The sequence below is a fragment of the Bradyrhizobium sp. HKCCYLS20291 genome, assembly GCF_051167715.1.
Classification (GTDB): Bacteria; Pseudomonadota; Alphaproteobacteria; order Rhizobiales; family Xanthobacteraceae; genus Bradyrhizobium.
On the sequence record NZ_JBNPTO010000001.1, the window covers coordinates 1 to 227984 of the forward strand.

A 227984-nucleotide genomic window follows, 5' to 3' on the forward strand; every position below is an offset into this window, starting at 1 on the left:
ACCGATCAGAGCTTCACCTCCATGATCCATCTGACCGCCGCCGTGATAAACTCTCGATGAATCCCCACAGACCCTAGGCGACAAAGTGCAGCACGGCAGCTCGATCAGGGTCGCCCATCGCAATGAGAGGATCTGAGGCAGGCGGGCAGCAGGCTGTTCGCGCCCCCGCCGCACCAAAGACGGGCAACTAATAACCCTGAGGTGGGCTAAACCAGGTCAAGCTCATTGCAGTCGCTCAACCATTGCATGTCTGACTTTTTGGCCGGATGTCAGCTGAATTGTCTCGCGCGCAGGATACGGCCAATAATCTCGAGATCGCGGCCGGCTCGCTAGTTGGCTGTGCACCACTCGTCATGCCAGGCCTGCGCCATCAGTACGTTCCAGAGCCAGTAGCCGTGATTGCGCCGGCCGGAGAGGTGTTCGGCCCACATCTGTCCTACTCTGGTCGGATTGAACAGTCCCTGGGCTCGCAGCCGGTCCGGTGCCAGCAGGTCTGCGGCCCAGGGCTTCAGTGGGCCGCGCATCCAGGCGTCCAGAGGAATACTGAAGCCCGTCTTTGGCCGGTCGATGAGATGAGCGGGTACGTGACGGTAGAGCAGCTGCCGCACCAGCCATTTGCCGCGACCCGCGCGCACTTTCATGCCCGGTGGCACGCGTGCTGCAAATTCAACGAGGTCGTGGTCGAGGAATGGCACTCGCGTCTCGAGGCTCACCGCCATGGCCGCGCGATCGACCTTCTGCAGGATGTCGTCGCTGAGATAGCCGAGGCCATCGGCGAGCGTCATGCGATCGAGCGAATCGAGCGGCCGGTCGATAGCCGCAATCTCCATGGCGGCCCAGGAGGGGTCCTCGCCACCGAGCACCACCGCGGTCTCCGGCCGGTCATCAATCGAGCTCAGCAGGCGGTACATGTCGTCAAACGACGCGGCGTTCAGGATCCGCGCGATCTTGAGCGCCTGGTCGCCGGCCCGCCGCACGCGCAGCCGCGCCGGCAACATTGGCTCGAGAGCGCGCGCGAGCATTCCGATTGGTTCGGGCGCCACTGCGCCCAGCGCGGTTGCCAGCATGCGCTTCAAGGGTCCGGGAATGCGGCTGAACCGCGCGTTCAGACGTTCGCCCCAGATGTGGCGGTTGTAGCCGCCGAACAGCTCGTCGCCCGCATCGCCCGAAAGGGCCACGGTGACGTGACGCCGCGCAAGCGCGGAAACCAGATGGGTGGGAATTTGCGAGGAATCGGCAAAGGGCTCATCGTACATGAGCGGCAGGCGCGGGATCAGTTGTATCGCGGTCTGCGGATCGACATAGAGTTCGGTGTGATCGGTGCCGAGATGGGCCGCGACGCGGCGTGCATCGTTGGCCTCGTTGTAGGCCTCGTCTGAGAACCCTATGGTGAAGGTGCGGACCGGCTGGCTGGTCTGGGCCTGCATCAGGGCGACGATGGTCGAGGAGTCGACGCCGCCCGACAGGAAGGCGCCGACCGGGACGTCGGACAGACACTGCCGGCGGATCGCCGTCGACAGCCGGCGCTCCAGCTCGTCGATCGCCTCGCCCTCGTCCCGGATCCGTTCGCCCGCCCCGGCGAGCATCTGCGCGCGCAGGGACCAATAGGCAGCGGGTCCCGGCATCGTGCCTGGCGCACCATCTGTGGGAAAGGTGACCAGAGAGCCCGCCGGCAGCTTTCTAATTCCCTGCCAGATCGTAGCCGGTGCCGGGACGTAGGAATAGCGCATGAACGAGGTCAGGGCCCGGCGATCCAGCACGGGTGACCAGCCTGGACAGGCCGCCAGCGCCTTCAATTCGGAGCCGAACAGCAGATCGCTTCCGCTCCAGCCGTAGTAGAGCGGCTTCTCGCCGAACCGATCGCGGGCTAGGGTCAATGTGCGGGTCTTGGCGTCCCACAGGCCCAACGCAAACATGCCGACGAAGCGGCGGAGCGCGTCTTCGACACCCCACCTGCAGACGGCCGCCAATATGGTTTCGGTGTCGGAATGGCCGAGCCAGTTCGGCGCGGCGCCCATGCGCTCCAGTTCCTTGCGGATGTCGAGATGGTTGTAGATTTCACCATTGAAGGTGATGGTGAACCGTCCGCAGGCGCTGCGCATCGGCTGCGCGCCTGCTGCCGAGAGATCGAGGATCGACAGCCGCCGGTGTCCGAAGCCGATGCCGCTGTCAGGGCTCACCCAAATATCCCCGGCATCCGGACCGCGATGCAACAGTGTGCCCGCCATACGCGTCAGCGCGTGGCTGATCTGATCCGCGTCCCGGCCGCCGGGCCGCATCAGTCCGACAATTCCGCACATCAGCCGGGCCCGCCCATCAATTGGCGTTGCAACTCGGCCCATTGAGCGGGAAGCGATGGTGGCACCGAGTTCAGCCGCCACCGCTGGGCGATTAGCCCGAGCCCGAGACCGGTCGCGACACTGTCCGCTGCGCCCTTCAGCACCTGCCCTGCGATGCCGCCGAGCGCCTCGGCTATCCCGCTCGTTGAGCGATGGCGCCAGAGCGCGCCTGCATAGGTCCGCCGGCCGACCAGCACCTTGCGCAACTCGAAATCGTCCTGACGATAGCCCAGTAGGATGTCCGGAAGGCAGGCGAAGCGGCTGCGGGAATAGGTCCGCAGTAACAGGTCCTGGTCCTGCGTCTTGCGGAGCGCGGGATCGTAGGGATTGGCGCGGAACCACGCAGCCTGACCGCACCATGTCGGATGTGGCATTTGAAAGCCGCGCAGCGGCTGCGCCGTGATCTCTTCGTGGCTGAGGCCGACCGGCAACGTACCGACGAGACCTGCTGTCTTGCTAAAAACCACCGCGCCGCAGCCGATGAGGTCGATCGCGGCATTCTTCTGCAGGCAGTCCACCTGTCGCGCGAGACGCTCGGGAAAGCAGATGTCGTCCGCATCCATTCGGGCGATGAGTTCGCCCCGGCTGAGCTCGACGGCCTGGTTCAGCCGCGCTGCGAGCCCAGCCGACGCGGGCTCCCGGATGAGGCGGATGCGCCGATCATCGAACGCCGCCACGACATCGGCACTCTGGTCCGAGGAGCCATCGTCGATTACGATAAGCTCCCAGTTCAGCCAGCTCTGCAGCTGGACCGAGCGGACGGCCGTCCCCACAGTCGAGGCGCTGTTGCGCATCGACATGATCACCGACACAAGCGTCACGGGTGCACCGCCTGCTTCTGGGTCAGAAGGCGTGCATGTCGCTTACCCGTAGGCAGCAACCACGCGCTGCATCGTCTCTTTGGCATAGCCGTGATAGGTCTGAGCGGATTTGTGGCCTGAAAGAGCCCGTCCTTCGCCATCGGTCAATTCCGCTCCTCAAGCTCGATCATGCCGCCGTGAGGGCAGGTGTCGGGCATGAACAGCTCCGACGCTCCATCGATCTTCTTGTGCATCTGCTGTATAAGTTTCTTCATACCGAGATACGTCAGGCGCTAGCGCTGCCTTTGCGAGTTGTGTGGCCCTCAGTCGGGGACGGGGCGCTACAAATACGCAACAAGACCGCGGCGCACGGCTGCCTCAGTTTTCAATCTACCGGACGTACCGCGAGCAGCCTGCGATTGATCAGCTTCGGGGGGCGCATCCCAACGGTGGAGGAGCAGGCGCCGCCCATCGAGGCCAAAGCCAACCTCGCTCACAATCGCGCTGCGTTACTATGGTTCAGTGACGCCGGTGCCGGAATTCGTACTAATGCGGCTCTCGACAATGCTATAGCCGCATTCATTCAACCAAGCGAGAACACGATCTGCCGCGCTGTAGTCCCAGCCGGCGTATGATCTAGCAATGATATCTCTTGGAGAGAGTCTACGGTGAGCGATCCTCGATGCCCCAGAATTTTCAGCCATGTTAACTACCCCCTCCTTCGAATTGTAAACGAAGGTTTACGAACTGCTTCAATTCTCAACCAGTGAAAAAAATCAACAGGTGCGAGAATTCAGAATACAACTGTCTACGTTTTGGCGCTCTGCAGATCCTCGTGGCGAAATGACACGGACGCGGCTTCTCGCAGCGGCGGATGCCGACCAATCGTTCGATATGAGGATGAGGTTGCGTTGCAATCTCGAATAAGGCAAGAGCCGACGATGTGTCGGCGTTGACAGGTTCGATCGTTGCCGTACTTTCGCCGGGATAGGGCGCGTTGGAGGGACCGCGGATGCCGGGCGGCAGCCCTCTCCGCAACAACGATTTCAGCGCGTCGTGTGCAGCTGGAAAAATGCGTATCAACTTGAAAACAAGCTCTATGACGTGGCCTCTTGGGATCGAAGTGAAAGGACCGACAGAATGGTCCAGATCCGAAAGGCTCGCCACATTTGCTGTCGGGTTTACAGACGACGCATACCGCGGCCATTCGCCCGATAGTTGAACTTGACGATGCTCTGCTGGTCCCACAAAGGTGCGCGGCCGCCATTTTGGCTTTGCTCATAAAGGATAACGCCTTCAAATAGGGCGTTCAACGATCACCAATTATGTGTTTTTCAGCAGCCCGCTTCTGGCATGGGCTCAAGATGAGCACTTTTGTTGACACCGCTCCGCTCGTCGACGCCAACTTCAAATTCAGCCTGTGGTTTGGAATCACTCCAGACATCAGCGTCCAACAGCCGCAAAGCATAGAAAAAAGCCGAAATTCCAACTGCTACTACTACCGCAACCGCAGCGGCAGCCAACCACATAATCCACACCTGAGCCTCTAGCCGCCAGTAACCTTCAGTAACAATATACCCGCTGGCGAGGAACTTCAACTCAAAAGCGTAGAGCGATAACGCGACAATAGGGTGCTCGCAAGGGTTGTATCGCAAAATTAACTTTTGGTTGCGGTATGGGCCGTTGCATTCCGATCGAGTGCAGGAATAGGAAGTTAAAGATGCTCCAGCGCAGGATCGGGACGCGTCCGAGGCCACGTGCGACGGAGCAGGCCTTAAAAAGGTGAGAGGGGCTGAGGGGAGAGTTTGCGGTCGCCGTGTGTGGCTCGCTTTTCAGCGAGATATCGTGGCCATCCTGTGCACCACCCGAGGTGCTCGTTCGCCGGGGCATTTCGCCTGTAACGTCTGTTCGTCTTCGTGTTCAGCGCAGCCGGCCAATCGACGTCCGTGAGCCAGCAGGCTTAAATTGCGACTTACAGGAAAAAATCATTGCTTTGACCCAGCTGGGATGCATGGCCTGAAACCCCGATCTTCGTTGTGGTTTGATGCAGGATGCAGGGAAAGCGGCGCGTGATGATCCGAGTTCGTACGCTGCCGATGCGGCGGCCGCATCATGTCCTTGGTTCAATACCCAGGACAGATAGATGCCGCGACCTAGTCTCCGGAACCCGTCTCTCTTGCTGAACCCGGAAAATCAAGCCCCCGAGCGACACTCATCACGGCGGTCCTCCTTGGCGAGCAACGTGATGCACAACGGCGATCCACAGCACAGCACTGAGGTCAAGCTTGTGTCGAAACGTCGTGATGCACCCACTTATGCCATGGGGAGGCAACAACCTGCAGACGGAGCCAGAGCCAACTTTTTCATCGATGTCGTCTCGGACGCGCTCACGTTAGACTCTGAGAATAGCAGGTGCTATTGGCAAAAATCTCGGAGTCTTCCACGAGAGTTGTTCGGCATCGGATGACATTTTGAGCGGCGAGACCCGAGCACCGTCAAGGGCATATGCTCATGCATTTGGAGAAGTTTGTGTGAACAACGATTGCAAACGGCGTGTCGCGCTCATCACCGGGGTGACGGGACAGGACGGTGCCTATCTGGCTGAGTATCTCATAGGTCTCGGTTATACCGTGCACGGGGTCAAGCGCCGCTCGTCATCATTCAACACGGCCAGAGTCGACCATCTTTACCAGGATCCACACGTTGGAGATGTTCCATTTTTGATGCACTATGGAGATATGACCGACTCGACCAATCTGATCCGCTTGGTTCAGCAGATTAGGCCGACTGAAATCTACAATCTTGCCGCCCAGAGCCACGTTGCGGTCAGCTTCGAGAGTCCTGAGTACACGGCCAACGCCGATGCGCTGGGTGTTCTGCGTCTACTAGAGGCCATACGCATTCTCGGTTTGGAGAAGGAAACGAGATTCTACCAGGCATCGACCTCAGAGCTCTATGGGCTTGTGCAGGAGGTTCCTCAGAGAGAAACCACGCCGTTCTATCCTCGCTCGCCGTACGGAGTGGCCAAGTTGTATGGCTATTGGATTACGGTGAACTATCGTGAAGCCTACGGAATATTCGCGTCAAACGGCATTCTGTTCAACCACGAAAGTCCGATCCGTGGTGAGACGTTTGTGACGAGAAAGATCACGCGCAGCGTCGCAAGAATAGAAGTCGGGTTGGAGGATGTCGTATATCTCGGCAACCTCGATGCAAAACGTGATTGGGGCCACGCCAGGGATTATGTCACTGGAATGCATGCCATTCTTCAATGTGACAAGCCGGACGACTTCGTGCTTGCGACCGGCGAAACACGTTCGGTGAGAGAATTCGTGGAGCTGGCCTTTGCCGAAGTCGGGCGAGATGTTGATTGGCGCGGGAATGGCGTTGATGAGGTTGGGTATGATCGAGCTACGGGCAAGGTTGTGGTGCGCATCGACCCCATATACTTCCGGCCGACCGAGGTCGATCTGCTCGTTGGCGATGCGGCCAAGGCGCGGGAAACTCTAGGATGGACAGCCAAGACGAGCTTTCAGGACCTCGTCAAGGAGATGGTGGCGAGCGATCTCGCTCAAGCACGACGTGAGGCCGGTGGTGGCAACCGCGGATTATGAACTGAGAGGCAAGCGGGTTTTTGTCGCCGGTCATCGGGGAATGGTGGGCGCGGCGATCTTACGCCGACTGTCGAATGAGGACGTGGATGTCGTGACTGCCGGTCGTGACCAACTCGACTTGCGTGATCAATCCGCCGTCTTCGATTGGTTCGCGGAGAGTAGGCCGCAGGCGGTGTTTCTGGCCGCTGCCAAAGTTGGAGGGATCGCTGCCAACCATGCGCTTCGTGCCGAATTCATCTACGACAATATCGCAATAGCAACCAATGTGATGCATGCGGCTTACCTCAACCGTGCCGAAAAGCTGATGTTTTTGGGCTCTTCTTGCATCTATCCAAAGCTTGCGCCGCAGCCGCTGCGCGAGGAGTATCTCTTAACGGGGCCGCTTGAGGCGACCAACGAGGCCTATGCCGTCGCCAAGATTGCCGGCATCAAGATGGCAGAGGCCTATCGGCACCAGTATGGTTGTGATTTCATCAGCGTGATGCCAACAAATCTGTATGGTCCTGGCGACAACTACGACCCCGAGTACAGTCACGTTGTCGCTGCGTTGATTCGCCGGTTTCACGAGGCGAAGATCGCCGATGCGCCCAAAGTCGTGGTCTGGGGTACTGGAACGCCACGGCGCGAGTTCATCCATGTCGATGACATGGCTGATGCATGCGTTCATCTGATGAAGGTCTATTCTTCGAGCGACATCATCAACATTGGATCAGGCAGGGACATCTCCATCGCGGACTTCGCTGCTCTGGTAGCGCGGATTGTCGGCTATGACGGAGCGATCGAGTACGATGCCTCTCGTCCGGATGGCACTCCACGGAAGTTGCTCGATGTCGGGCGTCTCGATGCGCTCGGCTGGCGTGCGGAGACCTCTTTGGAGAATGGGCTTCGGCTGGCGTACGAAGCTTATCTCGAAGAGAGGTAGACTGAAGCGATCCGCCGCGCGGGCCAACGGTTGCCTCTGCCCGCGGCCGCAGCTTGCCGTGTTGGGTAGACGGCCTCGAGTTCGATAGGCGACATTCTGCAATGCAACTGCGGTGGGTGTTCAACTGCGGCTCTGAGCGTCTGAAATCTGACGTCTTAAGATCGAACCTTGATGCTCGCCGGGGGGGGGGAGGGCGCGGGCAAAGCAGCTCGGCGACTCTGCGTGCTCTTCTGGCCGCGACTTCGTCGGCTTGACGGATGTGTTCAGATCCATCGTAACCCGGTCAGTTGCGAGCGGTGCGACGGATCAACGTCCATGCCGAGGACCTCGCGCTGGCCACCGGTGCTGACCCGGCCCCTCGATGATCACCGTGACCGAGACGACGCGCTCGTTCTGACGCACCTTCACGTAGGTGGCGTTGATCTACAGATGCAATCAGTCGCCCTCGATCGGCCGCGTGAGGAAGGACTTCACTTTGTCGTCGATCTCGACACGCAGCCGCGGTACCTGGCCTTAGAGATGCCCCTCAGGCCCATGGAGTCGCCGACCGAACGGGTCACGACACTCTGCACATAGGCCTCCTGGACCATGTGAGCGCCTCCCCGCCATCCGCTGTGGTTCGAGGAAGCCGGGAAGTAGGAGCCCTTGCGTAGCAATCGGCAGCAACAGCGGCTGTTCAACCGTACAATACACCTCGAACACGTAGGTCTCGCGTGATGGCAGAGGGATTCGGAATTGCCGTCATGGAGCGGACGCACGCCGGAAACGGCGTGGATGATATCCGCTCTGCTCGATGAGACACGAAAGTAGCGGTCGAGTACGGCCCAGCATATCGTCGATCTCGCCGTCCACCGGAGCAATGGCCGCGCATCGCCGATCATCTGCGCCCGAAATTGCCGAAGCTCGCGGTCTTCCTCAAAAAGGCTGAGACCGTTGTGCGGGCCTAAATGAGCTTTCTTGCCGCGCATCTGGCTAAGCTGTACTCGACCGGTCCTCTCGAGCGCCTCGACGACGAGATCAAGAGTCGTACCGAAGTGTCAGCATCTATACTAACGAAGATGATATCAACTATCGCGTGAAGAAGTGCTTGCCGTGTGAATGCAATCGTTGAGCGCTAATTTCTCGCAATTCAAGGCATGAACTCAATATCGAAACCAATGCGAGTACTTCCAGAGAAAAGCATCCTTGTGCTGTTGATAAGTTCCGATGCTCATTGATAGTCGAGGGCAACTCACGTCTTTTGGTCTGGGAATATTACGAATCTGCGGGGGCAGGGGATGTTCAATTGTTCGAGTCAGCTTGATCAGGGCAGCGCCGGTCGCAAACACCTCAAGGAAGTTGCGCGCGCCGCTTTGAGCATCCTTTTTTGTAGCTCAATGACAACCTTAGGTTTTGCCGGCAGCATGTCGCTGCCTAGTGGCATCTCGGTCAACCAATCCGGTGCTGCGACCTCCTCGATTTCGATTGCGGTGCCGCCGGGGAGCGGCGGTGTCATTCCCTCGCTGTCGCTGGACTATAACAGCCAGTCGGGGAACGGCTTCGTCGGCATTGGCTGGTCGCTCGGGGGCGTGCCGTCGATGGGGCGCTGCCCGCGCACCATTCCGCAGGACGGCGTTCTCGGCGGCGTCAATTTCGACGCGAACGACCGGTTCTGCCTGGATGGGCAGCGCCTGGTCGCGGTCAGCGGGACCTATGGCGCCGACGGGACCGAGTACCGGACGGAAATCGAAAGCTACTCGAAAGTCATTTCCCACGGCACTGCGGGCACGGGACCGGCGTGGTTCGAGGTGCGCACAAAGTCCGGGCAGGTGATGGAGTTCGGCCACACGTCGGATTCGCAGGTTCTGGTCCAGGGCCGGACGACGGCGCGTGTCTGGGGCCTCAACAAACTTTCCGACACCAAGGGCAACTACCTGACGGTAAGCTATACGGCGGACAGTGCCAATGGGCAGGCCTATCCGTCGCGTATCGACTATACGGGAAATGCAGCGGCTGGCGTCACGCCATACAATTCCGTGCAGTTCGTCTATGCGACCAGGCCGGATGTCATCCAGCATTACCAGGCGGGCATATTGTTGCAGACGACGTTGCGTCTGACGAACGTCAAGACTTTCACGGGCTCAAGCCTGACGTCCGATTATCGGTTGGCCTACCAGCAGAGTTCGTCGAGCAATGTCTCGGAACTTATTTCAGTGATCGCCTGTGCGGCTGACGGCAGCTGCCTGCCGGCATCAACGTTCCAATGGACCAATGGAGGCGGAAACTCCTTCTCTGCTCAGGTCATGACCATCACGAACGGTGAGAGTTTTGGTACGCCCACGGTTGGCGGCCGGCCTCCATCAATCGGGTTTGCGCCAATATTCAGCGACTTCGATGGCGACGGTAGAAGCGACTTCATGATGCTCTATGGCACGCACATGTTCGGGTTCTACAGCAACGGTGATGGGACATATGCCATCAAGAATGCCGACACCCCCAATGGTTGGGATTTCGGCACGACGCCGTACCAGAACTACATGCAGCTGTCCGGAGACTTCAACGGCGACGGCAAGTCTGACTTTGCGATGCTCGGAGGGACTTACATCTATGTCTTCCTGAGCAATGGGGACGGTACGTTCAGGGGCGTAAGTTCGCTGTGTCCCAATGGCTGGAATTTCGGCAGTCCGCCGCATGCGACGTACATGCCGATATCGGGCGATTTCAACAGCGACGGAAGAACCGACTTCCTGCTGATCAGCGGCCAATACATGTATGAGTTTCTCAGCAATGGGGACGGTACGTTCGTCGGGAATACGATCAACATTGGCATATGGAATTTCGGTGGACGGCCTGCTGACAATTACACGGCTGTCTCCGGCGACTTCAACGGAGACGGAAAGTCGGATTTCATCCTGATGGGCGGAGTGAACCTTTTCGAGTTTCTCGGAAATGGAGATGGAAGCTTCACATACACCACGATCTCGACCGGCTGGAACTTCGGAAACCCGCCCGACAAGGGCTACATGCCGATCACCGGCGACTTCAATGGAGACGGGAAGACCGATTGGGTCATGCTGGTGAACTCGTCTCTCTACGAATTCGTCAGCAAGGGAGATGGCACCTTCAACTACATCACCGTTCCAATCAACGGCTGGAATTTTGGAAACCCAGCGGCGGCAAGCTTCAGTGCCATATCTGGGGACTTCAATTCCGATGGAAGATCCGACTTCGCGCTGATCGGAGGTAATGGACCGTATATCTACCAATTTATGAGCAATGGCGACGGAACGTTCACCTCGCGAACCCTCAACATGCCGAACAGCTGGAACTTCGGAGCGCCGGTGACCGCCAATTACTGGATGTTCGGTGGCGATTTCAACGGCGACGGCAAGGCCGAGTTCGCCATGATGGACGCCACCCACATCTACACCGTCACCGCGAACGGCGGCCCCGGGGATCTCGTGATCGGAAGTGCCTCCGGCCTGGGGGTGACGACGGCGGTCACATATCAACCGCTGACCAACGCCGCCGTGTACGCGCGGGATGTGTCGGCAACCTATCCGGTCGTCGATCTGCAGGCGGCGCTCAGCGTGGTGTCGCGTGTCGAGACGGCTAACGGGGTCGGTGGAACATATAGCTCGATCTACAACTATGCCGGAGCAAAACTGGATTTGACCGGCCGTGGGATGCTAGGCTTCCGTCAGATGACCGTCAAGGATCTGCAGACCGGGATCGCGGATACCACCACGTTCCGGCAGGACTTTCCCTTCATCGGGATGGTTGCCTCGACGACACGTACTCTCGGCACGTTCACACTTGGCTTGTCGTCGAACACGTATCAGTTCAGCAATGCAGCTGGTGCGACGACGATCAGTCCGGCGGGTGCGCCGTACCGGGTGTCTCTCACGCAGAACGTAGCAGCTGGAGCCGATCTCGACGGGTCCGCATTGCCGGCCGTCACGACGACGAACCAGTATGACAGCTACGGTAACGTGACTCAGGTGAGCGTGGTCACACCGGACGGCCACGGCAAGACGACGGTGAACCAGTACGTGAACGACACGTCGAACTGGTATCTCGGTCGGTTGGTCAGGGCGACGGCCACGAGCCGTTGACCATCACTACACGCGTTTCCTCCTGAATCGACGTCATGCTCACGCGGGCCGCCATCGGCCGAGGATGTCCCATGCCCAATTCGATCCCTTCAAGCCTGCAGCGCGTACGTCGCACACTTGCCGCGAACGGTCTTGCGCTTGCGTTGTTGCTCAGCTCCTCCGCATTCTTCGGCGCGGATGCCGCGCAGATCTTCATCACCAGCGGATCGACCTGGACTGTTCCGAGTGACTGGAACAGCGCGAGCAACACCATCGAAGTCATCGGCGGTGGTGGCGGCGGCGCTGGTTCGAACGCCTCCACCGAAGGAGCCGGCGGCGGTGGTGGCGGCGGTTATTCGAAGATCTCGAACCTGCCGCTGCAACCGGGCGCCGTGGTCAACTATCGGGTTGGGGCCGGCGGTGGAGCCGGGGGTGCGGGTGGAGCTGGCGCGAGTGGTGGCGACTCCTACTTCAACGGTTCCGGGACGATCTGCCAGGCGCAGTCGGTCTGTGCGAAGGGCGGCAATGCCGGGCAGAACAGCAGCGGCCTGAATGCCGCTGCCGGAGGCGGAGGGGGCGCCGCCGGGAGTGGCATCGGATCCGTCAGGTATTCCGGCGGTGCCGGTGGCAACTCGGGCGCGGCCAGCAACGGCGGCGGCGGTGGCGGCGGTGCCGCGGGTCCGTTGGGCAACGGCGGCAACGGTGGCACGAGCAATCAGAGTGGCTCGGGAGCCGGCGGCGGCGGCAATGGCGGCGGAACAAGCGGCGTCGGCGGCGGCGCAGGTGGCAACAACGCATTGGGAAGCGGCGGCGGGGCTGTAGGCTCGACTGGCGTTGCCGGTGGCAGCGGCAGTCGTGGCGGTGGCGGCGGCGCTGGTTTTTGGAACGGGAGCGCCGCGGTCAATACGGCTGGCGGCAGCGGCAGCACAGGTACGGAATGGGACGCCACGCACGGTTCTGGCGGTGGTGGCGGTAGCGGCGCGGGCGGGGGCGGCGGCCCCGGCAATGCCAATGGAGGCGCGGGATTGTACGGCGCCGGCGGACCGGGCGGATCCGGCCTCAACACGTCTGGAGCCGGCGGCGCATCCGGCATCATCGTCATCAACTACACGCCGGCGCCGACCCAGCAGCCGCCGGCCACACGGATCTTCCTGACGAGCGGTTCGACCTGGACGGTTCCGAGCGACTGGAACAGTTCGAACAACGCCATCGAGGTGATCGGCGGTGGCGGTGGCGGCGCCGGCTCGAACGCTCTGTCGGTGGGGGGCGGCGGCGGCGGTGGCGGCGCCTATGCGCGCATTCAGAACCTAACGCTGCAGCCTGGGGCGAGCGTCAGCTATCGCATCGGTAGCGGTGGGTCGGCAGGCGGCGCCTCGAGCGTTGGCGTCGGCGGCGGCGACACGTACTTCAATGGATCGGGGACGGCCTGCCAGGCGCAGTCGGTTTGTGCGAAGGGCGGCAGCAGGGGGCTGAGCAACACATCGTCCGGCTCTGCGGACGGCGGTCCCGGCGGCGTTGTCGCCGGCAGCATCGGAATGGTCAGATTTGCCGGCGGTGCTGGCGGCGCCTCTGGCGCGAGCAGCAACGGCGGCGGCGGCGGTGGCGGTGCCGCCGGTCCGAACGGCAGTGGCGGTGCCGGTGGCTCCACCGGCCAGAACGGCTCGGGTGCCGGTGGCGGCGGCAATGGTGGTGGCTCGAACGGCGCTGGTGCTGGCAATGGCGGTAACAACTCCGTAGGGACCGGAGGCGGCAGCGTGGGCGCGCTCCGCGTGCCCGGCGGCGTCGGCAGCAACGGCGGTGGTGGTGGCGCCGGCTATTGGGACAGCGCTGCTTATATGAACAACGCTGGCGGCAGCGGCAGCACCGGCTCTGAATGGGATGCGACGCACGGCTCCGGTGGCGGCGGTGGCAGTGGCGCGGGCGGCGGTGGCGGGGCCGGTGCGGCCGGTGGCGCTGCCGGCCTCTACGGCGCCGGTGGTCCGGGCGGGTCTGGTTTGAACACGGCAGGAACCGCCGGCGCGCAAGGCCTCATCGTCATCACCTATGTCCCGGGATCGACGAGCTCGCCTCCGGTCGTCACGACGCCGGCCATCACCCGCACCTCGTCGTTCGCCTATGATTCCGCCTCGGGCCTATTGACGCAGGAGGTGGTCGAGCCGGATACGCCGGCGCTGCGGCTGCAGACGGACTACGTTTATGACGCGTTCGGCCACAAGCAGTCGGTGACGGTCAGCGGCGCCGATATTGCCAGCCGCTCGAGCGCCAGCGCCTATGATGCGCGCGGGCAATTCGCGACGTCCAACAGCAATGCGCTGGGGCAGAGCGAGAGCTTCCAATATGATCCGCGGTTCGGCCAGCCGGTCAGCCACACCGGGCCGAATGGCCTGACCACGACCTGGAGCTACGATTCGCTCGGCCGCAAGATCCAGGAGACCATGCCTGACGGCACGATCACCCGGTGGAGCTACCAGTTCTGTAATGGCGTCAATGGCGGTACCGCGACCTGTCTCTCCGGGGCAAGCTATCTGACGCAGGAGACGTCCTACGCGGCTGACGGCAGCACGGTGATCGCACCGACGGCGACCGTGTATTTCGACGCGCTGGAGCGCGAGATCGGACGCCGCACGCAAGGATTCGACGGCAGCGTCGTCCAGGCGACCAAGAGCTACGACGCGATGGGCCGGGTGACCCAGACCAGCCGGCCGTATTTCGCGACCGGCGGCACGCCGCGCATCACGAACTTCACCTACGACACGCTGGGGCGGGTGGTCTCGACCACGCAGCCGGACGGCAGCGTGGCGCAGATAGCCTATCACGGCCTGGCTACGATCGAGACCAATCCGCTCGGCCAGACCCGGACGACCACGAAGAACAGCCAGAGCCAGGTCGTCTCGGTCACCGACACGATGGGCCAGACGCTGAGCGCCGCCTATGACGCGGTCGGCAACATGGTGCAGACCACCGATCCGGTCGGCAACGTCGTGACGGCGACCTATGACCTGCGCGGCCGCAAGGTCGCGAGCAACGATCCGGATCTCGGCAACTGGACCTACAGCTACAACACGCTGGGCCAGCTGACGAGCCAGACCGACGCCAAGGGGCAGGTCGTCAGCCTGGCCTATGACATCCTCGGCCGCATGGTGCAGCGGGTCGAGCCGGACATGACCTCGGTGTGGACCTACGACACCGCGGCCAACGGCATCGGCAAGCTGGCCTCGACCGGCATCACCTCCGGCTCCGGCAACGGCTTTGCCCGTAGCGTCAGCTATGACAGCCTGGGCCGCCCGCTGCAGGTCGCGACCACGATCGATGGCGCGACTTACACCATTGGCGCGACCTACGACGCCAATAGCCGTCTCACCAAGGTCAGCTACCCCTCTGGCTTCACCGCGCGCTACGGCTACAACAGCCTCGGCTTCTCCAACCAGCTTCAGGACGATGCCACAAGCCAGACCTTCTGGACGGCCTACGCGATGGATGCCGAGGGGCATCTCACCCAGCAGACCGCAGGCAATGGCCTCAGCACCATCAGGGGCTTCGATCCGCTGACGGGGCGCCTGACGAGCATCGCCACCGGCACCAGCGGTGCCGTGCAGAACCAGAGCTTCGGCTACGACCGCCTGGGCAATCTGACCTCGCGCAGCGACGCCAACACCAACGTCAGCGAGACCTTCGCTTATGACGCGCTGAGCCGGCTGACGACGTCGACCACCAACGTCGCCGCGGCGCCGCTGGTCAAGACGTTCGCCTACAGCCCGATCGGCAACATCCTGACCAAGTCAGATGTCGGCACCTACGCCTATCCGGCGGCGGGGCAGCCGTTGCCGCATGCGGTGACCGGTGTCTCCGGCACGATCAGCGCCACCTTCAGCTATGACGCCAACGGCAATCAGACCTCCGGTCTCGGCCGCAGCATCGTCTACACCTCCTACAACAAGCCGGCGAGCATCACGCAGGGATCGCGGACGATCTCCTTCGTCGACGATACCGACCATCAGCGCATCAAGCAGGTGACGCCCGAGGGTACCACGCTCTACATCGCCGCCTTCGGTGTGGCGGCCGAGGTGCAGAACCCCGGCACCGTGACGCAGAAATGGACCGACTATCTGCTGGTCGGCAACGCCCGGGTCGGCATGCGGGTGGCGCAGACGTCGGGCGGCAGCACGACCGTCACGACGCGCTACTTCCACACCGACCATCTCGGCTCGATCTCGGCGATCTCGGACCAGAACGGCCTGCTGGTCGAGCGCCTCAGCTACGACGCCTGGGGCAAGCGCCGCAACATCGACGGCACCGACGACACCACCGGCAGCATTACCAGCCAGACGACGCGCGGCTTCACCGACCACGAGGAACTCTCAGTCGCCGGCCTCGTCCACATGAACGGCCGCGTCTATGATCCGCTGCTGGCGCGCTTCACCAGTCCCGACACCATGACGGAGAGCCCGTTCAATACCCAGGGCTGGAACCGCTACTCCTATGTCGGCAACGACCCGCTGACGTTCACCGATCCGTCTGGGCATTGCTTCCTGGGTTGTTTCTGGAACGCGATCGGCAAGGCCGTGAGCGGTGCCTGGAACGCGGTGACGCACTTCTTCCAGACCAACGCCATCGCCAGGGCGATCCTGCAGGTCGCGCTCAATATCGCATTGTCTCCCTTGGGGCCGATCGGAGCAGGTCTCGCGGCCGCGATCACCGTCGGGCTCTCGGGCGGCAACCTCGGACAAATGCTCAGGGCTGGTGCGATCGCTGCCGCGACAGCATTCGCCTTCGCCTCGCTGGGTCCATCACCAACTTTTGCTTCAGTCGTGGCGAATCCTGGTCAGTTTGCTGAGTATGTCGCAGAGAACGCCGCTGTCGGTTGTGTCTCCTCGGTTGCATCCGGCGGCTCATGCGGTTCTGGAGCCGCGGCCGCGGCGGTCAGTGCCGGTCTCTCACCGATTACAAACAGCGCGTTCCCTAACGCAAAAATCGACATCGGCGAACGCATTGGGGGCACTATCGTTCAAGCCACCGCTGGCGGACTTGCCTCTATTGCCGGCGGAGGAAAATTCGCTAACGGCGCGATCACGGCATCGTTTCAATACCTGGCCACATTGGCAATCGAAGATATAAAACAGAGCAACGCAGAGCAGAAATTTCTAGATGCGAACAACGGAACTCCGCAGTATCCTCCGCCAACAAGGTCCAACTTTCCAAACTCTGTGGTGCCAGATGGGCAGTGGCGGTGGTCGGAGGACCTAAATGACACACGAGGAGGGAAATGGCGCTTGGGCAGGATGTCAATCGGCTGGGATGAGAAGTATCAGCATTGGGATTTCGACCTTGGGGAGCCGGGTGCCGAGCGGCAGCGTTTAAACCGGTTCGGCGTACCGATGGATGGGGATACAGCTCATGGTAGCTACAATGGACCTGGAAGAACTCCATTTCCTCCTCGCGGCGGTGGACCCGTCTTCATAGATCCCTGCAGTATGGGCCTAATGCCACAGGTTTGTGGAATGCCGGCCAACCGGACGTAAAATGGCTCTCGAGGGGATAGAGACTAACAATGGTTGAGTTCATGAGCCGCCGGGAAGCGACAAAATGGTGTACGATCAATCAAGTTTCGTTGGACCAAACAGGCTTGCCGGACTGCGCAGATCCGGAGCAGAAGTTTGATATTCCAGTTGATGCTCAAAAGAGGGTTCAGCTTGTAAGAGCGATAATGCAAGAGTTCAGCGAGTCCCGTAGTCTACTGGTGTGGCTTGATGACTGGATGGTTTGGGAATCGGGGCAATGGATGCCGCTGTTCAGTCGTTTGCGATTGTCATACGGTGAAACTCGGAGGCTTATCGAAGCTCCAGCACAACTTTTTTCGGTCGATCAGATTGAGGATGCAACGTCGTTCGTTGTAGCATCCGTCCTTTTCCTCTTCGACTGTTATATTGTGTGTCCGCAACAACGTAGAATTGTGATGTTTAGTCACGACGAATGGGGTGTCTCAAAAAAGATGCGCACTATCTAAACTTAGCTAATTACGTGAGTGCGGGCATTACGTTGCGCTTAGTCGATTGAGGTTGAATAACCCCATTCTGTTGCCTCGCAGGCGCCCTCTCGTGGCGCGGAAGTATCGATCGGAACGACCCTTAGCCGGCGGATGTCGGCTCCAACTTGCGATTGTTTTCGTTGTGTCGCAGCAAAGGCTGTGCATGGCTCGGGTTACGGTGCACTAAATTTAAGAAGCGCGAATGTCTGCGGCGCGTCGGATGATGGATCCTGCAGGGTGTAGGCTGGCGATTCAATCAAGAGTTGCTGGTCCGAGTTGCCCGCGCATATGTTGCAGCAAAGCATGTGCATGACTCGTGAGCGTGTCCCTCGAACGATATCCAGCGCTGCCGAAACGCTTTAGACTGTGCTTGTTAGTTGTTTGGCAGCGCAGCTGCTTTCGGTCGGGGTGACGGCGTTGCGCGGCGGAGTTCGCAGGAGTTGGGTGGTTGCGCTTCCCGTGGCGATGGCGCTGTCGGCGTGTCAGACCATGGAGGAAGGCACGTCGTCGTTCGCCTGGAGCACGAGTGCTGCGGATGCTGGTTCTGCCGCGCAGGCGCAAGCGGCGATGCGGGCGCCCGCTGGGAGCGCGCGGGCCGGAAAGATTTCCGGGTCGCCGCTGCTCGATGACAACAAAGGCGGACCGTCGACGATGGTCGAGGGCACCGGGCGCTTCGTCGGGGAGCCGCCGACTGGCGCGGTGTCGCGTGGATCGGAGGAGGTTGCCGACGGCGTCACGATCAATCTGGTCGGCGTGCCGGCTCCGCAGGCGGCGAAGACGGTGTTGGGGGATATTCTCGGGGTCAAGTACACGGTCGATCCGGGGATCGAGGGACGGATCACGATCCAGACGCCGAGGCCGGTGGCGCGTGCGGCGGTGATCGATCTGTTCCAGGCTGCGCTGCGGGCCAACAATGCGGCTGTCGTCAACAATCGCGGGATCTATCGCATCGTGGCAGCGGACCAGACCGCGACTTCGGGCGCTTATCGCACCGACGACGTGCCGGATACGGGCGACATGGTCGGCAACGGGCTGCAGGTGGTGCAGCTGAAATATGTCTCGGCCTCCGAGATCCGGCGGGTCGTCGAGCCGATCGCGCCGCGCGGCGGGGTGGTGCGGGTCGATGATGCGCGCAATCTGATCACGCTGTCCGGCAATCGCCAGGAGATCGCGGCGATGATGGAGGCGATCGCGCTGTTCGACGTCGACACCATGAAGGGCATGTCGTTCGCGCTGATTCCGGTCAAGACCTCGGCGCCCGATGCGATCGCGACCGAATTGAAGAGCGTGTTCGCGTCCGACCGCGACGGGCCGATGGCCGGCATGGTGCAGTTCGTGCCCAACAAGCGGCTGCGCTCGATCCTGGTGATCTCGCCGCAGGTGCAGTATCTGCGCCGCGCCGAGAGCTGGATCCGCAAGCTCGACGCCCAGGCGCAAGGCAGCGAGAAGCAGCTCTTCACCTACGCCGTGCAGAACCGGCGGGCGCAGGAGCTGGTCGACGTGCTGCAGTCGATGTTCCCGACGGACACGCAGACTGCGACCTCGGCGCGGCGCACGGTGGCGCCGAACTACCAGGAGGCGAGCGTGCAGTCGCAGCCGTCGCAATCCGGCGGCGGATTTTCGTCGGGATCGTCGTCGACGTCGGTGACCGGCGGGCTCGGCGCCTCGGCCGGAGGTTTTGGCGGCATGCGAAGTTCCGCGCCCGCTGCCGCGGCGCCCAGCGTCATGCCGGCGGCAGCCGCGGCGGCCCCATCGGGGCGCGACAGCGATGCCGACGGGCCGCGGCTGCGCATCGTCGCAGACGAGGCCAAGAACGCGATCCTGATCGAAGCCGCGCAGGCCGACTACAAGCGCGTGCTGCAGGTGATCGAGCGGCTCGACCAGATGCCGAACCAGGTGCTGATCGAGGCCACCATTGCCGAAGTCACCCTGAACGACGATCTGCGCTTCGGCGTGCAGTGGTACATGCGGAAGAACAGCTCGAAATTCACGCTGACGGAGGCGGCCTCCGGCGCCGTCAGCTCGGTCTTCCCCGGCTTCTCCTACGCGCTGACCGCGGCGAACATCGCTGCGACCATCGACACGCTGAACCAGATCACCAACGTCAACATCGTGTCCTCGCCGTCGCTGACCGTGATGGACAACAAGCCGGCGGTGCTGCAGATCGGCGACCAGGTGCCGATCACGACGCAATCGGCAACCTCGACGTTGACGACGGGCGCGCCGATCGTCAACTCGGTGAGCTACAAGGACACCGGCGTCATCCTGTCGATCATCCCGCGCATCAATGAGAGCGGCCGTGTGCTGCTCGACATCGAGCAGGAGGTGTCGAGTGTGGCGCCGACCACGTCGTCGAACATCGATTCACCGACGATCCGGCAGCGCAAGATCAGGACGTCGGTGGTCGTCAACGACAGCGATGCGCTGGTGCTGGGCGGACTGATCCAGGAGGGCCGCACCTCCGGCCGCAGCCAGCTGCCGATCATCGGCGACATTCCGTTCATCGGCAATCTCGCCGGCAGCCGCGACAACGTGATCAGCAAGACCGAGCTGATCATCCTGATCCGCCCGCATGTCATGCGCAGCCTCGACGAGGCGCGCAACGTGACCGACGAGTATCGCCGCTACATGGCGATCGAGGGTCCGCATCGCCGCGCGCCGGCGCGGCGGCGGGTCGAGGACACTGGCCGCAGGATCCTCGACTGATGCCGCGCTTCCGCTACCAGGCCTATGGCACCGACGGCTCCTTCGCGGAGGGGACGATCGAGGCGGCCTCGGCCGCGGCTGCCGATGCCGCGCTGTGGGCGCAGGGGCTATCGCCGTTCCAGATGCGCGCCGCTGATGCCGCCGGCACGAAATGGTGGAATCGCGAGATCACGCTCGGCGGCGGCTCGGGGCGCGCAGATTTGCTCGCCTTCACGCGGGCGTTCTCGACGCTCTCAGCCGCCGACATTCCGATGGACGATGCGCTACGCATCGTCCAGACGCAGGCGGCGTCGGCGAGGCTGCGGACGCTGGTCGAGACGCTGCTCGCCGAGGTGCTGAACGGACGACCGCTGTCCGAGGCGATGCAGGGCCAGCCGCAGGTGTTTCCCGCCGACTATGTCGCCGTGATCCGCGCCGGCGAGAGCGGTGGCCGCCTCGCACAGGTGCTGACTGAGCTCGCCGACCTTCTGGAGCGCCGTGCGGAGATTCGCGCGCGGGTGCAATCGGCGCTGATCTATCCATCGATGCTGATCGCCCTCAGCCTCGCGACGCTGGCGATCATCGTCGGCGGCGTGATCCCGTCGATGGCGCCGATCTTCACACAGAGCGGCAAGCCCGTGCCGCTCACGATCCAGCTCATGCTGGCCCTGAAGGCGCACTGGCTCGAGATCGTGATCGGATGTGTGTCGGCGGCCGCGCTCCTTGCCATGGCGATCGCGTTTGCCCTGGCTGATGCCGGCCGCCGCCGACGTCTCGATGCGCTTGCGCTGAGGCTGCCGCTGCTCGGCGACGTCCTGCTGCATCAGGATACGGCGCGGTTCGCGCGGACGCTCGGGACGATGCTTGCGGCCGGCGTGCCGCTGATTGCAGCCACCAGATCCGCGAGCGACGTCGTCGGCAACCGGCACCTGCGGGCCGGCGTGGAACAGGCGATCGAGGCGGTACAGCAGGGCACCGCGCTGCACCGGGCGCTGCGCGAGGCGGTCGCGCTCCCGGCGGTGGCGTTGCAGATGATCGCGGTCGGCGAGGAGGCGGGCCGGCTCGACCGCATGCTGCTGCGCGTCGCCGAGATGCTGGAGAAGCAGCTGCAGACCCGGGTCGACCGCTTCATGGCGGCGCTGACGCCCGCCATGACGGTCGGAATCGCGCTGGTCATAGGCGCATTGATCATGCCGGTGATGAATGCCGTGCTGAGCATCAACGATCTGGCCGGACGATGAGCGCGCTGCTGATCCATCGCCACGAGCCAAGCGCAGGCTTCACGCTGGTGGAAATGCTGGCCGTGCTCGTCATCCTCGCGCTGGCGGCGACCACCGCCGTGCCGCTGTTGTCGCGCGGCGCCGGGGCGGTGAGCCTCGATGCGTCAGCAAGCGAAATCGCCTCGGCGCTACGCGTCACGCGGGCCGCGGCGATCGTGCAGAACCGCGTGATGACGTTGAGCGTGGACGTCGATCGTCGGACGTTCGGCTCAAACGTCGTGCCGCCGCGCGCCTTCGCACCCGGCCTTCAAGCCAAGCTGACCTACGCCGCCGTAACGCGGTCCGGTGAGGCGGAGGGAGGCTTCCGTTTCTTTCCTGACGGCTCGTCGACCGGCGGCGATCTGAGCCTGGAGCTGAATGGGCAACACACGCGGCTCTGCGTCGCTTGGCTGACGGGAACGGTGCTGAGGGCTGCGACCTGCTGAGAGGAGGGAGGCGATGATGCTGGGGTGGACAAGACTTAAGGACGCCGCGAGGCTGAACGTGGCCAGTTGGCGCTGCCTGCGCCCGGCTCGCAGCCGTGTCACGCACGCCGAGGCGGGGTTCACGCTCGTCGAGATGCTGGTCGTCATCACCATCATCGGGCTGGTGATGGGGCTCGTCGGCCCGCGCGTGCTGAGCTATCTCTCCGATTCCAAGCTCAAGACGGCGCGGATCCAGATCCGCAGCCTGTCGTCGGCGCTCGACCTCTATCATCTCGACAATGGCCGCTATCCAACTTCGGCCGAAGGACTCGGCGCGCTCGTGCAGAAGCCCGCCACCGCCGCGGCGTGGAACGGGCCGTATCTCAGCGGCACGCTGGTGCCGAACGACCCGTGGGGCCGGCCGTACGTCTACAAGTTTCCCGGACAGCATGGCGCCTACGACATCGTCTCGCTCGGGCCGGAAGGGCGTGAGGACGAGGCGTCAGCCAACGCAAATGTGACGAGCTGGCAGCCATGACGCCAGCCGCGACCGCGATGACCTCGGCAATGAACGACGACGAGGCTGGCCTCACGCTGGTCGAAATCATCGTTGCGCTTGCCATGCTGTCGATCGGCTTGACCTTGGTGATGGGTCTGTTCTCGACCGGGCTGTCGCGCACCGGAATAGCGGAACGCCTGGCCGGCGCCGTCTCGCTCGCGCAGTCGGTTATGGCCGAGGCCGGTACGGTGATTCCGTTGCACACCGAGACGCGCGAGGGGACCGAGGCGAACGGCTATCGCTGGCGTCTGGCGATGCAGCCCTATCGTCCGGGCCAGGGCGGCGATGCACGTCAGGTCGAGCTATATCAAATCTCGGTCGAGGTCGGCTGGCTGGAGGGGCAGGACCCGCGCTCCTACGCGCTCTCGACGCTCCGCCTCGGCCCCAGAGCCGCCGGATCGCAGTGAGTAACGTTGATGGCGCAGGAAGCAATCAGTCTGGATGACAGCGAGGCAGGCTTCACGTTGGTGGAGGTGCTCGTCGCCCTGGCGCTGTTCAGCCTGCTCGCGGTGCTGCTGTTCGACAATGTGAAGTTCGGCATGCAGGCATGGCGCAGCGGCAGCGCGCGCGCGGAATCTTTTCAGCGCGAGCTCGCATCCCAGGACGTTCTGCGCCGGCTGATCGGCAACCTCTATCCGATGATGCTGGGCGAGAACGCTGCGCAGCGTCGGGTCGATTTCAGCGGCCAGGCGGACCGCCTCGAATTCCTCGGCGATGCACCGCTGGTGTCCGGCGGCGCGGGCCGGTATCGCTTCAAGCTGTTTGCCGAACGCCAGCGCGACCGGGTCGACCTCGTTCTGCAGGCTCATCACGAGTTGGCAGCCAGGCAGGAGGCGGAGCGGACGCTGCTGGTCTCCGATATCGGCCGGGTCGAATTCAACTATGCCGCAAAGGCCATAGACGCGAGTTGGAGCACGATGTGGCAGGATCAGACCGACATCCCCGGCCTCATCAAGGTTCGTGTCGTGATGCGTCCAGGAGATGGCCGCAACTGGCCGGATCTGCTGATCGCCCCGCGTGTTCGCGCAGACGTCGGCTGTGTCTATAACGCGCTCACGATGCGCTGTCGCGGCCGCTAGCGGGGAGGAGCGACATGCCGGTACTGTCGGTTCTCTGGGGGCTCGCACTGCTGACGGCGGTGGCGCTGTCGCTGTCTTGGTCGAGCAGCGTCTCGTATGGCCTTGCTCACAACGGCATGGCACAGGCCCGTCTGAACGCTCTCGTCGAAGCCGGCGTCAACGCCGCCGTCGACGGTCTGCTCGACCCGAAGGCAGAGCGCCGCTGGCGCGCCGACGGCCGGCCCTACAAGCTCGAGTTCGACGGCACGCAACTCGCGATCAGGGTTCAGGACGAGCTCGGCCGGATCGACCTCAACCAGACCGACGAGGCCATGCTGAACGGCCTGCTGCAATCGGCCGGACTGGATGCGCAGGCCGCCGCACGCCTGACCGACAAGATCGTGGATTGGCGAACCGCGACCTCGCTGAAGCATCTCAACGGCGCCAAGGACCTGGACTACGCCGCGCGCGAGACGGACTATCACCCGCGCAACGGCCCGTTCCAGAGCATCGACGAGTTGCGGCTGGTGATGGACATGACGCCGGAGATCTATGCACGGATCGCGCCGGCGCTCACCGTCCATTCGGGACGGCAATTCGTCGATCCGCAATTGGCGCCGCCCCAGGTGCTGCGCGCGCTGCCGGGGATGACGGCGCAGAGTGCGGAGGCTGCAGCCGCTGCGCGCGCGAGCATCGACAACAGGGCCGCTATGGCCGAGGGGCAGCCGCTGACGGTTCTGCGCGGGCGTGCCTTCACCATCAGGACCGAATTCTCCGATTCGTCCCGCACCGTCGTCGGTGACGTCGCGGTCCGCCTTACCGAAAATCCGCAGCAACCCTATTGGGTGCTGAGCTGGACGACGAGATGACCAATGGCGCCATGACCCTGACATTCCAATCATCAGCTGCTGCCGAACGTATCGGCGTGCTGCCGCGGCGATCTCTGTTCGACGTCGACCAGGCCGAGCTGCTGAACAGCTTCGGTGACTTTCTGCTGGCGGAGAACATCCTCGATCGCACGAGTCTCGATCGCGCCGGCCGCGCCGCGCAGACGACCGGCGACCGGCTGGACACCGTGCTGACCAAGCTCGGGCTGGTGCCCGAAACGGGCCTGGTCGCCGCGCTATCGAAATTTCTGGCGCTCGAGCTGGTGCGGATGGACGAGGTGCCGCTCGAGCCTGTTCTGCCGGAGCAAGTCGAAGCGGCATTCGTGCGCCACAACCGGGTACTGCCGCTGCGCAGCGCCGCGGGCAGGCTGTCTGTCGGTGTGACGGATCCGTTCAACAACGATCCGGTCCGTGCGCTCGCATTCCTGACCGGTCAAGCCGTCGACATCCGGCTGTTCACATCAGCGGATTTCGACAAGGCATGCGGCGTCCTCTATCCTGTCGACGCGACCTACGACGAGACCCGGTCGGCCAGCGGCGCCGCGGCCAATGAGGCGGACGTTCAACGGCTGCGCGATCTCGCGAGCGAGGCTCCGATCATCCGCTTGGTCAACCAGATCATCGCGAATGCCGTCGAGGCGCGTGCATCCGACATCCACATCGAGCCGGATGTCGACCAGGTGCTCGTCCGCTATCGCATCGATGGCGTGTTGCGATCGGTTCAGGTGCTCTCGGCGGATCTGCGCGCCGCGATCACGTCGCGCGTGAAGATCATGTCGAAGCTCGACATTGCCGAACGCCGGCTGCCGCAGGACGGCCGCATCAAGATCGCCGTGCGCGGCATCGATATCGACTTCCGCGTTTCGACCATTCCGACCAGCTTCGGCGAAAGCGTCGTCCTGCGCGTGCTGGACCGCAATCGGGTGAGCCTGGACTTTGCCGAGCTTGGATTCTCGGATGAGCATATCGCCACGCTTCGAGCGCTTCTTCAGCAGCCGAACGGCATCATTCTGGTCACGGGACCGACCGGCAGCGGCAAGACGACGACCCTTTATGCGGCGCTCAAGGCACTGAACAACACCGAGCGCAAGATCTTCACCGTCGAAGATCCGATCGAGTACCAGATGCCGGGCATCAATCAGGTTCAGGTTCAGTCGGAGATTGGGCTGACGTTTCCGCATGCCCTGCGTTCGATGCTGCGGCAGGATCCCGACATCATCATGATCGGCGAGATCCGCGATCTCGAAACGGCGCGCATCGCGATTCAGGCCTCGCTGACGGGACACCTCGTCCTGTCGACGCTGCACACCAATAACGCCGCATCAGCGATCACGCGCCTGATCGACATCGGCGTCGAGAACTATCTCCTGGCATCGACGCTCAAGGGAGTGATCGCGCAACGCCTGGTCCGTAAGCTCTGTCGCCACTGCGCCTGCAGACATCAGCAAGCGGCCTACTGGGCCGAGAGCTGCGAGCGGTCGGTTGCAAACATCCGATCGTCAGGAGACGCCGACATTCGTCAGCCGCTGGGCTGTGCGGAGTGCGGCCATCTCGGCTTCTCAGGCCGCTCGACGATCGCCGAAATGCTGGTTGTGGACGATGAATGTCAGAGCCTCATCCTGGCGAAGGCGGCAGACGCGGCCATCGAGCGCATCGCCCGTGAACGCGGAATGCAGAGCATGTATGACATGGGGGTCCGCAAGGTCTGGCGTGGTGATACCACGATCGACGAGATCTTGCGCGCCACGCGCATGGGGTGATGGCTTTGGAGGAGCACGGTTGCTGGAGACGCTGACATGGCATCATTTCTGACAGGGTCTCGGGCGGCACGCTCGCGCGCGCTGGCCCAATCCGCGCTGGCGTGGTGGCGGGCCGAGTTCGTCAATCTGTGGCCGCAGCGGATCGCCGCTTCGTTGTTCGGGGACAGTCAGCCGCGAATGATCGTGGCTCGCGACGCAGACGTGGTGCGGCTTCGGCTGACCGATGCCAGGTCCGGCTTGAACATCGTCGAAACGTCGTCGGCAGGGGCTGTGTCCGAAGCGATCGAGCCGCTCCTCGAGCGCTGTGGATTGAATCCGCGCGACGTCGATGTCGGCATGCAGCTGCCGCAGGATCAGGTCTTCCAGCGCGATCTCGTTCTTCCGGGCGAAGCGAGGAGCGCGATTGACGCCATCGTCCCGCAGGATCTGTTGCGCCGGACGCCGTTCAAGGCAGACGACATCTACTCCGATCACGTGACGAATGCATTGCCCGATGGCCGGATCGCGGTTCGGCAATGGGTCACGCGGCGACAGCCGGTGCTGTGCGCCGCGGCTGATCTTGGGCTGCCCATTGAACGGATCGCATTCGCCACCTTCGGGGATGGCGAGGAGGCGCCGACGATCCGGCTGGCCCGCAAGGCCGCCGCCCGCAGGCCGCATCGGATGGCGATCATCGCGCTTTGCTGTCTTGCGGCTGTTCTTGGCCTTGCGCTGGGTGGCCTGACCTACGTCCGGCAACAGGCGGCGCTCGACCAGCTTGACGCCGAGATCGCGGTTGCTCGACGGAGTGCGGAACGGGTGCGGGGCGCCATGGATCAGCTCCGCGAGCGACGAACGGCATTGTCGCGGCTCCGTCTGCAGAAGAGCGAGCTGCCGGGGCTGATCGATGTCTGGAACGAAACGACGCGCATCATTCCGCGGCATTCCTGGCTGACCGAATTGCGCCTCGCGGAGGCCGCGAATGGACGCGGCGCGAGCGTCACGATGACGGGGTTCTCGGCCGCAGCGCCGAGCCTGGTCAACATCCTCGATGAATCGCGGATCTTCGTCGACGCGGCCCTGACATCTCCGGTGGCCATGGACCCGATCGAAGGACGTGAGCGCTTTTCGTTGCAGGCCAGACTTCGCGTGCCGGACGGCCCCAAGGAGATCAAGCCATGAGAGGCCTGTTCAAGCTGGACGCACAGCACCGCCGGCGCGTCCTGTTCGTCCTGGCCAATCTGGCGGTGCTCGGTCTCATCGTTTGGAGCGTGGTCTGGCCGGTCGCCACGACGTTCGCCGACCGTGACGCCCGGATCCAGGATCAGCGGCGGTTGCTGGCGCGGTTGAACGCGATCGCCGGGCAGGTCGCGGGCCTGGAGACGTTGGCATCGGAGACGGAGTCCGAGCTCAAAAGCGGAGAGTTCCTGGCTGGAGCGAACGAGAACGTGATTGCCGCCGATCTGCAGACAAAGCTGAAGGCGATTCTGGCCAATGTCGGCGCCCAGACGCGCGCCGTCCAAACGCTGCCGATCCGAACCATCGATCAGCTCAGATACAGCGGCGTGCGGATCGACCTCTCGGGGCCGTTGCCGGCTGTCACGCGCGTGGTTCATGCCATCGAGAGTGCAAAGCCCTATCTGTTCGTGACCAATGCCACTTTGAAGAGTGCGCCAGGACTGCGTCAGGCTGCAGTGGAGGAGCCGCAGCTGCAGGCGCAGCTCGACATCTACGGTGCGATCCAATGAAGCGGGTCGTGAGATGGCGTGTGACTCCCATCGCCTGCGTCATGGCGGCACTCGCCGCCGCCGATTTGCTGCTCGGTGCAAAGCTCGTCGTGCTGGGATGGCGGGACGAGCCAATGAGCTCGCAGCCTGCGGCGCGGCCGGCACCTCTGGCGATGTCCCTCGCCGGCATTGCCGGACAGCGCCCGGCCGAGGCGTACTCAGACATTCTGGCTCACCCCGTGTTTCACAGATCGCGCGAGCCCTTCGTTCCACCGCCGCCCGCGCCGCCGCCTGCGCCAGTAATCCCGCCACCGGTCGTGGCCGTTGATCCGGGGCTGGCTGTCGGCGGCGTCATGATCAACCGCGGCAAGAGCAAGGCCTTTCTGCTGAGCAGGTCCGGTGCTGGCGGAATGTGGGTCGATGAGCGCGACACCTTCCAGGGTTGGCAGGTCAAGTCGATCGACGCGGCCGGTGTTCGGATCGAGCAGGGGGGACGCGCGATCGAGCTGCAGCTGTACCCCCGGAATTGAGTGCTCGCCCACTGCTCGGGGGCAGGTTGGTGGCCGAGCATGACAACGTCCGATTCGGTCGAGCCGCTTTTTTGGCATGTGGCACCTGCGACACTATGGGTCGCAGCCTGGACACTGGACGGGTCGGTTCAGCAAGCGGATTCAGCGGTGGCAACCAACCGCCCGAACGAACTCAGGCCTGGATGAAACTTGGGGGCAACGTCAGTCCGGGTGCGATCGTTGAGGCCCTATAGTAGCCTCGGTTATGATTTGGTCCTGCGCCAGCTTCAGGCCGAGACTTCGATTGCGCCTTTGGACGGCGAAATGCACCCAAGCCCATGGGCCTGGGGCCTAAGCGATTGTAGTTGCTGTTATTTTGTTGGCCCTCCGAGCGCACCACAAACCTCACATTTTCCATTGAAATCCTTCCAGTTTTTTCCGGATGTTACCGGGGAATGTTGCCACTTCGTTCCCGCTCGTCGTTCCCGTCCTGCTTTCCGCGGCGGGCCTCAGAAAATCATCAAAGTGAATGGGCTTGGTCGAACGCGACCACCTTGTCCATTCCGCTGATCCCAAGCCTCTCGCGGTTGGCCTGGGCGATGTAGTGCGCCGGCATCTTCGGATCTGTCCAGCCGAACATCGCCATCATCTGGCTCTCGTGGACTCGGCATAGGCGGCCACTTCGGTGCGCGCCTTGGCTCGCCATGGCGGCTCTTCTTCGCCTCTTTGACACCGGCAAGGACGGCGTATGTCTTGAAATTCGTCGCCAACGCCATCTTGTTCATCTGCAACACGCGCCCCTGCAGGCGCTTTCGCTGATCAGGTCCAGACCTGAAGGCGGCCGGTGAGGTTTTGCAGCGTGAACAATCCCTGGGCCGAGGCCAGGGCCGCGGGGGGAATGTCGCCTTCGCGGCTGGCGAGGGTGCGGAAAAAGAGCTGGGCCAGGGGATCTAGCGAAGCAAGCTGATAGGTCTGTGCCAGCGGAGCCAGCAGCTTCTGTTGGGCCGAGGCATGGAGACCGGCTTCCGCGAAGCTGATCAACGCATTGACGCCGGCTTGTAGCAACTGAGTCGTCTGCCGCACCGTGACGTCTGCGGGCGGCGGTGGAGCGAACTGGACCACTTTCCTGCGCAGGCCCGCCATGATGCGCGAGACCACGTCGGTCGTCGCAAGAGCGCGCTCAGGGAAATCGAGCGAGATCTGCTTGGCTCCCCAGAGCGCTATCGGCTCCAGCGTCATCTTTAGAGCCTCGGGCCGGGCAAGCGCGACGATTGCAAATGGCCGCTTGGTGCCGCCATCGCTGATCGTGGCCTCGAGAGCCGCGATGCGGCTGGCGCCAAGGCCGCGTCCCTCGTCGTCGTGATCGAGCGTGAGCGAGATCCAGGCGCCGCCTGCGTCCATCAGCGGCCAGCGCAGCCGTTGCGTCAGATCGTCAAAGACCACAGGCGCTACTCGGCTCGGCAGCAGCACGACGGGCTGGGCCGACGGCGGCAGCGCATCGAGCGAAGGTGCGAATTGCCGGGTGAGATGGTCGGCAAGCATCGGCCAGGACGCGTAGGCGAGACCGGCAAGCGGACTCGTGCGATCCTGAGCCCAAGCCGCAATCGCGTCGCGGTTTGGTCGAAATGGCTGGACCGTCTCGGCGCGGCTTGTCTGCGACAGCGAGAGCCGGCCGGTGGAAGACGCCTGCGCGCCGGACAGGCGGAAAGTCGCCGACGACAGCCGGGCCAGTGTGTGGCCCCAGATCGCCTGAGTCTGATAGGCCGCGCGCGGGTCAAAGCGTGTGTCGTGGGTCGTGGCCCTGGCCAACGTGGCCGTGAAGCGCCGCCCTGTCGCCGGTTCGACGAAATGGCCGGTCACACCAACCGCACCCGTGATCGTCTCGAACAGGGTCGCGCCAAGCCCGATCAGGTCAACATCGCCGACCGGCTCGTATTCGGCGCGCAGCTTGCCAGCAAGCCGGCGCAACCGCGCCTCATCCCCGGTCTGCGACATCGCATACAGCAGCGCATGGGCTGATGCGATTTCACGCAGCAATTCCACGGGGTCGTGGTTGACGTTGCGGGACCGCCGCTGGTCCAGCCCTTCGGCAATGCGCCGCAGGCTCGCGGAAAGACGCGGCATCGCCTCGGCGCGGCCGGACACCGCAAGCAAGGTCAGCCGCTCTTCGAGCGCGCGAGAGGGGACTGCAAACCCCTGCGCGTAGGCACGGCAGACTGCGTCCCGCATGGCGGCGAGCAACGGGCCGTCCAGAACGAATCCGGCCTGATCGGCGCCGGCTTCTGCATCGTCGAGCTCGATCGCCTGGAGGCCGAAATGCTGGCGCGCCGCGAGGATGGCAGCGGCGTGGCCGGCTGGCCGGCGGCGCTCGGGCAGGGCGGATGCGATCGCGCCAAAATCGCCCTGGCCGGGAATCACGACCTCGATCTCCTCGGCATTCGATCGCACCACGACCCTGAGCGAGCCCCGGCCAGGCTCGATCGTCGCAAGTTCGGCGAGGGCCAGCAGCCTGATGGCCTCGCGCAGTCCGGTCTTGCCGACCGCGCCCAGGAGGGTTTTGCGATCGAACGCCGCGAGCCGGGCCGGCCAATCGGTCTCGACGACCGGCGCGGCGGCCTGAGATTCGCCGGCCCTGGTCCGCAGCGCCAGCACGACCGCGATCTTGTGCCGGCAGACGGTCGCGGCCGGGCACGTGCAGCGTGCCTTGCCGAGACCCTTGTCGTCGAGCCGCACCGTGGCGTCTTCGATGCGGCCGACGATCTCATCGGCGCCGATCTTTTCGAACTGCACCTTGACCGCGTCGGCACCCGCGCGGCGAACGATGCCTTTGGACGCCGTCGCCTCCAGGGTGGCATCGTCGATCTCGGCATAGAGCGGGATGAGCGCGGACATGATCGTGCCAGGCCTCAGTCCATGACGCCGACCAGCCATTCGGCGAAGCGGTCGGGCGTCATCGCCGCGATATGCATGCCGAGGCCTGCTAATTTCTCGGCGACGGAGCGATTGAAGACGGCTGTGCCGTCGGTGTCGAGCGCGGCCAAGCCAATCAGCCTGGTGCGAGCTTCCGCCAGGCGGCGCACGCAGCGCAGCAGCGCGGCGAGCGAGCCGCCTTCCTCGAAATCGCTGATCAGCGCGATGATGGTGCGGCTCGGATTGACGACGAGGCTCTCGCAATAGGTCATTGCGCTCGCAATGTCTGTGCCGCCGCCGAGCTGGACCGAGAGCAGCAGGTCGACCGGATCGGCAAGCTTGTCGGACATGTCGACGATCGAGGTATCGAAGGCGACGAAGCGTACGTCGACGGCCGGCAGGCCAGCAAGGATCGAGGCCATCACAGTGGCGTGGATAAGCGAATTCAGCATCGACCCGCTCTGGTCGACGCACAGGATGATCGTCCACGGCATGCGGCGCTTCTGCCGGGACGCGAAATGCAGCCGCTCCGCGATGACGGCGTTACGCTCGGGATCAAAATGGCGCAGATTGTCGCGGATGGTGCGGCGGAGATCGAGATTGGCGGTCGATCGCAGCTTGCCGCGGCGAAACCGATCGCGCCGGCCCGACAGAGCGCGATCCATCTCCGCCTTCAGTTTCCGCTTCAACTCTTCGACTACGACATCGACGACCCGCCGGATCGCATCGACCAGATTCCTGTCCGCCTTTCCCTTGAATGCGAGCAGCACCTTCATCAGGTCGAGGTTGGGCTGCAACTTCGCGAGCGCGGCCGGATCGGCGAACAGACCGGCGAGCCCGAGATCATTCAGTGCATGGCCCTGAATGGTCTCGAACACCGAGGCCGGAAACAGGCGGCGGCTGTCGGTGAGCCAGTCGGGAATGGTGACCTGGCTCGGATCGAGCGAGCCCTTGCGGCCGCTGCCTACGCGCAGGCCGCGCTGGCGTCCGCGTTCGGCATAGATGCGCTCGAGCAATTGATCGCGCCGCAGATCTTCGGCCGAGAGGCCCGAACTGCTGAGCCGGCTGTCGGCGTGGCGCCCCAGCGCCATGCGCCAGCGCAGCAGGCGGCGTGTCTGCTCCGCTGACAATCGCGTCGTCCCGTCGTTCGGTGACGTCATGGCGCCTGCTCCAGCCATTGCGCCAGGCCATCCTCGCGCCACAGGTTGCGCAGCCTTTCGCTGAGGGCGAGGTGATCCGACAGCACGCCCGCATCGGGGATCTGCTGCAGCATGGCGATATCGTCGTCGCCGGCGCCATGCGCGGCTGCGACGACGGCGGCCACACGATCGGTCTCATGTGGACTGAGTTCGGCGAACGCCATGCGCAGTTGCGGCAGCAGGGCGAGGAAGCCCTGGTCGTCCACGGCACCAAACAGATCGTCGACGGCCGCGATGACGCCGCTGTCATTGACGAACAACTGCGGCGCAAGTGCCATCACTCCCGACAGCGTGCGGATGGCCTCGCCCGGGCGTTCGAATGCGCCTGCCAGCGCGGCCGACAGGCGTCGAGCCGCTTCGGATTCATCGATCTGCCCGATGGAGCCGGCAACCGCGATCACGGCGCCGGTCAGTTGCGGATCGAGCTGCGCGCTCAGCAGCTGCGCAAGGGCGTCGCGAAGTGGTTGCGTCGGAAACGGCGGATCGGGATCGGCCATCGCCTCGACCAGGGCCGCAAGGCACTGCGTTGCTTCGCCAACATGGTCGGCATCGACGGCGGCAAGGTCGGGCAGCAGCTCGGCGATGCGGCGCGCCAGGCGATCGAGCAGCGGCGTGAGCAGGGATGCGAATGCTCCGACGGTCGCGTCGGAGTGCATGGCCTTCGCCCGGCCATCGAGGCCCTCGCCGATGACCAGGGCATTGGTCAGGCGCAGGAGATTGGTATCGGCGCCAATCGCGGCGCTGACGGCCGCCATCAGCGTATCGGCGGCGCCACCGATCCCGGTATCGAAGGCAATGCTCAGAAGGTTGAACGCCGCCTCGGTGTTGTTGCCCTGGCCCTTTTTTTCGAGATCGGCGAGGCGCCGGATCAGGATCGCGGCGGCGACGTCTTGCACGGTTTCACCGTCGGCTGACCGCTCGATCAGGGATGCCTCGACTGCGGGGGACCAGGCGTAGGTCCAGGTCTCCATCAACGTATCGGCGCGAAAGCCATGGACCCTGTCGGGGCCCTTGACGCGCTGGGCGAAGGCGGGGGCCACCAGCCGCATCGCGTGCAGAAACCGGCTGGCCTGGGTATGCCGTGGCTTGCGATAGATATCGAGCTCGCGTGTCTTGGGCACAGCGTCTTCGAGAGACAGGCCGTGCGCTCTGGCTTCGGTGCGCGCGCGCTGGATCAGCGGCGGCAGCCGGCTGCCGGGAGGCAGGTCTCCCAGCCGGTCGCCACTGAGAAATGTGGAGAAGGCGGCCAGCAGCGGATGACTGCCGAGTTCGATCTCCTCCTTGATGGCCGACGATTGCACCGCGTCGAACAGCTCGGTGCGCCCGGGCTCGGACAGTTCGCGCAGATCGGCAAGACGCCTTGCCGTTTCGACCATGGCGCGCAGGGTCGGGAATGAAAACGCCAGCGCCGGTTCATTCGCGATCAGATGAGCGCGAAAGCCCATCAGGATCTCCTCGGTCAGCGAGCTCTCGGCCTCGCCATTTTCGCCGACCAGGCGCTCCCAGACGCGCTCGTAGAAGCCCGGCAGCGGAAGACCTGCGCCGTAGCCGTTCAGCCGGTCCAGCGCACGAAAGTCGTAGCGGATGAGCCATGCATCGGAGCGGCTGGTGGTCCCGTCCGGCTGTGACGTTTCCGGTTGCGCGTCGATCAACGCCGGCGTGTGAAAGCCGCCGGTCACAACGGCGATGGGTCCCGATGCGGTTGCGACCGCACCATGGATGCAGCTGCGCATCATGGCTTCGCGCGCCTGCGTCCCGTCGGCCTGCAATTCATCCGTGTCAGACGCGGCGCGCAACGACGCGCAATAGGCACCGACGCCCGCAAAGAAGCCGCGCCAGTCGGTGCTGCGGGCGTGCGCCTCGAACAGCCCGTCCCATAACGCCAGGCCATCGCGAAAGCCGGTCCGCGCGCACATTGCCTGCACATAGGCGCCGCGATCAAACATGGTCTCCCGCATCGGCAGCAGCGGCTCGTCCTTGTCACGACCGTCCGACAGCATGGCGGGATGGTGGGATGGCAGGTCGATGAAGCGGATGGCGGCACCGAGTTGGCGGGCTTCCTGGATTGCGACATATTCAGGCGAATGGCTGCAAATCGGATAGTAGGTGGTGCCGCTGCGGCCTTTGCCGGCGCGCGCCTCGCTGCCCGGCAGCGCCACCATGGCCACCGGTGGCACGACGCCTGGTGCCAGCAACTCGCCGATCAGCGGCTCGAAATCGACCGGTCCCTCGATCAGGACGGCAGCGGGACGGATGGCGCGCAGCGCGTGGCGCAGATGCAGCGCGCAGGCCGGCGAGTGATGACGGATCGGGAAAAAGTAGAGCTTACGTTCGGTGTCAAACAGGCGGCTGGCGGTTGCGGCCGGATCAAGTACGCTCATGCCGTGAGCCTCAGCTCTCGTCTTTCATCGCCTTCACCGCGCCGAAAAAATCCGACCACACCTTGCTGCGGCGGGCGCGTTCCTTGACGATGTGATCGACATAAGCGCGAACCTTCTTCACGTCGTCCGCATTGTCCTTGACGATGACGCCCTGCAGCTGGCGCCCGATATGGGCGCCGCCGACGTCGCCATTGCCGAGAAACGCCGCCTCGAGCGCGGCGGCGTGGGCGATGTTCACGGCCTCCGCGGTCGACATCACGGCCGATGGTTTTGATAACGGCACCTGGTCTCTGGTCTGCCCCCGGCGCAAATCCTGGAAGGTCGTGACGAGAAGATCGGTGACCTCGTCGGGGAAGTTCACCGATATGTCGGCACGGCCGAGCCGCTTGTCGACTTCCTGGCGGATCAACTCCGATTCCAGGGTGGGGTCGGTCAGCGGAAGCACGGTTTCAAAGTTGAAACGGCGTTTGAGCGCGCTTGACATTTCATGCACACCCCGGTCGCGGAGATTGGCGGTACCGATCACCGAGAAGCCCGGCGCGGCGTAGACACTGGCGCTCTCGCCGAGCTCGGGTATCGCCATGACCTTTTCCGACAGCACGGAGATCAGGACATCCTGAATCTCGGGCGGACAGCGCGTCAGCTCCTCGATGCGCACGACACGGCCAAGGCGCATCGCTTCCATGACCGGCGAGGGGACAAGCGCGCGCGGGGTCGGGCCCTCGGCGATCAGCAGCGCATAGTTCCAGCCGTAGCGGACGTGGTCCTCGGTGACGCCGGTCGATCCTTGCACCACCAGCATGGAGGAGCCGCTGATCGCTGCGGCAAGCAATTCCGATAGCATCGATTTGGCGGTGCCGGGCTCACCCACCAGCATCAGGCCTTGCTCGCTCATCAAGGCGACCAGAGCGCGTTCGACCAGCGCGTCGTCGCCATAGAACTTGCGGCGAATGGAGAGCTTGCTGTCGCCAAGGATGAAGCTGCGGACCGCGCGCGCGGACATTGCCCATCCCGGCGGCCGTCGGCCCTGATCGGCCGCCTTCAGCGCCGCGAGCTCGTCGGCGAAGCGGGCTTCGGCGCTAGGGCGAAGCTGCTGGGCATTTCGTTGTTCCATTACCAGACCACCTTGTTGCGCCAGTCGACGGCAAAGCCGCTGCCGGCGTTCGCAATCTGATGAAGGTCGTTCCAGACTTCGCTCAACAGCACGGGCGGGACCTCGTTGAGCGCCAGCTGCGCGCCGTAGCTCGACCGCTGCCCCTTGCGCGCACGCACGAACTTGGCCGCGACCAGCGCCACCGCACGATTCTCTTCCGGAAGCGGCGACCCCGTGAACTCGATCACGGCGTTGATCGCGATGCCGGCGAACGGCTTGATGTATTGCGTGAACCAGCCGCCGTCTTCGGCCTGCGCGCGGTCGTAGCCCAGCTTTTGCGCCGCGCTGCGCAGCTTGAACGCTTCGATGATGAACCCGGCCCGATCGTCGATGGAGCCTCCGACTGCGCTTGCCAGCACCGGGCGATCCAACTGGTTGAACAGCGGCTCAACCTTGTAGTCCGCGAGGTGCTGTTTCCAGCTTTCGCTTTGTTCGGCTGTCAGCAGTGAACGATGCGCAAGTTGGACCGTGACGAAGGAGGCGGGATCGACCGCATTGTCGCTGCTGTCCGTCAGGGACAGATCCTCGAGCGGCCGGAACGAGGTGACGATGTCGCCTTGCGCGTCAAGGCCAAGCCAGATCAGGCGCTGCACCAGGCGTCCGACGATCGGGTGCTCGAGCAGGAAGCGTTGCCAATCGGCAAGCGGCCAGCGGCGTCCGACGCAGAGCGCTTCGTACAGCCGCTTGGCCTGGAATTCGTGAACCTGCTTCAATTCCTTCTTGGCGTTCGCGAGGGTCTTCTTGGCTTCCGCGGCGCTTTCCTTGTCCGGCCCGTCGCTGACCTGGGGCAGGCTCTTCACCACCTTTCCGTCGGGATTGTAGAGCGTCAGCACGTCTTCGGCATCGAGCTTGGCCTGATAGAGGCGGCTGCCGATTTCAAGGTCGAGAATGGCGCGCTCGTCGAGACCTGCCGTCGGGATGGTGCGGTCGGCCAGTTCGTCGGTGGTCCAGTCCCGTTCGTCGGCAAGGCGTTCGACCAGCGCTTGCGCCAGCACCTGCACCGCGTTGGTGCGATGACGGCGGGCGACCGCCAGCAGCATCTGGAGCGCAGCAGGCGATGTATGGCCGCTCAGATATTCCACGAGCGCCTTGACCTGCGCAGTCCTCCTGTAGTGGTCGCGCATATAGGTGCGGACCATCTGCACCGCGAAGGTGCCTTCCGCGCGCGTCGCCAGCCCAAGGATGCCACGATCGGCCTGGGCATTGTTGAGATAGATCCCAAGTTTTTCTGCGCGCAGATCGGCAAACGCCTTCTCATATGTATAGGAGCGGTAGAACTCGTTGTTCCAGCGCTTGGCAAAGTCCTGATATTGCTCGTAGCGCTGCTGAGCATGGGCCTTGGCGTGGGCATTGGCGTCGTCTTCGGAGCAGTGCGCTGCGTCATAGCGCAGGAAGCTGCCGAGGATGTGGCGGCCGAGCGCCTCGGCGCTTTCGGGTGCGAGCTGATCGAGCCAGAGCGAGAACAGCGCGTTGCCGGCGGGTTGCGCGAGCTTTGCCGCGAGCGCGATCCACCAGCGTGGCACATCCGCCGGAACGGCGCCGCCGCTCGCCCAGTTGAGGGCGGGGAGGGTGTCGAGCGGAAACCAGCCGATATCCTTGGCCTTCTTGCCTTTCAAACCGGTGGCCGCGTCCTTGATGAGAATGTCCGGCGAGACGTAGCCGGAGATGTCGACATTGAGCCGTCGCAGCGCGCTGAGGAGGGCAGCCCGTACCAGTTCGGACTTCTCCCTGCCGAGCGCTTCCTGCATGGGTCCGATGGCGCTCTCGGCGCCGACGACCCCGAGCATCTCGGCGACACCAGAACGGATGTCCTGCTTGCTGTCGGAAAGGAACGGCAGCAGACGTTGCTCGATGCCGTCGACCTCCAGCAGCAAGGCACGGGCAGGCTTGTTGAAGGATTTCTTGGACGACAGCGCGTGGGTCAAGACGGTGTTGAAATAGCGCGCTGGCAGTTTCGGAAACACGCGAAGCACGCCCAGTGCGTTCAGGACCGGCGGATCGCGAAAATCCGTTGTCGCTGCTTGCCCCAACGCCTGGTCAAGTACATCGAAGTGAGCCGCCAGATAGGGCCAAGTCGTTTCCGGAGCCAGGTCTTCGGAAAGGCCGGCGTTCAGCGCGTGCTTCGCCAGTTCGTTGGGGTCGAGATCCTTCCGCATCAGCGCCGTCACGGAACGCAGATCGGCCCCTTTGGTCAGTCGCGCATGAATAGCGGCTGAAATTGCTCCGTGGCCATTGAGCAAATTCCCCATATACCAATGCGGATTGCTTCCCCGGTAGGTCTCAATGGTGCGCGCGCGGCAGAGGTGCCACAGTGTCAGGTCTGGATTGTTGAACGGCGGATCGGCCGCGGCCTCCGTGTTGTAGGGCGCGAAGGAGGCGACAACCCCGAGCGCCTTGATCGCGGCTTCATTGATCGGATCGTTCGACGCCAGGTAGGCGCAGTACCGGTCGGCGACGGCGTGATCAATCGGTTTAGGAGGGGTCGGCGCGCCGGCTTTCCACCAGCTCGTGCGTTGGTCGGCGGTCGCTTGCTCGTAGCGGGCCATTTGCCCTTCGTAGGACTTCATTGCCTGGGCGTGGGCCTTGTCGAGCAGGGCGCGATACCCGGCCTTGACCTCGTTGGACAGCGGCGTCGGTCCCGGCAACGCCGCAGCTGGCGGCGCGAGCACTTCGGTGCCGTCGGCGGCGAGATAGCCTTCGGCGCCGTCGCCCTGCAATGTGCGCACGGTCTGGGCGGCTTCGGCGCTGACGAATGACGATCCGAGCCCGAGCTCGATGACCTTGCGGACATTCTTGGAGGTTTCGTTGGCGAGATGGCTCTCAAGTAACGGTCGTGCCCGTTCGCCCATCACCATCGGCAGGATCTGCGCGGCTTGCGCGCGCGCCGTCGGATTGCCGTCGGCCAGGGTCTGCATCACGCTGGCGGCCAAAGTCTCGGGCGATGCGGCGAGCAGCGCGTTCTGGGCTGCCTCACGGACGGCTTTGCTGGGGGACAACAAATATTGCTGGTAGACGAGCTGAAAATAGTCGTCTCTGAGCACGCCGAACTGCTTCAGAACATGAATGACAATGGCTTGGCTCGGACGGTCGTATTTCGCAAAGGATTCGATGACCGCCGGCTTCTCCGCCAGCAGGCCATGTTCGAAATCGAACTGTGATCCGAAGTCGCGATGACTAAGATAGTATTGGTTGGTCTTCTCCAGAACGAGCAGGTCTAACGCGAGCACGGTCGCACTGTCGTCGGTATCGCGCCAGCTCAGCACTGTCGTGAGATCGGTTACCGGCTTCTGCTGCGTATGCGGGCCGAGTTGACCCAGGGCAAAAAAGCCCCGAAGCCACAACGGGCTCGGCCCTTTATGGGCGAACACACCGTAGCGAGAGCCCTTGTGAGGCTGCGTGAGCACCTCGAGGTAGCGCCGTATCCACGTCGCTTCGGGTCCATGTTGCCGCTTCAGAACATTGTCGCGGGCTGCAATCGCCTTCTGCTGCGCGGCCTGAGCCGCGGGCGTGTGCTGGTAGTGGTTGAGAGCGGCGTTGACGGCATTTGCCTTCTGCTCAAGCTCAAGCAGCACGGAACTGGCTTCGCCCGCCAAGACATAGGCGACGGCGCGGTTGGCGAGGTCCGGACTGATCGTCTCCAGCCGCTTGAGGTCGATCACGATCTCGCGGACCGTGGCGTTGTCGGCTTCGGTGGCAGGCACGCCCGCCGGCTTGCCGATGCCGATCACCGATTTGAGAAAATCAAACATGCCTGCATTTCTGAATTGAAGATCGATGGTAGCGACCGCATATCACGTCTGCACGAACACATGCCAATCCTCAACCAGAAAGAGCGCCGTCCCGCGTCGTCGACGCGAGCCGGATACTCGCAACATCATCATGATCCGCAACATCATTTTAAGGAATCTGGTGCGATTCGAGGCGCGGCCCCAGCAAGTTCTCAGGCTACCGCATATTTTTGCGCACGCCGGTCGAGATGATCCGGCGAGCGCTTCAGGCCGCATTGTCGCCGCAGGCCGCCGTGACGGTTGGCGTCTCAGGACTTGGATCCGATCAAGCTATTGAATTGTGTTCTTCATCGGCACGTCCGCCTGCAGGACTGGTTCGGGCAGCCGCCTTCAACATATCATTACTTTCCAGGGTGCCTTTGCACAGCCAGGCGTGTTGAACCTGATCCTGCAGCATCGGGAATTCTGGCCGCCGGCCCAAATGCTCGCGCGCCTCGGTCGAAACGCTGATCAAGATTGGAGGATCGCCGGCGCGGCGCGGACAGAAGATTGTCTGGATTGGTCATCCGGTAATCCTCTGAGTGGTTTGAACGACCTGCTTTGCCGAAAATCCATTTCCGTTTCCGAGGTCGAATGTACGACTTGAACTCTCGGCCTTTGGCCTGTCGATCGCGGCAACATGGGTGCAAGCGCGATCGCTGACATGAACATAATCGCGTATCCACTTTCGTCATCGGAACAGTGCCATTCGCCTGTGCGCATCGAATGCCGAAAGGGTCTCTTGTGAGCCGAAATGAACCTTTCGGTCGCCGGTGCTAAATTGAGCCATTGAAGTCGCAGGGAATGCGAACGCCCTCCGACCATAACCTCTCCTCAAGATCTGATTTGTTTCCGGTTTGTTCCGAAGATCGTTGGTGCCACGAGGACAGCGATGTGCGTCGGCCGGAGCTCGTCACGTTCAGGGCACTCAAGCCAGCAGGCCACGTTCATTTGGTAGGTTGGATGTGCGTTCTTGCCATTCGACGGCGCCCAAGCACGCGCGACCCGACCGGCATCGGTACGGATTCAATATCTCGTCTTTTCAGATGCTTATTTGATGAGCTGCAGGCTCGAAAGCCGAGCGGTGGCGCGTTCCGATGAAGGGGCGCTGTTCGCGCCTCGCCGTCCGGAATCGCAGATCGGTTATCGTTCTGTTGAACAGTGAGCAACAGAACTCCGCGCATCGGCTCATCGGCCGTATCGGCATTCGCGCATAAGAGTTGCTCTCGGATGTGGTCGCAACCGTCTGGGCAGACTATAGTATGGCCGCGAGGAAGCTAGGGACCGGTTATGGACGTCGCGAGCTGGCTGCGAAGTTTGGGCTTGGAGCGGTACGAGTCGACGTTTCTCGCAAATGCGATCGACTCCGACATCCTCTCGGGGTTGGCGGAGATTGATTTCGAGAAGATCGGCATTCCGCTCGGCGACCGAAAGCGCCTGATGCGCGCGATCAGCGAAATGAGCGCGGGCTCCGGCCGCGATGGGCTGCTCGGAGAACCGCCACAGGCGACCAAGGCGGCGGAGCGTCGGCATCTCACCGTGATGATCTGCGATCTCGTCGGATCGACCGCGCTGTCCGCCCGCCTCGATCCGGAAGACATGGGCGCCGTGATCGATGCCTATCACGCCGCCTGTGCGCGCATCACTTTGTCCTATGACGGGTTTCTCGCCGATTTTCGCGGCGACGGCATCCTGGCCTATTTCGGCTACCCACGCGCCCATGAGGACGATGCCGAGCGCACCGTTCGCGCCGGGCTGGACATCATCACGGCCGTCGGCGGCCTGGAGACGCGGGCCGGCGAGCCGCTCGCGGTCCGCATCGGCATTGCCACCGGCATCGTCGTCGTCGGCGATCTCGGCGGCGAGGTGAAGCTGCGCGATCACCTGGTGGTGGGGGACGCGCCGAATCTCGCAGCCCGGCTGCAGACGCTCGTCGAACCGAACACCATCGTCGTTGCGGAATCGACGCGGCGGCTGCTCGGCGACATCTTTGTGTTGCGCGACCTCGGCAAACATCTGCTCAAGGGCATGGGCGAGCCTGTCGGCGGCTGGGCGGTCGAAGGCTTGTCGAGTTCGAAGAGCCGCTTCGAGGCGGTGCGGACGGCTGGTCCGACCGAACTCGTCAACCGCACCTCCGAGATGAGCTTCCTGCTCGATCGGCAACGCCAGGCCTGGAGCGGGGAGGGGCAGGCCGTCCTGATGTCGGGGGAGGCCGGGATCGGCAAGTCGAGGCTGGCGGCCGCGCTGGCCGACCGCATCGGCGCCGAGCCGCACTGGCAGTTTCACTACCAGTGCTCGCCCTACCATGCTGGTAGCGCGCTTCGCCCCGTCATCGACCAGATCGAGCGGGCAGCCGGATTCAAGACCGATAACCCGCCGGAGAGACGGCTCGACAAGCTCGAAGCCATGCTTGCGACCGCCGGGACCGACGTCCCGGCCATCGCGCCTTTGTTTGCCGCCTTGCTCTCGATTCCGTTCGGCGAGCGCTATCCCGAGCTCACCCTCAGTCCTGCGCAGCAGCGGCGCCGAACTCTGGCCGCCTTGCTGGATCAGCTCGAACATCATGCGCGGCAAAAGCCCGTTCTGCTCCTGATCGAGGATGTGCAATGGTCTGACCACACCTCGCTCGAGCTGCTGCATCTCGTCCTCGAGCGCATGCCAAAACTGCCGATCCTGGCGCTGATCACCCACAGGGCCGATTTCGAGCCGCCCTGGACCGGGATGGCCAATGTGAGCGTGCTGGCGCTTGGCCGCCTCGATCGCGACTGCGTCGAAGGCATCACGATGCAGATCGTGAACGGCCGAACGCTTCCGAATGAAATCATGAAACAGATCGTCGCCAAGACGGACGGCAATCCGCTGTTCGTCGAGGAGCTCACCAAGGCGGTGCTGGAGACGGGCATCCTGGTCGAGCACGAGGGCGGCTACCGGCTGGGTGGACCGGCGCCGTCGCTGGCCATCCCGGATACGCTCCAGGACTCGTTGATGGCGCGCCTCGACCGGCTGCATTCGGTCAAGGAGATCGCCCAGGTCGGCGCCGCGATCGGACGCGAGTTTTCGTACCGGCTGATCCGGTCGGTGGTCGCGAGCAACGAACATGCGTTGAAGCACGCGCTTGCCGAACTCGAGCGGGCCGAGCTCGTCTTCCGTGCGGGCGAACCGCCAAACGCGATCTACCGCTTCAAGCACGCGCTGGTGCGCGACGCCGCGTATGAGAGTCTGCTCAGGCGACGGCGGCAGCAGCTCCATGGCCAGATCGCACGGACCCTGGAAGACCGTTTCCCCGATATAGGGCTCAACGAGCCGGAGCTGCTGGCGCATCATTTCACCGAGGCGGGCCTCGTCGAGCCGGCGATCAGCTATTGGCTGAAGGCCGGCCACCGCGCCCTCAGCCGCTCGGCGAACGCCGAGGCGGTCAAGCATCTCCGGCGCGGCATCGAGCTGGTTCGCAAGCTGACATCGTCGGCGGAGCGCGCGCGCAAGGAGCTCGACTTCTATCTCGCCCTGGGACCGGCCGTGGCTGCAACCGAAGGCGACGGCGCGGAAGAGACGGCGCGGGTGTTCTCGCATGCCCGTGAGCTGCTGGGGGGCCGGGGCACGTTGAACGAGCAGATGACGATCTATTGGGGCGCCTACCTGGCGCACAACATGCGCGCCGAGCATCACACGGCGCTGGATGTTGCGCGGCAATGCCTGGCGCTGGGGGCCGAGCACGACCATCCTGGCGTCTCGGCGCTCGCCCATCGCTTCATGGCGCAGACGCAGCACTTTCGCGGCGCGTTCGTCGAGTCGCGGCTGCACCTGGAGAAGACACTGGATCTGTGCGCGCGCAACCCGGAAGCGGTGACGGGCTATCGCAGCTTCGGCGCCGACGACCGGGTCAACACGCTCGCATTCCAAGCCACGACGCTGCTCATCCTGGGCCATCCGGAGCGGTCGGTCGAAGCGTGGATGGAGACAGAGACGGCGGCTCGGGCGCAGGGACGGGCGTTCACGATGGCGCTCGCCTTCACCAACCTGGCTGCGCTCGGCGTGATCGGCGGTGATCTGCAGCATGCGCTGGCCAATGCGGACGAGGCGATCGCGCTCGGCGTCGAGAACGAATTCGCAAGTCTCGAGCGAAGGGCGCGTTTCTTCCGCGGGGCGCTGTTCGCGAAGGCTGGAAACCCGCGCCTCGGGCTCGAGCTGATGCAGAACGCACTCGCCTCGGTGGAGCGCAACGCCGAGATGAACCGCCGCACGCTCTATCTGAGCCAGCTCGCCTCGGCGCATGCGAGCCTTGGCCAGGGAGAGGTCGCGCTCGGCCTGCTCGATCAGGCCGTGCGCACCGCCGAGACCACCGGGGAACGCTTCTTCGAGGCCGAGCTCTACCGGCTGCGCGGCACGATCCTCCTGAGCATGCGGGAGACCGGGGAAGGTGAGGCCGCGCTGAAGCAGGCTCTGTCGATTGCCCGGCGCCAGCAGGCCCGCTGGTGGGAACTGCACGCCGCCACCGATCTCGCCGCGCATCTGCGCGATGGCGGTCAAGCTGTCGAGGCCGACATGATCCTGCGTCCCGTCTATGACTGGTTCATCGCGGGTCGTGAGACCGGCGACAACGTCGCGGAGAGCGATCTGGTCGATGCCAAAGCCGTTCTCGACGCTTTGAGGCATGCTGCCGAGATCAAACCTCCTGAGCATGACGACCCGCCGGAAGCTCAACGCAGTCACGCCTGACGCGTCGTGTCCGCCGAAGCCTGAGGCCGCAGGGCCGTCGAACTCCGGCGAGACAAGGTTCGCTCGGTCGAGAGCGAGCCGAAGGCCCGCTCTCGGCTGCTGCATGACTCGCTAGCGGTCCTCGTCAGCGCCCCTTGGGAGCCTTCTTGGCGGCCTTCTTCGTCGCCTTCTTCGCCTTCCTGGGGCCCTTGAGCATCTCCAGGGCCGCATTGACCTCATCGATGGCCTGTTTGAGTTCGCCCTGGCGTTTGGTCAACAGCTGTTCCAGCTTGGCCTTCTGCTGCTCGGTGAGGTTGTCGTCATCCATTAATTTGATGATCGCTTGATACATCGTTCAATGTCCCCTTGGTTTGAAAATGTCCGGCAGGACCCACAAAACCCGCGCCCCGCAAGCGATCTCATCCTCTAACAGCCGAACGTTGCCGTCAAAGGTCTTGCACTACTCCGCACGACTTTGCTTGCTGCGATGCGCGCGCCGGATGGCCGGCCGCGAATCCTGCGGCAACCGAACCGGACGATCGGGCGTCTCGACCGCCTGCGCCAGCACCGCTGCGTAATCCCTCAGCCAGGCCTTGACGGTCTTCGTCTCGATCAGGTCCGACTTGTAGATGCAGGCGCCGCCGATGCCCGTCGCAGTCTCCTCGATCATGATCGCCAGATGGGAGCCGTCGACCGGCAGCACGGGGCGGCCCTGCGCGGTCGCGCTGTCGAAGCGCTCGACGGCCAGTCCGGAGAGCGTGAACGGCTTCGGAATGGCGTTCTGGAACACGAAGAAGACCTGAACCAGCACGGACGGGTCGAGATCGCCTGCGCGCGACAGCTCGGCGACGAGGGTCTCGAACGGCAGCTCCTGCCGGGCATGCGCCTCCAGCACGCCTTGACGGATGCTGCGGAGGATGTCGCGGAACGACAGGTCGGCATCGAGTTGGCTGCGTATGATCGTCGTGTTCTCCACCGGCCCGACGATCCGCTCGGTCCAGCGCTCGACCCGGTTGGCCATGGTGGTGCCGACGCAGACGTCACGTCGGCCGGTGCGCAACGCCAGCATTGCCTTGAAGCCCGCCAGCAGCGCCATGAAGAGGGTGGCTCCTTCACCGCGGCTCAGTCGCGACAGCCGGTCGATCAACTCGCCCCGCAGGTGGAAAGTTTCGGTGTCGATGCGCGAACTCAACAGCTCGCCGGCACCGACGCCCGGAGCGGTGAAGACGGGTGGGGCGCCCCGCAGGCGATTTTTCCATTCGGCAAGCTGGCCGGCGGCGGTCTCGCTCGCGCACCACTTCGTCTGCTGGGCCGCGAAATCAAAAAACGATCCTTCGAGGCGCGGGAGAGCTTCGTCACGGCCGGAAGCATGACCGGCGTAGAGCATCGCAATCTCTTCGAACAGCACCCCCATGGACCAGCCATCGACGATGAGATGATGCATGATCAAGAGCAGCACATGGTCGTCCGGACCAAGCCGCAACAGCCGCGCCCGCAACAGCGGGGCACGCGCCAGCTCGAATGGCCGCCACGCTTCCTGCGCGATGCGCAGCTCGGCCTTCTTGAGCACGAGAGCCTGGGCGCGTCTATCGCCCGCGGGCGCGGCCATCGAAAGGTTCTCGACGTCGAGCAAGGATGTCACCGCGGACGGCTCGAGCACGAGCGCTCGCGGCCCGTCATGCTCCCAGCCGAAGCCCGCGCGCAGCGAATCGTGTCGGCGCACGATGTCCACGAGACTGCGTTCGAGCGCGGCGACGTCCAGCGCTCCGCGCAGGCGGAAGGCGTAGGGCAGGTTGAACCGCGGCAGGCCGGGGAGCTCGCGCTCGGTGCGAACGATCTGGTCCTGCTGGATGGAGATTGCCGGCTGAGCCTCGGGACGGTGCGGGACATCGGGCGCCCTGGGCATGGCCAATGCGCGGGCCTGATCGATGCGCAGTGCCAGCGCCTCGATGGTGCTGGCCTCGAACAAGGCTCGAATGGGAAGCGTGACGCCGAGCGCACTCGCCACGCGCGCCAGCACGCGGCCGGCGAGCAGGGAATGGCCACCGAGGTCGAAGAAATTGCTGGTTACGCCGGAGACCTCGTGGCCGAGCACGTCCGTCCAGATGGCGGCGAGCAACCGCTCGGTCGGCGTCCGCGGCCGCACATCGTCGCTGCTCTTGACCGCGCGGACCGATCCCACCGCGGCGACCGCTGCCAATGCAGATCGGTCGAGCTTGCCGTGGGCGGTCACCGGCAGCTGATCCAGCACGACATAACCGGCCGGAATCATGTGGCCGGGAAGTCTCGCGCGCATGAAGCCGTTCAGCTCATCGATATCGGGTGGCGTCCCGTCGGCGGTCACCACATAGGCGGTCAACTGCATGTCGTCTGTGCGCGTCTCGCGCGCCACGACCGCCGCGGTTCGCACCGCCGGGTGCTGGGCCAGAGCGTGCTCGACGTCCTCGAGTTCGACGCGGCAGCCGCGGATCTTCACCTGATGATCGACGCGGCCGAAGCATTCCAGCGTGCCGTCGGCGCGCCAGCGCGCCAGATCGCCGGTGCGATACAGGCGGGCCCCACGCGTTCGCGAGTATGCTTCGGGCAGAAATCGGCTGCGCGTCTGGCCAGGATCCTTGTAGTAGCCGAGCCCGACCGCAACGCCGCCGACAAAGAGCTCGCCGGCCACCCCGATTGGAGCAGGCCGCAGACGCCGGTCCAAGACGTGGAGCCGGACGTTGGCGATGGGGCGCCCGATCGGCACGGTTGCCGACGCGGCCGGCGGCGCCGTCATGCGATGGGTCGCCACGTCGTCCGAGCACTCGGTGGCGCCGTAGGCATTGATCAGGGGCACGCCGGGAAAGTGTCCGAACCAGTCCGCACAGAGATCCGGCGCCAAGCTCTCGCCGGTCGATATCAGCGCGCGAAGCTGCCCGAGTGCGCGGCGCGTGCTTGCCTCGGGCTCCGGTTGCAGCAACGCGCGCAATTGGCTCGGAACGATCTCGAGAACGGTCGTGCCTTCGCGCGCCATCTCGCGCACGAGCAGGGCGGCATCCTGGACGGCGTGATCCTCGACGATTTGAACCCGCGCCCCGACCATCAAGGGTGCGAGACATTGCCAGATCGCAATGACGAAGCTCTGCGGTGACGTCTGGGCGATGACGTCGCCAGCAGACAGATCGAGGTCGGAGATCTTGGACAGCAGATGATTGACCATGCCCCTCTGCGCAATCATCGCCCCCTTGGGCTCCCCGGTCGAGCCCGACGTATAGATGATGCAGGCGAGCGAGGAGGGCGCCCGGCGCGGCGGCGCCACACGCACCGGCCCTGCGCTGGCGATGTCGTCGATCAGCAGAATGCGCGGTTGCGCCTTGCGCGGCATGTCCGACACGATCGATTGCAGCGAAGCCATGGTCCGCTGCATGGCCAAGACGATCCGGGCTGCGCTGTGTTCGAGGATCTTCACCTGCCGCATCGCCGGCACCGCCGGATCCAGCGGCAGGAACGCGGCGCCGCACTGCTGAACGGCGATCATCGCCGCAACGAGATCGGCGCCGCGCTCGGCGAACAGGACCACCACCTCGCCCCGATTGACGGACAGTCGTTTCAGTCGGCTCGCGATGCCCCCGGCCTTCTGCGCCAGCTCGGCATAGCTCAGCCGGGTCTCGCCGCACGAGACGGCCGGAGCCGCCGGGGTGCGATCGACATGGCGAGCGAACCGGGCGAGGAAATCATTGGTCCGGACGACTGCGGCCGGCGCTGCAGCCGCGCCATCGAGGATCCGGCGTTCTTCAGCGGCGGACAGCAGCGGCAGATCGGAGAACGGCAGATCGGGGCACGCGAGGATCTGCTCCAGCAGGTTGCGGAAATGCATCGCCATCCGTTCGATCGTTGCGGGTTCGAACAGCTCGGTGCTGTATTCGAGCCAGCCGTTCAGTGCGCCCGCGTCGTCGATCAGCTCCAGGACGAGATCGGATCGCGCGATGCCGGGGTCCGGGTCGATGGTGCTGATCTCGAGGCCCTGCAGGTCGAGCGGCTTCGCTGCCTTCTGCAGAATGAACATCACCCGGAACAACGGATTGCGATCGAGGCTTCGCGGCAGGCGCAGCGTCCGCAGGATCTCCTCGATCGGCAATTCCTGGTTTCGATAGGCCTCGAGCGTCACGTCGCGCACGCGCTTCAGCACGTCCTGGAAGCTGGGATCGCCGGTGAGATCCGTCCGCAGCACGATCGCGTTGGCGAACATGCCGATCAGGCGTTCGGTCTCCAGCTGGCTGCGGTTGGCAATCAGCGAACCGACGGCGATGTCGAAATGATCCGTGTAGCGCGCGAGCAGGCACTGAAACGCGCCGAGCAGCGTCATGAACAGGCTGACGTGGTTGGCACGGCTGAACGTGCGCAGCCTGTTCGACAGCTTCGTGGTCAACCGCAGCGGCACACGGGCGCCGCGGCCGCTCCATTGCTCCGGCCGCGGACGGTCGGTTCGCAGCGGCAGCTCGGTCAGTCCCTCCAGGCGCTTGTGCCAATAGCTCAACTGCGCCGCGGCGGCCGGCGTCGCCAGCCATTCGCGCTGCCATTGCACGTAGTGCCGGTATTGCAGCGGCGGTTCGTCGAGGAGGCACGGCAAGCCCTGACGTCGGGCGTTGTAGAGCGTTTCGAGCTCGCTGAAGAACAGCCGGTGTGACCAGCCGTCCGTGATCAGATGATGCAGCTTGACGAGCAGGATGTGATGGTCGTCGCCGAGCTCGAGCAGCTGAATGCGGACGGGTGGCGTTGTCTCGATCTCGAACGGTGAACGCAGCAGCTCCAGCATGTGCGCCTGAACAGCCGCTCTCCCTGCAGCGCGCGGCACGTGGCGGAGGTCGATCCTTTCAAGCCGCGCTCGCTGGGTGGTCACGCTCTGCGTCACATCGCCGTGCCGCTCGGGAAAGATCGAGCGCAACGTCTCGTGTCTCCAGCAGATCGTGGCCAGACTCGCATCGAGTGCGGCATGATCGAGGGCGCCGGACAACACCATGCCGGAGATGACATGGTATTTGGACGAGATCGGATCGATTGCGCCGAGCAGGTGGATGCGCTGCTGCTGCAGCGACAGCGGGCCATTCTGGTCCGGAGCCATGGCCGGTTGGAGGCGATCGGCGCGGGTCCGGTCCTGCCGCTTGTCGATCAGGTACGCCAGGGCGGCAACGCTCGGTGCGTCGAAGATGTCCTTGAACGTCACGTTGGCGGCGAAGCGCGCTCGCAAGCGCGCGATCAGCTGCGTGATGGTCAGCGAGTCGGCGCCAAGGGCAAAGACGTCCTCGTTGACGCCCAACTCGGCAAGGCCGAGCAGATCCGCCCACATGCGCGCGAGCTGCCACTCGGTTTCCGAACGCGGCGGCACCAGATGGCCTTCACTGTGGATATGCGATCGCGGCATCGCGATCGACAGCCGGCCGGCCAGTTCGCTGCGGGCGATGTCGCCCTGGTCGTCGGCCGGGAACGCCGCCACGACGCGGATCAGGCCGGGCACTTTGAAGCGCGCCAGCCGCTCGCTCGCGAAGCGGCGGAGCTTCTTGACGTCGATCTTGTGCTGCGGCCTTGCGATCACCGCGGCCGCGACGTCTTCACCCAGTCGGGTGTGGGGGATCGGGAAGACCCTGGCCTCGGCCACGTCCGGGTGGCCCATCAGCGCGTTCTCGACCTCCTTCGGAGAGACCTTCTGACCGCCGCGGTTGATGATGTCAGCCTTGTTGATGCGTCCGAGCAGGAACAGATAGCCGTCGGAATCGAGATAGCCGAGGTCACCAGTGCGGAACCAGCCGTCGCGAAACGCGGCGCGGGTCGCACGCTCGTTCTTGGTGTAGCCGCGCGTGATCGCGGGTCCCCGGAGCACGACCTCGCCACGTTGTCCGGTCGCGAGCGGGCGCCCCTCATCATCCACGAGCGCGATGGCCGCACCGGCGGACTTGCCGACCGAGCCGCGCTTGCGCAATTCCGGAGGATTGGCTGCGATCTGGCTTGCTGCTTCCGTCATGCCATAGGTCTCGATCACGGGAACGCCGAACAGGCTTTCCAGTTCGTCGAGCACGCTGATTGGCAGGGGAGAGGACGCGGACCGAATGAATCGCAGGCTGGTCCGTACAGCCTCCTTGCGCCGGCGGGCGGCTGCGATCAGCGCACGATGAATCGGCGGCACCGCGGTGTACCAGGTTGCGCCGAACGTCGTCAGCCAGTCCAGGAACGCGGTCGCCTCGAACTCATTCGGACAGACGACGCTCGATCCAGACACGAGCGCGGCGAGCAGGCCCGAGAACAAGCCGTGCGCATGCGTCACCGGCTGCACGTTGATCAGCCGGTCATCAGGCTGCAGAGCCAGTGTGAGGCCGACGCAATAGGCGGAATGGCAGATGCCGGCCTGCGTCAACGGCACCAGCTTCGGTTGCGCGGTGCTGCCTGACGTCAACAGCACGAAAGCATCGTCGGAGGGCTGGGGCGGATCGCACCTCACCGCAGGTCGCGAGGTCGAGCAGGTCAGGTCGAAGAAGCCGATCGTCTCGTGGGGATGCAGCGTGACGTCGATGACGGGCAGCCCCATGGCGTAGGCGACGCTGCGGCTGACGCTTTCGATCGCCGGAGAGGTCAGCAGCGCCGCGACCTCCAGATCGGTCAGCGCGCGCCGCACCTCGTCGGACGAGAACCCGGCGTGCAGCGGCACGCAGACCGCGCCGCAGGCCACCGCGACCGTGGCAACGGCAGCATCCGCGCCGTTCGGCAGCACGACGGCAACGCGGTCTGCCGAACTGATGCCGAAGCCGCGCAGGTCGGTGACGATGTCCGTCGTCCTCCGCCACAGCGCGCCGTAGGACAAGGGCTTCCGGCCCGGCGCCAGGATCGCCAATTGATCGGGCTGCGTGCCTGCGTAACAGGTGAGAGCCTCCGGGAGTGAACTGAACTGGCGCTGTGTGGTCCGGTTCGCCGGGGCCGCTGATTTGGCTGGGTTGTTCGACATGCCCGTTTCGAGAGATCCTACTTGGCGCGCAGCCGCGGCTTGGTTGGTTTCTTCTTGCTCTTGACGGGGAGTGCCACCGGCTTGATCGGGGCGCGCCGCCGCGTCATGAGGCCGGCCGGATGATCCTGCCTTGCTGCTTCGTCCCCGAGCGTCGCGAGTATCTCCCGCGTGAATTCCTGCAGCAGAGAGTTCGGCTGCATGGCCTGCGTGCCCAGATTGGTGAGCCAGTCGAACTCGGTGTCGAGCGTCTCCAGCTCGGGCTGGGCGTAGGCGCGCAGATCCTCGTAGTAGTGAGCGGCATCCTCGCAGAACAGGTCGCGCGCCAAGCCCTGGACCAGGCGTCGCAGGCCACGCTTGAGTCCGGGAATGGCCGCACCGGTGAGGCCCTGGCTCGGCATCGCGCCGAACGTGAACTGATGCAGGCGTCTGACGAATGGCGCCGCGCCCGGCGTGCGCTCGGTAAACTCGAACGCCGGGCCGAGATAGGGATGGCGGCCGAGCAGCTCGCTCCGTTCGCCGGCCGGCGGTTCAAAACGATCGCGCCAAAGCGCGATGTGGTCGACGATCGGACCGAGTTCGGGACGCGCTGTGAGATCGGTATCGAAGCCGGTGGCGAAGATGATGAAATCGAACTGGAAGGTTCGTCCGTTCGCCGTCACCTCTACGCCGTCAGCGCCGGGGCGCGCGGCGCTCCATTGGCTGTCGCCATGCCAGGCGAACTGCGCGTGACGACGGCAGCGCCAGACGCTCTCTTGCGTCGGCGGCACCGGCAGGTCTTCGAGGATGTGACGCATGAAGCGCCAGCGTTCGAGATCGGGCAGGTCGCCGAAATAGCCGAGCAGTCCGGCGAAGTTCATCCAGATCAGCGGATTGACGCGCGGAATGGCGGCGCGGCGGAAGCAGAGGTCGACGCGCGCGGCGCCGGCTTCCAGCGCGGTCCCCGCATTGTCGAAGGCCGAGGCGCCGACGCCGAGGATGCCGATGCGCTTGCCGCGCAGGCGGCTGAAGTCGATCTCGTCGGAGGAGTGCGCATAATGTTGCTTCGACAGATTTGCGATCAGCGCTTGCGGCAATCGCGGCCGGCCGCTGCCGTCGAACCCGGTGGCGAGCACGATCTTGCGCGCTGGCACCCGCTCGGTCCGGCCGGCGCGGAGAAGATGCGCGACCAGGAGATCGCCGGAAGGCTCGACCGACATGAGCTCGACCTCGTTCTCGACATTGAGGCCGAGGACGTCGCGGTACCAGTCGAGATAGTCTCGCCAGACCTCCTGGGGCAGCCTCTGCATCCGCTCCCACGCGTCGCGGCCGAACTGCGCTTCGTACCAGGCGCGTGCAGTGAGGCTCGGGATGCCGAAGTCGATGCCGTCGACGTCCTTCGGCGTCCGCAGGGTCGTCATCCGGGCGAAGCGGCGCCATGGGCCTTCGCGGCCACGCGGATTGCGGTCGATGATCCTGATGTTGGTGATCTGCTCGCGCTGCAGGCCGAAGGCCGTGCCGAGCCCGCTCTGGCCGCCGCCGACGATCAGCACATCGACGGCCGGCACGCCGTCGAGCGTGCGCGCGCAGGTCCATTCCCGGGATGGATATCCAAGGTAGGTCAGCTCGCGCCGAACCCGTCGTGACAATTCGGTGATGCTCATGTGCACGCGTCCGGGCCGGAAAGGAAAAATGCCCGATGAAATCGCCCGGGCGCCCGGACGGTTGAAATGGTCGTCAGTACGCTTGCTACAAGGGAAGATCGTGTTGAAGGAGCATTAGGTCATTCCATCCTGGAAGTCCATCAGATTACCTCGCCAGCCGCAAGAGCCTTGCGGATGTGTGCAAGTTCGGCCTCGTCCGCGATCACGTCGAGGATCATGGTCGTGACGTTCTGTTCGGCGAGACGGCGCAGCCGCGCGCCGATCTCGTCGTAGCTGCCGACGAGATAGGGACAGTCGGACTCGAAGGTGAGGTACGGCAGCAGCCAGTAGCCGTTGTCATGAATGTCGCCGGACTGTCCTGCGTCCCTCAACTGCCGTTTCCAGACCGAGTCGGTCTGCGCCATGCTGTAGTCGAGCAGGGCGCGCTTCTCGGCGTCGTCCCGGAACAGCATGGTCGCTTCGCGCACGGCCTGGTCGCGCGTCGGCCGTGCGAAGATCCCGAGATTGACGCCGGGGGATGTCACGCCCTTGTCGAGGTCGGGCGGCAGCATCTGCATCATCAGGCAGCCAGTGTCACGCGCGATCAGATGCGCCGCCTCGGATTGCCCGGCGATCAGGAATTCGGGCATCAGCGCCGGCGGCAGGGCCGGTCGGAGCTGCAGATGCTCCGTGCTGTAAAACTGGCCTCGGAACGTCAGCGGCCGCGTGCTGGACAGGAGCTGGCGGACGATCTCGATGAATTCGGCGAGCCGTGCGTAGCGGTCGGAGTGCGACAGCGTCTCGCCCAGGCTCTGCAGATCGCTGGTCGCTGCGCCGGTGATCATGTTCAGGAACAATTTGCGGCTGTGCAGCAGCGCCAGCGAGGTGACGAATTTGGCGACCGTGAACGGATGCATGTAGGCAGGGTTGACCGCGATCAGCGGCGCGCAGCTCCGTGTGTGCGCCAGGACGTGCTGCGCCATCGGCCATGGCTCGATCAAGGTGTCGTTGCCCGCGAACAGCAGGATCCCCGCGAGCCCAGCCTCGTCGCTGAAGCGGGCGAGGCGCAGCAATTGGCCGACATGCTCGCGGGGCGGAAGGTTGCGCGGAACGGTCGCAAAGATGCGAATCTTTTTGCTCATCTGCCAAGGCCCCGCGAAATACCGAACGAACGCCACCGAACCGTCGTCAGGCTTGATCATAGACCTTGGTGGGCCGCAAGCACGTTTGCGCAGCGGGTGTCGGGGATGGCGAGCGTTTCGCTCCGACCGGGACGGGGCCGAATCCGTGCCCAAGGCGGCATTGGCCTCGGTTCGCCCGTCGGTTGTACCGGGTGCTCGGCCGGATCGCGCCACAGATGACATCGCAGCGCAAAGCATGCTATCCGGTGATCGCGACGTGCATCGCGCGGCATGGGCTTCCGAGACGTAGAACTCGATACAATTTCTCACCATGAGCCGACGAGCCGCGCCGATCAAATCAACGATCAACCTGCTCGACGATCTGCTCGACGACTTCCTGGCGCCATGTTGGACAACACCAAAGCGAGAGTCGAGGAGCGGACCGCTGCGCAGCGGACGGGAATCCTTGCCGCGTTGACCAGGGGCGCCCCGCGGTCCGCCATCGACCGGCGCTGGACGCCGCGCATCATCGTCCTCAGCGGCCTCGTGCTGGCGATCTTGTGCGATGCGTTCGTCGCCCACATGCTGTCGGTGAACTATTGGGAGACCTATCGATCGACCGAAGCCGCCAACGGCGATCTCGCCCGCGCGCTCGAAGAATACATGCTGCGCAACATCCAGGCCGTCGACGTTCTGCTGAGCACGACCATCGACAATCTGGCGAAGAATCCGTCGCTGCAGACCCCCGGCAATCCTGCGCTGATCGAGGATCTGAAACAGCGTGCGGCGCCATACCCGGTTGCGAATGCGATCGTCGTTCTCGATGCCGAGGGCAAGCTGCTGGCCGACATTTTCGGCAATGGCGGCCCTGGCCGCGAACAGAATTTCGCCGATCGCACCTACTACCAGGCCCAGCGCGATGACCCCCATCGCGGGCTCTTCATCGACGTGCCGGTCGAATCCCGCGTGCGCAAGACCATTGTCATCGCCGTCAGCCGCGCGTTCTTCACGCGGGACGGACGGTTCGGCGGCGTCGTGTTCGTGCCCATCGACTACAACAATCTGCGAAAGTTCTTCCTGTCCCTCAACGTCGGGGAACGCGGCAGCGTGACGCTGTACCGCGACGACGGCACCATCCTGCTGCGCACGCCCCACGCGGACGCGCTGGCCGGCCGCAACGTTCGCACCAATCACCTGTTCACGCACTATCTTCCGCAGGCGGCTTACGGAAGCTTCGAAGGCAGTGGAATCACCGACGGCATCTCGCGCAGCATCAGCTATCGGCGGGTCGCCGGCCTGCCGCTGGTGGTGACCGTGGCGCGGCATCCGATCGAGTATCTGGCCGGCTGGAAGAACAATGCGCTCTACTACAGCCTGGCCGCCGCGGCGCTCAATCTGCTGATCGTCGGCTTCGGTCTCGGCCTGGCGCGGCAATGGCAGCTGCGCGCGAGTTCGGAACGGGCGCTGCGCGACAATCTCGAGCAGCATCAGCTGGTCACCGAGAACGTGCCCGCTCTGATCGTCCATGTCGGCTCCGACGGCCACATCCGTTACGCCAACCGCGTCGCCCGCGAATGGTATGCCGAGCCGTCCGCCAAGGCCATCCGCAGCCGCCGGATCGACGACTTCATCGATCCCATGCGCATCGGCGAAGCGCGGCTGCGGATCGAGGCCGCGATGGCCGGCCGCACCGTGGCCGGCGAGGAGAGGGTGGTGTTTCCCGACGGACGCGAACGCTGGTGCGAGACCATCCGGGTGCCCGACAGCAGCCAGGACGGCACGGTGCGCGGATATTTCGTGCTGTCGGTCGACATCACCGAGCGCAAGCGCATCGAGGACGAGCTGCGCCAGGCGCAGAAGATGGAGGCGATCGGGCAATTGGCCGGCGGCATCGCGCACGACTCCAACAACATGCTGGCGGCGGCGCTCGGCAATCTCGATCTGCTGCTCGACACCTTGCCGCCCGCCGAGGACGACGCCCGCGGCATGGTCGAGCGCGCGATCGAGGCGGCCGAGCGCGTCGCCGATCTCAACCGCCGCCTGCTTGCCTTCGCCCGCAAGCAGACGCTGCGGCCGCAGGTCACCGACGTCAACGAGCTCGTCAGCGGAATGACGACGATCCTGCAGCGGACGCTCGGCGAGACTGTCGAGATCGAGCTGGCGCAGGAGCCGATGCTGTGGCGGTGCCTGATCGATTCGACGCAGCTGCAGAATGCGCTGCTCAACCTCGCGCTCAACGCGCGCGACGCGATGGCCGGCAGCGGCCGCATGACGATCACGACCGCCAATGCCGTGCTCGACCAGCCGCTCGATGACGGCGACGAGCGCATCGCGGCCGGCGAATACGTCACCATCGCGGTGTCGGACAAGGGCGCCGGCATGCCGCCCGAGGTCGCGCGCCGCGCCTTCGAGCCGTTCTTCACCACCAAGGAGTTCGGCAAGGGCAGCGGGCTCGGGCTGAGCATGGTGTACGGCTTCGCCAGGCAATCCGGCGGCACCGCCCTGATCGCGAGCCGGGTGGCCGAGGGCACGCGCGTCACGCTGTATCTGCCGAGCGCCGGCCCCGGCCCCCTCGAGGGTCCCCGCGGCGGAACGATCCGGCTGCCGCGATCCGTGACCGGCGAGCGCATCCTCGTCGTCGAGGACAATCCGCTGGTTTGCGCCATGGCCTCCACCATGCTGAGCTCCATGGGCTACGTCCCGGTCGTCGTCACCAGCGCGGCCGCCGCGATCGTCGAACTGGAACGGCCGCAGCCGATCGCACTGCTCTTGACCGACATCGTGCTGCCGGACGGCGTGACCGGCATCGAGCTCGCACAGCAGGCGCGCCGCCGCTGGCAGGAGCTGCCGATCCTGTTCATGTCCGGCTTCGCCGATCCCTCGCTGGTGCCGGAGGAGTTCCGCGCCACGACGCGGCTGCTCGCCAAGCCGTTCCGTCTCGGCGAGCTGTCGGAGGCGATCGCCTCGGCGCTGGCCGGCAAGGTCGCCGCCGGCAACGCCGCGAGCTGAGCGCCGCCACCATGCTGTGAACCGGCTGCTGCCGCGCGCGGCAGCGAGATCGAAACATGACGTCGCCGCCTCGCGGCGCCGATGCGTCCGAGCTGTGCCGGTGGTCTCGCCCTCGAATGAGCCGAGGGCGCAGGGAATGCCGGGAGCTGGCCGCCCCCATGGCCCGCCTGCGAAAAAAATGCAGGCGGCAGGTACCACAGGTTCAGCCGAGACATCCCGGCATTCCCCGCGCGATGGTTTTGACGGCTTATACGTCCTCTCCCCGGGGACCGGCTGTCTTGCCCCCGTCACCCGCGCAGCGCCAACGCGCTGCCGCGAGCTTGGCCTCAGCACCGGGAGGCCAGGACCCTACGATTTCGCCGGCGCATCGGAAACGTTCGTCCGCATGACCTCGTCACGCTGCGCTCCGACGCGCCCACCGCATCCCACCCCGCGTGCCGTGACGTTCGCGAAACGCCCCTCGTGCCGAGGCGGGACGGGGAGATACAATCATGATTTCGGTAAAATAGAAATAGGAATATTTTTCGCGGCAGGACTGGACAGGGGTGATGTGGTTGAACCGGCGAGAGAAATGAGTTTGCGGGCGCACGCCTATTTGGCGTGACAAGGGATCTCGGCGCGCCGACTACTGCCTGCCTCCACCAATCCACCGCCCCAATCCCTCTGCCAAGCCGTCGAACATCGCGCGGATCGGTGGTGAGTCCTTCTGGTCCTGATGGGCGGCGAGCCAGCAGTCCAACTCGAAGGTGATCTGGTCGGGGAGCACCGGGAGCAGCGCTGGATTGCGCTTGGCCATGGCCGTCTGCATGCCGCCGATGCCGAGGCCGGCTTCGATGGCGGTGACCTGCGCGACGTCGGAGTCGGTGCGGTAGGAGAAGAGCTCGCGCGAGATCGGCAGCTGTGAGCTGGCGACCGAGCGCGCGGAGTGATCGTCACGGTCGAAGCCGATGATGTGATGTGCGGCGAGTTCTTCGATCGTCTCCGGCAGGCCGTAACGATCGATGTAGTCGCGGTGTGCATAGAGTCCCAGCGGAATGCTGCCGAGCCGGCGCGCGACCAGGCCGTCCTGCACCGGGCGGACCATTCGCACTGCGATGTCGGCGTCGCGCCGCAGCAGGTCGTCGGTGCGGTTGTTGAGCACGAGCTCGATGACGATGTCCGGAAAGCGGCGGCGGATGTCGGCGAAGATCGCCGGCAGCACGAAGGTGCCGACGATCTCGCTGGCCGAGATCCTGACGACGCCGCGCGGCTGACGTGCATCGCCGCCGGTTCTGGCGGTGCGCACCAGGGCCGCGAACGCCGCCTCCATCGCCTCGGCATGCGGCAGCAGCGCCGTCGCCGCCTCGGTCGGCAGCAGGCCGGCCTGCGAGCGGGTGAACAGGGCGACGCCGAGGCCGGCTTCCAGCTCATCGATATGCCGGCCGACGGTCGGTTGCGTCAGGCCGGTGGCGCGCGCCGCCGCCGACAGGCTGCCGCGCCTGACGACCGCGAGGAACGAGCGCAGCAGGCTCCAATCCGAGGGCTCCGTCTTCATACAAAAACGTATAGCATCTCAAGGAAGATTGGCAATTTTCGTTTGGAGCAGGGCGGCCCAGATTGCTGGAAACAGCAAGGAGATCGACCATGTCCCAAGCCACGAACACCCCGACCGCCCTGGTCCTCGGCCTCACCGGCGCAATCGGCGGCGCCATCGCCAAGGCGCTGGCGCGGCGCGGCTTTGTCATCCGCGCGCTCACGCGGAGGCCCCCCGGCCAGCGACCGCTGCTGGATTTCCCGGTCGAGTGGCGTGAGGGCGATGCGCGCGATGCGGCTTCGGTGCTCGCGGCCGCCGAGGGGGCCAGCCTGATCATTCACGGCGTCAACCCGCCGGGCTATGCGCGCTGGCGCGAGGAGGCGCTGCCGATGCTCGCTAACACCATCGCCGCCGCCAAGGCGGCCGGTGCGACCATTGTGTTTCCCGGGAACGTCTACGTCTACTCGTCGGCGTCGCCAGCGCGCGTCAGCGAGACCTCGCCGCGGCAGCCGACGACGCGCAAGGGCCAGGTGCGGCTCGAGATGGAAGAGATGCTCGAGCAGGCCGCGCGCGACCACGGCGTCCGCGTGATCGCGGTCAGGGCCGGCGACTTCTTCGGCCCCGGCGTCGGCAATTCCTGGTTCGCGCAGGCGCTGGCGAAAGGCGGCCGCGCGGCCACATCGCTGCAGCGGCTGGCGCGGCCGGGCGCCGGTCATGCCTGGGCGTTCGTGCCCGATCTCGCCGAGACCTTTGCGCGCCTCGTCGACATTAGGGCCGAGTTGCCGAACTACACGATGCTGAACTTCGCCGGCCACTACGATGCGACCGGTCACGACATGACCGAGGCCGTCCGCCGCGCGCTGGGCCGGCCCGACCTGCCGGTCAAGCCGTTCCCGTGGATCGTGCTGTGGCTCGCCGCACCGTTCGTGCGCTTCATGCGCGAGGCGATCGAGATGCGATGGCTGTGGACTAAGAGCCTCGCGCTCGACAACAGCCCGCTCGTCGGCCTGCTCGGGGCAGAGCCGCATACGCCACTCGACGACGCCGTGGGGGCGGCGTTGGGATAGCCCTGAACAGTTAGTTGGAAGAGGTTTGCTCAAAAACCTAGTTTGAGATCTGGATCGACGCTGCCGCGCGACTTCCTGAAGACCTCGACAAACGGATCGTGCGTCGTGCCGGTCGGTTGACCTTTCGACGGAACCTTCCGTTCGGATCGTCGGCGAGCCGGACGATCGCTCTCGTCAGTCCCGCGTGCTGATCGATTTTTGCGAGGTGGCTTGGCCTTGCGCATTGGAGCCTGATGCTACGAAGCTGTCCCGTCTTGAACAATGATCAGTTGCGGACCTGTATTCAATGCCGCCCGCCCTTCACTCCACCGCATCCTTCTTCGCAATCCTATGCAGCTGCTCGAACAGATCGGCCTGCTCGCTGGTGCACAGACACACGCCCTGCGCCGACTCCGCTTCGCCGGCGTTGAGGTAGGCGTGGCCCATGGTGCTGTCGATGTAGATGCCATCCCCCTCGTGCAGGATCTCGGGCGCGTAGAACTCGGTGTGCACGGCGATGGTGCCGCGCGTGACCAGGAAATATTCCTCGCCGCTGTGGCGGAGCAGGGGGCCGAACTCATCGAGCGTGCGCGCGCGCACCTCGGCGAGCATCGGCACCATGCGCTTCCCGATCAGGTCGGTGCATTGATAGGTGTAGGTGTAGAACCGGGTGTTGACGATCTGGCCCTGGCCGGCACGGCTGATGCTGCGGCGGGCGGTCACCGGCCGGCCGGTCTCGGGGCGCGGCGCCGCCGGGCTGAACAGCTCGGCGATGTCCATCTGCAGGCCGGAGGTCAGCTGCAGCAGCTTGTCGTAGGTCAGCGACATCAGGCCGTTCTCGACCTTCGACAGGGTCGACAGCGCCATCCCGGTCTTCTCCGCGACCTGCTTCAGCGTCAGGCCGCGCGCCTGCCGGGCCGCCTTCAGGCAGTGGCCGAGCTGGGAATGGGGGCCTTCGGCGGACGCGCTGATGGCGGTATCGGTCACTGGTGTCTCCGGAAAATCCGTTAGCGGATCGGGCATATCGCGACGCCGCCACCGGCTGGCCAATCTGGCGCGAAAGCGCAGCACAATCAATCATCTGTCTGCACGCCCCATGGGCATGCATGAACAGCGGTGGAACTGTGCGTTTTCGCCTCGTGCATTCTATTTCTTATATGCTAAATAGTTTTCCGATTTGGAAAGAGAAGCCCCCCGTGACGTCGATCTGCGACCACACTGCCAATGAGCTGGTCAAGCTCCTGAAATCAAAGGCGATCTCGCCGGTCGCTCTGCTCGATTCGTGTCTGGAGCGGATTGCCGCGGTCAACCCGGCGGTCAACGCCGTCGTCACGCTCGACGAGGCGGAGGCCCGCGCGGCGGCCAAGCGGGCGGAGGCTGAGCTGCTGGCCGGGCAGGACAGGGGCCCGCTGCACGGCCTGCCGGTGCTGATCAAGGACACCCAGGACACCGCCGGGATGCGCTCGACCTATGGCAGCCCGATCCTGGCCGACAACGTGCCGGCCACCGACCAGGCCTCGGTGGCGCGGCTGCGCGCGGCCGGCGCGATCATTTTCGGCAAGACCAACACCCCGGAATGGGCCGCCGGTGGCAACACCCGCAATCCGGTGTTCGGCGCGACCGGCAATCCGTTCGATCCGATGCGCTCGGCGGCCGGCTCCTCCGGCGGCTCGGCGGTGGCGCTGGCCTGCGGCATGACTCCGCTGGCCTCGGGCTCCGACACCGGCGGGTCCTTGCGCAATCCGGCCGGCTTCTCCGGAATCGTCGGCATGCGCCCGTCCTATGGCCTGGTCGCCAGCGAGAAGCGCGCCCATGGCTGGTCGTGCCTGTCGACCGACGGGCCGATGGCGCGCGACGTCGCCGACACCGCGCTGATGCTGTCGGTGATGGCCAGCGACGATGCGCGCGACCCGCTCGCCTATACCTTGCCGGGCGAGGCGGTGCGGGGCGCGCCTGCGCGCTGGGCCACGCCGCCGCGCGTCGATCTCGCCAAGCTTCGCCTGGCTTTCACCGAGGACTTCGGCTTCGCGCCGACGGAAGCCTTGATCCGCCGCGCCTTCCGCGCCCGCGTCGCGCGCATCGCGCCACTGTTTGCCGAGGCAGCCGAAGCCACGCCGGATTGCAGCGGCGCCGACGAGACGTTTGCGGTGCTGCGGGCGTCGCTGTTCCTCACCCAGCATGGCAAGAACTATCGCGAACGGCCTGACATGATCGGGCCGAACGTGCGCGCCAATGTCGAGGAGGGGCTGTCCTACAGCCTCGACGATTTTTCCCGCGCGAGTGCCAACCAGACCCGCATCTATCGCGCCTATCAGAGCTTCTTTGCTCGGCACGATGTGCTGATCAGCCCGACCATCACGTTGAGCCCGCGGCCGTGGTCGGAGCTGTATCCGGCCGAGATTGACGGTGTGCCGACGCGTTCCTACTTCCATTGGCTGGCGCTGGCGTATGCCGTGACCTTGGCCGGTCATCCGGCGCTGAGCCTGCCGCTCGGCCTCGACGAGAATGGCTTGCCGTTCGGGCTGCAGATCATCGGCCCGCGCGGCGGCGATGCGCTGGTGCTCGGTGTCGCCGCGGCGCTGGAGCAGGCGTTTGCCGGCGATGCTGATCTGCGTCGTCCGCAGCCTGATCTGGCTCGGCTCGCCGGCCTGCCGCCGTTGGCGCAGGCACCCGGTTTCATGGCGTGGGATTGAGGCCTGACCGCATGATCATCGACAGGCATGGTCGACAGGTTTTGCAACTGACAATGTCCGACGCATCGGTGCAGGCGCAGATGACGGCGGATGTGAAGATCGAGATCATGGTCGTCGCGGCGGCGCGGACCTGAGCAGGAGTGATGACGATGCGAAGCGCGATCGTTCTCGGCGGCGGCATGGTGGGCGTCGGCACGGCACTGCATCTGCAGAGCCGCGGTTGGTCGGTGGCGCTGGTCGACCGCAAGGAGCCGGGCCGCGAGACCAGCTATGGCAATGCCGGCATCATCCAGAGCGAGGCCGTCAGGCCCTATGCGATGCCGTACGATCTCGCGGGCGTGCTCGACATCGCGCTGGCACGCACCAACGACGTGCACTACAGCCTCGCCGCGCTGCCGTATCACATGCGGCCGCTGCTGCAATATTGGTGGAATTCATTCCCGGCGCGCCACGAGGAGCTGACGCGCACCTATGCGCAGCTGATCGCGCGCGCCGCGCCCGAGCACGAGCCGCTGATCGAGGCGGCCGGCGCCGGCAATCTCGTGCGTCGCGACGGCTTCCGCGTGCTGCACCGGAAGCAGGATCAGTTCGACAAGGAAGCCAGGGATGCCGAAGCCGTCGGCAAGGCGTTCGGCGTCAAGTTCAAGGTGCTCAGCGCAGCGGAGCTCGCCAAGGCCGAGCCCGGCCTGAACGAGACCGGCATCGGCGGCCTGCACTGGCAGGAGCCGTGGACGGTGTCGGACCCCGGCAGCCTGGTGACGTCCTATGCCGAGCTCTTCGTGCGTCGCGGCGGCAAGCTGCTGCGCGGCGATGCCACCACGCTGTTGCAACAGGGCAGCGGCTGGGCCGTGGTCACCGACGAGGGGCGGATCGAGGCCGAAGCCGCGGTCGTCTCGCTCGGACCGTGGTCACCGACGTTCCTGAAGCGCTTCGGCTACGACATCCCGATGGTGCGCAAGCGCGGCTATCACCGCCACTATACCGGCGGGGCGCCGCTCGATCTGCCGCTGCGCGACGCCGCGTTCGGCTATCTGATGAACCCGATGGCGAAAGGCGTCCGTATTACTACCGGTGCGGAGCTGTCCGAGCCGGATGCGGAGCTGACGCCGGTGCAGCTCGGCAAGGCAGAAGCCGCCGCGCGCCAGTTGATCGATCTCGGAAAGCCGGTCGAGCCCGAGCCCTGGCTCGGCACGCGGCCCTGCATGCCCGACATGCTGCCGGTGGTCGGCGAGACCGCGCGCCACAAGGGGCTGTGGCTGCATTTCGGCCACGGGCACCAGGGGTTCACGCTGGGCCCGGCCACCGGGCGGATCCTGGCGGAGCTGATGAGCGGCGAAGCGCCGAGCGTGGATGTCGCGGCCTGTTCGCCCGCGCGGTTCGGCGCGTAGTGGGCGCCTTGACCTAAACAACAACGAAGACGCGAGAGGTGCCGGTGGCCTGCAATTCCAGGCTGCGACTCCGTGTTCCGCTCAGCCCATTGTTTACCAAAGCGGTCCGTTCTCGCACTGCAAATCTCCCGCTTCACGAAATCGCAAGCCGGCGTTCCCTAAGGTGACGCCGGTTAGACCAGGACGCGGGGGCGAAGCGCGAATCGTGAGTTCTGTCGTCGGCCAGTGATCCGAACGTCATGTGGGGGATTAGATGAACTTCGCCGGCCTCGCTTACCGCTTCTTCTTGAACTTCGTCTTTCTCGCAACGGTCTTTCTCAGCCTGAACTACATCGAGAAATATCAGAACCGCGCGGTGCTTGCGCTGGTGTTACTGATCTATGCCGGCATGCGCGCCTTCGCGGTGGTGCGCTCCTTCCACTTCTTCGGCCGGATCGAGAAGCTGGAGTCTGACGTTCGCAGGCTTGCCGGCATGCTCGGCGAGGGCCCGGTCAGCCAGGTCATCAACAAGCAGGTGATGTCCGACGTCGGCTCGCTGAGGAAGGAAGGCGAGAAGAAATCCTACATGGACCTGTTCTTCCTCGCCGCCGTCGTCATCCTCTGCGTCAGCAAGCTCGTCACCAACTGATCCGCCGCCGACAGCGGGAGAAGGCCGGCGCAATCCGCGCTCGGCCGTGGGGTCTCGACGACGATCAGCGCCGCCTCAGGCTGGCGATACGGAGCGGCCGCGCGGGCGGCTTCACGGCCTGGCGCTCGACGCGCGCGACCTGACGCCGCTGTGAGGTCAACGTGGCCAGCGGAGCCTTGGGCGGCCAGGCAAACAGATCGGCCGAGGGCGCCGGCAATGCCGGCGCCGTTGCCATGCGCGCGCCCAGCGAGGGACGCGGCCACATCTGCTTCCGCTGCGCCTCGGCTGCCGGCGGCAGGCTGAGCATCCCGAAATCGTCGAGCGCGGCACGAGCGTTGGTATCGGCGCCAGTGAGATCGACGGGCGTGATCGCGGGCCATCTCGCCACCGGCGTCTCGTCGGACGGACGATGCACCAGCCAGTCGTCGGGTTCGGTCGGCGTGGCCGGACGATCCGGCGTTGCCGCCACCACGTGCACGATGCGATAACCCTTCGCCTTCAGGTCGGCCAGGATCTTCGGCAGCGCGGCGACGGTGCGCGCGTGAATGTCGTGCAGCAGCAGGATGCCCTTGCCGCGCGCCTCCAGCCGCTTGATCGCAAGCTCATGGACCTTGGCGCCGGAGATGTTGCGCCAGTCATCCGCCAGGAAGTCCGCGCTCCACATCTGCAGGCCGAGGGAAGCGGCGTAGCTTTCGACCGCGTCGCCGCGGAGCAGGCCGGGGACGCGGAAGAACGGCGACAGTGCGGACGGATCGGTGAGCGCGGCCGAGGTCCAGGCGATGCCCTGATCGACTTCCGGCTTGGCCTTGTCCAGCGTCATCCGGTTGAAGGTGAGCGGGTGGGTATAGCTGTGCGTGGCGATCGTGTGACCGGCGGCTGCGAGCTTGCGCACGCCTTCGGGATTGGCCTGCGCCTGGCGCCCGATCGTGAAGAACGTCGCCTGGACGCATTCGTCGGCCAGGATCTGCAGTACCTGATTGCTGTATTTCGGCAGCGGTCCGTCGTCGAAGGTGAGCACCACCTCGTGATCGGCAAGCGGCAGCGTTTCCTTGTACTGCATCGCGCCGATGCGCGGATGCTCATGCGGATCGACGACCAGGATGCGCGAGGTGCCGAGCGCGTTGGGATGGCCGGGACAATCGGCGGCCGATGCGCGCGGGCTCGATGCGAAGCAGGCGAGGGCGCCCAGCAGCACTGCGACCCATGATGGCCGTCCGGCCCACGCTTTCGCACGATCACGCACTACGCTGCTCATGTTCTCTTCACGGCCCTTGGCCAAGCTCGTCGATGATCCATGTTGTGTCGAACGCCAGGGGCGCGGGCAACCGACCGCCAAGGCATAGCAGGGATGTTCGGCCATCGCGACATGACATCGACCCGCGTTCCCGTTTGCCCGCGGCTGTTGCCGGATTGCAAGAGGGTCGGACTTGCCCGAATGGGCACAGTCAATGGTAGATATCGGCCCTGAACGGCGGATTAACCGCCATTTGACTTGTCCGCGGGGCTTTCGCTGTGCTGCTCGGGCTCTCCGGGCTTTGCCGGCACCACGTGGACGACGCGATAACCATGTTCCCTGAGATAGCGCAGGAACGAGGGCAGCATGGCCACCGTGCGCGGCTGCGGGTCGTGCAGCAGGATGATGCCCTTGCGCGCCTGACTGAGCCGGCTCGTGAGCACATTCATGGTCTGTTGCGGCGACTTCGGGTTCCAATCGCTGGCCCATAGGTCGGCGCCGAACACGGCGATGCCGCGCGAGGCCAGCAGGTCGAGCGTGGCCGGCGTCGACTCGAAATAGGGGAAGCGGAAGAACGGCGTCGACGGCGTCGTCGTCTCGACGCCGTTGAGCGCCTGTTCGTCGGCGGCAATGCCGCGGTCGATCTCCTCGACCGCCTGCTCGGGCGTGATGTGCGCGAAATGCGCATGCGTGAAGCTGTGATGGCCGATCGTGTGTCCCTCCGCCGCGATCTTCTTCACCAGCGCGGCGCGGCCCGAGGCCGGCTTGCCGACCAGGAAGAACGTCGCCTGCACGCACTCCTTGGCGAGTGCCGCGAGCACCTTGCCGGTCATCGGCGGCGAGGGGCCGTCGTCGAATGTCAGGACGACCTCGCCGTCATGCAGCGGCAGCGTGTCCGGAAAGCTCTTCAGGCCGATGCGCGGATATTGCGTCGGGTCGACGGTGAGGACGCGGGAGGTGCCGAGCGTGCCCTCGCGCGGACAGCCGGCCGGCGCGGCGAGGGCGCAGTGGCCGGCAAGCAGCGCGGCGGCTGCGCCGGCTGCATTTACCCATCCAATCGTCCACCGCGCCTGAGACATCTTTTCCCGTTGCACTCGCCGTTGCCGATTATGTAATGCGTGAAGCACAAATCAGACCAGTTGCTCTGATTCAAGGCTCGTGAGGCACGTCATGAACGAGACATCGGACGTTGCCCCTGCAGATGCAACTCTACTCGATCGCGCCGGAATGCGCACCGAATCCGGCGAGATTCGCCCCGAATTCATCGAGACCATTACCGCCGCCATCGGCGCCGAGGACGAGGCGTTTCTGCGCGCCGAGGTGGCCGAGCTCCACGAGGCCGATCTCGGCGACCTGATCGCCGCGCTCGCGCCGGATCACCGTGTCCGGCTGGTCGAGCTCACCGGCACCGATTTCGACTTCTCGGCGCTCAACGAGGTCGACGATGCAGTCCGCGAGGAAATCCTCGAGGAGCTGGAGCCGGCCACCGTCGCCGAGGGTGTCCGCGAGCTCGAATCCGACGACGCGGTCGAGCTTCTGGAAAGCCTCGACGAGGAGGACAAGGAGGAAATCCTCGAGCGCCTGCCGCCGTCCGAGCGCGACCTGCTCGAGCGCAGCCTCGACTATCCCGAAGGTTCCGCCGGCCGCCGCATGCAGAGCGAGTTCATCGCGGTTCCGCCGGCCTGGACCGTGGGACAGGCGATCGACTACATGCGCGAGACGCGCGATCTGCCCGAGCGCTTCTACGAGATCTACGCGGTGGACGACGCGCGGCATTGGCAGGGCGCGGTCTCGCTCGATGCGCTGCTGCGCTCTCGCCGTCCGGTGCCGCTCGCCGAACTCATCGACGAGGACCGCCGCCGCGTGACGGTCACCGACAATCTTGCCGAGGTGGCGCGGCTGTTCGGCAAGTACAATCTGGTCGCAGCGCCGGTCGTCGATGCCGAGAACCGGCTGGTCGGCGTCATCACCATCGACGACGTCGTCGACGTGATCGAGGAGGAGGCCGACGAGGATTTCAAGGCGGTCGGCGGCGTGTCGCGCGACGAGGAACTCTCCGACAGCGTCTGGACGATCGCCAAGGCGCGCTTCAACTGGCTCCTGATCAACCTCGCCACCGCGTTCCTGGCATCCTCGGTGCTCGGCCTGTTCGAGGGCCAACTGCAGCAGATGGTGGCGCTCGCCGTGCTCGCACCGATCGTTGCCAGCCAGGGCGGCAATGCCGCGACCCAGACCATGACGGTCGCGGTGCGCGCGCTGGCGACGCGCGAGCTCGGCGCCAACAATGCCACCCGGGTGGTGCTGCGCGAGGCCCTGGTCGGGCTGGTCAACGGCATTGCCTTCGCGCTGATCACCGGGGTTGCCGCGGTGGCCTGGTTCAAGACGCCCGGCCTCGGCATCGTGATCGGCCTTGCGATCATCTCCAACCTCGTTGCCGGCGCGCTCGGCGGCATCCTGATCCCGATGGTGCTCGAGCGGGTCCGCGCCGATCCTGCCGTCGCCTCGGGGACCTTCGTGACCACGGTGACCGACGTCGTCGGCTTCTTCTCATTCTTAGGGATTGCGACGCTCTGGTTCGGCCTGAAATAGTACGGTGCCTGAACGACTTATATCGTTAATCCGGCCTTAACGCGGCTCGGCGACACTGTCGCCTGAGACGGAGTCGGATCATGCAACGCTTGCGGCTGAAGGCGGACGGGCGAATCGTTGAACTGCGGGACGGCGGTGAATTCCCGCTTGCGCCGTCGATGGCGGCACCCGCGGCTCCGCTCGAGGTCCGCGATCTCCGCCGCCGCGTGCAGCTGACCCAGCAGGAGTTCGCAGCCAAGCTCGGCGTTCCCGTCGAGACCATTCGCAACTGGGAGCAGGGCAAGCGCATGCCGCGCGGCCCGGCGCGCGCCTTGCTGACCGTCATCGCCCACGCGCCCGACACGGTGTTCGCCGCCTTAGCTAAGACTTAAGCTAAAAACGCGGCCTGCGTGGCACCGTGAGCGTGTGGCGTGCATAATGCTGCACGCGTCTGGAGTGCACGGCCATGCTGATGATCGACGCCAACGGTGCCAGGATTCCCGCCCTCGGTCTGGGGACCTGGGAATTGCGCGGACGCACCTGCACCCGCATCGTCGAGCAGGCGCTCACGCTCGGCTATCGGCACATCGACACCGCCCAGGTCTATGAGAACGAGCACGAGGTCGGCGAAGGGCTGCGCGCATCGCGCGTCCGGCGCAACGAGGTGTTTCTGACCACCAAGATCTGGACGACGCATTTCGCGCCGAATGATCTCGAGCGCTCGACCAAGGACAGCCTGGTCCGCCTGCGCGTCTCCGAGGTCGACCTGCTGCTGCTGCACTGGCCCAACCCGCACGTGCCGCTGGCGGAGACGCTCGGCGCGCTGGCGCATGCCAAGACGCTCGGCCTGGCGCGCCATATCGGCGTGTCGAATTTCACCGTCGCCCTGATCGACGAGGCGGTGGCGGTCTCGCCGGAGCCGCTGGTGTGCGACCAGGTCGAGTATCACCCCTATCTGGACCAGACCAGGGTTCGCGAGGCCTGCGCCCGGCACGGGCTCGCCGTGGTGGCCTACAGTCCGATCGCCAAGGGCAAGATCAAGAACGATCCGACGCTGACGCGGATCGGCCAGTTCCACGGCAAGAGCCCGGCGCAGGTCTGCCTGCGCTGGCTGGTGCAGCAGAACGTGGTGGCGATCCCGCGCACCTCGAAGATCGAACGGCTGTCCGAGAACCTCGAGGTGTTCGACTTCGAGCTGTCCGAGCAGGACATGGCCGACATCTTCGCCATGGGCAGCCCCGAGGGGCGGATGACCACCTTCGCCTTCGCGCCCAAATGGGATTGAGGGGCGCGCGCCCGAGCCGCTACACTGGGGTCGTCGAGCGGGCAGGCGGGCTCGCGCGCGGGTGCAGCGAATCAGCATGGAACGTTGGCAGGTCATATGGTGGGGCATCGCCGCTTCCGTGCTGGCCCATCTCCTGATCCTCGGCGGGGTCACGGTCTCGACCACGGTGCGTCCCTACGAGCTTTCCAGGACTGACGAGATCGCGGTCGATGTCGTCGATCCCGATGAGCCGCCCAAGACCCCGGAGCCCGCCGTGACGCCGTCACCGTCGCCGACGCCCGAACCATCGCTGCCGCAATTCGCACTGAACTCCCCGCCGCCAGCGCCGGCTCCGCCCGCTGCCGCAGCGCCGCCCCCGCAACCCGAGGCCCAGTCGCCGTCGAAGCCGCCACCGGCGGCGCCGCAGCAGCCCACGCCGCCGGCCAAGTCTGCGAAGGCCGCCAAGGCGGAAAGCAAGCTTGCTGCGGCGAAAGCGGCTCCGCCGCCGGCGCCCGCAGCTGCTGCCGCGCCGAGCTACGTTCCCGCCGAGCCGGACATCACGGTCAAATACGGCGTCCGCCTGGGGTTGCCCGATCCGATGCTCCCGTTGCCTGCGGGGAACAATCCGGAGGTCGGCGCCAGTGCGACCAAGGCGCTGGCAGCCGATCTGGAAGCGGCGATGCGCCAACGCTTCAAGACCTGTGCGCGGCTACCGGCCTCGCTGTCGCGATCGGACGACATCTTCGTGAAGCTCGTCGTCGAAATGACGCCCGAGGGCCGGCTGACGGCCGAACCGGAGATGCTCGGCGGCCCCTCCAATCCCGAGAAGGCGGTCAAGGCGCTGCAGCTGAAGCAGAGCGTGATCGCAGCGCTCGATGCGTGCCAGCCCTATTCGATGCTGCCGGCGGATCGCTACGCGGAGTGGCGCGTGCTGGAGATGTCGTTCCGGCCACAGGATTTCGGCGGCTGAGCGAGCCGGACGAGACCGCGAGCGACGTGATGCCTTCCTGTCGACGCGCTCGCCCGTGATCCTGTATGCGTTCTCCATGCCGGGAGCGTGTGGTGACCGGCCTCGGGCGATCCGCACGACGCCCTGATCGGAGACATTGCGACATGACCCTGAAGCTGGTGATCGGCAACAAGAACTACTCGTCGTGGTCGATGCGTCCGTGGCTCGCTCTGCGCGGCTGCGACATCGCCTTCGAGGAGGTCGTGATCCCGCTCTACACCGACGATCCCGCCGACAAGGCGCGCATCGTCAGTCATTCGCCCGCCGGCAAGGTGCCGATCCTGATCGATGGCGCTGTCTCGGTGTGGGACTCGCTTGCGATCATCGAGTATCTCGCCGAGCGCTTTCCGGATGCGGGGCTGTGGCCCGACGATGCCGCCGCGCGGGCTCACGCGCGATCGGTGTGCGCCGAGATGCATTCCGGCTTCCAGGCGCTGCGCAACGAATGTCCGATGAACCTGCACCGGCCGGTACAGCCGGTGGCGCTGTCGGCGGACGCCAAGGCCAACATCGCCCGGGTCGAGGAGATCTGGCGCGACTGCAGGACGCGCCACGGCAGCGCTGGCCCGTTCCTGTTCGGCCGGTTCGGCGCCGCCGATGCCATGTTCGCTCCCGTCGTCACCCGGTTCCACACCTTTGCGGTTCCGGTGGCCGCCGACACCAAGGCCTACATGGCGACCATGATGGCGATGCCGGCGTTCGCGGCCTGGGTGAAGGACGGGCTTGCCGAAGACTGGATCATCGAACGGGTCGAGAAGGTGTGATGGCGTGAGCGGCAGCGCAGGCGCGCGGCGCTTGACGCCACGCCCGCGCCGCGATCCGCTGGGCGCTGCACGCCAGCCATGGAGCGAATGACGATGGGACTGTTCGACACGTTGCGCAACTCGCCGGCGCTGCAGGGCGCCCTGGGCCAGCTCGAGGCCGCCGTGCTCCCGGCCGTGCTCAACGAGGTCTTGGGCCAGGGCGGGCAGGGCGGGCTCGGCGCCATCGTGGCCAAGCTGGAACAGGCCGGCTTCGGCGCCCAGGTCAAATCCTGGCTTGGCAACGGCCAGAACCTGCCGATTTCCGCACAGCAGCTGCAGGAGGTGCTCGGCAGCGACGTGGTCAGGCAGCTCGCCGCCCGCTTCAACGTGCCCGTGGACCAGTTGTCGAAGATCCTAGCCGAGCAGCTGCCGCTCGCGGTGGATCACGCCAGCCCGCATGGCCAGCTGCCGCCTTCCGCCTGACCGGGCTGGCGCTCCGGCCGCGCCGCAATTCGTCACGGTATCCTGCTGATACGGCTGGAAAATTGCCTCGTTCTTTGCTGCGAGGTCGCTGGCCAGCGCCGGCAGCGTCGTGCTATAGAGGCGCCAGTTTATAAAGACACGCCGGCCCGGGCAGCGGGACCAGGGGCTCTTGCCGGCATCCGAGCAGGAGAGGGCGTTGAAACACAAGTTCCCGATTGGATCGACCGTCTATTTCACCGCGAGCAACGTCTCGCGCCCGGCGGCCAGTGGCACCTACGAGATCATCCGGCAACTTCCGACCGAAGGTGACGACTGCCAGTATCGGATCAAAAGCTCGACGGAAGCCTTTGAGCGGGTTGCCAGGGAGAGCCAATTGGCCTTGTCTTGACGATCTCGGCCGTGTCGGCGGACGCGGCCGGTCCAAGGGGTCGACGAGGGTCGACAAAGATAGAAACGAGTCGAACGAGAGGAGACGGAACTCCGTCGGTGGAGCCTGCCGAGGCGCGACGGACGGACACGAAAGCTTGCGCGATCCCCCTGGGGATAGTGGGTAGCTCCGCACCATCCTAAGCCCGCAAGGGGCTTGGAATCGTCTTATTGTCGTGGACGGGGCCGCAATGGATTGGGTGATCGTTTGGATTTGATGATCGTTTCACGGGCGTCTCATGCCAGGACGCCGTCAGGGGCGGTTTTTCCCGCCCGCGTCAGGAATCAGCGCGCATGAACTCGACCTGGCCCACCTCGTTCGACCAACTTCTGAGCTCGCCGGCGTTCCCGATGTGGCTTACCGTGGCCGCTGCGGGATTCTTCTCGCTGATCGTGCTGGTCACCCTGCTCAGAGCCGAGAAATCGGTGGCAAACGGCGCCCTGACCGTGATCACCCTGCTGGCCGTCGGCATCGCAGTGGCGTCGATGATGCAGAACCAGGACGGGCGCCCCGGCAATGGCGAGCCGGCGACGACGGCGTCGGTCGGTGCCTCGCCGCCGGCACTGGCCTGCATCGACGATCTGGCCGGCGATTTGGTCCTGTCGAATTGCGAACGCAGCCTGTTCGGCACGCCGGAGATGACGGCGGCTGCGGTGAGCTACGCCGCGGGCATGCTGAGCCGGCTTGCGCTCGCCGGAGACATCGCGACCGCCAACAAGGTGATGACCGCGGAGCTGCTCGCGTTGCGCCGCGCCGTGGAGCGCGATCGCTACGGGCTGATGGCCTATGTGCTGCTGACGCGCGACCGCTGCACGCCGACGGATTGCGTGGCGTTCCGCGCCGTCGGCGACCGCCAGCAGCTCGTCAACAACATGGAAGGCCGGACCTATGAGGGGCTGGTGACGCGCTATGCCTCGCAATGGAATGCGCCGGCCGCCCAGGCGGCGGTGCCTAGCGCCCCGGCAGGAACCTTTGCGGGCCTGGCGCCGTCGGCGCCGACCGGTAAGCCGACCAATGCCGAGTTTCCGAGCTCGTCGAACACCCCTCCGGTCAGCATCATGAATCCCGAGCCGACAGCGTCGACGCGCTCGGCTGCCCCCAAGCCGCCGACCCAGCTTGCGCCGGCGCCGTCACCGCCGGCGACGGTTGCTGCCAGCCACGCCCAGGCGCCGGCGGCCAAGAAAGGCGCCGCGCCGAAGCCGAAGCCACCCGCAACCGCGCAGCAGGCGGCCCCCGAGGCGGCTGAGCCGGCTGCCAACAACGAATAGGTTTCGGTCGAAGCGTCATCATGCCTCTGCATCTGATCAAGCTGGCCGTCGGCTGCGAGTCGGTCAAAGACCTCAAGGACTGGATCGCCGAGCGCATGCTCGCGGCCAAGAAGAAGGGCCTGCCGCAGCAGCATGTCCATGTCACGCGCATGACACCGAAGCGCGTCGAGGACATTCTCGACGGCGGCTCGCTGTACTGGGTGATCCGCGGTGAGGTCGCGGCGCGGGAGAAGATCGTCGGCCTCGAGCCGTTCCGCGACGGCGACGGCATAGGCCGGTGCCGCATCATCATGCAGCCGAAGGTGATCGCGGTGTCGCCGCGGCCGATGCGGCCGTTCCAGGGCTGGCGCTATCTGGCACCGGAGGACGCTCCCGCCGATCTCGGCAAGGCCGGCGCCGCCGGCCTCGAAGCGATGCCCGAGCCGCTGCGCCGCGAGCTGCGCGATCTCGGGCTGCTGTAGCGCGCCGCGGGTTGCGCGTCCCAGGCGTGCTCACGGCGCGTGGCACGGTCCCGCTTGGGACTCGCGAGCCCATCGCGTTCGTGCACCGTACCGGACTCCACCACACGCACGCGAGATCGAGGTCGCACGCGATCGGTGCGTCGACACGAAGCTGCTGATAGTCCATCTCACCATTGATCGCTGCGTCCTCGATGCCAGCACGCGTCCTCGGCAGCGATCCGAGTCACCACTCCGTCGGGAAGCATCGTCTGCGCGTCAGGGTGATCAGATCGACGCGCACCGCCGCAAGCTTGGCAGATCCTCCTTCCAGGTACGCGGGTATGAGCCGAAATCCTGCGTTGGCGCGAGCTGAGTCGGGTTGACCGAACGCGAGTCAAGGCTCTTGTCGGCGCGGCGCTTCGCCAGGCGAACGAGCGGGATGTGGCCGTGATGCAGCACGGCCATGGTCGGCACGAGTTATGCTGGCGTTTCGTGCGTGGGGTCGTGACATTTTTGCTCGATCTGACAGCGAAAAATCGCTGTTTTCCTGTTCGGCCTTGACGCTCGCTCGGCTGCCTTTCACAAGAACGCGACAAGCCGCTCAGCTTACTTGAATACGCCTGTTAGCACGGCTCCGCATGACATGCGGAGTTGGTAAACGCGCGCGCCAAGTAGTAGCGGAGGATGCGTCCCCCGTGGGATTCACGATGACGATGCATTTCACTTGACCGCAGACGACCGTGACTCGAAGATGATCCCAAGGGGTCGAAAACATGCTGGTGCAGACTAGCCAAGGACAATCGGGCTCGGCCCACGTGGTTGTGCTTGGAAACGAGAAGGGCGGGTCGGGAAAGTCCACCACCGCCCTGCACATTGCCGTTGCGCTTCTCAAGGCCGGCCAGCGAGTGGCCACCATCGACCTGGACTGCCGCCAGCAGAGCTTCACCCACTACATCAACAACCGCAGCGCCTGGGCGCGCCGGACGGGGCTGCACCTCGAGCTGCCGACTCACTACTGCATCCAGCTCGGTCAGACCCTGCAGATCGACGAGAACGAGAACACCGAGTTCCAGCAGTTCATGGAAGCGGTGAGTTCGGTCGAACATGCGTTCGATTTCATCGTCGTCGATACGCCAGGCAACGACAGCTACCTGATGCGCCTGGCGCATTCGATGGCCGATACGCTGGTGACGCCGATCAACGACAGCTTCCTGGATTTCGACGTGCTCGGCACGGTCGATCCGGCGACCTATGCTGTCACCGGCGAGAGCCACTATGCCGAGATGGTGCGCGACGTCAGGCGCAAGCGCCGGCAGATCGACGGCGCCATGACCGACTGGATCGTGGTTCGCAATCGGCTGTCGATGCTCGGCTCGCGCAACAAGCAGTTGGTGGCTGAAGGTCTCAAGGACCTGTCGCTGCGGCTCGGCTTCCGCGCCATCGACGGCTTCGCCGAGCGCGTCGTCTACCGCGAGTTCTTCCCGCGCGGCCTGACGGCGCTGGACGACATCGACGAGGCGACGCTCGGTACGCGCCCCAATCTCGGACACGTCACGGCGCGGGAGGAGGTGACGAGCCTGCTGCGCCAGCTCAAGCTGCCGCTCGACGAGCGCGGCCGCCGCCGCGCTGCCAATCGCGCCGAGTGGTTCGCCCAGGTCGACAAGCCGCTCGACCTTCACGACATCATCAGCGCCTGAGCCGGCTGGTTCGAGGGCGGCCCGCGCCGGCCCCACCGTTCAGGCGGCCCGGTGACGCACAAGCGAGACGCGATCGCGGTCGTGAAATCGTCCCCTCAGGTGCGCGGTATTCCGGTGAGTATCCCAGGGCGCCGCCTGTTGAAGTCGTCCTGAACAAGCTGTCCAGCTCCACGACTGAGACGAGGCGTCGCTGAGACATCTCGCGCCTTGGCTGGCGGGCTGGTCCTGATTACGACCATGTCTGCCGGTGGCTTGGACAGCGCGGTCTGCGACGGCGGGTTTTGTCGTAGGTCAAAGGCCCATGTCGTCGTTTTGGCTAAATTACCGGCAAATTGAGAACTGCTCTGAACCGGACGTTCAGAGTTCGCGGTCACAAGGAAGGCGCGGGAACCGGAATTGCTGCACAGCAACTAAGTGCGCCGCACAACGAACAGGCGCGGACGACACAACATTTGGCCTTCCTGTCATCGGACCGTTACGTATATTGAACAGAACGGTCCGCGAGAGTCTTGCGAGAACCGAGCGACTTTGGGTTGTGGACCCCCGAGGGACGAACATGAAGCGTGGAATAACCGTTCTTCTGTCTGTCAGTGTCCTGGCGGCCGTCGGCTACTTCACGGCCAGCAAGTGGGCGATCCGGCACGAGACCGTGCGGTTCTACGATCCGTCGCGTGGCAATCGCCTGGTCGAGGTCGACCTGGCGGTGCGACGTGACAAGGATATGCAGGCCGAGGCCGGCATGATCAAGCTTCCGGTGGCCGTGCTCAACCACGGCAACACGGTCAAGTTCACGGAATACTCGTTCCTGGCGAACGTGTTTGCTGCGCGCGGCTACCTTGCGGTCAGCATTCAGCATGATCTCCCGACCGATGCGCCCATGGTGACGAAGGTCGGCGAGCTCTATGTCGGCCGCCTGCCGCAGATCCAGCGCGGCGTTGCCAACATCAAGTTCGCAATCGAGCAGATGCGCCAGGTCCGGCCGAATGCGGACTACGATCATCTCACCGTCGTCGGCCATTCGATGGGCGGCGACATCACCATGTACTTCGCCAAGCAGTATCCGGAAGAAGTCCGCAAGGTGGTGACGCTGGACAATCTGCGCGTTCCGTTCGTGACCGACGGCAAGTTCAAGATCCTGTCGTTCCGCTCCAATGATCCGAAGTTCAAGGCCGATCCCGGCGTCGTTCCGGACGAGGAGATCTGCGAGAAGGAAGGCATCACCGTCGTCAAGACGGACTTCCAGCACAACGACATGCGTGACACCGGGCCCGACGACGCCAAGGAGTCGATCCAGGCCATGCTCGACAAGTTCCTGGCAGACAGTGACGCCTCGAGCGCCATCTCGCCGGTCAAGTCGAAAACGCCGCTGCTCGATCCGGGGCCTGTCGCCCCCTTTGCGCCGGTCGGCAAGAGCGCTCCGCCCGTCAAGCCGTTGACGCACTAGGTGACCACTTCAAACGTCCTGGCGCATTGATCATGTAAACTCTGCTGTCATCGTCTGCGAAGGCGGGCGATCCAGTAAGCGGTGACACTGCGGTTCGATATCCTCTGCTGCGGAGTACTGGATGGTCCGCATTCGCGGCGCGTGACAACGGCAGGGACGGCGAAAGCTCAGCCCGAAAACGCCGGTTCTGAGCAGACGCTCGTGCGGGTGCAGAACGGGACCGATTGATCCAACGCTTCGGGCAGAGATCTTTGCACGCCGTGATGCCTGCGGCGTAGCCGACCGCGGCCACTGAACTTCAGCGCACTCGCCACGTTTCCACCTGCTCATACCAGCGGGTGAGCAGACATGGGCGATGGTTCTTCCAAGTTCCGCGATGGCTCCGTCACGTCGGAAGGCGACCGCAGGTCCGGGGATCTTCGGCCCGGCGCCGGACAGTCCAACCCCGACGCGATTGCCGCGTTCGTCGCACAGGCCCGTGCCATGGCGCCCGTGGCGCAGGGCGCCACAGGCAGGCTGGTGTTTGCGCTCGACGCGACGCTGAGCCGGCAGCCGACCTGGGACTTGGCCTGCGCCCTGCAGGCCGAGATGTTCCGCGAGGCCGCTGCGCTGGGCAGCCTTGATATCCGCCTCGTCTACTACCGCGGCTTCAACGAGTGTCGCGCGACGGGCTGGATCTCCGACAGCACTCAATTCGCGCGACTGATGGGCAAGATCGATTGCCGCGGCGGCAAGACGCAGATCGGCAAAGTGCTCGGTCAGGCCCGGCGCAACGCGACAGCGGAAGGCATTCGCGCCGTCGTTTTCGTCGGCGACGCGATGGAGGAGAACGTCGACGATCTCTGCGCCAGGGCCGGGGAGCTCGGCATCCTCAAGGTTCCCTTGTTCCTGTTTCAGGAGGGCGATGATGCGGTCGCCGAGCAGGCCTTCCGTGAAATGGCGCGGCTGTCCGGCGGGGCCTGGTGCCGGTTCGATCCCGGCGCGGCAGCGCAGCTGCGCGAACTGCTGCGTGCCGCGGCCGCCTATGCCGCGGGCGGCCGTGATGCGCTGCGCCGGCTTGCCGCAACCGGAGGCGGCGCAGCGCTGCTCCTCGACCAGATGAGGTGACGGACGAGGGGGCGCGCGGAACAGCGGGCGCGCGCTTGCTCGGGTGTCCGCGCATGCTTTTTGTTCCGGCACGTCCTATATTCGTCGCATGACACTGATCGCTGGCGTCATCGCCGTCATCACCCTGTATCTGTTGCTGCAGATGTTCCGCTCCGCCAATCCGGCCGCGCTGGCGCGCGCGCTCAAGATTGCGGGGGGCGTCGGCTGTCTGGCGGTGGCGGCCTTTACCGGCCTGCGCGGCGAGCTGGTGGTCGCCATTCCGATCGGCGTGTTCGGGGCGGGGCTGCTGGGCTGGACGCCGGCCGGGTTCGGCAATGTCGGCAGCCTGTTCGGACTGGGCTCGCAGCGCTCGGCGGGGCAGGGCTCGCGGGTGCGCTCTCAGTTCATAGAGATGGCGCTCGATCACGACAGCGGCCAGGTCGAAGGCCGCTTCGTGGCCGGCCCTCATGCCGGCCATTCGCTCGACGAGTTCGATCTGCCACGCCTCGCGGCGGTCATCCCGAGCCTCGACGCACAGAGCGTTGCCCTACTTGAAACTTATCTGGACCGCCGGTTTCCCGGATGGCGTCAGCACGCGCAAGGCGACGCGGCAGGGGGGCAGCGCCGCGCGGCGTCGAGTTCCAAAATGACGGACGAGGAGGCCTATCAGATCCTTGGCCTGCAGCCGGGCGCGGGGCGTGACGAGATCGGGCGTGCCCACCGTGCGCTCATGAAGAAACTGCATCCCGACCAAGGGGGGTCGACGTATCTCGCCGCCCGGGTGAACGAGGCCAAGGACACTCTGCTTCGTACGCATCACGGCTAACTCCGAACGCCACCAACGCCACGAGACCGAAACCCGCTTCCACCGCGGCGTCGACGCCTGCGGCCTTCGCCGTTATCCGGCGCGATCGTTCTTCATGGTGAAAAAGTTCTAGCGGCAAATCCTTGACGAGAGGTTTGCACTCGCGCCGCCGACTTGCGCTGGCATCGGCCCAAACAAAAAGGCCCGCGCGTGTGTCGCGCGGGCCTCATCTGCCGTGAAGGCGGTGCGTTAGTTGTGCACGGTCATGCAGGATATGTCGGCGCGCTTGAGCTTCTTGCACACCGCTTCGGCCTGATCGCGGTCGAGGCCGGCGAAGCGGGCGCGGATCAGCGTCTTGTCGCCCTTCGCGACCGTCTCCGTGAACGGATCGGCCTTGCTCAGGAGACCCTGCGCCGAACTGCGGGCGGCGTCGATGCGCTTCTGCGCCTCGGCCTCGCTGTCCAGCGCGCCAACCTGGATGATCCAGCCGCTGCGCGTCGCCACGGGCTTCGGCATGGACTCAGGCGTCGGGCTGGCGGAAGCGATCTGCGTCGGCGGTGAGGGCTGTACCGGCGGCGGAGCGTAGGCCATGGCCTGCGAGGAGGCCGGGGGCAGGCTGGAGGCCGGGAGCACGCCGAGAATGCCGTTGCCGGTGCCGTGCCCCGCCGGCTGCGGCGGCAGCTCGGGGCGCGGCGCTTCGGCGCGGACGAGAGGCGGCGAGGGGGCAACCGCTTCGACACGCTGCGCGAACGGCGCGGGGGCGGGAGCAGGTGCAGCGACAGGAGCAGCAGCAACCGGCTGCGGCGCAGCCGTGGCCAGCTTGACGGGACCCGCCTTGACCTGGACCGTCTTCACCTTGACCGGCTTCATCGGGTCGGTCGAGCCGGGAATGATCGACATCGGCTGGTTCTGGATCACACCCGAGGTCATCGGTGCGGGCTCGACCTTGGCCTCTTTCGGCGCCGGCGGCGGCAACGCTGCGGTGGCTTCCGACAGCGCCGACATCATCTTGGCGGCACGGCTCGGGGCGGGCGTCTCCGGCGCTGCAGATGCCAGCTGCATCGAGCTCTGGTCGGCCGCATCACCATTGTCGGATCCGCCGCGCTCGCCGATCGCCGCGACGGTGCGCTTGGTCGCGCCCTTCTCGAGGTTCTCCGCCAGCAAATTGCGCATGATGGCGTCGCGCGAGCCGCCGCTGCGGCCGCCGAGAACGACGCCGACCAGATGGCGGTTGCCGCGGCGGAGCGAGGTGACGATGTTGAAGCCGGACGCGCGGGTGTAGCCGGTCTTGATGCCGTCGATGCCCTCGACATTGCCGAGCAGGTGATTGTGGTTGCGGATCGACTGGCCGCGATAATTGAAGACCACGGTCGAGAAATAGCGATAGTAGCGCGGGAAGCGGTCCTGGATCGCGCGTCCCAGGATCGACTGGTCGCGCGCGGTCGTGATCTGCTCGTCGGCCGGCAGACCGGACGCGTTGACATAGGTGGTGCGGCTCATGCCGAGCGAACGCGCCTTGCGCGTCATCAGCTTGGCGAACTCATCCTCGTCGCCGCCGATCGCTTCGGCGATGACCACGGCGGCGTCATTGGCTGAACGCGTCACCAGGCCCTTGATCGCGTCCTCGACGCGGATGCTCTGGCCAGGGCGCAGGCCGAGCTTGGTCGGTGACTGCTCGGAGGCGTGTTCCGACACCGGCATCTCGGTGTCCAGCTTCATCCTGCCGGAATCGAGGCGCTCGAACAGCAGATACAGCGTCATGATCTTGGTGAGCGACGCCGGATGGCGCAGCGCGTCCGGATTGGTCGCGGTCAGCGTCGCGCCCGAATTTCCGTCTACCACGATCGACGAGAAGGCGGGGCTGTAGCTGCCCTCGTCGTTGTGGGGAGAGTGACGTGCGTGATGATGGCGATGGCGGCGGCGCGCTTCCGCGCTGTCGACGGTGACCAGCGCTGCCACGCTGAGGGTGAGGAGCCCGTAGACGCCAACCCGCATCAGGCGCGAGGAAGCCAAGTTTTTGCGAAGCATGAAATCCCCGTCCAATTTCTGACGTGATCACCGGCCCGTAAGGCGAAATTGTGCCAAACGTCCCCGTGATCTCACCTGCCGGCCTCGCTTGACGGGGCTTGAAGTGGCCCTGCCATCGAAAGTCCGGAACTGAGGTTTTGTTAAGACACTGTTTTAGAACAGCTTTACGGTTCGGCCGACGTTGGCCGGGACCACCGGAGAGGTTAGGACGGTCGGGTTGCCAAAAGATTAAAGAAACCTTGCTTCGTGCTGCTGGATTCTCGGCGATTCGGCCCGGACTGGGGCAAATGCCCTCAATTGTGCGTTGCACAAGAAACTTGATTTCCTTTGTGCGGTGCAGTATGTTTGCACTGCGTCAGGGAGCCGGGGCTTTCCTGAGGGCGCTCAAGATCAGGGAAAGGAATGCCACATGTTTAAGGTTGAAGATTTCCAGAACTACGGCAAGGAGCACTTCGAGACCGTCGTGAACTCCGCGACCACGGTCCAGAACGGCCTGCATGCGATCGCCACCGCTTACGGCGACTACACCAAGAAGTCGTTCGAGGACACCAAGTCGTTCGTCGAGAAGCTCCAGGGCGTGAAGTCGCTCGACAAGGTGCTCGAGGCGCAGACCGAGTTCGCCAAGTCGGCCTATGAGACGTTCGTCGCCGATTCGCAGAAGATCGCGGGTCTGTACTCCGATCTCGCCAAGCAGGCTTTCAAGCCGCTCGAAGGTCTTGCCTCCAAGTTCACGCCGCCGGCGACGCACTAATCGTCAAGCGCCCGCGTGACAGCAGAAGCCCGGCAAATGCCGGGCTTTTTTGTTGTCTGATCGATCCGTCACACGGGTCCTTCGTCGCGCTATTTGGCGACGCGGAGCTTCGACAGCGCGGTGCCGATCGAGTTGAAGGTGGTCACGATCTGGCTGGAGCTGGTGAGCATGTAGAACTTGTCGGGGCTAGAGGCGCAGTTCTGCAGCACGGTCGACGTCGGATCGGCAGGCGATGAGGTATTCACCTGGATCGTGTAGATCGTGTACATCGCGTTGCCCTTGGCGTCCTTGGTATTCTTCAGGTTCGAGCAGAGCAGCGCCTGGCGCGCATCGATCGGATTGCCGGAGGCCTGCGTGGAGCCGTTGCCATAGTCCGGCCAGCGGTCCTCGGTGTTGAGACCATCCGACAGCAGGATGATGACGCGGTTGTAGGTCGTGTTGGTCGCCTCCGCCGGCGCGCCCAGCACGCCGTTCGGGATCAGCGACTGCACCGCCCAGGCCAGGCCGATCGCCTGGTTGGTGCCACCGGTGGGCTGCATCGCATTCACGGCCGTCTTCAACGAGTTCCAGTTGTAGCTGAGCGGAACGATCTCCGCGAGCTTGGTCGTGGCCGTGCTCGCGCAGTACTGGATGCTGTTCTCCATGTGCTGGTTGGCCGGAAACAGCGTCGCCACGTCGGACGTGGCCGGCGACACGCCGTTGGCGTCGTTCGGCTGCGTGCGGTCGGCGACGCAGCCGGTCCACGTGCTCGTGGCGTTGGCGACCCAGGTCTTGTTGTAGGTGTTGACCTTGCAGGTGTAGCCGCTCGTGCCGGACGTGCCCGTGCAGGTGCAGCTCTCGTTGGCACCATTGCTGCATTTGCAGCTTGACCCCGTGCAGTAGGTGACCACGGTCGCCGTCTTCGCGGTGGTCCAGCAGCCATTGTAGTAGCTGTGCGAGGCGGAATCGTAGCCGGGGCAGATCTGGCCTGCATAGGTGTCGCCGGCCTTCGGGATCGTCGATGTGCTCGAACTGCCGGTCGTCGGGCCGGTGACGCAGCCGAAATAATAGCCGTTGCTGGACTTGAACGGACAGGACGATCCCGGCCCGACCATGTCCCATTGCGACTGGGTGAGATTGCTGTTCGGGATTGCGGCCTGGTAGGAGCCGTTGTTGGGCTGCACCGTCGGCGGATTCTGCCAGTCGGTCCAGTCGAGCCAGTTCTGGGAATAGTTGCTGGCGCCGACGTTGACGACCTTGGCGAACGGAACGACGGAGATGTAGACGTCACCCGGTGCCTTGGCGAGCGCGCTGAGCTGGTCGATCAGGCCGCCGCTGCCGGCGACCGCATTCTGCAGGGCCGTCATCTTGTTGCTGGAGGCCATCGAGCCGGTGTTGTCGAGCGCCAGCGCCACCCGCATCTTGACGTCGCCCCAGGTGGTGGTCGCCTTGGAGCTGAAGTTCATGGTCGGGAAGTTCACGACCTTCATGAACTGCGTGGCTATCTGCCCATCCGCCGTCAGCTGGATGTTGGAAGGCGTCGTCGTGGTTGACGCGACGTAAGTGGCGGTCACCGAGACGCTCTGGGTGTCGGTGCTGGTGTACAGCGCCTTGAAATAGAGGCTTGCCTTAGTACCGACGTCGGCGGCCGTAATCGTTCCTTGTGCCAGGTCGCGGGACAACATCAGTGCGGTGGAGTCCAGCGCGGCCTGCATCGACGATCTGGCGGCGTTCACGCGGCTGTAATCGACGCCGGCCCCGACGAAGGCCAGGATTGGGACCAGGGCGATGGCAAAGATCGTCGCGATATTGCCCCGCTGGTCGCCGGCGAAGCGGCGCAGCACGCGGCGGCAGAATCGGGCGACGGATACATCGGTCATGTCGTTCACCACTGATGGTTTTTCGCCGGCCATTTCGAGGCGCAGACCGTCAAGGGTCGGTGAATCCAATTGATGAAAAACCGTGGCATTCCCGCAGGATGGCCTGACATCGGGCGGGCCGGGGGTTCCCTGTCAACGTCCGGTGAATGGGCTTTGTAAAATGCGAGCGGTTTGAGTAACCTTGTGCATCGCCGGGGCGGGGAATCGGTCCGCCGGTCCGCCGGAGCGCCGGTCCAGTGACGGGTAGGCTGATGGGGCTATGCTTGCGGCAAACCGGCCGCTAACCCATATTCCTGGTGTCGGTTTCTGGTGTCGGTCCGGGGCGGACCCGGTCGGCTGGGACAGGCGATCTGGAAAGCAGCCACCGGGCCGTGCAAGCGGCCCCGTCGAGGGGCGATCCCGGAGGGACCACGCTTCGAAGGGGCCAAACTTCGAAGCGATCGTGCCTCGAAGGGACCACGCCCGAATGGGACGATGCGGGAAACCCTTTCTTGGGATCCTCGCAGTCATATCTGATGCATGTACGATGTCGCAGCCAACTTCCAGATTGAACCGATCCGCGCCTAGGATGAGCAATAACGACAACAAATCTGGCGGAACCGGCGGCCCGGTGACGTCCGTCATCACCAAGGTCAAGCCGAAGACCAAGCGTCCGAATCTTTACCGTGTTCTGATTCTCAATGACGACTACACGCCGATGGAGTTCGTGGTTCACGTCCTCGAAAAGTTCTTCAACAAGGACGTCGAGGCCGCGACCAAGATCATGCTCCACGTGCACCATCACGGCATCGGGGAGTGCGGCGTCTTCACCTACGAGATTGCCGAGACCAAGGTGACGCAGGTGATGGATTTCGCCCGCAAGCACCAGCACCCGTTGCAATGTGTGATGGAGAAGAAATAGAGCGGCGTGCGCATGGCGGCGATCCGCAATCTGGGGGGCTCCGCCCGGTTGAACCCCGATCCGCGTTGGAATGATGATCGCGGCGAGCGCCGGGGTGGCAGCCCGTGGCCTCGCGCCCGGACCGAGCGACCCAGCCGAGATCGTCGCGCATCCGCTGACGGCCATGAGTGAGCCGGGGTTTTGCGGAGATTCCTGGCGGGTTACCCGCGAACGGCCGCGCCGGCGCCGTGTGCGGGCGTCATGTCCGGAACGGGTCTTGCATTGACGATCCGGTGAACCCGTAATCGAGGCGTTCGGACGGTCTTTTGTCGCACTCGGTTATAACTATATTTGACAAAGGTTGTTGTTGCCTGACCGGGCGGCGGCGATCATGATGGCAGGGGGCCACAGAGGACGCGCATGCCGACTTTTTCTCAAAGCCTTGAACAATCCCTGCATCGTGCGCTGGCGATTGCCAACGAGCGTCATCATCAATACGCGACATTGGAACATCTCCTCTTGTCCTTGATCGATGACAGCGATGCAGCGGCCGTGATGCGCGCATGCAGCGTCGACCTCGACAAGCTGCGCGGCAGTCTCGTGAACTATCTCGAAACCGAGTTCGAAAACCTGGTCACGGACGGCAGCGACGACGCCAAGCCGACCGCCGGTTTCCAACGCGTGATCCAGCGCGCCGTGATCCACGTTCAATCGTCCGGCCGCGAAGAGGTCACCGGCGCCAACGTGCTGATCGCGATCTTCGCCGAGCGCGAAAGCCATGCCGCGTATTTCCTGCAGGAGCAGGACATGACGCGCTACGACGCCGTGAACTACATCAGCCACGGCATCGCCAAGCGTCCTGGCGTCTCCGAAGCGCGCCCCGTGCGCGGCGTCGACGAAGAAACCGAGACCAAGGGCAACGACGACACCAAGAAAAAGGGCGAGGCGCTGGAAACCTATTGCGTCAATCTCAACAAGAAGGCTCGTGACGGCAAGATCGATCCGGTGATCGGCCGTAATTCCGAAATCAACCGCGCCATCCAGGTGCTGTGCCGGCGCCAGAAGAACAATCCGCTGTTCGTCGGCGAGGCCGGCGTCGGCAAGACCGCGATCGCCGAAGGCCTCGCCAAGCGCATCGTCGACAGCGAGGTGCCTGAGGTGCTGTCGGCGGCCACCGTGTTCTCGCTCGACATGGGAACGCTGCTGGCCGGCACGCGCTATCGCGGCGACTTCGAGGAGCGGCTGAAGCAGGTCCTCAAGGAGCTCGAGGCGCATCCGAACGCGATCCTGTTCATCGACGAGATCCACACCGTCATCGGTGCGGGTGCGACGTCGGGCGGCGCCATGGATGCCTCGAACCTCCTGAAGCCGGCACTGGCTTCGGGTTCGATCCGCTGCATGGGCTCGACGACCTACAAGGAATATCGCCAGCACTTCGAGAAGGACCGCGCGCTGGTGCGCCGGTTCCAGAAGATCGACGTCAATGAGCCGTCGGTCGAGGATGCGATCGCGATCCTGAAGGGCCTCAAGCCGTATTTCGAGGATTATCACCGGCTGAAGTACACCAACGAGGCCATCGAGGCCGCGGTGCAGCTATCGTCGCGCTATATCCACGACCGCAAGCTGCCGGACAAGGCGATCGACGTGATCGACGAATCCGGCGCGGCGCAGATGCTGCTCGCCGAGAACAAGCGCAAGAAGACGATCGGCATCAAGGAGATCGAGACCACGATCGCCACGATGGCCCGGATCCCGCCGAAGAGCGTGTCGAAGGACGATGCCGAGGTGCTCAAGCATCTCGAGCAGACCCTGAAGCGCGTCGTGTTCGGCCAGGACAAGGCGATCGACTCGCTGTCTGCCTCGATCAAGCTGGCGCGCGCCGGCCTGCGCGAGCCGGAGAAGCCGATCGGCTGCTATCTGTTCTCGGGTCCGACCGGCGTCGGCAAGACCGAGGTCGCCAAGCAGCTGGCTTCGACCCTGGGCGTCGAGCTGCTGCGCTTCGATATGTCGGAGTACATGGAGCGGCACACGGTGTCGCGCCTGATCGGCGCACCTCCCGGCTATGTCGGCTTCGACCAGGGCGGCCTGCTGACCGATGGCGTCGACCAGCATCCGCATTGCGTGGTGCTGCTGGACGAGATCGAGAAGGCGCATCCGGATCTGTACAATGTGCTGCTGCAGATCATGGACCACGGCCGGCTCACCGACCACAATGGCAAGCAGGTCAACTTCCGCAACGTGATCCTGATCATGACCACGAATGCGGGCGCCGCCGACATGGCCAAGCAGGCGTTCGGCTTCCACCGCGCCAAGCGGGAAGGCGACGACCACGAGGCGATCAACCGGCAGTTCGCGCCGGAATTCCGCAACCGTCTCGACTCGATCGTCTCGTTCGCGCACCTCAACGTCGAGGTGATCGGAATGGTGGTCGAGAAGTTCGTGCTGCAGCTCGAGGCTCAGCTGGCCGATCGTGACGTGACGATCGAGCTGTCGGAGCTGGCCAAGGCGTGGCTGATCCAGCACGGCTATGACGAGCAGATGGGCGCGCGTCCGATGGGCCGCGTGATCCAGGAGCACATCAAGAAGCCGCTGGCCGACGAGGTGCTGTTCGGCAAGCTGAAGGGCGGCGGCCACGTCCGCGTCGTCCTCGTCAAGGACGAGTCCGGCGTCGACGAGAAGATCGGCTTCGAGTTCGTCGATGGCCCGGTCTCGCCGAAGTCGGAGGTCCCGGCGGCGCGCAAGCGCAAGCCGAAGTCCGGCGGCGGTGGCGGCTCGAAGGGCCCGGCCTCGAAGGGGCCGCTGGTCAAGGCGTAACGTCTCGACGAGATCCAGGAATGCGAAAGGCCGGCTCACGCCGGCCTTTTTCGTTGGCCGAAATGTTTTTGCTCAGGCCGGCTTGATGAAGAAGTAGACGGTGAGGCCACAGCCGACCGCGATGATGAAGCGGCGAACATAAGCGGGTGGAATGATCCGGCCGAGCCGAGCGCCGACGAAACCGCCGAGCATGCCCGTGCACATCATCGTCAGCGTCTCCAGCCAATGCACGCGGCCGGAGAACGCGAAGATGATCGAGGCCATGATGTTCATCAGCGCGGCCAGCCAGATCTTCAGCCCGTTCATCGCGCGGATGTCGCGCATGCCGTAGAACACCAACGCCGCCAGCATCAGGATGCCGATGCCTCCGCCAAAATAGCCGCCATAGATCGCGATCACGAACTGCACGGCCTGAATGGTCAGCGGGCCGAGCCAGGGCTTGCCGTCTTTCGGCGTAAAACGCATGCCGAAGGCGAATACGGCGGTGGCGAACAGCAGCAGCCAGGGCACGAGCCGGCTGAACGCCGCCGACGGCGTCACCAGCAGCAGCACGGCGCCCAAGGTGCCGCCGATCAGGCTGATGATCGACAGCCGCACGAGGTCGCGGCGCCACGGCGCCTTGGTGTCCGTTAGAATATCGCGCGAGGCGAAGGCGCTGACGAACTGGCCGGGGCAGAGCGCCACCGTGCTGGAGGCATTGGCGTCGATCGCGGGGATGCCGGCCGCGAGCAGCGTCGGGAAGGTCAGGAACGCGCCGCCGCCGGCGAGCGCGTTGACGATACCGGAGCCGAAGGCGGCGAGCGCGAGCAGAGCGAGCATCGTCCAGTCGATGATCATGATCGTTGGCCTATTCGCCCTTCAGCCGCTGGCCCTCGTGGATCCGCACGCGCTCGGCGCCGCGCGAACCGGCCGGCGAGAGCCTGAGCATGCTCAGGAATGCGCCGACCAGCGCGAAGCCGACGCCGGTCAGCAGCGACAGCCGGGTGCCGTCGGCCGGATCGATGGCGAGAAACATCGCGACCAGCGCCGCGCCGGTGGTCTGGCCGAGCAGGCGGGCGGTGCCGAGCATGCCGCTGGCGCCGCCGGCGCGCTCGCGCGGGGCGGCCGCGATCATCGTGCGGTTGTTGGGCGTCTGGAACAGCCCGAAGCCGCAGCCCGCCAGCGCCATGCGCCAGACGACGTCCCAGGCCTGCGGCTCGCGCGGCAGCAGGCCGAGCGCGCCAAGCCCGCAGGCAAAGATCACGAGGCCGATGCCGCCGAGCAGGCCGGCCGGCACCCGCTCGACGAGCCGCCCGGCAAGCGGGGCGGTCAAGCCCACCGCGATCGGCCACGGCGTGATCAAGAGGCCCATCTGCACCGGTGAATAGCCGAAGTGGCTTTCGAGATAGAACGGGATCGCGACGAAGGCGAGCATCTGGCCGCAGAATGACGAGATCGAGGTCGCGATCGACAGTGCGAAGACCGGGATGCGCAGCAGGTCGAGCGGCAGCAGCGGCGAGGCCATGTGGGTCTGCCGGTAGACCAGCCATACGCCCGCGGTGACCGCGACGACGAACTCGATGGCGCAGGTGACCAGCGCCTCGCCATGACCGAGGCTGTCGACTGCGGCGATCAGGAAGCCGAACGTCACCGCGCTCAAGGCCGCGCTCTGCCAGTCGAACATGTGCGGCGCGCGCGGCGTATGCGGCAGGAAACGGAAGCCGAACACGAAGGTGACGATGCCGAGCGGCACGTTGATCGCGAACAGCCAGGGCCAGCTGCCGACGGACAGGATGCCGGCGGCGATCGTCGGACCGACCGCAGCTGAGACCGCGACCACCATCGCGTTGATGCCGATGCCGCGTCCGAGCAGGGTGTGCGGATAGGTGAAGCGCACCAGCGCCGAGTTCACGCTCAAGATCCCCGCGGCGCCGAACCCCTGCAGGATGCGTGCGAGCGTCAGCAGCAGCAGGCCGTCGGCGAGCGCGCAGAAGGCGGAGGCGGCGGTGAACAGCACGAGGCCGGCGAGATAGACCCGGCGATAGCCGATGATCTCGCCGAGCGAGGCCAAGGGCAGCAGCGAGATCGTGACCGCGAGCTGATAGCCGTTGACGATCCAGATCGAGAAGGCGGGACTGGCATTGAGGTCGCGCGCAATGGTGGGCAGGGCCACGTTGGCGATCGCGCCGTCGACCACGGCGAGCACGATGCCGAGCGCGATCGTCACGATGGCCCAGGTCCGCTGGGGCAGGGGAAGCCCGTCGGCGTGCAGGACCTTGCTCGGTGGCGTCATCGTACGGGCTCCGGCCGCGGCCGGGCGGCGGAAAGAGAAGGGGCACGGCAAACCGCAGCGCACAAACCCTGTTCCAAGCCAGGCAGGCGCGCCGACGCGTCACCGCCGCCTGTTGCGGACCTGGATGGCCTTGAGATAATTGACGGCGGCCTCTGCCTCGGGCCGATCGAACTGGAAGCTCGGCATGTCCTTGTGGATCGTCGACAGGCCGGTCTGCAGCCGCAACGCAAAATCCTCGTCGTAGAGCTTGCTGTCACCGAAGGTCCTGAACGGTGGCGCGTCCGGATGCGGGCTGGCGCCGGTGGGACCTACGGCATGGCATCGGCTGCAAAGGCTTTGCAAGAGCGCTTTTCCACGCTTCTGCTCGCTGTCCAGCGCATGGCTTGGGACCATCAGGACGCCCAGCAGTACCAGTCCAAGTCCCACTCGCATCTTCATGCCGCACTCCCGCCCGGTCCCGGCAACTGACGTCCCGGCTACCCTCGCTTAGACGTAGAGCACGACGGGGCAAGGGTTACGACCGGGGATGCGGCCAGGATGATGCGATCCGAGCGCAGCCGCGTTTCGTCGTCCCGCTGTAGGGGCGGGGAGCCCAGACTCGCCGGGCCTATCCCATGACGGCCTCGGCAATCACCCGCGCGACCTTCGCGATCGTAGCGCTGCGCTCCTCTGGCGAGGCCTGCGAGCCGGTCAGGTAGACCGTGAGGAGAACTGGCTTGCGACCCGGCGGCCATAAAATGCCGACGTCGTTGGCCGTTCCGCGCTCACCTGATCCCGTCTTGTCGGCGACGCGCCAGTCATGAGGCACGCCGGCCCGCAGCCGTGCGTCGCCGGTCTTGTTGGCGATCATCCAGTCCGTCAATTTCTGGCGCGAATGAGCCGACAGGACATCGCCGAGGAGCAGCTTGCGCAGGTTTTGCAGCATGGCCGCCGGACTGGTCGTGTCGCGAGGGTCATCGGCCAGCGCCTCGTTGAGCTCGACTTCCCAACGGTCCAGGCGGCTGATCTCGTCGCCGATCGAGCGCACGAATCGCGTCAGCCCGGCAGGACCGCCGATCTGCCGCAACAGCAGGTTGCCCGCCGTGTTGTCGCTCCGGGTCAGCGCGGCTTCGCAGAGTTCGGCGAGCGTCATGCCATCTCCGACGTGGTCCTTGGTCACCGGCGAATACGTCACCAGATCCTTCGCCTCGAACGGGATGCGCTGGTCGAGTCGCAATTCACCGCCGTCGATGCGCTTCAGGACCGCGGCCGAAGCCAGGCATTTGAACGTGCTGCACATCGGGAAGCGTTCGGCCTGGCGTAGCCCTGCCGTGAACCCGCTTCCGGAATTGAGCACCGCGACGCCGAGCCGGCCCTGGCTCTCGCGCTCGATGCGGGCGAGTTCCGCAGCCAAATCCCTTTGGCCCTCCGCCGCTTTCGCGACCGGCGGTCGCAGCCCGCTCGCCGAAGCCGCGATTCCGAGGACTCCAAGACCAAGATGCCGTCTCGTCAGCATGTTCATTCTCCCGTGACGGCGCGAAACTGCCGAACGAGATGACGACTTACAAACGATGATTTATTCGTCGAGCCATGAGGTGAACTTGGCCATCATGCCCATCCGCAGTCATCTCCCGCTGAACGCCCTGCGAGCCTTCGAAGCATCAGCCCGTCATCTGAGCTTCACCAAGGCTGGCTTGGAGCTCAGAGTCACGCAAACCGCGATCAGCCATCAAGTGAAGCAGCTCGAGCAGATGTTGGGCGCCACTCTCTTCAGGCGACTGCCGCGTGGACTCACGCTGACCGACGAAGCCCTCGCGCTGTTTCCCGTCCTCAACGATGCGTTCAGCCGCATCAGCAGCGCGATCGATCGGATCGAGGCGAAGGAAGCGCGCGAGGTCGTCACCGTCGGTTGCGTCGGCACCTTCGCAACGGGATGGCTGCTGCAGCGTCTCGACCTTTTCAGAGATGCGCATCCCCATATCGACCTGCGCCTTCTCACCAACAACAACCGCGTCGACATGGCTGGAGACGGACTCGACATCGCGCTTCGCTTCGGCGACGGCTCCTGGCACGGCACCGAGGCGATCCATCTGATGTCCGCTCCGCTGTCGCCGATTTGTCATCCCGCCACAGCGAGCCGTCTGCGCAAGCCGTCCGACCTCGCGCGCGAAAACCTCCTGCGCTCCTACAGGGCCGAGGAGTGGCCACTATGGTTTGCAGTGACGGGCGCACCGTGCCCGATGATCCAGGGGCCGATCTTCGACAGCTCGGTCGCCATGGCCGAGGCCGCGGCGCGCGGCGTTGGTGTCGGCCTCGTCCCGATCGCCATGTTCAGCCGCGAGCTGGAGACGGGGCGGTTGGCCCGGCCGTTCGCGGCCGAAATCGCTGCGGGCTCGTATTGGCTGACATGGCTGAAGTCGAAAGAGCCGACGTCGGGCATGCGCGCCTTCCGCGACTGGCTGATCGAGGCCGCGCGGGCCGAGCCGCTGAGCCGTGTGCGGGGCGTGATCGAGCAAGAGCTTCAGCCTCGAGCAGCGAAACGTCTTCGCAGCAAGACCTCGGGGTGAGCCGTGCCGGCGCCTACCAGCGGCCTTCGGCCTTGCCGTAAGCGTACAGCGCGATGAGCCCGAGCGTCACCAGCGTCGAGCCGATCATGACGATGCGGTCCCAGCGCAGCTCGGTTTCATCGTCGCGCTGCAGGGTCAGCAGCGAAAACAGGGCCTTCATGGCGAAGCGGCGCATTCGACCGGTCCCGGCAACGGGCCGCCCGCGACGGAGCAGGCCTCATCCGGAGCTTAGCCCGAAGAACGGCTGCGCCGCCACTCACGCGGCGACAGGCCGAACTGCTCGCGGAACACGCGGCCGAAATGCGAGAGATCGTTGAAGCCCCAGCTGAAGGCAATGTCGCTGATCTGGCGGTGCGCCAGCGCCGGGGAGGCGAGGTCGCGCCGGCTCAGCTTCAGCCGCTCCGCAAGCACGAAGCGCTGGAACGACAGCTCCTCGTCGGAAAACAGGTCGTTGATATAGCGCGCCGACAGGCCGAGCTCGCGCGCGACCTGCGGCAGCGACAGGTCGGGATCGGACAGGCGGGTGCGAACATGCGCCTTGATGCGGTAGAGCAGCGCTGCGCGATGGCTGGATGCGGGCAAAGGCTGGGTGCGAAGCCGCTCCGCCAAGGTCATGGCCAGGAGATCGGCGGCCTGGTCCGACAGGCGTTCGGCATGCTCGGCGCCGATCTGGTCGGCGCGCTCGCAGAGCCTGATGATGAAGTCGTAGGCGAGCGGTTGCAGCGGGCTATCGCTGCCGAAAGTGATTGCCGTCAGGGCTTCCGTCGCGCCGATCCTGCGCTGCAACATCTCGCGCGGCAGCTTGAACACCGTCTGCCGGAAGGCGGCATCGAATTGCAGCTCATAAGGTCGCGTCGTGTCGTAGATCGCAAATTCGCCCGGCCGGATCACCGTGTCGCGGCCGTCCTGGGTCACGCCGCCGATCCCCTCCCGTCCGAGCGCGACGAGAACGTAGTCGGCGTCCGCCCGCGCGATGCGCTGCGACGTGCGGTGCACGCGCTGCCGGTCGGATGCGACCTCGGAGCAGACGGCGCGTCCGAGCTTGCTGTGCGTCACCGAGCCGCGAAAGGCGCTGCCCAGATCGGAAGCGCAATCGAGCCCGACATAAACGTCGCAGACGATGTCCTGCCATAGCGCCAGCCGGCGGTGGCCCGGGCTTCCCTCCGTGGTGAACAGGACCGGCATCGCTCGGTCTCCCCTTGCACCTGTGACAATGAACGGTCGGAAATGCAGCAAATTTCGCGCCGCTGGTCGCGCTGGGCCAAGCGCAGTCGAGTTTTCGTTCCCTGCAAGACGAGCGCGAATGACGACGCAGGTCAATACTCCCCGAGTGAACGGCGGCGCAGCCGCTATCCGGAACAGGGGAGACGAGCGATGGGACTGGCACATCCGAAATACAAGGTGGCCGTGGTGCAGGCGGCGCCGGCCTGGCTCGACCTCGACGCCTCGATCAAGAAGACGATCGCCCTGATCGAGGAGGCGGCCGACAAGGGCGCCAAGCTGATCGCATTCCCGGAGGTGTTCATCCCGGGCTATCCCTGGCACATCTGGATGGATTCACCAGCCTGGTGCATCGGCCGCGGCTTCGTGCAGCGCTATTTCGACAACTCGCTGGCCTATGACAGTCCGCAGGCGGAGGCGCTACGCGCTGCGGTGCCCAAGGCGAAGCTGACGGCCGTGCTCGGCCTGTCGGAGCGTGACGGCGGCAGCCTGTACATCGCCCAATGGCTGATCGGCCCCGACGGCGAGACCATCGCGAAGCGCCGCAAGCTGCGCCCGACCCATGCCGAACGCACCGTTTACGGCGAGGGCGACGGCAGCGATCTCGCCGTGCATGACCGCGCGGACATCGGCCGGATCGGCGCGCTGTGCTGCTGGGAGCATCTGCAGCCGCTGTCGAAATACGCGATGTATGCTCAGAACGAGCAGGTGCACGTCGCATCCTGGCCGAGCTTCTCGCTGTACGACCCGTTTGCGCCTGCGCTCGGCGCCGAGGTCAACAACGCGGCGTCGCGGGTCTACGCGGTCGAGGGCTCGTGCTTCGTGCTGGCGCCATGCGCCACCGTCTCGCAGGCGATGATCGACGAGCTGTGTGACCGGCCGGACAAGCACGCGCTGCTGCATGTCGGCGGCGGTCACGCCGCGATCTTCGGTCCCGACGGCTCTTCGCTGGTCGAGAAGCTGCCGCCGGACCAGGAAGGGCTGCTGATCGCCGAGATAGACCTCGGCATGATCGGCATCGCCAAGAACGCCGCCGATCCAGCCGGACATTATTCGCGTCCCGACGTGACGCGGCTGCTGCTCAACAAGAAGCCGTTGAGCCGAGTCGAGCCGTTTGCGCTGCCGGTGGATACGGTGGCGCCCGGGGAGGCGGCGACCGGGTGACCGGCCGCTAGGTCCCGGCCTCCGGCTGCGCAGGGGCCGGCGCTGGCGCACCACGCCGCGGTGGCCGCTGCTGGCGCGCGACGGGGGGCGCCGCCATCCGCGGCTGCAGGGTGACGATCACCGGGTTCGGCTTGTGGTCGGTCGCCGCGCCGGTTGCGGCGTCGACACCCATGCCGATCACGCCGCCGAGCAGCAGGTTGCCGGCAAAGCCGGCTGCGCCTGCCGTGGGAATATCCTTCTGCAGCGGGATGATCTGGGTCTCATAGCCCGGCTTTTCGATGGTCACGGAGATGTCGGCGTTGCGCTTGGCCACGAACGAGCACGGCGTGGTGCAGCTCATCGGCGCCTCCAGGCCGGCGATCGTCGCTTCCGCGCCGGAGGGAGTGGATGCAACACTGATCGTCTCGGTTGTACCTCGGGTCACCGACGCGCAACCACCCAGGGTGGCGCAAAGCGCCACCAGCACAACAACTCTCATTTGGTACTTTCCCCATGGACCCCGGGGGAACTCAAGCGCAACTGGAGCGCGACGGCAAGCGCAATCAGCCTAATCCGAAGAATAATAGGGCCGAGTTTCGGCCGAGTGTGTCTTTCAGACCTGCGTCTTTCGGGCCTCGCGCGCGATCGCCTTCTGGGCATCGAACTCGGCGCGCCGGCGTGCGAGTTCTTCCGGCGCGAGAAGGGTTGGATTGCTGTAGTCACGCTTCCAGCCGTGATCGTCGCTCCATTGCAGCGGCGACTGCACGGTCGTTCGTGCGGCTGGTGCACTCTCGAGAACGCGTAGTGCGAGCTCGAGAGTGAAGGCCTGCGAGGCGATGTCGTGCGGCTTGCCTGCGGAATTGCCGAGCGGAAAATCCGAGAACAGCAGGCGCGGCGCCGCCGCGTGCTCGACGATGTCCTTGGCGCAGCCCATGACGACGGTGGCGATGCCGTTGGCTTCGAGATGGCGCGCCACGAGGCTCACGGTCTGATGGCACACCGGACAGTTCGGCACCAGAACGACGGCATCGATCGCGTCGGCGCGACAGCGGGCGAGAATTTCAGGCGCATCGGTCTCGATGGTGACGCGCTGGCTGCGATTGGTCGGCGCGCCGAAGAAGCGCGGCCCGACCGCGCCGATACGCCCTTCGCCCGCGAGGCGGATGAGTTGCGGCAGCGGAAACCAGGTGCCGGAATCCTGCGCCGAGGTGTGCACGCGATCATACGCAATATGGGAAATGCGCAAATCGTGTCGCGCTGACGTGTCGCCGTCATACACCGCGTAGAACTTGGCGCTGCCGTTGTAGGCAGCGCCGGGACCCTGATCGCCCTTGGCCGGATCATACGGGGCAGCCGTCGTCACGATCGTGACCCGCGATTGCGCGAGCGGTTTGCGCAGCGGCTGAAACGGCGCGGACGTGTAGTGCGCCCATCGATAGGGCGTGTCGTAGCCGATCGCGAGATAGTAGTCGCGCGTCCGCGCCATGTAGGACAGCGGCGCCGCCTCGTCGGGCGCAAAGCCGAGTGGGTCGTCGGACGTAGCAGTCATCGGTCGCTCTCCCCTGGAGATCGGTCGATTGCTACTGGCGTGGCCTTCCGTGTCAAGGCGCCGCGCCTTGGAACCGGAGGGATGCTGAAGCTTTGTCTAGCGGGTTTCTCCGGCAGCCAGGCCGGCCGGTTTTTCATCATTTCCGTGAGCATTTCGATCTTGGCTGCTTTGCGCTCTCTTGGGGTGGTTGCCTGTCTCCTCGTCACGACCGCCGACATCGTCGCGGCCAACGAGGGCGAGACCGTCTGGCCATTGGTGAAGGATGAGCCGGCGCAGCAGGGCTCCAAGGATGCGGCCGCAAAGCGGGACGAGCCGAAGGAGAGCGGCACGCGCGAGGCGCTGTGCATGATCATCGAAGCCGCGGCCAAGGCCAACGACCTGCCACTGGAATTCTTCGCCCGCGTGATCTGGCAGGAAAGCCGCTTCCAGAGCGATGCGGTCGGACCGGTGACGCGGAGCGGTCAGCGCGCCCAGGGCATTGCGCAATTCATGCCGGGCACCGCGAGCGAGCGCGCATTGCTGGATCCATTCGACCCGGTGCAGGCGCTGCCGAAGTCGGCGGAGTTCCTCGCCGAACTGCGCAATCAGTTCGGCAATCTCGGCCTGGCTGCGGCCGCCTACAATGCGGGCCCGCGCCGCGTGCAGGACTGGCTGGCCGGCAAGGGCCAGATGCCCTGGGAAACCCGCAACTACGTCTCGGTCATCACCGGCTCCTCGATCGACGACTGGGCCGCGGCCGGGAAGGGCGGCAAGACGCCGCCGAGCCCGCCGCCGACCTCCTGTCATCAGCTGATGGCGCTGCTCAAGCGTGCGCCGAATCCGTTCGTTCGCGAGCTCGAGCAGCACGTCGCCCTGGCCGCAGCCAAGCCCTGGGGGGTGCAATTGGCCGCCGGCTTCGACCGCAACCGGGCGCTGTCGATGTACTCGCGCGCGATCAAGGAGCTCGGCACCGTGATCGCCGGCCGCGACCCGAGCCTGCTGTCGTCGGTGATGCGCTCGCGCGGCAACCGCGCATTCTATCAGGTACGGATCGGCGCCGAGACCCGGCCCGAGGCAGACCAACTGTGCACGCGCATTCGCCGCGCTGGCGGCGCCTGCTTCGTGCTGCGCAACCGGGCCTGACGAACGGGCGGCTTGCGCAGGCTGCAGAGCCACGCGCGCCCGATGATGGTTGACGAGAGGCGCTTTCGCCAGCCTTATCGCGGTCCGTTCCGCTGGGCCGCCCGTGACACTTCCTCCACTCGATTCGCCGCAATGGCATGGTTCGCTCCGCGCGTTCGGCTGGGGGCTGCGCGCGACGTCGGCGACCATCCTGTCGGTGGTGCTGTTCGTCACCTTCATCGGCATCGGCGCGCTCGCCCACGACACTCATTTCAGCATGCTCTGGGCGATCCTGAGCACGGTGCTGGTCTGGGCCGGCCCGGCGCAGATCATCCTGGTCTCGACGCTCGGCTCCGGCCAAACGATTCTGCAATCGGCGATCGCCGTCACCATGAGCGCGATCCGGCTGTTTCCGATGGTCGTGGCGGTGCTGCCGCTGATCCGGGGGCCCACGACGAAGCGGCGGCATCTGGTCCTGATCGCCCACTTCACCGCGGTGACCTTGTGGGTGGAATGCTATCGCTTCCTGCCGCATGTGCCGCGCGAGCGCCGCATCGCCTTCGTGCACGGCCTCGGCTCGGGGCTGATGGGGGTGGCGCTGGTGGCAACCATCATCGGCTATCTGCTGGCCGCGAACCTGTCGCAGACCTTCGGCGCCGCGGTGCTGCTGCTGACGCCGCTGGCCTTCCTGTTCTCGACCTTGCGCAATGCGAAGGAGCTGGCCGACGTGCTCGCGCTCGGCCTCGGTCTCGTGCTCTATCCAGTGGCTGCGCAGCTCAACAGCGGCGTCGACATCCTGGTCAGCGGCGTCGTCGCCGGCACGCTCGCATTCAGCGTCCACAAATGGCGCGAGCGGCGGGAGGCGGCATGAGCGATTTCATCGGCGATTGGCACGCGCTCGTCGTGCTGCTGGTGGCGGGCGTCATCCCCAACCAGATCTGGCGGCTGCTCGGGCTGTGGTTTGGCAGCGGCCTCGACGAGGGCTCGGACCTGCTGATGTGGGTCAAGGCGGTCGCGACCGCGATCCTGGCCGGCGTCATTGCCCAGATCCTGGTACAGCCGCCGGGCGCGCTCGCCAGCGTGCCCTGGGGCCTCCGTTATGGCGCCGTCGTCGCAGGCCTCGCGGCGTTCCTGGCGACGCGCCGCTCGATCTTCGCCGGTGTCATCTGCGGGGAAGCGGTCATGCTGGCCGGCAAATGGTGGCTCGGCTGACTTGCGCGGCCGCAATTGCGGTGCGGCCGGGTTCGGCTAAGTTGCGGAGAGAGGACATTGGCATGACCACAGCTACCGAACTCCGCCCCGGTGAAGTCGCCGTCGACGCGCCGCAGCCGCGTGACGCCGCGTTGACCTTCATCGGCCGCATCCGAACGCCCTGGAGCTCCCGTCTGGAGACGCCCCGGCAGGGCAGCTTCGAGGGACCGGTCTGCCGGCTCGAGATCTTCGAGCCCTGGGTGCCGGCGCTGCAGGGCATCGACGCCTTCAGCCACCTGCAGGTGCTGTACTGGCTCAACCGGGCGCGCCGCGACCTCGTCAAGCAGAGCCCGCGGCACCATGACGGCGAGACCCGCGGCACCTTCGCCCTGCGCTCGCCGGTGCGCCCCAATCCGATCGGCGTGTCGACCGTCCGCTTCGTCGCGCTGGAGGGTAACGTCGTGCTGGTGCGCGGACTGGATTGCCTGGACGAGACGCCGCTGATCGACCTCAAGCCCGATCATTGCGTGTTCACACCTGGGACGGCCGAGGACAAATAGGACCTGCGATCCGGATGTCGAACACGAACAAGCGGCCGCAGAAGTCCGTCACCGCTCTGGATGCCATCACCGCGGATCTCGTTGCTGTGCTGGTGGCCGTGACTGACGGCCATCCCAAGATCATGACCATCGATCATGCGTCGGCATTGCCGAGCGGACCGTTTCAGTTCGCCCATCGTTCGCTGCAGATGGGTCTGCGGGCCTGGGTCGAGGCGCAGACCGGTCATCCGCTCGGCTATGTCGAGCAGCTGTATACGTTTGCGGATCGCGGCCGCAGTGGTGACCCCGATGCGCCGCATCGCATCTCCATCAGCTATCTCGGGCTGACGCGCGAGGAGGGCGGACGCGAGGGCGCGGATGCGCAATGGTCGTCCTGGTACGACTACTTCCCATGGGAAGATCATCGCGACGGACCTCCGGCCATCCTGGCCAAGATCATCGCGCCGAAACTGAAGGCCTGGGCGCGGGCGGCCGACGAGCCGGCGCTGCAGAAGACGCGGTGGCGCCGTGCCGCCATCACCTTCGGCCTCGACGGCCGCGAGTGGAACGAGGAACTGACGCTGCAGCGTTATGAGCTGCTGTACGAGGCCGCGCTGATCCCCGAGAGCGTGCGCGAGAAGGGCGGCGAGGCTGCCGTTGCCGGCCGTGCGATGACGTCCGACCACCGCCGCATCCTCGCCACCGGCATTGCGCGCCTCCGCGCCAAGATCAAATACCGGCCGGTCGTATTCGAGCTGATGCCGGACGAGTTCACGCTGCTGCAACTGCAACGCAGCGTCGAGGCGCTGGCGGGGCGGCTGGTGCACAAGCAGAACTTCCGCCGCCTCATCGAGCAGCAGGAACTGGTTGAAGAAACAGGCGCGATGGCCGCCGACACCATCGGCCGCCCGGCCAAGCTGTTTCGCTTCCGCCAGGGCGTGCTGGCCGAACGCGCCGTCGTCGGCACCAAACTGCCGCTCTCGCGATCGTGATCCTCAGCACTTGACACGACTTATGCTCAGGATAAGTATAAGGCATATTATGCTCATGGAGAGTATAAATGACCGAGCTTGTCCTGCCTGTCGTCGCGTCGTCTGCACCCTTCGCCGAGCGCTTGAGACGCGTCATCCCACCGCCGGAATGGGCGGTCTTCGCCGATGATGTCGAAGCCATCCTGGCGCTGAAGCGCGAGCGCAACGCCGTGGTGCTCGCGCACAACTACCAGACGCCCGAGATCTTCCACGGCGTCGCCGACATCGTCGGCGACAGCCTGCTGCTGGCCCGCGAGGCGACCAGGGTCGATGCCGAGGTCATCGTGCTCGCCGGCGTGCACTTCATGGCCGAGACCGCCAAGCTGCTCAATCCCGGGAAAACCGTGCTGATCCCGGACACGGAGGCGGGCTGCTCGCTCGCGGACTCCATCACCGCGGACGATGTCCGCCTGATGCGCGCGCGCCATCCCGGCGTGCCCGTCGTCGCCTATGTCAACACTTCGGTCGCCGTGAAGGCGGAGTCCGACATCTGCTGCACCTCCGGCAACGCGCGAGCGGTCGTGGAGTCGCTCGGCGTCGACCACGTCATCATGCTGCCGGACGAGTATCTCGCGCGCAACGTCGCCGCGCAGACCAAGGTGAGGATCACGGCCTGGAAGGGCCATTGCGAGGTGCATGAGCGCTTCAGCGCTGAGGATGTCCGCACGCTGCGTGACAATCATCCCGGCGTCACCGTGCTGGCGCACCCCGAATGTCCGCCCGAGGTGGTGGCGGAGGCCGATTTCGCTGGCTCGACGGCGGCGATGTCGGACTTCGTCGCGGCGAAAAAGCCGGCCCGCGTGGTGCTGCTGACGGAGTGCTCGATGAGCGACAACGTCGCGGTGATGTATCCCGACATCGAGTTCGTGCGTCCCTGCAATCTGTGTCCCCACATGAAGCGGATCACCTTGAAGAACATCCGTCATGCGCTCGAGACCAACACGCACGAAGTGACGATCGATCCTGACATGGCCGAGCGCGCGCGGCGCTCGGTGGAAAGGATGCTGGCGCTATGAGCAACAATATCTCTGACCTTACCGGCTGTCCCGTCATCATCGGCGGCGGTGCCGCCGGCCTGATGACGGCGCTGCAGCTCGCGCCCGAACCGGTCGTGCTGCTGTCAAAGTCGCCGCTTGGCGCCGAGGCGTCGAGCATGTGGGCGCAGGGCGGCCTCGCTGCCGCCGTCGGCGATGACGATGATCCGGCGCTGCATCTGCAGGACACCATCGCCGCGGGTGCCGGACTGTGCGACGGGACCGCCGCGCGCCGCATTATCGCCGCGGCGCCGGCGGCGGTCGCGCATCTCGCTGAGCTCGGCGTCGCATTCGATCGGGACGCCGACGGGCGCTGGCGCCTCGGTCTGGAGGCCGCGCACAGCCGCAATCGCATCGTGCATGCCACCGGCGACGGCACCGGGCGTGAGATCATGCGCGCGCTGATCGCGGCCGTGAGGCGATGTCCGTCGGTGACGCTGCTGGAAGGCGTGGAGGCGCGCCGGCTGATCGTCGAGGACAATGCGGTGCAGGGCGTGCTTGCGGTGCGGGGCGATGAACCGCTCATCCTCGCGACCACGCGCGTCGTCATCGCAACCGGCGGCATCGGCGGTCTGTTTCTCGACAGCACCAACCCTTCCGGCTGTTTCGGTCAGGGTCTCGCGCTGGCGGCGCGGGCCGGGGCCGTGCTGTCCGATCTCGAATTCGTGCAATTCCATCCCACCGCCTTCGACGGGCCGTCGCGGCCGCTGCCGCTGCTCACCGAGGCGATCCGCGGCGATGGCGCTGTTCTGATCGACGAGCAGGGCACGCGCTTCATGGCCGACGAGCCGGGCGCCGAGCTCGCGCCGCGCGACGTGGTGGCGCGAGCGGTGTGGCGTCATCGTGCACAGGGCCATCGCGTGTTCCTCGATGCGCGCGCCAACCCCGGCAAGGCGTTTGCCGCTCGCTATCCGGTGATCAGCGCGTTCTGCCGGATGGCCGGCATCGACCCGGCCATCGACCCCATCCCGGTGCGGCCGGCGGTGCACTACCATATGGGCGGCATCGCGGTGGACGGGATGGGACGCAGCACGGTCGACGGGCTGTGGGCCTGCGGCGAGGCGAGCCGCACCGGCCTGCACGGCGCCAACCGGCTCGCCAGCAACTCATTGATGGAGGCGATCGTCTGCGCGCAATGGGTGGCCGAGAGCGTGGCGGGTACGTCCCGCGGCGTCCGCCGGCCGGGCGAGATCGGAGCGATGCCGCCTGCATCGGAGCCCTCGGCCGTCCGCCCAATCCTGTCGCAGGCGCTCGGCGTGTTGCGTGAGCGCGGCACGATGGCAGCCGCCATCCAAAGCCTTCTCCCGCTGGCCGAGGGAGCAGGGGCTTCAGCCGATCCGGCCCTTGTCGGCCTGATGATGGCGGTCGCGGCACACGCCCGTGAGGAGAGCCGCGGCGGACATTTCCGCAGCGATCGCCCGGAAACGCTGGCCGTCGCGCAGCCATCCCGCTTCACCATGTCCGAAGCCATCGCAGCAGCCCACGGTCTCACCGAGACAGAGTCGTTCAGGAGCGCCGTATCATGAGCCTCAATCCTCTCTCGCCCTTGCTCTACGAGCCGCTGGTACGCACCGCGCTGCTGGAGGATCTCGGCCACGCCGGCGACATCACGACCGATGCGATCGTGCCGGCCGGGCAGCGTGCGTCGTTGCAATTGCGGGCGCGCCAGCACGGCGTGATCGCCGGCCTCGACGTCGCGCGCTGTGCGTTTCAGACAGTCTCGCCCGAGGTCCGCAGCGAGACCATTCGCGGCGACGGCAGCGTCGTTGCGCCCGGCGATGCGATCGCAACCATCAGCGGCCCGGCACGGGCGCTGCTGACCGGCGAGCGCGTCGCGCTCAACTTCCTCTGCCACCTCAGCGGCGTCGCCACCGCGACGGCTCAGCTCGTCGCCGCGGTGAAGGGCACGCGGGCCCAGATCGTCTGCACCCGCAAGACCACGCCGGGCCTGCGCGCGCTGGAGAAATATGCGGTGCGCGCCGGCGGCGGCGGCAATCACCGGTTCGGCCTGGATGACGCCGTCCTGATCAAGGACAACCACATCGCCATCGCCGGTGGCATCACGGCTGCGATCACGAGGGCGAAGGCTCATGCCGGGCATCTCGTCAAGATCGAGGTCGAGGTCGACACGCTGGCGCAGCTCGAGGAGGCGCTGGCGCTCGGCGTCGACGCCGTCCTGCTCGACAACATGACGCCGGCGGAGCTCGGACGCGCCGTAGCCATGGCGCGGGGCAAGGCCATCACCGAGGCCTCGGGCCGCATCACCGTCGACACCGCGCCCGCGATTGCCGCCACCGGTGTCGACCTGATCTCGGTCGGCTGGATCACGCATTCATCGGCCGCGCTGGACATCGGGCTCGATGAGACGTGAGCGGTGCGCGCATACATCGACACAGTTCGGGGCGCGCTGCTCATGACTTCACGGCGGGCTGTGCGTCCAGGAGCGCCGTCAGGAGCGGAACGGAGGCATCATCGGCAAGGATGAAGGTGTCGCTATCGGAGCTTCCTTCGTCGACGACGAGATAGCGGCCGCGTCCGGTCGCCACCGCGATCCGGTTCATTTCCGCGAGCAGCGGCGCGGCTTCCGGGCGCTTCCTGTCCTCGATTTCGAAAGCGCCTGGCCCGAGACCTTCGACTACGAAGGTAGCCTTCAACAGACCGCCCCTCGACCTATGCAGCTCAATCTGCGCGATGCCGATATTTCCAAGCCCGGCGAGATCGTTGATCGTGTACCCGAGCGAGTCCGCCTCGCTGACGAGCGTGATGCTGCCTGCATTGACGAAGATTGATTCACTATGCTCCGCCAGAAACCGCTCGGCAGCGTCATCGTCCATCTCCGCCATCGGCGGATAAATCTCAATCAGGAGACCGATCTCCCCGATCAAGCTGTCGGTCTCACCGGCCATCGCGAGGAACAGCGCCTGGAGGCTCGGCGCCCCCGTGTCGTCGTCCTTCCACCGGAAGCTGTCCACCAAGGCGCGGGTGATGATCAGCTCGCGGTCGAGCTCCCGCTTGATGGCCAGCCCGCTGACCTCGAAGCGATCCAGGGCGGTCGTGATGAAGTCGCGGTCGGCCTTGGTCGTGACTGGCCCCGGCTCCGGCTCGATCTCTGGGGACGCCGGAGCCCGCGATGGGCGTGAGAACCATGACCAGAACGACATTCACGCTCCTCGCTGGATGGCGGCCATCAGCCCTTCAGCGCCGCGATCAGCTTCGCGGCGTTGCCCTCCAGCACCTTGGGGTCCTCCTTGCGGCTGGCGGCCGGCAGCAGGGCTGTGCCCTCGTGGCGGGGCATCACGTGGACGTGGAGGTGGAACACCATCTGGCCGCCGGCATGCTCGTTGAACTGCTGCACGGTGATGCCGTCGGCGGCGAACGCGGTCTTGGCGGCGCGGGCGATGATGCGCACGGCGCGGCCGACATGGAGGTAGTCCTCCTCGCCGATGTCGAGGATGTTGCGGGCCGGGGCCTTCGGGATCACCAGCGTATGCCCGGGCACGCGCGGCATGATGTCGAGGAAGGCCAGCACGTGGTCGTTCTCATAGACCTTGTAGCAGGGGAATTCGCCGCGCAGGATTTTTGCGAACGGGTTGTTGGGATCGTATGCGGTCATGGGCAGTCCCCTCGGCGGTTCCTCGTGATGAGCCTTACTCTCACCGGCACGTGCCGCCGGTCAAGACGGCTCGTCGATGCCTTTCCGGAACGGCGCGGATTCGGCGAGCTCGCGGCCGGCCTCCGCGACATAGGCGCGCTCGCGCTTGAGATAGTCGTCGATGGCGCGGCGCAGGCCGCGATCGGCGATGTAGTGCGCGGAGTAGGTGGTCTGCGGCAGGTAGCCGCGCGCGATCTTGTGCTCGCCCTGGGCGCCGGCTTCGACGACCGCGAGCCTGTGCTGGATCGCAAAATCGATCGCCTGATAGTAGCAGACCTCGAAATGCAGGAACGGGTGGTGCTCGACGGCGCCCCAGTTGCGCCCGAACAGCGTGTCCGAGCCGATGAAGTTGATGGCGCCGGCGATCCAGCGCCCGTCGCGCCTGGCCATCACCAGCAGCACGTCCTCGGCCATGCTCTCGCCGATCAGGGCGAAGAACTTGCGCGTGAGATAGGGCCGGCCCCATTTGCGCGAGCCGGTCTCCATGTAGAATTCGAAGAACGCGTCCCAGGCGTCCTCGGTGATGTCCTTGCCGGTCAGCCAATGGATGGTGATGCCAGCACTCAGCGCATCGCGGCGTTCGCGCTTCATCGCCTTGCGATGGCGCGAGTTGAGCGTCGCCAGGAAGTCGTCGAACGTCGAAAAGCCCTGGTTGTGCCAGTGGAACTGCTGGTCGGTGCGCTGCAGGAACCCTTGCGCGGCGAGCAGCTTCCATTCCGCCTCGCGCGCGAAGGTGACGTGGACCGACGAGGCCTCGCTGATCCCGCACAGTGCCTTGAGCCCCTGGGCCAGCGCATTGCCGATAACCTCCCGATCCTGGTCGGGACGGATCAGCAGTCGCGGTCCGGTCGCGGGGGTGAAGGGGACGGAGGCCTGGAGCTTGGGATAGTAGCGCCCGCCGGCGCGCTCATAGGCATCGGCCCAGCCGCGGTCAAAGACATACTCGCCCTGAGAATGGGACTTCAGATAGCAGGGGACGACGCCGATGATCTCCTCGCCGAGCTTCGCGACCAGGTGGCGCGGCGCCCAGCCGGTGCGCAGGGTGGCCGAGCCGGAGGCTTCCAGCGCCGAGAAAAAGGCGTGCGAGACGAACGGATTGTAGGCGTGGCCGGAGGCGCCGGATGAGCCCGGTTTAACGCGGCCGTCGGGATTGGCGCAAGCATCCCAGGCGGCAGCGGGGATGTCGCTGACCCCCGGAACGGCTTCGAGCGTAATCTCAGGTGAGGCCATCGAACCCTTAAAAAAGCGTCTGGCAGGAGAACGCTCAGCGGAGACGTCCGGATTGCCACGTCCTGAAGATCGTGCATCGCAGCAGCGAGTTCAAGGCCGGCCTCACGTCTCCGGCGTAAAGCCTTCGAAGATCATCTGATCCGCGTACCGGGCTGCCTTGGCGCGCTGCTCGGTGGTCCGGACCGTCCAGGTCAGCAGCGGGCAGCCGAACACGTTGCGCGCGATCCACGGCGGGGCAGCCGGCAGCTGCTGCACCCAATAGGCGACGAAATGCGGCTGCGTGCTGAGGCCGTGTTTCAGATGCAGCATGCTGTCGCGCTGCGCCTGGGTCAGCGTGGCCCAATAGCCGTCCTCATAGGTCCGCTGGGCGACGATGCCGCGGGTCAGCTTCGGCATGGTCTCGCGCAGGGCATGCACCTGGTCCGGATCGAACGACATGCCGACGACCGGGCCGGAATAGGAGGCAAGCACCTCGGCCATGCGCCGGACCAGGCGATGATCGCCCTGGAACGTGCTCTTGACCTCGACGACCAAGGGCACGCGTCCGCCGATCAGGTCGCAGAGATCCTTGAGCGTCATCATCCGCTCGTCGGTCTGCTTGAATCTGACCGCCTTGAGCTCGGCCGCCGTCTTCTCGATCAGCGGGCCGGAGCCTTCGGTAAGCCGGCCGAGATCGTAGTCATGATGCACCATCGCCTCGCCGTCAGCCGACAGCTGGATGTCGCATTCGATGGCGAAGTTGCCGGCGACCGCGCCCCGCGCGGCGGCCGGCATGTTCTCGATGATGCCGCTGGCCGCATCGTGCAGGCCGCGATGGGCGACGGGGCGGGCCGTCAGCCAGTCAGGTGCGCGCATTCGCCCCGTCCATCCTCTTCCTGTGCAATCTCACGCGACCTCGAACACGCCTTCGACCTCGACCGCCGCGTCCGACGGCAGCGATGCGACGCCGACGGTGGTGCGTGCGTGGCGGCCCTTGTCGCCGAACGCGGCGACCATCAGGTCGGAGGCGCCGTTGAGCACCTTCGGCCCGTCGAGGAAGTCGGGCGCCGAGTTGACGAAGCCGCCGAGCCGGACCACGCGCACGACCTTGTCGAGGTCGCCGACCGCCGCCTTGACCTGCGCCAGCAGGTTCACCGCGCAGCCCTTGGCTGCGGCATAGCCGTCCTCGAGCGAGACGCCGCCGCCGAGCTTGCCGGCCGCGATCAGCTTGCCGTCGCCGCCGAGGCAGACCTGGCCCGAGACGAACAGCAGATTGCCGGTGCGCACGAAGGGGACATAATTGGCCACCGGTGCTTTCGGCGCCGGCAACGTGATGCCCTGTGCCGCCAGATTCTGTTCAACCGTACCTGCCATCTCACATCCCCGTGCTGTCGCCTGAAAACCGGTCCCGTGCCGGACCGCGGCCCTGTTTGGCGCAGTTGCCAGTGACATGCAAGGCGCCAGCGGCGGCGCCGAATTGGCCGCCCGAACGCACGTTTCCGTGAGTCAGCCGCAGTTGCGACGTAATGCAGCGGTCTCTAATGTGACGGTTCAAAGAGACGTCTCCCGAGGAAAACTCATGGCTCATTCGTTTCGACTGTCGCTGGGAGCGCTGGCTGTCGCGGCGATCACATTCGGTTCGGCGCAGGCCGGGGCGGGGGTACCGTTCCTGCCGCATCAGGCGCTGTACGAACTGAGCCTGGTGAAGTCGCGCGGCTCGAGCCCCGTCAACAGTGCCCGTGGCCGCATTCTCTACAATTTCTCCGGCAACGCCTGCAGCGGCTACACGTCGGAATTCCGCCAGGTCTCCGAGCTCGACCTTGGCGAGGGCAAGGTGACCTTGAGCGACCTGCGCTCGACCGCGTGGGAGGACGGCGCCGGCAAGAGCTATCGCTTCAAGATCGACTCGCGGATGAACGACCAGTCCTCCAGCCCGGTCGACGGCATCGCCGAGCGCAGCGGTGACCACATCACCGTCAAGCTGAAGCAGCCGGAGGCGAAGACCTTCACGCTCGACGGCTCGACCGTGTTTCCGACCGAGCAGATCCAGCGCATCATCGCTGCTGCCCGCGAGGGCAAGTCGCTGCTTGAGCTGACGGTCTATGACGGCTCCGACAACGGCGAGAAGGTCTACAACACGCTGACGGTGATCGGCGCGCCGGTGCCGGCCGAGAAGGCTGCGGCCAAGCCCGACGCGTCGACTGACAACAGCGAGATGAAGGCGATGACGCGCTGGCCGGTGACGGTCAGCTACTACGACCGCGACGCCAAGCGCACCGAGGGCGAGCAGACGCCGGTCTATGCGATGTCGTTCGAGCTGTACGAGAACGGCGTCTCGCGCGCGCTCGTGCTCGACTACAACGACTTCGTCATTGCGGGTGCGCTCGGCAAGTTCGACGCGAAGGACGTCAAGGACGGCAAGCCCTGCAGCAACTGAGACCGCACTCATTCCGCCGTCTCCGGGCCGTCATAGGCAATGCCGCGAATGACGGCGGCCTGACCGAACTTCTTGCGTAATGCATCCATGGCGCGCTCGGCCGAGGCCGAGCGGCGGTCCAGCATGTCGGTGTCGGAGGCTTCCGAGCCCGGGCGCAGCGCGCTGACGCCGGCGCCCATCAGGCGGAACGCGGTGCCGTCGGTCTCGCGCGCCAGCATCTCCTTGCAGATCGCAAAGATCCTGCCCGCGAGCTGGGTCGGCGCCGCGATCGACTGCGAGCGCGTGCGCTGGCGGAAATCCGCGGTCTTCAGCTTCAGCGTGACGGTCGAGCCGGCGAGCTCGCTGGACTTCAGCCGCGATGACACCTTCTCGCACAGTCGCCACAGCGTCTTTTCCAGGGTCGCATAGTCGCGGATGTCGGTCTCGAACGTCGTCTCGTTGGAGATCGTCTTGGCGCCGCGGTCCGCCACCACCTTGCGATCGTCCATGCCGCGCGCCAGCCGCCACAGCCTGCGGCCTTCGCCGCCGAACTGCTTCATCAGCGCGATCTCGTCGGCGCGCTGCAGGTCGGCGATGACGCGGAAGCCGTGCTGCGCCAGCCGCTGCTGGGTGGCGGGGCCGACGCCGAAGATGAAGCCGACCGGCTTGTCGGCGAGCATCGTCACCGCCTCGTCCTGGTCGAGCGCGGCGAAGCCGCGCGGCTTGTCGAGATCGGAGGCGATCTTGGCGAGGAACTTGTTGCAGGACAGCCCGACCGAGACGGTGATGCCGATGCTCTGCTCGACCTCGCGGGCGAACCGCGCCAGCACCTTGGCCGGGATCATGCCGTGGACGCGCTCGGTGCCGGACAGGTCGAGGAACGCCTCGTCGATCGACAGCGGCTCGACCAATGGCGTCAGCGCCAGCATCGCCTGCCGGACCTCGCGGCCGACCCGGACATATTTTGCCATGTCCGGGCGAATCACCGCCGCCCACGGGCACAGCTCCAGCGCCTTGAACATCGGCATCGCCGAGCGCACGCCATAGGTGCGCGCGATGTAGCAGGCCGCCGACACAACGCCGCGCTTGCCGCCGCCGATGATGACGGGACGGTCGGCGACATCAGGGTTGTCGCGCTTCTCGACCGTCGCGTAGAACGCATCGCAATCGATATGGGCGAGCGTCAGCCGGGGCAGGGTGGGATGGCGCACCAGGCGCGGCGAGCCGCAGGCGTTGCAGCGGCGCGCGCCGCGCTCCAGATCCGTCAGGCAGTCACGGCAGAAGCAGGTCGGCCCGGCGGCCGCGCGCGACGCTCCCTCTGACGCTGTCGTGGTCACGGCACGTCGCGCTCCCACTGCGGGTCGCCCAAGGCTTGCCTTGCGGCCATGATATTGGTCGGATGTAACTTGGAGTGGGCGGCAAAAGCCTTTACCGTCTCCTCGTCGCGCAGCACGAAATCGAGCACGCTGACCAGAAAATTCGGGTCGGCGGCGGAGGATCGCAGCGTCTCCGGCCCAATCCCGGTCTCGGCCAGGAAGCGGCCCAGGCGTTCGGGTTCCCCGGCCAGGAAAGAAAGGGCCTGAACTGCAACGATTTCAGCGACTTCGCGCGGATTTCGAACGGGCTTTTTCAACGGCGCATATGCCTTTCCATTAACTTGTCGTCGCTACTTTAGAACCATCATGCCCGAATCTTCATGCCTGAGTCTTCGGAGCGGGTTCAAGCAAGTGGAAACCATCTCGGGCGAAGATGGAATACCGCCTTAACGGCTTTGAACGAATCTGGGGCTAGTTTGAACGAGATGGGTGCGGTGGGCAGGCGTCCACCGGAGGGCAGTCGGGTGTCAGTGATTCGGAGGGGCGGATGGGTAAGACCGTCCTGATCGTGGAAGACAATGAGCTCAACATGAAGCTCTTCCGCGACCTGTTGGAGGCTCACGGCTACCAGACGTCGGGCACCTCCAGCGGCGTCGAGGCGCTCGACCTCGTGCGCAAGACGCGTCCCGACCTGATCCTGATGGACATTCAGCTGCCCCAGGTCTCGGGCCTGGAAGTGACGAAATGGATCAAGGACGATCCGGATCTGCGCGCGATCCCGGTGGTCGCGGTGACGGCCTTCGCCATGAAGGGCGACGAAGAGCGCATCCGCGAGGGCGGCTGCGAAGCCTATCTTTCGAAGCCGATCTCGGTCGGAAAATTCATTGAAACGGTACGACGCTTTATCGGCTAGGGAGTTCCTGCAGTGTCCGCGCGCATCCTCGTCGTCGACGACGTCCCGGCCAACGTCAAGCTGCTGGAAGCGCGGCTGTCGGCCGAATATTTCGACGTGCTGACCGCCTCGAACGGCGCCGAGGCGCTGCAGATCTGCCAGCGCGCCGAATGCGACATCATCCTGCTCGACGTCATGATGCCGGACATGGACGGCTTCGAGGTGTGCCGCCGGCTGAAGTCGAACCCGGCGACGCATTTCATTCCGGTGGTGATGGTGACTGCGCTGGACAGCCCGTCCGACCGCGTGCGCGGGCTGGAGGCCGGCGCCGACGACTTCCTGACCAAGCCGGTGTCCGACGTCGTGCTGATCGCGCGCGTGCGCTCGCTGACGCGGCTGAAGATGATGACGGACGAGCTGCGGATGCGTGCGCTGACCTCGCTCGAGATCGGCGTGCAGGCGCCGGAGCGCAACGCCGTGGCCGATGCCGGCAAGGGCGGCCGGGTGCTGCTGGTCGACGACCGGCCGTCGTCCTACGAGCGGCTCGGCCCGATGCTGGCCACCGATCATACGGTCGACGTCGAGACCCATCCGGCGGAAGCCGTGTTCAACGCGGCCGACGGCAATTACGACCTCGTCATCGTCTCGCTCGACCTCAACGATTTCGACGGCCTCAGGCTGTGCAGCCAGCTGCGCTCGCTGGAGCGCACCCGGCACGTGCCGATCCTGGCGATCGCCGAGCCCGAAAACAATTCGCGGCTGCTGCGCGGCCTCGAGATCGGCGTCAACGACTATCTGCTGCGCCCGGTCGACAAGAACGAGCTGTTGGCGCGTGCCCGCACCCAGATCCGCAAGCGCCGCTACACCGATCATCTGCGCGACAACGTCCAGAACTCGATCGAGATGGCGATCACCGATGCGCTCACGGGCCTGCACAATCGCCGCTACATGGAAACCCATCTGGCGACGCTCGCCGACCAGGCGGCGAGCCGCGGCAAGCCGCTGGCGCTGATGATGCTCGACATCGACTTCTTCAAGTCGATCAACGACAATTACGGCCATGATGCCGGCGACGACGTGCTGCGCGAGTTCGCGATGCGCGTCCGCAAGTCGATCCGCGGCATCGATCTCGCCTGCCGCTATGGCGGCGAGGAGTTCGTTATCGTAATGCCCGAGACCGATCTGCACGTCGCCGGCATGGTCGCCGAGCGGCTGCGCCGCTCGGTCGCCAACGAGCCGTTCTCGGTGCACAAGGGCGAGAAGCGCATCGAAGTGACGACCTCGATCGGCATCTCCACCCTGGAGCAGAAGGGCGAGCCGATCGCCGACGTCATGAAGCGCGCCGACAATGCGCTGTACCGCGCCAAGCACGAAGGCCGCAACCGCGCGGTGGCCATCGCGCCGGTGCACACTCCGGCGTCGTTCCTGCCGCAGGCCGCTGGCAGGGGCCGATAGAGGGCAGGGCGGCTGCTTTGTCCTGTCGCTAAGCCGGCAAGCTGCCAACGATAATCCACACATCTCTCCACATCGTCATTCCGGGGCGCGCGGAGCGCGAGCCCGGAATCCATAACCACGATCGGGAGTATGGATTCCGGGCTCGCGACTGCGTCGCGCCCCGGAATGACAGCGAGTGTGGTTCGACATTTTTCCACACATGACTACTCATCCTCGCCGCGCATCCGCGCCCGAGCTGTGCCATTCACAACCCTCTTCGAGAACAGAGGGCGCAGGGAAGGCCGGGTGCTGGTCGCACCCATGGTCCGCGTGCAACAAAAAGCACGCGGCAGAACCACAGGTACGAGCCGGACATCCGGCCCTCCCTGCGCGATGGCTTTACGGCTTACTCCGTGCTCTCCCCGGGGACCGGCGTTCTTGCCCCCGTCGCCGGCGCGCTCGTCGCAGCGCCCGCTTGGCCTCAGCGTCGGGAGGCCAGGACCACACGGCTTCACCGTGCGCATCAGGATGTTCGTCCGCGCGGCCAAGCCACGCTGCACCCCGACACGCCCACCGCAGCCCACCTCACGCTCGTGACGATCGCGATGCGCCCCTCTGGCGAGGTGGGATGATCGGGAGATAGCATGGATTCTGAAAAGACGAAACAAGAATTTTTCGCCGTGAGCGGCAGACGGAGGCGATCCGATTGAATTGGCTCGTCAAATTAGTTTTCCGGCGCAGCGTTTCCGGTGTGACGTTCGGCCCGGCGCAAGCCGGCTTCACTTTCCGATGAAGCTCGATCGCGCGGGCTGCTGTCGTGCTAGGATCCAGGCAACGCTCGGGAGACGGACATCGGGAGACGGACATGGAGTTCTGGCTTGTCATGATCGTGTCGATTGGATCGATCCCGCTCGCATCGGCCATGGCGCTCGAACGCCAGAGATCGTCGAGGCGCTGGTTGTGGACCGCCGCGGTCGTTGGACCACTCGCGCCACTGGCGCTGCTCATCCTCGGTGATGCGCGGCGGCCGGCCGCGGTCAACTAGGCCGCGACCGATCAGCGGAGCGTGATCCGTCTCTGTGTCGTGCTAGGATGTGCGTGCACAACGACATGTCATTCGGGAGGGAAGTCATCAGACGGCTTCGGATAGGGGCAATGATCGGCGTGTTGATGCTGAGCGGACTCTGGCTCCTCGACGCGCTCGGTGTTCAGACCAATACTCTGGGCATGGCAGCCCTCGCAGGTGTTTCCGCGTGGTTGGCTGAATACGTGCAGGATCGTTTCATGCCTCTTCGGGCAGGGAAGTGATCTTGCGAATGCAGTCAGCGCCCATGTTGTCGGAATGCCACTACTCGCCCTGAAGCTGTGTGAGATATCCATGTCGCTTGATATGACGCTCGCATCGTGGTAGTAAGATGCCATGAGCAAACTCGTGCGCATCATGAACTTCACCCACATGACCTGGTTCGGCCGGGCCGTGGAAGGAGTCGCGCGCTAGGAGTTTGACGACGCGATATTCTCACCAGGCCCCGCCGGCATCGGACGGGGCCTTTCGTTTGGCCACGCTCCCTGCCGGCACAACAGCAGGAGCGATAGATGCCGCCTCATCAGACCATCGACGCCGCGTGCCGCGATGCACGGCCAGGCGTCGATCTCACCATCGCGTCGATGCACGACGCGGCCAATGACGTGCTGCAAGCGACGTATCCCAATGCAGCCGTTGCCGCGCTCCAGGACGCGTCGCCGGAAAAGGACGCGGCCGGCCCGCCGGTCACGCCGACCTGGCTGATCATCCGCCTGATCGGCTGGTGCTGGCGCGCCATTCAAGCGCGGCAACGCCGCGAGCACGTGCGTGCAAATCTGTACGAGCTGAACGAACGCGAGCTCACCGACATCGGCATCACGCGCGCCGAGATCGAGCACATCGCCGCGATGCAGGCGCTCGACGGTCTGAGGGACGACCCGCGCTATTTCGCACTCGTCTCGCGCAGGATCATGTAGCGGGTGCAGTTCGCAGCAATGCGCAGGGCGGATCAGCGTTGGCGTGATCCGCCGCTTTGCTGCGCCTCGTTGGCGGATGACGCTGGCGCTCATCCGCTCTGCGGGTCACTAGACGAGCGTTTCGTTAGAGCCGGCGATTGTATCCGGGTTGAGCTTTTGCCGTCTCTTCGTGCTGTCATGCTCCGCGAAGGCGGAGCATCCAGTACTCCGCAGCAGAAGATGTCGAACCGAGGTGCCACGGCGTACTGGATCGTCCGCCTTCGCGGACGATGACAGCCGGGTTGACATGATCAATGCGCCAGGACTTTGGAAACGATCGCCTGGGTGCCGACCGAGCCGCATGCATGGGTGCTCCTCCGCACGCGCACGAACTACATGCCTTGATCTGGCGCAATTGCCGTGGTAGGTGCAAAGCATGATCAACGTCACGCGCAATTCCAACCGCAAACATACGACCCGCCGCAGTCGGGCCGTGGGAGGAGTCGTGCGCTAGGTTTTCGACGACACGATCATTCCACCAGGCCCCGCCGGCATCGGACGGGGCCTTTTGTTTGGCCACGCGTCCTGCCGGCATCCCACAGCAGGAGCGACCGATGCCACCTCAGACCCACCTCACCGCCGAGATCGTGCGCGATGCCGCGCCGCTCGTTCTCGATCGTCCCATTTCCGTCGCGACCAACGCCGCGCGTGATGCGCAAGCTGCGCCGCGTTCCGCTGCGCCCATCGCCGTGCTGCGCAATTTGTCGGAAAAGGAGGCCGCCGCGCCGCCAGGCGACGCTGCGCCGGGATTGTTCAGTCTCGTCGCGCGCTATTGGCAGGCGTTTCAGGATGCCCGCCGACAGCGCAAGCTGCGGGTGACGCTGCGCGACCTCAGCGAGGCGCAGCTGATCGATATTGGCCTGGCGCGCAGCGACATCGACTACCTCGCCGCGCACCGCGCGCTGGAGAAGCTCAAGGACAGCACGGCGCATCTGATGATGTCGCGCGGCGTGATGTAGCGCGCTTGCTACTCGGCCGGGCCGTTGTGGACCCAAGGCGGATCATCACTGCATGATCCGCCACGCTCGCGTGCGTCTTGAACGGTGGATGAGGCCCGTGCTCATCCACCAGCTCAAGCCCATCAAGTCCGTGCCTCGCGACCGTGCGGGATGCGCGTAATGAGGAGATCAGGGGCGCGGCAGTTCGTCTGCCGTTCCCCAACTCGCGACCCATGCCTTGACGTCATCCAGCGGAACGGCGAGACGCGTCTGGTTGAAGGCGTCGAGACGTCGGCGATCCTCAGTGACATCGGGGCCTGCGATGTCCACGACTGAGTCCAGCAGCGCCACGGCTTCAGCGAGCACCGCGGCGACACCCTGGCCACGCTCCACCGCAAGCTCGGTGAGGCGAGCATCTGTCGTGGCGTCGATCTCGATGGTTCGGCGGACGAGGTTCATGAATGGAGGATAGCCTCGCTCGGCTGGCCTGTCGAGAAGGCCGGAACCGCCCGCCCTCGCGGACGTTTGTCTGGGCCCAAGGAGGAGCCCCGATGACAAAGCTGATGTTTGCGGTTGCCGTGTCGCTGTCCGTTCTGCCCTCGCTCGCATTGGCACAGGGCCACATGGGCACGCCGCAGGAGCAGAAGGCCTGCGCACCGGACGCCAAGCGGTTCTGCCGCAGTCAGCTCGGCGACGATTTCGCGGTCCAGAATTGCCTGACGCAGAACCGGCAGAAGCTCAGCAAGCGCTGCTCGGCGGTGTTCCAGAGCCATGGCATGTAAGTCGGCGCTCGCCTTCTCACGATGACGCCAGGCGCGGACGGCTCACGCCGATCCGCGTTTCCAACGTGATCAGGCCGCGCGCACCTTGCGCAGGAACTTGTCCAGCTCGGTCTTGAGATGGTCGCTCTCGCGCGACAGCGAATGCGCCGATGCTAGGACTTGAGAGGAGGCGGTGCCAGTGGCATCGGCGCCGGTGCTGACGTCGCCGATGTTGCCGGCGACCCGCGCGGTGCCGCCGGCGACCTCCTGCACGTTGCGCGAGATCTGTCCCGTCGCGGCGCCCTGCTGCTGGACGGCCGCGGCAATGCCGGCCGCGATCTCCGAGATGTGCTGGATGGTGCCGCCGATCTGCTTGATCGAGGCGACCGAGGCCTGCGTCGCGTTCTGAATGCCCTCGATCTGCTGGCCGATCTCCTCGGTCGCCTTGGCGGTCTGCGACGCCAGCGCCTTGACCTCGGAGGCGACCACCGCAAAGCCGCGGCCGGCTTCGCCGGCGCGCGCCGCCTCGATGGTGGCGTTCAAGGCGAGCAGGTTGGTCTGGGCGGCGATCGAGGTAATCAGCTTCAGCACGTCGCCGATGCGCTCGGCGGTGCGCGACAGCTCGCTGATGCCGACATCGGTCTGCTCGATCTGGCGCACGGCCTGCTTGGCGATCGCAGTCGATTCCGTGACTTGGCGGCCGATCTCGTGCACCGAAGACGTCATCTCCTCGGCGGCCGCGGCCACGGAGTGGACGTTGGCCGAGACCTGCCCGGAGGCCGCGGCGGCGCTGGTCGACAGCTGCTGGGTCTGCTCGGCGGTCTTGCTCAGCGTGTTGGCCGAGGTCTCGAGCGTGCGCGCGTCGGCGTGGACCTTGTTGATGATCTGGCCGACGGTCGACTCGAACTCGTCGGCCATGCCGCGCATCGCGACGTGCTGCTCGGTCTTGGCGGCATCGAGATAGACCGAAATGGCGAGATCCATGTCGAGCATCGCGGCGCGGGTGATGGCGGCCTGCAGCGCCGCCTTCTTCTCGCGCGCCGCCTGGCCGGCGAACCAGCCGTCCGGCAGCTCGGTCTCGATCGCCCGCTGCAGCCCCGTGACGATCAGCGAATAGCCCGCGATGTACCAGCGCGGCTCCAGCCCCATGCGGTGGTGGGCGCGGCCGATCCGGGTCACCGACGTCACATAGGCGGCGTCGAACTTGGCGGTCGCCAGCGACATCCAATGGTCGAGCTGGGCCTGCGCGGCGTGCCGGATCGCGGCCTGGCTGGAGAACATCTTTGCCAGCGGCGGAACCTTGCCGACATGGGCGTAGAATTCTTCGAGCAGGCCCGGCAGTACCTTGCCGATCAGCGGCCGCAGCTCGCGCAGCGCCTCGCGCGTGGCATTGTCGATGCCGAGGAAGTCGAGACGGGACTGCAAGGTCTGGGGATCGGTCATCGCTGGGCCCGGTCAACTGAGGGACAAGGAAGAGGCGAACCTCGCGGGTGCCTCACTACCCCCGGAATTGCACGGGTTTGGTTGATGGATCCTTACCAATGGAACCCAAATTTCAACCGGGCGGAGAATGTTACCTTGCACGCTCCTCCAGGTGTCTGCCGCCCGGCCGCGAGCGCTGATCTTCGGAAGCGGGTCTGCAATAAAAAACGGGGCCGAAACGGCCCCGTCGAAGTCGAAAGCAGATCCGCGATCTTACTTGAGCAGTTACTTGATCTTGGCTTCGCGGAATTCGACGTGCTTGCGCGCGACCGGGTCGTACTTCTTCTTGACCATCTTGTCGGTCATGGTGCGCGAATTCTTCTTGGCAACGTAATAGAAGCCGGTGTCGGCCGACGACACGAGCTTGACCTTGATGGTGACCGCTTTGGCCATGTCTTGAACCTCTGGAATGGAAACGGGGGTGGGCACCGGCCAAAGAGGGGGCACCGTTGGCCGGCAACCTACCCAGCCGGCCCCCAAAGTCAAGGTTGCCGGGCCAGATTCTGGGGCTCTTAGGCCGTAAAGAACCGGTTTTCCGGTCGGGGCAGGCCGAGATTGTCGCGCAAAGTGGGGCCCTCATACTCCTTCCGGAAGATCCCGCGGCGCTGCAGCTCGGGAATCACCTTGTCGACGAAGTCGTCGAGGCCGGCGGGCAGGAACGGGAACATGATGTTGAAGCCGTCCGAGCCGCGGCTTTCCAGCCAGTCCTGCATCTGGTCGGCGATGGTTTTGGCGGTGCCGACGAAGGCGAGCCCGCCATAGCCGCCGACCCGCTGCGCCAGCTGCCGCACGGTGAGCTTGTCGCGGGCGGCAACGTTGACCAGGCGCTGGCGGCCGCTCTTGGAGGCATTGGTCTCTGGGATCTCGGGCAGGGGTCCATCGGGATCGAAGCCTGAGGCATCGGTGCCGAGGATGACCGACAGCGAGGCGATGGCGCTGTCGTAATGCACCCTGCTGTCGAGCAGCGCGCGCTTCTCCTTTGCCTCCTCGACGCTGTCGCCGACCACCACGAAGGCGCCGGGCAGGATCTTCAGGTGCTCCGGATTGCGGCCGATCTTTTCCATCCGGCCCTTGATGTCGGCATAGAGCTTCTGCCCGTCGGCGAGACTGCCGCCGCCAGTGAACACGGCTTCAGCGGTCTCGGCAGCGAGCTGCTTGCCGTCCTCGGACGCACCGGCCTGCACGATGACAGGCCAGCCCTGCACGGGCCGGGCGATGTTCAGCGGCCCGCGGACCTTCAGATATTTGCCCTGGTGGTCGAGCACGTGCATCTTGTCGGGATCGAAGAACAGCCCGCTCTCGACGTCACGCACGAAGGCGTCGTCGGCGAAGGAGTCCCACAGGCCGGTGACGACGTCGTAGAACTCGCGCGCACGTTTGTAGCGCTCGGCATGCTCCATGTGATCGTCGAGGCCGAAATTCAGCGCCGCGTCAGGATTCGACGTCGTGACGATGTTCCAGCCGGCACGGCCGCCGGAGATGTGGTCGAGCGACGCGAAGCGGCGGGCGACATGATAGGGCTCGTCGAAGGTGGTCGACCCCGTCGCGATCAGGCCGATGTTCTCGGTGACCGCCGACAAGGCGGAGAGCAGCGTGAACGGCTCGAACGAGGTCACGGTGTGGCTGCGCTTCAGCGCATTGATCGGCATGTTCAGCACGGCGAGATGATCGGCCATGAAGAAGGCGTCGAACTTGCCGGCCTCGAGCTTGCGGATCAGCTGCTTCAAATGCGCGAAGTTGAAATTGGCGTCCGGCCAGGCGCCGGGATAGCGCCACGCGCCGGTATGGATCGACACCGGGCGCATGAACGCGCCGAGCTTGAGTTGACGTGGGGCCATGGGGGCGTCCGGGAATTGTTGCTATCTGAAGCAGATAGGAACTCGGCCGATGCGTGTCAGCAACCCGCCGCAGAACACGATTTCGTTTTTGGGAGCGGACGTAGCACGGTCATGCCAATGAGGGCCGAGCAGCCGATCCAAACAACGGTGTCGTCCCGGCGAACGCCGGGACCCATACTCCGTGAAGGATGTTTGAGGCACAGTTTCTGCCATCCGGGCCAAAGAGAAATTCCGCGGTATGGGTCCCGGCGTTCGCCGGGACGACACTGTGTATGTGGCGCGATTGCCCATCGCATTGCGAGTGCGGTGGGACTGACCAGAGATGCTGGCGAGCATTCGCGGGCAGCGACATGGTGCCGTCGCCTTGATGCTACCCGCCCAGCACGTCCTTCTGCATCTTGCCGCCGTAGAAGTGGAAGAACGGCACGGGGGCGTCGTGGCGCAGCGGGCCGGTGGCGAGGCGCTTTTCGAGCTCGTGGAGGACGTTCCTGGTCATCGGGTGCAAGTCAGCCAATGGCTTGGAGCCGAGCTCGACCCAGACCAGCTCGACCAGTTCGGCATCGGCGTGGATGACGCCCGGGACGTGATGGGTGATGGCGGAGGCATCGGCGGTGAAGAAGCGGGTGTCGAAGCGCTTGATGCGGCCGGGCGGGGTGATGGCGCGGGCGATCAGGAACAGGCCGGAGGGGTCGGGCAGCAGGCCGGCTTCGGAGAAGGGCGCCCAGGGGCCATCGAGCTTCGGCGCGTAGCCGTCGACCTTGCGTCCGAGGCAGAGGCCGGTCTCTTCGCACGCCTCGCGGATCGCAGCGACCGCCAGCGACTTCGCGCGTGACGCCGTCGTCTGCGGCTTGCCCTTGAACAGGTTGGCTTCGAGCTCCGCCGGCATCGGCGCGGCGACGGGGATGCGGTGATCGGTCTTGTCGACCCGACCGCCCGGGAAGACGAACTTGCCCGGCATGAACACGACCTTGTCGTGGCGCTTGCCGACCAGCACCTTCGGCACCGCGCTGCTGCGATCGACCAGGATCAGGGTCGCGGCATCGCGCGGCTTGGTGTAGGGATGATGGTCCGCTTCCTTCTCGGCGGGCTTGCCCGCCGGCGCGCCCGTCGCCTGTGCCGTGTCGCTCATGTCCTCCCCGCTTTTTCTTGTTTGTTGAACTGCCGACGGCTCACACCGGTGGAATGCCTTCCGCCGGATTTTCGTCGAAGCCGTGCATGCGGAAGGCCCATTGCAGCCCGACGACGGCGCCCTTGACGGGCTGGATCAAGGCGAGCGAGGCGATCAAGGTCACCGGCAGATAGACCGCGAGCTGCAGTGCCACCGGCGGCGCATAGTTGGTCTCGATCGAGAGCACCAGCGGCACGATGATGTGGCCGACGATGACGATGACGAGATAAGCGGGCAGATCATCGGCGCGATGGCCCGAAAAGTCCTGGCCGCAGCGGTCGCAATTGTCGGCGACCTTCAGGAAGGCGCGGAACAGCTTGCCCTCGCCGCAGCGCGGGCAGCGGCCGCGGAAGCCGCGCTTCATCGCCGTCCACACGTCGCGCTTCTCGGCTGCGCCGGTGTCTCGCGTCCAGGTCTGTGGCAATGCGCGGGGCGGTGAGCTCATGGCGTCCATGATCTGCCTTTCTTCGATGTGCCGGGCTTGCGTTTTGCCCCTGCCTTTTGGCTCTTGTCGCGACTTTTCTTCTCGCGCTTCGGCCGGGCCTCGGACTTGCCCCGCTTGGCCGCCTTGGCATTCGCCTTGACGGTATTCTTGCGCTTCGGTCCGGCGCCGCGCGGATGCCGTGACACCAGCACGTCGGCCTGCGTCAGCAGCTCGAAGCGCAGTGCGCCGGCCACCGGCTGAGCTTCTACCAGACGGACGTCGACGACGTCACCCAGCCGGTGCATGGCACCGCTGCGCTGGCCGATCAGCGCGTGGCGGGTCTCGTCATAGTCGAAATATTCCGTGCCGAGGGTCCGGATCGGCACCAGCCCGTCGGCGCCGGTATCATCCAGCTTGATGAACAGGCCGGCGCGCGTGACGCCGGAGATGCGGCCCTGGAAGCTGGCGCCGACGCGGTCGGCGAGGTGATGAGCGATCAGCCGGTCGGCGGTCTCGCGCTCGGCCTTCATCGCGCGCCGCTCGGTGACCGAGATCTGCGCTGCCACCTCGGCGAGATGATCCGGCGTCTCGCTATCGGGCAGGGCGCCGTCGCCGAGGTTCAGCGCCCGCAGCAGGCCGCGATGCACGACGAGGTCGGCGTAGCGGCGGATCGGCGAGGTGAAATGCGCGTAGCGGCGCAGGTTCAGGCCGAAGTGCCCGTAATTTTCCGATGAGTATTCGGCCTGCGCCTGCGAGCGCAGCACGACCTCGTTGACGAGTTGCTCGTAGTCCTGGCCCGCCACCAGCGTCAGCACGCGGTTGAACAGCGACGGCCGCAGCGCGCCGGCCTTGGCGAAGGGCACGTCGAGTGTGCGCAGGAACTCTTGAAGCGCGTGGACCTTCTCCACCGTCGGCTCATCATGCACGCGGTAGATCAGCGGCAGCGCCTTCTTCTCCAGCGCTTCTGCTGCTGCGACGTTGGCGAGGATCATGAACTCCTCGATGAGCTTGTGCGCATCGAGCCGTTCCGGCACGACGACGCGGTCGACCGTGCCGTCCTTGTTCAAGAGGATCTTGCGCTCGGGCAGATCGAGGTCGAGCGGATCGCGCGCGTCGCGGCCGCGCTTGGCGACCTCGTAGGCCGCGTAGAGTGGCTTCAGGATCGGCTCGAGCAGCGGACCTGTGACATCGTCAGGCTTGCCGTCGATGGCGGCCTGCGCCTGCGCGTAGGAGAGTTTTGCGGCCGAGCGCATCAGCACGCGGTGGAAGGAGTGCGAGCGCTTGCGGCCGTCGGCGCCCAGCACCATGCGCACCGCGAGCGCGCCGCGCGCTTCGCCCGGCACCAGCGAGCAGAGGTTGTTGGAGATGCGCTCGGGCAGCATCGGCACGACGCGGTCGGGGAAATACACCGAGTTGCCGCGGATCAGCGCGTCGCGATCGAGCGCCGAGCCCGGCCGCACGTAGTAGGCGACGTCGGCGATGGCGACATGGACGATGATGCCGCCGACATTGTTCGGATCGGGATCCGGCTCGGCATGAACCGCGTCGTCATGATCCTTGGCATCGGGCGGATCGATCGTGACCAGCGGCAGCGCGCGCCAGTCTTCGCGACCCTTCAAGGTCGCCGGCTGCGCCGCTTCGGCCTCGGCGATCGCTGCCTGCGAGAACTCCATCGGGATCTCATGGGCATGGATCGCGATCAGGCTGATCGCCTTCTCGGTCGCGACCGAGCCGTGGCGCTCCTTCACCCGTCCCGCGGGCAGGCCATAGCCACGGCCGCGCAGCAGGTCGACGCTGATGAGATCGCCGTCCCTGGCGTCCTTGGTGTCGCCCGGCGCGATCGAGAGCTCGCGTCCCGCCTGCTTCTTGTCGACGGGGATCAGGCGTCCGCCGCCATTGGGATTGCTCTTGAAGATGCCGAGCACGCGGTTGCGTGCCTGGTCGAGCACCTTCAACACGCGGCCGCGATAGGCGACGCCCTCGGCATCCTGGATCGGCTCGACGCGGAGCAGGGCGCGATCACCGACGCCAGCGGTGGCGCCCGGCTTGGCGAGGCGAGAGGCGTAGATGCGGATGCGCGGCGGCTCGGACTGTTCGGCTTCGTCCCACTCGGCGGGCTTGGCGATCAGCTCGCCATCGCTGTCGCGGCCGGTGATGTCGGCCACCAGCGTGGCCGGCAGGGTCGCGGGCTCGATGATCGTCTTGCGGCCGCCCTTCTTGACGGTGCCGTCGGCCACGAGCTCGCGCAGCAGCTGCTTGAGCGCGGCGCGGTCGGCATTCTTCAGGCCGAACTCGCGGGCGATGTCCTTGGTGCCAACCTTGCCCGGGTTGGCGCGGATGAAGGCGACGATGGCCTCCCGCGGAGGGAAGCCGATGTCGCGCTTTTGTTTCATTTTCTCATCCGCGGGCCTTGCCGGCGCTCTTCTTGGGCGTCGCCTTGGTCGCAGGCTTGGCCGACGTCTTGGCGGCCTTGGCAACCGGCGCACGCGCCTTGCTGGTGGAATCTGATTTCGGCTTGGCCGCGGCCTTCTTCGCGACGGCCTTCTTGGCCGGCTTCGGCGTGTCGTCGTCGCCGCCAGCCTTCGGCTTGGCAGCCGCCTTACCTGAAGCAGCCTTACCTGAAGCAGACTTGGGCTTCGCAGCCTTCTTCGCCGCCTTGGGCTTGCCGCCAGCCTTGGCGGCGCGCTCGTCGAGCAGGACGATCGCTTCGGCGAGGGTGATCGTGTCCTTTTCCTTGTCGCCGGGAATGGTGGCGTTGACGCCGCCTGCGGTGACATAGGCGCCGTAGCGGCCGGCCTTCACGGCGACCGGGCCGAGCGACGGGTGGTCGCCGAGCGCCTTGCCGGGATCAGCACCAAAACGTTTGCTCGGGCCCTTGGCGACCTTCTCGGCGATCAGGGTGACGGCGCGGTTGAGGCCGATGTCGAACACCTCGTCGCCGGCTTCCAGGCTCGCATAGGTCTTGTCGTGCTTCACGAACGGTCCGAAGCGGCCGAGATTGGCGATGATCGGCAGACCGGTCTCCGGATGGATGCCGACCTCGCGCGGCAGTGACAGCAGCCGCAGTGCGAGCTCGAGATCGACGTCCGAGGGCTGCGTGCCCTTGGGGATACCGGCGCGCTTCGGCTTCTCGCCCTCGGCGTAGTCCTTCTGCTCGCCGAGCTGAATGTAAGGTCCGAAACGGCCCGCCTTGACGGCGACGTCGAGGCCGGAGTCCGGATCCTGGCCGAGGATGCGATCGGCCGCAGCTTCGCTGTCGGCTGCGAGCGGACGGGTGTAGCGGCACTCCGGATAGTTCGAGCAGCCGACGAAGGCGCCGAACTTGCCGGCCTTCAGGTTGAGCCGTCCGGTGCCGCAGGTCGGGCACTGCCGGACGTCGCCACCATCCTCGCGCGGCGGATAGATGTGCGGGCCGAGCATCTCGTCGAGCGAGTCGAGCACCTGCGCCACGCGCAGGTCCTTGATGTCGTCGACGGCGCCGATGAAGCCCGTCCAGAAATCCTTGAGCACCTGCTGCCAGGCGATCTCGTTGTTGGAGATGCGGTCGAGCTGCTCCTCCAGATCGGCCGTGAAATCGTATTCGACGTAGCGACGGAAGAAGTTCTCCAGGAAGGCGATGACGACGCGGCCCTTGTCCTCGCCATGCAGCCGCTTCTTCTCCAGCTTCACATAGCCGCGGGCCTTCAGCACATCGAGGATCGAGGCATAGGTCGAGGGCCGGCCGATGCCGAGCTCCTCCATGCGCTTGACCAGCGAGGCCTCGGAGAAGCGCGGCGGCGGCTCGGTGAAATGCTGGGTGACCGCGAGGTTCTGGCGCTTGAGCGGATCGTTGGGGCTCATCTGCGGCAGGCGGCGGCTGTCCTCGTCCTCCTCGTCGTCGCGGCCTTCCTGATAGAGCGCGAGGAAGCCATCGAACTTGACGACCTGGCCGGTGGCGCGCAACTCCAGGGTGCGCGCGCCAGCCTTGGCGACAATGTCGACCGTGGTGCGCTCGAGCTCGGCGGATTCCATCTGGCTGGCGATGGTGCGGGTCCAGATCAGCTCGTAGAGTTTGGCCTGGTCGTCATCGAGCCGCTTGCGCAGGTCGGCCGGCTTGCGCGACAGGTCGGTCGGGCGGATCGCCTCGTGCGCTTCCTGGGCGTTCTTGGCCTTGGTCTGGTATTGGCGCGGGCTGTCCGGCACGTATTTGTTGCCGTAGATCTCGCCGATCACCTTGCGGGCCTGGGTGATCGCCGAGCCGTCGATCTGCACGCCGTCGGTTCGCATATAGGTAATGAGACCGGTGGTCTCACCGCCGATGTCGATGCCTTCATAGAGGCGCTGCGCGATGCGCATGGTGTGCGCCGGCGCAAAGCCGAGCTTGCGGCTCGCCTCCTGCTGCAGGGTCGAGGTGGTGAAGGGCGCCTGCGGGTTGCGCCGCGCCGGCTTGGCGTCGACGGTTGCGACCGTGTAGCTCGCCGCGTTCAGCGCATTCTTGAAGTCTTCCGCTTCCGCGCCGGTGCCGATGTCGAGGCGCTGGATCTTCTTGCCGTCGGCACCGACGAGACGCGCCTCGAACGTGTCGCCGCGCGGTGTCGCCAGCGTGGCGATCAGCGACCAGTATTCGCGCGGGACGAACTTCTCGATCTCCAGCTCGCGATCGCAGACGAGGCGCAGCGCCACCGACTGCACGCGGCCGGCCGAGCGGGCGCCCGGCAGCTTGCGCCACAGCACCGGTGAGAGGGTGAAGCCGACGAGGTAATCGAGGGCGCGGCGCGCCATATAGGCGTCGACCAGCGCACCGTCGATCTGGCGCGGATGCTTCATCGCCTCGGAGACGGCCTGCTTGGTGATGGCGTTGAAGACGACGCGCTCGATCTTCTGATCCTTGAGCGCGCGCTTCTCCTTCAACACCTCGAGCACGTGCCAGGAGATCGCCTCGCCCTCGCGATCAGGGTCGGTGGCGAGAATCAGTCGGTCCGCGCCCTTCAGGGATTTGGCGATGTCATTGAGTCGGCCGGCCGCCTTGGGGTCGACCTCCCAGATCATCCGGAAATTTTCCTCCGGATCGACGGAACCGTTCTTCGCGGGAAGGTCGCGGACATGACCAAAAGAGGCTAAAACCTCGTAAGAGGAGCCCAGATACTTATTGATCGTCTTGGCCTTCGCAGGCGACTCCACGATGACGATATTCATGAAATTCCAATGGCTTAGTGGAAGGATTGAAGCCGGTTTCGCGGGATTCGCGCAAGGGCTCGTTGACCCGAACATGGGTGGTGAGGCGGTTCCTGTCAAATCGAGGAGTGTTGAAAGTCGATTGCGTTGGAGTCGCGAAGTACCTATCAGGTTGTGAGGAGCGTGCTTGGAACCGCTCTGATTTGGCGTTCTTTTTCCTCAAATTCCTCGTGCTGGATAGATTTGTTGGCCCAGGCAGCGGACAAAAGCGATCCCGATATCGAGCTGGCGGTGGAAGATGCAGACGCCGCGGCGGCGCTTGTCGCCGAAGTGACGGCCGGCCTGGCCCAGCTCGCCCAGCGCCATCATCTCGACATGCTGGATTACCTGTTGCGCATGGCGAACCTGGAAGCCGAGGATCATCTCCGGCTGCGGAGCCGCAACCGACTCTGCTGACGCGAGCCTTAGCATTCGCTGCAACGTCCTGATGATGACGACGGCAGGCGCCGCGATCTCGCTATCCCCCTCCAGGGGAGGGTGATAGCGGGGCTGATCTCCAAGCTGTGCGCTGCGAATTCGGAAACGTGCGCGAGGCCGCCACGGTGCGTTCCGTGGAAACACATCATGCTTTAGGTGAGCGACACCATCCCGCCGCCGTGCCGCTCGAGGCGGCCTGCCAGCTCGAGTTCGAGCAGCACCATGCGCAGCACCGCGGGAGACAGCCCGCTGATTCGGATCAGGTCGTCGATCGACACCGGCGTCGGCCCGAGCAGCGCGATGACCTGCGCGCGATCGTGGCTCTCCGGATCAGGCGCGAACAACTCCTCGTCGGGTTCACGCAGCGATGACGGCAGCGGCCGCTCCATGATCGGACCGACGGCCTGAATGATGTCGGCAGCCTCGGTGACCAGGGTGGCGCCCTGCTTGATGAGATCGTTGGTGCCGGCCGAGCGCGGATCGAGCGGCGAGCCTGGGACGGCGAACACCTCGCGGCCCTGTTCGCCGGCCATGCGTGCGGTGATCAGCGAGCCCGAACGATGCGCCGCCTCGACGACGACGACGCCGAGCGAGGCGCCCGAGATCAGCCGGTTGCGGCGGGGAAAGTCGCGGGCGCGCGGCTCGTGGCCGAGCGGCATCTCGGAGATCGCTGCTCCCTGGCCGCCGACGATGGCGCCGAGCAGATCGACATGCTCCGGCGGATAGATCCGGTCATGGCCGCCGGCCAGCACCGCGACGGTGCCGCCCGACAGGCTCGCGCGATGCGCGGCCTGATCGATGCCGCGCGCCAGCCCGGAAATGATGACGAAGCCCTCTTGGCTGAGCTCATGCGCGAGCTGGCCGGCGAATTTGAGCCCTGCGGCCGAGGCGTTGCGCGAGCCCACGATGGCGATCATCGGGCGCATCAACGTCTCCCGGGCGCCGCGTATCGCGAGCAATGGTGGTGCGTCGTCGCAGGTGGCGAGGCGGGGCGGATAGCCGTCCTCTTGCGGCGCCCGCAGCTCGACGCCGTAACGTTGGCAGGTGTCGAGCTCGGCCTCGGCTTCGTCGATCGTGCAGATGCGGCCCGCTCTCGCCGCGCCGCCGCGGCGCGCCAGATCCGGCAGGCGATCGAGCGCCAGGCGCGCGGTGCCGAAATGGTCGAGCAGCGAGCGGAAGGTGCGCGGTCCGACGTTGTCCGAGCGGATCAGGCGCAGCCGGTCGCGCCGCTCGGTGGCGCTCAGCTCGATCGTCGGATTGATGGCGTCCACGCGAAAGCCCTCTCACAGAGGGCCCAGCATGGAACAACCCGAGGGCGCAGGGAAGAGGGCGCGCTACGTCAACGCAAGGTCGCGCGTGTCCTCCGAGACAGATGCCTGTTCGTCCGGGATGGCGAGCGCGGTGCCGGGAGGAGCCTCGCGCAGCCAGCGGTCGGCGGCCTCGCGGCCGCGCTGATGCAGCATCTCGATCAGGTCGGCGCCGAAATCGGTCGCGTCGCGCTGCGCCAGGGCCTCGATCGCGTCCTCGGCCGCGAGACGGTGCACGCGCGGCGGATGCAGGCCGTCGCTGCGCGCCCATTCGAGCGCCGCGAGCTCGGCATTGAGGACGGCATTGGCGGCGATCTGGTCGAGCCGGCGATCGATCGCCGCCGAGGTCACCGGGATGTAGCCGTCGCGCGCCGGCGTGACCTGGACGACCAGCAGGTCGGCCGCGCTGGAGTCGTGCGCGATCTGGATCAGCGGCGGGTTGGCGACGTGGCCGCCATCCCAGTAGGTCTCATCGCCGATCTCGATGGCGGCGTGGAGCTGCGCCGGGCAGGTCGAGGCGAGCAGCACGTCCGGCGTAATCGCGGCGTTGCGGAAGATCTGCGGTGCGCCATCGCAAACCCGGGTCGCGGCGACCAGCAGGCGAGGGGCTGACGCGCTGTGAACGGCGTCGAAATCGATCGTCTCGGCGAGGATGTCGCGCAGCGGATCGAGATCGAGCGGGTCGGCGCGACCGCCGCGCAATCCCGAGCCGAACGAGACGGCGCTGCTCGGCGGCGAGAACGCCCCGATCACCATCAGCGCGCGGAACGAGGCCTGTTCCGTAAGCCGCGTCCAGAACAGTGCGAGCCGGTTGCGGGCCTCTTCGCGGCCGCTTCTGGCGAGGCCGCTGGCGAGCAGGGCCGCGTTGACGGCCCCGGCGCTGGCGCCGCTGATCGTGTCGAAATCGCAAGTCGGCTCTTGCAGCAGCCGGTCCAGCACGCCCCAGGTGAAGGCCGAGAAGGTTCCGCCGCCCTGCAGGGCCAGCGACAGCTTGCGCGGCGGCCACACCCGACGGGGCGGCGGCAGCGTCACGGTGGCGATCGCTTCGACGCGAGAGCGTTCCGGCGCCTCCGTCACGCGAGTCTCGGCGATGCACGCCGCACTGGTGGCCGCGATGATCGTCTCGGCCACGGCCGGCGCGACGTCAGGCTGTTCCGGGGCAGGACGTGGCTCGCCAACCTGGGCGATGGCTACGCTGTCCGACACGATAGGGGCCGCGGGCGCAATCACCTCAATGTCGGGCGAGGCCGGCGTGGCCGCGGTTTCTGCCTCGTCGGCACCCACAGCGCCCGTCGACCAGATCTGGGCCGCCGAGAGCAGGAGACTAGCGTTGGATCGCGCCTGGGTGGACATTTGCTGCGCCGACTCCTCATCACCTGCGATCATCGTGCGAGGCCGATCGACCGCTTGAATGGGTGTTGCGTAATCAGAGGTCGGAATCATGACAGGCAATCATGATTCACACCAGGGTGCGGCGTTAACTTATCAGTTAATCATGTGGCGGTGTTGCTGCGCTGCCGCTGTGAGTTCAGCGCCCGACGCGGTTTTGCCCGTAATTCACCGGAGATTCTACTTCTTCGCGCCGATTTTGCTCTCGGTGCCGCTCTGCAGTCGACGGATGTTTTCGCGATGCATGTAAATCAGCAACAAGGTGAGCAGCGCAAACAAGGCGGCGAGCGCAACGTGGCCGAAAGCCCACAGCACGATCGGAGTCAGCACGCTCGCGACGAGTGCAGCTAATGATGAGTAGCGGAACGCGAATGCAGTCGCGAGCCACACGAGGCAGAAGAAGATCGCGAACGGCCAGAGCAGGCCGATCAGGATACCGATGTAGACCGCGACGCCCTTGCCGCCGCGGAACTTCAGCCACACCGGAAATAGATGGCCGAGGAAGGCGCCGAGGCCGGCGATCATCGCCGCATTCGGGCCGCCGAGATAGCCGGAGATGATCACGGCCGCCGTGCCCTTCAGCGCATCGCCGAGCAGGGTGGCGGCGGCCAGCCCCTTGCGGCCGGTGCGCAGCACGTTGGTGGCGCCGATGTTGCCGGAGCCGATGCTGCGCAGATCCTGCGTGCCGGCGAGCCTGGTCAGGATCAGGCCGAACGGAATGGATCCGAAGAGATAGCCGATGATCAGGGCGACCGGCAGGAAGGCTTCGGATCCCATCACACAACTCCTTGCGAGGCAGGCGCGTCAGACATGTTCGAACACGGTGCGGCCGCCGACGATGGTGCGGACCACGCGGCCGGTGAAGCGGGCCTCGTCGAACGGCGTGTTCTTGCACAGCGATTTGAGGTCTGCCGGATCGAGAATCCAGGGCACGTCCGGATCGATCACGATGACGTCGGCCGGCGCGCCAGCGCGCAAGGTGCCACCGGGCAGGCCGAGCAGTTCCGCCGGGCGGGTCGACATCGCGCGGATCAGGCTCGTCCAGCTCAATTCGCCACTGTGCACGAGCCGCAACGCCGCCGGCAGCATCGTCTCCAGGCCGACCGCGCCGCTGGCGGCTTCCGCGAACGGCAGCCGCTTGACCTCGACGTCCTGCGGATTGTGGTCGGACATGATGACGTCGATCAGGCCGGAGGCGAGCGCCTCGACCAAAGCGCGGCGGTCGACCTCGGTGCGCAGTGGCGGGGTGAGCTTGAGGAAGGTACGGTAGGGACCGATGTCGTTCTCGTTGAGCGTGACATGGTTGATCGACACCGAGGCGCTGACGGCAAGGCCGGCGTCGCGCGCGCGCTTCAGGACGTCGAGCGAGTCGACCGAGCTCAGCGCCGCGGCATGGTAGCGCCCCCTGGTGAGGGCAACGAGGCGCATGTCGCGCTCGAGCACGACGGCCTCTGCCGCGGCTGGAATGCCGTAGAGGCCGAGGCGCGAGGCGAACTCGCCTTCGTTCATGACGCCTTCGCCGACGAGGTTCGGGTCTTCGGTGTGATGCACGATCAGCGCGTCGAAGTCGCGCGCGTAGGTCAGGGCGCGGCGCATCACCTGGGCGTTCATCACGCTGGTGTGGCCGTTGGAAAAGGCGACCGCACCGGCGGCGCGCAGCAGCCCGATCTCGGTCATCTCGTCGCCGCGCAGGCCCTTGGTCAGCGCCGCCATCGGCTGGATGTTGACGATCGCGGTGTCGCGGGCGCGGCGCAGCACGAAGTCGACGGTGGCCGAGTTCTCGATGACAGGCTCGGTGCCGGGCTGGCAGATGATGGTGGTGATGCCGCCGGTGGCCGCGGCCTGGCTGGCGCTGGCAAAGGTCTCGCGATGGCCCAGGCCGGGCTCGCCGACGAAGGCGCACATGTCGATCAGGCCGGGCGCGACGATCTTGCCGGCGCAGTTGATGACGTCGGTTCCTTCCGGCACGCCGGCCGCGCCGATGCCGCGCTTGAGGTCGCGGATCACACCGTCGGCGATCAGCACGTCACCGGGACCGTCGATGTCGCGGGAGGGATCGATGACGCGCGCGTTGGCGAGCAGGATCGGTCGGCGATCGGTCAGCATGCGTTTCGTCCCGACTTCTCTCTCAAGCATTCGGCAGGTTGCGGGCCAGCGCCTCGAGCACGGCCATGCGCACGGCGACACCCATTTCGACCTGTTCCCGGATCAGCGATTGCGCGCCGTCGGCGACGATGGAGTCGATCTCGACGCCGCGATTCATCGGCCCCGGATGCATCACCAGCGCGTCCGGCTTGGCGTAGGCAAGCTTCTTCTGGTCGAGGCCGAAATACTGGAAGTACTCCGACGACGACGGCACGAAGGAGCCGTTCATGCGCTCGCGCTGCAGGCGGAGCATCATCACGATGTCGGCGCCGTTGAGGCCCTCGCGCATATCGCGTGCGACCTCGACGCCCATCCGCTCGATGCCCGGCGGCAGCAGAGTGGAGGGCGCGACGACGCGGACGCGGGCGCCCATCGTGTTGAGCAGGAGAATGTTGGAGCGCGCCACGCGCGAATGCAGCACGTCGCCGCAGATCGCGATGACCAGGCCCTCGAGACGGCCCTTGTTGCGGCGGATGGTCAGCGCATCGAGCAGCGCCTGCGTGGGATGCTCATGCGCGCCGTCGCCGGCGTTGATCACGGAACCGTCGACCTTGCGCGCCAGCAGTTCCACGGCGCCGGAGGCGTGGTGGCGGACCACCAGGATGTCGGGGTGCATGGCGTTGAGCGTGACCGCGGTGTCGATCAGCGTCTCGCCCTTCTTGATGGACGAGGACGACACCGACATGTTCATGACGTCGGCGCCGAGCCGCTTGCCGGCAAGCTCGAACGAGGATTGCGTCCGGGTCGAGGCCTCGAAGAACAGGTTGACCTGGGTCCGGCCGCGCAGCACGGTGCGCTTCTTGTCGACCTGACGATTCAGTTCGACATATTCCTCGGACAGGTCGAGGAGACCGGTGATGTCGTGAGCGGAAAGGCCCTCGATTCCCAGCAAATGCCGGTGCCCGAGGACGAAACTCGATTTCGGTGAGGTTGCCATTAAAGCCAGAGCTATAGGGGCGGTTTCCGCGAGGGGCAAGGCCGAAAGCCGGGGTTCCGAGTTATCCCCCGTTCCGTCCGGCGCGGGCAGGCGCCGGGTGGGCGATGCCGCAAGGTTTTGTGAACTATGCCCGGGAATGCCGGCTGTTTTCGCTGCCCGGCGCGGGGCCGCCCACGTAAGAATTCAGCATTCGGCCGTGCCGATGAAGCAGATGTTCGGAGCCCGGCCATGACCCAGCCATCGTTCGAGACCCATGAGGTCTTCAACCAGTCGCCGCCGTTCGAGGACGTCAACCTGTTCACGGCCGACCGGCCGCTGATGGCGGCCGTCAAGGCGAATGGCGGGGCGGGCGCCGAGCAGGACCTGATGGCATTCGGCGCGGATTGGGGCTCGGCCGAGATGGCCGAGCAGGGTCGGCTCGCCAACGAGAACACGCCGAAGCTGCGCAGCTTCGACGCCAAGGGCTTTCGCCGCGACGTCGTCGAGTTTCATCCGGCGTACCATCAGATGATGGCGCGCTCGATCGCGGCCGGGCTGCACAATTCGACTTGGACGGCTCAAGGCGAGCCCGTTGGCGGCCGTTCGGAGGTCGTTCGCGCAGCGAAGTTCTACATCGCCTCGCAGGTCGAGAGTGGTCACCTCTGTCCGATCACGATGACGCGTGCGTCGGTCGCGGCGCTGGCGGCGCAGCCCGATCTGCTCGCGCGGACGATGCCGGTGATCGCCACCCGCGACTACGATCCGGCGTTTGCACCGTGGTGGGGCAAGCGCGGCATGACGCTCGGCATGGGCATGACCGAGAAGCAGGGCGGCACCGACGTCCGCGCCAACATGACAACAGCCGAGAGTACCGCCGACGGCTACCGCATCACCGGGCACAAATGGTTCATGTCGGCGCCGATGTGCGACGCCTTCCTGGTGCTGGCGCAGGCTGACAAAGGCCTGACCTGCTTCTTCATGCCGCGCTTCACGCCGGATGGCGCGGTCAATGCGCTGCGCTTTCAGCGTCTCAAGGACAAGCTCGGCAACCGCTCCAATGCCTCGTCGGAGGTGGAGTTCGCCGGCGCCTACGCCGAGCGGATCGGCGAGGAGGGCAGGGGCATCAGCACCATCATCCAGATGGTGCAGCTGACGCGGCAGGATTGCGCGATCTCCTCCGCCGGGCTGATGCGCTCGGGGCTTTCGCATGCGCTGCATCATGCGCGCCATCGCAGCGTGTTCCAGAAGCATCTGGCCGACCAGCCGCTGATGCAGTCGGTGCTCGCCGACATGGCGCTTCATGTCGAGGCGACGGTGGCGCTGGTGATGCGGCTGTGCCGGGCGTTCGACCGCATGGCGGCCGACGCCAGCGAGGCCGCCTACATGCGGCTGCTGACGCCCGCGATCAAATACTGGGTGTGCAAGAGCGCGCCGCCGTTCCTCTATGAGGCGATGGAGTGCCTCGGCGGCAACGGCTATGTCGAGGACGGCCTTCTCGCGCGCCACTATCGGGAGTCGCCGGTCAACGCGATCTGGGAAGGCTCGGGCAACGTGATGTGCCTCGACGTGCTGCGCGCATTGTCGCGCGAGGCGGAGGCGGCGGCCGCGGTGATGACAACGCTTGCCGCTGATGCGCGCGGGCTGCCCGGAGCCACTGAAGCCCTGGCCATGATCAGCCAGGCGTTCCGCCGCGGCGACAGCGAGCGCGTTGCGCGTCTTGCGGTGGAGAAGCTGGCCCTGCTGGCGGCCGCCGCCGCGCTGAACGTCGTGTCCCCCGATCGTGCCGAGCTGTTCGCAACGACGCGGCTTGCCGCCACCCATCCGAGCATGTACGGCGCCGTCGATCTCGATCCCACCGCCATCCGTGGCTTGCTGGAGCGCGCCCTGCCTTGACCGATACGCCCGAAGCCGCCGTCATGGATTCTCTCGATCCGGCCAATCCCCCGCAGCAGGTGGGACCGGCGCAGCACCAGCCGCGCACGCTCGGCTTCTGGTGGACGTTGCTGTGGGGTGTCGTGATCTTCATCGCGATGCTGATCGGACAATCCGTCGCCGTTCTCGTTCTCGCCGACAGCGCCTTGGATCTGTCGGCGCTCGCCCGCGCCGCGGGGCGGGGACTGACGCTGTCGCTGTCCGTGATGATGGGACTTCCGGCCGTGCTGCTCGCGACTTATTTCGCCGTCCGCCACACCCGCACGCCGTTCGCGGAGTATCTCGGCCTGCGCTGGACGTCCTGGAAGTATGTCTGGATCGGCATCGGCGGCATGATCGTGATCGTGGTCGCGTGGGACCTGATGTCGCGCGCGACGGGACGCGAGGTCTCGCCCGGCTTCATGATGGACGTGCTGAAGACAGCGCGCGGCGACGGCACGGTCTGGCTGATGGTGATCGCGTTCTGCGTGGCGGCCCCGCTGTCCGAGGAGCTGTTTGCCCGTGGCTTCCTGTATCGCGGCTGGTCGGATTCGTTCCTCCGGGTGCCCGGCGCGATCGTGCTGTCGTCGCTGGTCTGGACGGCCATGCATCTGCAATACGACTGGTACTTCTTCCTCGAGGTGTTCGCGCTCGGCGTGTGGTTCGGCTATCTGCGCTCGGTCAGCCATTCGACCTGGCTGACCATCGTGCTGCACGGCCTCAACAACCTCGCCGCCACGCTGCAGACGATGTGGCTCGCCGGCGGCGGCTCTTCCTGAACGTCCTCAGCCGGCCCAGGCGATCGCCAACGGCATGGTGATCGCCGCCAGCACGGTCTGCAGCGAGATGATCTGCGCCAGCAGCGGCGCATCGCCGCCCATCTGTTTCGCCAGCACATAGGCGCTCGGTGACGTCGGCACCGCGGCGCAGATCGCGACCACCACGAGGCTCGGGCCGGTGACGCCGAACCATCCGGCGAGCCCGATCGCGAGGATCGGCATCAGCACCAGCTTGAGCACGACGCCGAGCGCGGCAGCCGTCCCGGCGCGCCGCAGTACTTCGAAATGCAGCCCCGCTCCGGTCACCAGCAGGCCGATCGGCAGCGAGGCCTGGCCGAGCGCGTCGGCGGCGTCGTGCCAGAGCTTTGGCAGCGGCACATGCGCGAGGTTGAGGGCAAGCCCGACGGCGCAGGCCCAGATCAGCGGATTGCGGATGATCGTCGCGGCGATCTCGCCCAGCGAGCGCCGGTTCGGCGAGGCGTAATGGGCGAGCACCGCCACGCTGAAGACGTTGACCATCGGGATGATCGCGATCATGCCGACCGAGGCCACCGCCAGCCCGGTCGGGCCGAACAGGCTGCCGGAGACGCTGAGCGCGACGTAGGTCTGCCAGCGCGTCGCGCCCTGGAAGATCGAGGTGAAGGCTGGTCCATCGACGCCGGAGCGCGCGAGCAGCGGCCGCAGCGCGAGGCAGAGCGCGGACATCGCCAGCATCGCCAGGAACAGCGCGCCGCCGATGCCGGCCACCGGCACCTTGCTCAGATCGGCCTTGACCAGGCTCTGCAGCAGCAGCGCGGGAAACAGCACGTAGTAGGTCAGCCGCTCCAGCCCGTGCCATTGCGCGTCGAGCCGGATCAGGCTGCGCCGCAGGCCGAAGCCGATCACGATCAGCAGGAACACCGGCGCCAGCGCTGCGATGACCGGTGTCATGACCTACTGCCCCGACCGGCGCAGCGTCGCCAGCCGGTCGAGCGCGCCCTGCAGGATGAAGATCGCGGCATGGGTGTCGATCACCTCGGCGCGCCTGGCGCGGCTGACATCCATACCGATCAGCTCGCGTTCCACGGCGGCCGTCGACAGCCGTTCGTCCCACAGACCGATCGGCAGGTCGGTGAGGCCGGCGAAATTGCGTGCAAATGCCCGGGTCGATTGCGCCCGCGGCCCCTCGCTGCCGTCCATGTTGATGGGCAGGCCGAGCACGAAACCGACCACCTTGCGCTCCGCCGAGATCGCGAGCAGCCGCGCCGCATCGGCCTTGAACGCCTTGCGCTGGATGGTCTCGACTCCGGTCGCGAGCCGGCGATCGGGATCGGAGACGGCGACGCCGATCGTCTTGGTGCCCAGGTCGAGGCCGACGAGCGCGCCGCGCTCGGGCCAGCGGCCGGCGGCTTCGATGAGGGGGAGGATGGGAGCGGGCATGGCGCGCCGCTTAGCACGCGCCACGCCCGCGAGGCAAAGCCGGATCGTAACCTCTACCGGATCGCGATCGGGTTGATGTTGCCCTGGACGCCGCCGCGCCAGCGCGGCTGTCCCAGCACGAACAGGAACTCGTAGCCCTTGTCCTTGGCCAACTCGGCCGTGTCCATGTTCTCCAGGATGTAGGTGCCGTTCATGGCGAGCAGGATCTGGTGCACCTCGAACAGGTTTTTCGATTCGAACGGGATCGCTTCCACCGCCCAATTGTCGGCGCCGACGGCGACCACGCCCTTCGAGGTCAGGTACTTGGCGCCCTCGACGCCGAGGCCAGGCTCGCCGGCGCCGTAGCGCTTGTCGTCCTTGCCGATCAGGCCGAGCCAGCCGGTATGGAAGATCACGATGTCGCCCTGGCAGATCTCGACGCCCTGTTTCTTGGCGGCCTCCTCGATCTCCTTGACGTTGAACGCGGTGCCTTCCTTGACGACGTCGGTGCCGTAATAGGCGGCCATGTCGAGCAGCACGCCGCGCGCCACCAGCGGCGGCACCTTCTCGATGCCCAGCTTCTTCAGGCCGGTCGGATCGGCGAAGTCGAGCAGCTTGTTGCCGTTGTAATAGACGTGCTCGATGCCGAGATGGCCGAGACCGTCGAGCTGGCTGCCGACGCCGACCCAGCCCTCGACGATGTCGTCATTATAGGTCGCCTTGTTCGGTCCGAGCCCTGGAATGCCCGCCTGTCCCGGCTGTACCACGGTGATCTTGAACGAGCGCGGCGGGTAGGCGGGGGTCTTGCCGTCGATGATCATGCCGAGCGGGTAGGTCTTGCCGGTCTTCACCAGCGAGGCCGCTTTGACCACGAGCTCCGGCGTCATGTAGTTGGCGGCGCCGATCTCGTCGTTCGGCCCCCACTTCGATTTCGTCCAGTCCTGGGCATTCGCCGTCCCGATCGCACCCATCATGGCAATCGAACAGCACAACACGAACGCGTTGCGCATCGCATTTCCTCCGACTTGTTGATGTTTGTTGTATTTCGCGCTGGCCAGCGCTGCATCCTAACGTAGTACGGCGCCAACGGACAAAGTGTTTTTAGGATGCGTGCGCTGCACAGCGCCCGAACGTCGCATCGGTCGAAATGGCCGTGTTTTACTGCAGAATCTTGTCATTTTGTGCCGTGGAATGCGGCTTGCGACGGCAACGCCGATGCACAATCTCTGGGCGAATAGTGCTACGCCGCGATGTCGCGATCCCGGCGGCCGAGGCCTTCCATGAAGGCCGACAGCGCGCTGCTGCGATGCGCCGCGCGGCGATGGATGAAGAGCGTCTCGACCTGGGCATGGGACGGATCGAGCGCGTGCAACGCGACGCTGCCGCTCATCGCATGCCGCGTTACCACCGCGCGCGGCAGCAGCGCGACGCCCATGCCGGCGGCGACGCAGCCGATCATGCCATCGAGGGTGCCGAGCTCGATCCGCGATGCGGCGGGCCAGCCGAAATCGTTGAACACCTGCTCGAGCCGCTGGCGATAGGTGCAGCCGGCCCTGAACACCAGCGCGGTCGGCCCGGAGCCGGGTGTCGCGGCGCGCAGCGCGGTCAGACTCTCGAACCGCCGTGCCGTGACCAGCACCAGCTCCTCTTCGAACGCGACGATTCCGGTGAGGTCGGGATGATCGATCGGACCGGCGACGAAGGCGCCATCGAGCGTGCCGTCGAGCACGCCGGCAACGAGATCGGCGGTTGGCGCGGTGCGCAGGCTCAAGGCCACGGCCGGAAAGCGCCGGTGGAAGTCGGCGAGCCGCGTCGGCAGGCGGACGGCGGCGGTCGTCTCCATCGAGCCGATCATCAGCGGTCCCTGCGGCTCGCCGTCGTCACGCGCGGCCAGCACGGCTTCACGCGACAGCGCCGCGATGCGATCGGCGTAAGGCAACAGGCGCTGTCCGGCGCCGGTCAGGGTCATGCCGCGGCTATGGCGTTCGAACAAGGCGGTGCCGATCTCGGCTTCCAGCGCCTTGATCCTTTGCGTGACGTTGGACTGGACCGTGTTGAGCACCTCCGCGGCGCGCGTGATGCCGCCGGCGCGCGCCACCGCGGCAAAGGTCTGGAGGTCGCTCAGTTCCATGGCCGCTCTCCGTTTTGAATCTGCGATGGCAGAGTTCTCAACTATTCATTTTCAGAGAATGCTAGCCGCGCCTAGTCTCCGCGTCCAGAACGCAGGAGAGTCTTCATGCCGCTGACAACAGCGCTGACCGAGAGGCTCGGCATCGATCATCCGATCCTGCTGGCACCGATGGATGTCGTTGCCGATGCGCTGCTGGTGCGCGCGGTCAGCGAAGCCGGCGGCTTCGGCATTCTCGGCGGCGGCTATGGCAATCGCGCGTGGCTCATGCAGGAGACAGCGAAGCTCGATGGCCTGCGTGCGCCGTTCGGCATCGGCTTCATCACGTGGTCGCTGGCGAAGAAGCCCGATCTGCTCGACATCGCGCTGGCGGCCAAGCCAGCAGCTGTGATGCTGTCGTTCGGCGATCCCCGGCGCTTTGCGCCCGCGATCAAGCAGGCGGGCGCGCTTCTGATCTGCCAGGTGCAGGATGAGGCCATGGCGGAGCAGGCGCTCGCGGCCGGGGCCGACGTCCTGATTGCACAAGGCACCGAAGCGGGCGGCCACGGCGCCTCGCGGACCACGCTCGACATCGTGCCGGCGATCGTCGATCTCGCGGCTGGCCGTGTGCCGGTGGTGGCCGCCGGTGGGCTCGCGGACGGCCGCGGGCTCGCCGCGATGCTGATGCTGGGTGCCGACGGTGTGCTGCTCGGCACGCGCTTCTATGCCAGCCAGGAAGCTGCCGGCGCCGACGAGGCCAAGCGGCGCATCTGTGGCGCAAAGGCCGGCGAGACGGTACGCGGCATCATCTTCGACCTGTCGCGCAACAACGTCTGGCCGGCGCCGTTTACCGGACGCTGCCTGATCAACGATCATGCGCGGCGCTGGATGGGGCGCGAGGTCGAACTGCTGCAGCAGGTCGAGCGCGTCTCGGCCGACTATGTGAAGGCGCGGGCCGAAGGCAATTTCGATGTCGCAGCCGTCATCGCCGGTGAGGCGGTCGGGCTGATCCATGATATCCCGCCGGCTGCCGAGATCGTCGTGCGGATCGTCGGCGAGGCCGAGCAGATCCTGCAAGGGCGGCGCAACTCATCCGTGCCGCTCAGGAACTGAGATAAAATAAAGAGTGAGGTGAACCATGTGGCCCGACCGCCGCTTCCTGGATCTCGTCAAGACCGAGCACCCGATCGTGCTCGCGCCGATGGCCGGCGTGATGGACGCCGATCTCGTCATCGCAGTCGCGCAAGGCGGCGGGCTCGGTTCGCTGCCGTGCGCGATGCTCTCGGCGGACAAGGCCCGCGAGCAGGTCAACATCATCCGCCAGCGCGTCTCGGCGCCGATCAACGTGAACTTTTTCTGCCACACGCCTGTCGAGGCGGATGCTGCCCGGGAGGCGGGCTGGAAGCAGCGTCTCGACGCCTATTATCAAGAGTACGGTGTGGATCCGGCAGCTCCGGTCACGGCGGCCAACCGTGCGCCGTTCGATGCGGCGATGTGCGCCGTCGTCGAGGAACTGAAGCCGGAAATCGTCAGCTTCCATTTCGGCCTGCCTGAGCCGTCGCTGCTCGCGCGCGTGAAGGCGACCGGTGCCGTCGTGATGGCGTCCGCGACCGTCGTCCGCGAGGCGGTGTGGCTGGAGCGGAACGGGGCCGACATCATCATCGCGCAGGGCGCGGAGGCCGGCGGCCATCGCGGCATGTTCCTGACCGACAAGCTCGCCGAGCAGGTCGGCACCTTTGCGCTGGTGCCGCAGATCGTGGATGCGGTGAAAGTGCCGGTGATCGCGGCCGGCGGCATCGCCGATGCGCGCGGCATCGCGGCGGCGTTCGCGCTCGGTGCCTCCGGCGTACAGATCGGCAGTGCCTATCTGCGCTGTCCCGAATCCAAGGTTAGCGTGCCCGCGCGCGCCGCACTGGCCGCCGCCGATGACGAATCGACGGTCATCACCAACGTGATGACCGGCCGGCTGGCGCGCGGCGTCGCCAACCGGGTGATGCGCGAAGTCGGGCCGATCTCGCCGGACGCGCCGGCATTTCCGCATGCCGCGACCGCACTCGGACCGCTCAAGGCGGCCGCGGAGAAGCAGGGCAAGGTCGATTTCACCAATCTCTGGGCCGGGCAGGCGCTGCCACTCGGGGGTGAGAGACCGGCGGCCGAGCTGACGCGGACGCTGGCCGAACAGGCGCTGGCGCGGCTTGCGAAGCTGGCGGGCTGACGCCAAAGGCGGCGTTGCGGGCAGGGCGGTGCCCTGGGAAAGCCTGAAGGCTGCCGGTTGCGGCGCGAAAGCGGGCTCTGCTATAGGGCGGGTTCACTGTGTCCCGTGAGGCCCTATATAATGTCGGTCGATGCCGCCACCGTCCGCAAGATCGCGCAATTGGCGCGGATCGCTGTCACTGACGCCGAGGTCCCGCATCTGCAGGGCGAGCTCAATGCGATGCTGGCCTTCGTCGAGCAGCTCTCGGAGGTCAATGTCGAGGGCGTCGAGCCGATGACCTCGGTGACGCCGATGGCGATGAAGAAGCGCCAGGACATCGTCACCGACGGCGACATCGCCGACGACATCGTCAAGAACGCGCCGATGACCGAGAACAACTTCTTCCTTGTGCCGAAGGTGGTGGAATAGCCCGGGGCAGTTTGGCGTGCGTTCGTCGCGCGTCCGCTCCTTCAAACCGACAAGCGAGCCAACGCCATGTGCCTGCTCTGCGACGATGAAGCGGCCTACAAGGCCTATATGGATTATCTCGACGCGATGGAGCGGCAGGGCAAGGCCGCCGATCCCGACAAGGCCGTGAACGAGATCCTCGACCAGCTCGAGGCGTCCAATGCTAATAAGACTCCCCCCAAGAAGAACAAGTTCTTCGCCGACGACGCCGACGCCGACAAGACGCTCTCCCCGTTCTTCTGCAGCCCGATCAACAAATGACCGATTTGACTTCGCTGACGCTCGCCGATGCCCGCAAGGGCCTCGCGGACAAGACCTTCACGTCGCTCGAGCTGACCGACGCCCATCTCAAGGCGATCGAGGAGGCACGGGCGCTCAATGCCTTCGTGCTGGAGACGCCGGACCAGGCGCGCGCGATGGCGCGCGACGCCGACGCCAAGCTCAATAAGGGCGAGGGCGGGCCGCTGGCCGGCATTCCGCTCGGGATCAAGGATCTGTTCGCCACCAAGGACGTCCGCACCACGGCGTGCTCGAAGATCCTCGGCAACTTCGTGCCGACTTATGAATCGACGGTGACCTCGCAGCTGTGGCGCGACGGCGCGGTCATGCTCGGCAAGCTCAACAATGACGAGTTCGCGATGGGCTCGTCCAACGAGACCTCCTGCTTCGGCCCGGTCGGCAACCCCTGGCGCCGCGAGGGCTCCAACACCACGCTGGTGCCGGGCGGCTCGTCCGGCGGCTCGGCCTCTGCCGTGGCGGCGCTGTTGTGCATGGGCGCGACCGCGACCGACACCGGCGGCTCGATCCGCCAGCCCGCGGCGTTCACCGCCACCGTCGGCATCAAGCCGACCTATGGCCGCTGCTCGCGCTGGGGCATCGTCGCCTTCGCTTCGTCGCTCGACCAGGCCGGTCCGATCGCGCGCACGACCCGCGACGCCGCGATCCTCTTGCGCTCGATGGCCGGCCACGACGAGAAGGACACGACCTCGGTCGACATCCCCGTTCCGGACTACGAGGCCGCGATCGGCAAGTCCGTGAAGGGCATGAAGATCGGTATTCCCAAGGAGTATCGCCTCGACGGCATGCCGGCCGAGATCGAGAAGCTGTGGAGCGAGGGTCGTAAGTGGCTTGAAGCCGCTGGCGCTGAAACCGTCGAGGTGTCGCTGCCGCACACCAAATACGCGCTGCCGGCGTATTACATCGTCGCGCCAGCGGAAGCGTCATCGAACCTCGCCCGCTACGACGGCGTCCGCTACGGCCTGCGCGTGCCCGGCAAGTCGATCGGTGAGCTGTACGAGAACACCCGCGCCGAGGGTTTTGGGGCCGAGGTCCGCCGCCGCGTCATGATCGGCACCTACGTGCTGTCGGCCGGCTATTACGACGCCTATTACATCCGGGCGCAGAGGGTCCGTACCCTCATCAAGAAGGATTTCGAGGACTGCTTCGCCAAGGGTGTGAACGCGATCCTGACGCCGGCGACGCCATCGGCCGCCTTCGGCATCGGCGAGAAGGGCGGCGCCGATCCGGTCGAGATGTATCTCAACGACATCTTCACGGTGACGGTGAACATGGCCGGTCTTCCCGGCATCGCGGTGCCGGCCGGCAAGGATGCGCAGGGCCTGCCGCTCGGGCTGCAGCTGATCGGCCGTCCGTTCGACGAGGAGGCGCTGTTCTCGCTCGGCGAGGTGATTGAGCAGGCGGCGGGACGCTTCACGCCGGTCCGGTGGTGGTAACCCTCGCCGAATTCAACACGAGCCTCGCGGGCGACGCGCCCGCGGCTGGGCTCACGCCTGTGCTGACCGGCCTGTGGTGGCTGGCGAAGGGCGACTGGGACCGGGCGCACAGGATCATCCAGGACGAGACCGGCCGCGACGCGGCCTGGGCGCACGCGCATCTGCATCGCGTCGAAGGCGACCTCGGCAATGCCGGCTACTGGTATCGCCAGGCCGGGCAGCCGGTGGCGGCGGATGCGCTGGATATCGAATTCGAGCGGATCGTCTCCGCGCTGATGGGGAGTTGAGGGCCATGACGGCAACCAGCGGCAAGCTGATGAAGGGTGCCACCGGCGACTGGGAGGTCGTGATCGGCATGGAGATCCATGCCCAGGTCACCTCGAAGTCCAAACTGTTCTCGGGCGCTTCCACCGCCTTCGGCGGCGATCCCAACAGCCACGTATCGCTGGTCGACGCGGCGATGCCTGGCATGCTGCCGGTCATCAACGAGGAGTGCGTCCGCCAAGCCGTGCGCACCGGGCTCGGCCTCAACGCCAAGATCAACCTGCGCTCGGTGTTCGACCGCAAGAACTATTTCTACCCCGACCTGCCGCAGGGCTACCAGATCAGCCAGTACAAGGACCCGATCGTCGGCGAGGGGGAGCTAGAGATCGACTCGGACGACAACACCACAGTCAAGATCGGCATTGAACGCATTCACCTTGAGCAAGATGCAGGCAAATTGATACACGATCGAGACCCGAACCTGTCCTATGTGGACCTCAATCGGTCAGGCGTTGCGCTAATGGAGATCGTCTCCAAGCCGGATATCCGTTCACCCATAGATGCGATGAACTTTATAACAAAGTTACGCTCTATTATGCGCTATCTCGGCACCTGCGATGGCGACATGGAGAAGGGCTCCTTGCGCGCCGATGTGAACGTTTCCGTCCGCAGGCCGGGCGAGCCGCTCGGCACCCGCTGCGAGATAAAGAACATGAACTCGATCAATTTCATCGGTTTTGCGATCGACTATGAGGCAAACCGCCAGATCGGAATCCTGGAGGGTGGCGGCGAAATCGAGCAGGAGACCCGGCTCTACGATCCAGAGGCTGGCGAAACGCGCTCGATGCGCTCCAAGGAAGACGCACACGACTATCGGTATTTTCCGGATCCAGACCTGTTGCCACTGGTCTTGACTCAGGTCGAAGTCGATAGACTCAAGGCAGAACTGCCCGAATTCGCGCACCAGAAACGAGCTCGGTTCATGACTGATTTTGGGCTTCCGCTTTACGACGCGGAGCTGCTGTCGAGAGAACGGGCTCTCGCGGACTATTTTGAAACGGTTGCGACCGGGCGTGACGGCAAGCTTGCCGCCAATTGGGTACTCAACGAGCTTTCTGCCCGCCTTAACAAGGAAGGGCGCGACATCTCGTCCTCTCCGGTGGCGGCCGAACAGCTCGCTGGCATCATCGCGCTGATCGGCGAGGGGACGATCTCCGGCAAGATCGCCAAGGACCTGTTCGAGATCGTCTGGAGCGAGGGCGGTGATCCGCGCGCGCTGGTCGAGAGCCGCGGCATGAAGCAGGTGACCGATCTCGGCGCGATCGAGAAGGTGGTCGACGAGATCATCGCGGCCAATCCGGACAAGGTCGCGCAGGCCATCGCCAAGCCGCAGCTCGCCGGCTGGTTCGTCGGTCAGGTGATGAAGGCGTCTGGCGGCAAGGCCAACCCGCAGGCGGTCAACGATCTGCTGAAGAGCAAGCTCGGCATCTGAACGGCGATCGTTCGTCTTCGTTCCGGCGGCGCGCACATGGTGCGCGCCGTTTTCGTTTGCCGCTCGCGTTCCGCGAATCGCCGCACGCGATTCGCAGAAAAGCCACCTTTGGCGAGCGCTCGAACGCACACGAGGGCGTGTACGATGAAAATTTTTTCGTTGCCAAAATTTACGACTCAGAGTCCGCGCGCCCCTCTTGTCGCATGAGTCTGCGCGCTGCTCCGCGCATCGCGCGAGTCTCGCCGCCTTATGCAGTCGTTCGGGAATGGCTTGTAGCGCAGGCTTTTCTTGCGATGGCTATTAGTAGCAGGTGTTGGCTTGCTGACATCGACGATCGCGAATTCGTCGTCGAGCGCCGCTCTGCTTCGCGCCTTGCGCCAGCCGTGCGCGCGCGTGGCTGTCAACACTTCCTTAAGCCGGAAGCTGTTTTTTTTCACTCGTTGGTGTATCGATGTGGAGTGCATCTCGATTCCCGAGTGCACGCATCGACTAAGCCATCTCACATCGGAGGGCAACATGGCCAAGAAAGCGAAGAAGGCGAAGAAGGCAGTGAAGAAGGTCGCGAAGACCGCTGCGAAGAAGACCGCCAAGAAGACCAAGAAGGTCGCCAAGAAGAAGTAACTCTCGCAGTCCCTGCGAGATGAGTCCGGCAGCTGATGCCGGCACGTCGTTGGAACGAAGGTCGGCAGCGCTCCTCCGGAGCCGGCAGATCTCCTGAAGCTCCAACAGACGATAGAGGGTGTCGGCGAGACATCAGGTCAACGGTCGGATCGAACTTGAGGGCGGCTTCGCTCACAATCCGGTCCGGCAGAAGAAACAGGATTTCTTCGTTCGGTGCAGATCGCCATTCGGTCTGCAATCTCACCATCGGCTAACAGCCCCAGCGGCTAACAGCCAGTGTGAGATCTGGTCCTGACGTGTTCGCCGACGCCCTCGATCCTGGCCGCGCCCGATGGCCGCGCGCCTGACATGTTCCTCCCATTCGACAATCAGAGAGCCAGGCGGCGGATCAGCTCGCCGCGCGATGATCGCTGCGGCAGCGAAGCCCCCGAGCTTCGGCGCGAGCATGCCCGATTGCAGGCTGGTGCTGGCGGCTGCGCTCCTCCTGCGGTCCCGGCGCGTACGTGCCGGCGGTTGCAACGGCGGCGCCATCGCGTTTTGCGGATGGTTAGAGGTTTGCCAAACAGAACGGTAAACCGGTTCTCACCGCTTCAGAAAAATCAATCCCGATCAAGCGCTTGCGCCTCGGCCTGAAAGATCGGCCGGTTTGCGTTCAGGCTTCTTTCAGCACGATGCTTAAACTGCCCTTCAAACTTGATCGGCCATCCTTCGCGCATAAGCCGTCAAACGGCATGGGGACTAACCAGGCGTTGAACAGTTGGACGGGGGCAGAGCTCGGGATGCGAGCCGCCTCCTTGAATGAAGGAGAGCGACGATGTTTCAGGGACAACTCGATTTCGTTGATGTGACCACCGCGGAGCAGGGCGCCAATGGCGACGTGCTGTTCGATCTCGGCATGCTCTATGCGAGCGGCCGCGATGGCGTGGTCGATCTGATCGCCGCGCACAAATGGTTCAATCTCGCCGCCCTCAGGGGACGCGCGGACGCCGTCGCGATGCGCCGTGAGATCGCCGAGCAGATGTCGGAATCCGAGATCGCCGCGGCGCAGCGCGAGGCGCGGGCCTGGATGACGGCGCACTGATCATCTGGTCCAGCTCAGCCCTCGTCGAGAATGGCGGCAAGATCGGCCAAGCCGTGACGCCGCGTCGAGATCCGTTCGCGGGGTGATCGGCTGAGATCGGCTGAAATCCTTGGGGCGTCGAGAGCAAGCCTCGTCGTCCGCCGCCAAATCTCCTATCTGTCCGCACAAGTGATTCACGGTGGCGGGATCGATGGACATGAGGCAGGCACGGCAGCGACAGGCGGGACGGCAGGAACTGATCGACTGCCATGACTGCGGGAACGGCGTGTCGTTCAGCGCAGCCGCGTGCCCGCATTGCGGGTCGACCGAGCCGGCCGGGTCTCTGGTGCAGAGCCGGCGCGAGTTGCGGCGGTTGCGGGTCGAGGCCACCAACGACCAGCGTCTCGTCGTCATCACTGCGCTGTGTGCTGGTCTCGGCACGTTGTATGGCGCGGTGATGGGGGCAGGAGGGACGTCGTCCTGGTGGGCGGCGCTCGGCTACGGCTTCGTGGGCGCCGTGATCGGCGTGCCCGCCGCCTTCGTGATCAATATCAGCAGGAACCTGTTCGACTGAGGCTCGCTCCGGATGGGGCGCGCGGCCGTCGTCACCTCGAGACTCGGTCAACGCACGAGCCTGCGCCGAAGGCTGCGGTCCAGGCTATCCTGGGCGCATCTGCCGCTTGCGGTGCGGCGCCGAGTGGGGCATACGGAGCACAGCCGGAGACGTGGCCGAGTGGCTGAAGGCGGCGGTTTGCTAAACCGTTATAGGGTTGTAAAGCCCTATCGAGGGTTCGAATCCCTCCGTCTCCGCCAGATCTCGTCTCCGCCAGATCTCGGGCGCCTCGGACGGTTAGCCCCCCCAGACTTTTGAGATCGTCCGACCTTCAGCCTGTACGACATTTTGGCTGTCCTGCGAGCGGGCCGTCCCGACATTCATCAGTCGAACATTCAGGCTCTCCAACATGGAGAGCGGGCGGATCAGGCCGGCGGTCTCTCCATTGTTGTTGTCGACGCCCAGGACAAGCGATCCGCGATTCGAGTCGTCGCGCCGCATGGCCGCCTTACGCAAGGATGGTCTGACAGCTGGGCGACTCGTCTTGTGTGCGGGCCCATCTCTTTTTGATCGACGTTTGAATCTGCGGGCTGCTCTTCGGAGCGCGCCTGTCGTGTCCAGCGAGCAACACCACGGCACCCAAGGCCGGGCGTTGTCACCTCGTGGCGATTCTGTCGCGCGACGTGATTCCGGCTCATATCGGCCCACGGTGTGCCCCTTCCGCAATCTCAAGTGGACCCGCTCCCGGCTCAACGATGAACGCGGGATTGCGTTGCGCCGGGTTTCTGCCGTCATCAAGGCTGCTAAAAAAGCGATATCAGACAGTGGCTTGGCTCGATCGGCGGGCGAAATTTTGCGGTGCCGCATACCCACATCCACTGTTGCTGGCGGGCCACATCGTGTGTCCATTCGATGGCACCAATGCACAAACCGTTTTGCTTACCAAACGAGCGAAGGCATAGTTCCTGACGACGGTGGGGGGTTACTCGATCGTCCCGTTACAGAGGTTTCGCTAAAGTCCCTCGCGTGATGCGGGAGTGTCCGATGGCGCGAAGCGGCTGAAGCGGTTTTTCGGGATGGGAGAAGCGGATCGTCCTGGGGGATCTTGATCCGGAATTTCCCAAGAGAGCAACTTGGAGGTTTAACATGAAGACGGTTAAGAGCCTTATCCTCGGCTCAGCGGCGGCCCTGTTCGCCATGAGCGGAGCCCAGGCGGCCGACCTTCCGATCAAGGCCAAAGCGGTCGAGTATGTGAAGGTTTGCTCCCTGTACGGTGCGGGTTTCTACTACATCCCCGGCACTGACACCTGCATCAAGCTCGGCGGCTACGTTCGCGCCGACTATACTGGCGCAGGCGGCGACTATGGTTTCATGGGCAGCTCGGGCACCAGCAACGCTGGTTCGAACAATCGCCTGACCAACTACTGGACCACCCGCGCTCGTATGGACTTCAACGTCGATACGCGCACGGCGACCGAGTACGGCGTGGTTCGCACCTTTGCCGACATGGTCTTCACGGTGGATAGCGGCACGGCGGGTGCTGGCGCTGCAGCGGGCCTCGGTTTGTACCATGCGTTCATCCAGTTCGCTGGATTCACGTTCGGTCGCACGGTCTCGATCTTCGACATGCCGTGGCAGGGCTATCCGGCTGGCGGTCCCGACACCGTTCCGGGCGGCAGCAACCACGTGACCGGTATCAACCAGGTCGCCTACACGGCTGACTTCGGCCAGGGCGTCACTGCTTCGATCGCGCTGGAAGATCCGACCACTCCCGGTAACGGCCAGGCGAACGTCTTCAATACGTCGATCGTTCCGACCGCCGGTCAGTTCCAGAGCGGCATCTACGGCACCAACAGCTGGGGCGGTTCGCGTTCTCCTGACATCGTCGGCGCGGTCCGTGTCGACCAGGCTTGGGGTCTCTTCCAGTTCGGCGTTGCGGCGCACGACATCCACCCGACCTACTACGGCGCGTCGGAAATCACTGGTCATCCGAGCGACAAGTGGGGCTGGGCAGTTCAGGCTGGCCTGTCGATCAAGAACATCCCGACGGGTCCGGGTGACTCGATCAACATGCAGGCGGTGTACGCCGACGGTGACATCCACGCTGTTCTCGGCAATATCGCTTGGCCGCTGAACTTCGGCATGTACAGCGGTTCGACCACGGCCTACCAGAGCGTCGGTTTCGCCAGCTTGGTTGACGGCGTGTTCGGTGCCGCTGGTACCCAGATCGAGACCTCCAAGGCCTGGGGCTTCCGCGGTGGCTACACCCACAACTGGAGCCCGAACTGGGCGACCGGCCTCTACGGTGGCTATGCTCAGGTGCGTTATGGCGCCGCGGGTAGTGCTCTGATCTGCAACAACTTCGCGACCCTTGGCCCGTCCGCTGGTGCGGTCTGTAACCCTGACTTCAACGTCGGTGTTGTCGGCGCGAACGTTGTCTGGACCCCGGTCAAGGGCCTGGCGTTCACGGCTGACGTGCACTGGATGAACCTCGACCAGAAGTACTCCGGCACGATTTCGGGCGCGAACACGGCGGTTGCCGCGTTCGGCAAGCCGGCGAACGTGTACGAGCTGAAGGACCAGAACTCGCTGAACTTCCTGCTGCGCGCTCAGCGTAACTTCTGATCCTCGTCATCCGACGGTGATCGAACAGACCCCCGGCAGGCAACTGCCGGGGGTTTTTGTATGCGCCGGTAAGAACCGAGTCGCAGTGGCGGTCGCGTCTCCTGTCGCCTGACGAGCCTGTCCGACCCATGCCCAGGTCCGGCACGGCGGAAGACCCTGGCACGGCGAAAATTCGTCGTCCGACTGACCGATTCCAGTAGGGCGTGGACTTGTGGCAGGCACGCCCAAATTCGCGCTGGCCAAAGCTGGGTCAGGCCCGGGGCGCGCCATCTTCCTGAACAGGGACTATTCTTGCGAGCCGCTCGCAGTTTGTGGGCAGCGATCGCTGTTGCGCGCTCGTGGCTGCTGATTTTCGGGGTGCAGGTCGCGTCTGCCGAGTTCCATCGCGAAGAATCCGCGAAGCATTCGCGTCCATGCGGGGGCAACGCCGTGCCGAGCATAAGGCACAACGCGTGTTCTTCTTTCGCACCGCCACGAGAATGGTCCGAGAATACACCAAAAGTGCCCCGCGAGCGCTGCGACCCCAACCCTAATCGCTGTCACGGTGCCGCCAATAGGTGATCGGACCGGAGCTGGTGGGCGCCGGGATGTGGGCCGTGATCCAGATAACGTGACTAAGACAGCAGTTTGGAGGTTGGAATGAAGACGGTGAAGAGCCTTGTACTTGGCTCGGCGGCGGCGGTGCTCGCTGTCGGTGGAGCTCAGGCCGCCGACCTCCCGATCAAGGCGAAGGCGATCGAGTATGTGCGGGTCTGCTCGCTGTACGGCGCCGGCTTCTTCTACATTCCGGGAACCGACACGTGCATCAAGTTGGGCGGCTATATTCGAGCCGAAGCCGCGTTCAATACCAACAACGTCTTCCAGAACCAGACCAATGGTGCCGGCGGTGCCCGCAACCGCCTCAGCAACTACTTCACGACCCGCTCGCGCGCCGACTTGACCATCGATACCCGCACGGCGACGGAGTACGGCGTCGTCCGCACCTTCTTCGAAGGTGCGTTCCAATTTACCGGCGGTACCGTCACTGGGTCGAACCCGTCGACCTTCACCGGTGACGCGATCGGCGGCGGCACACTCGGCGTCTTCAACGCCTTCATCCAGTTCGCCGGTTTCACCATGGGTAGGGCCCTGTCGCAATTCGATGCACCCTGGGCGAACTATCCCGGCAACACTTTCGACGGCCTGCCCGGCGGCGGCGGTACCATTACTGGCGTCAACCAGTTCACCTATACGGCTGATTTCGGCTCCGGGATCACGGCGGCGATTTCGGCGCAGGATCCGACGCTGTACTCGCAGTCCAACATCTTCAACACGGGGGGACAGACTGCGGCCGGTGTGCTCACCGGCAACTACGGCACGGCATCGTTCGGCGGCAACGTGGCTCCCGACATCATCGGCATGGTGCGCGTCGACCAGGCCTGGGGTCTCGTCCAGGCGTCGGTCGCGGCCCACGACAACCACACCGGGTTCAACGGTGCCACGGAAGTGACGGGCCATCCGGCCGACAAGTGGGGCTACGCCGCCCAGCTGGCGTTGTCGGTCAAGAACATCCCGACTGGTGTCGGCGACACGATCAATGTGCAGGGCGTCTACACCAACGGCGCCAGCCGCTACAATTTCCAGAGCCTCTCGCCGATCAACTACGCGATGTACGGCGGCTCCAACATGGCCGGCGCCTACCAGAGCCTCGGCTTCGCCGGCGTCTCCGACTCCGTGTTCGCGACCGGAACCCAGCAGCAACTGACGACGACTTACGGTGTCCGCGGCGCGTTCACCCATAATTGGGATCCGTTCTGGAACACGGCCGTCTACGGCTCCTATGCCGCCGTGCGTTACAACGCCACGGCCAAGGCTCTGATCTGCAACGGCGCAGGCATCGTCGATCTGAAGATCGCAGCGGCCAACTGCAATCCGGACTTCAATATCTCGACACTCGGCGTGGTCACCCGCTGGACGCCGGTCAAGAACCTGACGTTCTCGGCCGATGTGGCATGGACCCGGCTGGATCAGAAGTTCACCGGCACCGCTGTCGCTCCGGCCGTCGCCGCCGTGGCGAAGCCCGCAGCCACCTACCAGCTGAAGGACCAGGATTCGGTCTCGATGCTGCTGCGCGCCCAGCGCAACTGGTGATCAGGGGGCGAGCGGCGAATCGGGAGTAGCGAATAGGGGCTGACGGACAATCGATCGTCAGCCTCGTTCCTCGCTACTCGACAACGGACCCACGGCGCAGATCGGCCTCGATCTGCAGCCGTGATCCGCCGCCGAAGCGGGCGCGATAGACCTGCAGATTCTCCATCACGCGCTGCACGTAGTTGCGGGTTTCCGCGAACGGGATCAGCTCGACCCAGTCGACCGCGTCCACCTTGGGATCGCGCGGGTCGCCGTAGCGATCGATCCATTTCTTCACGCTGCCGCGGCCGGCATTGTAGGCCGCGAACGTCATGATGTAGGAGCCACGGTAGTCCTCGAGCAGGCCGCCGAGTTCGGCTGCGCCAAGCTGGGCGTTGTAGACCGGGTCGGTCTTCATCCGGCTCAGGTCGAAGCTGACGCCGGCACGCTTGCAGACGTAGCGGCCGGCATCCGGCGTCACCTGCATCAACCCATAGGCTTGCGCCGGGGACACCACGGCCTGGTTGAAGGCGCTTTCCTGGCGCGCGATCGAGAAGATCACGCTCTGCTCGACCTCGGGCCCGATCGACCGGAACGCCGGAATGCCGTTGACCGGATAGGCGTAATGGTCGAACGGCAGCCCGCGGTTGAGGGCCGCCTTGCCGACCAGCAGCATCGCGCGGGCGTCACTGTGCCGCCCGGCGATCTCGGCAAGACCGACCAGCACATCCGGATCGCCATTGTCGCCCATGTCGGCGAACATCGGGATCGCGACCTCGCCTTCGTCGAGTTCGTACAGCAGCTGCGCGGCGCGTACGACTTCGAGCCGCTCGACACTACGGCCGCGGCCGGTCGGGGCTCCGTTCAGCCCGAGCTGCGGCAGGCCGAGCTTGGCCCGCGCCAGCTGCCCGTAATAGCTCGTCGACTGCTCGGCTGCCGACGTATAGGCCGCGCGCGCCTCCTGGGCGCGACCCATCGCTTCCGCGGCGCGGCCCTGCCAATAGCCGGCCCGCGCCAGTGTGGTCGGATTGACGCTGCCCACCCCGATGCGGGCGAAATGCTGCGCGGCGGTCTGGGGATCGTTGAGGAACCGCAGCGCGATCCAGCCGGCGGTGAATTCCTGCTCGGTCTTGTAGATGTCGCGATTCGGCAGCGCCGCGTCCCGCGCGATCAGATAGGCGCTGCGGTAGTCGCCGCTGTCGATCATCTTGCGCGACAGCAGACGGCGTTCGATCCACCATTCGTCGAGATTGTGCAGCCGGCCCGGATCCTTCGGCGCGCTCAGCATCAGCTGCGCCGCCTCGGCAAACTTCTCGTCGCGCCGAAGCAGCTGGATACGGCTGAACATGTAGCCGGCATCGCCATGCAGCTCGTGCGGAACGGCGTCGAGCAGCGGGCGGCTGTTGGAGGCCTTCCGATAGGCTGCGATCCTCGCCTTGGCCAAAGCCACATAGCCGGCACCGAGGCGCCTGGCCGCGCGCAGCGCCGCCTCGTGCTCGCTGCCATACAGCAGCGTGTCCATCCGCGCCTTGTGATCGCCTCCGGAGATCAGCGGGCCGAACTGGTCGAGAATATTGTTCTCGGTGTCCTCCGACATTGCATCGCCGCGCCAGGCGTCGCGCACCAGGCGTTCGGCATTGGCACGGTCGCCGCGATTGAGCATCACGCGGGCAAGCGCGAATCGGCCCTTGGCCGAGAGTGGCGACTCGTTCTCGAACCAGGACCACACCACCGCATCGTCGCGCTTGTCGTCCCATAGCGCGGCTTCGAGGCGGCGGCGCAGGAAGCTCTGCGATGGCCAGCTCGGATTCGCGGTGATGAACGCCCGATAGCGCTCGACGCTGGCATTGTTGTTGTCGCTGCGCAGGATCACCCATTCGGCGAGCTTGCGGGCAACCGGATCGGAGATGGCCTGCTCGACCTGGGTGGCGTCGTCCGGCTTGCGCTTGCGCACCAGCTCGATGACGTTACCGAGCGCCTCCTTGTCGGATTCCGAGGTCGAGGACGTCGCGGCGACAGCGGCGGGAATCACCGGCTTGCGGGAGGCGGGCAGGGCGGCGTGCTGGCGCGGGGGCAGGCTCGGCGCGGTCGCTCCGGGCGTGAGGTCCCTGGGAGCCGTCCGCGGCGGCTCACCGGAGCCCTTGGCGCCTTTCGTGTCGGCCTTGATCTCCGCGCGGGCGTCGGACTTGCTGCGAATCTCCGCAGCATCAGTCGGGCTCGCAGGACTCTTGGGCGTTGCGCCGCGGGCGATCGGCCGCGCCTTCGGCAGCGGCACCTTGTCCTTGGCCTGGGCGACGTCTCCGCCTGCGCATCCGAGCGTCAGGCCCACGGCCAGTGATACCGAGAGAGACAGCGACAGGGCGGTCGATCGCAATGCGGCAGCGCGGGCAAAAAAGGGCACGGCGTTCCTTTGCGGCGGATGACTTCGATCCCTGACGACCTTGGTCTATCGAAAAGGTGAACAAATCCTAAATGTACTGGGATCGGTTGCAACCTGCGCCAACACCGCGGCAAAATCACGACCGAAGGGCGGCGGTGCGATACTGCAACGCAAAACCGAGGTCTGGATGGCTCGGCGCCGGAAACGGCGTCGTTTCACGCGCCCCCGGACGGTGCACACCCGAAGCAGCTGATTCGCCGGGGGTGAGGTGCTTGTTGAGAAGGCAGCTCTGGCGAGGGCGGGCCTTCCGCCCTGTCTCTGGACCCGGTATGAAGTGCGCTTGGACAGGGCCGCACGCGTTTGGGAGGGAGTTCCATGGCAGCCAAGACGAATTTCCGAGGCTCTTTTACCGCCTTGGTCACTCCTTTCAAGAACGGGGCGGTCGACGAGGCGGCGTTTCGCAGCCTTGTGAACTGGCAGATCGACGAGGGCACCCACGGCCTCGTGCCGGTCGGCACGACCGGCGAAAGCCCGACGCTCAGCCATGACGAGCACAAGCGGGTCGTCGAGTGGTGCATCGCCGAGGCCAAGGGCCGGGTGCCCGTGATCGCCGGTGCCGGCTCCAACTCCACCAAGGAGGCCGTCGAACTCGCCGAGCATGCCGAGAAGGCCGGCGCCAATGCGGTGCTGGTGGTGACGCCTTACTACAACAAGCCGACGCAGGAAGGGCTCTACCAGCACTTCAAGGCGATCAACGACGCGATCGGGATTCCCATCATCATCTACAACATCCCGCCGCGCTCGGTGATCGACATGTCCGTCGACACCATGAAGCGCCTGTTCGAGCTCAAGAACATCGCAGGCGTCAAGGATGCCACCGCCAGCATGGTGCGCGTCTCGCAGCAGCGCGCGGCGATGGGCGAGGATTTCAACCAGCTGTCGGGCGAGGATGCGACCATCATCGGCTACATGGCCCATGGCGGCCACGGCTGCATTTCGGTGACCTCGAACGTCGCGCCGCGGCTGTGCTCGGAGTTTCAAACGGCGTGGCAGAAGGGCGACGTCGCTGCGGCGCTCAAGATCCACGACAAGCTGATGCCGCTGCACACCAACCTGTTCATCGAGTCCAACCCGGCGCCGGTGAAATACGCGCTGTCGCTGCTCGGCAAGATCGACGAGAAGCTGCGGCTGCCGATGGTGCCGGTGTCGGAGCCGACCCGGATTGCCGTGCGCGACGCCATGGTTCACGCCGGGCTGATCAACTGAACGGCCAACCGGCCGAGGTCTTTGCAAGTCTGAGGGGGAAACGGACATGTTGAAGGAATTTCGTGAATTCGCCATGAAGGGCAACGTCGTCGACCTCGCGGTCGGCGTCGTCATCGGCGCGGCCTTCGGGGCCATCGTCAACTCGCTGGTCGGCGACATCATCATGCCGATCATCGGCGCCGTCACCGGCGGCCTCGACTTCTCGAACTACTTCATCGCGCTGTCGAAGAAGGCGGCCGAGGCGACCAATCTGGCGGACGCAAAGAAGCTTGGCGCCGTCCTCGCCTATGGCAGCTTCCTGACGATCACGCTCAACTTCTTCATCGTTGCTTTCGTGCTGTTCATGGTGATCCGCGGCATGAACCAGCTGAAGCGCAAGCAGGAGGCGGCCCCCGCGGCTCCGCCGAAGCCCTCGGCCGAAGTCGAGCTCCTGACCGAAATCAGGGATCTCCTGAAGAAAGCCTGACGTGGCCGAGAAGAAAGAACGCGCCATCACCGTCGCCGCCGAGAACCGCAAGGCGCGGTTCAACTACGCGATCGAGGACACCATCGAGGCCGGCATCGCGTTGACCGGCACCGAGGTGAAATCGGTGCGCGGCGGCAAATCGACCATCGCGGAATCCTATGCGGATTCGCGCGATGGCGAGATCTGGCTGATCAACGCCAACATTCCCGAGTATCTGCAGGCCAACCGCTTCAACCACGAGCCGAAGCGGCCGCGTAAGCTGCTGCTGCATCGCAAGCAGATCCACAAGCTGATGGGCGCGGTCGAGCGCGAAGGCATGACGCTGATTCCGCTCAAACTCTATTTCAACGAGCGCGGCCGCGCCAAGCTGCTGCTCGCGGTGGCCAAGGGCAAGAAGCTGCACGACAAGCGCGAGAGCGAGAAGAAGCGCGATTGGGGCCGTGAGAAGGGCCGGCTGTTGCGGGCGCGTGGCTGACGGAGCCTCGAGGCGGTCTCGGACGCCGAGGTCGGGCGCTGAAGGCAAGAGCCAGGGAAGCAATCCGATGACTCAGAAGAATCTGTTGCACGTCGACTGGAGCACGATTCCGGCGCCGATCGATGATGGCGCCGCTGATCATCTGGTCGGGATGACCGTTCCCTCCATCGGCCTGCGCGCGACCGACGATACGCTGGTCGATTTGTCGGCTCTGCCGGGGCGCACCGTCGTGTTTGCCTATCCGCGGACCGGCGAGCCCGGCAAGGTGTCGCTGGTCGAGGACTGGGACATGATTCCAGGCGCGCGCGGCTGCACGCCGCAGACCTGCAGCTTCCGCGATCTGTTCGGCGAGCTGAAGGCGGCCGGTGCGGCCCATGTGTTCGGGCTGTCGACGCAGAGCAATGCCTACCAGACCGAAATGGCGTCGCGGCTGCATCTGCCGTTTCCGGTGCTGTCCGACGAGACGCTCGAGCTGACCCATGCGCTGCGGCTGCCGACCATGGAGATCGCCGGGCTGACCATGATCAAGCGGCTGGCGCTGATCGTGGACGATGCACGCATCACGCACGTGTTCTATCCGGTGTTTCCGCCGGACCGGAATGCAGGCGATGTGTTGGCGTGGTTGAAGGACAACCGCGTCGCGTGAGGCAACGTAGGGTGGGCAAAGCGGCGCCATCAGGCGGCGCGTGCCCACCGGCGGTGCCGGCGAGGGACCGCGGTGGGCACGGCGCGCGAACTAGCAACGCTAACGACAAAGATCCGGGCGCGCCTTTGCCCACCCTACGACTACACAATGAGAGCTAATCCAGCTCCGCCTTCACCCGCGCGAACACGGCGTGAAACATCTCGGTCGTGAGCACGCCGGTGTTCGTGTTGTAGCGTGAGCAGTGGTAGCTGTCGTACAGCTTGACCCCGCCGGCCTGATGTACGGCGCCATGCGCGAACGGTGCGGCGACGGCGCGAAGCCCTAGCAGCTTGAGCAGCGTGTCGTGCGAGATGCGGCCGAGCGCGACGATGCTGCGCAGGCGCGGCATTGCGGCGATCGTGGCGCCGAGAAACGTGCGGCACTGGTTGATCTCGGCCGGCAGCGGCTTGTTCTGCGGCGGCACGCAGCGCACGGCGTTGCTGATCCGGCAGTCCAGCAGCGTCAGCCCGTCGTCGGGACGCGCCTCGAATCGCCCCCGGGCGAAGCCGTATTGCAGCAGCGTCCCATACAGCAGTTCGCCGGCGTAATCGCCGGTGAACGGCCGTCCCGTGCGGTTGGCGCCCTGCAGCCCCGGAGCCAGCCCGACGATCAGCAGGCGGGCGTCGGCCGTGCCAAACGATGGCACCGGCGCATTGAACCAGGACGGCTCGCGCGCTCGCTGCGCCTCGCGGAATTCCACCAGGCGCGGGCACAACGGGCAGTCTCGATTCGGATCGGTCGACGATGACGAGTCGCTTGCGGGCACCGCGCCCTTGGCGGGCCTAGTCCTCGAAATCTTCATCGTTCGGAGTTGTGGTGGGGGTCCGTGCTGCGGGCGTCGTCGAGCGCTGCAGGAATTGCGGGGAATGGTGGCGCGGCTCGCGCGGGGCGGGACGTTCCGACGGGTCGCGACCGAGCTTCGACTGCAGCTCCACGAGATCGGTGAAGACGTCGGCCTGGCGGCGCAGCTCGTCGGCGATCATGGGCGGCTGGCTCGAGATCGTGGAGATCACGGTCACGCGAACGCCGCGGCGCTGCATCGCTTCGACCAGCGAGCGGAAGTCGCCGTCGCCCGAAAACAGCACCATCTGATCGATGTGCTCGGCGAGCTCCATGGCATCGACGGCGAGCTCGATATCCATGTTGCCTTTGACCTTGCGGCGGCCGCTGGCATCGATGAATTCCTTGGTCGCCTTGGTGACGACGGTGTAGCCGTTGTAGTCGAGCCAATCGATCAAGGGGCGAATCGACGAGTATTCCTGGTCCTCGATGATCGCCGTGTAATAGAACGCCCGGAGCAGCGTGCCGCGGCTCTGAAATTCCTTGAGCAAGCGCTTATAATCGATGTCGAAGCCGAGCGTCTTGGCCGTTGCATATAGGTTGGCGCCATCAATGAAGAGCGCAATCTTGTTGGTCGAAGATGACATTCAGTGTCTCGCGTTCAGTTAGCTTCTGTTTTTTGGCGCGACTCGAGTCGGTCGCGCTTTCCATCTCAAGATATACTGCGCAGGCGTCGAGCGGTCGGTCTGGTGTGAGGTTACCGCAAACGGAAGCGATCAGGGCAACAAAGGCGCAGTTGTGACGACGCAATGAAGCGTTTTCTTGTCCATGCCCGTTATTATGCGGACCAGGCTGGCCGCCAGTTCAAGTCCCCGGATTGACACTGCCGGCCGGATACCTAGGCCGACCGCCAGTTTGGCCTTGCGAAACCCGGTCAGCCTCTATAACTAGCCCAACATAATCAGCATATTAAGCACACAACCGACCGGAGCGACAATCGATGGCGCGCGTCACCGTGGAAGATTGCATCGACAAAGTGGACAACCGGTTCGACCTGGTCCTCCTGGCCGCGCACCGTGCCCGTATGATCTCGTCTGGATCACAACTTACAATTGATAGAGATAATGACAAGAATCCCGTTGTGGCACTCCGGGAAATTGCGGATTCGACCATTTCTCCTGAGGATCTGAAGGAAGAACTGGTGCATTCGCTGCAGAAGTTCGTCGAAGTCGACGAGCCCGAGCCCGACACGGTGCCGCTGATCGGTTCGGCCGGCGCCAGCGTCGATGCCGACGACACCGAGGTGGCCGTCGAGCGCATGACCGAGGAAGAGCTGCTCAAGGGCCTCGAAGGCCTCGCGCCGCCGGAAGAGCAGCCGGAAGAGGACGAGTAACCTCGTCAGACTCGCGGCTTCAAATTAACTTATGGGATTGTGAAGGCCCGGACCACGTCCGGGCCTTTGCATTTGGGCGTGATTTCGTGATTACCATAGGAGAACTGGATCGAGCGCGGGCACCGCCGAATCGCTCCCAAAGATAAAGGTTTAGACAGTTTTCATGGTGGTCTCGCGCCACACTCCTTCGCAGATGCAAGCTGCAGCCGAACCGGCCGTGGCAGCCCCGTCGGCCGAGCGGCCGCGATCGCAAAAGCCGCGCTCGCGGATGATGCGGCAGTATGATCTCGTCGAGCGGGTCCGCTCCTACAATCCGGACACGAACGAGGATCTGCTCAACCAGGCCTATGTCTACGCCATGAAGGCGCATGGGTCGCAGACCCGGGCTTCCGGCGATCCCTATTTCACCCATCCGCTCGAGGTCGCGGCCATTCTGACCGACCTCAAGCTCGATGACGCCACCATCGTCGCTGCGCTGCTCCACGACACGATCGAGGACACCGAGGCGACGCGCGCCGAGATCGACCGCTTCTTCGGGCCGGAGATCGGCGCGCTGGTCGAGGGCCTGACCAAGCTGAAGCGGCTGGAGCTGGTGTCGCGCGAGGCCAAGCAGGCGGAAAACCTCCGCAAGCTGCTGCTGGCGATCGCCGACGATGTCCGCGTGCTGCTGGTCAAGCTCGCCGACCGTTTGCACAACATGCGCACGCTGGAATTCGTGCCGGAGGCGTCGCGGCGCCGCATCGCCGATGAAACCCTCGACATCTATGCGCCGCTGGCCGGCCGCATGGGCATGCAGGAGATGCGCGAGGAACTGGAGGATCTCTCGTTCCGGACGCTGGACGCGCAGGCCTATGGCGTCGTGATGCAGCGGCTCGATGCGCTTGCCGAGCGCAACCGCAACCTGATCGGCGAGATCGAGAGCCAGCTGGCGCGCAAGTTTCGCGACCATGGCCTGACCGCGCGCGTGTCGGGCCGGCGCAAGCGCCCATTCTCGATCTGGACCAAGATGGAGCGCAAATCGGTCGGCTTCGAGCAGCTGTCGGACATCTTCGGCTTCCGCGTGATCATGCCGGATGTCGAGTCCTGCTATCGCGCGCTCGGCATCGTGCACACGACCTGGCCGGTGGTTCCGGGCCGGTTCAAGGACTACATCTCGACGCCCAAGCAGAACGATTACCGCTCGATTCACACCACGGTGATCGGTCCCGGCAATCAGCGCGTCGAGCTGCAGATCCGCACCGAGGACATGGACCAGATCGCCGAGCTCGGCATCGCCGCCCACGCCTTCTACAAGGACGGCATCGGTTCTCCGACCGAGCTGCTCAAGCGCGAATCGAACGCTTTCGCCTGGCTGCGGCACACCATCGGCATCCTGTCGGAAAGCGCCAATCCGGAGGAGTTCCTCGAGCACACCAAGCTCGAGCTGTTTCACGATCAGGTGTTCTGCTTCACGCCGAAGGGCAAGTTGATCGCGCTGCCGCGCCACGCCAACGTGATCGATTTCGCCTACGCAGTGCACACCGATGTCGGCAACAGCGCCGTCGGCTGCAAGATCAACGGCAAGTTCGCGGCGCTGTCGTCGGAGCTGCAGAATGGCGACGAGGTCGAAGTGCTGACCTCGGATGCGCAGTCGGCGCCGCCGTCGGCCTGGGAGACGCTGGCCATCACCGGAAAGGCGAGGGCGGCGATCCGGCGGGCGACGCGGACCGCCGTGCGCGATCAATATGCCGGGCTCGGCCGGCGCATCGTCGAACGCCTGTTCGAGCGCACCAAGCTCGAATATGCCGACGACAAGCTCAAGGGCGCGTTGCCGCGGCTGGCGCGGGCCTCGATCGAGGACGTCATGGCGGCGGTCGGGCGCGGCGAGATCAAGGCCTCCGACGTCGCCCGCGCGATGTATCCGGACTACAAGGAAGAGCGGGTCGTGCGCTACGGCGCCAAGAAGGCTGCCGCGGCGACGACCGCGGCCAAGGCAGCGGCGCCGCCCGCGGCCGAGCCGCATCGCGGGCCGTTCGCGATTCCGATCAGCGGCTTGAATTCAGGCCTGCCGGTCAAGTTCGCGCCCAATGGCGGTGCCGTCCCGGGCGACCGCATCGTCGGCATCGTGACGCCGGGCGAGGGGATCACGATCTATCCGATCCAGTCGCCGGCGCTGAAGGATTTCGAGGACGAGCCCGAGCGCTGGCTCGACGTCCGCTGGGATGTCGACGAGACCTCGCCGCAGCGTTTTCCGGCGCGCATCCGGGTGGAGAACGTCAACGAGCCCGGCAGCCTGGCGCAGGTCGCGACCGTGATCGCCGAGCACGACGGCAACATCGACAACATCAGCATGAGCCGCCGCTCGCCCGATTTCACCGAGCTGACGATCGACCTCGAGGTCTACGACCTCAAGCATCTCTCGGCGATCATCAACCAGCTGCGCGCCAAGACCATCGTGGCGAAGGTCGACCGCGTGAATGGCTAATCTGCCGGTTTGGCGGCTTCGTTCCGTCACCGGATAGCGCTAAACCACGCGCATGGTTTTCAAGAGTTCTGCGAGCCGGCCCATGTCCAATTCTTTGAAGTCAGATACTTCGAAATCACACCCTCCGAAGCTCCGCCTCGGCGTCAATGTCGACCACGTCGCGACCCTGCGGAACGCCCGCGGCGGCCGCAGTCCGGATCCGGTGCGGGCCGCACTGCTCGCGATCGAGGCCGGCGCCGATGGCATCACCGCGCATCTGCGCGAGGACCGCCGGCACATCCGCGACGACGACATGATCAGGCTGAAGGCCGAGATCTCCAAGCCGCTGAACTTCGAGATGGCGGCCACCGAGGAGATGGTGCGCATCGCGCTCGCGACCCGCCCGCACGCCTGCTGCCTGGTGCCGGAACGGCGCGAGGAATTGACGACGGAGGGCGGCCTCGACGTGGTGGGACAGCACAACGCGCTGGCGCCCGCGATTGCCCGGCTGAGCGAGGCCGGGATCCGGGTCTCGCTGTTCATTGCCGCCGACCCCGCCCAGATCGAGATGGCGGCGCGGCTGCGTGCGCCGGTGATCGAGATCCACACCGGCGGCTGGTGCGATGCCATCACCGATGGTCATCATGACAAGGCCGAGGCCGAGTGGCAGCGGATCGTGGCCGGCGCCCGGCAGGCCTATGCGGCCGGCCTCGAGGTCCATGCCGGGCACGGCCTCGATTATGCGACCGCCGAGCAGATCGCGGCCCTGCCGGAGTTCGTCGAGCTCAACATCGGCTACTTCATGATGGGCGAGGCGCTGTTCGTTGGCCTCGGCGAATCGGTGCGAACCATGCGCGCGGCGATGGATCGCGGCCGGAGCCGCGCGGCATGATCATCGGCATCGGTTCCGACCTGATCGACATCCGCCGCGTCGGCGAGGTGATCGAGCGTCATGGCGAGCGCTTCCTTAACCGCATCTTCACCCCGGCCGAGCGCGCGAAGGCCGAGCGGCGGGCCAAGAACGAGAAAATGGTGGTCGCGACCTATGCGAAGCGATTCGCCGCCAAGGAGGCCTGCTCCAAGGCGCTCGGCACCGGGATCCGCCATGGCGTGTGGTGGCGCGACATGGGCGTCGTCAACATGCCGGGTGGCCGGCCGACGATGCAACTCACGGGTGGTGCTGCGGAACGTCTGAAGGCGTTGACCCCCGAAGGTTGCGAGGCGCGCATCGACCTGTCGATCACCGACGACTGGCCGCTGGCGCAAGCCTTCGTCATAATTTCGGCCGTGCGCCGCGACCCGCCCTGAACGATCGTGGCCTTCGGTCCGGAAAAACAAAAATGCAATCGATTCCAGCACGTTATAGAGTTTTGATGCGGCCGTTGATTGCGCGGGCCGGAACAGTCGTCTAAAACCCGCCAAATCGAGCGACTGCAGCAGGGGCGGGTCCTGGGTCATACCGGGATTGGCCTTCACCACCAGAATCAGGACAGAATCCCTTAAACCGCGGAACGTTAGGTTGTTCGCGGGACGGGAGGGGTGTTCTGCAAAGGCTGGCGAATCGTCGGACCGTTCGCCAAGGGACAGTGAAAGAGCGATGAGCGTGACCTCCGGAACCAAGACTGAGAGCGGCGTCGGCGAAACCGTTCGCGTCGTCGTTCATGCGCTTCTCATCGCGCTCGTGATCCGCACCTTCCTGTTTCAGCCCTTCAACATCCCCTCGGGATCGATGAAGGCGACGCTGCTGGTCGGCGATTACCTGTTCGTCTCGAAATATTCCTACGGCTACAGCCACTATTCTATCCCGCTGTCGCCGCCGCTGTTCTCGGGGCGTGTCTTCGGCTCGGAGCCGAGCCGTGGCGACATCGTCGTGTTCCGTCTGCCGAAGGACGACACCACCGACTACATCAAGCGAGTGATCGGCCTGCCTGGCGACCACATCCAGGTGCGCGAAGGGCTGCTCTACATCAACGACAAGCCGGTGCAGCGCGAGCGTCTCAGTGACTTCGTCGGCGAGGATCCCTGCGGTCAGCCCGACTCGACCGCCCGGGTGAAGCGCTGGAAGGAAACCCTGCCGAACGGCGTGAGCTACGAGACGCTGGATTGCGTCGACAACGGCTATGTCGACAACACCAATGTCTACACCGTGCCGCCAGGCCACTTCTTTATGATGGGCGACAACCGCGACAACTCGACCGACAGCCGCTTCCTCTCGCAGGTCGGCTACGTCCCGTTCGAGAACATCGTCGGCCGGGCTCAGCTGATCTTCTTCTCGATCGCCGAGGGCGAACACGCCTGGGCGATTTGGCGCTGGCCAGTGGCGGTGCGTTGGAACCGTATTTTCAAATTCGTGCGATGACGGACGATTCACCCGAGATCCAGACCACACAGGCCGCTGCTGCGAGCCCGCAACCCGGCACGGGTGCGCTCGACGCCGAGCCGAAGTCTGTGTCGCGGCCGAAATCCGAGGCCCGGTCTGACAAGTCGGAAGCTAAGACTGAGGCGAAGACTGACACCAAGACCGACGCGAAAGAGGCCAAGCTGACCGAGATGCAATCCGAGTCGGTTGCCGGCGTGCGCGAGCCCCTGTCAGAGGCGGTGTCCGCGTCGCCCGATGGTCAGCCCGATGCCAAATCGGCGCGGAGCAAGGCGAAGGGCAGAAGCGGCGCCAAGAGTGCGGGCACCAGCGCTGCCAAGGGCGCGAAGGCGGCCGACAAGGCCGCCAACGCCGCGATCGAAGCGCGCATCGGGCATCACTTTGCCGATCCCTCCCTGCTCAGCACCGCCTTCACGCATGTGTCGGCGCTGAAATCGTCCAAGAAGCGCGGTGACAGCTATCAGCGGCTGGAGTTTCTTGGCGACCACGTGCTCGGCCTGATCGTCTCGGACATGCTTTACCGCTCGTTCCCGAGCGCCGATGAAGGCGAGCTGTCGAAGCGGCTGGCCGATCTCGTGCGCAAGGAGAGCTGCGCCGACGTGGCCAAGTCGCTCGGCCTGCTCGATGACATCAAGCTCGGCGCGGTCGGCGCCGGCGCCGGCGCGCGGCTGCGCAAGTCGGTGCTGGGTGACGTCTGCGAGGCGGTGATCGGCGCCATTTTTCTCGACGGCGGCTACACGGCTGCCGCCGGCTTCGTCGAGCGCAACTGGACCGAGCGCATGCACAAGCCGCGGCGCCCGCTGCGCGATCCGAAGACCGTGTTGCAGGAATGGGCGCAGGGCAAGGGCCTGCCCACGCCGGTCTATCGCGAGGTCGAGCGCACCGGGCCGCATCACGATCCGCAATTCCGCGTCGCCGTCGATCTGCCGGGCCTGGAGCCTGCCGAAGGCGTCGGCGGCTCCAAACGTGCGGCCGAGAAGGTGGCGGCATCTGTCATGATCGAGCGCGAAGGCGTGAGCGGCGGCAGCAATGACGGCTGAACAACAAGCGGGGCAGACCCGCTGCGGTTTCGTCGCGCTGATCGGCGCGCCCAATGTCGGCAAGTCGACGCTCGTCAATGCCCTGGTCGGCTCCAAGGTCACGATCGTCTCGCGCAAGGTGCAGACGACGCGGGCGCTGATCCGCGGCATCGTGATCGAAGGCCAGTCGCAGATCATTCTCGTCGACACGCCCGGCATCTTCTCGCCGAAGCGGCGGCTCGACCGCGCGATGGTCACGACCGCCTGGAGCGGGGCGCATGACGCCGACCTGGTGTGCGTGCTGCTCGATGCCAAGAAGGGCATCGACGACGAGGCGCAGGCCATCATCGACAAGGCGGCGTCGGTCGCTCACGAGAAGATCCTCGTGGTCAACAAGGTCGACCTGGTGCCGCGCGAAAAGCTGCTGGCGCTGGTCGCCGCGGCCAACGAGAAGCTGTCCTTCGCGCGCACCTTCATGATCTCGGCGATCTCGGGCGACGGCGTCGACGACCTCAGGCGGGCACTGGCGGAGATGGTGCCGCCCGGTCCGTTCCATTACCCTGAAGACCAGATGTCGGACGCGCCGATGCGTCACCTCGCGGCCGAGATCACCCGCGAGAAGATCTATTCGCATCTGCATCAGGAGCTGCCGTACCAGTCCACGGTCGAGACCGACAGCTGGACCGAGCGCAAGGACGGTTCGATCCGGATCGAGCAGACGATCTTCGTGGAGCGCGACAGCCAGCGCAAGATCGTGCTCGGCAAGGGCGGCGCGACCATCAAGTCGATCGGCGCGCAATCGCGCAAGGAAATCGCCGAGATCACCGGCGTGCCGGTGCATCTGTTCCTGTTCGTGAAAGTGCGCGAGAACTGGGGCGACGATCCCGACCGCTACCGGGAAATGGGGCTTGAGTTCCCCAGGGAATGACGATGAGCGTGCCGCGCAACGTGTTGTGGTTCGAAGTGCTGCTCTACATCTCGCTGATGCTGGATGCGCTGTCGGTCGCCGTGTCGGATCGGACGCCGACGTTCGAGATCACCGAGGACATGATCACGGCGCAGACCATTCTCAACGGCGTCGTCATCCTGCTGATGTTCTATTTCGTCTACCTGGCGGCGCAGCGGCGCAAGAACTGGCCGCGCTGGGTGCTGCTGGCGGCGCTGGTGCTGTCGAGCGTCTCGTTGATCCAGGTCGTCGGCGAGAAGGGCATGACGCTCGATGCCGGCATCGAGGTGATCTCCTGCGCGTTGACGACGATGGGCTTGTACTACTCGTTCACCGGTGACGCGCGCGGCTGGTTCAACGCGTGATGAAGTCGAGTAGGGTGGGCAAAGCGCAGCGTGCCCACGGCGACGCTCGCGTTGCTGTGCATGGTGGGCACGCTGCGCTTTGCCCACCCTACGTTCTGTTGCTCGGCTCCTGGAGACCGCTCGTCCGATGGAATGGACCGATGACGGCATCGTGCTCGGCATCCGGCGACACGGCGAATCCTCCGCCGTGCTCGAGCTGCTGACGCGCGAACACGGCCGCCATCTCGGCCTCGTCCGCGGCGCCAGCGGCAAGCGCATGCGGCCGGTGCTGCAGCCGGGCAACACGGTGCGCGCGATCTGGCGCGCGCGGCTCGACGAACATCTCGGCATGTACGCCATCGACGGGCTGACCCTGCGCGCCGCCGGGCTGATGTCCGCCTCGCACGGCGCCTATGGCGTAACCCATCTGGCGGCGCTGGCGCGGCTGTTGCCCGAGCGTGATCCGCATGAGGACATGTATCTCCGGCTCGAAAACGCGCTCGATGATTTTGACGACGCCGGCGAGGCCGCTGCCCACATCGTGCGCTTCGAGCTCGCGATCCTGGCCGAGCTCGGCTTCGGCCTCGACCTGGAATCCTGTGCGGCCACGGGCGAAACCACGGACCTGATCTATGTGTCGCCGAAATCCGGCGGCGCGGTGTCGCGCACGGCCGGTGCGCCGTGGGCGGATCGGCTGCTACGGTTGCCGCCGTTCCTGCGCGAGAGCGAGCAGGACCATGGCTGGTCCGACCAGGACCTCGCCGACGGCTTCCGCCTGACCGGCCTGTTCCTGTTGCGCCACGTGCTGGAGCCGCGCGGCCAGGGCCATTCGGATGCCCGCGAGGGCTTCATCAACGCCGTGACGCGGGCCAGGGCGCGGCAGGCGCGCCCGGCCGGCTGATCGCTCTCGCGTCCCGCTAAACACGCTTTGCGCGTGATCTCGTTCACAGACCCGTCGAGAGGGTGATGTAGTCTGCATGGGGCTGGACCGGCCGACCGGTGCATGAGCGCCGTCGTCGTCAGAACCATCGCCGAGAAAAACGGGAGGCAACGATGCCACTGAAAGACTATTCGCTGCTCAAAGGACGACCGATCAACAATCGTCTCGCGACCGGCGGCAGCCCCCATTATCAGGTGCTGGTCTCGGCCGATGGCGAGCTCTATCGCATCGCCATCAATGTCCGCTCGCAGGACGGTAGCGAGGTCGAGTTCCTGGTGCGCTCGCGCTTCGAGCATCCGATCATCGACGGGTTGAAGGGCTTTGCCGAGGGACTCCATCCGCTGCCGAGCAAGCCGGGCGGCGTCGCGCTCGACTTCATCCGCGGCAATCTGATGCAGCCCTGGGAGCTCAAGCCGCTGCCGCTGTCGGCCGCGGGTCCCGACAATGACCTCAATGAGAAGATCGACTCCTACGTGCAACGTGCGATGTCGGACGAGGCCGCCTTGATCTACGCGTTCGGCGTCGCGTGGGGACCGGAGGCCGACAAGGCCGACCGGTACTTCGGCTTCAAGCCCGGCCGTGGCATCCACGACATCCATTTCAACCAGGGCAATCCGCCTGGAAAATACGCCAAGGACAACGGCCCTTGGCAGGACGGTGGGCTGCTGTTCGAGTTTCCCGATCAGCAGCAATGGGTCGCCATCTTCCTGAAATTCCAGACCCAGGCCTGGCATTCGGACGATACGAGCGGTGAGGTCATCATCCCGCGCGATCCCGATCATCCCGAGGCGCCACATACGCCGCCGGACCGCGATCGGATTCCGCCGCTGGACGTCCCCGACGGGCTGGTGCGCATCATCGCCGCCTATGTCAACGACGTGCGCACGCCGGAGCACGAGACCGTGACCCTGTTGAACACGGCCGACATCGACATCGATCTCGACGGCTGGCAGATCAAGGACAAACAGAAGAACATGATGCGACTCGAGGGCACGATCGGGCGCGGCGCCACCCTGGTGGTTCCCATCGCGGCGCCCGTGGCGCTGTCCAACAAGGGCGGCATCATCACCCTGTTGAATGCCTCGGGCGTCAAGGTGCACGGCGTGTCGTACACCAGGGAGCAGGCGGCGCAGCCGGGCCGGACGATCCCGTTCCAGCTCTGAGATGCATCGGAGAACGAGCCCGTGGCCCGAGTGGCCCGGGCTCGACTGCTGGCGCGGCGGCTGAACGCCGTGTACTCCTCTCCAGCGGTTCGCGAGGCGTGCAGCCCCGGGCCGGAGGGTGAGGAGAGCGTGATGGGACTTCTGGTCGACGGCCAGTGGCACGATGTCTGGTACGATACGGCGGCCTCCGGCGGCCGCTTCGTGCGGAAGGATTCGGCGTTCCGCAGCTTCGTCACCGCTGACGGCCGTCCGGGGCCGACCGGTTCCGGCGGCTTCAAGGCGGAGGCTGGACGCTATCATCTGTATGTCAGCCTGGCCTGCCCATGGGCGCACCGCACTCTGATCATGCGCGCGCTGAAGGGGCTCGGCGACATGATCTCGGTGTCCGTCGTGCACTGGCTGATGCGCGAGCAGGGCTGGACGTTTGCGGAAGGGCCCGGCGTCGTGGCCGATGACGTCAACCACGCTCACTATCTGCACCAGGTCTACACGGCCGCCGAGAACACCTATTCCGGGCGCGTCACGGTGCCGGTGCTGTGGGACAAGGCGCAGCGGACGATCGTGAACAACGAGTCGGCCGAGATCATCCGCATGCTCAATTCGGCCTTCGACGGCGTCGGCGCCTTGTCCGGCGACTACTATCCGGAGACCCTGCGCGGCGAGATCGACGCGATCAATGCCCGCGTCTACGACACGCTCAACAACGGCGTCTACAAATGCGGCTTCGCGACCACGCAGGCCGCCTATGAGGAGGCGATCGCGCCGCTGTTTGCGACGCTCGACTGGCTCGAGGAGATTCTGTCCACACGCCGCTTCCTGCTCGGCGATGCCATGACCGAAGCCGACATCCGGCTGTTCACGACGCTGATCCGCTTCGATGCCGTCTATGTCGGCCACTTCAAGTGCAACATCCGCCGCATCGCCGACTATCGGCATCTCGCAGCCCACACGCGCGATCTCTACCAGTGGCCGGGCATCGCCGCGACTGTGAACATCGAGCACATCAAGCGGCATTATTACGAGAGCCACCGCACCATCAATCCAACCGGAATCGTGCCGGTCGGGCCGAAGCAGGATTTCACGGCGCCGCATGGACGCGCGCATCTCGCATCGGCCTGACGAGGGCTCATGGCCGCCGAGCGCGATCTCGATTGTCTGCTGCGCACGATGTCGCCCGAGCTGCAGGACGGCGTCTTCGTGTTCTGCACCGTCGCGCCGGAGGTCGGCCCGCCAGCCGGGCTGACGCCGCTGATGCTATTCCGTGAGCGAGAAGCGACCACCCTGATCGTGCGGCGTGAGGATGCGGAGCGGGCAGGGCTGAGCTATCATTTCTCCGCGCGCCTGATCACGCTCTCGGTGCACTCAGCGCTCGACGCGGTGGGTTTCCTTGCCGCCGTGACGACGACGCTCGCGGCTGCCGGCATCAGCGTCAACGCGGTCTCCGCGTTTCACCACGATCATCTGTTCGTGCCGGAAGCTCGCGCTGACGAAGCCGTGCTGCTCCTGCAGGAGATGTCTCGCCACACCGCCTCCCGGTGACGGCGAGCGACCGGGTCAGGCCTTGCCTCTGCCGACGTGACGCGCCCGGCCGCGCCGGAGCGCGCTCGGCTTCTTGCGCGGCGTGGCCGACGATCGCTTGGTGTCACGCGTGCCGCGGGACGCCGGAGGCCGCTCTGGCGCGATCAGAATGCGCTCGGCCTGCGCGCGCACCAGGTCGGCCAGCATCATCGCTGCGGGCGACAGCGTACGGCCCTTCAGCCGCAAGATGCCAAACTGCGCGATCAACAGGTCGGGCGTGCGGGGCTCCTTCAGCTCGGCCACCTTGAGCCGAACCAGCTGCCCGGAGGCAAGCTCCTGGGTCAGGACGGCATCGCCCGCGACGAGGATGACATCGGACCGCAGGGCCATTTGTACCAACAGGCCGGCATTCTCCGATTCGAGTGCGACCTCGAAGCCGCGTCCGCTCGGCCCGGCGATGAGGGCATGCAGGCGCCGGCTGAAATCCGGCGGCAGCGCAACGGAGGCGAAATGATGGCCGGCGAGATCGCGTGCCGAAACCTCGCGCCGGCGCGCCAGCGGATGCGTCGACCGACAGTAGAAGTGGCCGGGCAGGCTGCCGAGCGGCTCGATGTCCAGGCTGTCATCGGGGCGGATGTCGGTGATGTGCGCCAGGAAGAAATCGAGCTTGCCTTGCTGCAGTGCCTCCATCAGGGCTCGCCAATTGTCCTGCACCAATTTGATGCGGACGGACGGATGCTCCGAATACAGCCGAGCCATGGCATCCGGCAGCAGCGTCAACCCGGTGAATGCGCCGCAGCCCACGGTCACCTCGCCAGCATCTCCCGAGCGCAGCAGCCGCATCTCGCGGCCGAGATCGTCGGCCCCCGACAGCAGCGACCGGGCGCGGGCGACCAGCCGCTGGCCGACCGGCGTGATCTCCACCGAGCGCGAGTTGCGGTCGAATAGCCGCATCCCGGCGGTATCCTCCAGATTCTGCAAGCTGCGGCTCAACGCCGATTGCGTGACATAGGCGCGCTGGGCGGCCCGGGCGAAATGCCGCTCTTCCGCGAGATAGACCAGCTGCTGCAGCTGGCGCAGGGTGGGCGTGTTCATCGATGAACCGAGATCATTGATCAAGCCACGACAATTCATTGGATTTCTGGGACGGTCAATTCCAAAATGGCGCAAATACATCAGGGGAAATGCCACGGCGGGGACCGGACAGGTCGACCCGTGCTTCGGCGTATCCCCCGGAAACAGGCTTTTTCCATGTCCAATGGTGCGCAAGCTCTGGTCCAGACCCTCGTCAATTGTGGTGTGCGGGTCTGCTTCACCAATCCCGGCACCTCGGAGATGCATTTCGTGGCGGCGCTCGATTCGGCGCCGGAGATGCGCGCCGTGTTGTGCCTGTTCGAGGGCGTCGCGACCGGTGCGGCCGACGGCTACGCCCGCATGACCGGCATGCCGGCGGCGACGCTGCTGCATCTCGGCTGTGGCCTCGGCAACGGCCTCGCCAACCTGCACAATGCCCGCAAGGGCAAGGTGCCCCTGGTCAACATCGTCGGCGACCACGCCACCTATCACGTCAAATATGATGCGCAGCTGCAGTCCGACATCGAGACCGTCGCCCGCAACGTCTCGCCCGAATTCGTCTGGACCTCCCAGGTGACGTCGGAGCTCGGCCGCGACGCGGCCGCGGCGGTGAAGGCGGCGTGCTCGTGGCCCGGGCAGGTTGCGACCCTGATCCTGCCGGCCGACGTGTCCTGGGGCGAGGGCGGCGTGGCCGAGCCGGCGCCGGTGATCGCGCCGCCGGCCGCCGCCGACGAGGCGACCATCAGGGCGGTCGCGGAGGCGATCAAGGCGGGCGGCCGCAGCGCCATTCTGCTCGGCGGCACGGCACTGCACGAGGAATCGCTGCTGGCGGCGGCGCGCATCGCCGCGGCCCGCGGCGTCAAGATCTTCGCCGAGACCTTTCCGACCCGCATGCAGCGCGGCGCCGGCCTGCCCGGCGTGGAGCGCATCGCCTACCTCGCCGAGATGGCGACGTTGCAGCTCAAGGAGTTCGACACGCTGGTCCTGGTCGACGCCAAGGCGCCGGTGTCGTTCTTCGCCTATCCTGGCAAGAAGAGCTATCTGCCGCATGACGGCTGCAAGGTGCTGACCCTGTCGACACCGGCGCAGGACGCGGCCGGCAGCCTGACCAGGCTGGCCGCCGCGCTCGAGGCCGAGAACGCCACGCCGGTCGTGGCGCCGGCCTCGCGGCCCGGACGCCCGCGCGGCAACAAGCTGACGGCCGAGAAGGTCTGCAAGGCGGTCGGGCATCTGCTGCCCGAGAACGCCATCATCGTCGACGAGGCCATCAGCTCCGGCCTGATGCTGTCGAAGTTCACGGCCGGCGCGCCGCGGCACGACCTGATCACGCTGACCGGCGGCGCCATCGGACAAGGTTTGCCGAATGCGATCGGCGCCGCGATCGCCTGTCCCGACCGGCCGGTGATCGCGCTGATCGGCGACGGCAGCTCGATGTACACGATCCAGTCGCTGTGGACGATTGCGCGCGAGCGGCTCAACGTCACCGCCGTGATCTTCAACAACGCGTCCTATTCGGTGCTCAATGTCGAGCTCGAGCGCGTCGGCGCCGAGAAGATCGGACCGAAGGCGCGATCGCAGCTCGACCTGCACGGGCCGGTCCTGAAGCTGGCGCAGATCGCCGACGGCATGGGCGTGCGCGCGACCCGCGTCAGCACGCCGGACGAATTCACCTGCGCGCTGAAGGGCGCGCTGGACCGGCCGGGACCGCATCTGATCGAGGCGATGGTGCCGCCGGCGCTCACCGGGCTGAAGCTGAAGCTGCTGCCGCATCTGTTGGGCTCGCTAGAGCGGATGCCGCGGCCGGTGGCGCACGCGCTCAAGCGCAAGATCGCGCCGTGACACGCCGGGCTGGAGCAGGCTGACATGAGCACGACGCTTCGATCCGATGTCGTCATCGCCGGCGGCGGTCTCGCCGGCATCGTCACCGCGCTCGAGGCGCTGCGGGCCGGCAAGTCGGTCACCATCGTCGACCGCGACACGCCGGAGCGCTTCGGCGGCCTGGCGCTGTGGGCGTTCGGCGGCATGGCGCTGGTGGGCACGCCGCTGCAGGCGCGCATGAAGATCCCGGATACGCCAGAGATCGCGCTACGCGACTGGATCAGGTTCGGCGAGCTCGACGACACCGAGCACTGGCCGCTGCAATGGGCGCGCTATTACGTCGAGCATTCGCGGAGCGAGGTCTACGATTGGCTCTCGTCGCATGGCGTGACCTTCATGCCGGCGGTGAACTGGGTCGAGCGCGGGCTACAGGGCGACGGCAATGCGCTGCCGCGCTATCACATCGTCTGGGGCACCTCGCAGCGGCTGACGCGCGTGATGATCGAGGCGATGCGTGCCTCTGACAAGGGTGGCAAGCTCACCGTGCTGCACCGTCACCGCGTCGTCGGCCTCGACCGCGCCGCCGGTGCAATGTCCGGCGTCGTCGCCATTGATGAAGAGACCGGGGCCGAGATCAGGGTCGCCGCGCCGCTCGTGGTGCTGGCGATGGGCGGCATCAATGGCAGCCATGACGAGGTCCGCGCCAATTGGGTGAAGGGCCGGCCGCTGCCGGCATCGATGCTCAACGGCGCGCATCCGTTCGCGGACGGCAGGCTGCATCGCCATGCGGTCGAGGCCGTTGGCGCCGAGATTACCCACGCCGGCGAGATGTGGAACTACGCGGCCGGCATTCCGCATCCGTTTCCGCACTTCGAGGGCCATGGCCTGTCGCTGGTGCCATGCAAATCCGCGCTTTGGCTCAACCATCGCGGCGAGCGCATCGGGCCGGAGCCGCTGGTCACCGGCTTCGATACGCATACGCTGTGTCAGCGCGTGGCGGCGCAGGAGAAGCCGTATACGTGGCACCTCTTGAACTGGCGCATCGCCGCCAAGGAGTTCGCGATCTCGGGCGCCGAGCACAACCCGCGCATCCGCGACCGGCAGATGGCGATGTTCCTCAAGGAGACGCTGCTCGGCAACCACCGCCTCATCAGCCAGATGCAGCGCGAGAGCCGGCACTTCCTGGTCGACGAGACCCTGGCCGGCCTCGCCGCCAAGATGAATGCGCTCACCGGCACCGACGACGTCAAGCCCGAGGTGCTCCAGGCGACGGCTGACAGCTTCGACGCCAATTTCGCCAACGGCGACAAGCTCCACAACGACGATCAGCTGCGCCGCATTGTGCACGCGCGGCAGTGGGGCCCCGACAAGCTCCGCACCTGCAAGCCGGAGCCGCTGCAGATGAGCGGGGCAGGGCCTTACATCGCGATCCACATGCAGCTGATCACCCGCAAGAGCCTCGGCGGTCTCAAGACCGATCTGCAGAGCCGGGTGCTCGACGCCGCGGGCAGCCCGATCAGCGGCCTCTATGCCGTCGGCGAAGCCGCCGGCTTCGGCGGCGGCGGCGCCTCGGGCAAGCGCTCGCTGGAGGGCACCTTCCTGCCGGGCTGCATTCTCACCGCCCGGGCGGCCGCGCGCGCGATGTGAGGAGCGCGGCGGCGCGCGACGCCCGGTGAGACAGACGCGTCGTTGGTTCGAAGCCAGGAACTCTCCGCCCGTCATTCCGGGGCGCCCGCAGGGCGAGCCCGGAATCCATAACCACGACTGCGTTTGGTAAAACGAGATCGACGCCCACAGCCATCTTGCCCAGCCATGATGGCCTGTGGGTATGGATTCCGGGCTCGCCCTGCGGGCGCCCCGGAATGACGGCGATATAGTGTGGGTTAGCCGCGACAATTTTTTCCGTGAGCGGCTGTCGATCCTGCCCCTCCGCGTTCGTCTTCAAGGCATCAGCCAAGGAGACCCTCGATGAAGATCTATTGGATCAAGGCCCAGGCCCCGCGGCGCGTGCTGGCGCTGGTCAAGCATCTCGGTGTGCCCGCCGAGTTCATCGACATCAGCCGCGGCCTCAAGACGCCGGACTTCGCCGCGCTCAATCCCAACATGAAGGCGCCGGTGCTGGTCGACGGCGAGACGGTGCTGTGGGAGTCCAATGCCATCATGGCCCACCTCTGCATCCGCGAGAGCTGCGACATGTGGCCGGCGCGCGATCCGCAGGAGCAGGTCGAGGTGCTGCGCTGGCTGGCGTGGACGGACAGCCACTGGAACCCGGCGGTGGCGCCATTCTATTTCGAGCACATCGTGCGCAAGAATTTCGGCCTGGGGGCGCCGAACCGCGCGGCGCTGGTCGACAAGGTCGCGCCGCTCAAGACGTTCGCATCCGTGCTCGACGCGCATCTGCGCGCGCACAGCCACGTCGCCTGCGACCGGCTGACGATCGCCGATTTCGCGGCGGCCTCGATGGCCACCGACTGGCGCGAGGCCGAGATGCCGCTGGAGTCGTTTCCAAACATCGTCCGCTGGATCGATGGACTGATGCGGCTGCCGGCGTGGTCCGAGCCATGGCCGGAGAAGCAGTCGGCCGCGGCGTAGGCTCTACGGCTGCAGCACCGTGCCGTGGCCGAGCTGTTTGGAGATCTCGGCGGCGCAGGCGCGCAGCCGGTTCGCCAGCGGCGATTGCCAGCCGGCATCGAAGCTGCCGGCGGGTCCCATCGCGGTGATGACCAGCGCGACGTGCCCGGCGTGGTCGAACACGGGGGCTGCGAAGGCATTGACGCCGGGCAGGGGATCACCGACGGCGCGGGCGAGGCCTTGCGCGCGCACCTCGTCCAGCATCTCCGCGACCTTCGGGCTCTTCGGCGCGCGCTTCGGATTGTAGCCGACGCCGAGATGATCGAGGCCGGCGTCGAGCGCCGCCTTCACCGTCTTGGGCGGCAGGAACGCCGCGAAGGCGCGTCCCGTCGCGGTCTCCAAGAGCGCCATGATCGAGCCGACGCGCATCACGATGTGCACGGCGTGGCTCGGCTCCTCCAGCCGCACCACCGTCGGTCCGTTGGTGCCCCACACCGCGAGCGACACCGCGTGATCGATCGCACTCGCGAGCGCGGCGATCTTCGGCGTCGCGATCCGCACCGCTGATAGTCTTCGCAGGCTGATCAGGCCGAGCTCGAGCGCGAGCGGGCCGATCTCGTAGCGGCCGGTGGTCTCGTCCTGCTCGATCAGGCCGATGCGCGAGAAGCTGACGAGGTAGGGATGCGCCTTGGCCGGCGGCAGCCCGGCCTCGCGCGCGAGGTCGCGCAGCATCATCGGCTCGCCGCTGCGCGCCAAGGCCTGCAGCAAGCTGCCGCCAACCTCGATCGACTGGATGCCGCGGCTCTCTCTGCCCATGCTGTGATGCCCCTGGTCCGGCCGCTGCCTACACCGCGAGGAAGCCGCCGTCGACCGGCAAGGTCACGCCGTTGACGTAGGACGCCATGTCGGAGACCAGGAACACCACGGGACCGACGAGCTCCTCCGGCTGGCCGACACGGCCGAGCGGCGTGCGGCTCATGAAGCCGGCGAGCCGCTGCGGATCGTTGCGCGTGGACTCCGTCATCGCGGTCGCGATCACGCCGGGCGCGATCGCATTGACGCGGATGCCGTCGGCGGCAAGCTCGCGCGCCAGCGCCTGGGTCAGCGACTTCACGCCGCCCTTGGACGGCGAATAGCCGAGCGTGTTGCTGATGCCGATGAAGGAGGCGACCGAGGCGATGTTGACGATCGTGCCGCGCGTCTCGCGCAAGGCGGCGAGAAACGCATAGGTGACGTTGAATACGCCGTTGAGATTGACGTCGATGACCCGCTGCCAATTCTCTGCGGCCCGCGGCGAGTCGATGTTCTCGCGGATGATGATGCCGGCATTGTTGACGAGGATGGCGATGGCGCCGACCTCAGCCCGTAACTGCGCGGCTAACGCGGTGCAGCCGGCGGCGTCGGTGACATCGAGCCGATGCGCCCACGCCTTGCGGCCGCGCCCGCGGATCTCGGCCGCGCAGCGCTCGGCGCCGTCAGTGTCGATGTCGGTGATAACGACGTCGGCGCCGCGGTCGGCGAGCCCGAGCGCGATGGCACGGCCATTGCCATTGCCGGCGCCGGTCACCAGCGCGAGCTTTCCGGCCAACATCTGATGGTCGCTCATGCGGCGCTCCTTTGGGCGGCACGTTCGGCGAGATGCCGGCCGGCAATGTAGCCGAAGGTGAGCGCCGGCCCCAGCGTGATGCCGGCGCCGGGATAGTTGCCGCCCATGATGCTCGCCATGTCGTTGCCGGCGGCATACAGCCCCTCGATCGGCTGACCCTGGGCATCGAGCGCGCGGGCATGTTCGTCGGTGCGGATGCCGGCATAGGTGCCGAGATCGCCGATCACCATCTTGATGGCGTAGAACGGCCCGTCCTTGATCGGCGCCACGCACGGGTTCGGCCCGTGCAGCGCATCGCCCTGGTAGCGGTTGTAGGCGCGCGAGCCCTTGCCGAAGGTCGGGTCCTGGCCGAGTGCGGCGTCGGCATTGAACGCAGCCACCGTGGCCTCCAGCGACATCGCATCGATGCCGGTGACGCGCGCCAGTTCGGCCAGCGTCGCGCCGCGCTTGAGATAGCCCGTGCTGAGATGGTGCCCGAGCGGCATCGGGAACGGCGGCACGCAGCCGAGACCGTAGCGGCGCAGCGAGCGATGGTCGGTGATCAAATACGCTGCGATCTCGCGCCCCGGCTTGGCCGCCTTGACCATCGCCTGCACGAAGTCGTGGTAGGAATTGCCCTCGTTGGCGAAGCGCACGCCGTCCGCGGCGACCGCGATCACGCCCGGCTTGGCGCGGTCGATGAAGTGCGGCATCACGCCCTTGCTGCCGTCCTTGCGGGTGGTGACGGAGACCGGCACCCATGCGGCCGCATGCGGCAGCCCATCCTCGACGCGGCCGCCGACGGCTTCGGCCAGCCGCAGCCCATCGCCGGTGTTGCCAATGGGGCCGGGCGAAAAATGCTCCTGGCCGGTCGGCGCATGCGGGAACATTGCCTTGCGTCTGTCGACATCATGCGGAAAGCCGCCGCAGGCGAGCACCACGCCGAGCCGCGCATTGACCCTGACCCGCTTGCCCTGCCGCGTCACGACAGCGCCGCGCACGGCCTCGCCGTCGCGGATCAGCTCGGCCACGGGCGAGGACAGCCACAAGGGAATGCCGAGATCGAACGCGGACTTCGCCAGCCGCCCGGCCAGCGCATTGCCGTTGGTCAGCGTCATGCCGCGACCATGGCGCAGCACGTCCATTGCATGTTTCGACAGCCGCTTGGCGACGTAGAACGCCGAGGTCAGCGACTTCGTCGCGCGCATGAAATGGATGATCTCCTTGCCGGAGCCGAGCATCATGCCGAACACGGTGAGCTCGGGCAGCGGCTGCCCGAGATCCTTGATGTGGTCGCCGAGCTCGCGGCCGTCGAACGGCCGTGTCACCATCGAGCGGCCGCCCTGCGTGCCGCCCGGCGCCTCCGCGTGATAGTCCGGGAAGGTCAGCGGCATGTCGAACTTCAGCGCTGTCTTGCCGGTGAAGAAATCGACGGCCTCAGGACCCTTGGTCAGGAACGCGTCGACGCGCGCCGCATCAAAGCTGTTGCCGGCCTCGTGGCGCAGATAGGTGCGCGCCAGTTCCGGCGGCTCGTCGATGCCCCAGGCCTTCGCGAGCGACGTGCCCGGGATCCACAGCCAGCCGCCGGAGCGCGCCGTGGTGCCGCCGAACCGCGGCTCCTTTTCGGTGACGACCACCTTCAGCCCGGCATGGGCTGCGGTGACCGCTGCCGACAGCCCGGCACAGCCGGAGCCGACCACCAGCACGTCGCAATCATAGGTATCGCCGTCTCTGGCATCGGCTCCGCTCATGCGTGCGCTCCTACTTCTTCAACAGCGGGCACTTGGATTCCGAGACCGGCCGGAACGCATCCTCGCCCTTCACGGTCTTGATGATCTCCAGATAGTCCCACGGCTCCTTCGATTCCGACGGCTTCTTGACGCGGGCGAGATACATGTCGCGGATGACGCGGCCGTCCTCGCGCAGCTTGCCACCGTGCACGAAGGTATCCTCGATCGGCAGCTCGCGCATCTTCGCCATGACCGTCTTGGCATCGTCGGTGCCGGCCGCCTTGATGGCCTTGAGATAATGCAGCACGGAGCCGTAGACGCCGGTCTGGATCATCGTCGGCATCACCTTGGTGCGGGCAAAGAATTTTTGCGACCAGGCGCGGGTCTTGTCGTCCATCGCCCAGTACGACGCCGTGGTCATGTAAGTACCCTGCGCCGCCTCGAGCCCGATCGCGTGCACGTCGGTGTCGAACATCAAGAGGCCGACCAGCTTCTGGCCGCCCTTGACGAGGCCGAACTCGCCGGACTGCTTGATCGCATTGTCGGTGTCCTGGCCGGCGTTGGCGAAGGCGACGACATCGGCCTTCGAGCTCTGCGCCTGCAGCGCGAAGGACGAGAAGTCGGCGGTGTTGGTCGGATGCTTGACGCCGCCGAGGATGGTGCCGCCGAGCTCCTTGATGAAGCGGGTCGCGTCCTTTTCCAGCTGCTGGCCGAACGCATAGTCCGCGGTGATGAAGTACCAGGACTTGCCGCCCTGGCCGATCACGGCCGAGGTGGTCACCTTCGACAGCGCATAGGTGTCGTAGGTGAAATGCACGGTGTTGGGGCTGCACAGCTCGTCGGTCAGCGAGCTCGCGCCGGGCCCCGACAGCAGCGCGATCTTGTTGCGCTCGCGCACCATGTTGTGCACGGCGATCGCGATGCCGGAGTTGGGAATGTCGACCACGGCGTCGACCTTGCCGTTGTCGAACCAGTCGCGAACGATGGTGGTGCCGACGTCGGTCTTCATCTGGTGATCGGCGCTGATGATCTCGATCGGCTTGCCGAGCACGGTGGGGCCGAACTCCTCGACCGCCATCTTCGCCGCTTCAACCGAGCCCGGACCGCTGTTGTCACGTCCCCAGCTCGACAGGTCGGTCAGCACGCCGATCCTCACCACGTCGTCTGAAACCTGAGCCGACGCACTCGTCGCAATGAATGATGCCGTTGCCACAAACGCGCAGGCGAGCAGCTGCCGTCGCATGAAGATCCTCCCGGTTGCTCCGCTCTGTCGGCGGTGATGCAGGGAAGTTAGGCAATGGCAAATAGATTTGTCAATGACGAATGGCGGTAATGCGGCGCACAACGTCAGCCGCCATGAAGTGGCAGAGTTCAGTGCGGGGCGCTGGAAGTGAATCCGTCCTACACGCGCGGCATGATCTGCAGTTCGAGCAGGGCAAGTCGCTGCATCACGGCGGGGTCGCGTTCGCCGGTCTTGGCGGTGCGAAGCACAGATTCGGCGAGCAGGTTGACATGAGTGGAACTGACCGGCTCGGGGAGGGCGGCGACCGCCCCATCGAGCGCCTCGGTCATCAGCGCGATCACGTCGGGTGCAAAGGCGGCGTCTGAGAAGTCCTTCATGGAAGAAGTGTCCGCAGCGAGAAGCTTCGGGGGACATCGATCACGCGGCACAATTGTCAGTTGGCAACGCGCCGGCGGCGGCAGCGGTTCCGGCTCAGCCGAAATTCGGGTATACAGAACAAGCTGACCTGCCATGCGCGGATTGCCCGTCGAGCCAATCTGTCGCAGCCGATCGACTTGTGTCGTCGGGCAAATCAGGACGATGTTTCCGCGCATCCCGCCTCAGTCGGAGGGGCGTTGCGCGCGATCGTCACGACACGCGAGGCGGGGAGCGGTGGCCTGTCGGCTCGCAGCGCGCTTCACGGCGTGCGGACGAACGAAGCCGGCAGGACGATGAAATCGCAGCGTCCTGGCGCCCCGATGCTGGTGCCAAGTCGGCGACGGATGCCTTCGCGCATCGCGCTGATGACGGTGGCTAACAAGCCGGACACCGGGGAGACTGCGTATAAGTCGGTAGCCCATCGCGCAGGGAGGGCCGGGTCGTCCGGCTGACCTGTGGTTCCTGCCGCCTGCATTTTTTTCGCAGGCGGGCCACGGGCCTCAGTCGAGGTCCGGCCTTCCCTGCGCCCTCCTGTTAGATGAGGGCGGATCGATCTTGATAGCTCGGGCGCGGATTGCGCCGCGAGAACGAAGAGACGCATGCCATCGTCATTGCGAGGAGCCGAAGGCGACGAAGCAATCCAGAGTCGTCGCGGTGCTCTGGATCGCTTCGCTACGCTCGCGATGACGGCGGTTTTGGAGCTACCCCTTGATGAAGGCCAGCAGATCCGCGTTGATCACGTCGGCATGCGTGGTGGCCATGCCGTGCGGGAAGCCCGGATAGGTCTTCAGCGTCCCATGCTTCAAGAGCTTGATGCCGATGCGCGCGGAATCGTCGATCGGTACGATCTGGTCATCCTCGCCATGCATCAGCAGCACCGGCACGTCGATAGCCTTGAGATCCCCAGTGAAGTCGGTTTCCGAGAACGCCTTGATGCAATCATAATGCGCCTTGGTGCCGCCCATCATGCCCTGGCGCCACCAGTTGCGGATCACGCCCTCGGACACCTTGGCGCCGTCGCGGTTGAAGCCGTAGAACGGGCCGGTCGGGATATCGAGGAAGAACTGCGCGCGGTTGGCGGCGAGCGCCGCGCGGAAGCCGTCGAACACCTCGATCGGCAACCCGCCTGGATTGCTCTCGCTCTTCACCATGATCGGCGGCACCGCGCCGAGCAGCGCGGCCTTGGCGACGCGGCCCTTGCCGTGCTTCGCCACGTAGCGCGCGACCTCGCCGCCGCCGGTGGAGTGGCCGACGTGAACCGCGTCCTTCAGGTCGAGCTTGGCGGCGAGTGCCGCGACATCGGCGGCGTAGGTGTCCATCTCGTTGCCGTGCTCGGTCTGGCTGGAGCGGCCGTGGCCGCGCCGGTCATGGGCGATGACGCGAAAACCCTTGCCGAGGAAGAACAGCATCTGTGCGTCCCAATCGTCCGACGACAGCGGCCAGCCATGGTGAAACACGATCGGCTGGCCCGAGCCCCAATCCTTGTAGAAGATCTGCGTGCCGTCCGATGTCGTCACGAATCCTGAGCTCATGGGGAATCTGCCTTTCTCACTGCATGGGACTAGCCGCGTTCAAGGCGCGGCGCGCGGTCACCTTAGCGGTGCAGCATGACGATCTCAGCTACACAGAATAGTGTGCGACATCGTTGCACGCCGAAGCGCATCGGCCTGCGCAATTCGTGGGCGCGGAGCTGCGGCAGGGTCGAGCAGGCTGCATATTTGACGGGCTGCGATGCGGTTCCATTCCGGCCGTTTTGCGCCGTTCGGCGGGGAACCGGACAGGCCCGTCGTTGCGCCCACGGCCGCGATCGCATAAAGCGTGTTCCCAAATCGTTCGTTTCAGCTCAAGTCTTTGGGCTAACCCACTGAAAGCTCTCGCTTATGGGAAAATCACTGATTCCGCCGGAGCCGGCGGAGATCCACGAGGTGACGCTGCGGGATGCGCTCGAAGAGCGCTATCTCGCCTATGCGCTCTCGACCATCATGCATCGTGCGCTGCCCGACGCGCGTGACGGCCTCAAGCCGGTGCATCGGCGCATCCTGTATGGCATGCGGCTGCTGCGGCTCGATCCCGGCACCGCGTTCAAGAAGTCCGCCAAGATCGTCGGCGACGTGATGGGCTCGTTCCATCCGCACGGTGACCAGGCGATCTACGACGCGATGGTGCGCCTCGCGCAGGATTTCTCGTCGCGCTATCCGCTGGTCGACGGCCAGGGCAATTTCGGCAATATCGACGGCGATAATCCGGCGGCCTATCGCTATACCGAAGCGCGCATGACCGATGTCGCGCGTCTGCTGCTCGAAGGCATTGACGAGGACGGCGTCGAGTTCCGTCCGAACTACGACGGCCAGTCGAAAGAACCGGTGGTGCTGCCCGGCGGCTTTCCGAACCTGCTCGCCAACGGCGCCCAGGGCATCGCGGTGGGCATGGCGACCTCGATCCCGCCGCACAACGCGGCCGAGCTGTGCGACGCCGCGCTGCATCTAATCGAGAAGCCGGATGCCAAGTCGCGCGCGCTGCTGCGCTGGGTGAAGGGCCCGGACTTCCCGACCGGCGGCACCGTGATCGATTCCAAGGAACAGATCATCGAGGCCTACACCACCGGCCGCGGCTCGTTCCGCGTCCGCGCCAAGTGGAAGCAGGAAGAAGGCAACCGCGGCACCTGGATCGTCGTCATCACCGAGATCCCGTATCTGGTGCAGAAGTCGCGCCTGGTCGAGAAGATCGCCGAGCTGCTCAACGAGAAGAAGCTGCCGCTGGTCGGCGACGTCCGCGACGAATCCGCCGAGGACGTCCGGCTCGTCATCGAGCCGAAGTCGAAGAACGTCGATCCCGCGCTGATGATGGAATCGCTGTTCCGGCTGACCGATCTCGAGAACAAGATTCCGCTGAACCTCAACGTCCTGATCAAGGGCAAGATTCCGAAGGTGGTCGGCCTCGCCGAGTGCCTGCGCGAATGGCTCGACCATCTGCGCGACGTGCTGCTGCGGCGCTCGAACTACCGCAAGAAGCAGATCGAGAATCGGCTCGAGATCCTCGGCGGCTATCTGATCGCCTACCTCAACATCGACGAGGTGATCCGGATCATCCGCACCGAGGACGAGCCGAAGCCGGTCTTGATGAAGACCTTCAAGCTCACCGAGGTGCAGGCCGAGGCGATCCTCAACATGCGCCTGCGCTCCCTGCGCAAGCTCGAGGAAATGGAGATCCGCACCGAGGACAAGAACCTGCGCGGCGAGCTGAAGGGCATCAATGCGCTGCTCGGGTCGGAGGAGCTGCAGTGGGCCAAGGTCGGCGAGCAGGTCAAGACGGTGCGCGACCTGTTCGGGCCGAAGACCCCGCTCGGCAAGCGCCGCACCAACTTCGCCGATGCGCCTGAGCATGATCTGGCCGCCATCGAGGAAGCCTTCATCGAGCGCGAGCCGGTGACGGTGGTCGTCTCCGACAAGGGCTGGGTGCGCACGCTCAAGGGCCACGTCGCCGATCTGTCGAACCTGCAGTTCAAGACCGATGACCAGCTCGGCCAATCCTTCTTTGCCGAGAACACCTCGAAGGTGCTGCTGTTCGCGACCAACGGCAAGTTCTACTCGCTCGACGTCGGCAAGCTGCCCGGCGGCCGCGGCCATGGCGAGCCGATCCGCATGTTCATCGATCTCGACCAGGACGCCTCGATCGTCTCGATGTTCGTCACCAAGGGGGAACGCAAGTTCCTGGTCGCGGCCTCCGACGGCCAGGGATTCGTGGTCAAGGAAGAGGATTGCCTCAGCAACACCCGAAAGGGCAAGCAGGTGCTGAACGTCACCGCGCCGGCCGAGGCGCGCGCGATCACGACCGTCACGGGCGATCAGGTCGCGGTCATCGGCACCAACCACAAGATGGTGGTGTTCGGGCTCGACCAGGTGCCGGAGATGGCGCGCGGCCGCGGCGTGCGGCTGCAGAAGTACACCAGCGCGCAGCTGTCCGACGTCACCACGTTCGAGCAGAAGCAGGGGCTGGCCTGGAAGGACTCCGCCGGCCGCGACCAGGGCCTGAGCTGGAAGGAGCTGGCCGACTTCCGCGGCAACCGCGCCGACGCCGGCCGCATCGCGGCGGGCCTTCCGAAGTCGAACAAGTTCAACCGGCCGATCGAGTGAGGCGGGCGGGCGTGAGATGAGCGAAGCTCGGCGATCTTCCGATGGTCCGATTTGGCAACAGCCGGACCGACAAAGAAGGTCGTCGTCCCGGGCAAGCCCCGCGCGCATAGCGCGTGGGGCGCCGACCCGGGACCCATAGCCACAGGGACGCGGGATGGGGCAAGCTGGAACGACGCGCGTGCCAACCGATTGCCGCCGGTGGTTATGGGTCCCGGCGTTCGCCGGGACGACATCTCATTCCGTTATCAGCACCTGTTAAGTGGTCTCATGGCGCACTCCCATTCGCATCACGACGACCACGATCATGATCATTCCGATGGTCACGCCCACGGTCATTCGCATTCCCACGGCCACGCCGGCCACAGCCATGCCCCCGCCAGCTTCGGCATGGCGTTTGCGATCGGCGTCTCGCTCAACTCCGCCTTCGTCGTCGCCGAGCTGATCTTCGGCTATGCCGCGCATTCACTGGCGCTGATCTCGGACGCCGTCCACAATCTCTCCGACGTGATGTCGCTGCTGCTGGCCTGGGGCGCGCTGTGGCTGTCGGCGCGGCGGCCGACCGATCGCCACACCTACGGTTATCGGCGCGCCTCGATCCTGGCCGCGCTGATCAATGCCGGCCTGCTGCTGCTCGTCGTCGGCGGCATCGCGGTCGAGGCGTTCGACCGCCTGCGCAATCCGGGCGAGGTGGCCGGCGTCACCGTGCTGTGGGTGGCGGCGCTCGGCATCATCATCAATGGTGCCACGGCCATGCTGTTCATGCACGGCCGCGACACCGACCTCAATATCCGCGGCGCCTATCTGCACATGGCGGCCGACGCCGCCGTTTCGCTCGGCGTCGTCGTTGCGGCGCTCATCACGATCTGGACCGGCTGGCTGTGGGTCGATCCCGTGGTCAGCATCGTCATCGCCATCGTCATCCTGCTGAGCGGTTGGGAGCTGGCGCGCGACAGCGTCAACCTCGCGCTCGATGCCGTGCCGCGCGACATCGCGCTGCCGGCGGTGCGCGACTATCTCGCCTCGCTCGACGGCGTCCACGAGGTGCACGATCTGCACGTCTGGGCGATGAGCACCAACGAGACCGCGCTGACCGCGCATCTGGTGTGCCCCGACGGCACCGACGACGCGTTCCTGCATCAGATCTGCGCCGAGCTGTCCCGCCGCTTCAACATCCAGCATCCGACCCTGCAGATCGAGGCCGACGGCAAGCCATGCAAGCTGGCGCCGGCCGACGTGGTGTAGGCCGCCGATGCCTCAGCTCCAGCCCGCCAGTCTGAGCAGAACACCGGCGGCGCAGGAGGCGGCGAGGACGGTGAGCATGCCCTGCTTGAAGCGGATGATCGCCACCGCCGCGGCGATCGCCAGCGCCAGCGCTGGGCCATCGACGCTCGACAGCACGGGCGCATCGAAGTCGAGGCCGAAGCCGCTCACCGGAACGGTCTTGCGGAACAGCGTATGCAGCGCGAACCAGATCGACAGATTGAGGATCACGCCGACCACCGCCGCGGTGATCGCCCCGAGCGCGCCGGAGAGACCCTTGTTGCCGCGCAGAACCTCGATGTACGGCGCCCCGACGAAGATCCACAGGAAGCACGGCGCGAATGTCACCCAGGTGGCGAGCAGGCCGCCCAGCGTGCCGGCGATCAGCGGCGACAGCGATCCGCCATCGCGCGCGGCGGCGATGAAGCCGACGAACTGCAGCACCATGATCAGCGGTCCCGGCGTGGTCTCGGCCATGCCGAGACCGTCGAGCATCTCCGCAGGCTGCAGCCAATGATAGTGCTCCACCGCCTGCTGGCCGACATAGGCGAGCACCGCATAGGCGCCGCCGAACGTCACCATCGCCATCTTGCTGAAGAACAGCGCGATCTGGCTGAACGTGTTCGCTGCGCCCAGCGAGGCAACCAGCGCGATCACCGGGATGAGCCACAGCGCGAGCCAGACGAGGGCGGTGACGATCGTTCGCCGCGCATTCGGCTTGGCGTGATCGGGAAGCACCTCTCCGAGCGCGCTGTCGCCGTCGCCGTTCTTGCCGCCTCCGTGGCCCGCCGCGGCGAACTCGGGGCGACCGGTACGCGCGCCGAGATAGCCGATCACGCCGGCGGCAATGATGATGAGCGGAAACGGCACCGCGAAGAAGAAGATCGCGATGAAGGCGATCGCCGCGAGGGCGATCATGACGTTGTTGCGCAATGCGCGGCTGCCGACGCGCACCACCGCCTGGATGACGATCGCGAGCACCACGGCCTTCAGGCCGAAGAACAATGCCTCGACGAACCAGACGTGGCCGAAGGAGACGTAGATCCAGCTCAGCGCCATGATCGCGACGATGCCGGGCAGAATGAACAGGCCGCCGGCCATCAGGCCGCCGGCCGTCCGGTGCATCAGCCAGCCGATATAGGTCGCGAGCTGCTGCGCCTCGGGGCCGGGCAGGAGCATGCAATAGTTGAGCGCGTGCAGGAACCGGCTCTCCGAGACCCAGCGCTTCTCGTCGACGATGATCCGATGCATGACCGCGATCTGGCCGGCCGGGCCGCCGAACGACAGCAGCGCCACCCGCAGCCAGACCTTGAAGGCCTCGTTGAAGCTGACGCCATGGGTGGCGTCAGCTTCGGTGGAGGCTGTCGATGAGACCAGCTCGGTCATGGCTTCACTCTGTTGGTCGGCCAATTGTGCGATTCGGCCGTTGCATCACGGCACCAGCGATAGAACGCATCATAGAGCCCAAGGCCAGCCTCGAGTTGCGCGAGGTCGTCGTCATAAATGCGCGACAGGCCGAGCGACGCCGCAAGCAGGCCCGGCGCCTCCGGGCTGAGATCGAGCCGCGCGGTGTCCGCGGCGCGCACGATCGTGGCAAGCCGCAACAGTGCCGGTGTCGCCAGGCCGAGCTCCTCGATCATCACGTCGAACGTGCAGAGCTCGCCGCGATGGCTCCAGAACGTGTTCTCGACGTCGAATGGCACAGCCTTGAAACGCTCGGCGACGGCCATGACATCGGACGGCGCGACGTAGAGAAACACGGCGTGCGGGTCGACGAAGCGGCGGATCAGCCACGGGCAGGCGATGCGGTCGATCTTCGGCCGGGCGCGGGTGACCCAGACCGTTCGCCCGTCGGCATTGCGCGGCGGCAGCTTGGCGGCGGGAACCAGCGGCAGGTTCGCTGCCGCCCAAGCCTCGAAGCCACCCTCCAGCGTTTCGGCCGATGCCTTGGCAACGCGAAGCCAGGCCGCAGTCCCTTGCGCCAGCTTGCCGCCGCGCTTGCAGATCACGATCACGGAGCGGCCGGCAAATTCTGGAGCCCATTGCGGAGCCTCCTCGGCGCACCGCTGGATGGCGCCGGGAATCAACCGTGGATCGGCGGCACGGTCGGCGTCCGTGCACACCTCGATCAGCACCGGGCACTGCGGTGTTCCGATCAGCCGGCCGAGCTTGTCAGGAGAAATCGATGCGAAGGATGACATGATGCGTCCTCGTGTCAAAATGACGGGACGCGATACTTGGGCATGTCGCCTCGTGGGGAGATCGCGAAGTCCCCATGCGGAACATTACAGCGAAACCGGTTCGTCGTGTCAATCGTCGTCGCGTCGCGGTATGATCGGCGCTCGCCCGACCGGCCGCGATGTCCGCCGCGCCACGGCGCGCGCATCATCACCTGCAAAGAAGATTCAAGCCAATCATGACCGTAACGATCTATCACAATCCGGCCTGCGGCACGTCGCGCAACACGCTGGCGATGATCCGAGCCTCCGGCGAGGAGCCCGTCGTGATCGAATACCTGAAGACACCGCCCAGCCGTGAGCAGCTGATTGCGCTGATCAACGCGATGGGAATCAAGGTCCGCGACGTGCTGCGCGAGAAGGGGACGCCGTATGCCGAGCTCGGGCTCGGCGATGCCAAATGGAGCGACGACCAGCTGATCGAGGTGATGCTCGCACATCCGATCCTGATCAACCGGCCGATCGTGGTGACGGGCAAGGGCGCGCGGCTCTGCCGCCCGTCCGAGCTGGTGCTCGACCTGCTCGACCATCCCGTCGCTTCCTTCACCAAGGAGGACGGCGAGGTGGTGAGCCGGCCGGCTTGAAGTTTGAGGATGTGAGTTGAAATGGACACCGCGACCCGTCTCGATGTGATGAACTGGCTCGTGGCTCAGGGCCTGACCGGCGTGCCGGAGAACGACATCCTGCGCGGCTTCTGTGAGCGCTGCTGCGCGGCCGGACTCGCATTGTCGCGCAGCATGGGGATCATCGACACGCTGCATCCGATTTTCGAGGGACGCGGCTTCCGCTGGAACGATCTCGACACCAACGAGGCCGACAGCTTCGAATATGGCTCGAGCAACGAGGGAGAAGCGGCACAGAACTGGCGGCGCTCCGTCTTCCACCACATGCTGGAGACCGGAGATGACGAGTTCCGCATCGACCTGCTCAATGCCGCCCATCTCGACTTTCCAGTCATCGGTGAGCTTTCCGGACAGGGGCATCGGCACTATGTCGCCTTCGTGCACCGCTTCGGCGACGCCGGTACGCTCGGGCAGATGGACTGCTTCTATTCGAATTGGCTGACGCGGTGCGACGGCGGTTTCACCGACGCGCAGATCGGCGCATTGCGGGACCTGGTGCCGGTGCTGGCGCTGACGATCAAGTCCGCGCAGCAGGTCGACATCGTGCGCACGCTCGGCCGGGTCTATCTCGGCCGCGACGCGTCCGAGCAGGTGCTGCGCGGCCGAATCTCCCGCGGCGTCACCGAGCGCATCAATGCGGTGCTGTGGTTCTCCGATTTGCGCAGCTCGACCGCGATCTCCGAGAGCATCTCGCCCGACGAGATCATCCCGCTGCTCAACGACTATGCGGAGGCGTCGATCGACGCCATCTACGAGGCCGGCGGCGACGTGCTGAAGCTGATCGGCGACGGCGTGCTGGCGATCTTCACCGGCGACATGGCGTCGGCCCGTCAGGCCGCGCTGCGCGCCGAGCATCGCTTCAGGCTCAACATCGCCAAGCTCAATGCACGACGGAGCGGTGAGGGCCGGCCGGTGACGTCGGCCTATGTCGGTCTGCATGTCGGCGAGGTGTTCTACGGCAACATCGGCAGCGAGGACCGGCTCGACTTCACCGTCGTCGGACCGGCGGTCAACGAGGTCAGCCGCATTGCCTCGATGTGCCGCTCTGTCGACCGGGAGCTGCTGGCGTCCTCCGAATTCTGCGCAGGGTTGGACGACGAGGGCCGCCGCTATCTGGTGTCGACCGGCCGTTACGCGCTGCGCGGCATCGGCCGTGCGCAGGACCTGTTCACGCTCGATCCGGAGATTGCGGCGAGCGCGCCTGCGACCCGCGCCTATGAGAACTACCTGGCGGACGAGATGTCGCAGGCTTGACCCACGTCAATGCCCGCCGATGCGAGTCTGCCCAGCCTCTCCCACGGGGAGACGAAGCTCATGTACACGCATATCTTGCTACCAACCGATGGATCCGATCTGTCCAAGGCCGCGGTCCGGCACGGCGTCGCGCTGGCGAAAGCGACCGGAGCGAAGGTCACCGCGCTGGTGGTGTCGACGCCGCTGCATTCGCTGGTCGTCGATCCACATGCCGCCACCAAGGCGCTGGCACAGTACAAGTCGCTGGTCGCCGATCAGACCGCGAAATATCTCGACCACGTCAAGGACGATGCGGAGCAGGCCGGCGTCGCCTGCGCAACGCTCTGCGTCGAGCACGACAAGCCCTATGAGGCGATCGTCGAGACGGCGCGCAACGAGGATTGCGACCTGGTGCTGATGGCCTCCCACGGCCTGCGCGGCGTTTCGGCCATTCTCGGCAGCGAGACCCTGAAGGTGCTGACGCATTCGACCGTGCCGATCCTGGTGTATCGCTAGGCCGGCTGCGGCACCGGCTGGCGCGCGATGCCGACGACCGGCGAGGTGACGATGACCAGCGCCTGCAGGCCGAAGATGGCCGATGCAAGATAGAGGCACATATCCGCGCCGTACCTGGCGCCGACCGCGGCGCCGAGCAGCGAGCCCAAGGGACGGGCGCCGTAGCTCAGGATGTTGATGGCCGAGACGCGCCCGAGCAGGCCGGCCGGCGTCACCGATTGCCGCAGCGTGGTGGTCGAGATGACCCAGAGGATCGGGCCGGCGCCGAGCAGGAAGAAGCTCAGTGCCGCGAGGAGCGGAGAGGGCACGAGCGTCGTCAGCGCCATCACCAGCGCCGCGGCGAAGCCGGTGACGGGCCCGAGCCCGATCACGGTGCCGAACGGCAGGCGCCGCATGATCCGCGTCGCCAGCAGCGCGCCGCAGACCATGCCGATGCCGAACATCGACAGCACCGTCCCAACGCCGCCGGCCGACAGGCCGAGCCGATGGACGGCATAGGGCACGAACACGGCGAGCAGCAGGAAATGCGCGGTGTTGAAGATGAACTGGGTCGCGAACACCGGCCGCAACAGCGCGTGACTGAACACGAAGGCGGCGCCCTCCTTGATCTCGGCCAGCGGATGGCGGCGCGGCAGGACCGTGCGGGCGGGCTCGGCGATGCCGGCGAGGCACAGCACGGCCACCAGTGAGAGCGCAGCGGCGCAGCCAAAGGCGGGCGCCCCGCCGATCCAGCCGACCAGCATGCCGCCCAAGGCCGGCCCGCCGGCGAAGGCGATCGTGCGGGCGAGCTCGATCCGCGCGTTCGCCGCGGCCAGCTGCGCCGGGTCGACCAGGCTCGGCACCAGGGCTGGTGCCGCGACGCTGAACACCACGGTGCCGCACACCGCGGTGAAGCCGAGCGCGGCCAGCAGCGACAGCGTCAGCGCGCCGGTCGCGAAGGCGATGAGGATCGCCAGCAGCGCCAGCGCGCGCACCGCTTCCGCCGCCGCCATCAGTCGCCGCCGTGGCATGCGGTCCGCGAGCAGGCCGGCGGGAATGGCGAACAAAACGAACGGCGCGGTCAGCGCGGTCTGCAGCAGGCCGGTCTCGCCTTCGCCGACGCCGAGCGCAAGCACGGCCACGATGGGCGCGGCAGCGAGCGCGATCTGCTCGGCGGATTGTGCTGCAAGGTTGGACCAGGCGAGGCGCTGGAAGCTGGCGGGCAGGGTGGGCGAGGGCAGCATGATGCGGAACCTGTGGTGATGATGCTGACATCATCGGCGCCAAGACCCTTGCGGCCCACCCGGTTTCTGATCGCTCCGCTAGCCTTCACATACCCCGTCGCCGACGCGCCGGCTGGACCCGTCACAAATCTTGCAGGGCGCCACAAGCGTTTCAGACAGGTCGGTGGCCGAGTTTCGCAGACGCGACGGGATCATGTCAGGTGCGACCCGTTACCATTCACATGACGATACGACCGGGCTCGCCATTTGCGCGCCCAGCAGAGGCGAGCATGAATGTGACGAACGACACAGCCTCCACCGCGCCAAACGCGACGACCATGCATGCACTTGCAAATAAGTTGCATTAAAGGTCGGTTTCGTTCAGGATGCCATGATGGACGCAAAATCGTCAGACCTTTCGCAGTTGCACGTGATGCTGCCGCCGAGTGATGGCCGTGAGGGCTGGCGCGGCGAGCGCGGAGAGCCGTCGCTGGGCGACATGTTCGCCTCGGTGCGAACCACCGCGACAGGATCGCTGTGGCGCAAGCTGATCGCCTTTCTCGGCCCGGGCTATCTGGTCGCCGTGGGCTACATGGACCCCGGCAACTGGGCGACCTCGCTCGCCGGCGGCTCCAAGTTCGGCTACGTGCTGCTCTCGGTCGCGCTGTTGTCGAACCTGATGGCGATCGTGCTGCAGTCGCTGTGCACGCGCCTCGGGGTTGCGACCGGCCGTGACCTGGCCCAGGCCTGCCGCGATTCGACGCCTCGCTGGGTCTCGGTGCCGCTGTGGCTGTCGGCCGAGATCGCGATCACGGCGACCGACCTCGCCGAGGTCATCGGCACGGCGATCGGGCTCAGCCTGCTGTTCGGGCTGCCGCTGTCGATCGGCGTCTGCGTCACCGCGCTCGACGTCTTCCTCATTCTGGCGCTGCAGGCGTTCGGCTTCCGCTGGATCGAGGCTTTCGTGGTCGCGCTGCTCGGCATCATCGCGCTGTGCTTCGCGATCCAGATCGCGATGGCCCAGCCGGACTGGGCCGAGGTGGTCAAGGGCTTCGTGCCGAGCGGCCAGCTGATCGCCAATCCCGAAATGCTCTATCTCGCGCTCGGCATTCTCGGCGCGACCGTGATGCCGCACAATCTGTACCTCCATTCGGGGTTGGTGCAGACCCGCGGCTATGGCGACAGCCCTGCCGAGAAGCGTGAGGCGATCACGCTGTCGACCATCGATTCCACCATCGCGCTCTGCCTGGCCCTGACCATCAACGCCTCGATCCTGATCCTGGCGGCGGCGACGTTCCACCGCACCGGGCAGCATGACGTGGCCGAGCTCGACCAGGCGCACTCTTTCCTGGCGCCGCTGCTCGGATCGACGCTGGCGCCGACGCTGTTTGCGATCGCGCTGTTGTGCTGCGGCCTGAATTCGACGATCACCGCGACCCTGTCCGGACAGATCGTCATGGAAGGCTTCCTGCAATGGCGCATCGCGCCGTGGCTGCGCCGCCTGATCACTCGGATGATCGCGATCGTCCCGGCGGTCGTGGTGACGATCTGGGCCGGCGAAAAGGCGACCGGTCAGCTCCTGATCCTCAGCCAGGTCGTGCTCAGCCTGCAGCTGCCATTCGCGATCGTGCCGCTGGTGCTGATCACCGCCAGCCGCGCCAAGATGGGGCAGTTCGTCGCGCCGCGCTGGTTGACTGCGATCGCCGGACTAATCGCCATCGCGATCATCGGGCTGAATGCCAAGCTGGTGTGGGATTTGGCGACGGGATGATGGAGGTGAGTAGCGAATAGTGGAAGAGGAGAAGCCTTATTCGCTACTCCCTATTCGCCATTCGCCCCTCTCACTCCTGCGGTTCCGGCGCCGTGCCGCCCTCGGCATCGATGCGCAGCCACCCGGCGGCCGCCAGTCGCTGCTGCGGCAGATAGCGGCTCTTGTAGTCCATCTTCTTCGAGCCCTCGATCCAATAGCCGAGATAGACGTAGGGCAGCCCCTGGCGCCGGGCCCGTGCGATGTGGTCGAGGATCATGAAGGTGCCGAGCGAGCGGGTGGTCTCGGACGGGTCGAAGAACGAGTACACCATCGACAGCCCGTCGCTGAGCACGTCGGTCAGCGCGACTGCGACCAGTTCGCCGCCGCGGGCGTTCGGACCGTTGCTCAGGTTGCGGCGACGGTATTCGATGATGCGGGTTTCGACGTGGCTGTCCTCGACCATCATCGCGTAGTCGAGCACCGTCATGTCGGCCATGCCGCCATGGCGATGGCGCTGATCGAGATAGCCGCGGAAGATCGAATATTGCTCGGACGTCGGCACCGCGCTGCGCTGCTCGCCGACCAGATCGGAATTGCGCGCGAGCACCTTGCGGAAGTTGCGCGACGGCCGAAACTCGTTGGCGATCACGCGGACCGACACGCAGGCCCGGCACTGGTCGCAGGCCGGACGGTAGGCGATCGACTGGCTGCGGCGGAAGCCGCCATGCGTGAGCAGATCGTTGAGATCGGTCGCCTTGTCGCCGACCAGATGCGTGAACACCTTGCGTTCCTGTCGCCCGGTCAAATACGGGCAGGGCGACGGCGCGGTCAGGTAGAATTGCGGGGTGTCACGCGAATGCTGGGTCAAGGAACGTCGTGAGCCTCCGAGGCGATAATCAACAGAATTGCGCCCCGAAGGCTTTGGGTCAATCGCTTTTGATGCGACACCTGCGGTCTCACCACGTGCGAGCCGGTTCAGCCAGTTGCGCGCGCACCGACGTGTTGATCACGACGGTGCCGAGAACGAAATCGTGCAGCAGCCGGCGACGGCCGTTGAACAGTCCGATCAGCAGCACGAACGGCGACAGCACCGAGACCGAGATCCAGAAGCACACCGCATGCACGGCACCGAGCACAAAGTAGCCCGGCGCGCCGTACCAGGTCCGCACCTGCAGATCCATCACCCGCATGCCGATCGTCGCCGAGTTGGGTCCGCCGATGGTGGCGCCGTAGTAGACGATCGCCCAGATCACCGAGGCCGGCGACACCAGCCAGAACAGCGCCCAGCCGAGGCCAAGGGTGACCACGCCGAACAGCGCGATGAAGATCACGGCCAGGATCACCGGGACCGTGAGCACGAGGAGGTCGATCAGGAACGCAACCATTCGCCGCATCACGACGCCGCGAAACAGCTCGGGCTGCTGATAGGGATCGTAGGCGTGCGGCCGCAGGCCGGCTCCGCCGCTGCCCCAGCCGTTCCCACCGGGACCCGTGTACGCCATGGATGTACCCTCCGACATTGGCAACCAGGACATGGGAACGGCGGACGCGCTTGCAAGGGGCCGTCCTGGGACGACCCGCGGCAAATTTCGGACGATTTTGCGTCGGATGGCGCAGTTCAACCGAGGCCGCGAATCGCTGGGCCCCGGCCAGGTCGTCGGCAGTTCGTGCGCAGGCTCAGCGCTGCTGGCGCAGCCGCTCGGCAGCCTGCGGCGCGAAGTAGGTGAGCACGCCATCGGCGCCGGCGCGCTTGAAGGCGAGCAGGCTTTCCATCATCGCGCGGTCGCCGTCGATCCAGCCGTTGTTGGCGGCCGCGGCGATCATCGCGTATTCGCCCGACACCTGGTAGGCAAAGGTCGGCATGGCGAAGGTGTCCTTCACGCGCCGGACGACGTCGAGATAGGGCATGCCCGGCTTCACCATCACCATGTCGGCGCCTTCGGCGATGTCGAGCTCGACCTCGCGCAGCGCCTCGTCGGTGTTGGCGCTGTCCATCTGATAGGTGCGCTTGTCGCCGGTCAGCGTCTTGGCCGAGCCGATCGCGTCGCGGAACGGGCCGTAGAAGGCCGAAGCATATTTGGCCGCATAGGCCATGATCTGCACATCGAGGAAACCAGCCTGATCGAGCGCCTGGCGGATCGCGCCGACTCGGCCGTCCATCATGTCCGAGGGCGCGATGATGTCGCAGCCGGCCTCGGCCTGGACCAGGGCCTGGCGCACCAGCACCGCGACGGTCTCGTCGTTGAGGATGCGGCCGTCCTTGATCAGGCCGTCATGGCCATGGCTGGTGAACGGGTCGAGCGCGACGTCGCAGAGCACGCCGATCTCCGGAAACTCCTGCTTGATCGCACGCACCGCCTGGCAGACCAGATTGTCGGGATTGCAGGATTCGGAGCCGTGCTCGTCGCGCAGCGACGGCTCGGTGTAAGGGAAGAGGGCGATGCAGGGGATGTCGAGCTTGGCGGCGCGCTCGGCGTCGCGGACGATCTCGTCGACGCTCAGCCGTTCCACGCCCGGCATCGAGGCGACGGTGCTGCGGGTCCGGTCGCCTTGGACGACGAACAGCGGCCAGATCAGATCATCCGTCGTCAGCACGTTCTCGCGCACCAGGCGGCGCGCCCATTCGGCCTTGCGGTTGCGGCGCGGGCGGATGGTCAGATCGAGCGTTGGTGGTGTTCCCGCGGCCGGGGTCCGCGTGACGTCACGCACATCGATCGGGCGCCCGAATTTGATCGCCATGGGGTGCTGGCTCCTTGAGCTGGCCGGCGAGCCGGATTTTGATTGTTGGTATTCCAACAATCTGTAGCACTTTGCACCCTGCGCGTCACTTGACGTGACGCAAGCTGCCCGGTTGATTTCCGGCCCGGCTGGTCTCACGGTGCCGGCCAGCCCAGGAATCGCCATCCTCCTGGTCTTGAGAGGCCCCAAATGACGACGCGTCCGAAAGCTCCGAACGGCCATGCCTGAAATCCCCTCGGCGCGAGATCTGGCGCGCGACAACGTCGCCATGTCGGTTGCGGCGCTGTCGTCGGACCGGCGTGACGGTGACGAGAATGTCTGGACGCGGCGGCTCGTGCTATTCCTGCGGGTCATGGCGATGCTCTCGATCGCCAAGGGGCTGTACCACTGGGCCCAGGTGACCGGCTTCATCGGCGGCGAGGACGAGGCGTTCGAGAACCAGGCGATGGCCTGGCAGGCCGCCACGGTCTACTTTGCGGTAATCGAGCTCGTCGCGGCCGTCGGGTTATGGCTGGCAACGCCGTGGGGCGCGGTGGTGTGGCTCACCACGGTGGTCTCGATGGCCGTCATCGAACTGATGTTTCCCGGGATCTATGGCGGCAACCTGCTGGTGGTCGCCGGGGAGGCGATCATGCTCGCGGCCTATCTCGTGCTGGCCTGGATGTCGGCGCGAGAGCGCCCACCGTAGGTGGTGCTGACAAATCGTTGCTCGCCGTAAATCCTTCTTACGCGATGCAAGTAATGTTTCGAGCACCTTAAGACTGCTTGCCACAGCTGTTACACAGACCTTAGCGGCGGGAACCTCACCTGTTTTGGAATGCGACAGCAGGTGAAACAGAACGCGAACATCCCGTCGCCACCGTCAACGGACTCTTGCAAAAGCCGCTGTATTTACAGGCTTAAAAGAGAATTCACTCTCCGCGATTCATTCTCTCTTTATGCTCTTATTTAAGGCGATCTTCAAAGCACCCCCCTTAAGTTCGATCTATCAGACGGGACAAAAGTTTCGTCGAATAAGTCGACAAAAACGACGACAGGGGAAGTGTCATGATGAAAGCCGTTGCGACGGCCGTGGAGACTGCTGCGCCGGGTCAGGGCGGCACCGTCCAGTCGCTCTATCTGGAAGCCCTGACTCTGGTGGAGCGGCTGCACCGCCGCCTGCTCGACGTCATCAAGGACGAGTTCGACCGCCGTGGTCGTTCCGACATCAATTCGGTCCAGGCGCTGTTGCTCTATAACATCGGCGACAAGGAGCTGACTGCGGGCGAGCTGCGCACGCGCGGCTACTATCTCGGCTCCAACGTCTCCTACAATCTGAAGAAGCTGGTCGAACTCGGCTTCCTCGATCACCAGCGCTCGCGCGTCGACCGCCGTTCGGTCCGCATCCGCCTGACGCCGCAGGGCCAGGAGATCCGCCGCATCGTCGATGCGCTGTATCAGAAGCACGTCAAGACCGTGGAGCAGGTCGGCGGCATCTCGGGCGAGGAGTTCTCAACGCTCAACAAGTCGCTGCACCGTCTCGAGCGGTTCTGGACCGACCAGATTCTCTATCGCCTCTGAGGCGCACATCGTTCCGGCTGAGCCGGCCTCCGCGCAGCGGAGCCAAGACCGGAGAGCCGTTGATCATCGACTTCAGACCTTGGCGTCGGCCCTCCAGGCCGGCGCCATTTTCTTTGATCATCCATCTCGTCATTCGCGATTGCGAGAAACAACCCAATTCGAATTGGAACTAATCCGAAGGCCCCGACTTGTCTGTGCCGGAGGTTGGACCATGCTGCGCGATCACGGAATGCAGGTCATGAACGTGGAGCTGGTCAGCGATGCCTATGCCATCGCGTCCAACTACCTGCGTTTGACGGGGGCCTTGCCGGAGACGATCACCCCCGACGACCGGCTGATCGACATCATCGTGCAGCTGATCCATCGCGGAGAATTCAACAAGCTCAGGCTCGCGAACAAGGCGATCTCGGCGTTCGAGATGGCCTTCACGGTCTGATCATCAAGAGGGGATGATATGGAAGCCGCCATCGATCGCATCATGCACACGTACGACCTGCTGGCGAACCGCACCGCTGCGGCCAGCGAGGAGGCGCGCCGGAAAGTCAGCGCCTATATCCAGACGCTGTTCGAAGCAGGCGAGCGCGATCCGCATCGTCTGACCGTGTGCGGCCTGACCTATCTGCGCCAGCTCGACGGTCGCGTCGATCCGGTCAAGGCGGGCTACACCGGCCTGTGATTGTCTGAGGCGCGGGTTGTCTCGCGCCCCAATTGCTCATGATACCGACAACCTGCTCGAGACCATCCGGTTTCAGGCAGGTTGTTCTGCTTTTCGGGGAGCAATCTTCCGCCTGGCAAATGCCGGATAGCTGGCACTCTGCGGGGGGGGGGCCTGAGGCCTTGCCCCGGCGGCCGTCCACCATATCTGGCGCAAATATCGGGTTTGACCCGCAACCGCTTGGCCTCTCCCTTGGCCTGCCGCCGTCCGTATGGTAAGGGCAGGGGTCTTTTCCGACCGCCTTCACTGAACCGACCGCAGGCCGCCTAAGGCCTTGCGGACGTGGAGATATTCCGCCGATGACCGCTTCCAGCGCCAAGCCCGCTACGTCCGTCGATTCCTTCTTTTCCGCCACTCTGGCCGAGGCCGATCCGGAGATCGCCGCCGCCATCAGGGGTGAACTCGGTCGGCAACGGCACGAAATCGAGCTGATCGCCTCGGAAAACATCGTCAGCCGGGCGGTCCTGGAGGCCCAGGGCTCGGTGATGACCAACAAGTACGCCGAGGGCTATCCGGGCGCGCGCTATTACGGCGGCTGCGAGTGGGTCGACGTCGCCGAGAACCTCGCGATCGACCGTGCCAAGAAGCTGTTCGGCGCCAACTTCGCCAACGTCCAGCCGAACTCCGGCAGCCAGATGAACCAGGCGGTGTTCCTGGCGCTCTTGCAACCCGGCGACACCTTCATGGGCCTGGATCTCGCCGCCGGCGGCCATCTGACCCACGGCTCGCCGGTCAACATGTCCGGCAAGTGGTTCAAGGCTTCGCATTACACGGTGCGGCGCGAGGACCATCTGATCGACATGGATGCGGTGGCGAAGCAGGCGGAAGAGGTCAAGCCGAAGCTGATCATCGCCGGCGGCAGCGCCTATTCGCGCCCGTGGGACTTCAAGCGCTTCCGCGAGATCGCGGACAGCGTCGGCGCCTACCTGCTGGTCGACATGGCGCACTTCGCCGGTCTCGTGGCCGGTGGCGTCCATGCCTCGCCGGTGCCGTACGCCCACGTCACCACGACGACCACGCACAAGTCGCTGCGCGGCCCGCGCGGCGGCCTGATCCTGTGGAACGACGAGCAGTTCACCAAGAAGTTCAACTCGGCGATCTTCCCGGGCCTGCAGGGCGGTCCGCTTATGCACGTGATCGCGGCCAAGGCGGTGGCGTTCGCCGAGGCGCTGCGGCCGGAGTTCAAGGCTTACGCGAAGAACATCGTCGAAAATGCGAAGGCGCTGGCGGAATCGCTGCGCGCCCAGGGCTTCGACATCGTCTCCGGCGGCACCGACAACCATCTGATGCTGGTCGATCTTCGGCCGAAGGGGCTGAAGGGCAACGTCTCCGAGAAGGCGCTGGTCCGCGCCGGCATCACCTGCAACAAGAACGGCATCCCGTTCGACCCCGAGAAGCCGTTCGTGACCTCCGGCCTGCGTCTCGGCACGCCGGCCGCGACGACCCGCGGCTTCGGCGTCGCTGAATTCCAGCAGGTCGGCAGCCTGATCGCCGAGGTGCTCAACGCGATCGCGCAGTCCTCGGAAGGCAGCGCGCCGCTGGTGGAAGCCGCGGTCAAGGAGAAGGTGAAGGCGCTGACCGACCGGTTCCCGATCTATCAGTAAGGCTTGACGCGACATGCGCTGCCCGAGCTGCAACAGCCTCGATACGCAGGTGAAGGACTCCCGCCCCACCGAGGACTCCTCGGTGATCCGGCGGCGGCGGGTCTGCGTCACCTGCAACTTCCGCTTCACGACCTTCGAGCGGGTGCAGCTGCGCGAACTCACCGTCATCAAGCGCAACGGCCGTCGCGTGCCGTTCGACCGCGACAAGCTGATGCGCTCGGTGCAGATCTCGCTGCGCAAGCGCTCCGTCGATCCGGAGCGGGTCGAGAGGATGGTGTCGGCGATCGTGCGGGAGCTCGAGAGCGGCGGCGAATCGGAAGTGTCCTCGGAGGCGATCGGCGAGATCGTGATGGAGCATCTGCGCGATCTCGACGACGTCGCCTATGTCCGCTTCGCCTCGGTCTACCGCAATTTCCGCGAGGCCAAGGATTTCGAGGCCGTGCTCGGCGAACTCTCGGCCGAGGATGAAGCCCCGCGGCTGGCGCCGGTCCGCAAATGATCTTCCGGGTCCTGGTCGATCAGGTCGGCGAGAAGCTGAAGGCTCAGAAGGACGCCGACCGCCGCTACATGCAGCTGGCGCTGATGCTCGGTCGTCGCGGGCAGGGGCGCACGTGGCCGAACCCGGCCGTCGGCGCCGTCGTGGTCAAGGATGGCGTCATCGTCGGCCGCGGCTGGACCCAGCCGGGCGGCCGGCCGCATGGCGAGCCGGAGGCGCTCCGGCGCGCTGGCGAGGCGGCCAAGGGCGCGACGCTCTATGTGACGCTGGAGCCGTGCTCGCATGTCGGCAAGTCGCCGCCGTGTGCTGACGCAGTCATCGCCGCCGGCATCAGCCGCGTCGTCTCGGCGATTGAGGATCCCAATCCTGAGGTGGCGGGGCAGGGGCATGCCAGGCTGCGGGCTGCCGGCATTCAGGTCGAGGTCGGCCTGTGCTCGGCGGACGCGAAGCGTGATCATGCCGGCCATTTCCGACGCATCCGCGATGGTCGGCCGCACGTGGTCCTGAAGCTCGCCGTCTCGGCCGACGGCAAGATCGCGGCGGCAGGCAGCAAGCCGGTCGCCATCACCGGCGAGACCGCGCGGACCCGCGTCCATCTGCTGCGCGCCCAGAGCGACGCCATCCTGATCGGGGTGCGCACCGCGATCGCCGACAATCCGTTGCTGACCTGCCGTCTGCCGGGCATGGAGGCCCGCTCGCCGGTGCGCGTCGTGCTCGATCCGATGCTGCGGCTTCCCGCCGCGAGCCGCCTGATGCAGTCGGCGCGGACCACGCCGCTTTGGCTGGTCGCCTCCGAAGTTGCCGAGCCGGTAACAGCGACGCGGCTGGGGGCCGCCGGTGCGCAGGTGGTCCGCGTGCCGCCGCAGGCCGATCCATCCGCGCTCGAGCCGTCCGCTGTGCTCAAGGCGCTCGCTGAGAAGGGCATCACCCGCCTGATGATCGAAGGCGGCAGCCGCGTAGCATCATCTTTCATGGCGAGCGGCCTGGTCGATGAAATCTGGCTCCTGCGCGGTCCCGGCGAGATCGGCGCCGACGGCATCGCTGCGCTGGACGCATTGCCGCTGACCGCAATCACGCAGTCGCCGGCCTATCGCGTCCGTGCTAGCGAGACGCTCGATCAGGACAACCTCACGATTTACGAGCGCGCGTAATGTTCACCGGCATCGTCACCGACATCGGCGAGATCGTCAGCCTGACGCTGCGGACCGAAGGCAAGCTGCACCGTTTGCGCATCGCCTGCAATTATGACCAGGCTGGCATCGCCGATGGCGCGTCGATCGCCAACAACGGCGTCTGCCTGACCGTTGTGCACACGGGCAAAGCCGACGGTAAGACCTGGTTCGAGGTCGATGCCGCGGCTGAGACGCTGGCGCTGACGACTGCAAAACACTGGCGCGTCGGCACCAGGCTGAACCTGGAGCGGGCGCTGAAGATCGGCGACGAGCTCGGCGGCCACATCGTCTCCGGCCATGTCGACGGCATCGCCACCATCGTCAGCCGCGAGAACCTGCCGGACATGGCGCGGTTCGTGTTCAAGACCACCCGCGAGCTGGCCCGCTTCATCGCGACCAAAGGCTCGATCACCCTCGATGGCGTCTCGCTCACCGTGAACACCGTCGACGAGCTGACGTTCTCGGTCCTGATCATCCCGCACACCCTGAGCGTGACCACGCTGTCGTCCTGGCAGGCCGGCAGCGAGGTCAATATCGAAGTCGACCTGATGGCGCGCTACGCCGCGCGCCTCACGGAAATGAAGTAGCTTGGAATCGAAGTCGCTTGGAATCACGGACGCTGGCGCCTAAAACGCCGGCCAAGCTCCTCAAGGCGAGGAGGCGCACGCACCGGAGCAGGCCGAGCATTTGCGAGGCCGGAAGCCGAACTGGCTCTCCGAAGGCGCCATCTCAAACCATGAGGCCCTAATCGTTCTCGGCCCTTCGAGGTCAGGCCAAGGGGCCGCTCCTCAGGGTGAGGCACCTTCAAAAACGGATTGGACGCATGGCAGACGCACGGCGCGCGCCGCTCAAAGATCAGACCGACATCACCGGCGCCCGGGCGCTGATCGTCGAGGCCCGCTTCTACGACGACATCCAGGACGCGATGCTGGAGGGCGCCACCGCCGAGCTGAAGGCGGCGGGCGTGAGCCACGATGTGCTCACCGTCACCGGCTCGCTGGAAATTCCTGCGACGATCGCGATCGCGCTCGACGCGGCAGCCAAGAACGGCAAGCCCTATGATCTCGCGATCGCGCTCGGCTGCGTGATCCGCGGCGACACCATCCATTTCGAGATCGTGTCGCAGGAATCTTCCCGCGCCCTGATGGATCTGTCGGTCGCGCGCGGCCTGCCGCTCGGCAACGGCATCCTCACCGTCAACAATGAGGACCAGGCCTGGGCGCGCGCCCGGGTCTCCGAAATGAACAAGGGCGGCGATGCCGCACGCGCCGCGCTCGCGGTGCTGCGCATCAAACGCCGCCTGGCGCGAGGCTGAGATGGCCGAGAACAAACCCTTCAAGGGCCCGGTCCGCGCCAACGACCGCAAGGCCAACCGTCGCGGCGCCGCGCGGCTCGCGGCCGTCCAGGCGCTGTACCAGATGGACATCGCCGGCGCCGGTATCAACGACGTGCTTGCCGAGTTCGAGAGCCACTGGCTGGGCACCGAGGTCGAGGGCGAGCAGTATCTGCCGGCCGAGGCCGCCTTCTTCCGCGACATCGTCTCCGGCGTGGTGCGCGACCAGACCAAGATCGATCCGGTGCTCGACACCGCGCTCGATCGCGGCTGGCCGCTGCAGCGGATCGAGGCGATCCTGCGCGCGGTGCTGCGCGCCGGCGCCTATGAGCTGGAGCGCCGCAAGGACATTCCGGCCCGCGTCGTCGTGTCCGAATACGTCGACATCGCCCACGCCTTCGTCGAGCGCGACGAGACCGGGATGGTCAATGCGGTGCTCGAGCAGCTTGCGCGGCAGTACCGCGCCGACGAGATGGGGCCGAAGTAGGTTTCCCGTCATTGCGAGCGCAGCGAAGCAATCCAGGGCTGCGGACGGGACTCTGGATTGCTTCGCTGCGCTCGCAATGACGACCCGCGGGAGCAGGATCGCAGAATGTCGGGCAGCCCAGACAACACCTCCGGCGAAGACTCCCTGATCGCCCGCTACTTCAAGCCGCTCGCGACCGATCCCGGCGCCTTCGGCCTGGTCGACGATGCCGCCATCATTCCGGCCAGTGGCGACGACCTCGTCGTCAATACCGACGCCATCGTCGAGGGCGTTCATTACCTGCCCAACGATCCGCCCGACACCATCGCGCGCAAGGCGCTGCGGGTGAACCTGTCCGATCTCGCCGCCAAGGGCGCGGTCCCCGCCGGTTTCCTGCTGACGCTGGCGCTGCGGCAGACGGATGAAGCATGGCTTGCCGCTTTCGCGCGCGGCCTCGGCGAGGACGCGGCGACCTTCGGCTGCCCGCTGCTCGGCGGTGACACCGTGTCGACGCCGGGTCCCCTGATGATCTCGGTCACTGCCTGGGGCCGGGTGCCCCGGGGACGCATGGTGCACCGCTTTGGCGCCCGTCCCGGCGACCGGGTCATGGTCACGGGCACGATCGGGGATGCTGCGCTCGGCCTGCGTATCCTGACGGACACAGCAGGCGCTGCTGTGCTGGCCGATGATCCCGCCGCACGGGATATGCTGATCGGCCGCTATCGCGTGCCGCAGCCGCGCCAGGCGCTGGCGGCGGCGGTGAGAGACTTTGCGACGGCGTCGATGGATGTCTCCGACGGCCTCGCCGGCGATCTCGCCAAGCTCTGCGCGGCCTCGTCGGTCAGCGCCGACATCGCGCTGGCGCGTTTGCCGACCTCACCGGCCGCCGCAAGGCTGCTGGCTGCGGGATCCACTCGAATCGAAAGCCTGATCGCCGGGGGGGACGACTACGAGATCCTCTGCACCGTTCCGGCCGCGGACTGCGATGCGTTTGGCGCCGCAGCCCGCACGGCGGGCGTTGCCATCACCGATATCGGCGCCATCCTCGAAGGCGCGCGTCCGCCGTGCTTTCTGGACGAGCAGGGCTGTCCAGTGACGCTGACGCGCATGTCGTTCAGCCATTTCTGAGATCTATTCGCAGTGCACAATGCGACCAAAGAAGCGTCTGAATTTGGAGCAGTTCAGGCGTCGCGGCGTTGCGTCATGATGGCGATTTTGGCAAGGTCACCGCCGTTTGAGGCGGCTCCGCCCGGAGCGGCCTGATCAAGGGGGCGTACGTCGCGCGAGCGCGGCGTGACGTAGTTACAAAAGCAAAGAGCCGAGGAAACTAAATGTCAGCTTTATGGGTGATCGTGCTCTGCGGAGCGCTGTCGATCGTCTATGCGATCTGGGCCACACAATCCGTGCTCAGCGCGGACGCCGGCAATGCGCGGATGCAGGAAATCGCGGCGGCCGTGGCCGAGGGCGCTCAGGCCTATCTCCGCCGCCAATATACGACGATCGGAATCGTCGGCGTCGTGATCTTCGTGCTTCTTGCGTATTTCCTCGGCATGCTCGTCGCGGTCGGCTTCGCGATCGGCGCGATCCTCTCCGGCGCCGCCGGGTTCATCGGCATGAACGTGTCGGTGCGCGCCAACGTCCGCACCGCGCAGGCGGCGACCACCTCGCTCGCCGGCGGCCTCGAGCTCGCCTTCAAGGCCGGCGCCATCACCGGCCTGCTCGTCGCCGGCCTGGCGCTGCTCGGCGTCACGATCTACTTCGGCATCCTCACCGGCTTCATGAAGCTCGCGCCCGACAGCCGCACCGTGATCGATGCGCTGGTTGCGCTCGGCTTCGGCGCCTCGCTGATCTCGATCTTCGCCCGTCTCGGCGGCGGCATCTTCACCAAGGGTGCCGACGTCGGCGGTGACCTCGTCGGCAAGGTCGAAGCCGGTATCCCCGAGGATGATCCGCGCAACCCGGCGACGATCGCCGACAACGTCGGCGACAACGTCGGCGACTGCGCCGGCATGGCCGCCGACCTGTTCGAGACCTATGCGGTGACCGCGGTTGCCACCATGGTCCTGGCCGCGATCTTCTTCGCCAAGTCGTCGCTGCTGACCAACATGATGACCTTGCCGCTCGCCATCGGCGGCATCTGCATCATCACCTCGATTGCCGGCACCTTCTTCGTCAAGCTCGGCGCCAGCCAGTCGATCATGGGCGCGCTGTACAAGGGCCTGATCGCGACCGGCGTGCTGTCGCTCGCCGGTGTCGCGATCGCCATCGGCTGGCTGATCGGCTTCGGCAAGCTCGACGGCGTCGACTACACCGGCTCCGCGCTGTTCGCGTGCGGCGTCGTCGGTCTCGTCGTCACCGGCCTGATCATCTGGATCACCGAATACTACACCGGCACCGACTTCCGCCCGGTGAAGTCAATCGCGTCGGCCTCGGTGACCGGCCATGGCACCAACGTGATCCAGGGTCTCGCCATCTCGATGGAATCGACCGCGCTGCCCGCGATCGTGATCATCGCCGGCATCCTGGTCACCTACAGCCTCGCCGGCCTGTTCGGCATCGCGATCGCGACCACCACCATGCTCGCTCTGGCCGGCATGATCGTCGCGCTCGATGCCTTCGGCCCGGTGACGGACAACGCCGGCGGCATTGCCGAAATGGCGGGCCTGCCCAAGGAGGTCCGCAAGTCCACCGACGCGCTCGACGCGGTGGGCAATACCACCAAGGCGGTCACCAAGGGCTACGCGATCGGCTCGGCCGGTCTCGGCGCGCTGGTGCTGTTCGCGGCCTATAACCAGGACCTGCAGTTCTTCATCGCCGACTCCGCCAAGCACCCTTACTTTGCGGGGATCAAGCCGGACTTCTCGTTGAACAATCCCTACGTCGTGGTCGGCCTGCTGTTCGGCGGCCTGCTGCCGTATCTGTTCGGCGCGATGGGCATGACCGCGGTCGGCCGCGCCGCCGGCGCGATCGTCGAGGAGGTGCGCCGCCAGTTCCGCGAGAAGCCCGGCATCATGCAGGGCACCGACAAGCCTGACTACGGCAAGGCGGTCGACCTGCTGACCAGGGCGGCGATCAAGGAGATGATCATCCCCTCGCTGCTGCCGGTGCTGTCGCCGATCGTCGTCTACTTCCTGATCTACGCGATCGCAGGCGGTGGCGCGGCCGGCAAGTCGGCGGCATTCTCCGCGGTCGGCGCGATGCTGCTCGGCGTCATCGTCACCGGCCTGTTCGTCGCGATCTCGATGACCTCGGGCGGCGGCGCCTGGGACAACGCCAAGAAGTACATCGAGGACGGCCATTTCGGCGGCAAGGGCTCGGACGCGCACAAGGCGGCGGTGACGGGTGACACCGTCGGCGACCCCTACAAGGACACGGCGGGCCCCGCCGTGAACCCGATGATCAAGATCACCAACATCGTGGCCCTGCTGCTGCTGGCGATCCTGGCGCACTGATCAGCAGAACGGTCCCGACAAACAAAGACCCCGCGGCGCGAGCCGCGGGGTTTTTGTTTGTGTCTGTTCCACGTGACGGCGTGCACAGCTCGACGAGCGGAGACGGTGCCGGCCGGGACGACGTAACACCTCCACGCCGTCATTCCGGGGCATTCGCGCGCAAAATGGCGTAGCCATTTTGAAGCAGCGCGAATGAGCCCGGAATCCATAACCCCAGGCCCGTCGTGAGTTGAAGAAGAGCGCCACGCACATCCGATCCTTGCCATGCTCAGTCGTGGCTATGGATTCCGGGCTCGCGCTTGCCGACAAAATGGCTGCGCAATTTCGTCAGCAAGCACGCCCCGGAATGACGAGGAGGAGAGGGCACGGCGCCAAGCCGAAACGGACGCCCGAGGCGGCGCAATCGTCTGGAAGGTCTGCGACGATCGCGAGGCCTACTCCGCCGCGCGCTGGCGCGTCCGGTAGCTCTGCAGCGTGCTCTGCGCCAGGCGCGGCTGCATCTGCGAGAAGCTGGCCAGGTGCTGATCGAGCTGCGGTCGCGCGCTGCCGCTGGCGTTGGCCTGCATGAACAAGAGCGTCGTCGTGGTGACCCAGGACAGGTCGAGCGCCTTGGCCAGCACCAGCAGCTGATCCGACTGCTTGCGCACGAAGGCGCGCTCGACGATGTCGAGCGGCAGCTTGCACATCAGCGACAGCGCCAGCGTGACCTTGTCGAAGCTGCCTTCCTTGGCGAAGCCGTGCAGCTGCGCCTCGTTCAGCTGACCGGTGGCGTGCAACTGCTCGACATAGGCCCTGGCGTTGGTGAAATCGGCCGAGCGCGTGCGCGCCGCGGCCTGCAGATGGTCGGAGGCCTGCGCCACCGCGAGTTCGACGATCTCGGCACGGGCGGTGTCGGCAGATGCGAGCTGGTTGCGGACGGCGTCCGAGGCTTCGACGAACAGCCGGACCAGCACTTCGCGCGGGCTGTCGGGGCGGCTCCAGAGCTTCAAGGCGAGGCCCGGGTCGTCGGAAGCCTTCGTCACCAGCCCGGAGAAGCCGTGCTCGGAGAAGTGCGCGCCGGCATTGTTGGCCGTGTTGGATACGACCGCCTGATCGCCGCGATCGACCAGAACGTCGGTGACGGATTCCGTGAGGACCTTGCGATCGGAGATCGCCAGCAGGTGCTCCTGGCTGCGGCTCTGTGCGGTCGCGACCAGGGTCTTCTCGTCGAGCCGGTCGCTCTGGCGCAACACCGGACCGGCAACCGCGATGGTCTCGTCGCTGGCCAGCAGCTTGATCAGGCGCGGCGGCGCATCGGGCAGCACCGCGAGCCGGCTGCCGAGCTGCGCGCGCGACGCGACGGCGACGTTGTCGAGCAGCTTGAACAGGACGTGGTCGAACAGGTCGACGTGCTCGTCGTTGAACTTGCCTGAGCCCACGACGAACAGGTCGGTGACGCGCTCCAGGATATCGGCGCGCCGGGACACGTAGCGGCTGGCGAGAATATCTTCGAGCTGATGCAAAACGTTGTTGGGCAAGGCACGGCTCACGCGATGAATGTCCGCCGCGGCCTGCCCTTCGGACGATGAACGGGCCCATTTCACCTGAAGCGAATGGGCCGGCCTCCGTTGACGGTATCTGATCACCAGATCAAAGACGCGCGGCTGTCATCTATCGCACGGGCCGGCTTAAGGTGCCGTTACACCCCCAGCCCCCTCGAGCGGGACGGGGACGACCAGCCCCGAAGTACCGCTCACTGCACGTCCATCTGCAGTCCTTCCTTCTGGATGATCGCGGCGAATTTGGTCGTTTCCGCCTGGACGAAGTCGCCGAACTGCTGGGGCGTGCCGTAATCGGCCCGGGCTCCCATGGTTGCGATGCTTTTTGCGATGTCCTCGCGCTCCAGCATCGCCTTGACCTGGAGATTGAGCGCATTGACGATCTCGGGCGGGCAGGCCTTCGGCAGGAACACGCCGAACCAGGACGACACGTCGAACTTGGCAAGCTCCGGCGCGCTCTCGCGCATCGTCGGCAGGTCGGGGGCATTGGCGCTGCGCTCCGGCGTCGTCACGCACAGGCCTGTCAGCTTGCCGTCCTGGACCTGCGGCAGCGACGGAAACAGGTTGTCGAACAGGATCTGGATGTCGCCGGCGAGCCCAGCCTGCAGAGCAGGGCCCGCGCCGCGGAACGGGATGTGCGTCATCTTCAGCCCGGTGAGCTGCAGGAACCAGGCTCCGGTCAGATGCGGACTCTGGCCGACGCCGGAGGAGCCGTAGTTCAGCTTGTCGGGATTGGCCTTGAGATAGGCGATCAGTTCGGGGATCGACTTGATCCCGGTGGAAGGATGCGCCGAGACGATGTTCGGGATGCGGATCATGTTCGACACCGCCTGCAGCTGATCCGGCTTGTAGGCGAGGCTGCGGAAGATCGAATAGGCGATCGCGTTGGGTCCGGGATTGCCGATCAGGATGGTGGTGCCATCGCCCTTGCCGTTGCGGGCGACCTCGGCGGTGCCGATCGTGCCGCCGCCGCCGGAGCGATTCTCGACCACGGCCGATTGGCCCCATGCCGTTTGCAGATGGGCAGCCAGCAGCCGGCCCATCACGTCGGTGCTGCCGCCGGGCGCGGCCGGCACGATCAGCCGCACCGTTTCCGTCGGGCGCCAGTCGGCGAGACTGCTGCGCGGCAGAATGGCGGCGGTCGACAGCGCCGCCGCTCCGGACAGCAGCTTGCGGCGCGACAGCCTGATGCGATGGGCCATTGATTCCTCCCTGCTTTCATTTTGCCGGGAGGTTAGGGAAGGTTGCACTGCCAGAGCAAGCGCGCGGGTTGCCGAAGAGCTGCGCCAATCAGCGCAGCGTATGGCTTTTTGCCGTCGCCCGGAACGGCATATTCCGAGCGACGGTGATCAGCTTTGGATCAGTTGAAGCTGAGCAGCTTGAACAGCGGCGTCAGGTAGCTGAGCTCCTGGCCCGAGGTCGCCGTGGTGCGGCTGACGAAGTCGAAGATCTTGCCGTCCTTCATGCCGTAATTGGCCAGACGGCGGACCTGGCGGTTCTTGTCGAAATAGACCGCCACGACCCGCTGATCGACGATCTTCTGGTTCATGAAGGCGACCGGGCGCTCGGCGCGCTGAGAGATGTAATAGAACACCTCACCGTCGAGCGTGGCGACCGTCGAGGGCGTCCCCATCACGATCAGCACCTGGTCCTGGCTGGCCCCGATCGGGATCTGTTCCAGGGCGCCGGGCGGCATGATGTAGCCCTTCTGGAACTGCTCACCGGTGCAGGCGGCGAGCGCCAGGCAGGTCAGCGCAATCGCGCCGGCGGTGCGCAGGGTGCTGAGGCCATGGGTAAGCAGGCGGGCAGTCGTTCGCATTGTCTGGGTCATCTTCTTCAGATCGGATCCCGTCCCCTTGCGTCGGGCAGGGCGTTGACGTACCGGGCAAACTTGCGGATTGCAACATGCCCCGGAACAGGGGCAGCGAAACTCAGCCGCGGAACCGTCATGCTCTGGCCATTCAACCGTTTCAGCAAGTCGCGACCGTCCCCGCGCGGGACCATCGAGCCGATCTATGGCACGATCGTGGCACAAACCCGAGAACCGTTGTTTTATAGGCACTTAAATGTCCCTGACACGGTCGAGGGGCGGTTCGATCTGCTGATTCTGCATCTCTGGCTGGTGCTGCGCCGGCTGCGCGGGGTGGGTGCGAACCTGTCGCAGGCCCTGTTCGACCGGTTCTGCGACGACATGGACGACAATCTGCGCGAGATGGGGGTGGGCGACCTGACGGTACCCAAGCGGATGCAGAAGTTCGGCGAGGCGTTCTATGGCCGCACCGCGGCCTATGATCTGGCGTGGTCGGACAGCGAGGCCCAGCTGGCGGCGGCCTTGCAGAAAAATATCTTGAACGGAGAGCATCCGGACAGCGCGGCACGACTCGCCGGCTATGCGGGACGGGTCGCAGCACAGCTGGCGGCCATGGATGACGCGAGGCTGCTCGGCGCGGCCTGGAGCTTTCCGCAGCCGATTGAGCAGGACACAGCGAGATGAGCAGCAGAGACAAAGACGCTTCACGCGAGACGGCGCGAGACCCGTCCCGGGATCCCTGGCGGGCGCCGCCGGTGATCGTCGCGCAAATTCCCGACGCCGGGCTGCATCGCGAGATCGAGGCCGATGCGGCGACACGCGCCGCGCTCGCCACGATTGCCGAGCTGCGCGAGGTGATCTCGGCGCATGCGTCGTTCGACGTGGTCCAGAAGCGCGACGGCAAGGTCCATGTCGGCGGCCGGGTGCGGGCCCGCGTCGGCCAGACCTGCGTGGTCACGCTGGATCCGATCGAGACCGAGATCGACGAGCCGATCGACCAGATGTTTGCGCCGCCGGACCAGATTCCCGAGCTGGCCGACTTCGTCGAGGACGACCCGAACAGCGAGGTCGACACCGCCGATCCGCCGGAGCCGATCATGGGCGGCCAGATCGACCTCGGCCGCCTCGCGGCCGATGCGCTGTTCCTGGCGATCGATCCCTATCCGCGCAAGCCGGGCGTAGTGTTCGAGCAGCCGGCCGCGGCCGCCGACCCGCAGGATCATCCCTTCGCAGCGCTCAAGGCGCTCAAACCCGGGGCAGACGAGCCGCCCCGCGCGGGCCAGCCCAAGATACCGGAGGACGATTGAGAGCGGCCTGCTGCCAGCGGGATACGGGCGGATGCTGGCGGGAAAACTCGTGAAATCACGACAAGGGGCTGTTTCGAAACGATAATATCCGCTTCTCCGAGAAACTCCCGACAACCGCGGTCGCAAAAAGGGATCGGGCCAGGAGGTTGTTTCGACACGGAGAGACGCTATTGTCGCGCCCGGTCGGGGGTGCGACGAAAGGGCTCGGACGGCCTCTGGTCCGTCCAGGGGGCGGCGCAGAGCCCTGAACGACCGCCAAGCCAAGACCGCCAAGACAAGACCGCCAAAACACGGCCGAGCCAGATGCGGCCAGCAAGAGATCAGGTTTCCGGGACGTCATGCCTCAAAAGGTTCGAATCGCGCTGGACGCCATGGGCGGAGATTTCGGCGCGGCGGTCGTGATTCCCGGTGCCGCGATCGCGCTCGGCCGCCATCCCGACGTGGAATTCCTGCTGTTCGGCGACAGCGCCAAGATCACTCCCGAGCTCGACCAGCATCCGCGCCTGAAGGCCGTGTCGCGCGTCGTCCATACCGACGTTGCGGTCAGCATGGAGGACAAGCCGAGCCAGGCGTTGCGGCGCGGGCGCAAGACCTCATCGATGTGGCTCGCGCTGGAGGCGGTGAAAAAGGGTGACGCTGACGTCGCGGTGTCCGCCGGCAACACTGGGGCGCTGGTGGCGATGGCGCGGTTCTGCCTGCGCACGCTCGACGGCATCGACCGGCCGGCGCTGGCGGCGATCTGGCCGACCGCGCGCGGCGAGTCGGTCGTGCTCGATCTCGGCGCCACCATCGGCGGCGATGCCAATCATCTCGTGGCGCTGTCGGTGATGGGCGGCGCGCTGGCCAGCGTGCTGTTCAACAAGCCGCGGCCGACCGTCGGCCTGCTCAACATCGGCGTCGAGGAGATGAAGGGCCACGAGGAGATCCGCGAGGCGGCCGAGCAGCTGCGGGCGATGAATCTGCCGCAGCTCGACTATATCGGCTTCGTCGAGGGCGACGGCATCGGCAAGGGCGCCGCCGACGTGGTCGTGACCGAAGGCTTCAGCGGCAACATTGCGTTGAAGACGGCCGAGGGCACGGTCCGCCAGGTGACGGACTTTCTGCGCGGCGCCATCCAGGCGAGTTGGCTGGCGCGGATCGGCTATCTGTTCGCGCACGGCGCCTTCGCCGCGCTGCGAGCCCGGCTCGACCCGCGCAAATCCAACGGCAGCGTGGTGCTCGGGCTCAAGGGCCTCGTGGTCAAGAGCCATGGCGGAACCGATGCCGAGGGCTTTGCCTCGGCTGTCAGGGTTGGCTATGAGATGGCCCGCACCGATCTCCTGACCAAGATCATTCAAACACTCAATCGCGACGGCGGCGCATCGGCGTCCGAACCGGTCGCCCAGGAGGCTGTCTCGTGACAATTCGTTCGGTCGTGCTCGGCTGTGGCTCCTATCTTCCGCAGCGGGTCGTGACCAATGCCGAACTCGCAAGCCGCATCGAGACCTCGGACGAATGGATCGTCCAGCGCACCGGCATCCGTGAGCGCCATGTCGCAGCCGACGGCGAGTTCACCTCCCATCTCGCGATCAATGCCGCCCGCGCGGCGCTGGCTGCCGCCGATGTCGATCCGCAGTCGATCGACCTGATCGTGCTGGGCACCTCGACGCCGGACAACACCTTTCCGGCGACCGCCGTCGCCGTGCAGAACGGCCTCGGCATCCATCACGGCGCGGCGTTCGATCTGCAGGCGGTGTGCTCCGGCTTCGTCTTTGCGCTGGCGACGGCCGACAATTTCCTGCGCAGCGGCTCGTTCAAGCGGGCGCTGGTGATCGGCGCCGAGACCTTCTCGCGCATCCTCGACTGGAACGACCGCACCACCTGCGTGCTGTTCGGCGACGGCGCCGGCGCGCTGGTGCTGGATGCCCAGGAGCAGGGCGGCAGCGCGGCCGACCGCGGCGTGCTGACCACGCATCTGCGCTCCGACGGCCGCCACAAGGCCAAGCTCTATGTCGATGGCGGTCCGTCGTCGACGCAGACCGTCGGCCATCTCCGCATGGAGGGCCGCGAGGTGTTCAAGCACGCGGTCGGCATGATCACCGACGTGATCGTGGACGCCTTCGAGGCGACCGGCCAGTCGGCCGAGAGCATCGACTGGTTCGTGCCGCACCAGGCCAACAAGCGAATCATCGACGCCTCGGCGCACAAGCTGCACATCGCGCCGGAAAAGGTGGTGCTGACGGTCGATCGGCACGGGAATACCTCCGCGGCATCGATCCCGCTGGCACTCGACGTCGCAGTCAAGGACGGCCGCATCAAGAAGGGCGATGTGGTGCTGCTCGAGGCGATGGGCGGCGGATTCACCTGGGGATCGGCGCTGGTCCGCTGGTAGACGGTATGCTGGGCGGGTGGCGGTGGGACGAAAAGCGGCGAATCGGTCGGTTCCGGCTTCACGCTCCTGTTGACCACCGCCCCTTAACCTCTTAATTTCCGAAGCGAATTATTCGCCGTGAGTTGGGGCAGGCGATGACGGGAACCGGCAAGACAGTCACACGCGTTGATCTCTGCGAAGCGGTCTACCAGAAGGTTGGCCTATCGCGGACGGAGTCGTCCGCCTTCGTCGAGCTCGTATTGAAGGAGATCACCGATTGCCTCGAGCGGGGCGAGACGGTGAAGCTGTCCTCGTTCGGCTCCTTCATGGTGCGCAAGAAGGGTCAGCGGATCGGACGCAATCCGAAGACCGGCACCGAAGTGCCGATCTCGCCGCGCCGGGTGATGGTGTTCAAGCCGTCGGCCATCCTCAAGCAGCGCATCAACGGCCAGAGCGTCGGCAAGATGAACGGCGAGGCCACCCACGAGCTCAGCGCCGAACCCGAATAGGGTGGCGCGGCCGACAGCGGCCGCTGAGCTTGACCGCCTGATCAGGACGGTCGTGTTGCATTCGACGCGTTCAGCGTAGTCTCCTCAACTCGCCAGCACGGGGATCGGGCATTTGGACAAGGCGCCGGACGCGTTTCGGACCATCAGCGAGGTCGCTCAGGAGCTCGACATTCCGCAGCACGTGCTGCGGTTCTGGGAGACCCGGTTCGCCCAGATCAAGCCGATGAAGCGCAGCGGCGGTCGCCGCTACTACCGGCCCGACGACGTCGACCTGCTCAAGGGCATCCGCCGCCTGCTGTACGGCGAAGGCTACACCATCAAGGGTGTGCAGCGGATCCTCAAGGAGCACGGCGTCAAGTCGGTGCAGGGGCTCGCCGACAGCTCCGCCGCGGTCTCGTTCGGCGCGCTGGAGGAGACGCTCGGCGCGGCCCTCATGGAGGAGGAGCCGGTCGAGGAGGCCGAGGTCGAATCGGAGGACGAGGAGGAGGAGGCCTCCGACGAGGAGGGCATCGATTTCCGCTTCGTCGAGACCGAGGACGACATTCTCGACACCTTCCGCGTCGGCCCGCCGCAGCGCGCCGGCATCAGGCCGGAAGAGCGCGAACGGCTCGAAGGCGTGCTCAAGGCGCTGCTCGACTGCCGCGCTCTGCTGGACCGGGCGATGAAGGAGGTCTGAGGCGGGACGGCATGTGGAGGCGGGCGGCGAGGGGACCTTGAAGACCTCCCGGTCAGCATCCCCCCATGAAACCCGGCCGCCGTGCCTTGCATCGCGCCCGGATCACGGCTAGAGGAACGGCCATCGGAGCGTGGCGCAGCCCGGTTAGCGCACTAGTCTGGGGGACTAGGGGTCGTGGGTTCGAATCCCGCCGCTCCGACCATTTTCTCACGTTGCAGAAATATCGCGGCGGGCAATTAGGCCGCCTCCGGCTTTTGCGTGAGGGCCTGCTCAACCGCCTCAGGCGCCCGGTCGAGAATCGATATGCGCGGGCTGTGGGATCTGGGGAGTATCGCCGCTGTTCCCAATCGCGGAGGCTGGCCAAGCTGAGAGCGTAGCGGAGGCAGAACTCCTCCTGAGTCAATCCGCACCGAGCGCCTATCGCCTTACATCGATCTCTGCAGGGACAAACGTTTCGTAAGTCGCAGGGGCTGCTTCGCCACGGGCGATCGCACGGCCTTCCTTTGCGGCCTGTATCAATCTCTTGCCAAGGGTGCTCGTACTGTTGCTCTCGGGAAAACGGCGATGCCCATACCACAAATCTAGTTCAGCCGTTCAGTTGCGTATTTGCGCTGTTTTCAGTGCTCACGCGGCTTGGTTTTGAGTCGGCTGAGCGATCAGGCTGATTTCCATGGCTTGAAGCACCTTCAGGATCGTACCGAATTCCGGCTTTGCTTCGCCACCGAGCGACCGATACAGATTTTCGCGCGACAGGCCGGCCTTCTCCGCGACTTCGCCCATACCCTTTGCGCGAGCGACGGTACCGATCGCCATCGCGACGAGAGAGGGATCGCCGGATTCCAGAGCTTCGGTGATATAGGCGGCAATCGTCTCGGGGCTATCGAGATACTCGGCCGCGTCGTACGGTTTGATTTTGGTCATCGCTCAGTCCTCCAGATTGGCTGCCAATTTCTTGGCCTCCGCGATGTCTGCATTTTGCGACGCTTTGTCGCCGCCACAGAGCAGAACTACGACTTCTTCGCCCCGTTGAACGAAATAGACCCGATAACCCGGGCCATAGTGTATCCGCATTTCACTGACGCCTTCGCCGACCGGTGCGACATCGCCTGGGTTGCCAAGGGCAAGGCGATCAATCCGGGCAAGGATCTTCACTTTTGCTCGGGCATCCCGCAAACGCTTGATCCAACCGGAAAACCCGTCGGTTCTCTTAATGGCGGGCATGTGTAGCGTATACGCTACTTTTTTTAGGTCGTCAATGTTCTTCGAGATTTCGGCGGGTTCGACATTTACTGCAACTGCGCGACATCGACGGCGAGAGCGGCAACGGCGGCGCTTGACGGAACGAGAGACCGCAGGCCGCCATGAGCGGCGCGGCGGCGTTCTGCGGCGACGTCTTTCCAACCCGCGAGCCACCTCCTAAACTCCCCATCGAGCTGCCGGTCGTCCAGTCGCCCGGAGCTCGTTTTCATTTCTGCCATCCTGCCGAGTTCCCTGATGGACGCCGCCGTCACCGACACCTCCTTTGGCCACTTCGAGAATGCCGAGCAGATCGCCTTCTGGAACGGCGCGGGCGGCGAGCGCTGGGTGGCGCGGCGGGCGGAGCTCGATGCGATGCTGGCGCCGGTGCAGGAGGCGCTGCTCGCGCGGGCGGCGATCGCGCCGGGCGAGCGCGTGCTCGACGTCGGCTGCGGCTGCGGTGCGACGGTGATTGCCGCCGCCGAGAAGGTCGGCGCCGGCGGCAGCGTGCTGGGCCTCGATGTCTCCGCGGCCATGCTGACCGCGGCCCATGCGCTCGCGCCATCGGATGCTCCCGTCAGCTTCGTGCAGGGCGACGCGATGGTGCATCACTTCAAGGCTGCGAGCGCCGATGTCGTCATCTCCAGGCTCGGCGTGATGTACTTCGCCAACCCGGTGCGTGCCGTGCTCAACATCCGCAACGCGCTGCGCTCCGAGGGCCGCGTCGTCTTCGCCTGCTGGGGCGAGTTGCGCGACAACCCGTGGGCGCTCGAGCCGTTGCAGGCGGCCTATGACCACGTGCCGAAGCTGCCGGGGCTGGCGCCGCACGCGCCGGACGATTTCGCGTTCGGTGCGAGCGAATGGGTCGACAAGGTGATGACGGAGGCGGGGCTGCGACGCGTCCGGCTGGAGCGTTGCGAGGTGAGTCTCGACCTCGGCGGCGGCGCCGGCGTCGATGGCGCGGTGCAGACGGCGCTCGCGATCGGCCCTGCCGGCCGCGCACTGGCCGGGCAGCCGCCGGAGCAGGTCGAGGCCGCGACCGCGGCGGTGAAGAAGGTGCTCGCGCGCTACGCCAAGGGGCCCGGCGTCACGATGCCCGCCGCGTTCTGGATTGCGACCGCGGTCGATCCATAGGCCGGGCACAGAGACCGATCAGCAAGTTCTGCCCGTCCCGACAAAGCCGCAAGATCGGTCGAGCGTCTCCGAGCTGAGTCCGCTTAGCTGGGGCCGCCACGGAGCAGAGAACGATGAAGGCGGCGCTGCAGACCTACCATGCCCGGATGCAACGGGTGCTCGATCACATCGACCGGCATCTCGACGATGATCTGGATCTGGACGCGCTGAGCAGCATCGCCGCCTATTCGAAGTATCATTTCCACCGCCAGTTCACCGCGACCTTCGGTCTGTCGGTGCATCGCTACGTCCAGCTCGCCCGCATGAAGCGGGCGTCATACCTGCTGGCGTCCAGCGATGCGCAGAGCATCACCGATGTCGCAATGGAGGCCGGCTACGATGCGCCGGATGCTTTCGCCCGCGCCTTTCGGCAGAGGTTCAAGCAGTCGCCGTCATCGTTCCGGAAATCTCCCGACTGGGAGCCGTGGCTTGCGGCCTTCGGGCCACTCGACGATGCGAGGAGCAAGCTGATGCAGACCACCTTCACCCCTGACGACGTGACGATACGCGACGTGCCGACCACACGCGTGGCCATCATCGCGCATCGCGGCGACCCCGCGACGCTCGGCGCCACGATCCAGCGCTTCATCTGTTGGCGCAAGGTCGCCGGCCTGCACCCCAGCACGAGCCCGACGTTCAACGTCTGGCGCTCCGAACGCCGTCCGGCATCGCCCGCCGACTACAGCGTGGACCTCTGCGTCGGCACTAACGGGCCGATCGAGACGAATGGTGAGCAGGTCACGGCCGGCGAAATTCCCGGCGGGCGCTGCGCGGTGCTGCGTGTGGTCGGCCACACCCACAATCTGGAGCCAGCCGCGCTGCATCTGTATCGCGACTGGCTCCCTGCCAGCGGCGAGGAGGCGCGCGACTTCCCGATCTACTGCCAGCGGCTCAGCTTCTTTCCCGAGGTACCGGAGCACGAGACGGCCGCCGATCTGTTCCTGCCGTTGAAATAGTCGCCGCAACCGGCGGTGGAGTGTAGTTGCGGTTCCTACGAATGTTGACGTGCACTTAGAGTGGTTCCAGTTCCCCGCCGGAACCGCATTCACGCCTGAACGTTGATGCTGTGATCCAAAACAAGGGAGCCACACCCTTGCATTGAACCTGCGCGCGGATGCGCGGACCAACCTGATATTCGGCTCGGGGACGAGTCGCTTTTTAGGAATTTTGGATCGGTCTCGGGGTTGTCCCGAAGGCAGCTTTTATCGTTGAAGGAGGCGCGTATGGTCCTCAAGACTTTGAAGGTCTCATTGTCTGTTTTTGCCGCTGCAACATCCGTGGTGTCGCTGTTTGCCGTCAGCTGGGTCGGTCTCGCATTGTTGGGCTACTGATAAATTCACGTCAAGCTACATAGCGACAAACGAGTGCGCCCGGATCATCGATCCGGGCGTACTCGTTTTGGCAAATGCGTGTCGGCGCTGCCCAAGTCAGGCGAAGGCCTTCTCCACTGTCTCGATCAGCACGCGGAACGATTTGTCGTGGCGCGTGATCGGCGGGATCGCCCTGGTGATACCGAGCAGCTGATACACCGCCATTTGCGCCGCGCGCACCGAGTATTCCACCGTGAATACGACGTCGTCGGGGATCTCGACGAACTGGCTGACGAAGGCGAGGTTCTTCGAATTCGCCGGCACCGGCAACGGCCGGTCCGTTCGGTTGCGCGGCATGAACATGCTGGTGATGTAGGGCAGGCGGCACGGCACGCAGGTCGCGTCGTCGAACACCGACAGGTCGAAGTTGAGATGCCCGCACAGCTCCTTCAGGATCTCGGCGCCACCGCAATCGGCCATCGCCTTGGGCACGAAATTGCCGATGCGGTCAGGGTGCAGCGCGTAGCCCCAGAACACCTGCACGTTGTCCGGCTGATCGGTGAAGTGCGGCTGGTGATACAGCACGACCGACATCAGCCAGTTCGACTCGGTGAAGGTGACGAGCCCGCCGGTACCGGCGGCATTGCCGCTGAACGCCTGCATCGCGTCGAAGAAGCGCGCGTTCCGGCAGGTGACGGTGAAGGACTCCCAGCAGGATTCCGGAATCGATGAGTTGAAGGCGGCGGGATTGCCGAACTCGGGACGGCCGTTCGCGATCTTCTCCCACAGAGCCCAGCCCTGGCTGTCCTGCTTGGTGAGCCGCGGCGGCGGCGCATCCTGCGTGCCCAGGCTGGTCGCATCGGTCATCGAGCCGTTCTGCAGGAACACGAGATCGTCGCTCGAAAGCGCAATCTTCTCCGGCTTTCCGCTGCGATCCAGCAGCAAGCGCTTGACGACATGCTTGCCGCCTTCGCTCGCGATCTCGATATCGGTGACATCGACGCCGCCGGCGAAGTTCACGCCATGGCCTTCGAGCCATGTGACGAGCGGCACCACGATCGCGTCGTACTGATTGAACACCGTGCGCTTGACGCCGGCCAGCGTCTCGATGCGCGGAAACTCGTTCATGAAGCGATGCAGATAGCGCTTGAACTCGACCGCGCTGTGCCAGGGCTGAAACGCGAACGTCGTCTGCCACATGAACCAGAAGTTCGTGGTGAAGAACGGCGGCGATAGCCAGTCGGTGATGCGGGAGTTGCCGAGCTTCTCTTCGGGGGCTTCGGTCAGCCGGCCGAGCTCGAGCCGGTCCTGAACGGAGAAGCCCATGGTCGAGACGTCGACCTTGTGCCGGTTGCGGTCGACGAGGCGCGCCTGCGAATGCGCGACATGCGCCTTGTTGAAGGCCAGCGTCTCGTCGCGCACGCTGCGGCTGGGATCTGCCCCGCCGGGAATGCTCGAGAGCAGGTCCCAGGTGCATTCATAGTGATCGGTGGTCAGCATGCGCCCGCCGCGTAGCGAGTAGGAGCCGTCGGGCAGCCGTGCGCCGTCGAGACTGCCGCCGAACGGCAGATGCTTCTCGAAGATGGTGATGTCTCCTCCCGCGACGCCGCCGTCGCGGATCAGGAATGCCGCGCCGGCGAGTGCGCCGACGCCGCTGCCGATGAAATAGGACTTCATGATGCTTTACCCGGATCGTTCATTGCGATCCGGGATTAGCCGCGGGGTTCCTGCCTGGAACTGATCCAGGTCAAACGAGCTTGTGGCGCGTGATCACGATCTCGCGCGCGAGGCTCTGCCGCCATTCTGACAAAAACAGCGATGTGGAGCGGATGTCATTGCCGAGATGCGATTTGCGTTGGTCTAGGCGAACGATTTGATCGCCGACTGCAGCAAAACCTTCAGCGATTTGTCATAGGGCGTGACCGGCGGAATGGCGCGGTCGATCTTGAGCAGTTGATAGACCGCGTGCATCGCCGCGCGCACCGAATATTCGATGGTGAACACCGCGTCCTCCGGCAGCTCGACGAACTGTCCGATGAAGGCGAGGTTTTGCGAGGTCAGCGGCACCGGCAGCGGCCGGTCGCCATAGCTGCGCGGCATGAACATGCTCATGATGTAGGGCATCCAGCACGGCACGCAGGTCGCGTCCTCGAACACCGAAAGCGGGAAGCGCAGATGCCCGCACAGTTCTTTCAGGATCTCCGCGCCGCTGCATTCGGCCATCGGCTTTCCGACGAAATTGCCGACGCGGTCGGGATACAGCCCATAGCCCCAGAAGATCTTGATGTTGGCGGGCTGGTCCGGAAAATACGGTTGCGTGTACAGCACGATCGACATCCGCCAGTTCGAATCCTTGAACGTGACGAGGCCGCCGGTGCCGGCGACGTTGCCGCTGAACGCCTGCATCGCGTCGAAGAAGCGCGCGTTGCGGCAGGTCACGGTGAAGGACTCGAAGCTGGATTCCGGGATGTTCGCGTTGAAGATCGCCGGGTTGCCGAATTCGGGCCGGCCGGCGGCGAGCTTCTCCCACAAGGTCCAGCCGTGGCTGTCCTCCTTGGTGAGCTGCTTCGGCGGGCTGTCATGGCTGCCGAGGCTGGTGGCGTCGGTCATCGAGCCGGCGGTGTAGAACACGAGGTCGTCGCGGGCGAGCTCGATCGTGCTGGGCGCGCCGTTCTGCGTCAGCACCAGACGGGTGGCGCGATGCCGGCCGTTCTCCGTTGCCAGCGCGATGTCGGTGACATCGGTGCCGCCGACGAAGTTGACGCCTTGGCCCTCCAGCCAGCGCAGCAGCGGCTTCACGATCGAGTCGTTCTGATTGTAGACGGTGCGCTTGACGCCGCCGAGCGTATCCATCATCGGGAATTCGTTCATGAAGCGCCGCAGATAGCGCCTGAACTCGACCGCGCTGTGCCACGGCTGAAACGCGAACGTCGTCTGCCACATGTACCAGAAGTTCGTGGTGAAGAACGGCGGCGACAGCCAGTCGGAGATCAGCGCATTGCCGAGCTTTTCCTCCGAGGCTTCGGTGAGCCTGGTCATCTCGATGCGGTCCTGCATCGAGAAGCCCATGGTGGAGACGTCGACCTTGTGCCGGTTGATGTCGACCAGCCGGGCCTGCGCGTGCGTCACATGCAGCTCGTTGAACGCCTTGGTCTCGCTGAGGATGTCCTCGGCCGGCTGCGACGCGCTGGGAATGGTCGACAGCAGGTCCCAGGTGCACTCGTATTGTTCGGTCGTCAGCATGCGGCCGCCGCGCATCGAGTAGGAGCCGTCCGCAAGTCTGGCGCCGTCGAGGCTGCCGCCATAGGGCAGACGCTTCTCGTAGATGGTGATGTCGCGCCCGGCCACGCCGCCGTCGCGGATCATGAATGCTGCGCCTGAGAGAGAGCCGATGCCGCCGCCGATGAAATACGCTTTCATGAGATCGATCCGTTGATGAAAAAGAATGAAAAAAGAACAGAAAAATCGGCGAGAGATCGCAACTGACGATCGCTCAAGGACCGACCTGGGCAGGTTAGCTCAAAGTGGTGGATTTGTCCCGAACGCGTTGAAGTAGTCGACGCGGTTGCGCGCTTGGCAGACCGCGTCGATCGCGGGCGCCCAGGTCGTCCTCGTCTGGGAAACGCTGTATCGGACGTCACCGGCAAGACGAGCGCCACGCCGGCACCTGCTCCGCGTCCGGCTCAGGACGGTTCCCGGAACGTCAACCCGCTCAACGGTTTGACGTGAGGCTTCGATCCTCTGGATCAAGCCTTCGGGGATGTCACAGGAGGAGACTTCATGAAGCTCATGACGATTGGACTGGCGACGGCGATGGCGTTGACCGGCAGCGTGGCGATGGCCCAGAGCACAGGCAGCGGCGCGACCGCGGGCGGCTCGGCCGGGGCCGGCAGTACGACGACGCCGGGCTCGGCGACCGGCAGCACGACCACGCCAGGCACCACCACCGGTCTCGGGGCCGGCAGCCCGAACTACAATGCCGGCGGCGCTGCGGCCGGCGCGAACAGCACTCTCAACCCGTCTGGCAACAGCCTGATCAATCCGTCGCCGAGCGGCTCGACCCTGACGCCATCGAGCGGCGGCACCGGTACCGGCCGCTGACAGCGAGCGGCGCGCGAACCATCTTGCGAGGCCTCGTGCCCACCGGGCACGGGGCCTCGTTGCGTCGGTCGCCGCGGCCCGGGCAATCAGATCCCGAGCAGCCAGACCGCGACGATGGTGCCGATGACCGCGATTCCGCTGATCGTCCAGCCGGTCAGATAGGCACCGTCGTCCTGCATGACCGGATCTGGGATCGGCGTGTGCCAGTGCTTCTCCTGCCAGTGCCCCTGTTGGTACGCCATGCGAACCTCCTCGAGCCTGCCTCCCCAAGATTAGGTCGGAGGCGCCAACGCAAGGTTCAACCTCCAGATGATATCTTTCGATCTTGCACTGCAATGTCGGCCGAAGCTGTGGAGGGCCGGCGAGAGCTTCACGTGGCTTCAGCTTGCCCGAAAGGCGCCGCCGAAGGACGCCTCTATCGTAGCGGTGCTCGTCCCCGCGGGTGCGGTGCAATGTCCCGCCATGTTCGGAGGGGCGGCTCCGGCAGGGCGGCTTGTCGAGCTGTGCCCTGTAAGCCGCAGGATGAGACGATCAGAGCAGGGGCTATTCCTGCAGGGCCCGCCGACGTGTAGATGTGTGCCAGGGAAAGCACGCGCCGGTCCAAATCCTGCCTGTGTAGGCTCGGAGCAGGTTGAGGGGGCGATGTTTTACAATTGCAGAAGCGCGCTCTCGCTCGTCGTCACACATCTGTGTCTGGTCGCGGCCGCACTTCTAACTTTGGCGGGGTCATGTTCGGCTGCCGCCCAGAACACGCTTTTCGGGAAAGTGTTCAACTGCCCTGGAAAAGGAAAGTCGTCGGTGTGCGTGTGGGGCACGGTTGCGAAAGCGACCACCGTCACGCTGCTGGCCAAGGGCTGGAAGAGCTCGGGCACACCACAGCGCGTCTTTCCAAACACGGAGTTTGAAAACAACTACAAGACGTTCACGCAGATCGAGCTTCCCGCGGCGTCGCCAAAGGACGCCTTCATGATTGCCGTATTCGCGCCCTCGGAGTTGGTCAGCGACATCCCCCTCCAGGATACCAAGGACGACGCTGTCATCCGGCGCATCGGGGCATACGTCAAGAAGGCAAAGCTTAATCTGGCGCCCGACATCCAAATGCTTGGCACGCGCCTGTACCGGATGTCGCCGACAATCCTGTTGTCGCAGACATTCCTCGCCAACGCCGACTATGCGGCGACTGTGAAGGGTCGGCCGCCACGCGACTGTGAGTATTGCGATGTTGTGCCGGCGCTGGTCGGTGAGCCCCCGATCGATCTGTTTGCTTCGATCCGCTCCAAGGAAGTCAACTCGGTTGAGCACGTCTGTGGCGGGATCGAGTTCGCGTTCGCGCTATCGGAGCGACCGCATGTCGTGAGCTACGCGTCGATCTGCGAGAGCGACTCTTTTTCGACCACACTGATCCATGATCTTTCGGGCAAGACACCAAAGCTCGTCTTCGATTAGTCCCTTGCCGTTCGATCGAATGGCCGCAGCAACCTCCGCCTCAATGTCCTGCCATGTGCCGGCCGATCTCGGTGAGGTCGGCCTCGCCTGCGACGGTCTCGTAGACCAGTTGGCCGTGGAACATCACGACGAGACGGTCGGACAGCTCGAGCAGCTCGTCGAGATCCTCGCTCACCAACAGCACGGCGGCGCCGCGGTTGCGGGCGGCCATGATCTCGGCGTGGATCTGCGCGACCGCTGCGAAGTCGAGGCCGAAGCAGGGATTGGCGGCGATCAAGACCTCGACGTCGTGGCCGAGCTCGCGGGCCAGCACGGCGCGCTGCACGTTGCCGCCCGACAGCGCCGAGATCGGCGTATCCGGCGTGCGGGTCTTGATCTTGTAACGGTTGATCTTGGTCGTTGCGTCCTTGCGGAAGGCCGACTTGTTGAGCCACCAGCCGCCGCTGGCGAACGGGGCGCGGTCGAACTCGCGCAGCGCGATGTTGTCGGCGACGCTCATGGCACCGACGCAGGCGTTCTTCAGCGGCTCCTCGGGCAAGAGCGACATCTTGTGCCGCCGCATCTCCTCGCGGCGCGCGGAATAGGGCGCGCCCGAGACCCTGACGGCGCCGCTTTCGGCCTCGCGCTGGCCGGCGAGCACCTCGACCAGCTGGCGCTGGCCGTTGCCGGAGACGCCGGCGATGCCGACGATCTCGCCGGCGCGCACGGTGAGCGAAAGATCATGCACGGCGAGGCCGCCGGCATCGTCGCGCGCGACAAGCTTCTCGACTTCGAGCCTGACCTTGCCAGCCTCGCCCGTGCGGGAGGGCTGCACCGTGAGCTGCTCGGCGCCGATCATCATCCGCGCCATGTCGTCGGGCGTCAGCTCATTGACCTTACCACGGCCGGCGAGCTTGCCGCGGCGGAGGATGGTGACCTCATCGGCGAACGCCATCACCTCGCGGAATTTGTGGGTGATCATCAGGATGGTCAGTTCGCCGGCCTCGACCATCTTGCGCAGCATGCCAAGCACCTCGTCGGCTTCGCCGGGCGTCAGCACCGAGGTCGGCTCGTCCAGGATCAGGAAGCGGCGCTTCAGATACAGCTGCTTGAGGATCTCGCATTTCTGCCGCTCGCCGGCGGAGATGTCGGACACCTTTGCGTCGAGCGGCACGCGGAACGGCATGCGCGACAGGAATGCCTCCAGCTCCTGCTTCTCCTTGGCCCAGTTGACCACCGCCGGCACGTCGTCGCGCGCCAGCACCAGGTTCTCCGCGACCGTCATCGCCGGCACCAGCGTGAAGTGCTGGTAGACCATGCCGAGGCCGAGCGCGTGGGCATCCCTGGGATTGCTGATGGCGCGTTCGCGCTCGGCGATCAGCACGTCGCCCTCGGTCGGGCGGTAGTAGCCCATGATGCATTTGACGAGCGTCGACTTGCCGGCGCCGTTTTCGCCCAGCAGCGCGTGGAACGAGCCGGGCTTCACCTTCAACTCGACATTGTCGAGCGCGGTGAACGCGCCGAAGCGCATCGTCATGGCGATGGCCTCGACGCCGAACGCAGCCGTTGGTGTCGGATCGTCGCCGATCACGACAGCGCCTCGATCAGCGCGGAGGAGGTCGCGACTGCGCCGAACACGCCGCCCTGCATCTTGATCATCTTCAGCGCGTGGTCGTGGTTGCTTTGATCGGTGGCGCCGCAGCAGTCCGACAGCAGCACGCACTCGAAGCCGCGGTCGTTGCCCTCGCGCATCGTGGTGTGGACGCAGACGTCGGTGGTGATGCCGGTCAGCACGATGTTCTGGATGCCCTTGAGGCGCAGGATCAGCTCGAGGTCGGTGGCGCAGAACGAGCCCTTGCCGGGCTTGTCGATGACGATCTCGCCGGGCAGGGGCGCGAGCTCCGGGATGATCTCCCAGCCCGGCTCGCCGCGCACCAGGATGCGGCCGCACGGGCCGGGATCGCCGATCCCGGCGCCGATCTGCTGCGAGCGCCAGCGCTTGTTGGCGGGCAGGTCGGAAAGATCGGTGCGGTGGCCTTCGCGGGTGTGGATGATCAGGAAGCCCTGCGCGCGCATCACGGTGAGCAGCTTCTTGATCGGCTCGATGGGCGCACGGGTGAGCGAGAGGTCATAGCCCATCTTGTCGACATAGCCGCCGACGCCGCAGAAATCGGTCTGCATGTCGATCACGATCAGCGCGGTGTTCTCAGGCCTGAGATCGCCGTTGTACGGCCAGGCATAGGGCTCGGAGCGGATGGTGCGCGCGGTCATGATGGCCCTCCGGAAAATCAGCGGGTAATGGACAGCTCGGCCGGCGCGCCGCTCAGGGTGCGCTTCGGCGAGCAGGTGATGATCATGATCAGCAGCGTCAGGATGTAGGGCGCGGCGTTGAACAGATGATAGCCGGAGGTGACGCCGACGGATTGCAGCGCCGGCCCGAGCGCGGCGGCGCCGCCGAAGGCCAGCGAGGCCCACAGGCACAGCATCGGGTCCCAGCGCGCGAAGATGACGAGCGCCACCGCGGTGATGCCCTGTCCCGACGACAGGCCCTCGTTCCAGCTGCCGGGATAGAACAGCGACAGGAACGAGCCGCCGATGCCGGCGAGGAAGCCGCCGGCCATGGTGGCACGCAGCCGGATCATCAGCACCGAATGGCCCATCGCGCGCGCCGCGTCGGCGCTCTCGCCGGCAGTGCGGATCAGGAGGCCCCAGCGCGTGGTCTTGAACGCCCACAACAGGATTGGCGCGAGCGCCACGCCGAGCAGGAACAGCACGTTGATGCGCAACGCGGCGCGGACCTGCGGCACGTCGCTCCACCAGCCGAAATCGATCGCCGGCAGCCGCGCGGCGGTCGGCTCGATCAAGGGCTTGCCGAGGAAGAAGGCCAGCCCGGTGCCGAACAGCATCAGCGAAATTCCCACCGCGACGTCGTTGACGCGCGGCAGCGAGCAGATGCCGGCATGCAGGGCGCCGAGCAGCGCACCGGTCAGGCCGGCGGCGAGCACGCCGAGCCAGGGCGAGCCCGAGAGATAGGAGATGCCATAGGCGCTCATCGCGCCCATCACCAGCGTGCCCTCGAGGCCGAGATTGATGCGGCCGGAGCGCTCGGTGATGCATTCGCCGAGACTGACGAACAGGAACGGCGTGGAGACGCGGATGGCGCCGCCGAGCACCGCGAGCGGCACCGTCCAGAGTCCGATGTTGCCGTCAGCCATGTCTCACGACTTTCCCTTGAGGAAGCCGATGCGCCCATACAGCGCGTCGCTCGCCAGCACCGAGATGAAGATGATGCCCTGCAGCACCTGCACCGAGGCGTCGGGCAGGCCGAGCCGGCGCTGCAACAGGCCGCCGGACGCATTGATGCCGCCGAGCAGGATCGCCACCGGAATGATCGCCAGCGGATTCTGCCGCGCCAGGAACGCGACCAGAATGCCGGTGAAGCCGTAGCCGACCGCGAGATTGGCGTTGGTGCGGCCCTGCACCGCGGCGACCTCGACCATGCCGGCCAGCCCTGCACAGGCTCCCGCAAGGAAGCACACCGTCAGGATCAGCTTGCCGACGGACAGGCCGACGATCTTGGCGGCGCGGATGTTGCCGCCGGCGACGCGCGCGGCGAAGCCGAAGGTAGTGTGGTAGATCAGCACATAGGACGCGATCGCCAGGATCAGCCCGAACACCAGGCCCCAATGCACGTCGGTGCCGGGAATGGTGCCGATCATGTTGGCTGCGCCGATCTCGCGCGTCGATGGCTTGTTGAGGCTCGCCGGGTCGCGCATCACGCCCTCGACGAGATGATTGAGGATCGCCAGCGCGATGTAGACCAGCAGCAGGCTGGAGATGGTCTCGTTGACCCCGCGATACTGCCGCAGGCCGCCCGACAGCAGGATCCACAATCCGCCGCCGGTCATGCCGGCGATCACCATCGCGGTCTGCACGACGAGCGGCGGCATCCCCTGCAGCGCCAGTGCGGCCGACGTGGCCGACAGCGCGCCGATCAGGAGCGCGCCTTCGCC

Annotated in this window: 200 protein-coding genes, 2 tRNA genes and 3 pseudogenes (1 of these 205 running past the window's edge); 121 read left to right on the plus strand and 84 right to left on the minus strand. The window is 65.5% G+C overall.

The window, feature by feature from the left end; translation table 11 throughout:
- Window positions 1-329: 329 nt before the first annotated feature.
- The 3 genes from asnB to ACQR07_RS00015 form a co-directional block, all read right to left on the minus strand.
- On the minus strand, window positions 330-2300 hold the full coding sequence (asnB, locus tag ACQR07_RS00005) for an asparagine synthase (glutamine-hydrolyzing) (protein WP_434901028.1): 1971 nt from the start codon (window positions 2298-2300) through the stop codon (window positions 330-332).
- On the minus strand, window positions 2300-3139 hold the full coding sequence (locus ACQR07_RS00010) for a glycosyltransferase family 2 protein (RefSeq protein WP_434901029.1): 840 nt from the start codon (window positions 3137-3139) through the stop codon (window positions 2300-2302). The genes asnB and ACQR07_RS00010 overlap by 1 nt, the downstream gene beginning before the upstream one ends.
- Before the next feature lie 1334 nt (window positions 3140-4473).
- Window positions 4474-4737: a hypothetical protein gene (locus ACQR07_RS00015; RefSeq protein ID WP_434900361.1), complete on the minus strand. Its 264-nt coding sequence runs from the start codon at window positions 4735-4737 to the stop codon at window positions 4474-4476.
- A 933-nt stretch (window positions 4738-5670) separates the two neighbouring features.
- Here ACQR07_RS00015 and gmd point away from each other — a divergent pair.
- Window positions 5671-6753, plus strand: coding sequence for a GDP-mannose 4,6-dehydratase (gmd, locus tag ACQR07_RS00020; protein ID WP_434900362.1), 1083 nt, complete (start codon window positions 5671-5673; stop codon window positions 6751-6753).
- Window positions 6734-7675 carry a GDP-L-fucose synthase gene (gene fcl / locus ACQR07_RS00025; RefSeq protein ID WP_434900363.1) on the plus strand — a complete coding sequence of 314 codons (942 nt, stop codon included), beginning with the start codon at window positions 6734-6736 and terminating at the stop codon, window positions 7673-7675. The genes gmd and fcl overlap by 20 nt, the downstream gene beginning before the upstream one ends.
- 299 nt (window positions 7676-7974) lie before the next feature.
- Here the strand turns inward: fcl and ACQR07_RS00030 are convergent.
- Window positions 7975-8359: pseudogene (locus ACQR07_RS00030) on the minus strand (transposase); the annotation flags it as partial.
- A gap of 593 nt (window positions 8360-8952) precedes the next feature.
- On the opposite strand from ACQR07_RS00030, the gene ACQR07_RS00035 reads away from it, so the two are divergent.
- The 11 genes from ACQR07_RS00035 (at window position 8953) to ACQR07_RS00085 (ending at window position 26406) form a co-directional block, all read left to right on the plus strand.
- On the plus strand, window positions 8953-11769 hold the full coding sequence (locus ACQR07_RS00035; protein ID WP_434900364.1) for an FG-GAP-like repeat-containing protein: 2817 nt from the start codon (window positions 8953-8955) through the stop codon (window positions 11767-11769).
- Between the two features lie 71 nt (window positions 11770-11840).
- On the plus strand, window positions 11841-17267 hold the full coding sequence (locus ACQR07_RS00040) for an RHS repeat domain-containing protein (protein WP_434900365.1): 5427 nt from the start codon (window positions 11841-11843) through the stop codon (window positions 17265-17267).
- 29 nt (window positions 17268-17296) lie between these two features.
- Entirely contained in the window at window positions 17297-17752 is a 456-nt protein-coding gene (locus tag ACQR07_RS00045; RefSeq protein ID WP_434900366.1) for a hypothetical protein, read from the plus strand.
- Window positions 17753-18238: 486 nt separating this feature from the next.
- On the plus strand, window positions 18239-20479 hold the full coding sequence (gene gspD / locus ACQR07_RS00050; RefSeq protein ID WP_434901030.1) for a type II secretion system secretin GspD: 2241 nt from the start codon (window positions 18239-18241) through the stop codon (window positions 20477-20479).
- Complete coding sequence (locus tag ACQR07_RS00055) at window positions 20479-21699, plus strand: type II secretion system F family protein (RefSeq protein WP_434900367.1); 1221 nt, start codon at window positions 20479-20481, stop codon at window positions 21697-21699. Before gspD ends, ACQR07_RS00055 begins: the two co-directional genes overlap by 1 nt.
- Window positions 21696-22163 (plus strand): pilus assembly FimT family protein, encoded by a 468-nt coding sequence (locus ACQR07_RS00060; RefSeq protein WP_434900368.1) that lies wholly within the window; start codon window positions 21696-21698, stop codon window positions 22161-22163. The genes ACQR07_RS00055 and ACQR07_RS00060 overlap by 4 nt, the downstream gene beginning before the upstream one ends.
- A gap of 16 nt (window positions 22164-22179) precedes the next feature.
- On the plus strand, window positions 22180-22680 hold the full coding sequence (gspG, locus tag ACQR07_RS00065; RefSeq protein ID WP_434900369.1) for a type II secretion system major pseudopilin GspG: 501 nt from the start codon (window positions 22180-22182) through the stop codon (window positions 22678-22680).
- Window positions 22677-23108, plus strand: coding sequence for a type IV pilus modification PilV family protein (locus ACQR07_RS00070; protein ID WP_434900370.1), 432 nt, complete (start codon window positions 22677-22679; stop codon window positions 23106-23108). Before gspG ends, ACQR07_RS00070 begins: the two co-directional genes overlap by 4 nt.
- A gap of 9 nt (window positions 23109-23117) precedes the next feature.
- Window positions 23118-23780: a prepilin-type N-terminal cleavage/methylation domain-containing protein gene (locus ACQR07_RS00075; protein ID WP_434901031.1), complete on the plus strand. Its 663-nt coding sequence runs from the start codon at window positions 23118-23120 to the stop codon at window positions 23778-23780.
- 14 nt (window positions 23781-23794) lie between these two features.
- Entirely contained in the window at window positions 23795-24628 is an 834-nt protein-coding gene (locus ACQR07_RS00080) for a general secretion pathway protein GspK (RefSeq protein WP_434900371.1), read from the plus strand.
- Window positions 24629-24639: 11 nt separating this feature from the next.
- On the plus strand, window positions 24640-26406 hold the full coding sequence (locus tag ACQR07_RS00085) for a GspE/PulE family protein (protein ID WP_434901032.1): 1767 nt from the start codon (window positions 24640-24642) through the stop codon (window positions 26404-26406).
- Window positions 26407-26448: 42 nt separating this feature from the next.
- Here the strand turns inward: ACQR07_RS00085 and ACQR07_RS00090 are convergent, their stop codons facing one another.
- The gene (locus ACQR07_RS00090) at window positions 26449-27066 is read right to left on the minus strand and encodes a hypothetical protein (protein WP_434900372.1); all 618 of its coding nucleotides are present in this window, start codon (window positions 27064-27066) and stop codon (window positions 26449-26451) included.
- Window positions 27067-27069: 3 nt separating this feature from the next.
- Here ACQR07_RS00090 and ACQR07_RS00095 point away from each other — a divergent pair, with 3 nt between their 5' ends.
- Genes ACQR07_RS00095 through ACQR07_RS00105 form a run of 3 tightly spaced genes read left to right on the plus strand, consistent with a single transcriptional unit; the run spans window position 27070 to window position 28642 of the window.
- Window positions 27070-27567, plus strand: coding sequence for a PilN domain-containing protein (locus ACQR07_RS00095; protein ID WP_434900373.1), 498 nt, complete (start codon window positions 27070-27072; stop codon window positions 27565-27567).
- Window positions 27564-28133 carry a type II secretion system protein GspM gene (gene gspM, locus ACQR07_RS00100; protein ID WP_434900374.1) on the plus strand — a complete coding sequence of 190 codons (570 nt, stop codon included), beginning with the start codon at window positions 27564-27566 and terminating at the stop codon, window positions 28131-28133. The genes ACQR07_RS00095 and gspM overlap by 4 nt, the downstream gene beginning before the upstream one ends.
- A 41-nt stretch (window positions 28134-28174) precedes the next feature.
- Window positions 28175-28642 (plus strand): hypothetical protein, encoded by a 468-nt coding sequence (locus ACQR07_RS00105; RefSeq protein ID WP_434900375.1) that lies wholly within the window; start codon window positions 28175-28177, stop codon window positions 28640-28642.
- A 499-nt stretch (window positions 28643-29141) separates the two neighbouring features.
- Here ACQR07_RS00105 and ACQR07_RS00110 read toward each other — a convergent pair whose 3' ends face one another.
- The 7 genes and pseudogenes from ACQR07_RS00110 to ACQR07_RS00140 all read right to left on the minus strand — a co-directional run bounded on the left by ACQR07_RS00110 (window position 29142) and on the right by ACQR07_RS00140 (window position 40013).
- Window positions 29142-29270 (minus strand): hypothetical protein, encoded by a 129-nt coding sequence (locus ACQR07_RS00110; RefSeq protein ID WP_434900376.1) that lies wholly within the window; start codon window positions 29268-29270, stop codon window positions 29142-29144.
- 170 nt (window positions 29271-29440) lie between these two features.
- Window positions 29441-31273, minus strand: a complete 1833-nt coding sequence (locus tag ACQR07_RS00115) for a hypothetical protein (protein WP_434901066.1) — start codon at window positions 31271-31273, stop codon at window positions 29441-29443.
- Window positions 31274-31552: pseudogene (locus ACQR07_RS00120) on the minus strand (SWIM zinc finger family protein); the annotation flags it as partial.
- Entirely contained in the window at window positions 31528-32691 is a 1164-nt protein-coding gene (locus ACQR07_RS00125; RefSeq protein ID WP_434900377.1) for a VWA domain-containing protein, read from the minus strand. The pseudogene ACQR07_RS00120 and the gene ACQR07_RS00125, both read right to left, overlap by 25 nt.
- Window positions 32688-35111: a DUF5682 family protein gene (locus tag ACQR07_RS00130; RefSeq protein WP_434900378.1), complete on the minus strand. Its 2424-nt coding sequence runs from the start codon at window positions 35109-35111 to the stop codon at window positions 32688-32690. Before ACQR07_RS00130 ends, ACQR07_RS00125 begins: the two co-directional genes overlap by 4 nt.
- A gap of 10 nt (window positions 35112-35121) precedes the next feature.
- A complete protein-coding gene (locus tag ACQR07_RS00135) occupies window positions 35122-36225 on the minus strand; it encodes an ATP-binding protein (protein WP_434900379.1) in 1104 nt (367 codons plus the stop codon).
- Entirely contained in the window at window positions 36225-40013 is a 3789-nt protein-coding gene (locus tag ACQR07_RS00140; protein ID WP_434900380.1) for a DUF4132 domain-containing protein, read from the minus strand. The genes ACQR07_RS00135 and ACQR07_RS00140 overlap by 1 nt, the downstream gene beginning before the upstream one ends.
- Before the next feature lie 991 nt (window positions 40014-41004).
- On the opposite strand from ACQR07_RS00140, the gene ACQR07_RS00145 reads away from it, so the two are divergent.
- The gene (locus tag ACQR07_RS00145; protein WP_434900381.1) at window positions 41005-41196 is read left to right on the plus strand and encodes a hypothetical protein; all 192 of its coding nucleotides are present in this window, start codon (window positions 41005-41007) and stop codon (window positions 41194-41196) included.
- Between the two features lie 125 nt (window positions 41197-41321).
- Window positions 41322-44747 carry an AAA family ATPase gene (locus ACQR07_RS00150; protein ID WP_434900382.1) on the plus strand — a complete coding sequence of 1142 codons (3426 nt, stop codon included), beginning with the start codon at window positions 41322-41324 and terminating at the stop codon, window positions 44745-44747.
- A gap of 124 nt (window positions 44748-44871) precedes the next feature.
- On the opposite strand, the gene ACQR07_RS00155 is transcribed toward ACQR07_RS00150, so the two are convergent.
- The 4 genes from ACQR07_RS00155 to ACQR07_RS00170 form a co-directional block, all read right to left on the minus strand.
- Window positions 44872-45078: a hypothetical protein gene (locus tag ACQR07_RS00155; protein ID WP_434900383.1), complete on the minus strand. Its 207-nt coding sequence runs from the start codon at window positions 45076-45078 to the stop codon at window positions 44872-44874.
- 108 nt (window positions 45079-45186) lie between these two features.
- Entirely contained in the window at window positions 45187-51696 is a 6510-nt protein-coding gene (locus ACQR07_RS00160) for an amino acid adenylation domain-containing protein (protein WP_434900384.1), read from the minus strand.
- A 17-nt stretch (window positions 51697-51713) separates the two neighbouring features.
- Entirely contained in the window at window positions 51714-53336 is a 1623-nt protein-coding gene (locus ACQR07_RS00165) for an NAD(P)-binding domain-containing protein (RefSeq protein WP_434900385.1), read from the minus strand.
- A 140-nt stretch (window positions 53337-53476) separates the two neighbouring features.
- Entirely contained in the window at window positions 53477-54457 is a 981-nt protein-coding gene (locus ACQR07_RS00170; protein ID WP_434900386.1) for an LLM class flavin-dependent oxidoreductase, read from the minus strand.
- Window positions 54458-54841: 384 nt separating this feature from the next.
- Here ACQR07_RS00170 and ACQR07_RS00175 point away from each other — a divergent pair, with 384 nt between their 5' ends.
- Window positions 54842-57445 carry an ATP-binding protein gene (locus ACQR07_RS00175; protein ID WP_434900387.1) on the plus strand — a complete coding sequence of 868 codons (2604 nt, stop codon included), beginning with the start codon at window positions 54842-54844 and terminating at the stop codon, window positions 57443-57445.
- A 625-nt stretch (window positions 57446-58070) separates the two neighbouring features.
- Here the strand turns inward: ACQR07_RS00175 and ACQR07_RS00180 are convergent.
- Window positions 58071-58979 carry a LysR family transcriptional regulator gene (locus tag ACQR07_RS00180; RefSeq protein ID WP_434900388.1) on the minus strand — a complete coding sequence of 303 codons (909 nt, stop codon included), beginning with the start codon at window positions 58977-58979 and terminating at the stop codon, window positions 58071-58073.
- An 89-nt stretch (window positions 58980-59068) separates the two neighbouring features.
- Here ACQR07_RS00180 and ACQR07_RS00185 point away from each other — a divergent pair, with 89 nt between their 5' ends.
- Window positions 59069-60025 carry an NAD-dependent epimerase/dehydratase family protein gene (locus tag ACQR07_RS00185; protein WP_434900389.1) on the plus strand — a complete coding sequence of 319 codons (957 nt, stop codon included), beginning with the start codon at window positions 59069-59071 and terminating at the stop codon, window positions 60023-60025.
- A gap of 300 nt (window positions 60026-60325) precedes the next feature.
- Here ACQR07_RS00185 and ACQR07_RS00190 read toward each other — a convergent pair whose 3' ends face one another.
- Window positions 60326-60991: a helix-turn-helix domain-containing protein gene (locus tag ACQR07_RS00190; protein ID WP_434900390.1), complete on the minus strand. Its 666-nt coding sequence runs from the start codon at window positions 60989-60991 to the stop codon at window positions 60326-60328.
- Window positions 60992-61200: 209 nt separating this feature from the next.
- On the opposite strand from ACQR07_RS00190, the gene ACQR07_RS00195 reads away from it, so the two are divergent.
- From ACQR07_RS00195 to ACQR07_RS00210, 4 genes are all read left to right on the plus strand, one after another.
- Window positions 61201-62697 (plus strand): amidase, encoded by a 1497-nt coding sequence (locus tag ACQR07_RS00195; RefSeq protein WP_434900391.1) that lies wholly within the window; start codon window positions 61201-61203, stop codon window positions 62695-62697.
- A gap of 11 nt (window positions 62698-62708) precedes the next feature.
- Window positions 62709-62831 carry a hypothetical protein gene (locus tag ACQR07_RS00200; RefSeq protein WP_434900392.1) on the plus strand — a complete coding sequence of 41 codons (123 nt, stop codon included), beginning with the start codon at window positions 62709-62711 and terminating at the stop codon, window positions 62829-62831.
- Between the two features lie 15 nt (window positions 62832-62846).
- A complete protein-coding gene (locus ACQR07_RS00205; protein WP_434900393.1) occupies window positions 62847-64085 on the plus strand; it encodes an NAD(P)/FAD-dependent oxidoreductase in 1239 nt (412 codons plus the stop codon).
- Window positions 64086-64338: 253 nt separating this feature from the next.
- Window positions 64339-64713, plus strand: a complete 375-nt coding sequence (locus ACQR07_RS00210) for a hypothetical protein (RefSeq protein ID WP_434900394.1) — start codon at window positions 64339-64341, stop codon at window positions 64711-64713.
- Window positions 64714-64777: 64 nt separating this feature from the next.
- Here ACQR07_RS00210 and ACQR07_RS00215 read toward each other — a convergent pair whose 3' ends face one another.
- Window positions 64778-65968 carry a polysaccharide deacetylase family protein gene (locus ACQR07_RS00215; RefSeq protein ID WP_434900395.1) on the minus strand — a complete coding sequence of 397 codons (1191 nt, stop codon included), beginning with the start codon at window positions 65966-65968 and terminating at the stop codon, window positions 64778-64780.
- Between the two features lie 221 nt (window positions 65969-66189).
- On the minus strand, window positions 66190-67026 hold the full coding sequence (locus ACQR07_RS00220) for a polysaccharide deacetylase family protein (protein WP_434900396.1): 837 nt from the start codon (window positions 67024-67026) through the stop codon (window positions 66190-66192).
- A gap of 91 nt (window positions 67027-67117) precedes the next feature.
- Here ACQR07_RS00220 and mgtE point away from each other — a divergent pair, with 91 nt between their 5' ends.
- The 9 genes from mgtE to ACQR07_RS00265 all read left to right on the plus strand — a co-directional run bounded on the left by mgtE (window position 67118) and on the right by ACQR07_RS00265 (window position 74170).
- Window positions 67118-68536 carry a magnesium transporter gene (gene mgtE, locus ACQR07_RS00225; protein ID WP_434900397.1) on the plus strand — a complete coding sequence of 473 codons (1419 nt, stop codon included), beginning with the start codon at window positions 67118-67120 and terminating at the stop codon, window positions 68534-68536.
- Window positions 68537-68616: 80 nt separating this feature from the next.
- A complete protein-coding gene (locus tag ACQR07_RS00230; protein WP_434900398.1) occupies window positions 68617-68907 on the plus strand; it encodes a helix-turn-helix domain-containing protein in 291 nt (96 codons plus the stop codon).
- Window positions 68908-68981: 74 nt separating this feature from the next.
- The gene (locus tag ACQR07_RS00235; protein WP_434900399.1) at window positions 68982-69800 is read left to right on the plus strand and encodes an aldo/keto reductase; all 819 of its coding nucleotides are present in this window, start codon (window positions 68982-68984) and stop codon (window positions 69798-69800) included.
- Between the two features lie 76 nt (window positions 69801-69876).
- Window positions 69877-70749, plus strand: coding sequence for a hypothetical protein (locus ACQR07_RS00240; protein WP_434900400.1), 873 nt, complete (start codon window positions 69877-69879; stop codon window positions 70747-70749).
- 143 nt (window positions 70750-70892) lie between these two features.
- Complete coding sequence (locus tag ACQR07_RS00245) at window positions 70893-71552, plus strand: glutathione S-transferase family protein (RefSeq protein WP_434900401.1); 660 nt, start codon at window positions 70893-70895, stop codon at window positions 71550-71552.
- Window positions 71553-71645: 93 nt separating this feature from the next.
- Window positions 71646-72014, plus strand: coding sequence for a YidB family protein (locus tag ACQR07_RS00250; RefSeq protein WP_434900402.1), 369 nt, complete (start codon window positions 71646-71648; stop codon window positions 72012-72014).
- Window positions 72015-72210: 196 nt separating this feature from the next.
- Window positions 72211-72402, plus strand: a complete 192-nt coding sequence (locus ACQR07_RS00255; RefSeq protein ID WP_006609003.1) for a hypothetical protein — start codon at window positions 72211-72213, stop codon at window positions 72400-72402.
- Between the two features lie 332 nt (window positions 72403-72734).
- Window positions 72735-73709 carry a hypothetical protein gene (locus tag ACQR07_RS00260; RefSeq protein WP_434900403.1) on the plus strand — a complete coding sequence of 325 codons (975 nt, stop codon included), beginning with the start codon at window positions 72735-72737 and terminating at the stop codon, window positions 73707-73709.
- Between the two features lie 20 nt (window positions 73710-73729).
- Window positions 73730-74170 (plus strand): DUF1489 family protein, encoded by a 441-nt coding sequence (locus ACQR07_RS00265; protein ID WP_434900404.1) that lies wholly within the window; start codon window positions 73730-73732, stop codon window positions 74168-74170.
- A gap of 47 nt (window positions 74171-74217) precedes the next feature.
- On the opposite strand, the pseudogene ACQR07_RS00270 reads toward ACQR07_RS00265, so the two are convergent.
- Window positions 74218-74626, minus strand: a pseudogene (locus tag ACQR07_RS00270) (pantoate--beta-alanine ligase); the annotation flags it as partial.
- A gap of 296 nt (window positions 74627-74922) precedes the next feature.
- On the opposite strand from ACQR07_RS00270, the gene ACQR07_RS00275 reads away from it, so the two are divergent.
- The 4 genes from ACQR07_RS00275 to ACQR07_RS00290 all read left to right on the plus strand — a co-directional run bounded on the left by ACQR07_RS00275 (window position 74923) and on the right by ACQR07_RS00290 (window position 79202).
- The gene (locus tag ACQR07_RS00275) at window positions 74923-75846 is read left to right on the plus strand and encodes a division plane positioning ATPase MipZ (protein WP_434866723.1); all 924 of its coding nucleotides are present in this window, start codon (window positions 74923-74925) and stop codon (window positions 75844-75846) included.
- 556 nt (window positions 75847-76402) lie between these two features.
- Entirely contained in the window at window positions 76403-77290 is an 888-nt protein-coding gene (locus ACQR07_RS00280) for an alpha/beta fold hydrolase (RefSeq protein WP_434900405.1), read from the plus strand.
- Window positions 77291-77638: 348 nt separating this feature from the next.
- Window positions 77639-78397 (plus strand): VWA domain-containing protein, encoded by a 759-nt coding sequence (locus tag ACQR07_RS00285; RefSeq protein WP_434900406.1) that lies wholly within the window; start codon window positions 77639-77641, stop codon window positions 78395-78397.
- An 88-nt stretch (window positions 78398-78485) separates the two neighbouring features.
- Window positions 78486-79202 carry a DnaJ domain-containing protein gene (locus ACQR07_RS00290; protein ID WP_434900407.1) on the plus strand — a complete coding sequence of 239 codons (717 nt, stop codon included), beginning with the start codon at window positions 78486-78488 and terminating at the stop codon, window positions 79200-79202.
- A gap of 228 nt (window positions 79203-79430) precedes the next feature.
- Here ACQR07_RS00290 and ACQR07_RS00295 read toward each other — a convergent pair whose 3' ends face one another.
- Window positions 79431-81209 (minus strand): serine hydrolase, encoded by a 1779-nt coding sequence (locus tag ACQR07_RS00295; RefSeq protein ID WP_434900408.1) that lies wholly within the window; start codon window positions 81207-81209, stop codon window positions 79431-79433.
- 409 nt (window positions 81210-81618) lie between these two features.
- On the opposite strand from ACQR07_RS00295, the gene ACQR07_RS00300 reads away from it, so the two are divergent.
- On the plus strand, window positions 81619-81960 hold the full coding sequence (locus ACQR07_RS00300) for a phasin family protein (RefSeq protein WP_434866727.1): 342 nt from the start codon (window positions 81619-81621) through the stop codon (window positions 81958-81960).
- A gap of 89 nt (window positions 81961-82049) precedes the next feature.
- On the opposite strand, the gene ACQR07_RS00305 is transcribed toward ACQR07_RS00300, so the two are convergent.
- Window positions 82050-83819, minus strand: a complete 1770-nt coding sequence (locus tag ACQR07_RS00305; RefSeq protein WP_434900409.1) for a pilus assembly protein TadG-related protein — start codon at window positions 83817-83819, stop codon at window positions 82050-82052.
- A 568-nt stretch (window positions 83820-84387) separates the two neighbouring features.
- Here ACQR07_RS00305 and clpS point away from each other — a divergent pair.
- The gene (gene clpS, locus ACQR07_RS00310) at window positions 84388-84720 is read left to right on the plus strand and encodes an ATP-dependent Clp protease adapter ClpS (RefSeq protein ID WP_008960690.1); all 333 of its coding nucleotides are present in this window, start codon (window positions 84388-84390) and stop codon (window positions 84718-84720) included.
- A 399-nt stretch (window positions 84721-85119) separates the two neighbouring features.
- Window positions 85120-87513, plus strand: coding sequence for an ATP-dependent Clp protease ATP-binding subunit ClpA (clpA, locus tag ACQR07_RS00315; RefSeq protein ID WP_434900410.1), 2394 nt, complete (start codon window positions 85120-85122; stop codon window positions 87511-87513).
- 72 nt (window positions 87514-87585) lie between these two features.
- Here clpA and ACQR07_RS00320 read toward each other — a convergent pair whose 3' ends face one another.
- From ACQR07_RS00320 to bla, 4 genes are all read right to left on the minus strand, one after another.
- A complete protein-coding gene (locus ACQR07_RS00320) occupies window positions 87586-88350 on the minus strand; it encodes a sulfite exporter TauE/SafE family protein (protein ID WP_434900411.1) in 765 nt (254 codons plus the stop codon).
- Between the two features lie 10 nt (window positions 88351-88360).
- A complete protein-coding gene (locus ACQR07_RS00325; protein ID WP_434900412.1) occupies window positions 88361-89785 on the minus strand; it encodes an MFS transporter in 1425 nt (474 codons plus the stop codon).
- A gap of 99 nt (window positions 89786-89884) precedes the next feature.
- A complete protein-coding gene (locus ACQR07_RS00330) occupies window positions 89885-90223 on the minus strand; it encodes a c-type cytochrome (protein WP_434900413.1) in 339 nt (112 codons plus the stop codon).
- A gap of 169 nt (window positions 90224-90392) precedes the next feature.
- On the minus strand, window positions 90393-91280 hold the full coding sequence (gene bla, locus ACQR07_RS00335) for a class A beta-lactamase (RefSeq protein WP_434900414.1): 888 nt from the start codon (window positions 91278-91280) through the stop codon (window positions 90393-90395).
- Window positions 91281-91374: 94 nt separating this feature from the next.
- Between bla and ACQR07_RS00340 the strand changes: the two genes are divergently transcribed.
- Window positions 91375-92331, plus strand: a complete 957-nt coding sequence (locus ACQR07_RS00340) for a LysR substrate-binding domain-containing protein (RefSeq protein WP_434901033.1) — start codon at window positions 91375-91377, stop codon at window positions 92329-92331.
- Between the two features lie 13 nt (window positions 92332-92344).
- Here ACQR07_RS00340 and ACQR07_RS00345 read toward each other — a convergent pair whose 3' ends face one another.
- The gene (locus tag ACQR07_RS00345) at window positions 92345-92506 is read right to left on the minus strand and encodes a hypothetical protein (protein WP_434900415.1); all 162 of its coding nucleotides are present in this window, start codon (window positions 92504-92506) and stop codon (window positions 92345-92347) included.
- Between the two features lie 53 nt (window positions 92507-92559).
- Window positions 92560-93516 carry a helix-turn-helix domain-containing protein gene (locus tag ACQR07_RS00350; protein ID WP_434900416.1) on the minus strand — a complete coding sequence of 319 codons (957 nt, stop codon included), beginning with the start codon at window positions 93514-93516 and terminating at the stop codon, window positions 92560-92562.
- 189 nt (window positions 93517-93705) lie between these two features.
- On the opposite strand from ACQR07_RS00350, the gene ACQR07_RS00355 reads away from it, so the two are divergent.
- Entirely contained in the window at window positions 93706-94716 is a 1011-nt protein-coding gene (locus ACQR07_RS00355) for a carbon-nitrogen hydrolase family protein (RefSeq protein ID WP_434900417.1), read from the plus strand.
- Between the two features lie 7 nt (window positions 94717-94723).
- Here the strand turns inward: ACQR07_RS00355 and ACQR07_RS00360 are convergent, their stop codons facing one another.
- Together ACQR07_RS00360 and ACQR07_RS00365 are read right to left on the minus strand one after the other, a co-directional pair.
- Entirely contained in the window at window positions 94724-95194 is a 471-nt protein-coding gene (locus ACQR07_RS00360) for a PEGA domain-containing protein (protein ID WP_434900418.1), read from the minus strand.
- A gap of 114 nt (window positions 95195-95308) precedes the next feature.
- Window positions 95309-96244, minus strand: coding sequence for a glycine reductase (locus tag ACQR07_RS00365; RefSeq protein WP_434900419.1), 936 nt, complete (start codon window positions 96242-96244; stop codon window positions 95309-95311).
- 159 nt (window positions 96245-96403) lie between these two features.
- Between ACQR07_RS00365 and ACQR07_RS00370 the strand changes: the two genes are divergently transcribed.
- The 8 genes from ACQR07_RS00370 to nadC all read left to right on the plus strand — a co-directional run bounded on the left by ACQR07_RS00370 (window position 96404) and on the right by nadC (window position 103511).
- Window positions 96404-97366: a transglycosylase SLT domain-containing protein gene (locus tag ACQR07_RS00370; RefSeq protein WP_434900420.1), complete on the plus strand. Its 963-nt coding sequence runs from the start codon at window positions 96404-96406 to the stop codon at window positions 97364-97366.
- Window positions 97367-97469: 103 nt separating this feature from the next.
- Window positions 97470-98216, plus strand: a complete 747-nt coding sequence (locus ACQR07_RS00375; RefSeq protein ID WP_434900421.1) for an AzlC family ABC transporter permease — start codon at window positions 97470-97472, stop codon at window positions 98214-98216.
- The gene (locus ACQR07_RS00380; protein WP_434866740.1) at window positions 98213-98557 is read left to right on the plus strand and encodes an AzlD domain-containing protein; all 345 of its coding nucleotides are present in this window, start codon (window positions 98213-98215) and stop codon (window positions 98555-98557) included. The genes ACQR07_RS00375 and ACQR07_RS00380 overlap by 4 nt, the downstream gene beginning before the upstream one ends.
- A 62-nt stretch (window positions 98558-98619) precedes the next feature.
- Window positions 98620-99096 (plus strand): tRNA (N6-threonylcarbamoyladenosine(37)-N6)-methyltransferase TrmO, encoded by a 477-nt coding sequence (gene tsaA / locus ACQR07_RS00385; RefSeq protein WP_434900422.1) that lies wholly within the window; start codon window positions 98620-98622, stop codon window positions 99094-99096.
- 14 nt (window positions 99097-99110) lie between these two features.
- Window positions 99111-100067, plus strand: coding sequence for an NUDIX hydrolase (locus ACQR07_RS00390; RefSeq protein ID WP_434900423.1), 957 nt, complete (start codon window positions 99111-99113; stop codon window positions 100065-100067).
- Between the two features lie 68 nt (window positions 100068-100135).
- Window positions 100136-101122 (plus strand): quinolinate synthase NadA, encoded by a 987-nt coding sequence (gene nadA, locus ACQR07_RS00395; RefSeq protein WP_434900424.1) that lies wholly within the window; start codon window positions 100136-100138, stop codon window positions 101120-101122.
- On the plus strand, window positions 101119-102666 hold the full coding sequence (locus ACQR07_RS00400) for an L-aspartate oxidase (protein WP_434900425.1): 1548 nt from the start codon (window positions 101119-101121) through the stop codon (window positions 102664-102666). The genes nadA and ACQR07_RS00400 overlap by 4 nt, the downstream gene beginning before the upstream one ends.
- Window positions 102663-103511 carry a carboxylating nicotinate-nucleotide diphosphorylase gene (nadC, locus tag ACQR07_RS00405; RefSeq protein ID WP_434900426.1) on the plus strand — a complete coding sequence of 283 codons (849 nt, stop codon included), beginning with the start codon at window positions 102663-102665 and terminating at the stop codon, window positions 103509-103511. Before ACQR07_RS00400 ends, nadC begins: the two co-directional genes overlap by 4 nt.
- Before the next feature lie 40 nt (window positions 103512-103551).
- Here nadC and ACQR07_RS00410 read toward each other — a convergent pair whose 3' ends face one another.
- From ACQR07_RS00410 to ACQR07_RS00430, 5 genes are all read right to left on the minus strand, one after another.
- Window positions 103552-104301, minus strand: a complete 750-nt coding sequence (locus tag ACQR07_RS00410; RefSeq protein WP_434900427.1) for a hypothetical protein — start codon at window positions 104299-104301, stop codon at window positions 103552-103554.
- 26 nt (window positions 104302-104327) lie between these two features.
- Window positions 104328-104753 (minus strand): HIT family protein, encoded by a 426-nt coding sequence (locus tag ACQR07_RS00415; RefSeq protein ID WP_434900428.1) that lies wholly within the window; start codon window positions 104751-104753, stop codon window positions 104328-104330.
- A gap of 60 nt (window positions 104754-104813) precedes the next feature.
- Window positions 104814-106022, minus strand: coding sequence for a GNAT family N-acetyltransferase (locus tag ACQR07_RS00420; RefSeq protein WP_434900429.1), 1209 nt, complete (start codon window positions 106020-106022; stop codon window positions 104814-104816).
- A 102-nt stretch (window positions 106023-106124) separates the two neighbouring features.
- A complete protein-coding gene (locus ACQR07_RS00425) occupies window positions 106125-106877 on the minus strand; it encodes a glycerophosphodiester phosphodiesterase (protein WP_434900430.1) in 753 nt (250 codons plus the stop codon).
- Window positions 106878-106907: 30 nt separating this feature from the next.
- A complete protein-coding gene (locus tag ACQR07_RS00430; protein WP_434866749.1) occupies window positions 106908-107375 on the minus strand; it encodes a RidA family protein in 468 nt (155 codons plus the stop codon).
- Between the two features lie 205 nt (window positions 107376-107580).
- Here ACQR07_RS00430 and ACQR07_RS00435 point away from each other — a divergent pair, with 205 nt between their 5' ends.
- Window positions 107581-108438: a cell envelope integrity EipB family protein gene (locus ACQR07_RS00435; protein ID WP_434900431.1), complete on the plus strand. Its 858-nt coding sequence runs from the start codon at window positions 107581-107583 to the stop codon at window positions 108436-108438.
- Window positions 108439-108446: 8 nt separating this feature from the next.
- Here the strand turns inward: ACQR07_RS00435 and ACQR07_RS00440 are convergent, their stop codons facing one another.
- Both ACQR07_RS00440 and ACQR07_RS00445 read right to left on the minus strand, forming a co-directional pair.
- Window positions 108447-109754 (minus strand): DNA polymerase IV, encoded by a 1308-nt coding sequence (locus tag ACQR07_RS00440; protein ID WP_434900432.1) that lies wholly within the window; start codon window positions 109752-109754, stop codon window positions 108447-108449.
- Complete coding sequence (locus ACQR07_RS00445; RefSeq protein WP_434866752.1) at window positions 109751-110050, minus strand: DUF3572 domain-containing protein; 300 nt, start codon at window positions 110048-110050, stop codon at window positions 109751-109753. Before ACQR07_RS00445 ends, ACQR07_RS00440 begins: the two co-directional genes overlap by 4 nt.
- Before the next feature lie 230 nt (window positions 110051-110280).
- Here ACQR07_RS00445 and ACQR07_RS00450 point away from each other — a divergent pair, with 230 nt between their 5' ends.
- The 6 genes from ACQR07_RS00450 (at window position 110281) to ACQR07_RS00475 (ending at window position 115058) form a co-directional block, all read left to right on the plus strand.
- Complete coding sequence (locus ACQR07_RS00450; RefSeq protein ID WP_434866753.1) at window positions 110281-110646, plus strand: response regulator; 366 nt, start codon at window positions 110281-110283, stop codon at window positions 110644-110646.
- Between the two features lie 12 nt (window positions 110647-110658).
- A complete protein-coding gene (locus tag ACQR07_RS00455; RefSeq protein ID WP_434900433.1) occupies window positions 110659-112080 on the plus strand; it encodes a PleD family two-component system response regulator in 1422 nt (473 codons plus the stop codon).
- 844 nt (window positions 112081-112924) lie between these two features.
- On the plus strand, window positions 112925-113104 hold the full coding sequence (locus ACQR07_RS00460; RefSeq protein WP_434900434.1) for a hypothetical protein: 180 nt from the start codon (window positions 112925-112927) through the stop codon (window positions 113102-113104).
- Window positions 113105-113214: 110 nt separating this feature from the next.
- Complete coding sequence (locus tag ACQR07_RS00465) at window positions 113215-113367, plus strand: hypothetical protein (RefSeq protein WP_434900435.1); 153 nt, start codon at window positions 113215-113217, stop codon at window positions 113365-113367.
- A gap of 360 nt (window positions 113368-113727) precedes the next feature.
- On the plus strand, window positions 113728-114060 hold the full coding sequence (locus ACQR07_RS00470; RefSeq protein ID WP_434900436.1) for a DUF1127 domain-containing protein: 333 nt from the start codon (window positions 113728-113730) through the stop codon (window positions 114058-114060).
- Window positions 114061-114653: 593 nt separating this feature from the next.
- Complete coding sequence (locus tag ACQR07_RS00475; RefSeq protein ID WP_434900437.1) at window positions 114654-115058, plus strand: DUF1127 domain-containing protein; 405 nt, start codon at window positions 114654-114656, stop codon at window positions 115056-115058.
- A 168-nt stretch (window positions 115059-115226) separates the two neighbouring features.
- On the opposite strand, the gene ACQR07_RS00480 is transcribed toward ACQR07_RS00475, so the two are convergent.
- Window positions 115227-115496: a hypothetical protein gene (locus ACQR07_RS00480; RefSeq protein WP_434900438.1), complete on the minus strand. Its 270-nt coding sequence runs from the start codon at window positions 115494-115496 to the stop codon at window positions 115227-115229.
- Between the two features lie 92 nt (window positions 115497-115588).
- Here ACQR07_RS00480 and ACQR07_RS00485 point away from each other — a divergent pair, with 92 nt between their 5' ends.
- The gene (locus ACQR07_RS00485; protein WP_434900439.1) at window positions 115589-115819 is read left to right on the plus strand and encodes a hypothetical protein; all 231 of its coding nucleotides are present in this window, start codon (window positions 115589-115591) and stop codon (window positions 115817-115819) included.
- Window positions 115820-115888: 69 nt separating this feature from the next.
- Here the strand turns inward: ACQR07_RS00485 and ACQR07_RS00490 are convergent, their stop codons facing one another.
- The 7 genes from ACQR07_RS00490 to topA form a co-directional block, all read right to left on the minus strand.
- On the minus strand, window positions 115889-117241 hold the full coding sequence (locus ACQR07_RS00490) for a protoglobin domain-containing protein (protein WP_434900440.1): 1353 nt from the start codon (window positions 117239-117241) through the stop codon (window positions 115889-115891).
- A 264-nt stretch (window positions 117242-117505) separates the two neighbouring features.
- The gene (gene rpmG / locus ACQR07_RS00495) at window positions 117506-117673 is read right to left on the minus strand and encodes a 50S ribosomal protein L33 (protein WP_006611239.1); all 168 of its coding nucleotides are present in this window, start codon (window positions 117671-117673) and stop codon (window positions 117506-117508) included.
- Between the two features lie 119 nt (window positions 117674-117792).
- The gene (locus ACQR07_RS00500; RefSeq protein ID WP_434900441.1) at window positions 117793-119118 is read right to left on the minus strand and encodes an LLM class flavin-dependent oxidoreductase; all 1326 of its coding nucleotides are present in this window, start codon (window positions 119116-119118) and stop codon (window positions 117793-117795) included.
- Window positions 119119-119488: 370 nt separating this feature from the next.
- Window positions 119489-120247 carry an NUDIX hydrolase gene (locus tag ACQR07_RS00505; RefSeq protein ID WP_434900442.1) on the minus strand — a complete coding sequence of 253 codons (759 nt, stop codon included), beginning with the start codon at window positions 120245-120247 and terminating at the stop codon, window positions 119489-119491.
- A gap of 40 nt (window positions 120248-120287) precedes the next feature.
- Window positions 120288-120731, minus strand: coding sequence for a DUF983 domain-containing protein (locus tag ACQR07_RS00510; RefSeq protein WP_434900443.1), 444 nt, complete (start codon window positions 120729-120731; stop codon window positions 120288-120290).
- Window positions 120728-123103 (minus strand): ribonuclease R, encoded by a 2376-nt coding sequence (gene rnr, locus ACQR07_RS00515; protein ID WP_434900444.1) that lies wholly within the window; start codon window positions 123101-123103, stop codon window positions 120728-120730. Before rnr ends, ACQR07_RS00510 begins: the two co-directional genes overlap by 4 nt.
- 4 nt (window positions 123104-123107) lie before the next feature.
- On the minus strand, window positions 123108-125885 hold the full coding sequence (gene topA / locus ACQR07_RS00520; RefSeq protein WP_434900445.1) for a type I DNA topoisomerase: 2778 nt from the start codon (window positions 125883-125885) through the stop codon (window positions 123108-123110).
- 225 nt (window positions 125886-126110) lie between these two features.
- On the opposite strand from topA, the gene ACQR07_RS00525 reads away from it, so the two are divergent.
- A complete protein-coding gene (locus ACQR07_RS00525; RefSeq protein WP_434866766.1) occupies window positions 126111-126320 on the plus strand; it encodes a hypothetical protein in 210 nt (69 codons plus the stop codon).
- Window positions 126321-126493: 173 nt separating this feature from the next.
- Here the strand turns inward: ACQR07_RS00525 and dprA are convergent, their stop codons facing one another.
- From dprA to ACQR07_RS00550, 5 genes are all read right to left on the minus strand, one after another.
- Complete coding sequence (gene dprA, locus ACQR07_RS00530) at window positions 126494-127612, minus strand: DNA-processing protein DprA (protein WP_434900446.1); 1119 nt, start codon at window positions 127610-127612, stop codon at window positions 126494-126496.
- A gap of 63 nt (window positions 127613-127675) precedes the next feature.
- The gene (locus ACQR07_RS00535) at window positions 127676-129001 is read right to left on the minus strand and encodes a patatin-like phospholipase family protein (protein ID WP_434900447.1); all 1326 of its coding nucleotides are present in this window, start codon (window positions 128999-129001) and stop codon (window positions 127676-127678) included.
- Between the two features lie 216 nt (window positions 129002-129217).
- Entirely contained in the window at window positions 129218-129814 is a 597-nt protein-coding gene (gene plsY / locus ACQR07_RS00540) for a glycerol-3-phosphate 1-O-acyltransferase PlsY (RefSeq protein WP_434900448.1), read from the minus strand.
- A gap of 27 nt (window positions 129815-129841) precedes the next feature.
- The gene (locus ACQR07_RS00545; protein WP_434900449.1) at window positions 129842-131143 is read right to left on the minus strand and encodes a dihydroorotase; all 1302 of its coding nucleotides are present in this window, start codon (window positions 131141-131143) and stop codon (window positions 129842-129844) included.
- Window positions 131144-131165: 22 nt separating this feature from the next.
- Window positions 131166-132119 carry an aspartate carbamoyltransferase catalytic subunit gene (locus ACQR07_RS00550; protein WP_434867416.1) on the minus strand — a complete coding sequence of 318 codons (954 nt, stop codon included), beginning with the start codon at window positions 132117-132119 and terminating at the stop codon, window positions 131166-131168.
- A gap of 228 nt (window positions 132120-132347) precedes the next feature.
- Here ACQR07_RS00550 and ACQR07_RS00555 point away from each other — a divergent pair, with 228 nt between their 5' ends.
- Complete coding sequence (locus ACQR07_RS00555) at window positions 132348-133991, plus strand: acyl-CoA dehydrogenase family protein (RefSeq protein ID WP_434900450.1); 1644 nt, start codon at window positions 132348-132350, stop codon at window positions 133989-133991.
- On the plus strand, window positions 133988-134788 hold the full coding sequence (locus ACQR07_RS00560; RefSeq protein WP_434900451.1) for a CPBP family intramembrane glutamic endopeptidase: 801 nt from the start codon (window positions 133988-133990) through the stop codon (window positions 134786-134788). The genes ACQR07_RS00555 and ACQR07_RS00560 overlap by 4 nt, the downstream gene beginning before the upstream one ends.
- Before the next feature lie 6 nt (window positions 134789-134794).
- Here the strand turns inward: ACQR07_RS00560 and ACQR07_RS00565 are convergent, their stop codons facing one another.
- The 4 genes from ACQR07_RS00565 to ACQR07_RS00580 all read right to left on the minus strand — a co-directional run bounded on the left by ACQR07_RS00565 (window position 134795) and on the right by ACQR07_RS00580 (window position 138317).
- Entirely contained in the window at window positions 134795-135718 is a 924-nt protein-coding gene (locus ACQR07_RS00565) for an AEC family transporter (RefSeq protein ID WP_434900452.1), read from the minus strand.
- Window positions 135719-135721: 3 nt separating this feature from the next.
- The gene (ruvX, locus tag ACQR07_RS00570) at window positions 135722-136207 is read right to left on the minus strand and encodes a Holliday junction resolvase RuvX (protein WP_434900453.1); all 486 of its coding nucleotides are present in this window, start codon (window positions 136205-136207) and stop codon (window positions 135722-135724) included.
- Between the two features lie 53 nt (window positions 136208-136260).
- Entirely contained in the window at window positions 136261-137196 is a 936-nt protein-coding gene (locus ACQR07_RS00575) for a cyclase family protein (RefSeq protein WP_434900454.1), read from the minus strand.
- Window positions 137197-137426: 230 nt separating this feature from the next.
- On the minus strand, window positions 137427-138317 hold the full coding sequence (locus tag ACQR07_RS00580; protein ID WP_434900455.1) for a LysR substrate-binding domain-containing protein: 891 nt from the start codon (window positions 138315-138317) through the stop codon (window positions 137427-137429).
- A 105-nt stretch (window positions 138318-138422) separates the two neighbouring features.
- Here ACQR07_RS00580 and ACQR07_RS00585 point away from each other — a divergent pair, with 105 nt between their 5' ends.
- The 7 genes from ACQR07_RS00585 to gatB all read left to right on the plus strand — a co-directional run bounded on the left by ACQR07_RS00585 (window position 138423) and on the right by gatB (window position 144444).
- Window positions 138423-139406, plus strand: coding sequence for an NAD(P)H-dependent flavin oxidoreductase (locus ACQR07_RS00585; RefSeq protein ID WP_434900456.1), 984 nt, complete (start codon window positions 138423-138425; stop codon window positions 139404-139406).
- Window positions 139407-139431: 25 nt separating this feature from the next.
- Window positions 139432-140508: an NAD(P)H-dependent flavin oxidoreductase gene (locus ACQR07_RS00590; protein ID WP_434900457.1), complete on the plus strand. Its 1077-nt coding sequence runs from the start codon at window positions 139432-139434 to the stop codon at window positions 140506-140508.
- A 120-nt stretch (window positions 140509-140628) separates the two neighbouring features.
- Window positions 140629-140916, plus strand: coding sequence for an Asp-tRNA(Asn)/Glu-tRNA(Gln) amidotransferase subunit GatC (gene gatC / locus ACQR07_RS00595; RefSeq protein WP_434900458.1), 288 nt, complete (start codon window positions 140629-140631; stop codon window positions 140914-140916).
- A gap of 66 nt (window positions 140917-140982) precedes the next feature.
- Entirely contained in the window at window positions 140983-141216 is a 234-nt protein-coding gene (locus ACQR07_RS00600; RefSeq protein WP_434900459.1) for a hypothetical protein, read from the plus strand.
- Complete coding sequence (gene gatA, locus ACQR07_RS00605; protein WP_434900460.1) at window positions 141213-142688, plus strand: Asp-tRNA(Asn)/Glu-tRNA(Gln) amidotransferase subunit GatA; 1476 nt, start codon at window positions 141213-141215, stop codon at window positions 142686-142688. Before ACQR07_RS00600 ends, gatA begins: the two co-directional genes overlap by 4 nt.
- Window positions 142679-142975, plus strand: a complete 297-nt coding sequence (locus ACQR07_RS00610) for a hypothetical protein (RefSeq protein ID WP_434900461.1) — start codon at window positions 142679-142681, stop codon at window positions 142973-142975. Before gatA ends, ACQR07_RS00610 begins: the two co-directional genes overlap by 10 nt.
- 5 nt (window positions 142976-142980) lie before the next feature.
- Window positions 142981-144444 (plus strand): Asp-tRNA(Asn)/Glu-tRNA(Gln) amidotransferase subunit GatB, encoded by a 1464-nt coding sequence (gatB, locus tag ACQR07_RS00615; RefSeq protein WP_434900462.1) that lies wholly within the window; start codon window positions 142981-142983, stop codon window positions 144442-144444.
- Window positions 144445-144620: 176 nt separating this feature from the next.
- Here gatB and ACQR07_RS00620 read toward each other — a convergent pair whose 3' ends face one another.
- Window positions 144621-144908 (minus strand): hypothetical protein, encoded by a 288-nt coding sequence (locus ACQR07_RS00620; RefSeq protein WP_434900463.1) that lies wholly within the window; start codon window positions 144906-144908, stop codon window positions 144621-144623.
- A gap of 971 nt (window positions 144909-145879) precedes the next feature.
- Here ACQR07_RS00620 and ACQR07_RS00625 point away from each other — a divergent pair.
- The 5 genes from ACQR07_RS00625 to ACQR07_RS00645 all read left to right on the plus strand — a co-directional run bounded on the left by ACQR07_RS00625 (window position 145880) and on the right by ACQR07_RS00645 (window position 151433).
- Window positions 145880-146146, plus strand: a complete 267-nt coding sequence (locus ACQR07_RS00625) for a hypothetical protein (RefSeq protein ID WP_434900464.1) — start codon at window positions 145880-145882, stop codon at window positions 146144-146146.
- A gap of 196 nt (window positions 146147-146342) precedes the next feature.
- Entirely contained in the window at window positions 146343-146699 is a 357-nt protein-coding gene (locus ACQR07_RS00630; RefSeq protein ID WP_434900465.1) for a hypothetical protein, read from the plus strand.
- A 145-nt stretch (window positions 146700-146844) separates the two neighbouring features.
- A tRNA-Ser gene (locus ACQR07_RS00635) sits at window positions 146845-146938 on the plus strand.
- Between the two features lie 886 nt (window positions 146939-147824).
- A complete protein-coding gene (locus ACQR07_RS00640; RefSeq protein WP_434900466.1) occupies window positions 147825-149303 on the plus strand; it encodes a porin in 1479 nt (492 codons plus the stop codon).
- Window positions 149304-149942: 639 nt separating this feature from the next.
- Entirely contained in the window at window positions 149943-151433 is a 1491-nt protein-coding gene (locus ACQR07_RS00645; RefSeq protein WP_434900467.1) for a porin, read from the plus strand.
- Between the two features lie 73 nt (window positions 151434-151506).
- Here the strand turns inward: ACQR07_RS00645 and ACQR07_RS00650 are convergent, their stop codons facing one another.
- A complete protein-coding gene (locus ACQR07_RS00650; protein ID WP_434900468.1) occupies window positions 151507-153813 on the minus strand; it encodes a transglycosylase SLT domain-containing protein in 2307 nt (768 codons plus the stop codon).
- Window positions 153814-154167: 354 nt separating this feature from the next.
- On the opposite strand from ACQR07_RS00650, the gene dapA reads away from it, so the two are divergent.
- From dapA to ACQR07_RS00670, 4 genes are all read left to right on the plus strand, one after another.
- Window positions 154168-155058: a 4-hydroxy-tetrahydrodipicolinate synthase gene (gene dapA / locus ACQR07_RS00655; protein ID WP_434900469.1), complete on the plus strand. Its 891-nt coding sequence runs from the start codon at window positions 154168-154170 to the stop codon at window positions 155056-155058.
- 46 nt (window positions 155059-155104) lie between these two features.
- A complete protein-coding gene (gene mscL / locus ACQR07_RS00660; protein WP_434900470.1) occupies window positions 155105-155524 on the plus strand; it encodes a large conductance mechanosensitive channel protein MscL in 420 nt (139 codons plus the stop codon).
- Window position 155525: 1 nt separating this feature from the next.
- Window positions 155526-155999, plus strand: a complete 474-nt coding sequence (smpB, locus tag ACQR07_RS00665) for an SsrA-binding protein SmpB (RefSeq protein WP_434900471.1) — start codon at window positions 155526-155528, stop codon at window positions 155997-155999.
- 67 nt (window positions 156000-156066) lie between these two features.
- Window positions 156067-156645, plus strand: a complete 579-nt coding sequence (locus tag ACQR07_RS00670) for a peroxiredoxin (protein ID WP_434900472.1) — start codon at window positions 156067-156069, stop codon at window positions 156643-156645.
- A gap of 154 nt (window positions 156646-156799) precedes the next feature.
- Here ACQR07_RS00670 and ACQR07_RS00675 read toward each other — a convergent pair whose 3' ends face one another.
- Both ACQR07_RS00675 and ACQR07_RS00680 read right to left on the minus strand, forming a co-directional pair.
- Window positions 156800-157486, minus strand: a complete 687-nt coding sequence (locus ACQR07_RS00675; protein WP_434900473.1) for a uracil-DNA glycosylase — start codon at window positions 157484-157486, stop codon at window positions 156800-156802.
- Entirely contained in the window at window positions 157467-158111 is a 645-nt protein-coding gene (locus tag ACQR07_RS00680; RefSeq protein ID WP_434900474.1) for an NYN domain-containing protein, read from the minus strand. Before ACQR07_RS00680 ends, ACQR07_RS00675 begins: the two co-directional genes overlap by 20 nt.
- 353 nt (window positions 158112-158464) lie before the next feature.
- On the opposite strand from ACQR07_RS00680, the gene rpoZ reads away from it, so the two are divergent.
- The 12 genes from rpoZ (at window position 158465) to ACQR07_RS00740 (ending at window position 169628) form a co-directional block, all read left to right on the plus strand.
- Window positions 158465-158857 carry a DNA-directed RNA polymerase subunit omega gene (rpoZ, locus tag ACQR07_RS00685; protein ID WP_006612728.1) on the plus strand — a complete coding sequence of 131 codons (393 nt, stop codon included), beginning with the start codon at window positions 158465-158467 and terminating at the stop codon, window positions 158855-158857.
- Window positions 158858-159020: 163 nt separating this feature from the next.
- Window positions 159021-161321 carry a RelA/SpoT family protein gene (locus tag ACQR07_RS00690; RefSeq protein WP_434900475.1) on the plus strand — a complete coding sequence of 767 codons (2301 nt, stop codon included), beginning with the start codon at window positions 159021-159023 and terminating at the stop codon, window positions 161319-161321.
- Between the two features lie 82 nt (window positions 161322-161403).
- Complete coding sequence (locus ACQR07_RS00695) at window positions 161404-162192, plus strand: pyridoxine 5'-phosphate synthase (protein WP_434900476.1); 789 nt, start codon at window positions 161404-161406, stop codon at window positions 162190-162192.
- On the plus strand, window positions 162189-162608 hold the full coding sequence (gene acpS, locus ACQR07_RS00700) for a holo-ACP synthase (protein ID WP_434900477.1): 420 nt from the start codon (window positions 162189-162191) through the stop codon (window positions 162606-162608). The genes ACQR07_RS00695 and acpS overlap by 4 nt, the downstream gene beginning before the upstream one ends.
- 289 nt (window positions 162609-162897) lie before the next feature.
- On the plus strand, window positions 162898-163659 hold the full coding sequence (lepB, locus tag ACQR07_RS00705) for a signal peptidase I (protein ID WP_434900478.1): 762 nt from the start codon (window positions 162898-162900) through the stop codon (window positions 163657-163659).
- Window positions 163656-164717, plus strand: a complete 1062-nt coding sequence (gene rnc, locus ACQR07_RS00710) for a ribonuclease III (RefSeq protein WP_434900479.1) — start codon at window positions 163656-163658, stop codon at window positions 164715-164717. Before lepB ends, rnc begins: the two co-directional genes overlap by 4 nt.
- Window positions 164707-165624 carry a GTPase Era gene (gene era / locus ACQR07_RS00715; RefSeq protein ID WP_434900480.1) on the plus strand — a complete coding sequence of 306 codons (918 nt, stop codon included), beginning with the start codon at window positions 164707-164709 and terminating at the stop codon, window positions 165622-165624. Before rnc ends, era begins: the two co-directional genes overlap by 11 nt.
- Window positions 165625-165626: 2 nt before the next feature.
- Entirely contained in the window at window positions 165627-166007 is a 381-nt protein-coding gene (locus tag ACQR07_RS00720; protein ID WP_434900481.1) for a hypothetical protein, read from the plus strand.
- 127 nt (window positions 166008-166134) lie between these two features.
- Complete coding sequence (gene recO / locus ACQR07_RS00725) at window positions 166135-166887, plus strand: DNA repair protein RecO (RefSeq protein WP_434900482.1); 753 nt, start codon at window positions 166135-166137, stop codon at window positions 166885-166887.
- A gap of 152 nt (window positions 166888-167039) precedes the next feature.
- Window positions 167040-168089: a DUF2278 family protein gene (locus tag ACQR07_RS00730; protein ID WP_434900483.1), complete on the plus strand. Its 1050-nt coding sequence runs from the start codon at window positions 167040-167042 to the stop codon at window positions 168087-168089.
- A gap of 132 nt (window positions 168090-168221) precedes the next feature.
- Window positions 168222-169208 carry a glutathione S-transferase family protein gene (locus ACQR07_RS00735; protein WP_434900484.1) on the plus strand — a complete coding sequence of 329 codons (987 nt, stop codon included), beginning with the start codon at window positions 168222-168224 and terminating at the stop codon, window positions 169206-169208.
- A 9-nt stretch (window positions 169209-169217) separates the two neighbouring features.
- On the plus strand, window positions 169218-169628 hold the full coding sequence (locus ACQR07_RS00740) for an ACT domain-containing protein (protein ID WP_434900485.1): 411 nt from the start codon (window positions 169218-169220) through the stop codon (window positions 169626-169628).
- Between the two features lie 15 nt (window positions 169629-169643).
- Here the strand turns inward: ACQR07_RS00740 and ACQR07_RS00745 are convergent, their stop codons facing one another.
- Window positions 169644-170702 (minus strand): LysR family transcriptional regulator, encoded by a 1059-nt coding sequence (locus tag ACQR07_RS00745; protein ID WP_434900486.1) that lies wholly within the window; start codon window positions 170700-170702, stop codon window positions 169644-169646.
- Window positions 170703-170858: 156 nt separating this feature from the next.
- Between ACQR07_RS00745 and ACQR07_RS00750 the strand changes: the two genes are divergently transcribed.
- From ACQR07_RS00750 to ACQR07_RS00760, 3 genes are all read left to right on the plus strand, one after another.
- On the plus strand, window positions 170859-172520 hold the full coding sequence (locus tag ACQR07_RS00750; RefSeq protein WP_434900487.1) for an acetolactate synthase large subunit: 1662 nt from the start codon (window positions 170859-170861) through the stop codon (window positions 172518-172520).
- 24 nt (window positions 172521-172544) lie between these two features.
- Complete coding sequence (locus ACQR07_RS00755) at window positions 172545-174146, plus strand: FAD-binding protein (protein ID WP_434900488.1); 1602 nt, start codon at window positions 172545-172547, stop codon at window positions 174144-174146.
- A gap of 321 nt (window positions 174147-174467) precedes the next feature.
- On the plus strand, window positions 174468-175091 hold the full coding sequence (locus ACQR07_RS00760) for a glutathione S-transferase family protein (RefSeq protein ID WP_434900489.1): 624 nt from the start codon (window positions 174468-174470) through the stop codon (window positions 175089-175091).
- A gap of 3 nt (window positions 175092-175094) precedes the next feature.
- Here ACQR07_RS00760 and ACQR07_RS00765 read toward each other — a convergent pair whose 3' ends face one another.
- The 6 genes from ACQR07_RS00765 to ACQR07_RS00790 all read right to left on the minus strand — a co-directional run bounded on the left by ACQR07_RS00765 (window position 175095) and on the right by ACQR07_RS00790 (window position 181577).
- A complete protein-coding gene (locus tag ACQR07_RS00765) occupies window positions 175095-175886 on the minus strand; it encodes an IclR family transcriptional regulator (RefSeq protein WP_434900490.1) in 792 nt (263 codons plus the stop codon).
- A gap of 28 nt (window positions 175887-175914) precedes the next feature.
- The gene (locus ACQR07_RS00770) at window positions 175915-176676 is read right to left on the minus strand and encodes an SDR family NAD(P)-dependent oxidoreductase (protein WP_434900491.1); all 762 of its coding nucleotides are present in this window, start codon (window positions 176674-176676) and stop codon (window positions 175915-175917) included.
- Complete coding sequence (locus ACQR07_RS00775) at window positions 176673-178406, minus strand: FAD-dependent oxidoreductase (protein WP_434900492.1); 1734 nt, start codon at window positions 178404-178406, stop codon at window positions 176673-176675. The genes ACQR07_RS00770 and ACQR07_RS00775 overlap by 4 nt, the downstream gene beginning before the upstream one ends.
- A 10-nt stretch (window positions 178407-178416) precedes the next feature.
- The gene (locus ACQR07_RS00780) at window positions 178417-179628 is read right to left on the minus strand and encodes an ABC transporter substrate-binding protein (protein WP_434900493.1); all 1212 of its coding nucleotides are present in this window, start codon (window positions 179626-179628) and stop codon (window positions 178417-178419) included.
- Between the two features lie 158 nt (window positions 179629-179786).
- Complete coding sequence (locus ACQR07_RS00785) at window positions 179787-180005, minus strand: hypothetical protein (protein WP_434866817.1); 219 nt, start codon at window positions 180003-180005, stop codon at window positions 179787-179789.
- Between the two features lie 741 nt (window positions 180006-180746).
- Window positions 180747-181577: an alpha/beta fold hydrolase gene (locus ACQR07_RS00790; protein WP_434900494.1), complete on the minus strand. Its 831-nt coding sequence runs from the start codon at window positions 181575-181577 to the stop codon at window positions 180747-180749.
- Window positions 181578-181925: 348 nt separating this feature from the next.
- Here ACQR07_RS00790 and parC point away from each other — a divergent pair, with 348 nt between their 5' ends.
- Both parC and ACQR07_RS00800 read left to right on the plus strand, forming a co-directional pair.
- Entirely contained in the window at window positions 181926-184178 is a 2253-nt protein-coding gene (gene parC / locus ACQR07_RS00795; RefSeq protein WP_434900495.1) for a DNA topoisomerase IV subunit A, read from the plus strand.
- A 267-nt stretch (window positions 184179-184445) separates the two neighbouring features.
- Window positions 184446-185420, plus strand: a complete 975-nt coding sequence (locus tag ACQR07_RS00800) for a cation diffusion facilitator family transporter (protein WP_434900496.1) — start codon at window positions 184446-184448, stop codon at window positions 185418-185420.
- Window positions 185421-185432: 12 nt separating this feature from the next.
- Here ACQR07_RS00800 and chrA read toward each other — a convergent pair whose 3' ends face one another.
- Entirely contained in the window at window positions 185433-186824 is a 1392-nt protein-coding gene (gene chrA, locus ACQR07_RS00805; protein ID WP_434900497.1) for a chromate efflux transporter, read from the minus strand.
- Window positions 186821-187639, minus strand: a complete 819-nt coding sequence (locus tag ACQR07_RS00810; RefSeq protein ID WP_434900498.1) for a chromate resistance protein ChrB domain-containing protein — start codon at window positions 187637-187639, stop codon at window positions 186821-186823. Before ACQR07_RS00810 ends, chrA begins: the two co-directional genes overlap by 4 nt.
- A 215-nt stretch (window positions 187640-187854) precedes the next feature.
- On the opposite strand from ACQR07_RS00810, the gene arsC reads away from it, so the two are divergent.
- Genes arsC through ACQR07_RS00825 form a run of 3 tightly spaced genes read left to right on the plus strand, consistent with a single transcriptional unit; the run spans window position 187855 to window position 190047 of the window.
- Window positions 187855-188259 carry an arsenate reductase (glutaredoxin) gene (arsC, locus tag ACQR07_RS00815; protein ID WP_434900499.1) on the plus strand — a complete coding sequence of 135 codons (405 nt, stop codon included), beginning with the start codon at window positions 187855-187857 and terminating at the stop codon, window positions 188257-188259.
- Window positions 188260-188280: 21 nt separating this feature from the next.
- Window positions 188281-189552 carry an adenylate/guanylate cyclase domain-containing protein gene (locus tag ACQR07_RS00820; protein WP_434900500.1) on the plus strand — a complete coding sequence of 424 codons (1272 nt, stop codon included), beginning with the start codon at window positions 188281-188283 and terminating at the stop codon, window positions 189550-189552.
- Between the two features lie 60 nt (window positions 189553-189612).
- Complete coding sequence (locus tag ACQR07_RS00825) at window positions 189613-190047, plus strand: universal stress protein (RefSeq protein ID WP_434900501.1); 435 nt, start codon at window positions 189613-189615, stop codon at window positions 190045-190047.
- Here the strand turns inward: ACQR07_RS00825 and ACQR07_RS00830 are convergent.
- Window positions 190044-191270 (minus strand): MFS transporter, encoded by a 1227-nt coding sequence (locus tag ACQR07_RS00830; RefSeq protein WP_434900502.1) that lies wholly within the window; start codon window positions 191268-191270, stop codon window positions 190044-190046. The genes ACQR07_RS00825 and ACQR07_RS00830 overlap by 4 nt on opposite strands.
- A gap of 373 nt (window positions 191271-191643) precedes the next feature.
- Here ACQR07_RS00830 and ACQR07_RS00835 point away from each other — a divergent pair, with 373 nt between their 5' ends.
- Window positions 191644-193020: an Nramp family divalent metal transporter gene (locus ACQR07_RS00835; RefSeq protein WP_434900503.1), complete on the plus strand. Its 1377-nt coding sequence runs from the start codon at window positions 191644-191646 to the stop codon at window positions 193018-193020.
- Between the two features lie 70 nt (window positions 193021-193090).
- Here the strand turns inward: ACQR07_RS00835 and ACQR07_RS00840 are convergent, their stop codons facing one another.
- From ACQR07_RS00840 to hemB, 3 genes are all read right to left on the minus strand, one after another.
- Window positions 193091-193867: an arginyltransferase gene (locus tag ACQR07_RS00840; RefSeq protein WP_434900504.1), complete on the minus strand. Its 777-nt coding sequence runs from the start codon at window positions 193865-193867 to the stop codon at window positions 193091-193093.
- Between the two features lie 88 nt (window positions 193868-193955).
- Window positions 193956-194501: an RDD family protein gene (locus tag ACQR07_RS00845; protein ID WP_434900505.1), complete on the minus strand. Its 546-nt coding sequence runs from the start codon at window positions 194499-194501 to the stop codon at window positions 193956-193958.
- A 175-nt stretch (window positions 194502-194676) separates the two neighbouring features.
- Window positions 194677-195738: a porphobilinogen synthase gene (gene hemB, locus ACQR07_RS00850; RefSeq protein WP_434866830.1), complete on the minus strand. Its 1062-nt coding sequence runs from the start codon at window positions 195736-195738 to the stop codon at window positions 194677-194679.
- A gap of 220 nt (window positions 195739-195958) precedes the next feature.
- Between hemB and ACQR07_RS00855 the strand changes: the two genes are divergently transcribed.
- From ACQR07_RS00855 to ACQR07_RS00910, 12 genes are all read left to right on the plus strand, one after another.
- Window positions 195959-196426, plus strand: coding sequence for a DUF6163 family protein (locus ACQR07_RS00855; protein WP_434866831.1), 468 nt, complete (start codon window positions 195959-195961; stop codon window positions 196424-196426).
- 359 nt (window positions 196427-196785) lie between these two features.
- The gene (gene ldtR, locus ACQR07_RS00860) at window positions 196786-197298 is read left to right on the plus strand and encodes a transcriptional regulator LdtR (RefSeq protein ID WP_009026212.1); all 513 of its coding nucleotides are present in this window, start codon (window positions 196786-196788) and stop codon (window positions 197296-197298) included.
- A gap of 211 nt (window positions 197299-197509) precedes the next feature.
- Window positions 197510-197734, plus strand: coding sequence for a hypothetical protein (locus ACQR07_RS00865; protein ID WP_434900506.1), 225 nt, complete (start codon window positions 197510-197512; stop codon window positions 197732-197734).
- 18 nt (window positions 197735-197752) lie between these two features.
- A complete protein-coding gene (locus ACQR07_RS00870; protein WP_006612770.1) occupies window positions 197753-197974 on the plus strand; it encodes a hypothetical protein in 222 nt (73 codons plus the stop codon).
- Window positions 197975-198312: 338 nt separating this feature from the next.
- Window positions 198313-199617, plus strand: coding sequence for a serine hydroxymethyltransferase (glyA, locus tag ACQR07_RS00875; RefSeq protein WP_434900507.1), 1305 nt, complete (start codon window positions 198313-198315; stop codon window positions 199615-199617).
- Window positions 199618-199630: 13 nt separating this feature from the next.
- On the plus strand, window positions 199631-200116 hold the full coding sequence (nrdR, locus tag ACQR07_RS00880; RefSeq protein ID WP_434866835.1) for a transcriptional regulator NrdR: 486 nt from the start codon (window positions 199631-199633) through the stop codon (window positions 200114-200116).
- Window positions 200113-201264, plus strand: a complete 1152-nt coding sequence (ribD, locus tag ACQR07_RS00885; protein WP_434900508.1) for a bifunctional diaminohydroxyphosphoribosylaminopyrimidine deaminase/5-amino-6-(5-phosphoribosylamino)uracil reductase RibD — start codon at window positions 200113-200115, stop codon at window positions 201262-201264. The genes nrdR and ribD overlap by 4 nt, the downstream gene beginning before the upstream one ends.
- Window positions 201264-201872: a riboflavin synthase gene (locus tag ACQR07_RS00890; RefSeq protein ID WP_434900509.1), complete on the plus strand. Its 609-nt coding sequence runs from the start codon at window positions 201264-201266 to the stop codon at window positions 201870-201872. Before ribD ends, ACQR07_RS00890 begins: the two co-directional genes overlap by 1 nt.
- A 236-nt stretch (window positions 201873-202108) precedes the next feature.
- Window positions 202109-202600, plus strand: coding sequence for a 6,7-dimethyl-8-ribityllumazine synthase (gene ribH / locus ACQR07_RS00895; protein WP_434900510.1), 492 nt, complete (start codon window positions 202109-202111; stop codon window positions 202598-202600).
- A gap of 1 nt (window position 202601) precedes the next feature.
- Window positions 202602-203105: a transcription antitermination factor NusB gene (gene nusB, locus ACQR07_RS00900; protein ID WP_434900511.1), complete on the plus strand. Its 504-nt coding sequence runs from the start codon at window positions 202602-202604 to the stop codon at window positions 203103-203105.
- A gap of 105 nt (window positions 203106-203210) precedes the next feature.
- Window positions 203211-204212, plus strand: a complete 1002-nt coding sequence (gene thiL, locus ACQR07_RS00905) for a thiamine-phosphate kinase (protein WP_434900512.1) — start codon at window positions 203211-203213, stop codon at window positions 204210-204212.
- Between the two features lie 203 nt (window positions 204213-204415).
- Complete coding sequence (locus ACQR07_RS00910) at window positions 204416-206536, plus strand: sodium-translocating pyrophosphatase (protein ID WP_434900513.1); 2121 nt, start codon at window positions 204416-204418, stop codon at window positions 206534-206536.
- Between the two features lie 434 nt (window positions 206537-206970).
- On the opposite strand, the gene ACQR07_RS00915 is transcribed toward ACQR07_RS00910, so the two are convergent.
- The 3 genes from ACQR07_RS00915 to ACQR07_RS00925 all read right to left on the minus strand — a co-directional run bounded on the left by ACQR07_RS00915 (window position 206971) and on the right by ACQR07_RS00925 (window position 209893).
- On the minus strand, window positions 206971-208053 hold the full coding sequence (locus ACQR07_RS00915) for a DUF2336 domain-containing protein (RefSeq protein ID WP_434900514.1): 1083 nt from the start codon (window positions 208051-208053) through the stop codon (window positions 206971-206973).
- Window positions 208054-208268: 215 nt separating this feature from the next.
- A complete protein-coding gene (locus tag ACQR07_RS00920; RefSeq protein WP_434900515.1) occupies window positions 208269-209276 on the minus strand; it encodes a Bug family tripartite tricarboxylate transporter substrate binding protein in 1008 nt (335 codons plus the stop codon).
- 158 nt (window positions 209277-209434) lie between these two features.
- Entirely contained in the window at window positions 209435-209893 is a 459-nt protein-coding gene (locus tag ACQR07_RS00925; protein WP_434866844.1) for an outer membrane protein assembly factor BamE, read from the minus strand.
- A 129-nt stretch (window positions 209894-210022) separates the two neighbouring features.
- Here ACQR07_RS00925 and ACQR07_RS00930 point away from each other — a divergent pair, with 129 nt between their 5' ends.
- The 7 genes from ACQR07_RS00930 to ACQR07_RS00960 all read left to right on the plus strand — a co-directional run bounded on the left by ACQR07_RS00930 (window position 210023) and on the right by ACQR07_RS00960 (window position 214928).
- A complete protein-coding gene (locus ACQR07_RS00930) occupies window positions 210023-210568 on the plus strand; it encodes a ubiquinol-cytochrome C chaperone family protein (protein ID WP_434900516.1) in 546 nt (181 codons plus the stop codon).
- Window positions 210565-211191 carry a YceD family protein gene (locus tag ACQR07_RS00935; protein WP_434900517.1) on the plus strand — a complete coding sequence of 209 codons (627 nt, stop codon included), beginning with the start codon at window positions 210565-210567 and terminating at the stop codon, window positions 211189-211191. The genes ACQR07_RS00930 and ACQR07_RS00935 overlap by 4 nt, the downstream gene beginning before the upstream one ends.
- A 338-nt stretch (window positions 211192-211529) precedes the next feature.
- Window positions 211530-212591, plus strand: a complete 1062-nt coding sequence (gene plsX, locus ACQR07_RS00940; RefSeq protein ID WP_434900518.1) for a phosphate acyltransferase PlsX — start codon at window positions 211530-211532, stop codon at window positions 212589-212591.
- On the plus strand, window positions 212588-213562 hold the full coding sequence (locus tag ACQR07_RS00945) for a beta-ketoacyl-ACP synthase III (protein ID WP_434900519.1): 975 nt from the start codon (window positions 212588-212590) through the stop codon (window positions 213560-213562). The genes plsX and ACQR07_RS00945 overlap by 4 nt, the downstream gene beginning before the upstream one ends.
- Window positions 213563-213696: 134 nt before the next feature.
- Window positions 213697-214050 (plus strand): integration host factor subunit alpha, encoded by a 354-nt coding sequence (locus ACQR07_RS00950; RefSeq protein WP_434900520.1) that lies wholly within the window; start codon window positions 213697-213699, stop codon window positions 214048-214050.
- 112 nt (window positions 214051-214162) lie between these two features.
- A complete protein-coding gene (locus ACQR07_RS00955) occupies window positions 214163-214726 on the plus strand; it encodes a MerR family transcriptional regulator (RefSeq protein WP_434866850.1) in 564 nt (187 codons plus the stop codon).
- A gap of 124 nt (window positions 214727-214850) precedes the next feature.
- Window positions 214851-214928 (plus strand) — tRNA-Pro (locus ACQR07_RS00960).
- A 422-nt stretch (window positions 214929-215350) separates the two neighbouring features.
- On the opposite strand, the gene ACQR07_RS00965 is transcribed toward ACQR07_RS00960, so the two are convergent.
- Window positions 215351-215647 carry an addiction module antidote protein gene (locus tag ACQR07_RS00965; RefSeq protein ID WP_434900521.1) on the minus strand — a complete coding sequence of 99 codons (297 nt, stop codon included), beginning with the start codon at window positions 215645-215647 and terminating at the stop codon, window positions 215351-215353.
- Between the two features lie 3 nt (window positions 215648-215650).
- Window positions 215651-215947: a type II toxin-antitoxin system RelE/ParE family toxin gene (locus ACQR07_RS00970; RefSeq protein ID WP_434900522.1), complete on the minus strand. Its 297-nt coding sequence runs from the start codon at window positions 215945-215947 to the stop codon at window positions 215651-215653.
- A gap of 273 nt (window positions 215948-216220) precedes the next feature.
- On the opposite strand from ACQR07_RS00970, the gene ACQR07_RS00975 reads away from it, so the two are divergent.
- Both ACQR07_RS00975 and ACQR07_RS00980 read left to right on the plus strand, forming a co-directional pair.
- Entirely contained in the window at window positions 216221-217096 is an 876-nt protein-coding gene (locus ACQR07_RS00975) for a class I SAM-dependent methyltransferase (RefSeq protein ID WP_434900523.1), read from the plus strand.
- A gap of 113 nt (window positions 217097-217209) precedes the next feature.
- The gene (locus ACQR07_RS00980; protein ID WP_434900524.1) at window positions 217210-218091 is read left to right on the plus strand and encodes an AraC family transcriptional regulator; all 882 of its coding nucleotides are present in this window, start codon (window positions 217210-217212) and stop codon (window positions 218089-218091) included.
- A gap of 471 nt (window positions 218092-218562) precedes the next feature.
- Here the strand turns inward: ACQR07_RS00980 and ACQR07_RS00985 are convergent, their stop codons facing one another.
- Together ACQR07_RS00985 and ACQR07_RS00990 are read right to left on the minus strand one after the other, a co-directional pair.
- Entirely contained in the window at window positions 218563-220122 is a 1560-nt protein-coding gene (locus tag ACQR07_RS00985) for an oleate hydratase (RefSeq protein WP_434900525.1), read from the minus strand.
- Between the two features lie 183 nt (window positions 220123-220305).
- Window positions 220306-221874 (minus strand): oleate hydratase, encoded by a 1569-nt coding sequence (locus ACQR07_RS00990; protein WP_434901034.1) that lies wholly within the window; start codon window positions 221872-221874, stop codon window positions 220306-220308.
- 351 nt (window positions 221875-222225) lie between these two features.
- On the opposite strand from ACQR07_RS00990, the gene ACQR07_RS00995 reads away from it, so the two are divergent.
- On the plus strand, window positions 222226-222546 hold the full coding sequence (locus ACQR07_RS00995) for a hypothetical protein (RefSeq protein WP_434900526.1): 321 nt from the start codon (window positions 222226-222228) through the stop codon (window positions 222544-222546).
- 86 nt (window positions 222547-222632) lie between these two features.
- Here ACQR07_RS00995 and ACQR07_RS01000 read toward each other — a convergent pair whose 3' ends face one another.
- Window positions 222633-222788, minus strand: a complete 156-nt coding sequence (locus ACQR07_RS01000) for a hypothetical protein (RefSeq protein WP_434900527.1) — start codon at window positions 222786-222788, stop codon at window positions 222633-222635.
- A gap of 400 nt (window positions 222789-223188) precedes the next feature.
- On the opposite strand from ACQR07_RS01000, the gene ACQR07_RS01005 reads away from it, so the two are divergent.
- Window positions 223189-223992, plus strand: a complete 804-nt coding sequence (locus ACQR07_RS01005; RefSeq protein WP_434900528.1) for a hypothetical protein — start codon at window positions 223189-223191, stop codon at window positions 223990-223992.
- A gap of 40 nt (window positions 223993-224032) precedes the next feature.
- Here the strand turns inward: ACQR07_RS01005 and ACQR07_RS01010 are convergent, their stop codons facing one another.
- The 4 genes in view from ACQR07_RS01010 to ACQR07_RS01025 are tightly spaced (at most 50 nt apart) and all read right to left on the minus strand, a layout consistent with a single transcriptional unit that may run on beyond the window.
- Window positions 224033-225508: an ABC transporter ATP-binding protein gene (locus ACQR07_RS01010; RefSeq protein WP_434901035.1), complete on the minus strand. Its 1476-nt coding sequence runs from the start codon at window positions 225506-225508 to the stop codon at window positions 224033-224035.
- A gap of 50 nt (window positions 225509-225558) precedes the next feature.
- Window positions 225559-226242, minus strand: coding sequence for a biuret amidohydrolase (gene biuH, locus ACQR07_RS01015; RefSeq protein ID WP_434900529.1), 684 nt, complete (start codon window positions 226240-226242; stop codon window positions 225559-225561).
- Window positions 226243-226259: 17 nt separating this feature from the next.
- A complete protein-coding gene (locus tag ACQR07_RS01020; RefSeq protein WP_434900530.1) occupies window positions 226260-227186 on the minus strand; it encodes an ABC transporter permease in 927 nt (308 codons plus the stop codon).
- Window positions 227187-227189: 3 nt separating this feature from the next.
- Window positions 227190-227984, minus strand: the 3' portion of a protein-coding gene (locus ACQR07_RS01025) for an ABC transporter permease (RefSeq protein WP_434900531.1). It continues 315 nt past the right edge of the window; only the last 795 of its 1110 coding nucleotides appear in the window; its start codon lies beyond the right edge, outside the window; its stop codon occupies window positions 227190-227192.

Excerpts from the sequence above, each read along its gene's own strand:
- asnB (WP_434901028.1), bottom strand. The coding sequence starts at position 2,300 with ATGTGCGGAATTGTCGGACTGATGCGGCCCGGCGGCCGGGACGCGGAT.
- ACQR07_RS00010 (WP_434901029.1), bottom strand. The coding sequence starts at position 3,139 with ATGTCGATGCGCAACAGCGCCTCGACTGTGGGGACGGCCGTCCGCTCG.
- ACQR07_RS00035 (WP_434900364.1), top strand. The coding sequence starts at position 8,953 with ATGTTCAATTGTTCGAGTCAGCTTGATCAGGGCAGCGCCGGTCGCAAA.
- ACQR07_RS00040 (WP_434900365.1), top strand. The coding sequence starts at position 11,841 with ATGCCCAATTCGATCCCTTCAAGCCTGCAGCGCGTACGTCGCACACTT.
- ACQR07_RS00045 (WP_434900366.1), top strand. The coding sequence starts at position 17,297 with ATGGTTGAGTTCATGAGCCGCCGGGAAGCGACAAAATGGTGTACGATC.
- gspD (WP_434901030.1), top strand. The coding sequence starts at position 18,239 with ATGGCGCTGTCGGCGTGTCAGACCATGGAGGAAGGCACGTCGTCGTTC.
- ACQR07_RS00055 (WP_434900367.1), top strand. The coding sequence starts at position 20,479 with ATGCCGCGCTTCCGCTACCAGGCCTATGGCACCGACGGCTCCTTCGCG.
- ACQR07_RS00060 (WP_434900368.1), top strand. The coding sequence starts at position 21,696 with ATGAGCGCGCTGCTGATCCATCGCCACGAGCCAAGCGCAGGCTTCACG.
- gspG (WP_434900369.1), top strand. The coding sequence starts at position 22,180 with ATGCTGGGGTGGACAAGACTTAAGGACGCCGCGAGGCTGAACGTGGCC.
- ACQR07_RS00070 (WP_434900370.1), top strand. The coding sequence starts at position 22,677 with ATGACGCCAGCCGCGACCGCGATGACCTCGGCAATGAACGACGACGAG.
- ACQR07_RS00075 (WP_434901031.1), top strand. The coding sequence starts at position 23,118 with ATGGCGCAGGAAGCAATCAGTCTGGATGACAGCGAGGCAGGCTTCACG.
- ACQR07_RS00080 (WP_434900371.1), top strand. The coding sequence starts at position 23,795 with ATGCCGGTACTGTCGGTTCTCTGGGGGCTCGCACTGCTGACGGCGGTG.
- ACQR07_RS00085 (WP_434901032.1), top strand. The coding sequence starts at position 24,640 with ATGACCCTGACATTCCAATCATCAGCTGCTGCCGAACGTATCGGCGTG.
- ACQR07_RS00090 (WP_434900372.1), bottom strand. The coding sequence starts at position 27,066 with ATGCGGCCTGCGGGCGGCGGCCTTGCGGGCCAGCCGGATCGTCGGCGC.
- ACQR07_RS00095 (WP_434900373.1), top strand. The coding sequence starts at position 27,070 with ATGGCGATCATCGCGCTTTGCTGTCTTGCGGCTGTTCTTGGCCTTGCG.
- gspM (WP_434900374.1), top strand. The coding sequence starts at position 27,564 with ATGAGAGGCCTGTTCAAGCTGGACGCACAGCACCGCCGGCGCGTCCTG.
- ACQR07_RS00105 (WP_434900375.1), top strand. The coding sequence starts at position 28,175 with ATGGCGGCACTCGCCGCCGCCGATTTGCTGCTCGGTGCAAAGCTCGTC.
- ACQR07_RS00110 (WP_434900376.1), bottom strand. The coding sequence starts at position 29,270 with ATGATGGCGATGTTCGGCTGGACAGATCCGAAGATGCCGGCGCACTAC.
- ACQR07_RS00125 (WP_434900377.1), bottom strand. The coding sequence starts at position 32,691 with ATGACGTCACCGAACGACGGGACGACGCGATTGTCAGCGGAGCAGACA.
- ACQR07_RS00130 (WP_434900378.1), bottom strand. The coding sequence starts at position 35,111 with ATGAGCGTACTTGATCCGGCCGCAACCGCCAGCCGCCTGTTTGACACC.
- ACQR07_RS00135 (WP_434900379.1), bottom strand. The coding sequence starts at position 36,225 with ATGGAACAACGAAATGCCCAGCAGCTTCGCCCTAGCGCCGAAGCCCGC.
- ACQR07_RS00140 (WP_434900380.1), bottom strand. The coding sequence starts at position 40,013 with ATGTTTGATTTTCTCAAATCGGTGATCGGCATCGGCAAGCCGGCGGGC.
- ACQR07_RS00150 (WP_434900382.1), top strand. The coding sequence starts at position 41,322 with ATGGACGTCGCGAGCTGGCTGCGAAGTTTGGGCTTGGAGCGGTACGAG.
- ACQR07_RS00155 (WP_434900383.1), bottom strand. The coding sequence starts at position 45,078 with ATGTATCAAGCGATCATCAAATTAATGGATGACGACAACCTCACCGAG.
- ACQR07_RS00160 (WP_434900384.1), bottom strand. The coding sequence starts at position 51,696 with ATGTCGAACAACCCAGCCAAATCAGCGGCCCCGGCGAACCGGACCACA.
- ACQR07_RS00165 (WP_434900385.1), bottom strand. The coding sequence starts at position 53,336 with ATGAGCATCACCGAATTGTCACGACGGGTTCGGCGCGAGCTGACCTAC.
- ACQR07_RS00170 (WP_434900386.1), bottom strand. The coding sequence starts at position 54,457 with ATGAGCAAAAAGATTCGCATCTTTGCGACCGTTCCGCGCAACCTTCCG.
- ACQR07_RS00175 (WP_434900387.1), top strand. The coding sequence starts at position 54,842 with ATGTTGGACAACACCAAAGCGAGAGTCGAGGAGCGGACCGCTGCGCAG.
- ACQR07_RS00180 (WP_434900388.1), bottom strand. The coding sequence starts at position 58,979 with ATGAAGACGGAGCCCTCGGATTGGAGCCTGCTGCGCTCGTTCCTCGCG.
- ACQR07_RS00185 (WP_434900389.1), top strand. The coding sequence starts at position 59,069 with ATGTCCCAAGCCACGAACACCCCGACCGCCCTGGTCCTCGGCCTCACC.
- ACQR07_RS00200 (WP_434900392.1), top strand. The coding sequence starts at position 62,709 with ATGATCATCGACAGGCATGGTCGACAGGTTTTGCAACTGACAATGTCC.
- ACQR07_RS00205 (WP_434900393.1), top strand. The coding sequence starts at position 62,847 with ATGCGAAGCGCGATCGTTCTCGGCGGCGGCATGGTGGGCGTCGGCACG.
- ACQR07_RS00210 (WP_434900394.1), top strand. The coding sequence starts at position 64,339 with ATGAACTTCGCCGGCCTCGCTTACCGCTTCTTCTTGAACTTCGTCTTT.
- ACQR07_RS00215 (WP_434900395.1), bottom strand. The coding sequence starts at position 65,968 with ATGAGCAGCGTAGTGCGTGATCGTGCGAAAGCGTGGGCCGGACGGCCA.
- ACQR07_RS00220 (WP_434900396.1), bottom strand. The coding sequence starts at position 67,026 with ATGTCTCAGGCGCGGTGGACGATTGGATGGGTAAATGCAGCCGGCGCA.
- mgtE (WP_434900397.1), top strand. The coding sequence starts at position 67,118 with ATGAACGAGACATCGGACGTTGCCCCTGCAGATGCAACTCTACTCGAT.
- ACQR07_RS00230 (WP_434900398.1), top strand. The coding sequence starts at position 68,617 with ATGCAACGCTTGCGGCTGAAGGCGGACGGGCGAATCGTTGAACTGCGG.
- ACQR07_RS00235 (WP_434900399.1), top strand. The coding sequence starts at position 68,982 with ATGCTGATGATCGACGCCAACGGTGCCAGGATTCCCGCCCTCGGTCTG.
- ACQR07_RS00240 (WP_434900400.1), top strand. The coding sequence starts at position 69,877 with ATGGAACGTTGGCAGGTCATATGGTGGGGCATCGCCGCTTCCGTGCTG.
- ACQR07_RS00245 (WP_434900401.1), top strand. The coding sequence starts at position 70,893 with ATGACCCTGAAGCTGGTGATCGGCAACAAGAACTACTCGTCGTGGTCG.
- ACQR07_RS00250 (WP_434900402.1), top strand. The coding sequence starts at position 71,646 with ATGGGACTGTTCGACACGTTGCGCAACTCGCCGGCGCTGCAGGGCGCC.
- ACQR07_RS00260 (WP_434900403.1), top strand. The coding sequence starts at position 72,735 with ATGAACTCGACCTGGCCCACCTCGTTCGACCAACTTCTGAGCTCGCCG.
- ACQR07_RS00265 (WP_434900404.1), top strand. The coding sequence starts at position 73,730 with ATGCCTCTGCATCTGATCAAGCTGGCCGTCGGCTGCGAGTCGGTCAAA.
- ACQR07_RS00275 (WP_434866723.1), top strand. The coding sequence starts at position 74,923 with ATGCTGGTGCAGACTAGCCAAGGACAATCGGGCTCGGCCCACGTGGTT.
- ACQR07_RS00280 (WP_434900405.1), top strand. The coding sequence starts at position 76,403 with ATGAAGCGTGGAATAACCGTTCTTCTGTCTGTCAGTGTCCTGGCGGCC.
- ACQR07_RS00285 (WP_434900406.1), top strand. The coding sequence starts at position 77,639 with ATGGGCGATGGTTCTTCCAAGTTCCGCGATGGCTCCGTCACGTCGGAA.
- ACQR07_RS00290 (WP_434900407.1), top strand. The coding sequence starts at position 78,486 with ATGACACTGATCGCTGGCGTCATCGCCGTCATCACCCTGTATCTGTTG.
- ACQR07_RS00295 (WP_434900408.1), bottom strand. The coding sequence starts at position 81,209 with ATGCTTCGCAAAAACTTGGCTTCCTCGCGCCTGATGCGGGTTGGCGTC.
- ACQR07_RS00300 (WP_434866727.1), top strand. The coding sequence starts at position 81,619 with ATGTTTAAGGTTGAAGATTTCCAGAACTACGGCAAGGAGCACTTCGAG.
- ACQR07_RS00305 (WP_434900409.1), bottom strand. The coding sequence starts at position 83,819 with ATGACCGATGTATCCGTCGCCCGATTCTGCCGCCGCGTGCTGCGCCGC.
- clpS (WP_008960690.1), top strand. The coding sequence starts at position 84,388 with ATGAGCAATAACGACAACAAATCTGGCGGAACCGGCGGCCCGGTGACG.
- clpA (WP_434900410.1), top strand. The coding sequence starts at position 85,120 with ATGCCGACTTTTTCTCAAAGCCTTGAACAATCCCTGCATCGTGCGCTG.
- ACQR07_RS00320 (WP_434900411.1), bottom strand. The coding sequence starts at position 88,350 with ATGATCATCGACTGGACGATGCTCGCTCTGCTCGCGCTCGCCGCCTTC.
- ACQR07_RS00325 (WP_434900412.1), bottom strand. The coding sequence starts at position 89,785 with ATGACGCCACCGAGCAAGGTCCTGCACGCCGACGGGCTTCCCCTGCCC.
- ACQR07_RS00330 (WP_434900413.1), bottom strand. The coding sequence starts at position 90,223 with ATGAAGATGCGAGTGGGACTTGGACTGGTACTGCTGGGCGTCCTGATG.
- bla (WP_434900414.1), bottom strand. The coding sequence starts at position 91,280 with ATGCTGACGAGACGGCATCTTGGTCTTGGAGTCCTCGGAATCGCGGCT.
- ACQR07_RS00340 (WP_434901033.1), top strand. The coding sequence starts at position 91,375 with ATGCCCATCCGCAGTCATCTCCCGCTGAACGCCCTGCGAGCCTTCGAA.
- ACQR07_RS00345 (WP_434900415.1), bottom strand. The coding sequence starts at position 92,506 with ATGCGCCGCTTCGCCATGAAGGCCCTGTTTTCGCTGCTGACCCTGCAG.
- ACQR07_RS00350 (WP_434900416.1), bottom strand. The coding sequence starts at position 93,516 with ATGCCGGTCCTGTTCACCACGGAGGGAAGCCCGGGCCACCGCCGGCTG.
- ACQR07_RS00355 (WP_434900417.1), top strand. The coding sequence starts at position 93,706 with ATGGGACTGGCACATCCGAAATACAAGGTGGCCGTGGTGCAGGCGGCG.
- ACQR07_RS00360 (WP_434900418.1), bottom strand. The coding sequence starts at position 95,194 with ATGAGAGTTGTTGTGCTGGTGGCGCTTTGCGCCACCCTGGGTGGTTGC.
- ACQR07_RS00365 (WP_434900419.1), bottom strand. The coding sequence starts at position 96,244 with ATGACTGCTACGTCCGACGACCCACTCGGCTTTGCGCCCGACGAGGCG.
- ACQR07_RS00380 (WP_434866740.1), top strand. The coding sequence starts at position 98,213 with ATGAGCGATTTCATCGGCGATTGGCACGCGCTCGTCGTGCTGCTGGTG.
- tsaA (WP_434900422.1), top strand. The coding sequence starts at position 98,620 with ATGACCACAGCTACCGAACTCCGCCCCGGTGAAGTCGCCGTCGACGCG.
- ACQR07_RS00390 (WP_434900423.1), top strand. The coding sequence starts at position 99,111 with ATGTCGAACACGAACAAGCGGCCGCAGAAGTCCGTCACCGCTCTGGAT.
- nadA (WP_434900424.1), top strand. The coding sequence starts at position 100,136 with ATGACCGAGCTTGTCCTGCCTGTCGTCGCGTCGTCTGCACCCTTCGCC.
- ACQR07_RS00400 (WP_434900425.1), top strand. The coding sequence starts at position 101,119 with ATGAGCAACAATATCTCTGACCTTACCGGCTGTCCCGTCATCATCGGC.
- nadC (WP_434900426.1), top strand. The coding sequence starts at position 102,663 with ATGAGCCTCAATCCTCTCTCGCCCTTGCTCTACGAGCCGCTGGTACGC.
- ACQR07_RS00410 (WP_434900427.1), bottom strand. The coding sequence starts at position 104,301 with ATGTCGTTCTGGTCATGGTTCTCACGCCCATCGCGGGCTCCGGCGTCC.
- ACQR07_RS00415 (WP_434900428.1), bottom strand. The coding sequence starts at position 104,753 with ATGACCGCATACGATCCCAACAACCCGTTCGCAAAAATCCTGCGCGGC.
- ACQR07_RS00420 (WP_434900429.1), bottom strand. The coding sequence starts at position 106,022 with ATGGCCTCACCTGAGATTACGCTCGAAGCCGTTCCGGGGGTCAGCGAC.
- ACQR07_RS00425 (WP_434900430.1), bottom strand. The coding sequence starts at position 106,877 with ATGCGCGCACCTGACTGGCTGACGGCCCGCCCCGTCGCCCATCGCGGC.
- ACQR07_RS00430 (WP_434866749.1), bottom strand. The coding sequence starts at position 107,375 with ATGGCAGGTACGGTTGAACAGAATCTGGCGGCACAGGGCATCACGTTG.
- ACQR07_RS00435 (WP_434900431.1), top strand. The coding sequence starts at position 107,581 with ATGGCTCATTCGTTTCGACTGTCGCTGGGAGCGCTGGCTGTCGCGGCG.
- ACQR07_RS00450 (WP_434866753.1), top strand. The coding sequence starts at position 110,281 with ATGGGTAAGACCGTCCTGATCGTGGAAGACAATGAGCTCAACATGAAG.
- ACQR07_RS00460 (WP_434900434.1), top strand. The coding sequence starts at position 112,925 with ATGGAGTTCTGGCTTGTCATGATCGTGTCGATTGGATCGATCCCGCTC.
- ACQR07_RS00465 (WP_434900435.1), top strand. The coding sequence starts at position 113,215 with ATGATCGGCGTGTTGATGCTGAGCGGACTCTGGCTCCTCGACGCGCTC.
- ACQR07_RS00470 (WP_434900436.1), top strand. The coding sequence starts at position 113,728 with ATGCACGACGCGGCCAATGACGTGCTGCAAGCGACGTATCCCAATGCA.
- ACQR07_RS00475 (WP_434900437.1), top strand. The coding sequence starts at position 114,654 with ATGCCACCTCAGACCCACCTCACCGCCGAGATCGTGCGCGATGCCGCG.
- ACQR07_RS00480 (WP_434900438.1), bottom strand. The coding sequence starts at position 115,496 with ATGAACCTCGTCCGCCGAACCATCGAGATCGACGCCACGACAGATGCT.
- ACQR07_RS00485 (WP_434900439.1), top strand. The coding sequence starts at position 115,589 with ATGACAAAGCTGATGTTTGCGGTTGCCGTGTCGCTGTCCGTTCTGCCC.
- ACQR07_RS00490 (WP_434900440.1), bottom strand. The coding sequence starts at position 117,241 with ATGACCGATCCCCAGACCTTGCAGTCCCGTCTCGACTTCCTCGGCATC.
- rpmG (WP_006611239.1), bottom strand. The coding sequence starts at position 117,673 with ATGGCCAAAGCGGTCACCATCAAGGTCAAGCTCGTGTCGTCGGCCGAC.
- ACQR07_RS00500 (WP_434900441.1), bottom strand. The coding sequence starts at position 119,118 with ATGGCCCCACGTCAACTCAAGCTCGGCGCGTTCATGCGCCCGGTGTCG.
- ACQR07_RS00505 (WP_434900442.1), bottom strand. The coding sequence starts at position 120,247 with ATGAGCGACACGGCACAGGCGACGGGCGCGCCGGCGGGCAAGCCCGCC.
- ACQR07_RS00510 (WP_434900443.1), bottom strand. The coding sequence starts at position 120,731 with ATGAGCTCACCGCCCCGCGCATTGCCACAGACCTGGACGCGAGACACC.
- rnr (WP_434900444.1), bottom strand. The coding sequence starts at position 123,103 with ATGAAACAAAAGCGCGACATCGGCTTCCCTCCGCGGGAGGCCATCGTC.
- topA (WP_434900445.1), bottom strand. The coding sequence starts at position 125,885 with ATGAATATCGTCATCGTGGAGTCGCCTGCGAAGGCCAAGACGATCAAT.
- ACQR07_RS00535 (WP_434900447.1), bottom strand. The coding sequence starts at position 129,001 with ATGTCCACCCAGGCGCGATCCAACGCTAGTCTCCTGCTCTCGGCGGCC.
- plsY (WP_434900448.1), bottom strand. The coding sequence starts at position 129,814 with ATGGGATCCGAAGCCTTCCTGCCGGTCGCCCTGATCATCGGCTATCTC.
- ACQR07_RS00545 (WP_434900449.1), bottom strand. The coding sequence starts at position 131,143 with ATGCTGACCGATCGCCGACCGATCCTGCTCGCCAACGCGCGCGTCATC.
- ACQR07_RS00550 (WP_434867416.1), bottom strand. The coding sequence starts at position 132,119 with ATGGCAACCTCACCGAAATCGAGTTTCGTCCTCGGGCACCGGCATTTG.
- ACQR07_RS00555 (WP_434900450.1), top strand. The coding sequence starts at position 132,348 with ATGACCCAGCCATCGTTCGAGACCCATGAGGTCTTCAACCAGTCGCCG.
- ACQR07_RS00565 (WP_434900452.1), bottom strand. The coding sequence starts at position 135,718 with ATGACACCGGTCATCGCAGCGCTGGCGCCGGTGTTCCTGCTGATCGTG.
- ruvX (WP_434900453.1), bottom strand. The coding sequence starts at position 136,207 with ATGCCCGCTCCCATCCTCCCCCTCATCGAAGCCGCCGGCCGCTGGCCC.
- ACQR07_RS00575 (WP_434900454.1), bottom strand. The coding sequence starts at position 137,196 with ATGCGCAACGCGTTCGTGTTGTGCTGTTCGATTGCCATGATGGGTGCG.
- ACQR07_RS00580 (WP_434900455.1), bottom strand. The coding sequence starts at position 138,317 with ATGGAACTGAGCGACCTCCAGACCTTTGCCGCGGTGGCGCGCGCCGGC.
- ACQR07_RS00585 (WP_434900456.1), top strand. The coding sequence starts at position 138,423 with ATGCCGCTGACAACAGCGCTGACCGAGAGGCTCGGCATCGATCATCCG.
- ACQR07_RS00590 (WP_434900457.1), top strand. The coding sequence starts at position 139,432 with ATGTGGCCCGACCGCCGCTTCCTGGATCTCGTCAAGACCGAGCACCCG.
- gatC (WP_434900458.1), top strand. The coding sequence starts at position 140,629 with ATGTCGGTCGATGCCGCCACCGTCCGCAAGATCGCGCAATTGGCGCGG.
- ACQR07_RS00600 (WP_434900459.1), top strand. The coding sequence starts at position 140,983 with ATGTGCCTGCTCTGCGACGATGAAGCGGCCTACAAGGCCTATATGGAT.
- gatA (WP_434900460.1), top strand. The coding sequence starts at position 141,213 with ATGACCGATTTGACTTCGCTGACGCTCGCCGATGCCCGCAAGGGCCTC.
- gatB (WP_434900462.1), top strand. The coding sequence starts at position 142,981 with ATGACGGCAACCAGCGGCAAGCTGATGAAGGGTGCCACCGGCGACTGG.
- ACQR07_RS00620 (WP_434900463.1), bottom strand. The coding sequence starts at position 144,908 with ATGCACTCCACATCGATACACCAACGAGTGAAAAAAAACAGCTTCCGG.
- ACQR07_RS00625 (WP_434900464.1), top strand. The coding sequence starts at position 145,880 with ATGTTTCAGGGACAACTCGATTTCGTTGATGTGACCACCGCGGAGCAG.
- ACQR07_RS00630 (WP_434900465.1), top strand. The coding sequence starts at position 146,343 with ATGAGGCAGGCACGGCAGCGACAGGCGGGACGGCAGGAACTGATCGAC.
- ACQR07_RS00640 (WP_434900466.1), top strand. The coding sequence starts at position 147,825 with ATGAAGACGGTTAAGAGCCTTATCCTCGGCTCAGCGGCGGCCCTGTTC.
- ACQR07_RS00645 (WP_434900467.1), top strand. The coding sequence starts at position 149,943 with ATGAAGACGGTGAAGAGCCTTGTACTTGGCTCGGCGGCGGCGGTGCTC.
- dapA (WP_434900469.1), top strand. The coding sequence starts at position 154,168 with ATGGCAGCCAAGACGAATTTCCGAGGCTCTTTTACCGCCTTGGTCACT.
- mscL (WP_434900470.1), top strand. The coding sequence starts at position 155,105 with ATGTTGAAGGAATTTCGTGAATTCGCCATGAAGGGCAACGTCGTCGAC.
- ACQR07_RS00670 (WP_434900472.1), top strand. The coding sequence starts at position 156,067 with ATGACTCAGAAGAATCTGTTGCACGTCGACTGGAGCACGATTCCGGCG.
- ACQR07_RS00675 (WP_434900473.1), bottom strand. The coding sequence starts at position 157,486 with ATGAAGATTTCGAGGACTAGGCCCGCCAAGGGCGCGGTGCCCGCAAGC.
- ACQR07_RS00680 (WP_434900474.1), bottom strand. The coding sequence starts at position 158,111 with ATGTCATCTTCGACCAACAAGATTGCGCTCTTCATTGATGGCGCCAAC.
- rpoZ (WP_006612728.1), top strand. The coding sequence starts at position 158,465 with ATGGCGCGCGTCACCGTGGAAGATTGCATCGACAAAGTGGACAACCGG.
- ACQR07_RS00690 (WP_434900475.1), top strand. The coding sequence starts at position 159,021 with ATGGTGGTCTCGCGCCACACTCCTTCGCAGATGCAAGCTGCAGCCGAA.
- ACQR07_RS00695 (WP_434900476.1), top strand. The coding sequence starts at position 161,404 with ATGTCCAATTCTTTGAAGTCAGATACTTCGAAATCACACCCTCCGAAG.
- acpS (WP_434900477.1), top strand. The coding sequence starts at position 162,189 with ATGATCATCGGCATCGGTTCCGACCTGATCGACATCCGCCGCGTCGGC.
- lepB (WP_434900478.1), top strand. The coding sequence starts at position 162,898 with ATGAGCGTGACCTCCGGAACCAAGACTGAGAGCGGCGTCGGCGAAACC.
- rnc (WP_434900479.1), top strand. The coding sequence starts at position 163,656 with ATGACGGACGATTCACCCGAGATCCAGACCACACAGGCCGCTGCTGCG.
- era (WP_434900480.1), top strand. The coding sequence starts at position 164,707 with ATGACGGCTGAACAACAAGCGGGGCAGACCCGCTGCGGTTTCGTCGCG.
- ACQR07_RS00720 (WP_434900481.1), top strand. The coding sequence starts at position 165,627 with ATGAGCGTGCCGCGCAACGTGTTGTGGTTCGAAGTGCTGCTCTACATC.
- recO (WP_434900482.1), top strand. The coding sequence starts at position 166,135 with ATGGAATGGACCGATGACGGCATCGTGCTCGGCATCCGGCGACACGGC.
- ACQR07_RS00730 (WP_434900483.1), top strand. The coding sequence starts at position 167,040 with ATGCCACTGAAAGACTATTCGCTGCTCAAAGGACGACCGATCAACAAT.
- ACQR07_RS00735 (WP_434900484.1), top strand. The coding sequence starts at position 168,222 with ATGGGACTTCTGGTCGACGGCCAGTGGCACGATGTCTGGTACGATACG.
- ACQR07_RS00740 (WP_434900485.1), top strand. The coding sequence starts at position 169,218 with ATGGCCGCCGAGCGCGATCTCGATTGTCTGCTGCGCACGATGTCGCCC.
- ACQR07_RS00745 (WP_434900486.1), bottom strand. The coding sequence starts at position 170,702 with ATGAACACGCCCACCCTGCGCCAGCTGCAGCAGCTGGTCTATCTCGCG.
- ACQR07_RS00750 (WP_434900487.1), top strand. The coding sequence starts at position 170,859 with ATGTCCAATGGTGCGCAAGCTCTGGTCCAGACCCTCGTCAATTGTGGT.
- ACQR07_RS00755 (WP_434900488.1), top strand. The coding sequence starts at position 172,545 with ATGAGCACGACGCTTCGATCCGATGTCGTCATCGCCGGCGGCGGTCTC.
- ACQR07_RS00760 (WP_434900489.1), top strand. The coding sequence starts at position 174,468 with ATGAAGATCTATTGGATCAAGGCCCAGGCCCCGCGGCGCGTGCTGGCG.
- ACQR07_RS00765 (WP_434900490.1), bottom strand. The coding sequence starts at position 175,886 with ATGGGCAGAGAGAGCCGCGGCATCCAGTCGATCGAGGTTGGCGGCAGC.
- ACQR07_RS00770 (WP_434900491.1), bottom strand. The coding sequence starts at position 176,676 with ATGAGCGACCATCAGATGTTGGCCGGAAAGCTCGCGCTGGTGACCGGC.
- ACQR07_RS00775 (WP_434900492.1), bottom strand. The coding sequence starts at position 178,406 with ATGAGCGGAGCCGATGCCAGAGACGGCGATACCTATGATTGCGACGTG.
- ACQR07_RS00780 (WP_434900493.1), bottom strand. The coding sequence starts at position 179,628 with ATGCGACGGCAGCTGCTCGCCTGCGCGTTTGTGGCAACGGCATCATTC.
- ACQR07_RS00785 (WP_434866817.1), bottom strand. The coding sequence starts at position 180,005 with ATGAAGGACTTCTCAGACGCCGCCTTTGCACCCGACGTGATCGCGCTG.
- ACQR07_RS00790 (WP_434900494.1), bottom strand. The coding sequence starts at position 181,577 with ATGAGCTCAGGATTCGTGACGACATCGGACGGCACGCAGATCTTCTAC.
- parC (WP_434900495.1), top strand. The coding sequence starts at position 181,926 with ATGGGAAAATCACTGATTCCGCCGGAGCCGGCGGAGATCCACGAGGTG.
- ACQR07_RS00800 (WP_434900496.1), top strand. The coding sequence starts at position 184,446 with ATGGCGCACTCCCATTCGCATCACGACGACCACGATCATGATCATTCC.
- chrA (WP_434900497.1), bottom strand. The coding sequence starts at position 186,824 with ATGACCGAGCTGGTCTCATCGACAGCCTCCACCGAAGCTGACGCCACC.
- ACQR07_RS00810 (WP_434900498.1), bottom strand. The coding sequence starts at position 187,639 with ATGTCATCCTTCGCATCGATTTCTCCTGACAAGCTCGGCCGGCTGATC.
- arsC (WP_434900499.1), top strand. The coding sequence starts at position 187,855 with ATGACCGTAACGATCTATCACAATCCGGCCTGCGGCACGTCGCGCAAC.
- ACQR07_RS00820 (WP_434900500.1), top strand. The coding sequence starts at position 188,281 with ATGGACACCGCGACCCGTCTCGATGTGATGAACTGGCTCGTGGCTCAG.
- ACQR07_RS00825 (WP_434900501.1), top strand. The coding sequence starts at position 189,613 with ATGTACACGCATATCTTGCTACCAACCGATGGATCCGATCTGTCCAAG.
- ACQR07_RS00830 (WP_434900502.1), bottom strand. The coding sequence starts at position 191,270 with ATGCTGCCCTCGCCCACCCTGCCCGCCAGCTTCCAGCGCCTCGCCTGG.
- ACQR07_RS00835 (WP_434900503.1), top strand. The coding sequence starts at position 191,644 with ATGGACGCAAAATCGTCAGACCTTTCGCAGTTGCACGTGATGCTGCCG.
- ACQR07_RS00845 (WP_434900505.1), bottom strand. The coding sequence starts at position 194,501 with ATGGCGTACACGGGTCCCGGTGGGAACGGCTGGGGCAGCGGCGGAGCC.
- hemB (WP_434866830.1), bottom strand. The coding sequence starts at position 195,738 with ATGGCGATCAAATTCGGGCGCCCGATCGATGTGCGTGACGTCACGCGG.
- ACQR07_RS00855 (WP_434866831.1), top strand. The coding sequence starts at position 195,959 with ATGCCTGAAATCCCCTCGGCGCGAGATCTGGCGCGCGACAACGTCGCC.
- ldtR (WP_009026212.1), top strand. The coding sequence starts at position 196,786 with ATGATGAAAGCCGTTGCGACGGCCGTGGAGACTGCTGCGCCGGGTCAG.
- ACQR07_RS00865 (WP_434900506.1), top strand. The coding sequence starts at position 197,510 with ATGCTGCGCGATCACGGAATGCAGGTCATGAACGTGGAGCTGGTCAGC.
- ACQR07_RS00870 (WP_006612770.1), top strand. The coding sequence starts at position 197,753 with ATGGAAGCCGCCATCGATCGCATCATGCACACGTACGACCTGCTGGCG.
- glyA (WP_434900507.1), top strand. The coding sequence starts at position 198,313 with ATGACCGCTTCCAGCGCCAAGCCCGCTACGTCCGTCGATTCCTTCTTT.
- nrdR (WP_434866835.1), top strand. The coding sequence starts at position 199,631 with ATGCGCTGCCCGAGCTGCAACAGCCTCGATACGCAGGTGAAGGACTCC.
- ribD (WP_434900508.1), top strand. The coding sequence starts at position 200,113 with ATGATCTTCCGGGTCCTGGTCGATCAGGTCGGCGAGAAGCTGAAGGCT.
- ACQR07_RS00890 (WP_434900509.1), top strand. The coding sequence starts at position 201,264 with ATGTTCACCGGCATCGTCACCGACATCGGCGAGATCGTCAGCCTGACG.
- ribH (WP_434900510.1), top strand. The coding sequence starts at position 202,109 with ATGGCAGACGCACGGCGCGCGCCGCTCAAAGATCAGACCGACATCACC.
- nusB (WP_434900511.1), top strand. The coding sequence starts at position 202,602 with ATGGCCGAGAACAAACCCTTCAAGGGCCCGGTCCGCGCCAACGACCGC.
- thiL (WP_434900512.1), top strand. The coding sequence starts at position 203,211 with ATGTCGGGCAGCCCAGACAACACCTCCGGCGAAGACTCCCTGATCGCC.
- ACQR07_RS00910 (WP_434900513.1), top strand. The coding sequence starts at position 204,416 with ATGTCAGCTTTATGGGTGATCGTGCTCTGCGGAGCGCTGTCGATCGTC.
- ACQR07_RS00920 (WP_434900515.1), bottom strand. The coding sequence starts at position 209,276 with ATGGCCCATCGCATCAGGCTGTCGCGCCGCAAGCTGCTGTCCGGAGCG.
- ACQR07_RS00925 (WP_434866844.1), bottom strand. The coding sequence starts at position 209,893 with ATGCGAACGACTGCCCGCCTGCTTACCCATGGCCTCAGCACCCTGCGC.
- ACQR07_RS00930 (WP_434900516.1), top strand. The coding sequence starts at position 210,023 with ATGCTCTGGCCATTCAACCGTTTCAGCAAGTCGCGACCGTCCCCGCGC.
- ACQR07_RS00935 (WP_434900517.1), top strand. The coding sequence starts at position 210,565 with ATGAGCAGCAGAGACAAAGACGCTTCACGCGAGACGGCGCGAGACCCG.
- plsX (WP_434900518.1), top strand. The coding sequence starts at position 211,530 with ATGCCTCAAAAGGTTCGAATCGCGCTGGACGCCATGGGCGGAGATTTC.
- ACQR07_RS00950 (WP_434900520.1), top strand. The coding sequence starts at position 213,697 with ATGACGGGAACCGGCAAGACAGTCACACGCGTTGATCTCTGCGAAGCG.
- ACQR07_RS00965 (WP_434900521.1), bottom strand. The coding sequence starts at position 215,647 with ATGACCAAAATCAAACCGTACGACGCGGCCGAGTATCTCGATAGCCCC.
- ACQR07_RS00970 (WP_434900522.1), bottom strand. The coding sequence starts at position 215,947 with ATGCCCGCCATTAAGAGAACCGACGGGTTTTCCGGTTGGATCAAGCGT.
- ACQR07_RS00975 (WP_434900523.1), top strand. The coding sequence starts at position 216,221 with ATGGACGCCGCCGTCACCGACACCTCCTTTGGCCACTTCGAGAATGCC.
- ACQR07_RS00980 (WP_434900524.1), top strand. The coding sequence starts at position 217,210 with ATGAAGGCGGCGCTGCAGACCTACCATGCCCGGATGCAACGGGTGCTC.
- ACQR07_RS00985 (WP_434900525.1), bottom strand. The coding sequence starts at position 220,122 with ATGAAGTCCTATTTCATCGGCAGCGGCGTCGGCGCACTCGCCGGCGCG.
- ACQR07_RS00995 (WP_434900526.1), top strand. The coding sequence starts at position 222,226 with ATGAAGCTCATGACGATTGGACTGGCGACGGCGATGGCGTTGACCGGC.
- ACQR07_RS01000 (WP_434900527.1), bottom strand. The coding sequence starts at position 222,788 with ATGGCGTACCAACAGGGGCACTGGCAGGAGAAGCACTGGCACACGCCG.
- ACQR07_RS01005 (WP_434900528.1), top strand. The coding sequence starts at position 223,189 with ATGTTTTACAATTGCAGAAGCGCGCTCTCGCTCGTCGTCACACATCTG.
- ACQR07_RS01010 (WP_434901035.1), bottom strand. The coding sequence starts at position 225,508 with ATGACGATGCGCTTCGGCGCGTTCACCGCGCTCGACAATGTCGAGTTG.
- biuH (WP_434900529.1), bottom strand. The coding sequence starts at position 226,242 with ATGACCGCGCGCACCATCCGCTCCGAGCCCTATGCCTGGCCGTACAAC.
- ACQR07_RS01020 (WP_434900530.1), bottom strand. The coding sequence starts at position 227,186 with ATGGCTGACGGCAACATCGGACTCTGGACGGTGCCGCTCGCGGTGCTC.